Here is a 225,811-nt window from a genome sequence, read left to right as displayed (position 1 = left end):
CGTGGCCCACGAAGATGCGGGCGGCGGTTCGGACGTCCTCAACGGTGACTCCGAGCTCATCGGCTATCACCTCGAAGTCCTCCCCGGCCCTGACCATCGCGGCGACATCCGACACTCGGGTACGAGACTCCTCGAAAATAGGTTGCCCGAAAGATCTCAGCGGATCGACGACGATCTTCGAAGGCGCCCAGTGCCGCAGACGGAGCATCGCAGGGTAGCCGTCTTCCGCTCGCACGATGTACTGCAGATAGTCGGTCACGATCTCGCGGATCACCCGCTGCCCCGTGGTGCCCTCGATCAGCCCTTCCCCTTCCGGCGAAGTCTTCGAAAAGTCCCAGAGAACGTCGATGCCGTCCGTGGCCAGCTCCGGGGCGACGAGAACGTACTGCCCGAACTCTCGCTGGAGCCGCTCCAGCGCAGGGCGGATCTTGCGTGGCTTCACTCCTGCGGCCCGCAGCGCATCCAGGACGTATGCCTCTGCCATGGCCACGAAGGGAACGGTGGCCATGCGATGCTCGATCGGCTGCGGAAGAACGTGCAGCAGGGGACGGCCTCTTTCGTAGCCGCGCGCCCAGTGGTTGAACGTCTGCTGGGGGATGCCGAGGAAGCGGGCGGCGTCGCTCTGGTTGAGCAGACCGGTCCGAGTCCTGATGTCGTCCATGCCGCGCACCTCCTCTTTTGCTCGCAGTCATCTTCTCTCACCGACTCGGTGGGCGCACAAGGGCCCGCCGGTTGAGCTCGTTCAGGGCCGCAACATTAGCCGCACTTTCGAGGGCACCGATGGCGATTGTGGTTATCCAGTGCGCGCACGGCATCGCTTTCCGTAGGGAACACGAAGGCACCGGCGCCCTCCTGGACACCGCCACAGCTCCTGAAACTGGCTATCGCACCGGCTTCAGCGCCGCCTGGAGATGCACGACGCCCTCGCCGTACTTGTCGTCCAGCCGTTGCTGCAGTTCCTCGTCGGCCACCCAGACGCCCACGACCACCTGCTCCTTCATGATGTCGACGGAGGTCGAGGTGAAGCGCTGACCAAGATCGTCGCCGATGAACTCCTGGATCTGCCGGAGCGTTTCCTCGCTGCGCTGGGCCTGGCTGACGCAGAGTGCGCCGCCCCAGCTCTCCCGGACCCACGCCTCCCGGCCGGTCAGGTCGCCCGTGAACTTCACGTTCAGCACCAGCTTGGCCGGGTCGTTGGCGTACTTCTCCGACCACTCCCGCTTACTGCCGTCGTAGCCGGGGATCGAGTCCAGATAGCTCTGGTCGAGCCACACCCCGCCCACGGCTTCCTCGTTATCCAGCCGCTGCTTAGTCACCTGGAGCGCTTCCCGGGTGGCCTTGGCGGGATCGGCCGGCCGCCAGCCACCCTCCGGGACGGGGCACGGGCTGTCCAGGCTGTGCTCCTCCGATGCGCGCTCGACCGCCGCCCCTGGTGGTTCGGTCAGGGTCAGCCGGGAGCCGTCCCAGGTGCCGACCACCCGATACCAGCCCCACTTCGTACCCCGGACGCTCTCGTGCCGCACCTTGGACCAGTCCCAGCCGACGATGTCCGGCCCGCCGCACTGGGGTGGCAGCGACGTGGCCATCTCAGCGCACAGCTGCGGCCCGTGCTCGGGGCTCTCCAGGACGGAGACGGCGTCGGCCGCGTACGTGACCGGATTGTCGGCCGCCACCCCCGTGCCGCAGGCGGCCAGCACGTAGAGGGCGGGAAAGGCGACGAAGCGCATGACCTTCAGACGCGCGAGTACGCCGCGAGGTTCGAACGGTACGGTTGTCGGCTAAATCGGTGGTGGCGCCAGGTCACCTGGCTCCCCGTCTGGGCTGTGCCGAAGATCGAGCGTCTCGCGAGGCGGCAAGCCACGTGGCCATCAGCGGGACTCAAGCGTCTCCCGGAGAATCCGCACGGCCTTCGGCCCGACCCCGTGCAGCGCGTTGAGCTCCGCATCCGAAAGCCCGGCCACCTGGTCGAGCGTGGTGATGCCGACGTTCGCCAGCGCCCGGGTGGCCGGCCGCCCGATCGCCTTGGGCAGGTCACCGACCTCGCCCGCGCCGGCCTTGTCGGCAGTGGACGCACGGGCCGCGACCTCCGGCGGCGCGCACGCGAGCCAGGCACGTCGCACCCAGTAGTTGAGAGCCTGGCCGTTGATGTCTTTGACAGGCAGGCGCACGAAGTCACCCGCCCGCTCGGCCGTCGCGTGCTGGGACACCATGTCCTCAGCCTCGGCTCCCGGCAACCGAAGGCACACGCGGGCATCCGCATCCAGCAAGGCGAACTCCTTGCCGTCCACGGCGAACACCGGCGCGCCGTCGACAGCACTTTCGACCACATCAGAGTTGGAAAGCGCAGCCTTGCGGAACTGGGAGACCGTTGTCACCCCTCCACCTTGGCACATCGGGCGGCGCGGAAAGCTGCCCGAAAGCCGGCTGCGCTGCTCACCCGCCAGGCCGTGTCTCCCGGGCTGTTGGCAGGTCGCAAAGACCTTCCGTGGTGGCAGCCGAGGGCTCCTGACGGGAGTTGACCCGGAGTTCGAATCAGCCGGGTTCCTGGGCAATCGGGCAGGGACCGGGGTGCGCGAGGGGGCGGTAGCTCCCTCGCCCGGGTGTGCGGGGGCCTGCCCCCGCACAGCACAGCCCGAGCCGCGTCGCGCGAAGCGCGTCCGACCGCGAGGACGATGCCGTTGTACGCCGGGGCCCACCCGCCACAACACGCCACGAGAAGGATGCCGTTGAACGCGGGAACCACCCACCACAACGCGCCCCCGGGAAAGGCACTCAGGGCACGAGCACGGCGGCGACGATCAACCCCACCGCCACGGCGAAAGCCACGATCGAGTCGTACGCCCAGGTCACGCGGACCTGGCCCACCTCGTCCTTGCGGAGTCTCGCCTGCTCGGCCCGGGAGGTGATCTGCTCCCCCACCCAGTCGGCGTGGGTCTTGCCCGCCATCGCCTCGGCCGCCGCCTGCTCGCCCTTGGTGAGCACGGGCTCGGTCTGGTAGCGGCCGTGACGGACCGGGGCGGCGCCGCGGCGCACGGCCTTGGCGCGTTCGCGGGCCGAGGTCATCGGGGTCCACAGGCGCAGCAGTTGCGAGCCGGAGTGGGAGACGTTGATCGAGTGGGACACGGTGACGTCCTCGACCGAGGCCCACGGCACGAACGTGGACCGCAGCGGGGTGCGGCCCACGAGGCCGGGCTCGGTGAGGACGGTGGCCGGGCGGATGGCGACGACGTAGACGACGGCGGTGAGCACGCCCAGCACGGCGAGCGCGACCATGGACGGCTTGCCGCTGTAGCGGAGGGTCAGGTCGATGACGTTGGCCGCGACGAACGCCACCCAGATCCAGCCGAAGACGAAGGCGGTCTTGGAACGGAAGACCTGTTTCACGGCTGCCACTTGAGTTGCGCGAATCCGGGCTTGATGACGCCGTTGATCAGCGCGAGGCGTTCGTCGAACGGCAGGAAGGCCGACTTCATCGCGTTGACCGTGAACCACTGCAGGTCGTCCCAGCCGTAGTCGAACGCCTCGATCAGCTTGGCGAACTCCTGCGACACGGTGGTGGAGCTCATCAGCCGGTTGTCGGTGTTGACCGTGACCCGGAAGTGGAGGCGGCGCAGCAGCCCGATCGGGTGGTCGGCGATGGACGCGGCGGCGCCGGTCTGCAGGTTGGAGGTGGGGCACATCTCCAGCGGGATGCGCTTGTCGCGCACGTACGCGGCCAGCCGGCCGAGCTTGGCGGTGCCGTCGCCGGAGACGGAGATGTCGTCGATGATGCGCACGCCGTGGCCGAGCCGGTCGGCGCCGCACCACTGGATGGCCTGCCAGATGGACGGCAGGCCGAACGCCTCGCCGGCGTGGATGGTGAAGTGGGCGTTCTCCCGCTGGAGGTACTCGAACGCGTCGAGGTGGCGGGTGGGAGGGTAGCCCGCCTCGGCGCCGGCGATGTCGAAGCCGACGACGCCGACGTCGCGGTAGCGTACGGACAGCTCGGCGATCTCCATCGAGCGGGCCTGGTGGCGCATGGCGGTCAGGAGCGTGCCGACGCGGATGCCGCGCCCCTCGGACCCCTGGCGGAAGCCCTCCAGGACGGCCTGCACCACCTCGTCGAGGCTCAGCCCGTTGGTGGTGTGCTGCTCGGGGGCGAAGCGCACCTCGGCGTAGACGACGCCGTCGGCGGCCAGGTCCTCGGCGCACTCGGCGGCGACGCGGGCGAGCGACTCGGGAGTCTGCATGACGCCGACGGTGTGCTGGAACGTCTCCAGGTAGCGCTCCAGCGAGCCGGAGTCGGACGCCTCCTCGAACCACTGGCGCAGGTTGTCCGGGTCGGTGGTGGGCAGCCGGTCGTAGCCGGTGTCGCGGGCCAGGTCCACGATGGTCTCGGCGCGGAGACCACCGTCGAGATGGTCGTGCAGCAACACCTTGGGCGCGCGCCGGATCTCGTCAATCGTGGGGCTCATCCGCCCATGATACGAGTCACTCGTCGCGGTTGGCCGAATCAGGGCTGAAGGCGGGCAGGCACACCGCGACGTACTCGGCGCCTTCGTCGCCCACCCGGTAGCGGACCTTCTCGCCGGGCTCGGTCACGACGGTCTGGCCGGCGGACACCTCGGTGGTGCCGCCGGCGTGCTCGACCAGGACGGTGCCGCGCAGCACGAGCGTGTATTCGGTGAAGGCGGGGGCCTGGGCGGGCTCGTCCCAGCCGGGCGGGGCGACCATGTGGGCGATGGAGATCGCCTCGTCGCCGCTGTTGACGCGGCCCACGTGCTCGTCGATGAGCTTGCCGCCCGGCACCGGGATGCGTGAAGGTCCTTCGATCTTTCTCACCACCCGGTCAGTGTGCCACGTCGACCACCAGTCTGGGCGGGGCGGCGAGCTCGGTGACCTTGAAACCCGTGACGCCGGGCGCCAGCAGGGCGATGCCGACGACGCCTTCGAAGTCGCCGGTCTTGGCGATGCCGGTGATGCCCCCGGCCGCGGGCACGGTGGTGCCGTTCCAGGTGGGGGTGCCGTCCTCAGTGTGGGCGTTGGCGGGCACGAGCCGGATGTGCAGGGCGCGGCCGCCCTTCAGGTCGATCGGCCGGCCCGAGCCCTCCTCGTGCGACTCGCGGACCCAGCGCACGGTGTAGCCGGGGACGCCGCCCTGGAAGTCGACGACCACCCGGTCGAACGAGGGATGCCGGCCGAACCGCACCCCGGTGACCAGGGCGGGTTCGGCGTCGTTCCGCTCGACCCGGACGGGGGCGGTGGCGGTGGGGCCGGGGACGGGCGTGGCCGTGTGCGGCTCGGTGGCGGGCCCGGGGGACGCGGCGCTCTCCGCCGGGGTGTCCGCGGGAGGCGCCGTGCCGCAGGAGATCAGGACCGCGCCACACGCGAGGAACGCGACGGCGGCCCGTACGAACGGGGTCATGTGCACTGGATGCCCGGCGACCGCGCGTCCGATGCGCCGGCGACCTGATCGGCATCGGGGGACGCCCGGGAACCTCGGGGCACGATAGGTTCGGCGGTTTCGCGACCTCCCGTCTGGATGCGCGTGCATCTAACCATGATCTTTACGGCGTGGTAACCTCCGCGCATGGACGAGCGGTTCGTGGTCGACACCTGGCATGACGTCCTCTCCAAACACGCCAGGGCCATGTGCGCGCTGGAGCGCGAGCTGGGCGACAAGCACGGGCTGGGGCCCAGCGAGTTCGAGGTGCTCGACCGGATGGTCAGCCATGACAGGAAGCTGCGCATCCAGGAGCTCTGCGACGAGGTCCACCTGAGCCAGAGCGCGCTCTCGCGGGTGGTGGCCCGCCTGGAGAAGGCCGCGCTCGTGTCGCGCGGCGTGTGCGACTCCGACCGGCGGGGCGTGTTCGTGCGCATCACGGAGGAGGGCCGGGCCCGTCACGCGGCGGCGCTCCCCACCCAGCGCGCCGTCCTGGCCGAGATCTTCGACGACGCCGCCACGCCACTGAGCACCTGACTCCGGCTGTCAATCGTCGCTACTCTACGGCGATGCTCCTCATTCACGGATCATTGACGCTCGCGGTGGCCGCCGCGCTCACCGTGGCCCCGGCCACGACGGCGCACGAAGCGACCAGGACCGCGGACCAGGTCTTGCGGGTCTACACCAACAACATCGAGAACCTGGTGAGGAACAACGCCGACGGCTCCTGCACCCGGATCTCGGGCCCCGACCACCTCACCTCGATGCTGGTCGACGACAACGGCAAGACCGGCACGTCCGGCGTGCGGGCTCCCGATCTCCTGATCGTGCAGCAGGTGCGCGGCACCGGGCAGGCCACGGCCTACGCCGACCAGCTCTCGGCCAAGTTCGGCTATCCGGCGGGCACCTACAGGGCGATCGTGGCCTGGGACGACCCCGAGCAGTGGGGCGGCTCCCACCACTGCAGCCAGCAGTCGCTGGGCGACCTGAAGAAGCGCCAGACCAACGGGATCATCTACAACACCAGGACGCTGGGCCTGGCCGAGACCTCCAAATACTGGAGCGCGGGCTGGCTGAAGCCCGGCACGTCCTACTCCGGCGGGGCCGGGTGCACGCTCTACAAGCCGCCGAGCAACGACGACGCCGCCGCCAACAAGCACAAGTGGAAGCGCACCAGCGCCATCGCCGCGAGGTTCACGATCAAGGGGACGGGGACGTCGGTCTTCGCCGCCTCCATGCACCTGCCGGAGCAGAACGGCAAGAACGCCTGCGCGGGGCCCGGCGACCCGGGCATCGCGAACTCCGGCATCAAGGTCGGCGCGGACGCCACGAGGCTGATGAACGCCTCGGCCGTCCGCGTGATCGGGATCGACGCGAACCGCACCGGCATCGCCCGCACCACCCTCGGCGGCTTCGGCATGACCGGCTACGGGGCGAAGGCCACCATGGGCACCAGGAAGATCGACCACCTGTTCGTCAAGGGCGCCGTGCGGCCGTCACCCGTCGACCACACGGTGAACAGCACGAAGTCCAACCACCTGGCCCTGTACGCGTTCATCACGGTCTGAACCCGAGCCCTGGACGGATCATCGAACCCGGCCGCGCCACCGGTCGAACAGTGACGCGGCCGATCGTCGAACCCGCCGCCCCGGCCGTCACGCGGTGACGCGGCCGATCACGAGGGGCAACTGCTCCCCCGCGGTCTCGCCCACCTCGTAACAACCGTCCAGGGCCGCGAGCGCCCGTTCGAACCGCGCCGCCTCGTCGGCGTGCAGCGTCATCAGCGGCTGCCCCCGGCGCACCGGATCGCCGGGCTTGGCGTGCAGGGTGATGCCCGCGCCCGCCGACACCGGGTCCTCCTTGCGCGCCCGTCCCGCGCCGAGCCGCCAGGCCGCCAGGCCCACCGCGTAGGCGTCGAGCCGGGACAGCACCCCGGACGCCGGCGCCTCGACGGTCATCGTCTCGCCCGCCCGGGGCAGCGGCGCGTCCGGATCGCCGCCCTGGGCCGCGATCATGCGGCGCCAGGCGTCCATCGCCGACCCGTCGCCCAGCGCGTCGGCGGGGTCCTTGCCGGAGATCCCGGCCGCCTCCAGCATCTCCCGCGCGAGCCGTACGGTCAGCTCCACCACGTCGGAAGGCCCGCCGCCCGCGAGGACCTCGACCGACTCCTCGACCTCCAGGGCGTTGCCCACGGCCCGGCCCAGCGGCCGGTCCATGGCGGTGAGCAGCGCGACCGTGCGCACGCCCGCGTCGGTGCCGAGCGCCACCATGGTCTCGGCCAGCTCGCGGGCGCGCTCCGGGGTCTTCATGAACGCCCCGGAGCCGACCTTCACGTCGAGCACCAGCGCGCCCGTGCCTTCGGCGATCTTCTTGGACATGATCGACGAGGCGATGAGCGGGATGGACTCGACGGTGCCGGTGACGTCGCGCAGCGCGTACAGCTTCTTGTCGGCGGGCGCGAGCCCGGACCCGGCGGCGCAGACCACCGCGCCCGCCTCGCGGAGCACGCCGAGCATCTCGTCGTTGGACAGCGAGGCCCGCCAGCCGGGGATCGACTCCAGCTTGTCGAGCGTACCCCCGGTGTGGCCGAGGCCGCGCCCGGAGAGCTGCGGCACGTAGGCCCCGCAGGCGGCGACCAGCGGCGCCAGCGGCAGCGTGATCTTGTCGCCGACGCCGCCGGTGGAGTGCTTGTCGGCGGTCGGCCGGTCGAGCGCCGACCAGTCCATGCGCTCGCCGGAGCGGATCATCGCCTCGGTCCAGCCGGCGATCTCGCGCCGGTTCATGCCGTTGAGCAGGATCGCCATGGCCAGCGCGGCCATCTGCTCGTCGGCGACCGCGCCCTTGGTGTAGGCGTCGATCACCCAGTCGATCTGGGCGGCCGTCAGCTCGCCGCCGTCGCGCTTGGCGACGATGACCTCGATGGCGTCCATCACGCCATCCGGGACAGGTCGTCGGGGCCGAAGGCGTACGGCAGGATCTCGGCCATCCGCTTGGGCCCGTCGACGGTCTCGACCAGCAGGTCGGCGCCGCCGAACTCCCACAGCAGCTGACGGCAGCGCCCGCACGGCATGAGCAGCTCACCGTGGCCGTCGACGCAGGTGAAGGCCACCAGCCGGCCGCCGCCGGACGCCTGCAGCGCGGACACCAGCCCGCACTCGGCGCACAGCCCCACGCCGTAGGAGGCGTTCTCCACGTTGCAGCCGGTCACCACGCGCCCGTCGTCGACCAGCGCGGCGGCGCCGACCGGGAATTTCGAATATGGAGCGTAGGCGTGGTGCATGGCCTCCGCGGCCTCGGCGCGAAGTGACTCCCAGTCGATGCTCAATGCTGTTCCCCCCGTCGGTAGCGTACGCCGTCGGCCTTGGGCATCCGCAGCCGCTGCGACGCGACGAGGAGCACCAGCAGCGTGAGCACGTGCGGCGTGATGAAGACGAACTCGTTCGGCAGCCGGTCGACGGTCAGCCAGAGCCAGAAGAGCACGGCCGCGCCCACCACGGCGGCGCCCATCGCCGTGTAGTCCTTGACGGTCAGCGCCGACAGCCCGTCCGCCCGGCGGGCCCTGACGCCGAGGTAGATCAGCAGCAGGATCGCGCCCAGGAGCAGGAAGGACGTGATCGCCCCCTGGCTGCGCAGTTGCAGGCCGTCGGCGTACCCGAAGAGCGCGGCGCCGGCCGCGAGCCCGCCGGGCCGCCAGTTACCGAAGATCATCGCGGCGAGGCCGATGAAGCCGCGCCCGGCCGTCTGCCCCTCGACGTACTTCGTGCTGACGAAGACCAGGAACACGCCGCCCAGCCCGGCGAACGCGCCGGAGATGACCACCGCGATGTACTTGATCCGGTAGACGTTGACCCCCAGCGACTCGGCCGCCCACGGGTTCTCGCCCGCGGAGCGCAGCCGCAGCCCGAAGGAGGTGTGCCAGAGCACGAAGAACGTCAGCGGCAGCATCAGCACGGCCAGGATGACCAGCACGTTCACGTTGTGCGTGAGCCCGCGCAGGATGCCCGCCACGTCGCCGACCAGGAACCACCTGGTGCTCTCCAGGCTGCCCAGCCAGTCGGGCCCGTCCGACAGCAGCGGCAGGCTCAGCTCGGGCGCCGCGGACGACATCGCGGGCGAGGTGGTGATGCCCGCGCCCGCCTGGTTGGCGGGGCTGCCCTCCTTGTAGAGCACCTCGGACAGGAACCGGGTGACGCCGGGACCGAGCAGGTTGATCGCCACGCCGCTGATGATGTGGTCGACGCCGAAGGTGACGGTGGCGATGGCGTGGATGAGGCCGCCGATGGCGCCCGCGAGCAGCCCGGCGACGAGCGCCGCGTAGGGGCCCCACTGGTAGCCGGCCCAGCCGGCGAACCACGTGCCGAGCACCATCATGCCTTCGAGGCCGATGTTGACCACGCCCGCGCGCTCGGCCCACAGGCCGCCGAGCCCGGCCAGCCCGATCGGCACCGCCAGCATGAGCGCGGCCGCGAACGTGCCGGACGAGGTGATCTCGTTCGCTCCGGTGATCAGGCGGATCAGCGCCACGAGCAGGATCGCCGCGGCGACGCCGACGAGCGCCAGATGGTACTTGCGGGTCCTGGTCATGCTGCCACCTCAACGGGAGTGTTCCTGCCGAGCGCCTGGGCGGCCCGCCGTTCCTCGCGCCGCAGCGCGATCCTGCTGGTGATCTCGTTGGCGATGACCACGAGGAGGACGATGGTGCCCTGCATGATCGTGATGACCGAGGGCGGCACGTCCGCGAACTGCAGCGGCCCCTGCGCCCGGTCGAGGAAGCCGAACAGCAGCGCGGCCACCGCGATGCCCGCGGGCTTGTTGCGGCCCAGCAGGGCCACGGCGATGCCGAGGAAGCCGAGGCCCGGGGTGAAGTTGGAGCCGAACGCGTGCTCGTCGCCGAGGATCTCGGGCAGGCCGATCAGTCCCGCGACCGCCCCGGAGAGCACCATCGCGGAGATGACCATCCGCTTCGGGTCGACGCCGGAGGCGAGCGCGGCCGGCGCGTTGAGGCCGCTGGCCTTGACCTCGAAGCCGAACCTGGTGCGCTCGAGCACCAGCCAGATCCCGACGCCGAGCAGGATCGCCACGATCAGGAAGCCCCACAGGCCGTCGCCGCGCGGCGCGGGCAGGCCGAACATCTCCAGCAGCACGTTCACGTTGGGGAACCACGCCGACTCGGGCAGCACGGGCGTGCTCGTGGTGAGCTGGCCCTCCGCCCGCTCGCCGGCGAACGGGCCGCGGACGAGGAACGCGGCCAGGTTGATCGCGATGTAGTTCAGCATGATCGTGGAGATGACCTCGTTCACCCCCCGGGTCACCTTCATCACGGCCGGGATCAGCGCGTACAGGCCGCCGGCGGCCGCCGCCACGATGATGATCACCGTGATCTGGATCGGCGCGGGCGCGACGAACGTCGAGCCGACGAACGCGGCGCAGATGGCCGCGATGCGGTACTGGCCCTCGACGCCGATGTTGAAGAGGTTCATCCGGAAGCCGATGGCCACCGCCAGCCCGGCGATGAACAGCGTCACCGCCCGGTTGAGCATGTCGGCGATGCTGGTCGACACGGCCTTCTCGGTGGCGCCGAAGTTGAGGAAGGCGGCGAACGCGTCCGCCGGGCTGGCGCCCACGGCGACGATCGCCACACTGGAGATGCCGATGGCCAGCACGATGGCCGCGACGGCGCCGGCGACGGTGAGCAGCGCCCTGAAGAGCCCCGCGGGCATCACGCCTCCTCAGTGCCGGTGATGGCACCGGTCATGTATCCGCCCAGCCGCTCTGGCGTGACGCCGGACGGGTCGAGCCGGGCGGCGAGCCGCCCTCGGTAGATCACGTACAACGTGTCGGACAGGCCGATCAGCTCGTCGAGGTCCGCCGAGATCAGCAGCACGGCCAGCCCGGCGGCGCGGGCGTTGCGCAGGTGCTCCCAGATGGCGGCCTGCGCGCCCACGTCGACGCCTCTGGTCGGGTGGGCGGCGATGAGCACCTTCGGCTCGCCGCTCATCTCGCGGCCGACGATGAGCTTCTGCTGGTTGCCGCCCGACAGGGCCAGGGCCAGCGTGTCGACGCCGGGCGTGCGGACGTCGTACGCCTCGACGATGCGCTGGGTGTCGGCCCTGGACGCGCGCCGGTTGATCCAGAACCCGCGGCGGGCCGGTGGCCTGGTCTGGTGGCCGAGCACGCGGTTCTCCCAGAGGGACGCCTCCAGCAGCAGGCCCTGGCGGTGGCGGTCCTCGGGGATGTAGCCGATGCCCGCCTCGCGGCGGCGCAGCGTGGGCCAGGCGGAGATGTCCTCGGCGCCGAGCGTGAGCCCGCCGCGCGCCTGGCGGATGCCCATGATGGCCTCGATCAGCTCGGACTGCCCGTTGCCCTCGACGCCCGCGATGCCGACGATCTCGCCCTTGCGGATCTCGAACGACACCTCGTCCAGCAGGCGCCGCCCGCCCTGCGCCTCCAGGGTCAGGCCGGACACCTTGAGCATGACGGTGTCGGTCACCGTGGACTCGCGGGTCTCCGGGGTGGGCAGCTCGCTGCCGACCATGAGCTCGGCGAGCTGGCGGGCGGTGGTGCCCGCGGGGTCGACGCCGGCGACCGTGGTGCCGCGCCGGATCACGGTGATCGCGTCGGCGATGCTGAGCACCTCGTCGAGCTTGTGCGAGATGAAGATGACCGTGAGGCCGCCGGCCTTGAGCTCGCGCAGGTTGTCGAAGAGCTCGTCGACCTCCTGCGGCACGAGCACCGCGGTCGGCTCGTCCAGGATGAGGATCCGCGCGCCGCGGTAGAGGACCTTGAGGATCTCCACCCGCTGGCGGTCGCCGACGCCCAGGTCCTCCACGAGCCGGTCGGGGTCCACCCGCAGCCCGTGGCGCTCGGCCAGCTCGTTGATGCGGCGGCGGGCGCCGGCCTTGTCGAGCACGCCGGCCGTGCCGGGCTCGGCCCCCAGCACGATGTTCTCCAGCACCGTGAAGTTGTCGGCGAGCATGAAGTGCTGGTGGACCATGCCGATGCCGACGGCGATGGCGTCGCTCGGGGTGCGGAAGGCGACCTCTTCGCCGTTGACCCTGATCGTGCCCTCGTCCGGCTTCTGCATGCCGTAGAGGATCTTCATCAGCGTCGACTTGCCGGCGCCGTTCTCCCCCACGATCGCGTGCACCGTTCCGGCGTCGACGGTGAGGCTGACGTCGTGGTTGGCCACGACACCGGGGAAGCGCTTGGTGATGCCCTCCAGCTGGACGGCTGGTGGAACCGCGGCGACGGTCTCGGCGTTCATCGGCCGCTCATTCGATCTCTCCTTGGCAGATACAGGCCGAAGGCCCGGGTCAGGGGACGCCGGGCCCTCGGGGAGGCATTCCTCAGATCACGGCTTGGTCGGGACCGTGATCTTGCCGTCGACGATGTCCTTCTGAGCGGCTTCGATCTTGTCCGCGATGTCGTCGATCTCACCGCCGGTGGTGGACAGGCCGACGCCGTCCACCTTGAGGTCGTAGATCACGTCGGTGCCGCCCTTGGCGCCACCCTGGAAGGCCTTGACGAACTCGAACACGCCCACGTCGACGCGCTTGAGCATGGAGGTCATGATGACCTCCTGGAGGTTGGTCTCCTTGACCGTCTGGCGCTGGTCGGAGTCGACGCCGATGGCCTTCTTCTTGGCCGCGGCCGCCGCCTGGAACACGCCGAGGCCGGAGTCGCCGGACGCGTGGTAGACGATCTCCGCGCCGTCCTGGTACATCTTCTCGGCCGCGACCTTGCCCTTGTCGGGGGCGCGGAAGCCGGTGAAGTCACCGTCGGGCGTGAGGTACGTCACGTCGATCTTGGCATCGCTCTTGACCGACTTCACGCCGGCCTCGAAGCCCGCCTGGAACTTCTTGATCAGGTCGTTCTCGACACCGCCGACGAAGCCCACGTGGCCGCTCTCGGCCTTGAGCGCCGCCGCGACGCCCGCCAGGTAGGAGCCCTGCTCCTCGGCGAAGAGCAGACCCGTCACGTTGGTGGCGTTGGAGGCCGAGTCGACGACCGCGAACTGGATCTCCGGGTATTCCTCGGCGGCCTTCTTGATGTCCTCGCCGTAGGCGAAGCCGACGCCGATGATCGGGTTGTAGCCCGCGTCGGCCAGCTGGGTCAGCAGCTCGCCGCGGTTGGAGCCGTCGGACGCCGGGCTGAGTTCCTTGATCTCCGCGCCGAGCTCGGCCTTCGCCTTCTCCAGGCCCGCGTAGGCGGCGTCGTTGAACGACTTGTCGCCGCGTCCGCCGATGTCGAACGCGAGACCGACCTTGAGCGCGCCACCCGCGGGGGCGCTGCTGCTGTCCGCGGACGGCGCGGTGCTCGCCGTCGTCTCCCCGCCGCTGCCGCTGCCGCCACAAGCCGCGGCCGCCATGAGCATGGCACCGGCCAGCGTGCCGGTCGCCAACCTGCCGAATCGCTTGCTGAGCAAGGCGACTCCTTCCATTTCCCCGGCCGTCAAACTTCATCGCAGGCGCGAAGAAATGCACGGCAACCCTGCACGGAAGATAGTTGGTTGACCAGGCCATACCAAACCGGCACACAGGGTCGCAACCGCTCCGTTATCGACCTCAAGCGGGACTGTGACCTGGCCGCGCCCTCACCCACGTCCGGAAGCTTTGCCCAATTTTGGGCCTCGCCATCCGGTCCGAGGGGATCGATCATGACAGGGCATTCCCCCAACCGGGGCAACCACTCAGGAGTCCTGCATGCACCCCTGGAAGGCAATCGCCGTGCCGCTGGCCGCGGCCATGGTGCTCACCATGGCGTCCGCGCCGCCCGCGGCATCGGCGGACACCCCCGCCGTCAAGGTCGAGGGAGGCGCGACCCAACCGGTCTTCTCCCGCGCAGACGCGATCAAACAGACGGTCTTCGTCGAGGTGGCCGGCACCGACAGCGACGACGACGGCAGCCCCGACCGGGTCGCCGTCGACATCCTGCGGCCCAAGGAGACCGACCAGGGACTCAAGGTCCCGGTCATCATGGAGGCCAGCCCGTACTACGCGGGCGGCAACGACGTCGCCAACCACGTCGTGGACGTCGACGAGCACGGCAACCCGCTGCCCAGCACCCTGCGCGGGCAGTCCAAGCTGTCGAGCGAGCCGTTCGACTCCTACTACGACAACTACTTCGTGCCCCGCGGCTACGCCGTCGCCCTGGTCGAGAACCTGGGCAGCGGCCGCGCCACCGGCTGCCCGACCACCGGCGACCGCAACGAGACGGCCGGGCCCAAGGCCGCCATCGACTGGCTCAACGGCCGCGCCAAGGCCTTCGACGCCGCCGGCAACCCGGTCGAGGCCACCTGGTCCACCGGCAAGGTCGGCATGATCGGCGTCTCGTACAACGGGACCCTGCCGAACGCGGTGGCCGCGACCGGCGTCAAGGGCCTGGAGACGATCGTGCCGATCGCCGCGATCTCCTCCTGGTACGACTACTACCGGGCCAACGGCGGCGTGGTCGCGCCCGGCGGGTTCCAGGGCGAGGACGCGGACGTGCTGGCCAAGTACGTGCTCACCAGGGAGAACGGCCAGGAGGTGTGCGGCCCGGTCATGGACCACCTGACCGCCGCCCAGGACCGGGTCACCGGCGACTACAGCGACTTCTGGGACGACCGCAACTACCTCAACGACGTGCGCAAGGTGCGGGCCAGCGTCTTCCTCGTGCACGGGCTCAACGACTGGAACGTCAAGACCAAGCAGGCCGCCCAGTGGTGGTACGCGCTGGCCGAGCGGAAGGTGCCGCGCAAGATCTGGCTGCACCAGGGCACCCACATGAACCCGTTCAGCCTGCGCACCGCCGAGTGGCTGCGCCAGCTGCACGGCTGGTTCGACCACTGGCTGTACGGGATCGACAGCGGGATCATGCGTGAGCCGCAGGCCGACGTGGAGATCGCGGCCGGTCAGTGGGGTCAGCACAGGTCGTGGCCGCTGCCGGGCACCGCGCCGGTGCGACTGTGGATGGGCTCGGACGCGAAGCTGGGCCTGCTGCCGCGACCGCTCTCGGCGCGCGAGTCGTTCGTCGACCAGAAGACCCGCACGGCGGAGCAGCTGGTGGAGAACGCCCCGGCCGCCGACCCGAACCGGCTGGCCTACCTCACCGGGGCGCTGCCGACGGACGTGCGGATCTCCGGCACACCGGAGGTCACCGTGCGGGCCTCGCTGAAGAACGGCTCCTCGCCGTTCCTGACCGCGCTGCTCGTGGACTACGGCACCGACACGCGGCCCGACGGCAGACTGCTGTCGACCGGCGAGGAGTACTGCTACGGCCAGGGCGTGCCGGGTGACACCGGCTGTACGGTGCTGCGCCGGCTGGGCACGGCCGAGACCGCGTACAAGATCGTCACCCGGGGCTGGCTGGACGTGCGCAACCGGAACCGGGCCGACCGGACGGAGCCGGTGCGCGCGGGCAAGGAGTACAGCTTCACCTGGGACTTCCAGCCCCAGGACTACCTGTTCAAGAAGGGGCACAGGATCGGCGTCGTGATCATCTCGACCGACCACGACTACACCCTGCGCTACCCGGCGGGCACCGAGGTGACGCTGTCGCCCGGCCGCTCGTCGCTGCGGCTGCCGGTGGTCTTCGGCCGGATCTCCTGACATGGGACGGCGGCGGGAGACCGGAGTCTCCCGCCGCCGGACCGTGTCTCGTCAGGCCAGCGCCGAGGTGATCTCGTCAGCGGCCGGCACGTGGGTGCTCTCGAACAGCGCGGTCAGCGCGGTCGTGGCCATGACCCGCACGCCCATCGCGATCGCCCGCTCGTCGATGTCGAACGTGCCCTGGTGGATGTCGTAGGTGACGCCGCTCTCCGGGGACCGGGTGCCGAGCCGGGCGAAGGCGCCCGGGATCGACTCGAGGTACCAAGCGAAGTCCTCGCCGCCGAGCGACTGGTGGGTGGACACCACGGCGCCCGCGCCCAGGGCGCGCTCGGCGGCCTCGGACAGCATCTGCACGCAGCCCTCGTCGTTGACCACCGGCGGCACGCCGCGGGTGTATTCCATCGTGGCCTCGATGCCGTACGCGCCCGCGACCGACTCCAGCAGCGTCTTGATCAGGTCAGGGGCGGCGTGCCAGGCGTCCTCGTCGAGGCAGCGGACCGTGCCCTCGGCCACGCCGCCGTCCGGGATCGCGTTGGCGGCCGTGCCGGCCTCGACGCGGCCCCAGACGAGGCTGAGCGAGGAGCGCGGGTCGATCCGGCGCGACAGCGCGGCGGGCAGCTCGGTGAGCACCTTGGCCAGCGCGAAGACCAGGTCGGCCGTGAGGTGCGGGCGGGCGGTGTGGCCGCCGGGGCCGGACACCCGGATGACGACCTTGTCGCAGGCGGAGGTGATCGGGCCGCTCTTGAGACCGAGCTGGCCGACGTCGACGCGCGGGTCGCAGTGGAGGCCGAAGATGCGGTCGACGCCGCTGATGCCGCCCTGGGCCATGACCTCGAGCGCGCCGCCGGGAAGCTCCTCGGCGGGCTGGAAGATCAGGCGCACCCGGCCGGGCAGCAGCCCCGCGGCGGCCTGCTGGGCGAGGAAGAGCGAGGCGCCGAGCAGGATCGTGGTGTGCACGTCGTGGCCGCACGCGTGGCAGGCGCCGGGGACGGTCGAACGGTAGGACACGCCCTTCTCGTCCTGCAGGGGCAGCGCGTCGATGTCGGCGCGCAGCGCGATGGTGGGGCCGTCGCCGCTTCCCACGTCGCAGATGAGACCCGTGCCGCGCGGGAGCACCGTCGGGGTCAGCCCGGCGGCCACCAGCCGCTCCGCGACCCGCTGGGTCGTGCGGTATTCGGCGAAGGCCAGCTCAGGATGCATGTGCAGGTCGCGGCGGAACGCCACGAGATCCTGCTCGGTCTCCACCAGGAACGCGTCGAGTTCCCCTCGAAGCTCACGCCCCTGCATCAGTCACCATCCCGTCCCGTGCCGTGCGCCGTCGACTACCCGGAAATCACACGGCCAATAGCGCCGTATCGAGTACTTGTCCCCACTGTGGTCGGCTGTTCGATCGGAGCAGCCGTCCGGCGAATCGAGATTGCCGCACACCCGGAGGTCTTCGGGGATCGTCAGCGCGGGGCACGACTCTCGGTCGCCTGTTGAGGACAACCGCCACAGCCCGGATCACAGCGGTCGGCCGTGGAACCTGGCGATGCTCCGACTTTATCCCTCTCACGAGGCTTCGCGCTGACGACTACACCAAAAGTTAGCCGACGGCATGCCCGTAACCATGGACGGTCACGGAGAGTGACAGGTCAACTGACCTGAAAATAGTCACAAGGGATCACTAGATCATGACCCGCGGCCGCCACTCCCAAACGTGGTGACCGATTCCGAATCGCGTCACCTTCAGCCATGGCGATAACACTACCGCGCTGGCTGCATTTGGGAGAATTGCGTGTTTCACTCGCTATATGATCACTAACATCCCGTTCGGGGAGAAGTATGCCGGGTTGAGCATCTTCGAGCCGGGCCAGGGCACCCTGGTGGTCGTACCTTCGCTCTCCCTGCCCCAGGATGAGCTCCGCCGCATCACGGGCGCGCGATGCTACGAGGAGCGTCTGCTCTTCTTGTTGCTGACGCTGCGCGAGCCCGGGGTCGACGTGATCTACCTGTCGTCCGCGCCGATCGATCCGGCCATCGTCGACTACTACTTGGGATTCCTGCCCGATCCGGAGGAAGCCGCCAAACGGCTCACGCTGATCAGCCTCGACACCCCGGACGCGCAGCCCCTCACCCGGACGTTACTCTCCCGTCCCGATGTCCTGGAGCGGCTGCGCGCCGCGATCGACGGCGACGCCTGGCTGGTCCCCTTCGTGCTGAGCGAGCTGGAGGAACGGCTCGCCTCGCTACTCAGCGTTCCCCTCTACGGCCCGGCCACGTCGCTGGCCTACTACGGCTCCAAGAGCGGCTCCCGGGAGATCGGCACCGAGGCGGGCGTGCCGATGGCCCGCGGCTTCCGCGACCTCTACACGCTCGCCGAGATCGAGGACGCGATCGAGTCGCTGCCGGGCGAGCGTCTGATCGTCAAGCTGAACGACGCCTACTCCGGCCTCGGCAACGCCATCGTGCCCAGGGGCGACCTGCGGGGCACCAGCTTCGCGGCCGAGGGCGAGACCTGGGCCACCTTCGCCGCCAAGGTGCGCGAGCGCGGCGCGGTCGTCGAGGAGTTCATCGAGCACCGCCCGCTCTACCACCCGAGCGCGCTGGCCCGCATCTCCCCCGGCGGCGACTACGAGGTGGTCGCCACCCACGACCAGGTGCTCGGCGGCCCGAACAACCACGTCTACCAGGGCTGCATGTTCCCGGCCGCGCCGGAGTACCGCTCCGAGGTCGGCGACTGCGCCGGGCGCATAGCCGGAGCGCTGGCGGCCAAAGGCGTGATCGGCCTGTTCGGCATGGACTTCTTCGCCATGAAGACCGACGCCGGCTACGCGGCGCTGCTGTGCGAGATCAACCTGCGCATCGGCGGCACCACCCACCCGTACGGGGCCGCGCTGCTGACGACCGGGGCCACGTACGACCCCGGCACCGGGCTGCTGATGGCCGAGGGCCGGCCCAAGTACTACACGGCCACGGACAACTGCGCGGCCGACTGCCTGCGCGGGCGCACCCCCGGGCAGGTGCTGCGCCAGGCCGAGCGGCTCGGACTCGGCTTCGACCACGACAGCCGCACCGGCAACGTCTTCCACCTGCTCGGCGCCATCCCCGAGCACGGCAAGCTCGGCTTCACCTCGATCGCCGACTCCCGCGAGCAGGCGGACGAGCTGCACCGCCGGACCCGACGCGCCCTCTGTGGCTGATTCCGCACCGATTCTGTGCATTAATAAACGAAGTCACGTATGGGCTGGAGGGGCGCTCCGGTGAATCCGTACTTCGTCATCAAAGACCCGCGCAGCCGCGCCGGTCTGCGTCTGAGCGCGTCCGCCACGTCCCAGGAGCGGCTGGCCTTTCTCAACGAGGCGAGCAGCCGCATCGGCAGCACGCTCGACCTCCAGCAGACGTGCCGCGAGCTGATGGACGTCGCGATCCCCCGGCTGGCCGACACCGGCGGCGTCATGGTGCAGGAGCGGCTCATCACCGAAGGCGAGTTCCCGGCCCGCGCGAAGGACGGCTCGGCCCTGGTCAGACGCGTGTCCACGGCGGTGGCGACGCACAACCCGTGGGAGTGGGACGACGCGTTCCCGGTCGACGAGGTCTGCGTCTATCCCCCGTACCTGCCGCAGGGGCAGGCCATGGCCACGGGCGAGACCGTGCTCGTGCCCAGGCTGGACCGCGCCGTCGGCGAGGAGAACGCACAGGCGTTCCAGCGGCCGATCATCGCCAGGCTGCTGCCCGGGAGCTCCTTCCTCGTGGCGCCGCTGCTCGCCAGGGGCAACGTGCTCGGGTTCCTGGTGCTGCTGCGCCGCGACTGCAGCGAGCCCTTCCAGGAGTCGGACGTCCCGCTGGCCGAGGAACTGGCCGCGCGGACCGCGATCTGCATCGACAACGCCCGGCTCTACGAGCGCGAGCGGCGCACCGCGCTCATGCTGCAGCGTTCCCTCCTGCCGACCGGCCTGCAGCGGTCTCCCGGCCTGGAGATCGCCTACCGCTACCTGCCGGCGAGCGACCTGGCCGAGGTGGGCGGCGACTGGTTCGACGTGATCCCGGTGACCCCGGAGCGCACCGCGCTGGTGGTCGGCGACGTGATGGGCCACGGCATCCGCGCCGCGGCGACCATGGGCCAGCTCCGCACCGCCACCCAGACGCTGGCCAGCCTGGACCTCGACCCGTCCGAGCTGCTGTTCCGGCTCAACCACGTGGCCCAGCAGCTCAGCTCCGACCAGATCGCGACCTGTCTGTACGCGACGTACGACCGCACGTCCGGCAAGATCGCCATGGCCAGCGCGGGACACCTGCCGCCGGTGCTGGTGGAACCCGCCGGCCAGGCCGCGACGGTGCCCGTCGTCCCGGGCCTGCCGCTCGGCGTCGACGTCGAGACGTGGGAGACCTGCACCGTCGACCTGCCTCCGGGCGGCCTGCTCGCCCTCTACACCGACGGCCTGGTGGAGAGCAGGGAGCAGAGCATCGACCAGGGCCTGTCGGGTCTGTGCACGCTGCTCAGCGGTCCGCCCCGGGGGATCGAGCGGATCTGTGACCTGATCATCAACGCGCAGCGGCCGACGGACAAGCGCGACGACATCGCGCTACTGCTCGCCAAGGCCTCCTGATCGCCGCCCGCGCAGGCCGCGCCACCCGATGACGCCCAGCACGATCGCCAGCACGATGTTGACGGCGATCAGGATGCCGTGCACCACGTAGAAGCCGGTCTCGTGCCCGTCCTGCAGGTTGAATCCCAGGTTGATCCACTCGAAGATCATGAACGCGGCGAGCGCGATGAGGAATCCAGCGATCTTTCGTGACATGACCATCTCTCTAGCGTCTGAAGCGGATCTTCAGGGGATGTGTCGGCACATGAGCGACAACACGAAGCTACGCTGAGTTCGCGATGTGGATGAAACTGGTGCCAGTCACGGCACTCCTCGTGGCGGTGACCTTCACCGGGGCGGCCCAGGCGTCCCCGGCCCCGACCCAGACCCCGACCCCGCCGCCGCCGGTCGGCGGTGACCTGCTGGCCGGTCGCGGCCTGATCAAGCCCGTCGGGTTCAAGGCGCCCCCGAAGACCAAGGCGACCGCGTACGTGATCGCCGACCACGAGACGGGGCAGGTGCTGGCGGCGAAGGACCCGCACGGCCGCTACCGCCCGGCCAGCACGCTCAAGATGCTCACCGCGGCCACGCTGATCCCCAAGCTCGACAAGACCCTCAAGGTCAGGCCGAGCCGCAACGCCGTCAACCAGGAGGGCAGCGCCGTCGGCCTGCAGACCAGGCCCATCTACACGGTGGACGACCTGTTCAAGGCCCTGATGATGTCGTCCGGCAACGACGCGGCGATGGCACTGGCCGAGGCGAACGGCGGCCTCGACAAGACCATGCGCGACATGAACGACGAGGCCAAGCGGCTGCAGGCCAACGACACCGTGGCCAAGACGCCCAGCGGCCTGGACAAGCCCGGACAGAGCAGCTCCGCCTACGACCTGGCGCTCATCGCCAGATCCGGCCTGTCCGACAAGGACTTCCGGCGGTACGTGAGCACCAAGACGGCCAAGTTCCCCGCGCCGAAGAAGTGGTACGAGATCAGCAACCACAACAAGCTGCTCTGGCGCTACAAGGGCATGATCGGGGTCAAGAACGGCTGGACGACGAAGGCGCAGAGCACGTTCGTCGGCGCCGCCACCCGCGACGGCCACACGATCATCGTGTCGATCATGAAGCACGAGGGCTACTTCTGGGAAGAGGTGGCCGACCTGCTCGACTGGGGCTTCGCCGCCCGGGGCAAGGTGACGCCGGTCGGCCGGCTCGTCGACCCGCTGCCCGACGAGCCGGCCCAGCAGGCGGCGCCGGTCGCCACGTCCCACGCCACTCCGTCGCCCAGCCGGAAGCCGATGATGGACGCGGCCGCGTCCGAGCAGGACGCGAGCACGCGCACGATGGGTTCCGTGGTGATCGGCGGCGGGCTGCTGTTCGGGCTGGTCTGGCTCGGCTACGGCATCCGCCGCAGGCGCAGGAGGCTATGACGGCCCGGCCGGCTCCGGTGTGCCCGCCGAGGGCACGGGCGAGGGCGCGGGCGGCGGGGCGCCTCCGGCCGTGGCGGTCCACGCGGCCACGTACAGGATGAGCCGGGTGGAGAAGTTGATCCACAGCAGCAGGCCGACCATGACCGCGAACGCGCCGTAGATCGGGTTCGACAGCGTCCCGGCGAGCAGCAGCGAGGCGAGCTGCTTGAGCACGCCGAACCCGATCGCGCCGAGCAGCGCGCCTCGGGCGAGCACCCGGAACGGCTGGACGGGCCTGGCCACCCAGCCCAGCGCGATCATGAACAGCACCCAGTCGGCGGCGACGCTGCCCGCCAGGCCGACGAGCCCCGTCAGCACCGTCACCACCGGCGAGCTGCCGCCGAACAGGAAGTTCGCCACCATCGTGGTGGCCTGCGTCGCCAGCCCGCCGACCAGCACCGACACGATGAGCGTCACGCCCAGCATGACCAGCGACGCCAGGTCGCGCAGCTTGGCCCTGACGAACGAGAACGCCGGCGAGGTGGTCATGGAGATCTCGCGCAGCGCCCCGCGCAGCGCGTCCACCGCCCCGAGCCCCGCGTACAGCAGGCCCAGGAGGCCGATGACGCCCGCGGTCGTCTTGGCGTCCTTGATCGCCGTCAGGTCGAGCTGCCCCGCCAGACCGGGCAGCCGCTCGGTGATCGCCGTCTCCAGCGCCCCCGCCACCGTCGCGCTGACCGTCACCACGTACCCCAGCAGCGCGAACGCCAGCGCGATCAGCGGGAAGAAGGACAGGAACGCGAAGTACGTCACCCCGCCCGCCAGCCGGTCGCCGGACTGCGCCTGGTAGCGCTGGACGGTCTTGATGAGGTGGTCGACGGACGGCCTGCGCACGCGCCAGCCTTCCACCATCCGCCTGGCCCGGTTCTTGATGGACCGGATCCGCTCGGTCAGGCTCACGCTCACGCCCCAGACCTGCCCTGGAGGCGACGTCCGTATCCTTTCGGCGATCATTCCGCTGCCGCAGGATTTCCGTTGAACGGGCCTCTCGGGGATCTGGCAAGCCTTTGGTGATCTTCGGCAGATTGAAAGTCGCACTGCGCCGCATGCGTGCGAGAAGGCTCGAGTACCCGCCCCGACGTGCTGCTCCGCTCGTCCATGAGGCGCTGGATCGCTGAGCTTCGGTGACGGCATGGCCTGCCTGCCCGTCTCCGCGCTGTGGACCACTCCGGCTTGACACGGGCCGCAGGGCGGGAAACTGGAAGGGTGACCACCGAGAAGGGCTCTCCGCCGCCCATCAGCCCCTCCATCATCGTGCTGACGCTGGCGCGCCGGGTCGAGACCGAGCTCGGCGCCGCTCTCGCGCCGCTCGACCTCACCGTCACCCGGCTCGGGCTGCTCGGGCACATCGCCGCCGTGCCGGGCGTGTCGTTCAGCGACCTGGCGCGCATGTCGGGCACCGCCGTGCAGAGCGTGCACTCCGCGGTGAAGGCCCTGGTCGCCGCCGGTCTCGTACGCGACAGCAACGCCCGCGCCGGCTCGGCGTCCACGATCGAGCTGACCCCCGAGGGGAGGCGGCTCCTGGCGGCGGCCGAGCAGGCCATCGGCGACGTCGACGACCTGCTGTTCGGGCCGTCGGCGGACCCGGTCCAACGACAGCTCGCCGCCGCCATCCGCGCCGCCTTCGCCTCCTGACGCGCGTTATGCCGCTGGTCGATGGCGGGGTCCGTGCGGCGGTCGCGCTCAGCTGCAACGAGAGATGAGTCGGTACGCGCGAAGGTCGCCTTGAAATATTCGCCTAGACGAATGTATTCTCAACGGCATGACCGAGAACATCGAACGAATCGTTGCCGCATCGCCTGCCCGCGTCTGGGAGCTCTGGACGACCGCGGAGGGCATCTCGTCGTGGTGGGCGCCAGAGGGCTTCCGCACTGACGTCACGAAGCTTGACCTCACGCCGGGCGGTGAGCTGGTCTACACCATGACGGCGGTGGCGCCGGAGCAGATCGCCTTCATGGAGCAGCACGGGATGCCGCTCTCGACCGAGTCCCGCAAGTACTTCACCGAGATCGCCGAACATCACCGTCTCGCCTACCAGTCGGTTGTCGACTTCGTGCCCGACCATGAGCCGTACGAGCATCTGACGGTCGTCGAGCTCTCGTCCGTCGAGGGCGGCACGCGTATCGTCATGCAGGTCGAGCGGATGCATGACGAGGTGTGGACGCAGCGGCTGCTCGCGGGGCGCGCCAACGAGCTGGACAATCTGGCGGCCCTCGTCGCGGAGAGCTGAATGAGCGAGGGCATCCAGCCCATGCTCGCGGCGATCGCCGAGCCCACCCGGTTCCGCATCGTGGAGCTGCTGTCGACGCGCGCGTGTACGGTCGGCGAAGTCGCCGAGGGCATCGGCGCGCTGCAGCCTCAGACGACCAAGCACATCCAGGCGCTCGAGGCTGCCGGCGTCATCCGGGTGCACAAGCTCGGGCGCAGGCGGGTCGCTCGACTCGACCGCGCATCCATGTCCATGCTTTCGTCGTTCTTCGGGCGGCTCGCCGTGCCCGACCCGGATGACGCCGTGCTTGAGAGCTACGAGGCGTCGATCGGGCGGGAGGAGGCTCGCCGGCCTGGCGACGACGGTGCCCGTGTCCTCACCTTCGAGCGGGAGCTGCCGTTTCCCGCGGCGGTGGTGTGGGATGCCTGGACCGACGCCGAGCAGGCCGCACAGTGGTGGGCGCCTCGTCATTTCCACGTCGACGTGTTCGACATCGCGCCGCAGGAGGGCACGCCGATCCGCTTCGTGCTGCACGAGGGGGATGGGGCGACTTACGAGTCCGTGGGCCGGGTCGTGGAGGTGCGGCCGCGCCGGCAACTGGTGTTCACGCTCGCCCCGGTCGACGCCACCGGAGTGCCGCTCTTCTCGGCCCGTCACACAGTGTCGCTGACAGAGGAGGACGGGATGACGACGGTCCGCCTCCGTATCGTGGTGTCCGAGGTCCGCGCTGAGGCGGCCCCGATGACCGCAGGGCTTGAGCCGGGGTGGAACCAGCTGCTCGACGGTCTGCGACGCTCGCTCGCCGCACGTTGACGGCTCGGTGCGGTCGAGGAGGTGTGACGTGGCGACGATCGACGACGTTCGTGCATCTGTTCTGTGCCCGCACGAACGGAGAGACCCCTGATGGGTCGCCACCGATACAAGCGCACACCCGACCAGCCGCCTGCGCACCGCGAGCGTGAGGTGCCCGTGGTGCTCCCGCACGTCGTGATGACGATCGCCGACGACGGAGCCATGACCGTGACGCTCGATGGGCAGACGTAAGAGCTGGAGCCGTATGCGCCGCCGTGGAGTCATGAAGCGTTCGCCGTGCTCATCGACCAACTCCTGAACCTGCGGCAGTGCCCGATCCGCGTCGAGGTCCGCGAAGCAGACGGCACCGGTCGTCCATGCCCGGCGATGACACGCGCCTGGTGACGTATCTCTCGGCCGTGGGCGCAGGTTCACTTCCGGCCTCAGGACATCAACCGACTTCTGCTGCTCGTCCCCTGCCAGGAAACCCCGATCCCAACGCCTCTGGGCAGGGAGGGGCGACAGCTCCTGGGAGGACGCCCGAGCTGTGGAGGCGCGAAGCGCCGGGGGCGCCCGGGTGGTTTGAGCCGGGGCGTCGCGGAGCGACCGGGGAGTGAAGCGCCGGAGGCGCCCCGGGAAGAGCGGTGGGGTGCCGGCTAGGCGCCCGGGAGGAAGCCGACCCGGTCGCGGACTTCGGCCATGGTGCGCCGGGCCACCGCACGGGCGCGCTCCGCGCCCGAAGCCAGCATCCGGTCCAGCTCGGCTTCGTCGGCCAGCAGCTTCTCGGTGCGCTCGCGGATCGGGGTGAAGGCGTCGATGACCGCTTCGGCGACGTCCTTCTTGAAGGTCCCGTAACCCTGCCCGGCGTAGCGGGCCACCAGGTCGGGGATCGGCGTGCCGGTCAGCGCGGACTGGATGCGCAGCAGGTTGGAGATCCCCGGCTTGGCCTCCTCGTCGAAGCGGACCTCGGTCTCGGTGTCGGTGACGGCCCGCATGATCTTCTTGCGCAGCGGCCCCGGCTGCTCCAGGACGTCCAGGATGCCCGCGGGGCTGGAGGAGGACTTGGACATCTTGGCCGACGGGTCCTGCAGGTCGGTGATCTTCTCGACCTCTTTGAGAATGAACGGCTCGGGGATCGTGAAGGTGTCGCCGAAGCGGTGGTTGAAGCGCTGGCCGAGGTCGCGGGTGAGCTCCAGGTGCTGCTTCTGGTCGGCGCCGACGGGCACGCTGTTGGCCTGGTAGAGCAGGATGTCGGCGGCCTGCAGGATCGGGTAGGTGAACAGGCCGACGCTGGCCGCGCTCTCCCCGAACTTGGCCGACTTGTCCTTGAACTGGGTCATCCGCGCGGCCTCGCCCATGCCGGTCTGGCAGTTGAGTATCCAGGCCAGCTCGGAGTGCTCGCGGACGTGGGACTGCACGAACACGGTGGAGCGTTCCGGATCGAGCCCGGCGGCGAAGAGCTGGGCCGCGGCGACGCGGGTGCGGCGGCGCAGCGCGGCGGGCTCGGTGGGCACGGTGATCGCGTGCAGGTCCACCACGCAGTAGAAGGCGTCGTGGGTCTCCTGCAACGTGACCCATTGACGAACCGCACCCAGGTAGTTGCCCAGGTGGAAGGAGTCCGCGGTGGGCTGGATGCCGGAGAGAACACGAGGTCTGGCCATGACAGGTAATTGTGTCAGGTATCGGCTTCGGGCGGCGACTCCACGACAGGGCGGCGTTTCACCCGCACCTTGGCGATCCGGCGGCCGTCGAGCTCGATGACGGTCAGGTCGAAGCCGCTCGCCTCGACGACGTCGTTCACCTCGGGCACGCGCCCGAGCATCGCCATGACGAAGCCGGCCAGCGTCTCGTACGGGCCGTCGGGCAGGCGGATGCCGGTCTCGTCGGCGAAGTCGTTGAGGTTGGTGAGCCCGTCGATCTCCATCACTCCGGCGGGCAGGATCACGGACTGGTCCTCGACGTCGTACTCGTCCCTGATGTCGCCGATGAGCTCCTCGACCAGGTCCTCCATGGTGACGATGCCCGCGGTGCCGCCGTACTCGTCGATGACGATGCACATGTGCTGGCCCTCGTCGCGCATCTCGGAGAGCGTGTTGAGCAGCCGCTTGGACGCGGGCACGAACTTGGCCGGCCGGATCGGCACCAGCTCGCTGAGCGGCTCGGTGCGGCCGGTGAGCACGGGGTCGAGCAGGTCCCTGACGTGCACGAAGCCGATGACCTCGTCGTAGGACTCGCGGTAGACGGGGAAGCGCGAGTGGGGCAGCGCGGCGGCCAGCACCGCCGCCTCGGCCAGCGGCGTGTCGGCCTCCATGAACTCGACCTCGGTGCGCGGCAGCATGAGCTCGCGGAGCTGGCGCTTGCCGGCGGCGAACACCTCGGCGATCAGGTTGCGCTCGTCGGGGGTCAGCTCGGCGTGGCCGACGACCATGTCGCGCAGTTCCTCGGTGGTGACCTCCTCGCGGTCGGCCTGGGGGTTGCCGCCGAGCAGCCGGACGACGCCGTCGGTGGACTTGGACAGCGCCCAGATGACGGGCCGCGACAGGGCGGCGAGGCGGTCGAGGAACGGGGCGACGACCAGCGACAGCCCTTCGGCCCGCTGGAGCGCGAGTCGTTTGGGGGCGAGTTCTCCGAGCACGAGGGAGACGTACGAGATGGCCAGGGTGACGAGCACCAGGGCGAGCACGCCGGCGATGGCGACGGGCACGCCCCAGCGTTCGAGCAAGGGGCTGAGCTGCCCGCTGAGCCGGTCGGCGCCGAACGCGGCCGAGAGCATGGTGGCGACGGTGACGCCGATCTGCACGGCCGACAGGAAGCGGTTCGGGTCGCGGGCGAGCTTGGCCACGCGTTCGCCGCGGCGGCCTTGTTGGGAGAGCTTGCGGACCTGGCTCTCACGGAGCGAGACCATGGCTATCTCGGCGGCGGCGAAGAACCCGCCGATCAGGATGAACAGCAGGACCACGGCGATGTTGGCCGCGACGGTGTCAAACATGGTGGTTGGCAGCGTATACGGGCCTCTTGCCGCGTATGCTGAACGGCAAGCCGTACAAAATCAAACATATTCGAACTGGAGTCAACATGAGGCTGCTCGTCACCGGAGGGGCAGGATACGTCGGCAGCGTCGTCGCGGCGCAGCTCGTGGAGGCGGGCCACGAGGTCGTCGTGCTCGACGACCTGTCCACCGGCCACGCGGACGCGGTGCCGGACGGCGCGACGTTCGTGCGGGCCTCGATCGAGGACGCGGGGCCGGCGCTCGACGGCGTCGACGCGGTGCTCCACTTCGCCGCCAGGTCGCTGGTCGGCGAGTCGGTGGAGAAGCCGGGGCTCTACTGGGCCCACAACCTCGGCGGCACGCTGGCGCTGCTGGAGGCGATGCACGAGCGCGGCGTCCGCAAGATCGTGTTCTCCTCGACCGCGGCCACGTACGGCGAGCCCGAGCAGTCGCCGATCAGGGAGAGCGACCCCACGCGCCCGACCAACCCGTACGGCGCCTCCAAGCTGGCCGTCGACACCGCGCTGACGGCCTTCGCCGGGCTGCGCGGGCTGGGCGCGGTCAGCCTGCGCTACTTCAACGTGGCCGGCGCCTACGGCCGCTACCGCGAGCGTCACGCGGTGGAGACCCACCTCATCCCGAACGTGCTCAAGGTGGCCACCGGCGAGCGCGAGTCGGTCAGCGTGTTCGGCACCGACTACCCGACGCCCGACGGCAGTTGCGTGCGCGACTACGTGCACGTCGCCGACCTGGCCAGGGCCCATCTGCTGGCGCTCGGCGCCTGCCGGGAGGGCGAGCACCAGATCTACAACCTGGGCAACGGCACGGGGTTCTCGGTGCTGGAGGTGATCGAGGTCTGCCGCGAGGTCACCGGCCACGAGATCCCCGCCGTCGTCGGGCCGCGCCGGGCCGGCGACCCGGCCGTCCTGGTCGCCTCGTCGGAGCGGATCCAGCGTGAGCTGGGCTGGAAGCCGGAGCGCACCGAGCTGCGGGACATCGTCGCGGACGCCTGGGAGGCGCTTTCCGGGATTTGACCCCTATCGGCGGTCGATATGTGCTGTGATACCGAAATGTGAGGAGCTTTTCACCAAGGGTGACGAAGGTGCTCTTCGGCGCCGTGCTCGTGGCGGGTTGCGCGACGGCCGCGGCCGGAGTGGTGTTCGCCACGCCGAAGCCCACGCCGAAGCCCGTGCCGGCCATACCGGCGTCCTCGGCGAGCTGCCCGGCGCCTACCGGAGAGTGACCCGGGCGCGCGCCCGCACGGACGCGCGCCTTCTCGTGGTACGGATCAGATCAGGCCCAGCGACTTGACCGCGTCGCGCTCCTCGGCGAGCTCCCGCACCGAGGCGTCGATGCGCTCACGGGAGAACGCGTCGATCTCCAGCCCCTGGATGATCTCGAACCTGCCGCCGGCCGCCCGCACCGGGAACGACGACACCAGGCCCTCGGGCACCCCGTAGGAGCCGTCGGAGACGATCGCGGCCGAGGTCCACTCGGTGCCGTTGACCCAGTCGTAGACGTGGTCGATGGCGGCGTTGGCGGCCGAGGCCGCGGAGGACGCGCCGCGGGCCTCGATGATGGCCGCGCCGCGCTTGGCGACGGTCGGGATGAACGTGTCGCGCAGCCACTCCTGGTCGACCTGCTCGGCGGCGACCTTGCCGCCCACCTCGGTGTGGAACAGGTCAGGGTACTGGGTGGCGGAGTGGTTGCCCCAGATGGTCATGTGCTTGATCTCGGTGACCGGCACCTGGAGCTTGGCGGCCAGCTGCGAGATCGCGCGGTTGTGGTCGAGGCGGGTCATCGCGGTGAACCGGTCGGCCGGCACGTCGGGGGCGTGCTGCTGGGCGATGAGCGCGTTGGTGTTGGCGGGGTTGCCGACGACGAGCACCCGGATGTCGTCGGCGGCGTGGTCGTTGATGGCCTTGCCCTGCGGCCCGAAGATGCCGCCGTTGGCACCGAGCAGGTCGCCGCGCTCCATGCCGGCCTTCCGCGGCATGGCGCCGACCAGGAGGCCGACGCTGGTGCCGTTGAACGCCACGTTGGGATCGTCGGTGATCTCGATGCCGGACAGCAGCGGGAAGGCGCAGTCGTCGAGCTCCATGGCGGTGCCCTCGGCGGCCTTGACCGCCTGCGGGATCTCCAGCAGGCTCAGCTTGACCGGGACGTCAGGCCCGAGTAGCTGGCCCGACGCGATGCGGAACAGCAGCGCGTAGCCGATCTGTCCGGCAGCACCGGTGACGGTCACCTTGACGGGCGTGGCCATGGCCTTTCCCCTAACTCGCAAGCTGATGCGTTGACTTTCGGATGTTACCCGGTCGTCATTCGCAGGCTTCCATCGCGGGCACCTTCGTCTCCGGCTCGAACTCCACGTTGCCGAAGTGTTTCGCGAGCAGCTCCTTGACCACGCCCTTGCGGTAGAGGTCGGCCAGCACGCCGGAGATCGCCTTGCACGTCCGCGCGTCGCCCTTGCGCAGGCCGACGCCGTAGCGCTCGTCGCTGAGCCCGGCGCCGAGCAGGCGGAAGCGCACGTTCTCCCGGCCGGCGAACCCGGCCAGGATGAGGTCGTCGCCGGGCACCGCGTCCACGGTGCCGTCGAGCAGCATGTTCATGCATTCGGCGTAGTTGCCTGCGGGCACCGGGTGGACCTTCACCTTGTCCTGCACGGCGCCCACCGACGGACTGTTGACCGCGCAGATCTTCTTGCCCTTCAGGTCGCCGAGCGAGTCGATGGGGCCCCGGTGGACCAGCACGTCCCGGTGGGCCAGGTAGTAAGGGCCGGCGAAGGCGACCTCGGGGTCGTCGACGATCGAGTAGGTGGCCACCACGAGGTCCACGCTGCCCTCGGCCAGCGCGCGGACCCTGGTCGCCGGGGAGACGGCGACGAACTCGACGTCCCGGGCCCCCAGCCCTTCTGCGACGCGGCGGGCCACGTCGACGTCGAAGCCCTCGAACGCGTCGCCGCGCCGCAGCCCGACGCCCGGCAGGTCGGCCTTGACCCCGATCACGATCTTCCCGGTCGCGGCCACCTTCTCGGCGACGCTCGCGTACGAGGGCGGCAGCGGGTCCTCCGTGGAGCCGGGATCCGGGCCGAGGGCGTTCAGCGGCCAGCCCTTGACCACCGTCATCGCGGCGATCGTCGCGACCACGGCCAGCGCGGCGGCGAACGCCACCCACCACTTCGCCCGTCCCCGCTTCCTGGACGGCGCGGGCGCCTGACCGCCTCCGGCCTCCCGCGTCGGGACCCCGACGCCCTGCGCGCCCGTGCCTTGCGCTCCGTGCGCGCCCGTGCCCTGAGCTCCGTGCGCGCCCGTGCCTTGCGCTCCGTGCGCGCCCGTGCCCTGAGCTCCGTGCGCGCCCGTGCCTTGCGCCGGTCCGTACGTCCCCGTACCCCCCGGAGTCCCGTACGCGCCCGTACCGGAGCTGTCGTGACCCTGGACCGCGCCGGCGGCGGCGTGGCCGGGCGGGTCCTGCGCGCCCGTGCGGCCGGAGACGGCGGGGAAGCCGGTGACGGCCGAGGCCGTGCCCGGGGCGGGGACCGAGACGCGGTTGAACGGGGTGGTGTCGTCGCCGGCCACCTGCACCCCCCGGGTCAGCAGCGCCGTGGACGCCCCCACCGTCTCGGGCTGCCCGAGCAGCCGCAGCAGGATCTGGTCGGCGGACGGCCGGTCGGCGGCCGACTTGGACAGCGCCCCCCGCACCACGCCGCGCAGCGGCTCCGGCATCATCCCCACGTCCACCTCGTGGGTGAGGATCCGGTTGAGCACGGTCGCGATCGAGTTGCCCTCGAACACGGCGACCCCGGTGGCCGCGAACGCGATCGTCGCCCCCCACGCGAACACGTCGGTGAACGGCCCGATCTCCTCGCCGGCGATCTGCTCGGGAGCCATGTAGGCGGGGGTGCCGATGGCCCGGCTGGTGATCGTCCCGGTCGAGTCGATGATGCGGGCGATGCCGAAGTCGACCACCCTCGGCCCGTCGGCGGCGATGAGGACGTTGTCGGGCTTGAGGTCGCGGTGGATGATCGAGGCGTGGTGGATGGCGGTCAGCGCGGTGGCGGTGCCGATGGCCAGCCGGTCGAGCACGGTGCCGGTGAGCGGCCCGTCGGTCTCGACGATCTCGCGCAGCGCCCGCCCGTCGATGTACTCGCTGGCGATGTATGGAGTGTCGCCGTCGAGGTCGGCCTCCATCACCCTGGCGGTGCAGAACGACGCCACCCGCTTGGCCGCCTTCAACTCACGGGCGAAGCGGGAGCGTGCGCTCTTGTCGCCGGTGAATTTCACGTGCAGCAATTTGACGGCGGCCCGCTCGCCGTGCTGGTCGACTCCGAGAAAGACGATGCCCTGCCCGCCCTCGCCGATCCTTCCGGTCAGCCGGAACGAACCCAGCTGGGTGGGATCGCCGGCCACGAGCGGCGAGATCTGCGGCATTCCACTTCCCCACGTGTCCAATGAAGCCCGACGAGGCAAACTTTACGACGTTGCGGAACTTCCCAGAGAACCGTTAACCGTTCGTGACGTCACGTTTCGCGGACAGATTCACCTGTCGCAGGGCGACCGGAGGTAGAACTCCCAGCTGGACTCGCCGAAGAGCGGGTCTTCACGGGAACTCGTGGTCTGGCTCCCCCACCAGCGCTCCACCCGCAGCACCAGCTCGGGGAGCGTCGCCTGGGCCCGGTCGCAGTCGACGACCTCCAGGCCGAGCGTCATCGAGAGCTTCTCCCCGGAGCCGACGGTCACGGGAAAGGCGGGGCTCTCGACCTCGGCGAGCCGGATCCCGTCCGCGCGCAGGCCCACACCGGTGACGGTGACGGGGAACCAGCCGTCGTTGACGACCGTGTGCGGCAGGCGCATGCTCGTGTACCGGATCCGGCCGGCGTCGTCGCTGAGCACGGAGATGTGGGGGTCAGGTGCGCCGTGCGTCAGCCTGGGCACGGCCAGCCCGCTGACCGACGCGCCCAGCACCAGCAGCACCACGGCAGCGAGGGCGCCGAACGCGGCACTCATCCGCCGGACCTCGCGCTTACCGGCCGTCCCCGCGCTGTGATCCAGCCGGTCCCACACGTCGTCGGATATCACTCATGCACCCCTGTCACCTTGATGGGCATTCTGCTACTTTCTCCCGGGGTGACGAGGGGTATTTCGTGGGGTTAATTCTTTTTCTGGTGTTCCTGGCGGTCGCGGTCCCGCTCACACTCCGTGCCCAATCCGGGCCGGTGACCCGGGAGGCGATGAGCCATTTCTCCCGCGTACACCAGGTTGAAGTCACTCCCTACAACGGCACGGCGATTCTGCGTTATCTGCATGTCACGAAGAGTCTGATGTGGGCCGGAATGGGCGTCGGATTCGCCGTCATGTTCGCGCAGGCCCCCGGAGAATCGTTCACCGTCAGCCCTTTCTGGCCGATCGCCGGATGGTTCTGCGGTTTCGCCGCGGCCGAAATGGTGCTGGCTCGCCGGGGCGGGCCTCTGGGACGTCCGCTCGGCCTGCGACTGGCGCCGCCGCGGGCGACCGGGCTGTGGGTGTTCGCCGCCATGGTGTCCGGCGCGATCGCGCTGGCCTCCGTGCTGCGCTCGTTCCGGACGGAGGTGGAGCTGGCCGAGCGCGGCTGGGCGGTGTTCACGCTCGCCGTGGTGCTGACGGTGAACCTGCTCGTCATGGGGCTGCGGCGGCGGCCGCTCCGCGCGGGGCCCGCCGACCTGGTGTCCGCCGAGTGGGCCATGCGGTCCCGATCCACGCGCCTGCTGCTGGCCGGCGGGACGATCGTGGCGATCTGGTCGGCGCCGGGTGGCGGCTGGTCCTCCCAGGCGGAGTCCATCCGCTCGCTTATCGGTCTCGTCGTGTCGCTGCTGGCCTGGTACATGACACTTTCGCCCGAACGCCTCACCCAGGCGGGCCGGCCGCTCCGGTGGCAGGTGGTCGCCGCCGTGCTGCTCACGCCCGTCCTCGCGGCCGGCTGGAACGCCGCCGCCGTCGAGCCGGACGAGCAGCCGCAGTCGCCTCTCACCGAGCCCTACGCCAACGCGGCCCTGTTCGCCTACGTCACCCCGGGTAGCCCATGGGAGATCGCCACGATGCCGGACGGCCGCGAACCGGACGACGAGTGGGACGAGAGCACCTGGGACTTCGGCGGGTTCTCGCTGGACAGGGCCGTCACCCGGCTCGCCACCGGCGACGGGGGCAGGCAGGAGGGGCCGCTGGCGCTCAGCGGCGACGGCCACCACGTCGTCTACCTCGACTCCGTCACGGACCGCCTGGTCGTGCAGCACCTGTCAGAGGCCACCCGGCGCGACCTCACGGGGCCGCTGCCCGCCCACGCCGTCCCCCGGCCGCTCCTCTCCCACGACGGCCGCCTCGCGGCGCTGGTCTCCGCCACCGGGACCGAGCTGGTCGACACCGCCACGGGTGACAGGACCGCCCTGCCCGGCGTCAGGCGCGTGCTCGGCCTCGGCCCGTACGGCGTGGTCGGCACCACCGGCCACCGCGCCCTGCCCGGCGCGCCCGGCACCGAGCTGGTCACCCTGGACCCGCGGGGCCGGGTGCGCAGCCGGGCGCCCTTCGACCCCACCCTCCCAGCCCTGGCCACGCGGGACGGACGCTCCCTGATCGTGTTCACGGACGACGAGGCCGTCACCATGGACGCGCGCACGGGCCGGGTGACCGATCGGGCGGCGTTGAAGCTGCCCCGTCACCACGGCCCGCCGGAGCCGCTGGGCTGGTCGGCGGAGGGCAGGCTCGCCGTGCTGATCGAGCCCGACGGCGACGACGGCCACTACCACCTGGTCGACCCGGGCACCGGCAGGTCGAGCCCGATGAAGGGTGTCATGGACAAGCTCGACCACGGCGTGTTCGGGCTGATCCCGTGAGCGCGCTCTGGCGGCTGTGCGTGGCCGCGGCGGCGGCGCTCGCCGCGGCGTGGCTGATCTACGGCGGCGGCCCGCCGCCGGTGGAGTTCCTGAGCCCGGAGCCGGCCCCGCCGGCCACCCCCGCCCCGGCCGCGGTGAAGCTGACCGGGCCCGCGCCCGCCCCCGTCCGGTACGCGTACGAGCCGCACTGCAACGACGGGACCGACGGCTGCCGGCACCACATCCTGGTGTCGGCGACGGGTCAGCAGTGGTGGGTGGAGGGCGCCCACGACGACGCCCCGTTCGCGCTCTCCTCCGACGGCACCCTGGTCGTCCACCCGTTGGGCGACCGGTTCGTCGCCAGGGACCTGACCACCGGCACGGTCACGGAACTGCCCGTCAAGACGGAGGAATCGGTCGGGGAGATCTTCGGCGCCCAGCAGCCGCTGCTCTCCCTCGACGGCCGCCACCTGCTCGTCCGGCACGACCACCTGGACGAGGACGTCGAGGTCGTGCTGGAGCGCCCGATGATCGTCGACATCCGGCGCGGCACCGTGCGCCGCCTGCCGAAGGGCGAGCGGGTCGCCGGCTGGACCACCGAAGGGCTCGCCCTGGTGACCGACCACCCCGCCCGCGACCTGCCCGGCTATGCCACCTCTGCCGCGTACGTGATCCGCTCCCCCGGCGGCCGGGTGGTGCGGCGCTTCACCGTGCCCGGCAACCTGGCCCACGGCCTGCCGTCACCGTCGGCCCGCACGCTGGCGACGCTCGTGAAGGAGATCGCCCCGCACGACGTGGTCAGCACCGGCATCCTGCTGACCGGCACCGAAAACGGAAAGACCCTCCGCACGATCGTGCCGCGGCTCCCGGAGGGCCTGCGGGCCGACGCCCTCATCCGCTGGGAAGGTGAGGACGCCCTGCTCGTCCGGGCCGAGGACCGTCACGGCAAGATCTCCTACCACGTCGTGGACCTCGCCACCGGGGCCGCACGGGACCTCCGCGTCGCCATGGCCCCGGTCTCCGACTACATGCTCGCCCCGGCGGAGCTCTCGGTGCTGATCGGGTCGGTCCGCTAGTAGGCCAGCGCCTTCGCCTTGTACGAGGCGCGCAGGAACGGGTTCTTGAACTTCGGGTACGCGACCGTCGACGGGTCGCCGTCGGAGGTGTAGCGCATGTCGGGGTTGGCCTTCAGCCAGTCGAGCCAGGCCGTCGAGCAGAACTGCGCGCAGTCGCCCTTCTTGTCCATCGCCCTGATGCGCGGGATGCCCAGTGCGTCGAACGACTTGCTGAACGGCGACGCCGCGGGCGTGTAACCGGCCAGGAAGACGCCCTGGTGGTGGTACGACTTGCCGCGCGCCGCCCACTCCTTCTTGCGCGGCTGCACCCCGTACGGGAGCGCGATCGTCACCGGCTTGACCCCGGCCAGCTCGTTGATCTCCTTGCCGATCGAGCCGATCTGCTCCTCGACCTGGTCGTGCGTGCGGGCGCGCAGGTTGTAGTGGTCGCGGGTGTGGTTGCCCAGGTCGAAGCCGTTCGACTTGAGCCACAGCAGCGTCTGCGCCTGCTCCTCGCGGACGTGCTTGCCGAACATGTCGCGGGTGATGTAAAAGGTCGCGACCGGGCGGAAGCCGGAGTGCTTGGCGGCCACCTCGCGCATGATGGCGACGGCGGTGTTCGCCTTGGGCGTGCCCATCGCGTCCAGCGTGAGCTGGGACGGGGAGGAGTCGTCGAAGGTGAGCACCACCGGGTGCTTGCCGGCCGGGATGTCGATCTTCCCGGTGACGAACTCGGCCGCGGTGACCGGCACGTAGTTCTCCTTGGCCAGCCGTTCGAGCTCGGTGCGGAACTGGGCGGGCGTGCGGTCGTCGGTGGTCCCCGGCTTGTCGACGATCCGGTGGTACATGAGAACCGGGACCTGGCCCAGCTCGTTGGCCTTGACGGCCGCGGCCGCCTTCGCCTGGGCGGCCTTGAACAGCTGCTGCTTGGCGGCGCTGTCGGCCTTGGCGTCCTTCACCTGGGTGACCGGCTCGGAGCCGCACCCCGACACGATCACGGCGACCGCGACCGCACCCACGCCACCGATGAAACGCAGTCGCATTCGAACCCCCCGAGACGCGCACGACTGTTATGGAGGGCTCTTACCCAGCTGATCAACCGCGGCGCACCAAGAGATCGTCCGGGAAGCGGAAAGGGCCGCCCGGAGGCGGCCCTTCACGTGAGACGGCGGTCAGGCCATCTTCTTCTTCAGGTTCTCGTCCAGGGCCGCGAGGAAGTCCTGGGTCGTGAGCCACGCGGCGTCGCCGCCGACCAGGAGCGCGAGGTCCTTGGTCATCTGGCCGCCCTCGACCGTCTCGATGCAGACCCGCTCCAGCGTGTCGGCGAACTCGGTCACCGCGGGGGTGTTGTCGAGCTTGCCGCGGTGGGCGAGGCCACGGGTCCACGCGAAGATCGAGGCGATCGGGTTGGTGGAGGTGGGCTTGCCCTGCTGGTGCTGGCGGTAGTGGCGGGTCACGGTGCCGTGCGCCGCCTCGGCCTCGACGGTGCGGCCGTCGGGCGTCATGAGCACGGAGGTCATCAGGCCGAGCGAGCCGAAGCCCTGCGCCACCGTGTCGGACTGGACGTCGCCGTCGTAGTTCTTGCACGCCCAGACGTAGCCGCCCTCCCACTTGAGCGCGGCGGCGACCATGTCGTCGATCAGGCGGTGCTCGTAGGTGATGCCGGCCTTCGCGAAGTCGTCCTTGAACTCGCTCTCGAACACCTCGGCGAAGATGTCCTTGAAGCGCCCGTCGTAGGCCTTCATGATCGTGTTCTTGGTCGACAGGTAGACCGGGTAGTTGCGGTCCAGGCCGTAGCGCATGGAGGCGCGGGCGAAGTCGCGGATCGACTCGTCCAGGTTGTACATCGCCATCGCGACGCCCGAGCCCGGGAAGTCGTACACGTCGAGCTCGATCGGCTCGGAGCCGTCCTTCGGGGTGAAGGTGAGGGTGAGGGTGCCCTCGCCCGGCACCTTCAGGTCGGTGGCGCGGTACTGGTCGCCGAAGGCGTGACGGCCGACGACGATCGGCTTGGTCCAGCCCGGGACGAGCCGCGGCACGTTGGACATGATGATCGGCTCGCGGAAGATGACGCCGCCGAGGATGTTGCGGATCGTCCCGTTGGGGGACTTCCACATCTGCTTGAGGCCGAACTCCTCGACCCGCGCCTCGTCCGGGGTGATGGTGGCGCACTTGACGCCCACGCCGTGCTTCCTGATGGCGTTGGCGGCATCGATGGTCACCTGGTCGTCGGTGGCGTCACGGTGCTCGATGCCGAGGTCGTAGTACTTAAGGTCGATGTCCAGGTAGGGAAGGATCAGCTGGTCCTTGATGAACTGCCAGATGATCCGGGTCATCTCGTCGCCGTCGAGTTCGACGACCGGGCCCTCCACCTTGATCTTGGGCATGCGAACGGTTCCCCTTCATGAATGAATGCGTTGAGGCTATCGGACGCCTCGTCAGCGAGAGAAAAGGGACTCGATCAGGGCCTTCGCGGCCGGGTTGTCGAGCAGCAGCGAAGTCAGCACCAGCATGAACCCGGCCAGCCCGAGCGTGACCGCGTCCGCCTTCCGGCCGCGCACCGCGAGGGGCCCGCCGAATCCGGAGAAGCGCAGTGCGGCACCGATCATGATGACACCGCCCAGGGCGAATCCGCCCCAGCGCGGGTCGATCAGGAACACCAATCCCACGGCGACGGCCGCACCCGCCAGAATCAGCGGGTACGGCCCCCAGCCCTCGCGTTCGACGTCGTCACGCAGGCTCATCGCTCGTCGATCGGCTTCCACTTCTGGTCGGTCTCGCCGATGTACTCGCTGTCCGGGCGGATCAGCCTGTTGTCGGCGTGCTGCTCGATCACGTGCGCCGTCCAGCCGGACATGCGGCTGATCGAGAACACGGGAGTGAACAGGTCGGTCGGGATGCCAAGGTAGTGGTAAACCGAGGCCGCGTAGAAGTCGACGTTCGGATAGAGGCCCTTCTCCTCGAAGACGACCTCCTCCATCTCCTTGGACATCCGGTAGTAGGTGTCGTCGCCGGCCGACTCGGCCAGCTCCTGCGACATGCGGCGCAGATGGGTGGCGCGCGGGTCCTCGGTCTTGTAGACCCGGTGGCCGAAGCCCATGATCTTCTCGCCGGCGCCGAGCTTGTCACGGACCGCCTGGGCGACGCCGGTCGGCGAGATCGACTCCAGGGTCTTCATGACCTGCTCGTTGGCGCCGCCGTGCAGCGGGCCCTTGAGCGTGCCGATGGCCGCGACGATGGCGGAGTGCATGTCCGAGAGGGTAGCGGCGCAGACGCGGGCGGCGAACGTGGAGGCGTTCATCGTGTGGTCGGCGTGCAGCACCAGGCAGGTGTCGAAGATCTCCACCTCGCGCTGCGAGGGGACGCGCCCGGTGATCTGGAACAGGAAGTTCGCCGCGGTGCTCAGGGAGGGGTCGGGATCGGGGGCGGTCGCGCCGGTGCGGGCCGCGTGGTAGCGGGCCACCAGCAGGGGCTGCTGGGCGGTCAGGCGGGCGGCCTTGCGCAGGTTGGCGTCGGGGGCGTTCGAGTCCTTGTCAGGGTCGTCCGCGCCGGACAGCGACACGTAGCTGCGCAGCGCCTCCATCGGTTTCTGTTTCTCGGCGATCTCGGAGATGTTCGCCGAGACCAGCTCGCCGAGGTCACGGCCGCGCACGAGGTCGTCGCCGTACTCCTGGAGCTCGGCGCGGTCGGGCAGCTTGCCTCGTTGCAACAGGTACGCGGTCTCCTCGAAGGTCGCGCGGCCGGCCAGATCGTGGATGTCGTATCCCCGGTAGAACAGCCGACCTGCTTTTCCGTCGATGTCGCTGAGCGCTGTGGACGCGGCGACGACGTCAGCCAGGCCTTTGGTGGGCTTGTCCGCCATGAGTGTTTCCTCCGCTTATCTTCGCCCGAAGTCTACCCGTGAGCAGGCAAAACCGTCCGCAGAGGTCCAGACCAATTTCACGCGCGATTCTGCTTTCGGCAAAGGCGATTCCGCATCCCCACGTTTGGGTAAGCCGGAGCTGTAGTAAGAGTTACGGCGGGCTACCTGGGGAGGAACTGCCGTGGAGGGGCCGTTCATACGCATCGAGGACACAGGCGAGGTGATCCCGTTGCGCCCCGAGATCACGACGGTGGGAAGGGGCCGCGGTGTCGACATCCGGCTCACCGATCCCAGCGTCTCTCGGCTCCATGCCGAATTCGTCAGGCGAGGGCCTTACCTGTACGTCGTTGACCTGGGCCTGTCCCGCAACGGCACACGGGTGAACGGCAGGCCGATCGCCCGGAGGGTGCTCGACGACGGCGACGTCGTCTCGTTCGGGGCCGCGCGAGGACGGGTCGGCGGAGTCCCCCGTGAGGACTTCGCGCCCGAAGTGGAGCTCCGCAGGGCGGCGGCGCCCGAGCTGACCAGGCGCGAGGTCGACGTGCTCACCTCGCTCTGCCGGCCGGCCCTGTCGGATGAGGCGTTCGTCGCTCCGGCCACCGCGCGGGAGATCGCCGACGACCTGGTCGTGACCGAGGCCGCGGTCAAGCAGCACCTGCTGCGGCTTTATCAGAAGTTCAGGATCCCCGAAGGCACCAACCGGCGCACGCGGCTGGCCAACGAGGTCGTCGCGCTCGGCCTGGTGCGTCCGACCCCCGTGGTTCCCCCGCAGCGGGCGGGCACCACCGCGGAGCCGTCAGCGGCGGGCCGCAGGGCTTCCTGAGAAGCGGATCGCGACCGGGGCTTCGGCGAGGGGTTCCGGCAGCGTCAACGGACCGGAACCCGGCGTGATCGTGCCCAGGATCCGGGCGCCCGACGCGCCCGTGCACCCGGGCACGGTCGCCGCCAGGCCGTGTGCGGTGAGCCAGCCGAACAGCGAGAAGGCGATCGCCTCCTTGCTGTCGGCCGGCACCCCGAGTTCGTCGCTGGTCAGAAACCTGGCCGGCGTCGCGCGCAGGCGGAGCATGCTCATCAGCGCGGGGTTGCGGGCGCCTCCGCCCGACACGATCACGGTGTCGAGCCGGTGCCTGCGGATCTCCGCGGCGACCGTCTCGGCGGTCAGCGCCGTCAGCGTCGCCACCAGGTCCGGCAGGGGCAGATCCGCCTTCACGTAGTCCGGCGTGAACAACTCCTTGCCGGTGGACTTCGGCGGCTCCTGGAGGTAGTAGGGCTCCGCGAGCAGCCGGTCGAGCAGCTCCCGGTCGACCGTGCCCGCCGACGCCAGCGCGCCGTCCCTGTCGTACGGCGGCGCGGCGGCGTCGATCAGGGCGCAGCCCGGCCCGGTGTCGTAGGCCAGCGGAGGCTCGCGCACGGTCAGGTTGGCGATGCCGCCCAGGTTGAGCGCGCCGGCGCGGCCCGGCAGCCCCGCCATGAGCAGCAGGTCGAGATACGACACCAGGGGCGCGCCCTGCCCTCCGGCGGCCACGTCGCGCGCCCGTACGTCCGACACGACGGGAACGCCGGTGCGCTCGGCGATCCAGGCCGGCTGGCCGAGCTGCAGCGTGCCGCGCACCCGGCCGTCCTCCACCCAGTGGAACAGGGTCTGGCCGTGCGAGCAGACCAGCTCGCAGGGCGGCGCTTCGGCGGCGGCGCCGGCGAACGCCTGCCCGATCAGCGTGTCCAGGGCGCACACCTCGCCCAGGTCGACGCGGTGGGGCGGCAGCGCGGCCCGGATGCGGGCTCTCAGCTCCGGCTCGTACGGCCGCTCGCCCGTGTGCTCGATCCTGCCGGTGAGCACGCCGGCGTCGAGCGTCCAGTCCACGACGGCGCTGTCGATGCCGTCGTGGGACGTGCCCGAGATGAGGCCGAGAACCCGCATGATCTCAGATCACCGGGAACCCGTTGCTGGGCTTGCTGGTCCGGTTGGCCCGGTCGACCGCCACCACGTGGTAGTGGTCGCCGCGCTTGCCGTCGGGGTCCTGCCAGACCACCTGCCGGTCGCCGGGGACGACCGCGACCAGGTGGCGGGCGTCGGCGAACTGCGCGTCCCGCGCCCTGCCGGGGAAGCGGAAGATGGCGAACTGGAACGGCTCCTGCCTACCGGTCGCCACCGCGCGCACCTCGACCCCGCCGCGCTTGCGCAGCGCGTAGGCGAGCACGGGACGGTTCGGCGCCTTGCCCGTCGCCAGCCTCGGCAGCACCGGGGCGAGCGCGGGCCGGACGTAGTGGTCGGCGACGGCGGTGCTCACCGACGCGATCCGGTCCTGGCGCAGGTCGTTGGCGTTGTACCAGATGTCGCCGCTGATCTGCGGGTGGTCGCGGTTGAGCGTGAGGTGGTCGGACAGCTCCTTCGGGTCCTGCCACTCGGGCGCCTGCGCGGGGTCGCCCGCCTTGTACGCGGCCTGCCCGATCCACAGCATCGTCTTCGTGCCGTCGGCCACGTCCGACCACCAGGGCACGAGCTTGGAGTAGTCGGCCGGCGGCTGGCCGATGTACCAGTAGAGCTGCGGCGCGATGTAGTCGAGCCAGCCCTTCTTGACCCAGCCGCGGGTGTCGGCGTGCAGGTTGTCGTACGACTGGCCGCCGTTGGTCTCGGAGCCGAGCGGGTCGGTGCCCTTGTTGCGCCAGATGCCCGACGGGCTGATGCCCCAGGCCGCCTCCGGCTTGACCTCGCGGACCCGCTGCTGCATCTCGGAGACCATCAGGTCGACGTTGTTGCGCCGCCAGGCCGCCAGGTCGGGGAAGCCCGCGCCGTACTTGGCGAACTCCTCGGCGTCGTCGAAGGCCGTGCTGTTGGTCGGGTAGAAGTAGTCGTCGAAGTGCAGGCCGTCGATGTCGTAGCGGGCCAGCGCGTCGAGCATCGCGTCCTGGCAGAACTTCCGCACCTCCGGCATGCCGGGGTTGTAGTAGAGCTTGCCGCCGAACGGGAGGATCCAGTCGGGGTTCTTGCGTCCGGGGTGGTCGGGGTGCAGCTTGTTCGGGTCGTCCTGCATCGACACGCGGTACGGGTTGAACCAGGCGTGGAAGGCCAGGCCGCGCTTGTGCGTCTCCTCCACGAAGAAGGCGAGCGGGTCGTAACCGGGGTCCTGTCCCTGCACGCCGGTGATCCAGTGCGACCACGGCTCGAACGGCGACGGCCAGAACGCGTCGGCGGTCGGCCTGATCTGCATGAACACCGAGTTGAGCTTGCGCTGCTCGGCCAGGTCGAGCCAGGCCAGATACTCGGCCTTCTGCTCCTCGACGCTCAGGCCCTGCTTGGAGGGCCAGTTGATGTTCACCACGGACGCGATCCACATGCCGCGCATCTGGCGGAGCGGGGGAACGTACTCGGCGGACGCGAAAGCGGGCAGGGGAACCGCCGTGGCGGCGGCGGCAAGGGCGAGACCCTTCAGGAGAGTCCTTCGGCTGGGCATGGGGGGTGGCCTCCCGGAAGCGGTTGTGTCGAGGGCGACGATGACAGAAAATTACCTTCAGTTCAACAACCGTGAAGGAAAATGCCGCATGACCCCAGACCTGTCCCGCCTGGCCATGACCGTGCTCCAGCCGGGGTACGCGGGAGCCTCGCTTCCCGACTGGATGCGCGGGGCGCTCGATCAAGGGCTCGGCGGCGTCGTGCTGTTCGCGCGCAACCACCCGCTCGACCGGGCCGCCCGGCAGATCCGCGCGCACAGCCCGGACGCGATCGTCGCCGTCGACGAGGAAGGCGGCACCATCACCCGCTTCGAGGTCGAGCACGGCAGCTCCGTCCCCGGCAACCGGGCGCTCGGCGTGGTCGACGACGTGAAGCTGACCGAACGCGTCGGCCGGCAGCTCGGCCGCATGCTCGCCGGCGCCGGCGTCACCCTCGACTACGCGCCGACCGCCGACGTGAACGCCAACCCGGCCAACCCCGTCATCGGCGTCCGCTCCTTCGGCCCGGACCCGGACCTGGTCGCCCGCCACACCGCCGCCTACGTGGCCGGAGTCCAGGGCGCCGGCGTGGCCGCCTGCGCCAAGCACTTCCCCGGCCACGGCGACACCACCACCGACTCCCACCTGGCGCTGCCCACCGTGCACGCCTCCCGCGACCTGCTCGCCGAACGCGACCTGCCGCCGTTCCGCGCCGCCGTCGAGGCCGGCGTGCGGTCGATCATGTGCGGCCACCTGCTCGTGCCCGCCCTCGACCCGGACCTGCCCGCGACACTCAGCCGCGCCGCCCTCACCGAGCTCCTGCGGGGCGAGCTCGGCTTCGACGGCATGCTGGTCACGGACGCCATCGAGATGCGGGCGGTGGCCGCCATGTTCGAGCCCGGCGAGATCGCCGTACGCGCCCTCGCCGCCGGCGCCGACGCCGTCTGCGCCGGCCACGTCACCGAGGACGGCCTGTACGCGCTGCGCGACGCCGTCGTCGAGGCCGTCCGCTCCGGCACGCTGCCCGAGGAACGCCTCGCCGAGGCCGCCGCCCGCGTCCGCGCCGTCTCCGCCTGGTACGCCGGCCAGGCCGCGCTCCGCGACCAGGCACTCGCCGAACCGGACGACCGCGCCGGTCTCGAAGCCGCCCGCGCCGCCCTCACCGTCACCGGCGCCGCCCGGCTCACCGGCCCGCCGCTCGTGGTCGAGGTCAACACCCGTCACAGCCAGGCCGTCGACCAGGTCAACCCGACCGGCGTCACCGCCGCCCTGGCCGCCGCGCTGCCCGGCACCCGCCGCGTCCCGCTGGAGCCCGGCGCCGCGCTCCCGCCCCTCGGCACCGGCCCCGCCGTCCTCGTCGTGCACGACGCCGCCCGCCACCCCTGGGTACGGGAGCGCATCGAGCAGGCCGTACGGGAGCGTCCCGACATCATCGTCATCGACACCGGCATCCCGGCCGAACCCGCCGGCGCCGCCCACCTCGCCACCCACGGCATCTCCCGCGTCTCCGCCCAGGCGGCGGCCGAACGGCTGACCTCGTGACCGGCACCACCGAACCGGCCAACCCGGTCGCCGCGGTGCGCGCCGTCCTGCCGTCGCTCACCCCCGCGGCCCAGGCCATCGCCCGCATCATCCTGGACGACCCCGGCCTCGTCGTGCGCAGCACCATCACCGAGTTCAGCACGGTGTCGGGCACCAGCGAGGCGACGATCGTCCGTACCGCCAGAGCGCTCGGCTTCACCGGCTACTCGCAACTGCGCTTCGCGCTGGCCGCCGCCGTCGCCAAGGAGCCCGAACGGCTCGTCCCCGGCGACCTCGCCCCCGACGACCCGCTCACCGACGTCATCGCCAAGGTCGCCCGCGCCGAGTCCGAAGCCCTCGCCGACACCGCCGCCCAGCTCGACCCGGACCGGCTCGACGAGGTCGTCACCGCCATCGTCGGCGCCCGCCGGGTCGACGTCTACGGCGTCGCCGCCTCCGGCCTGGTGGCCGCCGACATGTCGCAGAAGCTCCTGCGGATCGGGCTGTCGAGCCACCCGTTCAGCGACGCCCACCTGGCGTTGACGAGCGCCGCCCTGCTCAAACCCGGGGACGTGGCGGTGGCGATCAGTTGCAGCGGCGAGACCCCGGACGTCCTCGTCCCGGCCCGCACGGCGGCCGAGACGGGGGCGCTGCTGGTCGCCATCACCAACAACCCGCGCTCCTCCCTGGCCGCGCTCGCCCACCACACTCTGGTGTCGGCGGGCCGGGAGACCGCGTTCCGGCCCGGCGCGCTGGCCAGCCGGATCAGCCAGCTGCTGATCGTGGACTGCATCTTCGTGGGGCTGGCCCAGCGGACCTACGACAAGGCGGACGCGGCCATCCGCGCCACCCGCCAGGCCACCGACCGCTACCGTCAACGCACGTGACCGTCGTCTGCCGGCCCGCTGGTCAGCTCGTGTCCCTTGTCGCCGGAGAGGCGAGCGAGGACAGGTCGCCTTCGATCTTGGCGGCCGTGGCCAGCAGCGGCGGGAGGAGCGTGCGTCTGGCCTGCTGGAGGGTGGTGCGGCTGGCGTGGGTGGAGACGTTGACGGCCGCGACGACCGCCCCGGAACGGTCCCGGATCGGGGCGGCGATCGAGCGGAGGCCCTCCTCCATCTCCTGGTCGACCATGGCCCAGCCCCGCTCGCGGATGCCGTCCAGCTCGTCGCGCAGCGCCGACGGGACGGTGATGGTGCGGGAGGTCAGGCGGCGCAGGTCGGCCTGGTCCAGGTAGGCGTCGAGGTCCGCCGGGGGTAGGCCGGCCAGGAGGACGCGGCCCATGGAGGTGCAGTAGGCGGGGAAGCGGGTGCCGATGCTGATCGACACGCGCATGATCCGGGCCGTGGCGACGCGGGCCACGTACACGACGTCCTCGCCGTCCAGCACCGCGACGGAGGCGGACTCGTGCACCTCGGCGGCCAGGCGTTCCAGGTGGGGCGCGGCGACCTCGGGCAACGACAGGCTGGACAGGTAGGCGTACCCGAGCTCCAGGACACGCGGCGTGAGGGAGAACAGCCGCCCGTCGTTGCGCACGTAGCCGAGGTCGGCGAGCGTCAGGAGGAAACGGCGGGCGGCGGCGCGGGTGAGGCCGGTCGCGCGGGCCACCTCGCTCAGCGTCAGCCGGGGGGCGGTGGCGCTGAAGGCGCGGATCACGGCCAGGCCGCGGGCCAGCGACTGCACGTGTTCGACCATGAGGTTCCCTTGACACCGGCGGGCAGAGGCGCAGCTCTCCCCGAAATGTTCGGCCAGTGAATAAGTGTACGCATGCCGAACACGCCTCGCGGTGGCGGGCTAGCGTCCGCTGCCGGAGATGATGCCGCTGTAGGAGCCGAGCACCTCGACCTGGGCGGGTTCGGCGGTCTTCGGCGGGATGTGCGCGACGACCTGGATCAGCGCGGTGGACTTCATGTACGTGTAGAACTTGCCGCGCAGGAACCCGTTGTTCTTCTGGAAGACGTACATGCGCCCCGGCCCCTGGTGCACGTTGTAGCGGATGGTCCGTTCGAGGGTGGTGAAGGCGAGCGCCCCGCCGTCGGCCGTGCGCAGGGCGTAGGAGGGATACGCCGTGGCCGGGCGGGCGCTCTCGACGACCTTGGCGTACTGCTTCATCTTGACCCGGTTGGACGCGGCGCCGGTGGTGAGCCGGTCGGCCGCGAAGCGGGTCCTGGACGCCGCGGTGCCCTTGTTCACCAGGTGGGCGGCGTAGCTCTTGGCGAACGCGGCGGGCGACATCATCAGCCCGGCGGCGTCGGAGTGGGCCACCTCCTCGGCCGTTCCCGAGGCGTCCGCGACGATCTCGGGGAGTTCGGCGGCCTTGCCCTCGAAGACGTCGGGGGCGTACACCTGCTTCCAGGACTCTCCGTCACGGGTGAACAGCAGGTAGGTCGGCTCCTTGGCGGTCCCGGTCTTGCCCTTCCAGTGCGTCGTGGCCAGGAACCAGTGCCCCTCCGGGCCGACGGGCACGGTGTGAACCGGCTCGGTGTAGCCGAACGGCTGGTAGGCGGCCTGGCGACCGCCCAGCTTGCGGAGGGACGCGTAGCCCGCCTTGTCGATGGCCAGGCTGGAGCCGCCTTCGTAGCCCGCGAGCAGTTTGTCGCTCACGGCCTTGTTGGCGGCGTTGTTGCGCTTGACGTAGTCCTCCAGGACCGAGGCCACCTCCTGGGCGGTGACGGGCGCGGCCGCGGGTGTCGGGGTTTCGGTGGCCGCCGTGGACGGCGCCTGCTCCGAGCCCGCCCCCGGCAGGACGGAGCATCCTGCCAGAGCCAAGCACCCGACCATCCACACAAATCTCCGCATCTAGACCGCCTCACGATATTTCTGGACTAAAGCGGCCAAAGATATCAACAGCGGTTGTCGAACGTACGAAGAACCCAGCCCCGGACCCCGTACGAGCCCCTAGGCGTGCAGCCGCTCGGCCGCCTCCACGACGTTGGCCAGCAGGAGTGCGCGGGTCATCGGGCCGACGCCGCCGGGGTTGGGGGTGAGGAAGCCCGCGACCTCGGCCACGTCGGGCGCCACGTCGCCGGCGATCTTGCCGTTGACCCGGGAGACGCCGACGTCGAGCACGGCGGCGCCCGGCTTGACCATGTCCTTGGTGATCAGGCCGGGCACGCCCGCGGCCGCCACCACGATGTCGGCGCGGCGCACATGGCCGGCCAGGTCCTGGGTGCCGGTGTGGCAGAGGGTCACGGTGGCGTTCTCGCTGCGCCGGGTCAGCAGGAGGCCGAGCGAGCGGCCCACGGTGATGCCGCGGCCGACCAGGGCCACCTCGGCGCCCTTGATCGGGACCCCGTACTCCTGGAGGAGCAGCACGATGCCGTGCGGCGTGCAGGGCAGCGGCGCGTCGACCATGTGGACCAGGCGGCCGAGGTTGACCGGGTGGAGGCCGTCGGCGTCCTTGGCCGGGTCCATGCGCTCCAGCAGGGCCATGGTGTCGAGGTGCTTGGGCAGCGGGAGCTGGACGATGTAGCCGGTGCACTCGGGCGAGGCGTTGAGCTCGTCGACGGCGGCCTCGACCTCGGCCTGGGTGGCGGTGGCCGGCAGGTCGACACGGATGGAGGCGATGCCGACCTCGGCGCAGTCGCGGTGCTTGCCCGCGACGTAGATCTGGCTGCCGGGGTCGTCGCCGACGAGGACCGTGCCGAGCCCGGGGGTGATGCCGCGCTCTCTGAGGGCGGACACCCGGGCCGTGAGGTCTGCCTTGATCTTCGCCGCGGTGGCCTTGCCGTCGAGTCTGACTGCGCTCATGCTTCCAATCCTTCCATGGCTCCGCCGGCGCGCGTTTCCCGGCCGATGACATCGTTGTCATGGACCCACGGAAGGCATAGTGTGGCCGTCGCCGGTCTGGGTGTTAGGGGTTGATTTGTCTGTTCGCCTGCTGTCCGCGGAGCCGACCGATCTGTTCGTGGGGCCGGCGGACCGGCCACGCCAGGTGCTGAAGGTCACCGTCGCGCGGGACCGGCGCGAGGCCGCGCTGGAGGTGCGCGGCGACGGCGTGCGCGGGCACGCGACCGTGCCCGCCGGGGACGGACCGGTCACGCTGGAGGTGCCGCTCGACGCCGAGACGCCGCCGGGCGCGGTGGTGCCGTGCGTGGTGACCCTGGAGGGCGAGACGCTGGACGTGACCGTGACGACCGAGTCTCCCGGCTGGACCATGTTCATGGTCTCCCACTTCCACTACGACCCGGTCTGGTGGAACACCCAGGCCGCCTACACCAGCCCGTGGGAGCTGCTGGCCGCCGACGCGACCACCAGGCCGCTCTGGGAGTTCAACGCGTTCGCGCTGGTCGAGGCGCACATCGAGTTGGCCCTGCGGGACCCGGACTACCGGTTCGTGCTGGCCGAGGTCGACTACCTGAAGCCGTTCCTCGACACCCACCCCGAGCGCCGCGCCGACCTGCGCGCCCTGCTCGCCGAGGGCCGGGCCGAGCTGGTGGGCGGCACGTACAACGAGCCCAACACCAACCTGACCGGGGCCGAGACCACCATCAGGAACCTCGTCCACGGCATCGGCTACCAGCGCGACATCCTCGGCGGCGACCCGCGCACCGCCTGGCAGCTCGACGCGTTCGGGCACGACCCGCAGTTCCCCGGTTATCTGGCGGCGGCCGGGCTGACCGGGAGCGCGTGGGCGCGCGGGCCGTTCCACCAGTGGGGGCCGATCGACAAGAACTTCGGCGCGGCCGGTAACGACGCCACCCTGATGCAGTTCCCCAGCGAGTTCGAGTGGATCGCGCCGTCCGGGCTGGGGGTGCTGACGCACTACATGCCCGCCCACTACTCGGCCGGCTGGTGGATGGACTCGGCGCCGACGCTGGAGGCCGCCATGGCGGCGGTGTACGAGTTGTACCGGTCGCTCAAGCCCGTCGCCGCCACCCGGAACATCCTGCTGCCCGTCGGCACCGACTACACCCCGCCGAACAAGTGGGTGACCGAGATCCACCGTGCCTGGAACGCGCGGTACGTGTGGCCGCGGTTCGTGTGCGGGACGCCTCGGGACTTCATAGACACGGTTCGTACCGAAATTTCGGCCTTAAGCCCGCAATCACGGGACATGAACCCGATCTATACCGGCAAGGACGTCTCCTACATCGACACCAAGCAGGCCCAGCGGGCCGCCGAGGTGGCGGCGCTGGACGCCGAGCGGCTCTCGGCGCTCGCCGCGCTGCTGGGGCTGGGCCGCTACCCGCACGCCGCGCTGGACAAGGTGTGGCGGCAGCTCGCGTACGGGGCGCACCACGACGCGATCACCGGCTCCGAGTCCGACCAGGTCTACATCGACCTGCTGACCGGCTGGCGCGAGGCGTACGACGTGGCGGCGGACGCCCGCGACCGGGCGCTCGACGCGCTGATGGGCCAGGTGGCGGTGGACGGGCGCAGCGTCGTGGTGACGAACACGCTGCCGTTCGCCCGCGACGGCCTGGTGCGCGTGCGCCTCGGGCCCGGACTGCGCGTCGCCGACCCGGCGGGCGTGGAGATCCCCGCGGTCTCCGAGCACGGCACGCTGACGTTCACGGCCAAAGACGTGCCCGCGACGGGCTGGCGCACGTACCGGATCGTCGAGGGCCGGGCCGACCCGTGGCAGGACCTGCCCGGCACGACCATCGAGAACGAGCGCTGGCGGATCGTCGCCGACCCCGCCAGGGGCGGCGCGCTGGCCTCCGTCACCGACCTCGCCACCGGCCGCGAACTGCTCACCGGCCTGGGCAACGAGCTGCGCCTGTACGAGGAGTACCCGCAGCACCCGGACATGGGCGAAGGGCCGTGGCACCTCATGCCCACCGGCAGCTCCCTCGGGTCAGGCGACGCCCCCGCGGATTCCGTACGGGCCGAGACCTCCCCCGTCGGGCAGCGGATCATCGTCACCGGGCAGGTGGGCGAGGTCGCGTACGAGCAGGTCGTCACCCTCCTGGCGGGCTCCGACCGGGTGGACCTCACCACCCGCGTGGTCGACTACACCGGCGCCGACCGCCTGCTCAGGGTCCGGTTCCCGGCGCACGTCGAGGGCGCGCTGCCGGTGTCGGACGTGGCGGGCGCCGTCGTGGGGCGCGGCTTCGCGCTGCCGGACGTGGACTCCGCCGAACACCCGTGGACGCTCGACAACCCGGCCAACACCTGGTTCGGCCTGTCCTCCACCGCCCGGGTGGACCTCGGCCCGGCCGGCGCGCGGGCGATCGGCGTGGCCGAGATCGTGGTGCCCGGCCCTTCGGACGCGCCGCGGGCCCGCGAGCTCGTCGCGGCGCTGGCCCGGGTGGGCGTCACCGCCACCACCTCCACCGCCTCGGGCACCCGGTACGGGTGGCTGCACGTGGACTCGAACCTGCCGGACACGCGCATCGTCCTCGGCGGGCCGGACACCAACCCGGTCGCCGCCGAGCTGCTGTCCCGCTGCGACCCGGTCTTCTCCGAGGCGCTCACGTCGGGCGCGCCACGCGTGTGGGTGCCCGCCGAACGGCCGCTGGCCGAGGTGTGGCGGCCCAGCGCGGACCTGCGCGACCTGCGTTCCCTGCCCGCCCTCATCGTCGCCGGGCCGGTGGACGAGCTGGTGGACGACCTGGCCGGCGCCGTCATCCCGGCGGTCTGCCCGGCCGGTTCCGAACGGCTCGACGACCGGACGGTGGCGCTGCTGGCGTACGGGCTGCCGGGCTTCGCGGTGGACCCGTCGGGGGCTCTGCACCTGTCGCTCATGCGGTCCTGCACGGGCTGGCCCTCCGGCGTCTGGCTCGACCCCCCGCGCCGCACCGGCCCCGACGGGTCGGCGTTCCAGCTCCAGCACTGGACCCACGAGTTCTCGTACGCCCTCGTGGCCGGACCCGGCGACTGGCGGGCGAACCGGCTCCCCTCCTCGGGCCAGGAGTTCACCACCCCACTGCTGCCCCGCGTGGTCACCCCGGCGAACAGACCTCCGACGCACGCGACCAACCCAGCAAGCGAGCCACCACACGCGACGGACAGGCTGCTGATGGGCGCGACCGGTCCGGTTGGCGAGCCGCCACACGCGGACGCGTCCCCACCGCACGCCACGGCCAGGCCGCTGACGGGCGCGAGTGGTCTAGTGCTACCGCAGGTGTGCTCGTTGCTGCGCGTGGAGCCTGCTCGTGACGTGCTCCTGGGTACGCTCAAGGCCACCGGCAACCCGCACGCCCACGGGCGCGCCCGTCACGACGCCGAGACGGTCACCCTGCGCCTGGTGGAGGCCACTGGCCTCGGCTCTGAGGCCAAGGTCCACTCCCCTCTTCTGCCCTCCGCTCTGACGCCCGCCGACCTGCTCGAACGTCCTCTCCCGCCGACAGCGCCCCATCCCGCCGCGGGAGGCTTCGACGGGTCGGTGCTGCCGAAGCGGGTGAGAGGTTCGAGGACGCGCCGGCCGCTCTTCGATCCCGAGGGGAACCACCCGGGGGCCGTGAGGCTGGGCGGGGCCGAGGTGGGCACGTTTCTGGTCGCCGCCGAGCCCATGGAGACGGGGCCCGAGCTGGGAGCCGTGAGAGAGACCGCGCAGCCGGTGTACGCGCGTTACTGGCTGCACAACAAGGGCCCGGCGCCGCTCGGCTACCTGCCGGTGTCGGTCACCCTGACTCCCGGCCTGGTCACCCCGGACGGGCCGTTCGAGGTGGACGTCGTCGTGTCGTCGCAGTTGACCGACGCGGCGCACGAAGGCGTCGTGGAGCTGCACGTACCCGACGGGTGGACGGTGCTGCCGGCGCGGCGGCCGTTCCGCGTCGAGCCAGGCGGGCACGTCCGGTTCCCCGCCACCGTCACCCCAGCACCCGGCCGGGGCCTGCACTTCGTGTCCGCGCGGACGGGCGTCGGCGGGCAGGTGATCGAGGACGTGGTCACGGTGGCGCTCGGCGACGCCCCCGAACTGCCCGTGCCCGGCCCCGCGCCCGCCCCCGTCGACGCCGTCCGGGGCACCACGGCCGACGAGGCCCGCCCCACCGGCCTGTCGGTGACCACGCTCGCGGACGCGCTCACCCTCCGCCCCGGCGACCGCGCCGCTCTGACCGTACGGCTCGCGAACGGCACCCACGGAGAGATCCGGGGCGAGGCCCAGCTCGCCGCCCCGTGGGGGACGTGGGAGCTGCTCCCCTCGGCCATCAGGGGGTTCACGGTGGCCGCCGGAGGGACCTGTGACGTGACGTTCCCCGTGGAGGTCCCGCCGGACGCGACGGCCGGGCACTTCTGGGCGCTGCCCAAGGTCATGTGGTTCGGCCGCTGCCAGTACGCCGCCACCGTCCGCCTGGAGGTGACCCGGTGACCGCCGTTCCCGCGGAGATCGGGTACGTCGGTGACAGGCCCGTGGGGCGGGAGGCGCTCGACCGGCGGATCGCCGAACTGCGGGCCGGGCCGTCACGCGCCGCGCTGCCCACGCCCGGCAGCGCCGAGGACCGCCAGCTGGCCCGGTGGCTGACCCAGGTGATCCTCACCGAGGCGCTGTGCGAAGACGAGGCCGCGCGCCTCGGGCTGGCCCCCGTGGACGGGCCGCCGCTCGACCGGATCGCCGCCGTCGAGCTGGGCTCCGTCAACGCCGCCGCCTATCACGGCAGCCCGTGGGTGCGCGCGATGTACCGGCACGTGACCGCCACCGCCGAGGTGCCCGCCGCCTGGCGTCCCTCCCCCGTACGGGACGATCGGGAGACCCGCTACCTGGTGCTGCACGGGCTGTTCGAGGACAGGGAGACCGCCCGGACGGCCACCCCGGCCGACCTGGAACCGCTGGGCGCGGTCACCCTGGAGTCGCTGCCCGCCGCCCTCGCCGCGGCCCTCCGCTCCCGGCCATTCGGAGAGCTCACCGGCCCCGTACGAGATGCCCTGGGGTGGCATGTCGCGGTGGCGGAGCGCTCGGAGCTGGACGTCGCGGCCCTCGACGGCGAGACGCCCGCTTCGGAGCGCGGCGCCGGGGCACCCCGGCTCGACGCGGCGCGGCGGCTCGCCTTCGCGCGGTGGATCGATGAGAAGCGGGCCGCGACGGTGCGGCTCGTGCCCGGACTTGAGCATCCTGGCGACCCTCGCCAGCCCGACAACCACCACAAACACTCATGAATCACGTACTTGCCATTGACATCGGCGGGACCAAGCTCGCCGCCGCGCTCGTGGACGCGAGCGGATCCGTGCTGCGTTCCGGCACCCGGCCCACGCCGGGGCAGGAGGTCATGGCCGCGCTGCGCGGCCTGATCGAGGAGGTGACCGAGGGCGGGCCGGAGCCCGGTGCCGTCGGGATCGGGTGCGCCGGGCCGCTGGACCTCGCCGCCGGGACCGTGAGCCCGGTGAACATGCCGAGCTGGCGCGGCTTCCCGCTCCGCGACGAGGTGCGGAAGGTGACCGGCCTGCCCACCGTGCTCGCCGGCGACGCGCAGTGCATGGCGCTGGGCGAGCACTGGCTGGGCGCGGGCCAGGAGACCCGCGCGCTGCTGGGCATCGTGGTCTCCACCGGCATCGGCGGCGGCCTGGTCGTCGGCGGCACGCCACTGCTCGGCCCCACCGGGAACGCCGGTCACGTCGGCCACATGAGCGTGGACCCCTACGGGGAGCGCTGCGAGTGCGGCGGACGCGGCTGCGTCGAGAGGTACGCGAGCGGCCCCAACATGGCCCGCTGGGCGCTGGAGAACGGCTGGACCCCCGGCCGGGCATCGACCGGCGACCCCGTGGTCGCGGACGCGCGGACGTTGGCGGGGGATGCCGCCGCAGGTGATCCCGTGGCGGTGGCCGCGTTCGAGCGGGGGGCGCGGGCGCTGGCCGGGATGATCGCCTCGACGGCCGCCGCGGTCGAGATCACCACCGTGGTCGTCGGCGGGGGCGTCTCCCAGGCGGGGCCGGTGCTGTTCGGCCCGCTGGAGGCGGCGCTGGACGACGTCGGCGGGCTGGGGTTCGTCAGGGCCGTCGAGGTGCGGCCGACCACGCTGGGGGTGCGGGCCGGCCTCGCCGGGGCGGCCAAGCTGGCCTGGGACTACTCCCGCTCGGCGAGCTGAGCCTCACGGCGCTCGATGATCCTGCGGGTGAACGGGATCAGCTCCATGGCCCGGCCGCCGAGGTAGGCGCCGATGAAGGCCAGCAGGATGAGCACGAAGGGGCTGGTGGCGAATCCGTTCACGGCCAGGAGGACGTTCAGGGATGCGTCGAGCAGCGTCATAGAGACACTCCGAGGGGAATGAGACACGCAACGCGCATCAGATTAACCGGACAAGCGGCATGCCGCCGCACTTTTCCGGCAAATCGGCGGCCCGGGGTCCGGGCCGCCGAGCCGTCGATCAGTGGAAGAAGTGCCGCGTGCCGGTGAAGTAGAGCGTGACGCCCGCCTTCTCCACCGCGTCGATGACCTCCTGGTCGCGTACGGAGCCGCCGGGCTCGACGATGGCCTTCACGCCGCCCTCGATGAGCACCTGCGGCCCGTCGGGGAACGGGAAGAACGCGTCGGACGCGGCCACCGCGCCCGTCGCGCGCTCGCCCGCCCGGCTGACCGCGAGGCGGCAGGAGTCGACCCGGTTGACCTGCCCCATGCCCACGCCCACGGTGGCGCCGTCGCTGGCCAGCAGGATCGCGTTGGACTTGACCGAGCGCGCGGCCCGCCAGGCGAACGCCAGGTCGGCCAGCATCTCCGGAGAGGCCGGCTCGCCCGCCTTGAGCTGCCAGGTGGACGGGTCGTCGCCGGCCGCGTCGACCCGGTCGACCTGCTGGACGAGCAGGCCGCCGTCGATCCGGCGGAACTCGGCCGCGTTGGCCGGGCCGGCGGGGCAGACCAGCAGGCGAAGGTTCTTCTTCCTGGTGAGGATCTCCAGCGCCTCGGGCTCGAACGCGGGCGCCACCACGACCTCGGTGAACACCTCGGCGATCTGCCGGGCCAGGGACGCCGTGACCGGCCCGTTGACGGCGATCACGCCGCCGTAGGCGGAGACCGGGTCGCACGCGTGGGCCTTGCGGTGCGCCTCGGCCACGTCGGCGCCGACGGCGATGCCGCACGGGTTCTGGTGCTTGATGATGGCCACGCACGGGTCGGTGAAGTCCCACGCGGCCCGCCAGGCGGCGTCGGCGTCGAGGTAGTTGTTGTAGGACATCTCCTTGCCGTGCAGTTGCTCGGCGTTGGCCAGCCCGTCCGCTCCCGAGGTGTAGAGGGCGGCGCCCTGGTGGGGGTTCTCGCCGTAGCGCAGCTCGGCCTTGCGCCGCCAGGTCGCGCCCATGAACGCGGGCCACTCCTCCTCGGCCGCGTACGCGCTGCCGAACCACGAGGCCACGGCCACGTCGTAGGCGGCGGTGTGGGCGTAGGCGATGCCCGCCAGCCGCTTGCGCTCGGCCTTGCTGAACCCGCCCTGCTCCAGCGCGGCGGACACCTCGCCGTAGAAGCCGGGGTCGACCACGACCGCGCAGGTGTTGTGGTTCTTGGCGGCGCCGCGGATCATGGCGGGGCCGCCGATGTCGATCTGCTCGACGCACTCCTCCGGCGACGCCCCCGAGGCCACCGTCTGCTCGAACGGGTAGAGGTTGACCACCACGAGCTGGAACGGGTCGATCTCCAGCTCCTCCAGCTGCTGCACGTGGTGCGGCTTGCCGAGGTCGGCGAGCAGCCCGGCGTGCACCCGCGGGTGGAGCGTCTTGACGCGCCCGTCGAGACACTCGGGGAAGCCGGTGAGCTGCTCGACCTTGGTCACCGGGATGCCGTAGGACGCGATGGCGGCGGCCGTGCCGCCCGTCGACACGATCTCCACCCCCGCACCGTCGAGAGCCCTGGCCAGCTCTTCCAGCCCCGACTTGTCGTACACGGCGATCAGGGCACGCCGGATGGCGATGCGGGTCACGAGTTTTCCCCTCCAATGTTGTTGCCGATGCGGACGACGCGTCCGCTGACCGTCCAGCCCTCGCGGACCATCCGGCCGACAGTGTCGACGAGCAGCCGGCGCTCGACGGTCTTGATGCGCTCGTGCAGCTCGGACTCGTCGTCGCCCGGCAGCACGCGCACGGCCTCCTGGGCGATGATCGGCCCGGTGTCGACGCCGGCGTCGGCCAGCATCACGGTGCAGCCCGTCACCTGGACCCCGTACGCGAGCGCGTCGCGCACACCGTGAGCCCCCGGGAACGACGGCAGCAGCGCGGGGTGGGTGTTGACGACCGGGAACGAGTCCAGCGTCGGAGCGCCGAGAATCTTCATGAAGCCGGCCGAGATCACCAGATCGGGCTTGTGGGCCGCGATCTCCGCGGCGATCGCGGCATCCCAATCCTCACGATTCGGATAATCACGCAAATTTCGCACAAAAGTGGGTACGCCTGCGCGTGACGCCCTGGCCAAACCTTCGATCCCATCGCGGTCGGCGCCGACGGCCACCACGCGGGCCCCGTACGAAGGATCGGCGGAAGCGTCCAGCAGGGCCTGTAGGTTTGTTCCAGAGCCGGAGACGAGGACGACGAGCCGCCCAGCCTTAGACACGCACTCTCCCATGGACAATCGTGGGGTGGGGCTGCAAGCGTATCCGTTACTCGCCCGGTGACGCAGAGGAGGTCAGGTGTCGACACCGGTGCAAGCACCGGCCGGTCAGCAGCCCGCGGAGTCCGCGGGCCGCCGAGCGATCTGGTTGTCCATCGCAGCGCTGGCCATGACGTTCATGCTGCCGCTGGCCGGGCTGGTCATGGCGGTGTTCGCGCTCGTGGCCGGCATCCGCGCGCTCCCGCTGCTGAGAGGCGCGGGCAAACCCACCGGCGTGGCGTCGGGCGGCATCGCCGTGGCGACGGCCGCGCTGCTGCTCTCCGCCGGGGCCACCGGCATGCAGGTCTACCTGATGGACGAGAACTCCGCCTACCAGGAGTGCATGAAGGGCGCCGGCACGGTTCAGTCGCAGGGCGAGTGCTTCGTGCAGTTCAGGGAGGCGGCCGAGAAGAAGCTGCCGCCCGACGTGCTGGAGCTGCTCGGCGCGGCGCAGCCCTGATCAGTCGCGGTCCCAGGCGTACGGGTCCACGTAGATCACGTGGCCGCCCTTGTCGTCTGACTCGTCCACGATGTCCTTGCGGCTCCGCGGCGCCTCGTCCAGCGGGGCGCGCGGGCGCGCCTGGGCCAGGGTCTCGGCGGCGGCCGACGCGTGCTCGTCCTGCCAGTCGTCCCTGATGACCGGGATGGGCTGCGTGTCGGCCTCGGTGGCGTCCATCCAGTGGCCGGGCAGCGGGCGGGCGTCCGACTCGGCCAGCCCGACCTTGCTGGCCGCCCTGGCGATCGCCGCCCCCGCCTTCCGCACCGGCGCGGCGGCCTTGTCGAGCGGCGCGCGGGCCTTGCGGCTGAGCAGCAGCAGGTTGGTCACGCCGGCGGAGATGCCGGCGGCCACGCCCACCTCCAGCCCGACCGACAGGGCCACCTCCCACGCCGGCGGCCCGACGACCGTCAGCCTGCCGCCGCCGATCGGCCCGCCGGACAACGCGGCCAGCGCCGCCGCCACCAGCCCGGTCGTGACGCCGGTGAGGAAACCCCAGAGCGGCGCGGCCTCGTACGCGGGAGAGGGCGAGATCCTGGCGACCACGACGCCCGCCACCGCGCCCGCCGCGAACGGCAGCGCGATCACCGCCATCATCCAGACGGGCGCCGGGCCGCTGTCGGGCAGCGCGCCCAGCATCGGCAGGCTCGGCACCGTGCCGAGCTGCACGCCCGTCGGCGCGACCAGCGTGTCCGCGCCGACCGCGAACCCCGGCCCGGCGATGTAGGACAGCCCCCAGATGACCACGTTGAACAGGTAGAGCAGCTGCACCAGCAGGAGCAGCACGCCGCCCACGAACCCCGGCGCGAGCACGTCGGACAGCTCCCGCACCTGGTCGAAGTTGAGCACGATGGCGACCAGCACGAGCACCAGCCCGGCCGCGAGCATGATCGCGGTGGCCACCGCCGTGCCGACGGTCACCGCCCGCACCCGCTCGGGCAGCAGCCTCGGCATCACCCGCCACGGCCCGATCGTTCGCGCGACGGCGAGCGTGCCGGCCAGGAAGGCCAGGAGGAAGTGGCTGATCAGCGCCTCGCCGATGGACGGCTTGGTGAGGTCGTTGGTGGTGGCCAGCGCGATGCCGCCGGCCAGCATGGCATAGGGGGCCGCGAGCGAGACGCCCGCCTGCACGACCAGCACGAGCTGGGCCCGGCGCCGCGCGTTGGCCTTCTCCTTCGGGCTGTTCTTCGGCAGCCGGGCCGGCAGCCGCAGCCGCAGGTCGGCGTCGCGGGCCATCCACCGCCCCGCCTTGTAGAGCAGCAGGGCGGGCAGCACCATCAGGCCCAGGGGCAGAAGCCCGACCCGGCCGCCGGGGATGTCGAAGCCCGCGTGGTGGGCGGCCAGCCAGATCTGCGCGGCCGTGCGGAACACGCCGGGCAGCCCCTGGCCGAGCGCGCCGCGCGGGGCGGCCATCCAGCCGACGATGGTGAGCGTGGTGAGGACGGCGAGCCCGGCACCCAGCGCGATGGCGGCGGCGAGCATGCCGGACACGGGCAGGGGCCGGCGGGACTCGTCGTCACCCGAGACCCCCGGCAGCTTGCCGAGAACCGACCGGGGGGCGGTGCGGAGCTGGTCGAGTATCGCCGTCACAACAAGTGATTTTCTCAATCTTTTCCGACCGGCGCTTGGTTGACGCGCCGCACCCGCCCGGTTTATACGGTGTTTCCGCGACGGGCACGGGCTTTCCGAGCCCCGGACACGCGGAAGGCCCCGCCCGGACGAACGAGCCGTCCGTGGGGGCCTTCGCCGCTGTCTAGCGTGACTGCATGATCTCCCGCATCAGGCGGGCGGTCTCGGAGGGGGTCTTGCCGACGCGCACGCCGACCTTCTCCAGGGCCTCCTTCTTCGCCTGGGCGGTGCCGGCCGAGCCGGAGACGATGGCGCCGGCGTGGCCCATGGTCTTGCCCTCGGGCGCGGTGAAGCCCGCGACGTAGGCGACGACCGGCTTGGTGACGTGCTTCTCGATGTAGGCGGCCGCGCGCTCCTCGGCGTCGCCGCCGATCTCGCCGATCATCACGATCGCGTCGGTGCCGGGGTCGTCCTGGAACGCCTGGAGGCAGTCGATGTGCGTGGTGCCGATGACCGGGTCGCCGCCGATGCCCACGGCGGTGGAGAAGCCGAAGTCGCGCAGCTCGTACATGAGCTGGTAGGTCAGCGTGCCGGACTTCGACACCAGGCCGATGCGGCCCGCGGTGGTGATGTCGGCGGGGATGATGCCGGCGTTGGAGGCGCCGGGAGAGGCGATGCCGGGGCAGTTGGGGCCGATGATGCGGGTCTTGTTGCCCTTCTCGGTCGCGTACGCCCAGAACTCGGTGGTGTCGTGGACCGGCACGCCTTCGGTGATCACCACGCAGAGCGGGATCTCGGCGTCGACGGCCTCCTTGACGGCGTCCTTGGTGAACGCCGGGGGGACGAAGACGACGGACACGTCGGCGCGCGTCTTCTCCATCGCCTCCTTGACCGTGCCGAACACGGGCAGGCCCTCGTGGGTGGTGCCGGCCTTGCGGGCGTTGACGCCGCCTACGACGCGGGAGCCGGCGGCGAGCATGCGGCGGGTGTGCTTGGTGCCCTCCGAACCGGTCATGCCCTGAACGATGATCTTGCTGTTCTCGGTCAGCCAGATAGCCATGTGTCACGCACCTACCGCAGCGAGCTCGGCGGCCCGCTTGGCCGCGTCGTCCATCGTGTCGACCAGCTCGACGCGCGGGAGCGCGGCGTCGGCCAGGATCTGTCGCCCGAGCTGGGCGTTGTTGCCGTCGAGGCGGACCACCAGCGGGTGGTTGACCGACTCGCCGCGGCTCTCCAGCAGCTTGAACGCCGAGACGATGCCGTTGGCCACGGCGTCGCAGGCGGTGATGCCGCCGAACACGTTGACGAAGATCGACTTGACCGACGGGTCGGACATGATGATCTCCAGGCCGGCCGCCATGACCTCGGCGGACGCGCCGCCGCCGATGTCGAGGAAGTTGGCCGGGGCGGGCTTGCCGGGGAAGGCCTCGCCCGCGTAGGCGACCACGTCGAGCGTGGACATGACCAGGCCGGCGCCGTTGCCGATGATGCCGACGGTGCCGTCGAGCTTGACGTAGTTGAGGTCCTTGGCCTTGGCCGCGGCCTCCAGCGGGTCCTCGGCTGCCTGGTCGACGAAGGCCTCGTGGTCGGGCTGGCGGAAGGAGGCGTTGTCGTCGAGCGTGACCTTGCCGTCGAGGGCCTTCACCTGGCCGTCGGCCGACAGGATCATCGGGTTGACCTCGACGAGGCTGGCGTCCTCGTCGACGAACGCGCACCAGAGCTTCTCGATGAGCTCGGCCGCGCCGTCGAGCGCCTTCTCCGGCAGCCCGCCGGCCGCCGCGATCTCGCGGGCCGTGGCGCGGTCGACGCCGGTCAGCGGCGAGACCGGCACCTTGGCGACCTTCTCGGGGGTCGAGTGGGCGACCTCTTCGATGTCCATTCCGCCCGCGGCGGAGCAGATGGCCAGGAAGGTGCGGTTGGCGCGGTCGAGCAGGAAGGAGAAGTAGTACTCCTCCGCGATCGCGCTGGCCTCCTCCACGAGCACCTTGTGCACCGTGTGGCCCTTGATGTCCATGCCCAGGATGGCCTGGGCCTTCTCGACGGCGTCGGCGGCGTCGTCGGCCACCTTGACGCCGCCGGCCTTGCCGCGGCCACCGGTCTTCACCTGCGCCTTGACGACGACGCGACCGGTGAGCTCCTCGGCGGCCGCGCGTGCCTCCTCCACGGTGTGGGCGACGATGCCGCGTGGCACCGGGATGCCGTAGTCGGCGAAGAGTTCCTTCGCCTGATGTTCGAACAGGTCCACGAGGGTCCGTCCTTGCTTCTCCGACTGAATGTTCGACGGCCCGGGCCACCCCGTACGTCCGTGCCGGGCGTTTCCGCCAGTGAAGCCTAGCCCCAGACTTGACCCTTCCCGGTCACCGGGTCGCGGTTGTGCCTGGATGTGACGGTGATCTCACTCCGCCTGCACGAAATGTGCACCGAATCATCAGCTCTTGTCCGCCTATTGAGATATCGCTGTGATCTTCGATCGGCAAGATACCTTTTTCCCCTTCCTTTTCAACCGAGGACAACGATGAGAAGAGTCATTGCCGGGCTGGCATTGGCCACCGCGGCGACGCTGGCTACGGTGGCGCCAGCGCAGGCTGCGACGGCGGACCCGGTCAAAACGCTCAAAAAGCAGTTCAAGCCCGGACACGGAGTGCGCGTTTCCGAAACGGTCCGTAGTTTCCGCGATGGAAAGGCCGCGGGCGTCACCCTGACGACCGGAAAGCTCGCGTTCGGCAAGTCCGGCGTGGTCGGCGCCGACGTGAGCCACCGCGTCAAGTCGCCGAAGGGCCAGAGGGCGACACCGCTGCCCAGCCTCCTCGGGACCCGCGTGATCAGCATCGGCGGCCACACGTACATGCAGGGCGGCATGTTCGCGGACGAACTGCCCGAAGGCAAGAAGTGGATCCGCTACGAAGACGTGGTCGCCTACCAGTCGAACCAGACGGTCGACATCTTCAACCCGAAGGTGCTCAAGGGCCTGGTCGCCAAGGCCGAGAACGTCAAGGGCGACTACAAGGGCACGATCACCCTCAAGGAACTGGCCAGGTTCCAGGGCGTGAAACTGAGCGGCACCATGAGCAAGATCAAGGTAAAGTACCTGCTCGACACCAATGGTAAAGGCCTGATCACCCGAGTGGTCAGCGACATGACGCTCGACTACGGCATCATGGGCAGCAGCCGCGCGATCACCGAGAGCCGCTACACCGGCTGGGGCGCCAAGGTCAAGATCACGGCTCCGCCGAAGTCGCAGTGGATCGACAGCGCCGACCTGATCGCCGGGCTCCCCGACACCGAAGTGCCGTCGGAGATCCCGGACAACGCGATCAGCTCTCTCGGCGTCGGCGGCTAGCTCCACCTTTCCTCTCTCGTACGAGAGGCATTCGGTAATGCGCGACACGACATGGTCCTGCCATGTCCACCTCCCCCTCCATGAATCGAGAATCGCAATGAAGCGTCTAATCACGGGACTGGCGATCGCATGCGCCGCGACGTTCGTCATGGCCGTCCCCGCACAGGCACAAATCGCGCCGAAGAACCCGGTCGCCGCCGTGAAGAAGCAGCTTGTCGCCGGCAAGGGCGTCAAGTTCTCCGAGCGCACCACTCTCAGCACTTCCTTCATGCGCGAGATCTTCGTCCGGCGCACCGGCACGATCGGCTTCCGCAAGAACGGCGTCGCCGCCTCGGACATCACCGGCAAGTTCAACATCAAGGCCAGCGATCTCGGTGAGGAAGCTCCCGAGTTGGTCAAGGCGATGGCCAAGCCGGAGCGCACGATCTGGCTGGGCAAGACCTCGTACCTGTCCGGCGGCATCTGGGCCGGGGTCGTGCCCGAGGGCAAGACCTGGTTCAAGATGCCGAACGGCCCGACCGGCGGACTCAGCGGCGTCGTCGGGCAGCCGCTGAACGTCGCCGAGCCGGTCACGCTCAGGACCATGTTCAAGAACGCCAAGGCCGTCAAGGGCGGCTACGCCGGCAAGGTCACCATCAGGGACATCCGCAAGGTGTCCCCCTGGTTCCGCGCCACGCTCCAGCTCGACAAGCCCTCGGCCAAGCTGCTGGGGGCCCAGATCTCCTGGCGGCTGAGCGTCGACGCCAAGGGCCTGCCGACGCGGCTGGTGACCACGTACCCGTTCGGCGTCCTCGACGGCACGCCGAAGAAGAACGAGACCCTGAGCGTGGACACCCGCTACAGCGGCTGGGGCACCAAGGTCAGCATCAAGGCGCCGACCGAGGACGACGCCACCACCAAGCCGAAGGAAGGCTCGGAGGACACGCTCGAGGACATCGAGATCCTGAAGGGCGTGAACGTCGGCAAGATCGGCGGCTGACGCCCCCGGCTTTCGCCTCCTTCTCCTGGTCTCGCCGGGAGGAGGGGGCGTTTCGCTTCTGCGGGTTCGTGCTCCTTTGGACCGTTACAACATCGTGACGAGTTATCCGCCGTCGAAACACGCGTCCCAATTGTCACACGTACAGACGCGTAACGCGGAGAACCATAGCTCAGGAGTACGACCCGTGAATGTCTTCCCCCGGATTCTCGCCGCCGCCGCGCTGGTGACGGCGGTGGCCTGCGCGGCGGAGGGCGCCCCCGTCGCTCAGCAGGCCGCCCGGCCGCAGACGGTGCAGGCGGCTCAAACCGTCACGAAGGCGAAGAAGAAGTTCAAGATAGGCATCGCCGACATCACCCCCATGGGCGAGAAGACGGAGAAGGTGGGCGTCGGCTTCCCCATCATCGTCACCTTCGACCGCGACGTGCCCGACAAGGCCGCCGTCGAGTCCGTGCTCCAGGTCGAGGCGGAGCAGCCCGTCGAGGGCGCCTGGCGGTGGGTGTCGCCGCGCAAGGTCATCTACCGCACCAAGACCTACTGGAAGCCCTACCAGAAGGTGCTGTTCAAGGCCCTGCTCAGCGAGATCCCCGGCAACGAGAAGGCGAAGAACGTCAGCCGCCGCTTCGCCGTCGGCGCCAAGCACGTGTCGCTGGTCGACACCCGCAAGCACGTCATGAAGGTCTACCGCAACGGCAAGCTGGCCAAGAAGATCCCGATCAGCGCCGGCCGCGGCGGGCTGGTCAGGAACGGCGTCGACGTCTACCTGACCACCAGCGGCGTCCACCTGACCATGGGCAAGAAGGCCGTGGAGACCATGACCTCGTCGTGGATGGGGGTGACCGACCCGAAGGACCCCCGCTACTACAAGGAGGAGATCCCGTGGGCGGTGCGCATCTCCGACAGCGGCGAGTACGTCCACCAGAGCTTCGGCGACTACCAGTATCTCGGCCGGTCCAACCAGAGCCACGGCTGCGTGCGCGCCACCCCTGCCGGGGCCAAGTGGTTCTACCAGATCAGCCAGCGCGGCGACGTCGTCAAGATCGTCGGCACCAAGCGCAAGCTCCAGTGGAACAACGGCTGGAGCTACTGGCAGCTCAATTGGACCCAGTGGAAGAAGGGCAGCGCCCTGCGCACCGCCCAGAGCTGACGTACGGGGTCAGAGCTTCTCCAGCGGCGCGTACGCGAGCAGGAGCGTCTTCTCACCGCCCGAGCCGAAGTCGATCTTGACCTTGGTCTTCTCGGCCACGCCGTCGACCGACACCACGGTGCCGAGACCGAACGCGTCGTGGGTGACCCGGTCGCCCGGCGTCAGCGACGGGACGGCCCGGCCGCCGGTCTTCTTCGGGGCCGCGGCCGGGGCGGGCTCGCGGCGGGTGGCGGCGCTCCACGCCGACTTGTCGGGGTCGGTGCGCCACTCGACCAGCTTGGCCGGCACCTCGTTGACGAACCGCGAGGCCGGGTTGAACGACGGCGCGCCCCACGAGCTGCGCACCGCCGCCCGCGTCAGGTAGAGACGCTGCTGGGCGCGGGTGATGCCGACGTAGGCCAGGCGGCGCTCCTCCTCCAGCTCCTTCGGCTCGCCGATGGAGCGGATGTGGGGGAAGACGCCGTCTTCCATGGCGGTCAGGAACACCACCGGGAACTCCAGGCCCTTGGCGGTGTGGAGCGTCATCAGCGTCACCACGCCCTGGCCGCCGTCCTGCTCGGGGATCTGGTCGGCGTCGGCCACCAGCGACACCTGCTCCAGGAACTCCACGAGCGTGCCCTCGGGGTTGGCCTCCTCGAACTCGCCGGCCACCGAGACCAGCTCCTGGAGGTTCTCCAGGCGGGACTCGTCCTGAGGATCTTCGGACGCCTCCAGCTCGGCGCGGTAGCCGGTGGCCACCAGCACCTCCTCGGCCAGCGCGGACGGCGGCACGCCCTCGCCCTTGGCGATCAGCTCATCGATCATCGCGACGAACTCCCTGATCGCGTTGAGCGAGCGGGTGGCCATGCCCGGCGCCTCGTCGGCCCGCCGCAGGCCCTCCCAGAACGGGATCCGCTCGCGCGCCGCGAACGCCTCCACCATCGCCTCGGCCCGGTCGCCGATGCCGCGCTTGGGCACGTTGAGTATGCGGCGCAGCGACACCACGTCGAGCGGGTTGGCCAGCACCCGGAGGTAGGCCAGCAGGTCCTTGACCTCCTTGCGCTCGTAGAAGCGCACCCCGCCGACGACCTTGTAGGGCAGGCCGGTGCGGATGAAGATCTCCTCGAACACGCGGGAGGCGGCGTTGGTGCGGTAGAAGACCGCGACGTCGCCCGGCCTGACGTCCTCCTCGTCGGCCAGCCGGTCGACCTCCTGCGCCACGAACACGGCCTCGTCGTGCTCGTTGTCGGCGACGTATCCCACGATCTTGGGCCCGTCGCCCTGGTCGGACCAGAGGTTCTTCGGCTTGCGCGACTCGTTGCGGGAGATGACCGCGTTGGCGGCGGCCAGGATGTTCTGGGTGGAGCGGTAGTTCTGCTCCAGCAGGATCGTGCGGGCGTCGGGGTAGTCGCGCTCGAACTCGAGGATGTTGCGGATCGTCGCGCCGCGGAAGGCGTAGATCGACTGGTCGGCGTCGCCGACCACGCACAGCTCCGACTGGCTGGTGCCGGAGCGCACCTGGTCGCCGTCGGCGGTGCGCAGCTCGGGGAACCCGACCAGCTCTCTGATCAGGATGTACTGCGCGTGGTTGGTGTCCTGGTATTCGTCGACGAGGACGTGGCGGAAGCGCATCCGGTAGTGCTCCGCCACCTCGGGGAAGAGCTGGAAGAGCGTCACCGTGTTCATGATGATGTCGTCGAAGTCCATCGCGCCGGCCTCGGTGAGCTTGAGCTGGTAGCTCTTGTAGGCCTGGGCGAGCGTCTTCTCCAGGTGGGAGCCCGCCCGCTCGATCGCGGTCTCGTAGTCGATCAGCTCGTTCTTGAAGTTGCTGACCTGGGCGGAGAACGACCGGGGCGGATAGCGCTTGGGGTCGAGCTCCATCTCGCGGCAGACCATGGCCATGAGGCGCTGGGAGTCGGCCTGGTCGTAGATGGAGAAGCTCGAAGGGAAGCCGAGCCGCTTGGCCTCGCGGCGCAGGATGCGCATGCACGCGCTGTGGAAGGTCATCACCCACATCGCCCGCGAGCGCGGGCCGACGAGCTTGTCGATGCGCTCCTTCATCTCGCGGGCGGCCTTGTTGGTGAACGTGATGGCCAGGATCTCGCCCGGATGGACGTCGCGCTCGGCCAGGAGGTAGGCGATGCGGTGGGTGAGCACCCGCGTCTTGCCGGACCCGGCGCCCGCGACGATCAGCAGCGGGCTGCCGTGGTGGAGCACGGCCTCGCGCTGCTGAGGGTTGAGGCCGTCGAGCAAAGGGTGGTCAACAGAGACTTGGGTGGGCACGCCCCTAGGTTAGGCCCCCTCACCGACAATCGGCGCCCGGAATGCCGGGGACCGGGCTCCCGTTGTGCGGACAGACGCCTCAGAAAGGGGAGCCATGCTGCCGGAGAGTGAGATCACCAGGGTCCTCGTCGTGACTGCGCACCCGGACGACGCCGACTTCGGCGCGGCCGGCAGCGTGGCGCTGTTCGCCGACAAGGGCGTGGAGGTGACCTACCTGCTGGTCACCGACGGCGACGCGGGCGGCAACGACCGCTCCCTGGACCACTCCGGCATGGCCGAACTGCGCCGCGCCGAGCAGGCCGAGGCGGCCAAGTGCGTCGGCGTGACCGACCTGCGCTCCCTCGGCCGCGCCGACGGGACCGTCGTCCCGTCGCTGGATCTGCGCAGGGACATCGCCCGCGTCATCAGGCAGGTACGGCCCGAGCTGGTGATCACCCATCACCCCGAGCGCAACTACGAGTTCATCGCCCCCAGCCACCCCGACCACCGGGCGGTCGGCGGCGCCACCCTGGACGCCGTCTATCCCGACGCGCGCAACCCGTACGCCTTCCCCGAGCTCGTCGAGGAGGAGGGCCTGGAGGCGTGGACGGTGCGTGAGGTGTGGCTCATGGGCGGGCCCACCCGCAACCACTGGGTGGACATCACGCCGGTCGTCGACCGCAAACTGGCGGCGCTGCAGTCGCACGCCAGTCAGGTGGGTCACATCGAGGGGTTCGCGGAGATCGTCAGGGACCGTTTCGCCGCCTGGGCGCGGCAGGCCGGCTTCCCCGACGGGCACTACGCCGAGGGCTTCCAGGTCGTCAACACGACATAGGCCGGCTTACGGCACCGAACCGGGCGGCACCACCCACAGTGACGGCTGCCCGGTGACCTCCGCGATCCGGTCGTAGTCGCGGTCGTAGTGGAGCACCGTCGCGCCGTACACCTCGGCGCAGGCGGCGATGAGCAGGTCCGGCGGGCTGACGCCGCGATGCTGCGAGGCCTCGATCAGCTTCAGCTGGACCTCGCGGGCGCGCGCCCAGACTTCCGGCCCGGCGGACAGCCTGATGACCTGGTGCTGTGCGCGGATGATGCGCTTGTAGTGCGCGTGGTTACGGGCGCTGTAGCCGACCTCCAGGTCGATGATGTCGCACGTGGCCACGACACGAGCCGCGTAGAGCGGGTGGAGCGCCTTGGCGACGACGTCGCTGGTCCTGATGCGCGCCAGCGCGCTCGTGTCGAGCAGGTAGATCACTCCTGTCGCCGCCACGCGTGCTTCATGACCTCCGGATCCAGCAGATCCGGGCTCCCCTCCGTCCGCCAGAACTCGAACGCCTCGATCGCGTCCGCCGTCTCCTCGTCCCGGTCGAGCACCGCCTGCAGGGCCGAGTGGACCGTTTCCTTCATGCTGCTCGTCCCCAGCCTGTCCTGGACCGCCTGGACGAGTTCCTTGTCGATGTCGATGACCGTTCGCATGGAACACCACCTCCGTTACCTCCAGCGTATATCACGAAGTGTGATCTTGATATACGCACTCTCCGTGTCCGATCGAACACGTTGAGGCGCGGAAGTGACTTTAAAGCAGCGGCAAAGAGCATGAACGCAGGCCAGGGCCGCGAGGTGAAGGATCCTCATCCCGGGGCGGAAAGCACCCTCACCACCGGGAGAACATCACCAGCGCTGCCGGGCCTCCTCCGCCCACCCCGTCAGCCCGTCGAGCTCCACCCAGGTGCCGTCGTCGGCCTGGGCGCGGCCGGCGAAGTGGCCGAAGCACTGGTGGGTCTCGGAGCCCACCACCACCAGCTCGGTGCGGGCCACCCGCTCGTAGAACGGCGTGAACTCCACCTGCACCCGGGGACCGGTGATCCGCCACGGCCGCATCCAGTCGGCGCGGTCGTAGCTCCACGCCAGCTCCTCGCCGATCTTGTGCAGCCGGCCGCCGATGAACAGGGCGTTCTCCGTCATCCCGGTGCCGGCCGTCCACCGCCCGCCGAGCTGGATCGCCTTCCCGGGCGCGCTGCCCGCCGCCCAGTTCCAGGCGATCGAGTACGGCCAGCGCCCCCGCCCGTGGTCGAGCACGGCGAACGAGTCTTCCTCGCGCACCTCGTACGGGACCGAGCCGAGCACGAGCCTGCCCCGGACCGGGCGGCCGACGTCCTTGACCGTGTACTGGAAGCGCCGCGGGCCCCACGGCACCACCACGCCGAGCGACTCGTGGCCCTCGCGCGACGGCATCTCCAGGTCGACCTCGATGCCCTCCGCGCGGGCGCGCAGCGCGGTGGCGCCGGGGGTCTGGGTGATCCGGATGTCCAGCCCGCCGCCGCCCTTCGCGACGGCGGTGCCCTCCCCGCTGCGGTCGGGCATGACGGTGCCGCGGGCGAACGGCACCACGACGTCCCTGCTGATCTCCTCGCCGGCGGCGCGGTCGAGGACGTAGAGGCCGTGCACGCCCGCGTAGTCGAGCGAGGACGCCACGACGCCGATGATGTGGGACGGGGTGACGATGCCCCAGTATTCCCAGCGCTTGGTGCGGCCCCAGCCGCGCAGGTTGGCCCGGTGGAGCGGCCTCCGCGTCCAGCCGACGGCGGCCGGGTTGAGCCGGCCGTCGGGCAGGCAGAGGTCCACGGGCTCGGTGATCTCCCGTTCGCGCGTCGTCATCAGAGGGAGGCCTCCTGCTGGACGGGCTCGGTCCTGGTCGCGGCGAGGCGGGCGAAGAGGTAGCCCAGCGAGTTGGTCGCCAGATGCAGCATCGAGGGCGCGAGGAGCCCGCCCCGGCGGCGCAGCTCGGTGAACAGGACCCCGGCGGCGGCCGTCGAGAGCACGCTGCCCGCCACGACCCGCGCCGTGTCGAGCCGCCCGGGGGACTCGCCCGCGACGACGGCTCCCAGCGCCGGGTTGGCGCGCGCCATGTCGACGGCCGGCAGGATGTGCCAGAGGCCGAACAGCGCCGACGACACCGCCGTGGCGGTGGCCTGCCCGTGGGCCCGGCGGAGCATCGCGTGCAGCGCCCCGCGGAACCCGACCTCCTCCAGCAGCACCGTGCCGAACGGGACCTGGAGCAGGGCCTCCTCCAGGACGCGGGCGCGGGTGAGCGACAGCGCCCGCTCGTCGTGGAAGAGCGGGCGGGTGCGAGGGAGGGTGATGCCGACGGTGTAGACCGCGGCCACGCCCGTCACCAGCACCCCGCCGATGACGGCCCCCCGGCGCCCGTGCTCGAACCCGAGCTCCTCCCACGTGACCCCGGACCGGCGGGCCATCGCCACCAGCGCCGCCGTGGCCGCGGCGGAGGTGAGGGGGCCGAGCCGTGGTGCGACGCGGTTGTTGAGCACGTTGGCCGCGGTCAGCACGGCGATCGAGCGAAGCAGCACCCTTGAAGATTAGTCGCGCTCACTCTTAACCCGCGCCGGAGGGTCATGAGGCCGCGGGGCGGCGCACACCTTCGGGAACGCGGGAGCGGCGGCGCTCCTCCGGGGTGAGCCCACCCCAGATGCCATCGGCCTCGCCCGCCTTCAACGCGTACGAACGACACTCGGCGAGGACCTGGCACGTCGCGCAGACGGCCTTGGCCCGCGCCTCCTGGACGGGTGAGGGGGCGAGGGGGAAGAAGAGCTCCGGGTCGCTGGATCTGCAGGCCCCCCTGCGCAGCCAGCCGATCTCCTCCAATGGCATGGGCTAACGCTATGACGTGTACAAGATCAGTCGCATCATCCTGGGGATTGACACGCGACTACATCGCGGGAGGTGTCAGCAGGCGCTCACGCCGCGGGTGTAGCCGACGGCGAACGACCGCTGGCGCTGCTCGGCCGTACCGTGGGCCGCCGGGTCGAGCCAGTCGTCGGTCGGGTCGCCGGCGGCGGCGAGGTTGAGCAGGAGCTCGTCCTCGTCGCCCGGCTCGGCCACCAGCGCCCCCGAGTCGATCAGGGCGCGCAGCGTGCCGCCCGCGTAGCAGTCGGCCTGCAGCTCCATCTCCACGTTGAGGCGGAAACTGGTGCGGAGCTGGGCCTGCACGGCGTGGCCGAACTCGTGCGGGATGATCAGATAGACGGAGCCGTCGCCCATCCGGCTCCACAGCGCCCGCATCCACTCCTCGTCGTAGGCGATGAAATGTCCCGCCGAGCAGTAGAAGGCGTTGTTCGGCACGGACGGCTGCCCGCCGCAACGCGGCCCGTTCGTCCCCGAGTAGGGGATGAACCGGTTGACCGGGCGATAGGTCATCCCGGAGGCCGCGAACTGCTGCTTCCAGAACTCCTCCGACAGCGTCCTGGCGCCCCACACGTCGTCCTCGAACGAGTCGAGCCCGCGCCGGTCCCTCGACGGCACGTCGATCACACCACAGGCGGAGACGGGGGCCAGCAGCAGCACGACGAGCAGGAGGCGCACGACGAGGGGAGGCGTCACATGCCTCAGACTGCCCAGGTATGTACGGGTTCATTCGCGTGCATACGGTCGAGGTACTCCAGCGTCATCGCCCGCAGCGCCTCGTGGCGGTCGCCGCCGATCGCCCGTACCTTCTCGACCTGCCAGGTGGCGCCCGTGCGGCCCGTCAGGCAGCGGCCCTCGATGACGCCCAGCAGGCGGGCGGAGACGTCGTGGTCCACACCCCGCAGGTTCAGTCCCTCGTACGCCATGGGCAGCAGGCGGCGCAGGATCAGTTCGTCCGCAGGCACCTCGCCGAGCCCTGGCCAGTACAGCCGGGCCTCCAAACCGTGGCGGGCGGCGTTGTAGAGGTTCTCCTCGGCGGCGGCGAACGACATCTGGCTCCAGACCGGCCGCTCCGCGTGCGGCAGCACGCTCATCAGGCCGTAGTAGAAGGCGGCGTTGGCCGCGATGTCGAGCACGGACGGGCCGGCCGGGAGCACCCGGTTCTCCACGCGCAGGTGCGGGCGGCCGTCCACCACCGCGTACACGGGACGGTTCCACCGGTAGACGGTGCCGTTGTGCAGGGTCAGCTCGTGCAGTTGCGGGACGCGGCCCTGTTCCAGCTCGGCCCTCGGGTCCTCGTCATCGCAGATGGGCAGCAGGGCCGGGTAGTAGCGGACGTTCTCCTCGAACAGGTCGAAGACGCTGGTGATCCAGCGCTCGCCGAACCACACCCGGGGCCGCACGCCCTGTGCTTTCAGCTCGTCCGGACGGGTGTCGGTGGCCTGCTCGAAGAGCGCGATCCTGGTCTCGCGGTGCAGCTCCTTGCCGAACAGGTACGGGGAGTTCGCGGCGACGGCGACCTGGGGGCCGGCGATGGCCTGGGCGGCGTTCCAGTGCGCCGCGAAGGCCGGCGGGCTGACCTGCAGGTGCAGCTGGACACTGGTGCAGGCGGCCTCGGGGGTGATGCTGTCGGCGCGCGTGTCCAGCAGTTCGACGCCCTCGATCCGCAGGTGCAGGTCCTCGCCCCTGGCCGCGAAGATCTGCTCGTTCAGCAGCTTGTAGCGGGGGTTGGCGGAGAGCGTGCCCTCGCCGATGTCCCGCTCCCGCAGCGTGGGCAGGATGCCGACCAGCATCAGACGGGCGCCCTGCGACCGGGCGCGCTCCTCGGCGTGGTTGAGCCGGGCGCGCACGTCGTCCTCCAGCCGCCGGGCCCCGCCGTCGCCGAGCTCCTGCGGCTCGATGTTGATCTCGACGTTGAACTGACCCAGCTCGGTGGCCCAGTCAGGCCGCGCGATGGCGGCGAGCACCTCGGCGTTGCGCATGCACGCCTCGCCGGCGCCGTCCACGATGTTGAGCTCGATCTCCAGACCGGCGAGCGACCGGTCGACCTCGAACTTCGACTCCCGGAGCAGCTCCGCGAAGACGTCGAGGCAACGGTGGACCTTCTCGCGGTACTTCCGTCGGTCGTCCCGGCTGAACACGACGATCGGCACATCCCTGCCCATACCTGGAATGTCGCACGCCGTCCCTTGTTAGACCACCCCACCACGCCCAGCCTTCGTCCTGGGCTGAGGCAAGGCGCCTACGCTCCGACTTCCCGGTGCCGCCAGCCTCGCCCACGCCCAGCCGGAGTCGTTCATGGACGACTTTCTCCCCGACGGTCAGACGAGGCGGCGGGCGGTGGCCCAGCGGGAGAGCTCGTGGCGGTTGGAGAGCTGGAGCTTGCGCAGCACCGACGAGACGTGGGTCTCCACCGTCTTGACCGAGATGAACAGCTCCTTGGCGATCTCCTTGTACGCGTAACCGCGGGCGATCAGCCGCAGCACCTCGCGCTCGCGCTGCGTCAGCGAGTCGAGCTCGGGGTCGATCGGAGGCGCCTCGGAGGAGGCGAAGGCGTCGAGGACGAAGCCGGCCAGACGCGGCGAGAAGACCGCGTCGCCGTCGGCGACCCGGCTGATGGCGTCGGTCAGCTCCTTGCCGCTGATGTTCTTGGTGACGTAGCCGCGGGCGCCGCCGCGGATGACGCCGATCACGTCCTCGGCCGCGTCCGACACCGACAGGGCGAGGAAGCGCACCTGCGAGCCGGCGCCGAGCACGCGGCGCAGCACCTCCTGGCCGCCGCCGCCGGGCATGTGGACGTCGAGCAGGACGACGTCCGGCTGCAGCTCGGCGATGGCCTTGACCGCCGAGTCGACGTCCTCCGCCTCGCCCACGACCTCGATCGAGTCGCCCAGCTCGGCCCGCACGCCGGAGCGGAAGAGCCGGTGGTCGTCCACGATCAGCACCCGCGTCATTGCTTTTCCACCTTCATCGTCAGCATCACTTCAGTGCCCTCGCCAGGCTCGGTACGCACCCTGGCGGCGCCGCCGTGACGTTCCATCCTTCCGATGATGGACTCCCTGATCCCCATCCTGTCGACCGGCACCGCGTCGAGGTCGAACCCCTTGCCCCGATCCTTCACGAAAATCGTGACCTCTTCACCCTCTACTTCCGCGTACACGGAAATGGACGGACTCTCAGAGTATTTCGCGGCGTTGACCATCGACTGCCGGGCCGCCTTGAGCATGGCCCCGAGCCTGCCGCCGGAGTCGAGGTCGATGTCGCCGACGCAGACCACCTCGATCGGCACGCCGTGCGCGTCCTCCTCCTCGGCCGCGATGCGCCGTACGGCGGCGGCGAGGGTGGCGTCGGCGTCCTGGGCCGGCTGGTAGAGCCAGTTGCGCAGCTCGCGCTCCTGGGAGCGGGCCAGGCGGGTGACCTCGCGCGAGTCGTGCGCGACGCGCTGGATGAGCGTCAACGTGTGCAAAACGGAGTCGTGCACCATCGCGGCGACCTCGGCGCGCTCCTCCTGACGGATGCGCTCGCGCCGTTCGAGCTGCAGCTCCTTCCACAGGCCGGCCAGCCACGGGGCGGCGATGACCGCCAGCCCGCCGACCACGACCGTGGTGAACAGCAGGCCCTGGCCCGCCTCCTGGAGCTGGCCCTCGACCACCAGGAAGCCGATCCCGCCCGCCACCACGAGCATCACGCCGAGGAGCGTGCGCACCCGGTTCTTCCTGATGCTCTTGGTCGCGCCGCTCACCCAGTTCTTGCGGCGGTCGGGATCGGCCTGCTGCCACAGGATCAGCCCGCCGATGCCGCCCACCGCGAACGGCAGCATGCCGATGCCGCCCCGCGAGGCTCCCGTCAGGAACCCGAACGCGAGCAGCGCCACCCCGATCGCCGTGAACGCGGCGAGCTGGCTCCAGTCGCGGGCGGGCGGCTCTCCCCTGTACGGCTCGCGCGGCGTGATCATCCACAGCACCGCGTACGCCACACCGCCGACCCCGCCGACCACGCTGAGCAGCACGAACACCAGCCTGATCACGACGGGGTCGAGCTTGAGCTGCGCGGCCAGGCCCTGCGCGACGCCGCCGACGAGCCGGCCCTCCATGGGGCGCATCATGCGGCGGTACGGCCCGCTGGTCTCGGGCTCGGCGAGTGTCTTCTGGTCTGTCATAACACCGCCATCGTCACATGTCGCAGCGTTGGGGGCATCAGGGAACAACCCCCGGGTCGGGTCAGGGGTCTCCCCGATGCGTGCCCCCTCGGGGGTGGGTCACGATGGTTCCATGACAGAAGCACCGCCCAGGGAACCGGCCGCGCCCCCGAGCGTGCTGCGCCGCAGCAGCGAGGGACGATTCCTCATGGGGGTGTGCGCCGGGCTCGGCAGGCACACCGGCATCGACCCCGTGGTGTTCCGCGTGGGGTTCGTGATCCTGCTGTTCGGGTCCGGTATCGGGCTGTTTCTGTACATCGCGGCTTTTCTGCTGATGAAGGAGCCCAGTGGGCGGCCGGGGCTCATCGAGCAGTGGACCCACCGCGACTTCGACGCCGACACGGTGATGGCGTTGCTGACGGCGGTGCTGGCGCTCGGGCTGGGCATCAACCTGTCGACCGTGTGGCTGGACACCGGGACGCTGGTGGCGGGGCTGTTCCTGGCCGTCGCGCTGCTGGCGGCGCACGCGCACGGGGTCGACCTGCTGGGGCTGGTGCGCTCGATGCCCGAACGCCTCAACCGGCGGCCCCGAGCGATGGACCTGGACGGGTACCAGGAGACCCCCCGCGTGCCTCCGTACGCGCAGGCGACTCCTCCGATGGGTCACCGGCCCCCGGGGTCCCGCGCCGGAGGCCCCCCGGACCAGCCCCGCCGTACGGACGAGAACGGTACGCGGGAAGAGACCTCCCACCCGGCGGCTGACGCGGCGCCCGAGCCCGGCAAGGGTCCTCGTGCCGTGCCGCTCACCGGCACCGGACCCGCCGCGGTCCACGCCAGCGTCTCGCCGAAGACGTCCGGAGACGCCGACCGGACGGAACGGAGCCAGGACGAGGCGACCGCCACCTCCCCCGGCACGGCGGCAACGCCCGACGGCCGGCCCGAAACGGTACGGGACCAGGCGGCACCGCCCACGAGCATCTCACCCGACGCAACAGAGTCGCCCGCGCAGGACGGCCGACCCGAAGCGGGGCGGGACCAGGCGGCGTCACCCACGAGCATCTCACCCGACGCGGCGGGGTGGCCCGAAACGGGGCGGGACGAGGCGACCGCGCCGCCCGCCGCAGCCGCACACGCCGCTGCTTACGCCGACGCGGGGACGGACCCGGCCGCCGAGGGCGACCGGGCGCAGGAGGGCCGGGGCGATGAGACGGTGGCGCGGCCCGCCGTTGATCTGCCGCGGCAGGGTGCGCCGGGACAGGAGCCGGCGGGGGCCGGCTTCCGGGCGGAGGCCGGTACAGGCGAGAGGACCGATCAGCCCGGTACGAGGATCGGCGACCAGGCCGGGACCGGGACCGACGAAGGCACCGGGATCGGGTCCAGGTCCGGGACCGAGGAAGGGGCCGGGATCGGGTCCGGGATGGGTTCCAGGACCGGGTCCGGGGCCGGTTCCAGGGCCGAATCCGCGACCGGCGAAGGGGCCGAGGGGGATCGGGTTCGGTCGTATGGGGTGCAGGAGGAGTCGGTGTTCGCGGCGGGTGAGACGCGGGAGATGCCCGCGTACCGGCCGCTCGCCGGTCACCGGGAGACCCGGTACGGCTCGTACGGGGAGCCGTTCGCGCCGCACGGGCCGTACCAGCCGCTGGATCCGGCCAAGCGCGGCGGAGGTTACTCGCCGTACGACCCCGCGTTGTACGGGGTGCCGCTGCCGAAGCGGCAGAAACGGCCGAAGTCGTTCATCGGCGCCATCACCATCCTGCTGGCAACCATCATTGGAGGGATCCTCGTGGCCGTGCAGGCGGCATCGCCTTCGGGCGTGCAGCCCACGATCGTCGGCGGCGCGGTGCTCGTCACCATCGGGGCCGGGCTGCTGATCGCCGCCTGGTGGGGCAAGGGCGCCGGGCTGGTGGCCGCGGGCACCACGGTGGCGCTGCTGATCGGCATCGGGCTGATGTTCGGCGGGCTCCCGGCGAAGGTGGGGTCGGCCGTGTGGCAGCCCCTCACCGTGGAGGAGACGCGCCAGGTGTTCGACGTGGGCGTGGGAGACGGCGAGCTGGACCTGTCGAAGCTCGCGCTGAAGCCGGGGTCGACGGTCGAGGTGCGGGCCGCGGTCTCGGTGGGGACGCTGGACGTGGTGGTGCCGCCCGACGCGCGGGTGGAGGTGCACGCGACCAACAAGGTCGGCGACATCCAGGTCGACCAGTCGCTCCGGGGCGGCCTGGAGGTCCGGCTGGACAGGGTGATGGAGCCGGAGGTCGCGCCCGAGGGCGAGCCGGCCACGATCGTGCTGCACATCCGGGGCGGCGTCGGAGACCTGGAGGTGCGGCGTGCCGCGTGACGTCGACCGGCCGCGGCGCCTGCACAGGACCGACTGGATGGCGCTGCTGAGCGGGACCCTGTTCGTCGTGCTGGGCATCCTGATCATGACGCGGTCGATCACGGATCCGCTGGTCCTGTTGCCTGTGCTGGTGACGGGCCTGGGCTTCGCGGGGCTGGTGGCGATACTGGCGAGGGTTATTCGTGGTAAGTAACCCTTGACTACCGAGACAAACACGGGCATACGTTGGCCTTGTCCGCCTTTCCCCTGCTCCTGTGAGGGAGGACGTATGCCCCGGATATCCGTCAAAGTGGACGGAATCGCCTACGAGGAGGACGTCGAACCGCGACTTCTTCTCGTTCACCTACTAAGAGAACGGCTGGGCAAGACCGGCACCCCCGCCGGCTGCGACACCAGCAACTGCGGCGCCTGCACCGTGATGCTCGACGGCAAGACCGTCAAGAGCTGCTCGGTGCTCGCGGTGCAGGCCGACGGCTCCGACATCGTCACCATCGAGGGCCTGGCCGCGAACGGGTCGCTGCACCCGATGCAGCGGGCCTTCCACGAGGAACACGCGCTGCAGTGCGGATTCTGCACGCCAGGCATGGTCATGGCCGCGATCGACCTGGTGAGAGACACTCCGGACCCGTCGGAGGAGGCCATCAGGGAAGGGCTCGAAGGCAACCTCTGCCGGTGCACCGGCTACTGCAACATCGTCAGAGCGGTGAAACGGGGCGCCCAGGAGATGGGTCAGGCGGTGAAGTCGTCATGACCGAGGTGGGCAAGGCGAGAAGGCGCAAGGAGGACGCCCGGCTGCTGACCGGGCGCACGCGGTGGACGGACAACCTGCAGCAGCCGGGGATGCTGCACGTGGCCTTCCTGCGCAGCCCGATGGCGCACGCGCGGATCACCGGGGTGGACGTGTCGGCGGCGCGCGAGCTGCCCGGCGTGGTCGCGGTGTTCGCCGGCCAGGACGTCGCCGGCGAGCAGGGCAGCCTGCCGTGCGCGTGGCCGGTGTCGGACGACATCGTCATCCCCGAGCACCCGCCGATGGCGGTGACGGAGGTGCGGTACACGGGCGAGATCGTGGCCTGCGTGGTCGCCACCGACCGGTTCAAGGCGGCCGACGCCCTGGAGGCGATCGAGGTCGACTACGAGCCGCTGCCGCCGGTGATCGACCTGGAGACGGCGCTCTCGCCGGACAGCCCGAAGGTGCACGAGACGGGCAACCAGGCGTTCTCCGTCAAGATCACCTCGGGTGACCTCGACGCGGCCTTCAGGGACGCCCCGGTGGTCATCGACCGGACGTACGTGCAGCAGCGCCTGATCGGCGCGGCCATGGAGCCCAGGGCGGTGCTGGTCTCCACCGACGGCGACACGTTCACGATGTGGACGTCCACGCAGATCCCGCACGTGCTGCGGGTGATGCTGGCCATGGTCACCGGCGTCCCCGAGCACCGGCTCCGCGTGATCGCGCCGGACGTCGGCGGCGGGTTCGGCACCAAGCTGCAGGTCACCGCCGAAGAGGTGCTCTGCCTGCTGCTCTGCCGGAAGCTGGGCAAGCCAGTCAAGTGGGCCGAGTCGCGCACCGAGGGCAACCTGGCCGTCCACCAGGGGCGCGGCCAGCTCCAGCACATCAGGCTCGCGGCCGACGCCGACGGCCGCATCCGCGGGCTCCAGGTCGACCTGCTCGCCGACGTGGGCGCGTACCTGATGCTGGTCACCCCGGGCGTCCCGATGCTCGGCGCGACCATGTTCAACGGCATCTACAAGATGGACGCGTACGAGTTCGCCTGCAAGGGCGTGTTCACCACCAAGATGCCGACGGACGCCTACCGGGGCGCGGGCCGTCCCGAGGCCACGTTCGCGATCGAGCGGATCATGGACGAGCTCGCGGCGGAGCTGCGGCTCGACCCGATCGAGGTGCGGCGGCGCAACTGGATCAAGCACGAGGAGTTCCCGTACACCACGATCGCTGGCCTGACTTACGACTCCGGGAACTACGAGGCGGCGACCGACAAGGCGCTGCAGTTGTTCGGCTACGACAAGCTGCGCGCCGAACAGGCCGACCGGCGTGACCGTGGCGACCCGGTGCAACTCGGCATCGGCGTCAGCACGTTCACCGAGATGTGCGGGCTGGCGCCGTCGCGGATGCTGGGCGAGGCGAACTACGGCGCGGGCGGCTGGGAGCACGCGTCGGTGCGGATGCTGCCGACCGGCAAGGTGGAGGTCGTCACCGGCACGTCGCCGCACGGGCAGGGCCACGTGACGTCGTGGAGCCAGATCGCGGCCGACGCGCTCGGCGTCCCGTTCGAGGACGTCACGGTGGTGCACGGCGACACCGCGATCTCGCACAAGGGCATGGACACCTACGGTTCGCGCTCGCTGGTCGTCGGCGGGGTGGCGGTGCTGCAGGCGTGCGAGAAGGTGCGCGAGAAGGCACGCAAGCTGGCCGCGCACCTCCTGGAGTGCTCGCCGGACGACCTCGACTTCGCCGGCGGCGCGTTCAAGGTGAAGGGCACCGACTCCCAGACGACGATCCAGGAGCTGGCGCTGGCCGCGTTCGCCGCGCACAACCTGCCCGAGGGGGCGGAGGCCCGGCTGGACTCGGACGCCACGTTCGACCCGGTCAACTACTCCTTCCCGCACGGCACCCACCTGACGGCGGTGGAGGTGGACAGGGAGACCGGACACGTCAAGATCCGCTCGTACGTGGCGGTCGACGACGTGGGGAAGGTGGTCAACCCGCTGATCGTCGAGGGCCAGGTGCACGGCGGCATCGCGCAGGGCATCGGGCAGGCCCTGTACGAGGAGGCCGTCTACGACGCGGAGGGCAACCTGCTCACCGCCACGCTGGCCGACTACCTGCTGCCGTCGGCGGCGGACCTGCCGGACTTCGTGACCGACAGGACCGAGACGCCGGCCACCAGCAACCCGCTGGGCGCCAAGGGCGTCGGCGAGGCGGGCACCATCGCCTCGACGCCCGCGGTGGTCAACGCCATCGTGGACGCGCTCCGGCCGCACGGCGTGCGGGACGTGCAGATGCCGTGCACGCCCGAGCGGGTGTGGCGCGCGCTGGAAGGAGGGCGGGCATGATCCCGGCATCGTTCGACTACGTGCGCCCCGGCTCGCTGGCGGAGGCCTGCCAGGAGCTGGCGGCGGACGAGGACGCCAAGGTGATCGCGGGCGGGCAGTCGCTGCTGCCGCTGCTGCGGCTGCGGCTGGCGTACCCGACGAAGCTGGTCGACGTGGCACGGCTGCCGGAGCTGGCCGGCGTGCACGACCGCGGCGACCACGTGTTCATCGGCGCGATGACCACGCACGACGAGGTGATGCGCTCCGGCGTGGTGGCCGCGGGCGCCCCGCTGCTCGCGCTGGCCACCGCCATGGTGGCGGACCCGGCGGTGCGGCACCGGGGCACGTTCGGCGGGTCGCTGGCGCACGCCGACCCGGCGGGCGACCTGCCCGCGGTGGTGCTGGCGCTGGAGGGCGTGCTGGTGGCCCGTTCGGCGCAGGGCGAGCGGGAGATCCCGGCGGCCGACTTCTTCGTCGACTATCTGGAGTCGTCGCTGCGGCAGGGCGAGGTCCTGGTGGGCGTGAAGATCCCGAAACTGGGCGACGGCTGGGGCTTCCACTACGAGAAGTTCCACCGCACCGCTCAGGCGTGGGCGATCGTCGGCGTGGCGGCGGCCGTCAGGCGCTCCAACGGCTCGATCCAGGAGGCCAGGATCGGGCTGACCAACATGGGGACGACACCGGTGCGGGCACGGGCGGCCGAGACCGCGCTGGAGGGTCTGGAGCTGGGTGACGGGCTCCGGCAGGCGTGTGAGGAGGCGGCGGCGGACACCTCGCCGCCCGCCGATCTGCACGCGCAGCCGGACTACCGGCGGCATCTGGCCAGGGTGCTGACGCACCGGGCGGTCCGCACCGCGGCCGGAGCGCCCTGATCAGGCGGGGGCGCCCCTCTTCCGGGGCGCCCCCGCGGCACGTAGTCTCGCAGCAGCGGGAAGGAGCGAATCGATGGCGATGCGGTTCGAGCACGAGTTCACGGTCCCGGTCCCCATCGAGCAGGCCTGGGCGGTCCTGCTGGATGTCGAGCGAGTGGCCCCGTGCCTGCCGGGGGCGGCTCTCGACAGCGTCGAGGGTCAGCAGTTCACGGGCAGGATGAAGGTCAAGGTCGGACCGATCACCGTCACCTATCGGGGTTCGGCCGCGTTCGAGGACGTCGACAAGGACTCCCACACGCTCACCATCCAGGCCTCGGGCAAGGAGGCGCGTGGCTCCGGGACCGCCGCCGCGACGGTCAAGGCGCGGCTGACGCCGGTCGACGGCGCCACGTCCGTGACGGTCGAGACGACGTTCAACGTGACCGGGCGGCCCGCCCAGTTCGGCCGCGGGGTGATGGCCGAGGTCGGGGCGAAGCTCATCGACCGGTTCGCGGCGAACCTCGCCGACCTGTTCGCCGAGCCCGCGCAGGAGCCGCAGCAGGAGGCCGCCGCCGAGGAACCGGCGGAGCGCCACCTGGCCGCCGTGCCGGCGCCCGGCGAGGACGCCCACCCGGCGGGCACCATGCGCACGTCACGCACGCCCGACGAGGAGGCGCTCGACCTGCTCGACATCGCGGGCGCTCCGCTGCTCAAGCGGCTGGCGCCGGTGCTGGGCGGAGTCGCCGCGCTACTTGTCATTGTTTGGGTGATTCGTCGCCTTATTCGATGATTTTGGGCAAAAAACACTGCCATTCGGTCGTACCTCCTGAAGTGCCGGGAATGCCTACTCCCACGTCGTGACGCACGGGGGGTAGGCATGGCGGATTGCACGGTTGTCGTGATCACCTACAACGACGCCCCCCGGCTGCCCAGAGCGGTCCGCTCGGTGCTCGGCCAGACACTGCGCGACCTCGAAGTGATCATCTCCGACGACGCCAGCACCGACGACACCCCCGAGGTCGCGGCCGGGCTGGCGGTGTCCGACCCGCGCGTCCGCTACCTGCGCAGAGAGCGCAACAGCGGCGGCTGCGGCGCCCCGCGCAACGACGGCCTGGACGCCGCCGCGGCCCCGTACGTGATGTTCCTCGACAGCGACGACGAGCTGCCCCGGCACGCCTGCAAGAGCCTGCTGGCCGAGATCGAGCGGACCGGGGCCGACTTCGTGTCCGGCCAGATCTCCCGGCTGTACGAATGGAACGGGCGACTGCGCCCGTACTACCCGACGCTGTTCGCCCGGCGGCGCGTGGTCGAGGGCATCCGGGAGGAGCCGGAGCTGTTCCTGGACTCGTTCAGCACCAACAAGCTGTACGACGTGCGCTTCCTGCGCGAGAGCGGGGTGCGCTTCCCCGAGGACATCCACTACGAGGACCACGTCTTCGCCACCGAGCTGTACGCGCACGCGCGGCGGTTCGCGATCGTGCCGTGGGTGGTCTACCACTGGCACCGGGCCCGCGGCGCCTCGTCCATCTCGCTGTCGATCGAGGAGATGGACAACGTCCGCCACCGCGTGACCGCCGCCAGGCTGAGCGACGAGGCGCTGCGCCGGCACGGGGCCGCCGATCTGGTGCCCGAGCGGCAGCACCGCTTCCTCCGGCAGGACCTGTGCGTCTACCTCAACCCGCTGCCCTCCAGGGACCTGGTGTGGGTCAAGGAGTTCGCCGCCGTCGTCCGCCCGTACCTGGAGGGGATACCGGCCGAGGTGTACGAGCGGGTGGACCCGCTGGTCAAGGTGTGCTGCCGGCTCATCATGGACGACCGGGCCGAGGACCTGCGCGTCGCCGCCGGATGCCTGACCGGGCCGCGGGCCGTGCCGCGCGCCGCCGTGCAGCTCGGCGGGCGCACCTACTGGGGCACCACGGTCTCGCCCGGCCTGGACATCACCCCGCTGCGCCTGGCCGAGCTGCCGTTCTCGGCGTCGCGGCTGCGGCACGAGGTCACCGAGATCGCCGGCGACGGCCGCCAGGTGCGGATGACCGTGCGCACGTACGATCCCTTCGGCGTGCTGCCGGTGGACTGGGAGGCGTTCCTGAAGCTCGGCGGGCGGCGGGTCCCGCTCCGGCCGCACCCTTCGGGCGACGGCGGCTACGTCACCGAGGTGACCTTCACCCCGGACGGCTCCTGCGAGCCGCGCATCGGCTTCACCCGGCTCGCCGACGGCCTCACCACCACCGACCGGCTCATCGTGGACCCGAAGATGACGCCGATCGAGCTGCCGGGAGCCACGGTCGGCTGCGACGGCCACGCCGCCTACCTGCGCGTGCGACGCTCCCCCCGGCGGCGGGCGCTGCCCGGACGGGTCAAGCGGGCGCTGATCAGGAGGATCAGCACCCCGGCGATGAAGCTGCGCGCGTACAAGCTGCTGATCAAGATGCTGCGGCCGCGCCGCGACCTCGCGCTGTTCGAGTCGGACGTCGGCAAGGGCTGCACCGGCAGCCCCAGGGCCCTGTACGAGGAGCTGCGCCGGCGCGGCCTGCCCGTCGAGGTGGTCTGGTCGGTGGCCAAGGGCCGCGGCAAGGCGCCGACCGGCGCGCGCGGGGTCCGGCGCGGCGGCTGGAAGTACGTCTGGACGCTGGCCAGGGCCGGCTACTGGGTGGACAGCCACGGCTTCCCGCTGGACTATCCCAAACCGCGCGGCACCCGCTACCTGCAGACCTGGCACGGGCAGGGCATCAAGTCCATCGGCTTCGACGCGCCCGACCTGCGCGGCGACTTCGACGGGCCACGCGCGCGGTGGCGGGCCGCGGTCGCCCGCTGGGACGCGCTGATCTCGCCCAGCGCCGAGTTCTCCCGCCGGTTCGTCCCGTCCAACGGCTACACCGGCCCGGTCTACCGGCACGGCACGCCGCGCTGCGACGCGCTGGTTAAGGGCGAGTTCGCCGGTGACCCGCGCACGCGACTGGAGCTGCCCGCCGGCAAGAAGGTCCTGCTGTACGCGCCCACGTACCGCGACCGGGCCAAGAGCAGCGGCCGCTCGGTCCGGGCGGACCTGGAGCTCATGGCCGAGGAACTGGCCGGCGAGTGGGTGGTGATCCTGCGCACCCACCCGGTCGAGCGGTACCGGCCGCCCGAGCACCTGCTCCACTTCGTGCGGCCGGCCGCGACGTACCCGGAGATCAACGACCTGATGCTGGTCTCGGACGCGCTGCTCACGGACTACTCGTCCGTGATGTGCGACTACGCGATCACCGGCAAGCCGATGCTCTTCCTCATCGACGACTGGGACGAGTACCGGCTCACGGAACGGGGCGTCTACCACGACCTGCCGTCCATCGCGCCGGGACCGTGCGTCACCACCACGGAGGAGCTCGTCGACCGGCTCCGCGACCTGCCCGCCGGTCACGCCGCCCACGCCGCGCGGTACGCGGCCTTCCGCGAGCTGTGGTGCGCCGACGAGCACGGCGACGCCGCCGCCAGAATCGTCACGGACTTCTTCGCCGCGGGCCCTTCCAAGGACGCGAGCCCGTCCGGGAACGCGGGCCCGTCCGGGAACGCGGGCCCGTCCGGGAACGTCCGGCCCGTCGCTTCCTCCGGGTACGCGAGTCCGTCCGGAAACGCCGGCACCCCCGCGGACGCGGCGAGCGCCGGGCCCGCGCCGGACGCGGATTCCGCGGGGAACGCGGCATGAACGTCGTCTTCGCGTGTCTGGACGCCGACACGCTCGGCGGCATCCAGCAGGTCACGCACACCCTCGCCCAGGGCCTGGCGCGGCGCGGGCACGAGGTGCACGTGATCGGCCTGCACCGGGCCGCGTCGCCCTTCCCCTACGTCGAGCACCCGCGCTACCACCGGCACCTGGTCAGCAGCGCGCCGGTGGGGCAGGAGGGCGGGATCGCGCGCCGGCGGTCCCGCCGCAGGCTGCGGGAGCTGCTGGGCACGATGCGCCCCGGCTACGCGGTGCTCACCTCGCCGGGAGTGGTCACCAGGACGGCCGGGCTGATCCCGGAGCACCTGCGGGCGATCGGCCAGTATCACGGCTCGTACGAGCACGCGAGCGGCTGCTGGCACCTGGGCTCGATCAAGAAGCACTACCCGGAGCTGGAGCAGGCGGTGTTCCTCAGCGAGGACGACGCGTGGCGCTTCTCTGAGCAGGCCCTGCTGCCCAACGCCTGGGCTCTGCCGAACCCGCTGGCGCACTGGCCCCGCCGGGTGTCGGAGCTCTCGGCGCCGCGCGTGCTGGGGGTGGGACGGCTGGAGGGGGTCAAGCGGTTCGACCGGCTGATCACCGCCTTCGCCCGGTCGGGCGCGCCGCCGCCGTGGGAGCTGCACCTGATCGGCGACGGCGCGGAGCTGGACCGGTTGCGCGCGCACGCCGCCCGGGAGGGGGTGACGGACCGGGTGGTGTTCCGCGGGCGGGTGCCCGCCGGCGAGATGCCGGCCGAGTACCGCGCGGCTTCGCTCCTGGCGATGAGCAGCGAGCACGAGGGGCTGCCGATCGTGCTGCTGGAGTCCGCCGCGCACGGGGTGCCGGCGGTGGCATTCGACGTGTCGGGCGGGGTTCGGTCGGCGCGGCCGGTGCTCGTGCCGCCCGGTGACGTGGACGCGCTGGCGGAGCGGCTGGGCTCGCTCACCGGATCGGACCGCGAGCGGCGCCGGCTGGGCGCCGCCGCCCGCGAGCGCGCCGAGGCCTTCCGCCTCGACCGCGTGCTGGACCGCTGGGAGTCCCTGTTCGCGCACCTGGAGCGCTGAACCACACAGGGCCCGCCGGCGGTGACCGGCGGGCCCTTCGCGCTGACGGCGCCGCGCCCCCGCGCCGGCGCCGTCGGTGATCAGTTGTGCTCGGCCAGCTCGGGCGACTCGTTGCGCTGCTGCGGGACGCCCGCCAGCACCCGCTGGCCGCTGGTGAGCAGGGCCGCCACGGGGCTGGGCTCGCGCATCCTGTTGATGCGGTCGCGGAAGCCCTTGCGCAGCCGGCTGGTACGCCGCCTGGCCATCGTCTTGTTGCAGGCCGCCACGTGCTCCTTGGCCGCGCTGGGCGCGCCGGACAGCTCGTAGCCGTTGGCTTCGAGGCGCTCGCCGAACACGTGCTCGCACAGCGAGATCTCCCAGGAGTCCAGCCGCTTGGCCCAGCTCCCCACCCTGCTGCGGGTGACCTCGCCGTGCGTGTTGCTGTGCCAGACCTTGTGCACCGGCACGGCCATGCTGGCCGCCTCGCGCGGCGAGACCATGGCGGGCGAGAAGTCCTCGTCCAGGAACACGCAGAGCTTCTTGAGCTCGGTCTCCGGATCGTCGGTGAGGTCCTCGTACCGCAGCTCGAAGTAGGTGTCCTCGGGCAGCGTCCGGCGCAGCCGCTCCCCCGCGTCCATGGCCTCGGCCCAGGTGGCGATCGCGTGGAAGGAGTCGGCCGTGTACCAGGGCATCTCCTTGAGCGAGGCGACGCAGTCGCGCCCGTCCCTGATCAGGTGGATGAACTGGGCGTCGGGGAAGAGCCTGAGCAGCAGGTCGGTGTGCTTGACGTAGCTGGGCCGCTTGTCGCCCCAGCGGGGCTTGTCGAAGCGGTCGGCGTACATGCGGAAGGCGGTCCCGATGACGGAGCCGAGCGAGCCGGGCCCTTCCACGGCCTCGCGGACGAAGTCGGCCTTGGCGATCTTCAGCTCGCGGAACTTGGTGCTGCGGTCGCCGGCGATCCACTCGGCCAGCGGGCGGCGGCGGGAGGCGTCCCGCAGGTCGCCGAAGACCCGGCGGCGGTAGTAGGCGGGAAGGACGAACTTCGTCTCCGGCGCCACCGCCAGCCGAGGGTGGGAGTGGAGCATGAGCTGGAGCATCGTGGTCCCGGAGCGCGGGCACCCGATGACGAACACCGGCCTGTCAGACATTTCGTACTAACCCCCGAAAACTTAGACGAGAACGTGCTCTCGGCTCTCCTGAGCGGCTCCGTGCCTGCGGGCGAAGAGCCACATCCGGTAAACCAGGAAGACCTCGTTGGCGAGAAGCAGGAAACTGGCCGCCGCCGCCACCGGGATCAGCGCCACCACCCCGATCAGGGGCGCGATCACGAACACGGCCGCATGGAACTCGATCCCGCTGATCAGGTGCGATCGCACCCGGTGGCGGGCCAGGAACGCGTTGAGCCGCTGCAGGAAGCCCGTCGGCACGGGCGCCTCGGCGTCCTCCTCACGCGGCGCCGGCACCAGGTCCGGCGGGGCCTCCTCGGCGTTCCGCTCCCCCCTGATGGCGGCGTGGACCCGCTTCATCTGCGGCGCGTTGACGTACCTGAACAGGTCGAGCACGGCCACGGCGGCGCCGAGCAGGATGTACGCGACCTCCCCCGTGCGCTCGTACTGCCCGTAGGCGAGCCCGGCGGCGCACAGCACCACCCGCACCCGGTCGCCGACGTAGTCGAGCCAGAGCCCGAAGGGCGTCCCCGTGCCCTTCAACCTGGCGATCTTGCCGTCGACACAGTCGATCATGAAGCTCAGGTAGAAGAGCAGCGCGCCGGCCGCCAGCTCGCCCGCCGCCAGGCACACGGCTGACGCCGCGCCGAGGACCAGCGAGAACACCGTGAGGTTGTTGGGCGTGATCTGGGTACGGTTGGCGACCACGAGCGCGACCCGGCAGGCGATCGGGTCCACGAAGTACACCGTCCACCAGGAGTCTCTCCGCTTGCGTGTCTCGTGGACGTCATCGAGCGAATAGGTCCTCATGGACCAACAGCATGACGACCTGCCGTGTTTGAATCTTTACTCTCTGCTACTACTAGAGGATGTCCATGCCTGTTCTTGACCATCTGCCGCCGCAGACGTCATCCGTACAACAGGCGCATGACCCGGCGAGCGGCCCGGCGGGGGCCGGAGAGCCCGCGTGACAGCCGGTAACCGAGCGTCCTGCGGTAGGCGGAGGCGTTGTGGCGGCTGCGCCGCAGGCGCGAACGCGCCCTCGCCAGCGCGCGCTCGCGGTGCTTGAGCCGGCTCTCCAGCCGGGAGACCCTGGCCAGCGCGACGGCGAGCTGCTCGGCGAGCCGGTCCCTGGCGCGCAGCAGGTCGCGGTAGGTCGGCGCCGGATCGTCCGGCCCGGCGGGCGGGCCCAGCTCGGCGTCGAGCCTGCGGGCCAGCTCCAGCTCGGCGCGGTCGCACGGCCTGCCCGCCATGCCGCACAGCGTGAGCGTGAGCTGGTCGCTCTCCAGCGGCCACGGCCACGGATGGTGGTGCCCGGCGGCCAGCAACCGCACCGCGAACCGCCACAGCATCCGGCAGAGCACCACGGCCGGCGGCGGCCCGGCGCCCCCGGGCGGCGGGACGGGGCCGGGGGCGACCGGATGGAAGGACTCCCCGTCCCAGACCAGCGCGTCGGCCGTGGCGGTGACGTCGCCGCCGTCCTCCACCCACTGGGCGAGCGCGGTGAGCAGCACGCGGACGGCCCGGACGTCCTCGCGGGCGCAGGCCTCCACGAGCATCTCCTCCACGACCCGGCCCGCCGGCACCGGCCGCGCCTCGCCGCCGGGCAGCCGCAGCGCGATCATCGGCCCCGTGCCGTCGCGTACCAGTTCGTGCACGGACGCCCCCTCCTCGACCAGGCCGAGCGGCAGGTCCGCGGACGACGGCTCCCCCCGGGTGGCCACGGCCAGCCAGAGCGGGGCCAGCTCGTCCCCCAGCCGGTGGCGGAACACCAGCCGGGTCAGCCGCAGCGGGTCGGCCGCCGGCATCCGCTCCGCCTCGCTCCCGCTCAGCGGGAAGGTGAGCGCCTCCGGCAGCTCCATGCCGAGCAGCTCGCGGGCGAGCACGGCCCGGGGCGCCCGGCCGTCGGGGTAGGCCGCGTAGCAGCGTTCGGCGCGGAGCCCCGCCGACGCCAGCGCGGCGTCGAGGGTGACCGGCCCGCTCGGGTAGGTGGGGTCGCAGCCGTGCGGCTCCCACTGGCCGTCGCGGTCCGGCGGGCGCGCGTCGAGCAGCCGGTCCACCCCGAGGTCGTTGCGCACCCCGAGCACCAGCCGCCCGCCCGGGGCGGCGAGCCCGGCCAGCGCGGCCAGCGACCGTCGCCACGGCACGGCCGGCGCCTCGGCCGAGTGCGTGCGGGCCAGCCCGTCCAGCGCCAGCACCAGGTCGTACGGCTCGTCGGGGTCGAGCAGATCCAGGCGTCCGCAGTGGACGTCGATGCCCGGATGCCGCTCGCCCAGCGCGCACGCGTCGGGGAACGAACGCAGCACCGCCGCCACCGAAACGGCCCGCCCGGCCACCCGGTCGACCAGCTCCATCGGGTGCGGGCCGACCAGCAGGACCCGCGCGGCGGCGGGCAGCAACCGGTCCAGGAGTTCCAGCGCGGCGGCCCGCCAGCAGGTGACCTCACCCGTGTCCGACCACAGCAGCATCGCGCCGCCGATCAGCCGGACGTTGCCCGGCGCCTCGCCCGGGCCCGCTCTCAGCTCGACGCCTTCGGCGCCGTCGATCACGCGCATCGGACCCACTTCCGGCCGGGAACGCGGGAGTGACCGTACCAGTGGTTGGAATCGTGCATGGTGTCCCTCCGTGCGGTTGGCGCGCCCCGTCGAACCTTCGCAGTCGCCGATCAGCGCCACGCGTCCTTATACGCTTCCCTTACTCGCCCAGGGGACGCGGTTTCAGTTGACGCCCGGCTCAACTACACTTTGTTGCGTTCTCAACACGGAGAGTGCATGCACGTGGTGGGTGTCAGCGGCCGGGCGGTGACGTGATGCTCGACGTCAGGTTCCCCGCCGGTCCGCCCGTCACCGTCGACCACCTGCTCGACGAGGTCATGGCCGGGAGCCGCCTGTCCGTGGGCGACGACCGCATCCTCGACTTCCTGGTCGCGTTCGGCCGGCTGCTGCTCCGCCCGGCGCTCGCGCGCCGCCATCCCGAGCTCGGCACGCTCGGCTCCTTCCTGCGTCCCGGCGAGCTGCTGCGCACGATCGACGCGCTGCGCGGTGATCACGTACGGATGCCGCGCGGCCTGGCGTTCCACGTCCCGCCCGCCGACGTCGACACCGTGTTCGTCTACTCGTGGGCGCTGTCGGCGCTGACCGGCAACCGCAACGTCGTGCGGCTGTCCCCGCGCGCGGGTCCCATGGCCGCCACGATCGTCGACGCGCTGCAGGAGGCGCTCGACGACGCCGACCCGGTGGTGGCCGCCACCCAGCGGATCATCTGCTACGACCGCTCCCCCACCATCACGGCCGCCCTCTCCTTGGCCTGCGACCTGCGCGTCATCTGGGGCGGCGACCGCGCGGCGCACGAGATCCGCCGGCATCCGCTGGCCCCGCACGCGCGGGAGCTGACGTTCCCCGACCGGTCGTCGTTCGCGGTGGTGCGGGCCTCGGCGTGGCTGGGCGCGCCGCGCGCCGCGCGGGCGGCGGTGGCGGAGGGGTTCGTGAACGACTCCTACTGGTTCGACCAGGCGGCCTGCTCCTCGCCGCGCACGGCGTTCTGGGTCGGGTCGCGCGCCGACTGCGACGCGGCCCGCGCCGCCTTCGCCGCCTGCCTGGCGCTCGCGGTCGAGCGGCGCGGGTGGGCGGTCGACGCGGCCATGGCGGTGCAGCGGCGGGTGGCCGCCTACGAACGGGCGGCCGACCTCCACGACGACGCCCTCGCGCTCGCCACCGCGATCACCGCGCCCCGGCGCTGGCTCGGCGCCGGCACGTTCGCGCACGCCAGGCTCGGATCCCTGGCCGAGCTGATCCCCCTGGTAGGACGGCGCGACCAGACGATGGCCCACTTCGGCTTCTCCCGCGAGGAGCTGATGGAGCTGGCCCACGCCCTGGCGGGGCGGGGCGTCGACCGCATGGTGCCGTTCGGCGACGCGCTCAGCTTCCACCGGGTGTGGGACGGCATGGACGTCGCGAGCGAGTTCACCCGTCTGGTGACGGTGTTCGCCTGACACGGTGCGATAACGAAAAACGGTCCAAGAGTCCGCGACCTGCGCCTTCTCCCGAGCGTGATCGAACACGCCGGGGCATGGGCCGTAGGGTGTTGGCTGTGCTGATTCATGGCTTGCTCGCCGGGTCGCTGGCGCTGAGCGGCACCCCCGCCACCACCGCCCAGGCGAAGATCGACTGTGCCGAGGTCAAGTGTCTGGCGCTGACCTTCGACGACGGCCCGGGCAAGAGCACGGCGAAGCTCCTGCGCGTCCTCAAGAAGGAACGCGCCAAGGCCACGTTCTTCCTGACGGGCAAGTACGTCGACCAGCGCCCGGCGCTGGCGAAGCGGACGCTCGCCGAAGGACACGCGATCGGCAACCACACCTACTCCCACTTCTCCCTGACGCCCCGGCTCGACGACGAGATCTTCGACGACATCAAGGCCGGCCAGCAGGCCATCAAGAAGGCCACAGGCTTGACGGCGACCATGTTCCGGCCGCCGTTCGGCCACACCGACGAGCGCGTGCTGCGCATCGCCGACGAGCTGGACCTCGCCGAGGTGAAGTGGACCGGCACGACCCACGACTGGGCGCTGAAGGACAAGAAGAAGATCAAGGCCAAGGTGCTCAGCCTGGCCAAGCGCGACGGCATCATCCTGATGCACGACACGGTGCCGCAGACCGTCCAGGCCATGCCGGAGGTCATCAGGGAGCTGAAGAAGCGGGGCTACCACCTGGTCACCGTGCCGCAGCTCTACAGCGGCAAGCTGCGGTCGGGCGTCAGCTACCCGTAGGCCGTCTTCTCCACCTCCAGAAAGACGATCTGCCCCAGGTTGTCGGTGAAGACGCGGATCTTTTCGACGTCCTTGTCCGGCAAGGTCTCGGCGAGCTTGAGCATCTGCGTCTCGGTTCGATACAGCAACCACCAATCCATGTACGCCTCCATGTAGGCGGCGCTGGTGCAGGTGGGCATCACGTTGGCGATCAGGAAGCGCCCACCGGGACCGAGCATGCGCAAGAGGCGCTCGCAGAGCCGTTGCGCCACCGGTTCGGCGAGGTAGTCATACAGACCGGTCGCGTAGACCAGGTCGAAGCCGGTCAGAACCACGTCGCCTCTGAGGATCTCCCGAACCGAGGCCGCCAGCGGGACGACTCCCCATGGCGCCAGTTCGCGTGAGACGACGGCCAGACTCTCCTTGTCCTGGTCCACGGCGAGGAACCGGCCCAGACTCCCCTGCCGGAGGGCGGGGCAGTATCTGGCTTCGCGCAGATGCCCGCAGGCCAGGGAGAGCACCGACGGCGCTGAGTCGCCGGCCGCACACCGGTTCAGGGTGTCGATGATCACGCGTCGGCGAGACCGGGCAGCCCGTGCTCCCTGCGAACAGGTGGAGGTGTAATGGCAGATCTGCTTGCCCAGCAGGGAGCCGGTTTCCCATTCCGGCGGCGTCGACGAGTCCTCAGCCGCATACATGAAGTCGAGCAGCACCGCATCCCCCGCATAGCCACGTGGTTTGCTGAACGCGCGGAAGGTGAACGAATCTTGATGAAGAAGATGTACGAGGGGATGGCGGCGGCAGGCGTCGACCACCACTTCTTTCCAGAAGTCAACAGCCACTTGCCCACGTATCGTGAACAGTTCGAGAAAGAGCACCTCCATCGTCGCTACGGCGGCTCCATGCGTCTGAAGTGTTGCCGCGGTCTGGTCGAGCACCGTCTCCAGATGGGCGAGAGATCGGCTTTCTGATGCGCCCATAAGCCGTTCCTGATCTCCTGTGACCGGCTAGAGCGGAGAAGAAGGCATGGCCGGCGGCACGCCGAGCTGTTGGAGCAGACCCATGAGGTCGAAATACTGATGGAAGCTGCTGACCTTCCCATCGGCGAACCGCTGCACGTTGCAGAAGCGCACCTCCGCCCGACGCCCTGTCGCGGCTATCACCCCGGCGGGACCGAGCAGCGGGCCGGTGTTCGTCCCGCGTCCGATGAACTCGACCACGCCCTGGTCATCGGTCGAGAACAGATTCGTGATCTCGACCGTACTGTCAGGGAAGGCCGCCACCCACGCCTGAATGAACCGGGCGTACCCGGAAGGCCCGTGAGAGGTGGCGCCGAGCGGAATATTGACGACCTCGCAGTCATCCGTGAGCACGGCGAGAGATTTCTCCAGCCAGTCCGGGTCGGACTGGTGAAGGCCATAGAGGTCCAGCAGTATGCGATTCAGAGTCGTCGCGTCCGCCATCACGATTCTCCACGGCAGCACGGGCTGATGTTGGACCTCCAGATTGTCAACAACCCTCCGCCGGTTCAAGACCCGGTTCCTTCGCGTACAGGATTCACGACAGCGCCCGCGTTGATGAAGTTGTAGACCTTCCGCCATCCGCACCTGTACATGGGGAAGCCGGTGTGCGTCCCATCACCGTCTCCCACGGTTATACATGCGAAACCATTGAAGTCCTCGGTCTCGCAGAAATCCAGGAAATCCACTCGGGCGGCACCGGAATTCAGCGCGATCTTGGGCCCGCCGGAGTAAAGCGGAACGACCCGAGGGACCCAGCCAGAGGTTCCGGTCGCAGCTGCTGCCGGCGATCGTGCCGGCCGTCGTCTGCGTGCACCCGGCTCCTGCGGGCCCGGCTGGATGCGGAGCCCGCAGGAGCGTCGGTTCACCCGGCTAGCGGAGGGTGAAGGCGCGCAGGGTGGTCTGGGTGACGCGGTTGCCCGCGGCGTCCCAGCCTTCGGCCCGCAGGCTCACCGCGCCCTTGGTGGCGGACAGGCGGGGATACTTGGCCGAGACGGTGTAGGCGCCGCCGCGGCCCCGGCGGACGTCGGCCGGAGCCCAGGTCACGCCGTCGTCAGTGCTGGTCCACAGCTTGAGACCGGCTACGGCGGGCGTGCGGGCGGTCGTCGGCGAGTGGTGGACGTCGGCGTCGAAGGTGTGCCGCCTTCCCGCCGGCACGCTGTTGTCCAGCCCGATGCTGTCGCTCAGGTCGTAGGCGACGAACACGACCGCCTCCGGCCGGCACGGGTCCACGACGCCGGCCAGCGCGCCCAGGCAGTCGTAGCCGGGCAGCTTGGCCTCCTCGGTGACCGTCCGGGAGCGGAAGGTCCACTCCGCCGTCGTCCTGGCCTCGGCGTCGTCGAGGGTCAACCGGTAGTCGCCCGCCTCCTTGGGGAGGTTGAACGCGGGCAGCTGAGCGGCGATGCCGAGCGGGATCTCCGTGCCGCCCTTGTAGAGGCGCATGCCACCGATCACGGGCTGTCCGAGCTGGCCCTGCGCCCCGGTACGGGTGTAGAGAGGCCACAGGGCGTCCCCCTGCCGGCAGACCGAGCAGATCCCGACGCTCTGCCCGCTGCCGGCGGGGTCGATCGTCCGGTAGACGTCGTCCGGCACGACGGACGCGCTCGGGGTGAAGGGGCCGGCGTTCCAGTGGTGGGTGAGGCGGGCCGGCCTGCGGAAGACGTGCATGGCGCGGAGCAGGGACCACTGCTCGCTGCTCGTCTGGCGTACGACGACCGCCTCGGGGTCGATGGGGCCGACGTACTCGACGCGCGTGCCCGGGGCGGCGATCTGCGGAAGCACGGCCGGGATGGGCACGACGTCCGACTTCGCCACCGGCCACGACTCGCTCTGGTAAGCCGTGGGCGTCTCGGAGTGGTAGCGGGCGTCGATGGTCGCGAACTGCCGGCCGGTGAGCTCGTACGACAGCTTGGCGGGCACCCGGCCCCGCTCGGTGTGGTGCAGCCCGTAGGCGTAGGGCGAATGCGGCCTGCCGTGCACGTCGATGCTGACCGCGCCCTTGGCGAGCCGCTCCCGCAACGCGCGGGCCTCGGTGGGAGACACCGACACGTAGGGGATGCCGATCTCCGTCACGCCGTCATCGGGCTGGATCCACACCGGCTGGGGGATGAACGGCCCCAGGCCGCAGGAGTAGAGAGGCCCCGACGGCCACATCAGGATGCCGGCCGCCCCCGCGTCGCGGATGGCGTGGAAACGCTCCGGACGCCCGCCGCAGTTGCCTTCGTCGTCGAGCAGCGCCAGCTTGCCGCGCAGGTCGAGCCCCGCCAGCTTCTCCGGAGTGCCGATCCCGACGTCGACCAGCTTCGCGGTCAGTTTCCCTGTGAAGGGGACGTGCTCCACCCCGTAGTTCCTGACGATGTTCCCTACGTGAGGGAAGACCTCGGGGTGCAGGGCGAACCCGTCACGTCCGCGCACCTTCATGGTCACCTCGGGAGCCGCCTGCCCCACGCTGGTGGTCAGCGAGACCTTGCCCTTGGTGGTCTTCTTCGTGGGCGTCGCCCAGTGACGGACGAACGGGGCGGAGCTCGTCCCGTGGTACCAGATGCTGCCGTCCGCCAGCGTCTCCTGGACGTAGGTGTACCGCTGGGATTCCGGTGACGGGACGGACGGTTCCGGCGTGCCGAAGCGGATCTCGCGGGCGTCACGCGCGTCGAGGGTGATCTCGGCGTCCCCGGAGACCTCGAACTCCGGCGCCAGCAGCCAGGCGCTGTGCGTCAGGTACGTGGACGGGTCGACCCAGGCCAACGCCCCGGTGACGCTGTAGACGCTACGCGGCACCATGGCCGTGAAGACGCCGGGCGACTCCGCCCGGAGGCGGCGGCCGAGCGAGCCGCGGCCGCCCGTGACGTCCAGCATGCCGAGAACCGCCGGAGCCGCCGGTGCGCCCTCACGGTCGAGGACTCGGATGGTGAGTTGGACCTTCGGCGGCTCGCGGAGCAGGCCGACGGGGATGGTCAGCCGGGTGCCGCCGCCGTCGGTCGCGGTGACCGCACCCGTGTAGGCGCCCTCGGCGAGATCGGCCGCGTTCATCGTGACGGTGGCCGTGGCCGTCTGGCCGGCCGGGATCGTCAGCGTCGCGTCCACCGCCAGGATGCCCTCCGGGACCGCCTCGCCGGCGGTGTTCGCCAGGTCGGGGGTCAAGGTGAGAGTCACCGGCTGGTCCGACGCGTTGACGTACGAGATCTCCTTGCTGATCGGCGCGGTGCCCGCCTCGACGTAGCCGTAGTCGAGGTTGGGAGTGGTGGCGTGGACCCGCTGGGTGATCGCGGTGGCGAGGTCCAGCCGTCCGGATCCCAGCTCGTAGACGGTCCCGCCCACGTCCTCGGCGGTGCTCATCAGCGCGGTCTTGAGCCGGCCCGCCTCCCAGTCCGGGTGCCGCTGGGCGAGGATCGCCGCCGCACCCGCGACGTGCGGCGTGGCCATCGAGGTGCCGGACGCGGAGGTGTACGAGTCGCCGGTGGGTGTGCCCATGCTGGTCCCCGCAGCGCGGGCCGCGACGATGTCCGCGCCAGGGGCCGCGATGTCCGGCTTGAGCGCGCCGTCGGACCGCGGGCCGCGGCTGGAGAACGGGGCCAGTTTGTCGTCCCTGTCGGTGGCCGCGACGGTGAGCGCGGACCGGGCCACGCCCGGCGTGCCGACGCTCTCGGCCTCGCCGGAGTTGCCCGCGGCGACGACGAACAGCGTGCCGGTGCCGGCCGTGAGGGTGTCGAGCGCTTGGCTGATCGGGTCGGTGCCGTCGGTCGGATCGCCGCCCAGGCTCATGTTCACGACGTCGGCCCCGCTGGACGCGGCCCACTCCATGCCCTCGATGACGCCGCTCCACTCGCCGCTGCCGCCGTCGTCGAGCACCTTGCCGACGACCAGTTCCACGCCGGGCGCGACGCCCTTGTGCTTGCCGCCGGAGGCCGCCCCGGTGCCGGTGATGATGGAGGCGACATGGGTGCCGTGGCCGTGGCCGTCCTTCGCGGTCTCGGCTCCGGGGACGAACGACCGGGCCTCGGTGACCTTGCCGGCGAGGTCCGGGTGCGTGTCGTCGATCCCGGTGTCCAGGACGGCGACCTTGACGCCGGTGCCGTCGAAACCGGCGGCCCACGCCTGCGGCGCCCCGATCAGCGGCACACTCCAGTCGAGGTCGGCCTCGACCTTGCGGTCGAGCCACACCTTGGAGAGGCCCGCACTGAGGGTGCTCGCGGCCCGTCCCTCGGGCGTACGGTCCAGCACGGCGGTCCAGAACGCGGCGGTACGGTCATGCGGCACGGCCAAGGCTGCGCCGTTGATGCTGTCGAGCGTGGCCGTCGGCGCGCTGGCCGGGAGCGCGTCGGCCGCGGCCCGGCGGTTCTCGGCGGCCTCGGGGTACTGCACGATCACCGGGGTGGAGGTGTCGTCCGCGTAGCCGTGCTCGGCCAGGTACTTCACGTCGAACAACGCGCGGTCGACGCGACCCGACTCGATCGCGGGCAGCACGTCGTCGGGGTAGACGTAGAAGGCGTCGGGCCCGCCCTGGCCGTGGAAGGATGGCATGGCGCCGCCGGGCCTGGGCGCGGCCTCCGTCTGGAAGCGGTAGCGTCCGCCGCCCTCGTCGGTGAACGTGACCTTGTCACCGGTGATGAGGGTGATCTCGTGCTCGCCCGGCTCGACGCCGTCGAGGGTGACCGGCGCGGCCGGCTCCTTCTGCGCCTTCTCGGCTGCGGCCGGCGGCACGTGCACAGCCGTCGTGGCCATGGCGAGCGCCGCGAGGGCCGCGACCGGCCATCGTCGGCGCACGCCTATGGAAATCTTCATGGGGGTTCTCCTGGGGGGTGTCAGAGCGGTTCGTACTCTTCGCCGGCTTCTTCGCCGGTCTCGTCTTCGGGCGGCGCGTCCTCATCGTCCGGAGAGTCATCCCGAAGGTCGCTCGGAGAGGACTTCACGCTGTGAGCTTCGGTGAGTCCACAACCCTTGTCATGGGTTGGATGACCTAATAAATGACGGAAGACGGCAGGTCTCTGTCAGGACACGAGTCCGGACTCGACGGCGCCGACCGCGAGTGCCGTACGGGAGTTGACACCGAGCTTGCGCATGGCCGAGTTGACCTGTGCCGCGACCGTCCTCGGGGATCGCGACAGGACGGCGGCGATCTCCCTGTTGGTCTTTCCGGTGGCGAGCAGGCGGACGACCTCCAGCTCGCGGGGCGAGAGCTGGTCGCCGTAGCCCCGTCGCCCGCGCCCGCGCACCTCCACCTGGTGGACGCGGAGCAGACCGGCCAGCCGCTCCGCCGCCGCGCGGGCGTTCAGGCCGGTCAGCCCCCGGAGCACCTGCCGGGCGAGGGGAAGCGCCGTCTCGGCCTCACCGGCGGCCAGCAGGCAGGCGACCTGCCGCTCCTGAGCGAGCAGCGCGTCGTAGGGCCGGGGAAGCCGCTGCCAGGCGTCCGCTGCGCGACCGTACGCGGCCGCGGCCTGTCGCGGCTCGGCACGCGTTTCCGCGAGGATCGCGCGGCACAGCGCCAGACCGGCCCGAGGCGCCGGCGCGTCCCGCCCGCGCACCCAACCGGCGAACGCGGCGACGAGGTCGGCGGCCTCGTCCGGTCGTCCGGCGGCGACCAGCGCCGCGGCTCGGGCGGGGGCGAGGTCGGCCGCCCACAGCCAGGTGCCCTTGTCCGCGACCTGTCGCATGGGCTCGTCGGTCACCCGCAGGGCTTCCCCGGTCTCTCCGCGCGCGAGCAGAAGTCGGCACAGGGCAGCCGCCGGCTCGGCCAGGAGCTCCACGGCACCGTGGCGGCGGCAATCCGACAGCACGTGCTCGAACCGTTCCTCTGCCTTGGCGTCGCCCGCCGCCGCGCGCAGCAGCGCGGCCACCAGGACGGCCTCCAGCCTCGTCACCGGCTGCATCTCGTCGTGCTCCGCCAGGGCGGCGGCCCGCCCGGCCAGCCCCCGCCATCGGCCCTCGAACCAGTCGAGGTGAAGGCGCGTCACCCGGACGAGTTCTCTGATGCGACGGAACCGGTGACGTTCGGCCAGCCGCGCGGCCTGCGCCAGATAGCGGGCCGCATCGCTGTGGCGTCCCCAGCGCACCCCCGCGTCTCCCAGGTTCAGCAGACCTTTCCCGATGTGCCGGGACTCCTCCGCGTCGGCCGGCTCACCAGGTATCCGGGATGCCTCCGCCCACCCCTCCTCCTCCCCCATCAGCAGCAGCGCGCTGACGCGCTCGACGAGGAGGTTGAGGCGGTCGCTCGCCGGCACCGACTCGGCGGCCGCCGCCGCGCGGCGTAACCAGCGCAGATGCGTGGAGACCGGGGTGGACGGCCCGCGTGGCCAGCCGAGGTAGGTCATGATCAGCGCGGCGCTCAGGGAGCCGGGCGGCAGGTGCGCGACCGCCTTCTTCATCTCGGCCCGGCCGGCCTCGTACTGTTCCATGATCACGAGTACCCGGCCCAGCTGGTGCCGGGTCTCCGCAGCGTCCGCCGGGGGCATCGCGTCCCACTCCAGAGCGGACCGCAGGCTCCGGACCAGCCCGTGGAAGCGGTCGTCACCGGTGAACGAGGGGAACGGGATCTTGGCGACCAGCCGGGCGGCGTCCGCCGGGGGCGATTCGGGATGGGTGAGCAGGTCGTACAGCAGCGACGCGGCGTGGGCCTCGTCGGCGGTGGCCAGCGCGAGATCGGCGGCCCGCTCGGCGTAGCGCCTCCAGTTCGCCACGTCTCCGGCTTCGCGGGAATGCCGGGCGAGCTGGGACACGGGGAGCGGCGTCCGCGCGGCCAGCACGCGAGCGGCCCGCAGGTGCATCGCCCGGCGGTCCGGAGGGGGGATCGCCTCGTACACCGTCCTGGAGGCGAGCACGTGCCGGAACGACAGCGACCCGTCGTCCTCGCGCAACAGCCCGCACGCCAGCGCCTCGGCCAGACCGCCCGGAGCGGTGAAGCCGTCCCGAGCCGGCGCGTCCGGATGCCGGGCCGGGGCGGCGAGCAGGGCGCCGAGCGTGGCCTCGTCCGCCGGGGCGGACAGCACCGCCGCCGCCCGGAGGACGGACCGCGCGGCCGGGCTCAGCCGCGCGACCCGTTCGAGAACCGCGTCACGCACGGTCGGGGGCACGTCGATCCTCGCCAGCCTGCGCCGCGCCCACTCCCCGTTCCTGCGGGTCAGGTCCGCGCGCTCGTACAGCAGGCGCACGGACTCCTCGACGGCCAGCGGAACCCCGTCGGTGTGCCGGTGCAGCAACTGGACGAAGGCCGGAGAGACGGGCTCGTCGTCCAGCATCGACGACACGAGGGCGCCGGTACGCGCCACGTCCAGGGGCTCCAGCGTGAGCCGCAGCCCCGTCGCGGGCAGCCGGGACGACAGCCGCAGCAGCAACGAGGTCTGCGGCACGTCGTCCGGGCGGTAGGTCACGACCAGGCCGGTCCGCAACGGGTGCCGGGCGGCCAGGAACAGCAGGAACTCCAGCGTGGCCTCATCGGCCCAGTGGGCGTCCTCCACCGCCAGCACCGACACCCGCAGCCGGTCCAGCACCTCGTCGAGCGCGCGGAAGAGCAGGTGGCGGGCGGCGCGGGCGTCCTCGGGCGGCTCAGGCGCGGGCGGCAGCCCGTCCGCCCACTCGGGGAACAGCGGCCGCAGCGCCCCGGCGAGCGCGCTCAGCCCCAGCCCCGCGACGCTGCCGGCGGCCTGGCGGACCGCGTCGACGATCGGGCCCAGCGTGTACGGCTCGCGGAAGGGCGGGCAGAAGGCCACCAGGCCGCGGTCCAGGACTTCCCGCAGCAAACGGCTCTTGCCGACCCCGGCCTCTCCCTCGACGAGCACGATCGCCGGCTCCCCGGCCAGCGCCCGCCGGCACGCGGCGAGCTCGGACTCGCGGCCCACGAACGCGGGCACCGCCATCAGCCGCGGCGCACCGGCGCCGGGAGTCGCCGCACCAGCCACAGTCGGGTGCTCCCTACCGTGAAACGACAGGCTGGACCTGAGCTAGATCATCATAGTCGTCAGAGAGCACACGACGCCAGGTCCTCACAGCAGCGGATGGGCCTCCGGGTGAGCGTGCCACCAGGCGCTGAAGACCGGGTTGTCCTCGACGTGGTCGATGAAGGCGCGGGCCAGGCCGCGATAGACGGCGGCGGCCGCGTCGCGGCTGAGACGGTCCCGCCGCCACGCCACGACGAGCCTGGCGACCTGCGGCTCGCCCGCCAGAGGACGCACGACGGTGCCTTCGGCGGCGGGCCAGGTGGGGTCCACGAGCCGGACGCCGTGCCCGGCCGCGACCAGGGGGCGACCGGCGCCGCTGGGCGCGTCGTAGCGGACGTCGGGCTCGAACCCGGCGGCCCGGCAGGAGGCGCGCAGCGCGGCCAGCGACCCGTCCTCGGCGCCCGGCGGGCTGATCCAGCGCTCGCCCCGCAGGTGCGCGAGGTCGATCTCAGCCTGCCCCGCGAGCCGGTGGCCCGCCGACAGCGCCACGAAGATCGGATGGCGCGGGATCAGCGTGCGGGTGACCACGGGGGCGGTCATGGGCACGTCGAAGCCCTCGATCATGCCCATGAGCGCGGCGTCCAGCCGCCCGTGTGCCAGTCCCTCGGCGAGCAGCACGGCGGACGGCTCGATCCGCAGCGAGATGGGCCGGCCAGGGAGTTCCTCGGCGACCCGGTCCACGACGCCGGCCACGCACGCCAGGTGGATGCAGCCCAGCTGGAGCCCCGCGGTCTCGCCGGCGTCGCGCAGGTCGCCGAAGAGGGTGTCGAGCTCCGACAGGACGATCCTGGCGCGGGCGACGACCTGGCGGCCCAGCGGCGTCGGCTCGACGCCCGCGTGGCTGCGGACGAACAGCTCGCCCCCGACGATCGCCTCGACCTTCCTGAGCTGGTTGGTCATCGCGGGCTGGGACAGGCCGAGACGCGCCGCCGCCCGCGTCACACTGCCCGTGTCGGCGATCGCGCAGACCATCCGGAGGTGCCTGAGATCGAGGTCCATGTCCAGAAATTAGGGCATACGCAACTCTTATGCCCGGCTGTATGACCGCGGCTCGGCAACGGCTTCCACACTCAGGGCGGCCTCGCATCCATGCGTCACCCCCCGGAGGTTCTCGTGCGAAAGCTGTTAGTCCTGGCAGCCCTGCTGCTGCCCTTCGCGGCGCCCATGCCGGCGAGCGCGTCGGTCACGGCCGAACCGCCGCCGGCCGCGGCCACGACGACGACCATCGACGACCACGTACGGAAGGAATCCCTGGCCGTCGAGGACCGGGCGCCGCTGCCCGCGTCCAAGGAGGCGCTCCGCCGCGACTACGACGAGCCGGCCGCCAGGACCCTCAAGGCCGCCGCCTGCTCCGTGGGCGACTTCACCGGCCGCACCGGCGGCGCGCTGGTGCGGCAGATCAAGGCGTCCACCACCGAGTGCGTGAACACGCTCTTCTCCCTGACGGGCGCGGACGCGTACCACGCCTTCCGCGAAGCGCAGATGACCAGCGTCGCGTACGCCCTCAGGGACGACGGCGTGAACTACCCGGGCGACAACAGCGCCGGGACCGCCCAGCTCGTCCTCTACCTGCGGGCCGGCTACTACGTCCAGTGGTACAACCCGTCGGACGTCGGCGCATACGGCCCGTCCCTGCGGACCGCCGTCATGGCCGGGCTGGACGCGTTCTTCGGCGCCCCGCGCGCCTTCACGGTGAGCGACGCCAACGGCGAGGTGCTGGCCGAGGCGGTCACGCTGATCGACAGCGCCCAACAGAACGACCGCTACCTGTGGGTGGTCAAGCGCCTGCTCGACGGCTACGACAGCACGTACGACGCCTCCTGGCCGATGCTGAACGCGGTCAACAACGTCTACACCGTGCTGTTCCGGGGCCACCAGCTGCCGGCGTTCGTCAGCGCCGTCCGGGCCGACCGCGGCGTGCTCGACACGCTGTACGCGTTCGCGACACGACACCTGTCACTCCTCGGCACGGACCGGTCGTACCTCGTCTCGAACGCGGGCCGCGAGCTGGGCCGCTTCCTCCAGCACGCCGACCTGCGGACGACCGTCCGGCCGCTGGCCAGGAACTTGCTCGACCGCTCGTCGATCACCGGCGCCACCGCCCCCCTGTGGGTGGGCGTCGCCGAGATGGCCGACTTCTACGACCGCGCCAACTGCTCGTCCTACGGCGCCTGCGACCTGCGGAACCGGCTGGCGGCCGAGGTGCTGCCGATCACCCACGCCTGCGGTTCCGGCATCCGCGTCCGCGCCCAGCACATGACGTCCGGGCAGCTCTCCGCCAGCTGCGCCAGCCTGGCCGGGCAGGACGCGTACTTCCACAACCTGGCGCGTGACAGCGGCCCGGTCGCGGACGACCGCAACACCACGCTGGAAGTGGTGGTGTACGACTCCAGCACCGACTACCGGACGTACGCGGGCGCCATGTTCGGCATCGACACGAACAACGGCGGCATGTACCTGGAAGGCGACCCGGCGGCGGCCGGCAACCAGCCGAGGTTCATCGCGTACGAGGCCGAATGGCTGCGTCCGGACTTCCAGATCTGGAACCTCAACCACGAGTACACCCACTACCTGGACGGCCGCTTCAACATGTACGGCGACTTCACCGCCGGGATCAGCACGCCGACCATCTGGTGGATCGAGGGCTTCGCCGAGTACGTGTCGTACGGGTATCGCAAGCTGACCTACGACGCCGCCGTCACCGAGGCGGCCAAGGGCACGTACGCGCTGTCCACGCTGTGGAACACCACGTACGCGCACGACTCCACCCGCGTCTACCGGTGGGGCTACCTGGCCGTCCGCTACCTGTACGAGCGGCACCCGGCCGACGTCCAGACCGTGCTGCGCGCGTACCGGACCGGGGCGTGGAACACCGCGCGGACCTTCCTGACCAGCACGATCGGCAGCCGGTACGACGCGGACTGGCGCACCTGGCTGGGCTCGGTCGGCGGCGGCGGTGGTGGCACCGAGTGCGCCGGCGCCGACCCGCGCGAGCTCGGCCAGAACTGCCGGCGCGGCGGCCTGTCGGCGACGACGGGCGACTACGCGTACCTCTACCTGTACGTGCCGGCGGGGACGGCGAGACTGACCATCACCTCGTCGGGCGGCACCGGCGACGCCGACCTCTACTACAGCGGCACCTCCTGGGCCACCACCTCGTCCTTCACCCAGCGGGCGACGGGCGCGGGCAACGCCCACACCCTGACGGTCACCAGCCCCGCGGAGGGCTACCACTACGTGAGCCTGCACGCGGCCCAGTCGTTCACCGGAGCGACGGTGCTGACCGAGCACTGAGTCCGACGGCTACCGCAGCCGGCCGGGTCTGTCCCGGCCGGCTGCGCTGGTCGCGGGCACTGCATAGCCGGCTCCACACCACGAGGCGTCGCCCTCTTGCCCCGCTCCGATAGCGCGGAGACTCACCGGTTTGACCTCAACTTTGGTCGAGGTTGCAGGCTGTCGGAGACAGAGACCGGGAGACAGAGCGGAGCGAGTGGCATGCGAATCATCGAAGTGACCAGGTTCGGAGACCCCGAGGTGCTGGTGGCGCGGGACGCGCCGGATCCGGTCGCCGGGCCCGGGCAGGTCCTGATCGAGGTGGTCGCCGTGGACGTGCTGTTCCTCGACACCCAGCTCAGGGCGGGCTGGGGGGAGGGGTTCTTCCCGGTGGAGCCGCCGTACGTGCCGGGTGACGGAGTGGCGGGGACGGTCGTGGCCGCCGGGGAGGGCGTGGACCCGGGATGGACCGGCCGGCGGGTCGTCGCCCGTACCGGGAAGCCCGTGCACGAGGGCAGCCCGATCCTGGCTCCGGTCGGCGGGTACGCCACGAAGGCGGTCGCCCGTACCGAGACCCTGGTGGCGATCCCGGACGCGCTCGGTCCGCACGAGGCGCTGGCGCTGCTGCACGACGGGCCGACCGGGATGGGGGTCGTGGACCGGGCCGGGATCCGGCCGGGCGACCCGGTGCTGGTCACGGCGGCGGGCGGGAGCCTCGGCGTCGTCATCACCCAGCTCGCGACCGCCGCCGGAGCACGGGTGATCGGGGCGGCGCGCGGGCACGCCAAGCTGGACCTGGCGCGCAAGGCCGGCGCCGAGGAGGCGGTGGACTACACCGAGGAGGGCTGGGCCGACCGGGTCCGCGACCTGACCGGCGGCGTCCAGGCGGTGTTCGACGGGGCGGGCGGCCCGCTCGGCCGCCAGGCGCTGGACGCGGCGGTGAGCGGCGCCCGGTTCTTCGCGTACGGCGCGGCCGGCGGCACGTTCGCCGACTTCACCGCCGAGGAGGCCGCCGCCCGCGGCGTGCGGTTGATCGGGATCACGGACGGTGCGCCGGAACCCGTCCGGGTACGGGAGCTGATCGAGCGATCGCTGGCCGAGGCCGCGGCGGGACGCCTTCGGCCGCACATCGGGCAGACGTTCCCGCTGGAGCGCGCGGCCGACGCGCACGCGGCCATCGCCGCCCGCACCACGCTCGGCAAGACCCTCTTGACCTGCGTCTGACGCACCTTCACGGCGCCGGAGGAAAAGGAAAGCGGATCGCCGGTAAAGACACGCTTGTGGAACGGGCGCCGTCCGCGCGATTCACGTTTGAGCGTCGGGCCTTATTTTCGCGGCCAAGAAAATATGCCGTCCCGCGCCTTGACGTTCTTCCATTCCGGCGGGGCACGATGAGAAGGAGGCAACGAGCAACGGGGAGGCTCCATGCTCAAAGAAGCATGCGCCATCAGTGCCCTCGCGGCAGCCGCTCTAGTCCCTTCCGCCGCCGCGCAGGCGCAGAGCGCCGACAGCGCGACCATACTCAGGAACTGCGCGTCCACCAGCGCCGGCGCACCGTGCAAGTGGATGACCGAGAACAACAAGCGGTGCTATTACTGCAAGCAGTCGAAGAAGAAGGGCGGCGGCTGGAAGCGCCAGTACTGCCAGCACCAGGAACGGGAGTACTAGGAACTGCCTCCTCGGAGGAGGGTGCGGGACGCCTTCGCGGGCGTCCCGCACCGGCGCCCCGGCAAGAGCGGCCCGAAGCACTCAAATGCCCGCAATTCACCCCAACCGATTCGCCATATTCTCATACGGCCATTCCGCACCGTTGACAGGGCTTCTCGGCGGAACGACGATGCTGTTCGCCACCCGTCCTCTTTGATCCGAGTCATCTATCGCTCGTTCGCCCCAGGGCGGTCACACGACAGGAGAACGCCGTGTCAGAGAATCCCTCCGAGAAGCATGGAACGTACCAAGAGTCAGAGGCGGTGGACCTCGCCTTCGGCGCATGGGTAGTGGCGCGGCAGGACTTGGAAGAGCAGCTCATCAAGGCAGCCGCGGACATCCACGTACACCTGGACAATCTCGTGGGCCACTATCAGGGCCTGGCGGCCGACACGAAATATATGTCGTCACAGCAACAGGTATTCGATGACTGGCGCACTTACATAAAGACCCTATGGGACGAGTACGACAAGGCCGCCAAAGAACTTCGCAAGCACTCGGCCAAGTACACCACGACCCAGATCGACGAAGGCACACGCATCCACCAGAACCTCTCAGACCAGGCTTCCAGCTTGTCGAGGGTGCTCTTCGGGCTCAATCTCTTCTTCTGGAATGTCCGCAACTGGCACGACGCGATCAAGCTCGAATCAGCCCACGACAAGTTCCTGGCCCAGCAGTCGTCCGGCCCCAACACCACTCCCCTGTCGTCAGCCTGGTTGAAACCCAAAGGCCTGGACACCGTGCGGAACCGCAAGGTGGGGCAAGTGATCGTCAGCCACGAAGCGCAGGACCAGAGCACCGACGTCACGGATGACGACATCAAGACGGTTCGGGCGCTGGCCAAGCGCATGGAGAAGTAGTTCTCACGCCGCCGCGGCTCCTGTGCTGAGCCGTCGACCTCGCCGACAGTTGGCCTCGGGCGCTGCGACAGCTATCCGGCCTCGCCGGACAGGAGCTTCTCCCACAGTTCCTCGGCCGCGCCGCCATCGATTACCGCTATGACGCTAAAAGATCATAGGACGGTATTAGCATTGAGCCCATGAGCAGCCGGCCCAAGCCCAGTATCGCTGTCACCCTCGACCCCGACCTCGTCGACTATGTGAAGAGCCGAGTCGGCGACGACGACGTCAAGTCCCTGTCGGCGTACGTCAACGAAGCCCTCGCCGCGCGTGTTCGTGAGGAGCGCCGCCGCAAGGCACTCCTCGAGACCCATCTGACCCGCGCTCACGCGAATGCCGACCACGCACGTGTCGATCGCATGATGGCCCACGTAAAGAGGCAACTCGCCGACAGCCCCCGCTACTCCGAGGGCGGCGGACAGTGACCTTGCCGCCGCTCATCCTCGATACCGGCATCCTCATCGAACTAGCCAGGGGCGACAGCAACCTGATGGAGATGGTCGCCCGCTTCGACGCCGAAGGTCAGCCGATGGTCCTGTCGGTCCTGACCGTCTCGGGGGCTTCGGTGGATTCCGGGTCCAAGGACGCGGCCGACCTGCTCCTCGGCATCGCCACCATGCAACAGATCACCGTCGCCGGCTTGCGGGAGCCGGATCACGGGATCGCGCTGGCGTCAGCGATCACTCGTACCGGTCTCGACTGGGGCGATGCGCATGTCGCCGCCATCGCCGACGCCTCCGTGTGCCCAGTGCTCACCTTGGACAAGAACCATTGGGAGCGTGCGGTCCACGCCTTCGAGCAATCCCTGCACGTCATCGAGATCGCCGACCCCGGAGCATAGCCTCGTAGGCGGCAAGCCGTCCCTCAGCCGGTGCGTAAGGGCGCTATGGCAGCGCCACCGCCGTCCCCGTGACCGAGATGCCGATCGCCGGATCCGCGGGTATCGACACCGTGATGGTGCTCGGGCGGCCCATGTCATGGCCCTGGTACACGGTCACGGTCGCGGGCAGCGCGAGGAGTCCGAGAGCACGCAGATAGCCACCGAGCGCCGCCGCGGCGGCACCGGTCGCCGGATCTTCCACCACACCCCCTGGAGGGAAGGGGTTCCTGGCGTGGAAGACATCGATCCGCTCCCGCCACACGAGGTCGATCGTCGTCCAGCCGGCTTTGGCCATCAACTCGGCCAGGGCTGGGAAATCGTAGGTCAGGTCCGCGAGACGTTCACGAGTGGCGGCGGCGATGATCGGATGAGAAGCGCCGGCGTTGGCCACTCTGGGAGGCAGGCCGGAGTCCAGATCGGTTGACGACCAGCCCAGAACCGACAGGAGATCCTCAAGGAGCGCGTCATCCAGCGCTTCCACGCGTGGCGGAACGCTGACGAGGGTGGCGACGGTGTGACCGGCCGCGTTCACCGAAGTCGTCACCTTGATCGGCCCGGCCTGCGTGTGCATGAGCAGGTCTCCGGGCCCGTGCACGTCCGCGAAGGCCACTGCCGTCGCGATGGTGGCATGGCCGCAGAAGGGCACTTCCACCTTCGGGCTGAAGTATCGAACCGAAAGAGTCCGGTCGGTCCGTTCTGTCACGAAGGCGGTCTCCGAGTAGCCGACCTCCGCAGCGACTTCGAGCATCTTCTCGGGGCCGACCCCGCCGGCGTCGAGGACGACTCCAGCGGGGTTTCCTCCGTCAGCTCGTTCACTGAAGGCCACGTATCGCAGTAGGTCCATGGTGGAACGCTAGGACCAAAACGTGAGCGCGGCGACCTCGCGGGCGAAGCGGGCCCGGACACACCGGGGGAATCGGGATGAACTCTTGAAGGTCAGGGGATTCCCGGCGGCGCGGGCAGCTGCTGGAGTGGCGTTATGAGCCGGGGTGGTCATCGCGTGGTGCCGCATCCCGCCGACGTCGCGGTGGAGGCTTGGGCGGACTCCAGGGAAGGCTGCCTGGCCGAGGCGATGCGGGGCCTGGTGGAGAGCTTCGCCGACATCGAGGGGGCGCGGCCCGACGACAGCGTGACCTTCGTGGTGACCGAGGAGAGCGACGAAGAGGTGCTCGTCGCGGTGTTGCAAGAGGTGATCTACCAGATCGAGACGTTCGGCCGCCTGGCCGTGGACATGTCGATCGACGAGCCGACCGAGTTCCCGGTGGAGCGGGTGGAGGCGCGGCTGGCCACAGTCCCGCTGGAGACGGTGGAGCGGATCGGCGCGATGCCGAAGGCGGTCGGCACGCACAACCTGCGGTTCGGTTGGGTGGACGGGGTATGGCGGGCGCAGGCCGTGGTGGACGTCTAGGCGTCCGGCTCAGCCTGGTCGGCGTCGGGGCGATGAACCGAGGTTGGGCGTGTCGAGCATGTCCATCGTGGACACCTCGGCCCACACCAGGTTCCACCGCCGCGGCACGGTCCGGGTTCCCCGGTGGACCTGACGGTTCCGGGGAGCGCGGCCTGGGTCTGCCTGGTTCGCCGCTGGGTGGCAGACGCCCTGACGGTGGCGGGGCATCGCGAGGTGGACGGCGCCCGGCTCGTCGCGAGCGAACTGGTGGGGAACGCCGTGCTGCACACCGGGTCCGGGCGGCCGGGCGGGCTGGTGAGGGTGAAGGTCTTCGAGGTCACCGCCGTGACGGCCAGGGTCGAGGTGATCGACGAGGGGGCGGCGACCGTTCCTCTTCGTGCCCGCTCCCTCACTGCGCCACCTCCCACACCCGCTCGCACGCGGCCTCGTCCCGCGCATCCACGCACCGGTTCCGGCCTCGCCCCCACGAGAACACCCACCTTTCGCCTCGAAGAGAGGCCCGTACGAGCAACGGCCCCGACACCCGCTGGACGTGCGCAGCCTGCGCAAAGAGAGGGGAATGTCCCGCGACGCGGTCGCGGAGCGGATGGGATGGGATGTTCGGCCCCGACCATCACCCGCATCGAGGCGGCCCTGGTCGGGGCCCGCATCTCGGATGTGACGATGCTGTTGGACATCTACGAAGTGCCGGCGCACACCAGAGAGGTGCTCCTCCAACTGGCCCGCGATGCACGGAAACGTGGCTGGTGGGACAAGTTGTCCGACGCGATCCCCGAGTACTTCCAGGGCTACGTGGGTCTGGAAGAGGACACGTCATCCATCTTCGGCTACGAGACCGAGTACGTGCCCGGCCTTTTCCAGACGGAACCCTGACCAGCTCAGTCGCATAACATGGCGCAAGTCCAGCCTCTCCAACGGAACCGGTGGGGACTGTGTCGAAGTGGCACTGATAGACGGCGATCTCGCCGCCAAGGCGCTGGGCGCCGGGCACAAGGCAGGCCACGGGTCTCTGATCGCGCTGCGGGATTCCAAGGATCCCAACGGTCCCAAGCTGTACTTCACGCGTAGCGAGTTCGCTGCCTTTCGACATGGGCTCGTTGCTGGGGAGTTCGACGACCTCGCTTAGTACGGCAGCCGCCATTCGTTAGTTGACCTGGATATAGGCGGTGGTCAGGCGGGCTCGGTGATGGAACCAGCGGGCGCGGGCTTGATGGCGGCGTCGCCAGGTCGACCAGTGGACGGTGTGTTCCAGCGTCGGTGGATGTCCGGTGACGGCGTTGAACAGGCGCTTGACCTCGGCGACCGTCAACGGGATCAGGCCAAGGTCGGCAGGCGGCGCTTCATCGGGATGCGTGGGGAGGCCGGCCTGGGTGTCGGTTCCGTGCCGGGCTGCTGCGGCGGTGACCGCGCAGACGGCCAGGGCGGCCATGACCAGCACGAGGTGCCGCAGTAGTGCCTCATAGAGGCGGACCTGGGACTCGTCCAGGCCGAACAGGTCCTTGCCGGCCTGGAAGCTCTCCTCCACCGGCCACCTCAACCCGGCGGCTGAGACGAGGCGGGCCAGGGTGGCCGGCTGACCGGCGGGCACGAAGCAGTAGTGAAAGGCCAGCTCACCGGTGGTGCGGTGCTTGCGGACCAGCAGGAAGTGGGCAGGGCTGGCGGTGGCGATCCACGCCCAGGCATAGGTGCGTTCGCCCTTGGAACCGTGCCCGGCTGAGCGGATGGTCCACCGGCGTTTGGGCCGCAGGTGCTTGGCCACGGCTTGTTCACAGGTCAGGCAGGTGCCGCCGCCGAGGGTGAGGGTGAAGGTGGCGCGGATGCGCAGCACGTAGGCCTGGCCGTGGTTCTCCAGATAGGTGCGCAGCTTGGTGCAGGCGCCGTAGACCTCGTTCCCGGTCACGAAGTCCAGGCGCACGCCGTCGGCGTAGGCCTCGCGCAGCAGGCCGATGGCCAGTTCGCCCTTGGTCGCGAAGCTGAGGTCCAGCGGCAGAGCGGTGGTGATGGCGGTGACCGGGTCGCTGATCTGCTCGGCGGGGATCCATTGCCGGGCGCCGATCAGCGCGTGCCCTGCCCCGGCGCGCGCGTAGGCGAGGTAGACGGTGTTGATGCCGTTGTCGATGCCGCCGGCGCAGCCCATGTGCTGGCGTTTGACGCCTGCCGTGGCGGTGCCCTTCTTCTCCTGGCCGGACTCGTCCAGCACGCCGACGGTCAGGCTGCCCGGCCGGGCGGCGGCATCCAGCCGGGCGACGGCGAAGCGGCGGACGGTGCTCATCGCGCCCGCGGTGTCCCATCGGGCCCGGTTCAGCAGGCGCTGGGTGGCGTCCGGACGGCGGTCACCGATCCACTCGGCGATCGTCCAGCCGTTACGCCGGGGCAGCTCGGACATCACGGCCCGGACGTACTTGGCGGCCTGCAGCCGCGGTTCGATCCGGGAGAACATCGGGGCCAGCGCGCCCATGAGGTCGTCGAGGTTCCGTTGCGCCCGCCTGGCCTCTACGATGAGGGCAGCAGCCGCTTTGGATCTTGTTCTCGTCACACAGACATGATCACGAGCGGCTGCTCTCGTTGTACGGGGATCCCGCCAGAAACTCACGTCCGGCCCGGCACCACGTCGTCCCAGCTCACACAGCAAATGGCGGCTGCCGTATTAGGTCTCATTCATTCATTCATCTATCCAGCCACTGGCTTGGACTGGACCACGAAGCGCGGCGGCGCTCCACGTCGACAAGGAGCAACCGACTCATGACTGACCTGCGCCGCGTGGCGTAAGAGCAGCCTCAGCAGGAGCAATGATCTTCCCGAATCATCTGATCAAGGTTTCGAGATCAGGCCGACGCCCCAACGTCGGTCGGGAAGGCACACTCCGTGTCCTCACCGTAGTACCCGAGCTGTCCGCTGACGACCACTCCTCGACGAGTTCCTCCTCGTTGCGACCAGATCCTCCGTGAGAGCGCCCGCACGATACCCGCCGCCGCCCTGCAAGCCGAGGTGGATGCCTACATCGCCGCCTTCGCCCACGAGCGCGACGGGGATGGCCGCCGCCTGGTGGTGCGCATTGGCTACCACCAGCCGCGTGAGCTGCTCACCCGCGTCGGCGTGATCGAGGTCAAGGCCCCGCGGGTCAACGACAAGCGCATCGATGAGGAGACGGGCGAGCGTAGTTCCTCGGCTCCACCAGTGGACTGTCCGCGTCGGTCATCACCAAGCTCACCGAGCAGTGGAAGGGTGAGCAGCGCGCCTTCGCTGCCCGTGACCTGCCGGCGGTGGACTACGTCTACCTGTGGGTGGACGGTATCCATGTCATCATCCGGCTGGAGGAGCACAAGCTGTGCCTGCTGGTGATGATCGGGGTGCGTGCCGACGGCCGCAAGGAACTCATCGCCCTGTCCGACGGCTACCGTGAATCGACCGAGTCGTGGGCTGACCTGGTGCGGGACTGCAAGCGGCGCGGGATGCGCGCCCCGGCGCTCGCGGTCGGGGACGGCGCGCTCGGCTTCTGGTCGGCTCTGGGCGAGGTGTTTCCGCAGACCAGTGCCCGGAGGTGCTGGTTTCGCAAGATCTCCAACGTGGTCGGGTCGCTGCCGAAGCCCGCCCATCCCGGAGCCCAGAAGGCGCTGGCCGAGATCTGGAACGCCGAGGACAAGGACCACGCCTTGGCCGCGGCCAAGGTCACCAAGGGGCCTGGCTCACGCGCGGCCGGACTGGCGATGGCCTTCAAGCTCATCGAGTCGGCCCAGAAGCGTTGGCGCGCGTCAACGCGCCCATCTTGTCGCTCGGGTTCGCCCCGGGGCGACGCTACTCGAAGCCCTCATGCGGCCACAGGTCAGTCCCTTCGTTACCTTCTGGCGCCGGCGCCCGTCATACAGGCGACGGCCGCCTATCCCCACGGCCGCCGGACCCACAACGAGATGGAGACCAGGATGCTGACAACATCATGTATGTGACGGTCTATGTCACCGATCAGGACCGCGCGCTGAAGTTCTACACCGAAGGGCTCGGTCTGGAGAAGGAGGCCGACTATCGAGGAAGGACTTCGAGATGTTTCGCCAGCGAGGCGAGACATTCGAGGAGCCAGAACCGGTGGACTACCCGTTCGGTGTTCGCATCGAGGCGGTGGATCCGGACGGCAACCGGATCTCGCTGCGCCAGCAGCGCCGAAACCGCGCCGCTGGCTGACCGACCATGGACTACGCGACGATCCGAGCCTGTTATAGGCCATCAGCGAGCAGATCCGAGGAAGCGAGAACATGACTGACCGCAGCCGGACTGACCTGGTGGCCGAGGCGTTCGAGGCCCAGCGGGACCGGCTGCGCGCGGTCGCCTACCGCGTGCTCGGGTCGCACGCCGGCGCCGAGGATGTGGTCCAGGAGGCGTGGATGCGCCTGGCCCGCCAGGACACGACGACCATCGATAACCTGGCGGGCTGGCTGACCACGGTGGTCGGCAGGACCAGTCTGGATGTCCTACGCTCCCGCCAGACCCGCCCCGAAACCCCTACGACGACGAGCCGCCTGAGCTGGTGGTAACGGTCGACGACGGCGCTGAGCCAGCCGAGTACGTGGCGCTGGCCGACTCGGTGGGGCTCGCGCTGCTGGCCGTCTTGGATTCGCTAGGACCAAGCGAGCGGCTGGCGTTCGTGCTGCACGACCTGTTCGCGGTGCCGTTCGCCGAGATCGGCCAGATCCTCGGCAAATCCGCCGACGCCCCCAAGATGATCGCCAGCCGCGCCCGCAAGAAGGTACAGGCTATCGAGCGTCCGACGATCGTCGGACGAGAACAACGACAGGTCATCCATGCCTTCCGCGCGGCAGCGGTCGATGGCAATTTCGAAGCGCTGCTGCGCGTGCTCGACCCGGACGTGAAGCTGACGGTCGACACCCCGAACGGCGTGGTCGTCACTCTCGGCGCCACCGCAGTCGCCTCCGGTGCGCAGATGTTCTCCGGCGCAGTTGCTCGACATCGCGCGGTAATCGTCAACGACCTTCCCGGGTTCATCTCGTGGCGCGAGGACGGAACTCCGCTCTCCAACATCTCGTTCGCGGTCACCCACAACCGGATCACCGCCATCGCGATCGTGGCCGATCCCACCAGGCTCGCATCGATGCAACTGCCGGACCCATCGTGAGGCACCCTCACGTGTCCCACCACGTCCGGAGTGAAACCGGCGGCATCGGGTGATCTCGTTCGCCCTCTACGCGACCTGAACGGAGGTCACCCAAAGATCATGATCCAGAGGTCTTGACTATTTCTCCCAGCAGAAGCGGGAACGACTGCGTCGAAGTGGCTGACACCCTTCCTGGCATCGCGGCCGTACGCGACAGCAAGAACCCCCCTCCTCAGCGATCACCTCTGGCGGGAGCAGGGAGTCAGCGTCCTTCAGGGCCAGGTCCTTGGGATGGAGGTTGATCTTGCCTTCGTCACCGGTGCCGCCGAAGTGCTGTCTGGTATCCCGAACGAAGGTACTACAGCCCATTACACGCAGGTTTTCCGCGTCAATCCCCTGATGACGGTGCAGATAGACTCGTCTTGGCAGGAGGTCCAAGGTGCTGATCCGTTTTCGCGTCGCCAATCATCGATCCATCCGCGATGAGTACGAACTATCCCTGATCGCTACGGAGTTCGATGAAGGCGCCGGGCGAGAGACCGGTCTCAAGCACCGAGGACGTGACGTTTCACTGCACCCCGCGCTAGGGGTGTTCGGAGCCAACGCCTCGGGCAAGTCGAACCTGCTCAATGCATTCCAACTCATGCGTGACGCGGTCCGCGGATCTTTCGCCGACTGGGCCAAGACACCCGAAGCGGTTCCCCGTCAGCCGTTCAAGCTCGACCAGGTGTCTCGCGAGGAGACGACCCTGTTCGAGGTGGATCTTGTCTTGGGCCAGGAGCCCGTTCGATACACCTATGGTTTCGAGTTGTCGGATGAGCAGGTGGAGGCCGAGTGGCTGCACGCGTATCCACACGGGCGGCGCAACGTCTGGTTCGACCGGGAGGCCGGCCGTCCGCAGTCGGAGGGCGGAGAGTTCGTCTTCCGAGGTGAGGGCTTCAAAGGGGAACGGGAAGCCCTGGTCAAGCTGACCCGGTCGAACGCCTTGTTCCTGTCCGTCGGCGCGACTCTCAATGACCCTCAATTGACAGTGATCTATCGCTGGTTCCTCGAGAACCTGTGGCTGGTGACGCCGGGAAGAGACGTCCAATCCCGGGTCGGCTGGACACGCCGCCTCCTGTCTCATCCAGGTGGAGCGGATTCCTACCATCATCGCATCGTGCAGTTGCTGCAATCGGCCGACCTGGGCGTGACCCGCCTCGACACAGACCCCGAAACCGGCGAGATCAGACTGTGGCACCGCACGGCTGACGGTGGAGAGACACCGCTGGACTTCGGTTCGGAAGAGTCTCTGGGCACTCACGCATGGTTCGCATTCTTGGGGCCCATGCTGACCGTGCTGGACCAGGGGTCGGTCCTGCTCGTGGACGAGCTGGATTCAAGTTTGCATCCCACGCTGGCCGCTGAGGTCGTGCGCGTCTTCCAGGATCCCAGATCCAATCCGAGGGGTGCTCAGCTGATCTTCACCACGCACGATGCGACGTTGCTGGGCAGCGAGGTTCTCGACCGTCCGCTCAACCGGGATCAGGTGTGGATCACGATGAAGCAGCAGTCCGGAGAAACCGAGCTGTACCCCCTCACCGCGGCCAAACCCCGCAAGGAGGAGAACCTCGAACGCGGATACCTACGTGGCCGCTACGGTGGGGTGCCACGGGTGACGGCAGGAGAAATAGTCCGCGAAGTGTCCTGGCAAGAGGCGGAGGCGTGAGCAGGCGGGACAAGAAAGAACAGGAACGGGGGAGGCGTAAAAGGCGCGGAAGCCTGGAGGACGAGCGTCCCCTGGTCCGGAGGCCCAGTCCCCGCTCTCGAGACGTACGAGTGCTGTACGTGGCCTGCGAGGGTGAATCCACAGAGCCGGACTACCTTCAGTATCTGAACGAGCAGTTCGGGAACGGCGACGGCCGGGGCAGACAGCCGTTCCGCATCCAGCCGGTCTACCGCAGGAACGGGCGAACACCCTCCCAAGTAGTCGAGGAGGCACGTAAGGCCGCCGGCGAGGACGAGGCGTGGGCTCTCTTCGACCGCGATGCATGGGATGACATCCCTCGGGCGATCAAGGACGCAGCCGAGTCCGGCATCGAGCTGGCGTTCTCGCATCCTTCCTTCGACCTGTGGCTACTGCTGCACTTCCAGACGTTCGGAGGGGCGCAGAGCGGAAGCAGCAAGCTCGTGATCGAGAAGCTCCGGCGCGCCAATGGCGCGGACGCCTTCAGGAACTATGACAAGAGGGACGACAAGAGCGTCAAGGGCCCCCGGCGTGATGCCCTGAAGGGCCGCGAAGGGAAAGCGGTGGCGCACGCTCGAAGTCTGGTCGCCTCCTGCCCACACGGATCCTGCAGCCCCGACCGGGCGACGTTGGGACCAGGCCGCGAGAATACGAGGCCCCAGCCTCTCGGAGAGTGGGTGGCTCGTTCCGGGCACGCACCTGACTGCCCTGTTCTCCAGCGTGATCCCTCAACTGACATGTGGCGTCTCATAGCCGGGCTGGGCATCGTGGAACCCTGACCCTGCAAGGCAACAGAACCAGCACCAGCAACGCCTGCCGGCTAAGGTTCAGCCGCCGCCAGAGCGACCGATCGCGCGACGGCTGCGGACCTCGCCATGCGCGGCGTCACTTTGCTGAGTACGCTCACCCCCCACCGACCGCCCCTGAAGTCCATGCTCATGAGCTGTTAGCGGCTCATGGGCCGGGGTAGCCGCGAGACAGGGAGGAGGGCTCGGCGATGCGCACGCTGGTGGAGGTCGTTCGGGAGATGGGCATGACCGATCCCCGCCTGCTGGCCGCCTTCGCCGACACGCCGCGCCAGCGGTTCGTGCCTCCGGGCTCCGCCGCGCGCGCCCAGTTCGACGAGCCGATCCCGATCGGTCACGGGCAGCCGACCTCGCAGCCGTCCTTGGTCGCCCAGATGATCGACGCGTTGGGGCTCGCGGGCACGGAGACCGTCCTGGAGATCGGCAGCGGGTACGGCTACCAGACCGCCCTGCTGGCGCGACTGGCCAGGTGGGTCTATTCGCTGGAACGCCATGCCGACCTGGCCGAACACGCCCGGGCCAACCTGGCCGCGGCCGGTGTGACCAACGTCGAGGTGCTGGTCGGCGACGGCACCGCCGGCCTTCCCGCCCACGCGCCCTTCGACGCCGTCATCGTGTCGGCCGCCGCGCCGACGGTGCCCGCGCCACTGGTCTCGCAACTGGCCGAGGGCGGGCGGCTGGTCATGCCGATCACGGGCGAAGCGGCCGACATCGTCACGCTGTACACCAAGCGGCAGGGTCAGTTGGCGTGGCTGCGCCTCCTGACGCCTGCCCGGTTCGTCCCCCTCATCGGCGAACACACGCGGTAAGCGATCATGCGGGCGTCATCCTCTCCGCAGGTCCACGATGAGCAGGTCGTCCTCCAAGACCGCCGCCGTGCCGAGCGCCTCGCACGCGCTGATGAAACGCCGGGCGAGCCAGGAGCGTTCCGCGCCCTCGGCCAGGACGGTGCGGCAGTAGTCGAGTTTGAGCGGCACGGCGCGCAACCGTACCGGACCGAGCTCGTCGACGGTCACCAGGAACAGCAGCGACAGATCGTTGCGCAGATCCGGGTCCACCGCGTAGTCGTCGATGAAGTCGCCCATGTCGTACAGGACCGGCGGCGCCACGCCGTGCGGGACGTGCGCGGAGTGGCCGGCGATCAGCGTCGCCCCGGCGTCGGTGAGGATCCTGGCCGCGCCGAGGATGTACGGCAGCGGCCCGGTCGTCATGTTGGGACCCCAGTGGGGCATGACCAGCACGGCGTCCGTTTCCGTACGCATCCTCGTCACCGTGTCCGTCAGCCAGGCGGGGACGCCGGAGCGCAGGTCGGCGTAGGCGACGCCGGGCCGGTCGGGGGCGGCCGCGTAGTCGTCCGGGTGGTCGGTCACGGAGATGACGGCGATGCGCAGCCCCCGTGTGGCAAGGATGACCGGCTCGCGCGCCTGGTCCAGGGTGGCGCCCGCACCCGCCGCGCGGATCTCCACGCGTTCGAGATGGGCACGGGTGTCGAGCAGCGCATCGTAGCCGTAGTCCAGCGCGTGGTTGTTGGCCAGCGTGACGCAGCTGACGCCGAGCTCGGCGAGCAGATCGACGGCCTGCGGCGGGGCGCGGAAATGGAAGACCTTGCCCGGCGCGAACATCGAGTCGCCGCGACTGGAGACGCAGCACTCCAGGTTGAGCAGGATGGCGTCGGCCTCGGACAGGTACTCGCGGACGCCGTCCGAGACGAACGCGTCCGGGGCGTTGTAATCGGCCAGCAGGTCCCCGACGCCACGACCGAGCATCGTGTCGCCCGCCAGCGCGAGCGTGACAACCACGAGGTTCCCCTGCCCTCGACGACGTGCTCAAACGCCCGGAAAACACCGCCGCCACCTGCAATGATCCGCCATCTGGGGGTAGGCGTCAGGTGGAAGCGCAAGCGACCTTCTCGGGGAGGCAGCGATGAGCACACCGGGAATCGGCAAGAAGGTCCAGGACGTGATGCACCAAGGGGTCGAGTGCATCGGCGAGCACGACAGCCTGCGCAGAGCCACGCAGATGATGCGTGACCTGTCGGTCGGCTCACTGCCGATCTGCGGGGACGACGACCGGCTCAAGGGCATCATCACGGACCGGGACATCGTGATCAAGTGCTGTGCCGAGGGCAAGGACCTCGACAGCACCACGGCCAGCGAACTCGCCCACGGCCTGGTGTGGGTGGAGGCCGACAGCAGCGTCGAAGAGGCGCTGGAGAAGATGGAGCAGCACCAGATCAGGCGGCTGCCCGTGATCGAGGACAAGCGGATCGTGGGCATGGTCAGCGAGGCCGACCTGGCCAAGGAACTCCCCGACAACAAGCTCGCGGAGTTCGTCCACCGGGTCTACGCGTCCTCCTGATCCAGCCGGGCGCGGGGGCCGTTCACGCGGCCCCGGCGCCTCGTTCACCGGAGAGCTCGCGATCGCCCTGGTGGGAGGTCGGCCGGATTGCGCAGCCTAACCAACCTAAGAGGAAATTGTAGTTGCAAGGCGATCTTGACCGTGAAACTACAATCTCATCTTCATTTGAGCAGCGTGCGCCCGTCGCGGGTTGACCGATGGCGGCCGTCGGAGGTGACCCGTCACTCCCACTCGATGGTGCCCGGGGGCTTGCTGGTGACGTCCAGCACCACCCGGTTGACCTCGCGCACCTCGTTCGTGATCCGCGTGGAGATACGCGACAGCACGTCGTAGGGCACCCGCGACCAGTCAGCCGTCATCGCGTCCTCGGACGTCACCGGCCGCAGCACCACCGGATGCCCGTACGTACGACCATCCCCCTGCACCCCCACAGAGCGCACGTCGGCGAGCAGCACCACCGGGCACTGCCAGATCTCCCGGTCGAGCCCCGCCCGCGACAGCTCCTCACGAGCGATCGCGTCGGCTTCACGCAGCAGGTCGAGACGCTCCCGCGTGACCTCGCCCACGATGCGGATGCCGAGACCCGGGCCCGGGAACGGCTGGCGCCACACCATCGCCGACGGCAGCCCGAGCTCCTCACCGGCCCGCCGCACCTCGTCCTTGAAGAGCGTGCGCAGCGGCTCCACCAGCTTGAACTGCAGGTCCTCCGGCAGCCCGCCCACGTTGTGGTGGGACTTGATGTTGGCCGTGCCCGTGCCCCCGCCGGACTCCACCACGTCCGGATAGAGCGTCCCCTGCACCAGGAAGTCCACCGGGCCGTCGGCCATGATGGCGCGCTGCTCGTCCTCGAAGACCCGGATGAACTCCCGGCCGATGATCTTGCGCTTCTCCTCCGGGTCGGAGACCCCTTCGAGAGCCTTCAGGAAACGATCCGAGGCGTCGACCACCCGCAACCGCACCCCGGTGGCGGCCACGAAGTCGCGCTCGACCTGCTCCGCCTCCCCCTTGCGCAGCAGCCCGTGGTCGACGAAGACGCAGGTGAGGCGGTCGCCGATGGCGCGCTGGACGATGGCGGCGGCCACCGCGGAGTCGACGCCGCCGGACAGGGCGCAGATGGCGCGGCCGTCGCCGACCTGGCGGCGGACCGCCTCGACGGACTCCTCGACGATGTTGAGCATGGTCCAGCTGGGGCGGCAGCCGGCCGCTTCCAGGAAGTGCTTGAGCACCTGCTGGCCGTGCTCGCTGTGGAGGACCTCGGGGTGGAACTGCACGCCGTAGAGGCCGCGCTCGGGGTGCTCGAAGGCGGCGACCGGGGTCTCGCGGGTCGAGGCGGTCACCAGGAAGCCCTCGGGGGCGGCGGCGACGCTGTCGCCGTGGGACATCCAGACCTTCTGGGCCGACGGGAGGCCCGCGAAGATCACGCCCTCGTCGAGGACCTCCAGGGAGGTGCCGCCGTACTCGGCGACGCCCGTGCGGGCCACCTCGCCGCCCAGCGCCCTCGCCATCGCCTGGAAGCCGTAGCAGATGCCGAACGTGGGCACCCCGGTCTCGAAGAGGCCGTGGGGCACGTCGGGGGCGTTGTCGGCGTAGACGGACGAGGGACCGCCGGACAGGATGATCGCCTTGGGGTTCTTCGCCATCATCTCCTCGACCGTCATGGTCGACGGGACGATCTCGGAGTAGACGTGGCACTCGCGCACCCGCCTGGCGATGAGCTGCGCGTACTGCGCGCCGAAGTCGACCACCAGGACCGTGTCGAACTCAGACACCGAAGGAACCCCCCAAAGGCGAATGCGGTGCACTCAGTCTATCGACAGCAGACCGAGCGGCGGCGACCCGAGGTCGAGCAGGGCCTTGTGGAAGCGCTGGAGGGTGAAGCCCGCGCCCCACGCCTGCCTGGCCTGCTCGCGCAGATCCATGATGATCAGCTTGCCCCAGGTGTAGCGGCCGTACGTGGGATCGAAGGTGGCCCGCCTGGCCTCGGCCATCGCGGCGGGGCCCGCCAGGTGGGTGTGGGAGGCGAAGCGGGCGGCCGCGTCCTCGACGGTCATCGCGCCGGTGTGCACGCCGATCGCGCAGGCCAGCCGGGTGACGCGGATGAGCGCCTCCACCCAGACGCCGATCTCGAAGCGCGGGTCGCCCGCCTCGAACCCCTCCTCGACGCAGAGCTCCTCGGCGTAGTGCGCCCAGCCCTCGGCGAACGAGAACGACTGCAGCAGCCGCCGCACGTCCGACGGCGCCCGGCGCAGGGCCAGGCCGTGGGAGAAGTGGCCGGGCGCGACCTCGTGCACGTTGATGGCGGGCAGCGTGGTCTCGCTGAAGACCTCCAGCCACTCGTCGACGTCCTGTTTCGGCCAGGACGGGTCGGGCGGGGTGATGTGGTACCAGGAGGGGCCTTCGGGTTCGCCGGGGGCGTTCCACGACATCATCGCCATGGCCCAGCGGCGTGACTCGGGGGCGAGGCCGACCAGGCACGTGCCGTCGTGGTAGGGCACCAGGTCCTTCTCGCGGGTGAACGCGATGGCCTTCTCGGTGCCGATCCTGGCCGCCTCGATCACGCCGTCGGCGTCGGGGTGCTGCTTGACCAGCTCGCGGACCACGTCCAGCGGCGGCCTGCCGCCTTGGCCGAGCCGGTCGCAGGCGTCGGCGAGGCGGGCCGTCAGACGGTCGCGCTCGGCGTCGGCGCGCTCGGCCAGCCTGCCCAGGTCGACGTCCAGGCCCTCGACGGTGCCCATGAGCCGGGCCAGGGCGTCCGCGCCGAGCGCGGCGTCCGGGTCGCCGGTCTCCGCCGCCCGCTCGACGTGGGCGACCAGGCGGGCGTGCGCCTCCAGAGCGGCCTGGTCGGTGACGCCTGCGGCCAGGCCCTTGACCGCGCCGAGCAGGGACTGCGCCACGGGGGCGCTGACCTGGTCGAGCGAGGCGGTCGCGTGCCGTACCGCTTCCGGCCAGAGCGCCAGGTGGGCGGCCTTGGCGGCGGCGCGCTGCTCCTCGGGGCCGTAGTCGCGGTCGTAGCAGGCGAGGTCCAGGTTGGACAGGTGGAGCAGTGGGTTCTTGCGGTGCAGCGCGAGCTCGCCGAGCTCGAAACGCAGGCCCTCCTCGAAGACCTGGAGGTGGCGGGCGTCGTGGGGGTCTTCCGGCAGGTCGCCGTCGCCGAGCCGGGTCAGGCCGGCGCGCACGCCCTCGGGAGACAGATCCTGGACGGCGCCGTCGTACTCGTGCCGTCCGCCTGACTCGCGTGCTTCCGGGACCATCAGGTCGGTGATGGCCCGCAATCTGGGCTGAAGTTCCGTCATGCCGGAAACGCTAGCGGCCGAGGGGATGACTGACCCAGACGTTGGGCTCCACGTAGACGGCGTGGTCGTGGCCGGGTTCGACGTGGACGGGGTTGAGCGCGCCCGGCACCTCCGCCGGGCCCGGCCGGTCGAACGGCAGGCCGGTCCACTCGCGCCACTCGGCGAGCGTGCCGGCGATCGTCATCGAGCGCGGCGCCACCTTGACGATCTCGCCGCCGGCCCGTACGTGGACGCGCAGCCACGGGTCGTGCGGCAGCCCGTCGGGGCGGGTGCGGAAGGCGTACTCCGCCATGGGGGTGTGCGGCTCCAGGTGCTTGTGGTTGGGGCGGACCGGCGCGACCAGCTCGTCGAAGCCGAGGCGGGCGGCGTTGGCGCGCATGGCGGCCACCATGAGCGGCGAGACGCCCTTGCCGAGCAGGTCGCGGCGGACGGTGATCTCCAGGGCGGAGATCCGGCCGGGGCGCTCGCCGCGCTCGCGGGCCAGCCAGGCGCGCCTGATGACGCCGTCCCAGCCGTCGTCGGGCAGCTCGCCGTCCTTGAGCGTGAACGGCATCGTGCAGCCCCGCGCGGCCAACCGGCCCGGCTCGGCGTCGTCGTCGGCGACCAGGACGTAGTCGGTGTAGGCCGTGTCGGCGACCGCGTAGAAGAAGTCGGCGATCGGGTCCTTCATCATGAACTCCGGCCAGGAGTGGTCCATGTCCCACAGGGTGGGGATGAACTCGGGGCGCTCGGAGAGGGTGGTGATCCGCAAGGCCATGGGCGGATATTTTCACATTTCGGAGGGCCGCTGGACGGGTTGATCCTCACTCTTGAAGATCAAAGTGGTCTGCAGGTGCACGATCTCGGGCCGTACCAGGAACCTCTCCAGGCAGAGCCGGTGCAGGTGCTCGGCGTCGGCCACGGCCACGTGCACCAGGAAGTCCTCGGCGCCGGCCACGTGGAAGAGCGTGATCGTCTCGGGCAGCGACAGCACGAAGCTCCGCAGCGGGTCGACGAGCTGGCTCGTGTGCGGCCGTACCCGCAGCGCGAGCAGCGCCTGCAGCGGCCGGCCCAGCTTGGCGATGTCGACCGAGGCGCGGAAGCCGGTGATGATCCCGCGCCGCCGCAGCGCGCGCACCCGTTCGAGCGCGGTGGAGGGCGCGACGCCGAGCCGCTCGGCGAGATCCTTGTTCGGCAGCCGGGCGTCGCGCTGGAGTGCCGCCAGGATGGCCAGGTCGATCGAATCCAGTTCGGCGTTATGCATGGAAATTGCCCTCCAATTCGGCAACACTAGCCGCACGCCGATGATGTCCTCACTATTTCGAGATATGTGGAACGTTGAGGAGTTCACCGAGTCGGCCGGCATCACGGTCGAGGAGCTGTCCGCCTACGTGGCGGAGAGCCAGCGGGGCGAGGCCCCCGTGCTCAGGCGCACGCCGCCGCGCGAGCTGGCGGACCGGCTGGGCCTGCGTGAGCTGATCGTCAAGGGCGGCATGACCCCCGCGTCGTACCGCGGCTTCCTGCGCGCCTTCCTCGCCGAGAGCACGCGGCTGCACCACCCGGCGTTCCTGGCCCACCAGACCGCCTCCCCCGACTTCCCCGCCGCGCTGGCCGACCTCGTGCACGGCGCGATCAACAACCCGATGAACATCTACGAGATGGGCGCCTCGGCGGCCACGGTCGAGTTCGAGGTCCTGCGCTGGATGCTGGACAAGGTGGGCTTCCCGGCCGGCGGCGGCGTGCTGACGCACGGCGGCTCGCTGGCCAACCTGACGGCGATGCTGGCGGCCAGGGCGCGGGTGGCGCCGGAGGCGTGGGAGGAGGGCGTGCCGGGCGACCTGGTGATCCTGGCCTCGCCGTCGGCGCACTACTCGATCTCCCGCGCGGTCTCGATACTCGGGCTCGGGCAGCGCGCGGTGGTGCCGCTGGAGACGGACGAACTGGGCCGGATCGACCCGGCCAGACTGCCGGACATCTCGGGCAAGCGGGTGATGGCGCTGGTCGCGGCGGCCTGCGCCACCGGGACCGGACTGTACGACGACCTGCGGGCGATCGGCGAGTGGTGCCGCGAGCGCGAGGTGTGGTTCCACGTCGACGGCGCGCACGGCGCCTCGGCCCTGCTGTCGGACCGGCACGCCCACCTGCTCGACGGCATCGGGCTGGCCGACTCGGTGATCTGGGACGCGCACAAGATGCTGCGCACCTCGGCCCTGTCGGCGGCGGTGCTGGTGCGCAGGGAGAGCGACCTGGACGCGGCGTTCAAGCAGGAGGCCAGCTACCTGTTCTACGGCGACCAGGGCTTCGACCAGATCGCCCGTACGGTCGAGTGCACCAAGGCCGAGCTGGGACTGAAGGTGTTCATGAACCTGGCCTGGCGCGGCGAGCGCGGCCTCGGCGACTACGTGGCCTCCCGGTACGACACCGCCCACCGGTTCTGGGAGCTGGCCCGCGAACGCCCCGGGTTCACGGTGCCGTACGAGCCGGAGAGCAACATCGTGTGCTTCCGCCACGGCGACGGCGACCAGGTGGCGATCCGCGAACGGCTGATGCGCGACGGCACCTTCTACCTCACCTCGACCGAACTGGCCGGGGTCCGCCACCTGCGGATCACGGTGATGGCCCCGGCCACGGACGACGCCACCCTGACGGCGCTCCTGGACGAGATCGAGGCGGTCAGCGGGTGATCAGCCGGAGCGCGGCGGGGGCTGTGGCGGGGACCGCTGGGCTGCGCGGGGGGATCGGGGGCAGGGGCCGGTAGGCCGTGCCGAGCGGCGGGCGGGCGTCGGGCTCGCCCGCGTTCGGCCAGAGCGCCATGGCCCGCTCGGCCAGCGCGGTGATGGTCAGCGACGGGTTCACGCCCAGGTTGGCGGCGACCGAGGACCCGTCCACGACGTGCAGGCCCTCGTACCCGTAGAGCCGGTGGTACGGGTCGATCACGCCTTCCCCCGGCGAGGCGCCGATCGCGCAGCCGCCGAGGAAGTGCGCGGTCGCGGGGATGTCGAACAGGTCCAGCCACGACCCGCGCGGCTCGCCGCCGACCTCCTCGGCCCCGATCCGCACCGCCTCGTGGCCCGCCGGGATCCAGGTGGGGTTCGGCTCGCCGTGCCCCCGGGTGGAACGCAGCCCGAACCGGCCGCGCCGTACCGTGATCGAGTTGTCCTTGGCCTGCATGACCAGCGCGATCAGCGACCGCTCGGACCAGCCGCGCAGGTCGAGCAGCCCGAGCGCGCGCAGCGGACGGCGGGCGGCCTCGCGGGCGAACGCCTTCCACCGGTTCTGGCCGCCGTCGATCAGCAGCGTGCGCAGCAGGCCCATCGCGTTGGAGCCGTCGCCGTAGCGGACCGGCTCGATGTGCGTCTCGGCGTCCGGGTGGAAGGACGAGGTGATCGCCACCCCGGCGTTGAGCTTCTCGCCGCCGCGCGACGGCCGCTCGAAGCCGAGCAGCGCCTCGGAGTTGGTACGGGTGAGCGTGCCCAGCCGGGGCGAGATCCGGGGCAGCGTGCCGTCGTCGCGCAGCCGGTGCAGCAGTCGTTGCGTGCCCCAGGCCCCGGCCGCGAAGATCACCTGCCGGGCGGTGAAGACCCGGCGCCGCCTGGCCGAGCCGGTCCGCCGGGCCAGCACCTCGTAGCCGCCGGACGGCAGCGGACGCACCGAGGTGACCGTGCACTCGGCGTAGACCCGGGCGCCGGCCCGCTCGGCCAGGTAGAGGTAGTTCTCGGTGAGCGTGTTCTTGGCGCCGTGGCGGCAGCCGGTCATGCACTCGCCGCACTGGACGCAGCCGCGCCGTTCGGGGCCCGCGCCGCCGAAGTACGGGTCGGCGCCGTCGGGCCCGAAGTAGACGCCGACGGGGGCCGGGCGGAACGTGCCGCCCACGCCCATCCGATCGGCGATCTTCAGCATCACCGCGTCAGCCGGGGTGTGCGCGGGGTTGGGCGTCACCCCGAGCATCCGCTTGGCCTGGTCGTAGTAGGGCGCCAGCTCGGCCTTCCAGTCGGTGATCGAGGCCCACTGCGGGTCGCGGTAGAACGGGTCGAGCGGCTCGTACAGCGTGTTGGCGTACACCAGCGACCCGCCGCCCACGCCCGCTCCGGCGAGCACCATCACGCCGGTGCCCTTCTCACCGCGGAGCAGGTGGATGCGCTGGATGCCCTTCATCCCCAGCCACGGCGCCCACAGGAAGTCGCGCAACCGCCAGGAGGTCGCGGGCAGCGAGGACCGGTCGAAGCGCCGCCCCGCCTCCAGCACCGCGACCCGGTAGCCCTTCTCGGCCAGCCGGAGCGCCGAGACGCCGCCGCCGAACCCGGAACCGATGACGACGACGTCGAACCCGCTCACTTGACCCTCAGCCACTTCATCACCTTGAGCGTGGTGGTCAGCACGTCCGCCCACGTCTCCTGGGCCAGGTCGAACGGCGGCTCGATGCGCAGCCAGGACGCCTGGGAAGCCACGGTCTGCGACTCGGTGTAGCGCAGCAGGCCCTCCGTGCCGTGCCTGCGGCCCAGGCCGGACGCCTTCATGCCGCCCATCGGGGCGTCGTAGGAGGCGTACGCGGCGCCGTACCCCTCGTTGATGTTGACCGTGCCGGCCTTGATCCGGGCGGCCAGCGCGCGGCCGCGGGAGGTGTCGGAGGTCCAGATGGAGGCGTTCAGGCCGTAGGCCGTGTCGTTGGCCAGCTCGACCGCCTCGTCGTCGGAGGCGAACGGGTAGAGCGACACCACCGGGCCGAACGTCTCGTCGCGGCAGAGCTCCATGTCGTCGGTGACCCCGGTCAGCACGGTCGGTTCGTAGAACAGCGGCCCGAGGTCCGGCCTGGCCTTCCCGCCGGCGAGCACGGTCGCGCCGCGGGCCACGGCGTCGTCCACGTGCCGGGTGACGGTCTCCAGCTGGTGGCGGTGGGTCAGCGAGCCCATCTGGACCGACCAGTCGCGGCCGGGGGCGAGCTTCATGTTGCGCACCTGGCGGGCGAAGCGGTCGGCGAACGCCTCGAACAGCGACGTGTGCACGTACAGCCGCTCGATCGAGACGCACAGCTGGCCCGCGTTGGCGAAGCACGCGCGGATCGCGCCCTGCACGGCCAGGTCGAGGTCGGCGTCGTCGAGCACCAGCATCGGGTTCTTGCCGCCGAGCTCCAGCGAGCAGCCGACGAGCCGCTTGGCCGCCTCCTCGGCGATCTTCCTGCCGGTGCGGGTGGAGCCGGTGAAGGCCACGTAGTCGGCGCCGTCGAGCAGCGCCTCGCCGATCTCGTCAGGCTCGCCGGGCACGACCTGCCAGAGGTCGCGCGGCATGCCGAGCTCCACCAGCAGGTCGACGGCCCACCGGGTGGACAGCGTGGTCTGGGTGTCGGGCTTGTGCACCACCGCGTTGCCGGCCAGCAGCGCGGGCACGGCGTCGGTGACGCCCAGCGACAGCGGGTAGTTCCACGGCGAGATGAGCGCGACCACGCCCTTGGGCCGGCGCAGCTCGCTCACCCGGGTGGCGATCGGGAACGCGCCCTTGCGCCCCTGCGGGGCGAGCAGTCCGGGCGCCCGGCGGGCGTAGTAGAGCACGCAGCCCGCGACGTCGAGCACCTCCTCGAAGGCGTGCGAACGGGCCTTGCCCGTCTCGTCCTGGAGCAGGTCGAGGATCTCGTCACGCCGGTCCAGGATCACGTCGTGCAGCCGCAGGAACGGCTTCACCCGCTCCTGCACGGGCCTGGCCGCCCACTCCTCCTGCGCCGCCCGCGCTCTGCGGTACGCCTCGCGCACATCTTCCGCGCCGGCCAGGGGGAGTTCGGCGAGGGGTTCGCCGGTGAACGGAGCGATGATCTGCCGGGTTCTGCCGGTGGTGACGTGCATGCCAGAAGGATATTCGGGTTGGCTACCGACCGGTAGTTATCGGCAGCGGACGTCGGCGCACCGCGGAGAGCCGATCTTCACCCTTGAACCGGTCGCCGGGCTGATCCGTTGTGAGGGCATGAAGACGCTCACCCGGCCGATCGCGGCTGCCGCCGCGCTCGTGGCGGCTCTCGCCGCCTGCACCTCGGCACCCCCTGACAAGGCGCCCAGCACCCCGCTCGGGCAAGTCCGCCTGGTCTCCTACAGCGACTGCGACGAGTTGCTGGCCGGGTTGCGCGAGAAGGCGGCCGCGAACGTGGGCCCGTGGGGCTTCGGCGGCCCGCAGATCATGTACATGGAGGACGCGACGGCGGCCAGGGACAGCACGGCCAAGGCGACCCCCGACCACTCCACCACGAACGTGCACGAGGCCGGCGTGGACGAGCCCGACCTGGTCAAGACCGACGGCGACCGCGTCTTCACCGTCAGCGGCGGCGTCCTCCGGGTCATCGACACCGCCACCAGGAAGGTCACCGGCTCGCTCGACCTGAAGGGCGACGACGGCGGCTACTCCCCCGCCGACCTGCTCGTCTCCGGTGACCGGGCGCTGGTGCTGCTCCAGGGCGGCGGCATGGCCACCACCCGGATCGCCGACGGGTTCGCGCCGCCGGGCCAGACCCGGTACGTGCTCGTCGACCTCGCGGGCGAGCCGAAGGTGATCGGTTCGATCAAGCCCGAGGGCGCCCACGTGGACGCCCGCATGGTGGGCTCAACGGTCCGGCTCGTCACCCGCGGCCAGCCCGCCATCGCCTTCCCCGAGGCCAAGGAGAACGTCGGCGAGGCCGAGCGCAAGGCCATGAACCAGGCCGTGGTCCGCGGCGCCCCGCTGACCGCCTGGCTGCCCGAGATCGAGATCACCGACGCGTCGGGCGCCGTCAGGAAGGCCACGGTGCCGTGCGAGCGGGTCAGCCACCCGGCCGAGTACACCGGCACCTCGATGCTCACCCTGCACACGCTCGACCTGGCCCAGGGCGTCACCGCCGCCGGGTCGGACCCGATCGCGCTGGCCGCCGACGGCGACATCGTCTACGGCACCGGCCAGAGCCTGTACGTGGCGAGCAACCCGCGCTGGTGGTGGCCGATCCAGCCGGTGGACGTCGAGCAGGCCCCGGCGACCGAGCCCTCACCGGACGAGCCCACCCCCGGCGGGCCGCCGCCCGAGGAGACCGAGGTGCACCGGTTCGACGTCTCGGGGCCGGGCGCGCCCTCGTACGCGGCCTCCGGCAAGGTGCCGGGGCGGCTGCTGAACCAGTACTCGCTCTCGGAGCACGACGGCCACCTGCGCGTCGCCACCACGCTCGGCTCCGCCGACGGCCGGAGCAGCTCCAGCAGCGTGCACGTGCTCGACGCCGCCGGCATGAAGACCGTCGGCCAGGTCGGCGGGCTGGGCAAGGGCGAGCGGATCTACTCGGTCCGGTTCATCGGCCCGGTCGGCTACGTCGTCACGTTCCGCCAGGTGGACCCGCTCTACACGCTGGACCTGCGCGACCCGGCCGCCCCGAAGGTCACCGGCGAGCTGAAGATCACCGGCTACTCGGCGTACCTGCACCCGGCGGGCGACGGGCGGCTGATCGGCGTCGGGCAGGAGGCCAGCACGGAGGGCCGGACGCTCGGCACGCAGATCTCGCTGTTCGACGTCGGCGACCCGGCGAACCCGCGCAGGCTCTCGCAGCTGTTCCAGAAGGACTCCGGCTCCGAGGCCGAGTGGGACCCGCACGCGTTCCTCTACTGGCCGAAGACCGGCACCGCGGTCATCCCCCTCAGCAGCCACGCCGACGGCACGTTCGAGACCGGCGCGACCGTACTGAAGATCACCGACTCCGAGGTGACCAGGACGGGCACGATCCAGCACCCGAGCCGCACCGAGCAGGGCCTCGCCTACCAGCCCGGCATCCAGCGCTCGATGGTGATCGGCGACTCGATCTGGACGTTCTCGTACGAGGGCGCGCAGGTCAACGACCTGGCCACGCTCGCGAAGCAGGCGTGGATCCCGCTCACCTCATGACGAGGGCTCGACCGGCACGATCTCGGGGGCGCCGAGCCTGATGGCGTCGGCCTCCTGGTCGGTGTCCTGCTCCTGCGACAGGCGCTCGGCCTCGATGCGCTTGGTGTAGTACTCGACCTCGCGCTTGACCTGCTCGTCGTCCCAGCCCAGCGGGCCGGCGAGCAGTTCGGCCGCCTCCTGGGCGACGGCCGTGCCGCGGTGGAAGGTCTCGATGGAGATGTGCGTGCGCCTGGTCAGCACGTCGTTCAGGTGGCGGGCGCCCTCGTGGGTGGCGGCGTAGACGATCTCGGCCCGCAGGTAGTCGTCGGCCCCGTGCAGCGGCTTGCCCAGCGACGGGTCGGCCTCGATCAGCGCCAGCACCTCGTCGATCATCGAGCCGTACCGCTGCAGCAGGTGCTCGATCCTGGCCACGTGCAGGCCGGAGTCGTACGCGATCCGGTGACGCGAGTTCCACAGCGCCTGGTAGCCCTCCGCCCCGGCCAGCGCGACGCGGTCGGTGCACGAGGGCGGCACCCGCTGGTCGAGCCCGTGGGCGACGGCGTCGACGGCGTCCTTGGCCATCACCCGGTAGGTGGTGTACTTGCCGCCCGCGGTCATCACCAGGCCCGGCACCGGGTGCGCGACCACGTGCTCGCGCGACAGCTTGGACGTCTGGTCCGACTCGCCGGACAGCAGCGGCCGCAGTCCCGCGTAGACGCCCTCCACGTCGTCCCTGGTCAACGGCACCGAGAGCACCTCGTTGACGTGGTCGAGCAGGTAGTCGATGTCGGCACGGGACGCGGCGGGGTGCGCCTTGGTCAGGGTCCACTCGGTGTCGGTGGTGCCGATGATCCAGTGGCGGCCCCACGGGATGACGAACAGCACAGACTTCTCCGTACGGAGGATGAGCCCGGTGCGCGAGTGGATGCGGTCGCGCGGCACCAGCAGGTGGATGCCCTTGGAGGCGCGCACGTGGATCTGGCCGCGCCCGCCGACGAGTTCCTGGATGTCGTCGGTCCACACGCCGGTGGCGTTGACCACCTGCTGCGCGCGCACGTCCAGCTCGTCGCCGGACTCCAGGTCGCGCACCCGCACGCCGGTCACCCGCTCCCCCTCGCGCAGGAACCCGACCGCCTGGGCGCGCGGCGCCACGTGGGCGCCGTAGGTGGCGGCGGTGCGCAGCAGCGTCATCACGTAGCGGGCGTCGTCGACCTGCGCGTCCCAGTACTGCACGGCGCCGGTGAAGGCGGACTTCCGCAGCGCCGGGGCCAGCCGCAGCGCCCGCTTCCTGGACAGGTGGCGGTGCCCCGGCACGCCCCTGGTGAGCCCGGAGGCGAAGCCGAGCGTGTCGTAGAGCATCACGCCCGCTCCCACGTACGGGCGCTCCCACCCGAAGTGGGTCAGCGGGAACAGGAAGGGCACCGGCCGGACCAGGTGCGGGGCGATGCGCTGCAGCAGCAGCGCCCGTTCCTGCAACGCCTCGCGGACCAGGTCGAAGTTGAGCTGTTCGAGATAGCGCAGGCCCCCGTGGATCAGCTTGGACGAGCGCGAGGAGGTGCCCGACGCGAAGTCGCGGGCCTCGACGAGCCCGACCTCCAGCCCTCGCGTGGCGGCGTCGAGCGCGATGCCCGCGCCGACCACCCCGCCGCCGACCACGACCACGTCCAGCTCGCGCGACGCCATCGCCGCCAGCGCCGCCCCCCGCTCGACGGGCCCGAGCCGGGCCACGCACTTACCCGCGGCCATCCGCATTCCCCCTGCGTTGTGAGACTTGGGTCCATACCTACCCGTTATGCGCGAATCACCTTCACGCCCGCCTCGGCGAAGCGGGCGGCGTCGGCTTCGGGCAACCGCTGGTCGGTGACGAGGGTGTCGATCTCCTCGATGGGGCAGATACGGGAAAATGCCCGCTTCCCCAGCTTCGAGGAGTCCGCCACCACGGCGACCTGCGCCGCCCGGCTGATGAGCAGGTGGTTGACGCTCGCCTCGCCCTCGTGGTGCGCCGAGGCGCCCAGCTCCACGTCGAGCGCGTCGACGCCGAGGAAGGCTATGTCGAGCGTGACCTCCTCCAGCACGCCCGAGGCCAGCGGCCCTATCAGCTCGTACGACTGCGGCCTGGCCACCCCGCCGGTCACCACGATCTTCACGTGCTGCCGGACCACCAGCTCGGCGGCGATGTTGAGCGCGTTGGTGACGATCGTGAAGCCCGACTCCAGCGTCGCCTGCGTGGCCAGCGCGCGGGCCAGCTCGGAGGTGGTGGTGCCGCCGTTGAGCCCGACCACGGCGCCGGGCCGCACCAGTTCGGCGGCGGCGGCCGCGATGCGGTGCTTCTCGTCGGCGTGCCGGGCGGTCTTGTAGCGCAGCGGCAGGTCATAGCTGACGCTCTGGGCGACCGCGCCTCCCCGCGTGCGCATGAGCATCTGCTGCTGGGCGAGCTGGTCGAAGTCGCGGCGGATGGTCGCGGTGGAGACGTCGAGCGCGCGGGCCGCGTCTTCGACGGAGAGCCTGCCTTCTTGCGCGAGCAGCTCGAGGATCGCGTTCCACCGGTCGTATCGGGACACGATCACCCTCCTTCGGAGATCCGTCAAGGGGGCAAGCGTGGCATACCCTCGCATCGGTAGCCACCAGTGCCCAATTTTGCACTTTTATGCTATAAAAAATGCAGAAACAAGCATTACGGAGGTAGCGGTGACCACCCATACCGAAGCCGAGATCGCTTCCCAGCCCGACTGCTGGCGCCGAGCGGTCGCCGGCGTCCCCGCCGGCGCGCTGCCCCGCCCGGGAGAGCGGGTCGCCGTCGTCGGCTGCGGCACCTCCTGGTTCATCGCGATGGCGTACGCGACCCTGCGGGAACGCGCCGGGCAGGGCGAGACCGACGCCTTCGCCGCCTCCGAGGCGCCCACCGGGCGGCGCTACGACCGGGTGCTGGCGCTGAGCCGCTCCGGCACCACCACCGAGGTGCTCGACCTGCTGTCCAGGCTCGACACCGCGTCCACGGCCATCACCGCCGACCCGGAGTCGCCGATCATGCGGGCCGCCGGGCAGGTGATCGTGCTCGACCACGCCGACGAGCGCTCGGTCGTGCAGACCCGGTTCGCCACCACCCAGCTCGCCCTGCTCCGCGCCAGCCTCGGCGAGGACCTGGAGCCCGTCATCGCCGACGCCGAGCGGGCCCTGGCAGAGCCGCTGCCCGACGAGCTGATCACCGCCGAGCAGGTCACCTTCCTCGGCTCGGGCTGGTCCGTCGGGCTGGCGCAGGAGGCCGCGCTGAAGATGCGCGAGGCGTCCCGCTCGTGGACCGAGGCCTACCCGGCGATGGAGTACCGCCACGGCCCGATCAGCATCGCCGGCCCCGGCCGCGTCACCTGGATGCTCGGCACCGCCCCCGAGGGCCTGCGCGCGCAGGTGGAGGCGACCGGCGGCACGTTCACCGAGAGCGACCTGGACCCGATGGCCGAGCTGGTCCGCGCCCAGCGGGTGTCGGTGGCCAGGGCGTTCGCCCGCGGGCTCAACCCCGACGAGCCCCTCCACCTCACCCGATCTGTGATCCTTTCTCCATGAGCCTTACTCTCGCCGACGCCCGCATCGTGACCCCCGACGCAGTTCACGAGGGGTGGCTGACCATCGAGGACGGCCGCATCACGCATGTCGGCCACGGATCCGCCCCCCGTCCCGGCCACAGCCTGGGCGGGCGGCACGTCGTGCCCGGCTTCGTCGACATGCACAACCACGGCGGGGCGGGCGGGTCCTTCCCCACCGGCGAGCAGGACAAGGCGCGCGACGCGGTGGCCCTGCACGCGCGCCACGGCACCACCACGACGGTGGCCAGCCTGGTCACCGACACCCCCGAGCGCCTGGCCGCGGCCGCCGCGTCGCTGGCCGAGCTCTGCGACGAGGGCCTGCTGGCCGGCATCCACTTCGAGGGCCCGTACATCGCCAGGGCGCGCTGCGGCGCGCACGACCCCGAGCTGCTGCGCGAGCCGTCCCCGGCGGAGTTCGCCGCGCTGGTCAAGGCCGGGCGCGGGCACGTGCGGATGCTGACGATCGCGGCCGAGCTGCCGGGCGCGCTCGACACGATCCGGATGGCCGTCGCCGAAGGCGTGGTCGCCGCGCTCGGCCACAGCGCTGCCGACTACGAGCGGACGCTGGCCGGCATCGAGGCGGGCGCCACCGTGGCCACCCACCTCTACAACGCGATGCCGCAGCTCGGTCACCGCGACCCCGGCCCGATCGCGGCGCTGCTGCAGGACGAGCGGGTCACGGTCGAGCTGATCAACGACGGCGTGCACGTGCACCCGGCCATGCTCCGGCTGGCCTGCGCGGTGGCCGGGGCCGACCGGGTGGCGATGATCACCGACTCGATCTCGGCGACCGGGCTGAGCGACGGCGAGTACCTCCTCGGCCCGATGCGGGTGCGGGTGGTGGACGGCGTGGCCCGGCTGACCGAGGGCGGCTCCATCGCGGGCTCCACGCTCACCATGGACACCGCCTTCCGCCGGGCCGTCCGCGAGCTGGGCCTCTCGCTGCCGGAGGTGTCGCGCATGACGGCGCTGACCCCCGCCCGCGTGCTCGGCCTGTCCGGCCGGACCGGCTCGATCGCCGTCGGCAAGGACGCCGACCTGGTGGTGCTCGGCGACGACCTGGAGGTGGCGGGCGTGATGAAGCGCGGCGCCTGGATCGCGGAGCCCTGATGATCCTCACCGTGACGCTCAACGCCGCACTCGACGTCACCTACGAGACGCCACAGGTCTCCTGGGACGGGGTGAACCGCGTCGCCGCGGTCCACCGGCGCGCGGGCGGCAAGGGCGTCAACGTGGCCCGCGTCCTGGCCGCCCTGGGCCAGGACGTGCTGGTCACCGGCCTGGCCGGCGGCCCCACCGGCCGGGCCGTCGAGCGTGACCTGGACTCCGCGGGCCTGGCGCACGCCCTGGTGCCCGTCGCGGGCGAGACCCGCACCACGCTCGTCGTCGCCGAGCCCGCCGCGCACACGCTCTTCAACGAGCCGGGGCCGACGGTGGGTGAGGACGAGTTCGCCGACTTCCTGCGCACGTACGAGGCGCTGCTGCGCGAGGCGCGGGCCGTCGTGCTGTCGGGCAGCCTGCCGCGGGGGCTTCCCGCCACCACGTACGCCACGCTGGCCGCCTTCGCCCGTGACCGGGGGGTGCCCGCGATCGTCGACGCCGACGGCGAGCCGCTCCGCCACGCGCCCGACGGCCGCCCCGCGATCATCAAGCCGAACGCCGAGGAGCTGGCCAGGGCCGTCCCGCAGGGCAGCCCGGAGGAGGGCGCCGAGGCCCTGCGCGACCGCGGCGCCGGGGCGGTGATCGTGTCGCTGGGCGCGTCGGGGGCGCTGGCGGTCACGGCCGACGGCACGTTCCGCGCCCGCATGCCGTACGCGGTCGACGGCAACCCCACCGGGGCCGGCGACGCGCTGGTGGCCGGGCTGGCGCTCGGCCTGGTCGCCCCGGGGCCGTGGCCCGAGCTGCTGCGCCGGGCGGCCGCGCTGGGCGCCGCCGCGGTGGCCGCGCCGGTCGCCGGCGCCTTCGACCCGGGCGTGTACGAGGCCGTCCACCCGCTGATCGAGATCGTCTGAAGGAGCCCCCGTCATGCCCCTCACCGGAATCGGCGACGTCATCCGCCAGTCCCCCGCCGGGGTGGGCGCGTTCAACGTGATCCAGCTGGAGCACGCCACCGCCATCGTGGCCGGGGCCGAGACCCTGGGCGTGCCCGTGGTGCTGCAGATCAGCGAGAACTGCGTGCGCTACCACGGCGCGCTGGAGCCCGTCGCGCTCGCCGCGCTCGCCGTCGCCCGCGCGGCCACCGTGCCGGTCGCCGTGCACCTGGACCACGCCACCGACCGCGCGCTGGTCGAGGAGGCGGTGGCGCTCGGGCTCGGCTCGGTGATGTTCGACGCCTCCGCGCTGCCCGACGAGGAGAACGTGGCCGCCACCGCCGAGGTGACCGCCTGGTGCCGCGCGCGCGGCGTCTGGGTGGAGGCCGAGCTGGGCGAGGTCGGTGGCAAGGACGGCGTGCACGCCCCCGGCGCCCGCACCAAGCCCCACGAGGCGGCGGACTACGTGGCCAGGACCGGCGTGGACGCGCTGGCCGTGGCCGTGGGCACCTCCCACGCGATGACCACCAAGGACGCCGTGCTGGACCTGGCGCTCATCGCCGAGCTGCGGGCCGCGCTGCCGGTCCCGCTGGTCCTGCACGGCTCCTCGGGGGTGCCCGACGACACCCTGCGCGAGGCCGTACGGAACGGCATGAAGAAGATCAACATCGCGACCCACCTCAACAAGGCGTTCACCGGCGCCGTCCGCGACCACCTCACCCGCGACGCGGCGGTCGTCGACCCCCGCAAGTACGTGAAGTCCGGCCGGGACGCCGTCACCCGCGAGGTCACCCACCTCCTGTCCGTCCTCACGTCATCCTGACCGCCCGGGGGCGCCTGGTCGTCAGGCGTACTCCGGTGCCATCACCGCCGCCATCCGCAGATGCGGACCGGCCTCCTCCGCGTGGCCCTGGCGCTGGAGGGTGCGGCCGAGCAGGTGGCGCGCGTACGCGTCGTCCGGCGTGGCCGCGACCAGCCGCTCCAGCACCGCGCGGGCACGGCCGAGCTGCGCCGACAGGTAGTAGCAGCGCCCGGCGAGCATGAGCACGTTGCGGTCGTCGCCGTGCGCGTCCAGCAGCGGCCTGAGCAGCGCCAGCGCGCCGAGCGGGTCACGCTGGTCGAGCAGCGACTCCGCGTGGCGGTAGCGCTCGACCTCCTCGGGCAGCCGGCGCGCGGGCCGCGCCGCCAGCACGAACTCCCTGATCACCTCCGCCGACTGGGCCCCGGCCAGCGCCTCGGACCCGGCGACGATGGTCGGCGAGGTCCTGACGCCCATGGCCTTGCCCTTGAGCAGCAGCTCCCGTACGAGCTCGTCGCCCGCGCCGGCGTCGAGCAGCGCGCCCCCGCCGGCGAAGCCCGCGTCGGCGGCGAGCCGGTGGAGGGTCGCGCGGTCGCTGATGTCGAGCCGGTCGAGGAAGTGGGCCTTCATCACCCGCTCGGCCACCGCGTCCTGCAGGGCGGGGCCGCCGTGCTCCAGGGCGAGGGCGATCAGCCGGTGGGCGTCGTGGCTGTCGGCCCGCCAGGCGGGACCCCACGTCCAGCCGAAGCCTTCCTCGGCGGCGACGAGGGCCACGCGCACGCGGTTCTCGCCGGGGGTGAGATCGGGCGCGCACCGGCGCAGGGCGGCGTCGACCGTCGGGTCGGCCATGGCCTCCTCGTACGGGACCGCCTGCGCGGGCGCCATCGGGTCGATGCGGAACGGCCGCCACACGACCTCGGCGTCCAGCCCTTCGAGCGCCCTCTCCACTCGCCGCTTGCCGATGTAGGCCCAGCCGCAGACCACGTCGGCCCAGATCTCGATTCGCATGCCGACAATCTATGCGACAACTGTTGATTAAGCAACATTTGTCGTATAGTGACCATCGTGAACCCCGACGATCCACGCGCCCGGCGCACCCGGGCGAGCCTGCGCGCCGCCGTCCTCGACCTCGCCACCGAGCGCGACCTGGGCGCCATCACGATCTCCGCCGTCGCCAAGCGGGCCGGGGTCAACCGGGCCACGTTCTACCTGCACTACCCGGACGTCGACGCGCTGGCCGCCGACGCCATGGAGGAGGCGGTCGCCGAGGTGGCCAGGGCCGCCGCCCTCTGCCCGCTGGACGCCCCGCGCGACCGCGCGCCCGAGCCCCTGACCACGCTCTTCGCGCACATCGACGGCAACGCCGAGCTGTACGCGTGCATGCTCGGCACCCAGGGCAGCCCGCGCTTCTGCACCCGGCTCAGAGAGCGGCTCACCGCCGAACTGGAAGCCCGCTTCGCCGCCGGCGCGCGACCCTCCGGCTTCGCGGACGTGCCGCCCGGCACTCACGCCGCCTACCTCGCCGGCGCGCTGACCGGCGTGATCGCCCACTGGGTGATCGACTCACGGGACACGCCGCCGGCCGACGTCGCGCTCGCCTTCTGGCGCCTCTTCCGCCCGGCTGGTAAGTGATCTCCATGCACAGAAGCCGCGTCTACGCCCTCCTCATCGACACCCCGGCGGCCGAGGCCGAGCGGGCCACCGCCTTCTGGTCGGCCGCCCTCGGCGTCCCCGCCCGGCCGCTGCCCGGTTACGAGCAGTTCACCAGCTTCCCCGGCGCCGTCTCCGGGCTCGGCCTCGCCGTCCAGGCCGTCGACGACGCCCCGCGCTACCACCTGGACATCGAGACCGACGACGTCGACGCGGAGACGGCCCGGCTGGTGGCCCTCGGCGCCACCGAGGTCTCCCGCTGGCAGGAATGCCGGATCCTGCGCGCTCCCGGCGGCCACCTCCTCTGCGTCCTGCCCGCGGAGAGCGACCGCTTCGACGCCGAAGCCACCACCTGGCCCTGACTCTTGCACAACCATATGGTTGTGCAAATGAGTGGTTGTGGTTAGGGTCGGCGTGTGACCGTAGCCGAAGACGAGCTGTCCCTGGTGTTCACGGCCCTCGCCGACCCGACCAGGCGCGCGATCCTGGAGCGCCTGGCCGAGGGCGACGCGACCGTGAGTCAGCTCACCGAGCCGTTCGCCATGACCCAGCAGGCCGTCTCGAAACACCTGAAGGTGCTCGAACGCGCCCGCCTGATCACCCGCACCCGCACCGCCCAGTCGCGGCCGTGCGCTCTCGACACCGAGCGGCTCGAAGCCGCCGCCGGCTGGATCGCCCGCCACCGCCAGGTCTGGGCCGACCGCCACGACCGGCTGGAGCGGCACCTGGCCGCCCTGCGCGACCGGGACGGGGAGACACCATGACCGAGACCGGCGAGATGACCTACCGGCGCGTCCACCGCGCGTCGCCGGAGCTGCTGTTCGACTGCATGACCACGCCCGAGCACCTCACCCGCTTCTGGGGTCCGGCCGGCACCACCACCCCGCTCGACGGCATCGTGGTCGACCTGCGGCCGGGCGGCGCCTTCGAGACCACCATGGTCGGCGACGACGGCGGCACCTACACGATGAAGGCCACCTACGCCGAGGTGCGCCGCCCCGAGCGGCTGGTGTGGATCGAGCCGGGCGTCGAGGGCGGCATGAAGACCACGATCACCTTCCGCGACCTGGGCGACGGCCGCACCGAGGTGGTCACCCACCAGACCAACGTGCCGGCCGCCTACCTCAGCGCCGAAGCGCGGGCGGGCTTCGCCACCAGCCTGGACCGCTTCGACGCCTATCTGGCCGACCTGAACCGGGAGGACACCTGATCATGCCGACACTCACCTCACCCGACGGCACCGTGATCGGCTACGAGCGCTCCGGCGACGGCCCCGCGCTCGTCCTGGTCGACGGCGCCATGTGCCACCGCGCCGCGGGCCCGATGCGGCCGCTCGCCGCCCTGCTGAGCTCGTCGTTCACCGTCCACGCGTACGACCGGCGCGGGCGCGGCGAGAGCACCGACACCCCGCCGTACGCGCCCGAACGCGAGATCGAGGACCTGCGGGCGCTCATCGCCGAGGCCGGCGGCGAGGCGTACGTCTACGGCATCTCCTCAGGCGCCGCCCTCGCCCTGAGAGCCGCGGCGACCGGCCCCGGCATCACCAGGCTCGCCCTGTACGAGCCGCCGTACATCGACGACCCCGGCAACGGGGCGTACACCGCCCGGCTGCGCGAGCTGCTCGCCGCCGGGATGAGAGGCGAGGCCGTCGCGCTGTTCATGGCCCGCGTCGGGATGCCCGCCCAGGCCATCGACGGCATGCGCGGTCAGCCGATGTGGGCGGCGCTGGAGGCGATCGCGCCGACTCTCGCGTACGACGACGAACTGCTCGGCGGCGGCCGGGTGCCGCACGGGCTGGCGTCGGCGATCACCATCCCCGCCCTGGTCCTGTCCGGCGGCGAAAGCCCCAACGGGCTCCAGGGCGCCGCCGAGGCCACCGCGGACGCCATCCCCACGGCCGAGCACCGATCCCTCGACGGCCAGACCCACGACGTCCAGCCGGACGCCCTCGCCCCGGTGCTGGCCGCCTTCTTCGCCTGAGCAACCTATGTTGACTAATTTCGGATTAGTCAACTAACGTTGCTTGCATGCCCGTGAGTGAGATCCCCCCTCCCCAGGAGCCCGGCGACGCGCTGGCGGCCGTGGTGGCGCTGCGGCGCCTGGCCGACCAGCTGGAGGACGCCGCCGTCGAGGAGGCGATGCGTGCGGGCTGGAGCTGGCCGCAGGTCGCCGAGGCACTCGGTGTGACGCGTCAGGCGGTCCACCGCAAGCACGCCAAGCGACTCATCGCCGCGGGCGTCAAGCTGAGGAGGCGTTCACCGTGAGACCGTTCGACGCGTACCTGCACGCGATCCTCACCGAGGGAGAGGCCGAGGCCCGGCGGGACAGATCGGCGACGATCGAGGCGCAGCACCTCCTGCTGGCCGTCGCGGCCCAGGAGGACACCGCGCCGCAGCGCGTCCTCGCCGAGGCCGGGCTCGGTCACCAGGCCGTCCGCGCCGCGCTCGACCGCGAGTTCGAGCACAGCCTGAGCGCCGTCGGCGTGTCCGCCGCCTTCGGCCTCCCCCGGTCGAGCGTCCTACCCGGCCGCCGGCCCGCCATGGGCGCCACGGGCAGGCTCGCCCTGGAGCGGAGCTTCGCGTCCGCGGCACGCAAAAAGGACCTGCGACCGGCACACGTGCTGGTCGGGATCCTGCACGCCGAGGTGGGCACGGTCCCGCGCGCCCTCGCCCTGGCCGGCGTCGACCGCGCCGCCCTGCTGTCCCGAGCCCTGGAGCTGATCAGCGAATGAACGCGGGAATCCAGCGCGTCCTCGACCGGGCGGTGGCCGACGGCGGGGTGCCCGGGATCGTCGCCGACGTACGCGACGCCGACCGGTCCTGGTTCGGCACGGCGGGCGTGGCCGACCTGGCGACCCGCCGGGCGCGCCGGCCGGGCGAGCACTTCAGGATCGGCAGCCTCACCAAGGCGTTCACCGCGGTGGTGGTCCTGCGGCTGGTGGCCGAGGGCGGGCTGACGCTGGACGACACGGTGGCGACGTGGCTGCCCGGCCTGGCCGAGGAGCAGCTCGGCGCCGACGGCACGACGATCACCGTCAGGCGGTTGCTCAACCACACCAGCGGCCTGCCGGACGTCATCCCGGGCCTGGAGACGCCGCCCCTGGAGGAGCCGGGCGGCTTCCGCTACTCGAAGGTCAACTACAACCTCGCCGGGATGGTCGTCGAACGGGTGACGGGCTCGACGCTCGCCGAGGAGATCGCGCGGCACGTCGCCCGGCCGCTCGGCCTGGCCGGCACGTACCTCCCCGGGGACGACCAGACACTCCGCGAGCCGCACGCGCGGCACTACGCGAAGCAGCCCGACGCGGAGATCCACGACGTGACCGCGACGGACCTGAGCTGGGCCTGGGCCGCCGGCGGCATGGTCTCGACGACCGCGGACCTGCACGCGTTCCTGCAGGCGCTGCTGCGCGACCGGCTGCTCCCGCCCGGCCTGCGGCGGGAGATGTTCACCACGGTCTCCACCGAGGGGACGGGGTGGGTCCCGCACACCCGTTACGGCCTGGGCGTCTACTCCCAGCGGCTCTCCTGCGGCGTCACGGTCTGGGGAGGGGGCGGAGCCGTGCCCGGCTCGTGGAGCTACGCCATGGCCGACCGCGACGGCTCGCGCGCGGTGGTCGCCAACGCGAACGGCGACTGGGGCGACCTGATGGCCACCTTCGGCGATCTCCTGGACGCCCGGTTCCGCATGGCCGGAACCGGGCCCTGACCGCCGGCGGGGTCAGCTCTGGACGGGCGAGACCACGACCTCCACCCGCTGGAACTCCTTGATGTCGGAGTAACCCGTGGACGCCATCGTCCGCTTCAGCGCGCCCATGAGGTTCATCGACCCGTCGGCCACGCTCGAAGGACCGTGCAGGATCTGCGCCAGCGAGCCCACGGTGCCGAACTCGACCCGGCGCCCGCGCGGCAGGTCGGGGTGGTGGGCCTCGGAGCCCCAGTGGAAGCCGCGCCCCGGCGCCTCGACGGCCCTGGCCAGCGGCGAGCCCACCATGACGGCGTCGGCCCCGCAGGCGATGGCCTTGGCGATGTCGCCGGAGGTGCCCATGCCGCCGTCGGCGATGACGTGCACGTAGCGGCCGCCGGACTCGTCCATGTAGTCGCGCCGGGCCGCCGCCACGTCGGAGATCGCGGTCGCCATCGGCACCGCGACGCCCAGCACGTTGCGGGTGGTGTGGGAGGCGCCGCCGCCGAAGCCGACCAGCACGCCGGCCGCGCCGGTGCGCATCAGGTGGAGGGCGGCGGTGTGGGTGGCGCAGCCGCCGACGATGACCGGCACGTCGAGCTCGTAGATGAACTGCTTGAGGTTCAGCGGCTCGGCCCGGCCGGAGACGTGCTCGGCGGAGACCGTGGTGCCGCGGATGACGAAGATGTCGACGCCGGCGTCGATGACCGCCTTGTGGTACTGCACGACCCGCTGCGGCGACAGCCGGACGGCGGTGGTGACGCCCGCGGCCCTGATCTCCTCGATGCGCCGCCCGATCAGGTCCTCCTGGATCGGGGCCGTGTAGATCTCCTGGAGGCGCTTGGTGGCCGCCTCGGCGCTGAGGGAGGCGCACTCCTCCAGCAGCGGGGTCGGGTCCTCGTAGCGGGTCCAGAGACCTTCGAGGTCGAGCGGGGCCAGCCCGCCGTGCCGGCCGATCTCGATCGCGGTGGCCGGCGAGACCACGCTGTCCATCGGGGCGACGACGACGGGCAGCTCGAACCGGTACGCGTCGATCTGCCAGGCGATCGAGACCTCTTCCGGGTCGCGGGTGCGCCGCGACGGCACGAGGCCGATCTCGTCGAGCGAGTAGGCCCGGCGGCCCGACTTGCCCCGGCCGATCTCCACCTGCTGAGTCATGGATTACCTTCTGTGATAGTTAGGAGCTTCCACGGTCATCTGGATGTCGTGGGGATGGCTCTCCTTGAGACCCGCCGCGGTGATGGGCATCAGCTCGCAGTCGGTGTGCATCTGCTCGATGGTGCGGCAGCCCGCGTACCACATGCCCTGGCGCAGCCCGCCGACGAGCTGGTGGGCGACGGCGGCGGCCGGCCCGCGGTAGGGCACCTGGCCCTCGATGCCCTCGGGGATGTACTTGTCCTCGCCGTCGACCCCGGCCTGCGCGTAGCGGTCCTTGCTGAAGGAGGTGCCGCCCCGCTCGCGGTTGCGCACCGCGCCGAGGGAGCCCATGCCGCGGTAGGACTTGAACTGCTTGCCGTTGATGAAGATCAGCTCGCCCGGCGACTCCTCGCAGCCGGCCAGCAGCGAGCCGAGCATGACCGAGTGGGCGCCGGCGGCGATGGCCTTGGCGATGTCGCCGGAGTATTGCAGCCCGCCGTCGCCGATGACCGGCACGCCCGCCGGCGCGCAGGCCAGTGACGCCTGGTGGATGGCGGTGATCTGGGGCGCGCCCACGCCGGCGACCACCCGGGTGGTGCAGATGGAGCCGGGGCCCACGCCCACCTTGACGGCGTCGGCGCCCGCGTCGACCAGCATCTGGGCGCCGGCCCTGGTGGCGATGTTGCCGCCGATGACGTCGACCTTGGCGTTGGCCTTGATCTTGCCGATCATGTCGGCCAGGCCTTTGGAGTGGCCGTGGGCGACGTCGACCACGATGACGTCGACGCCGGCCTCGATCAGCGCCCTGGCCCGGGTCTCGGCGTCGCCGCCGACGCCCACGGCGGCGCCGACGACGAGCCGGCCGTCGGCGTCCTTGGTGGCCAGGGGGTACTGCTCGCTCTTGGTGAAGTCCTTGACCGTGATCAGGCCGCGCAGCCTGCCGTCGGGGTCAACCAGGGGCAGCTTCTCGATCTTGTTACGCCGCAGGAGGGCGAACGCGTCGTCGCGCGAGACCCCGACCGGGGCGGTGACCAGCGGCATCTTCGTCATGACGTCGCGTACGGGACGCGTGTGGTCGGTCTCGAAGCGCATGTCGCGGTTGGTCACGATGCCGACGAGGATGCCCGACGGGTCGGTGACCGGCACGCCGGAGATGCGGTAGGTGGCGCACAGCCGCTCGACCTCGGCCAGCGTGTCGTCGGGGCTGCACGTCACGGGGTTGGTGACCATGCCGGCCTCGGACCGTTTGACCAGGTCGGCCTGCTGGGCCTGCTCCTCGATCGACAGGTTGCGGTGGAGGATGCCGATGCCGCCCTGGCGGGCCATGGCGACGGCCATGCGGGCCTCGGTCACGGTGTCCATCGCGGCGGAGACCAGCGGGATGTTGAGCGTGATGCCGCGCGAGAGCCGGGTGACCGTCTCGGCCTCGCCCGGCTGGAGATCCGAGTAGGCCGGCACGAGCAGCACGTCGTCGAACGTCAGACCCGTCTCCGTGAACTTGGACATGCCGCGGCCCCTCCCTGCCTCGCCTGATGACGCCAAGTCTAGAGGGTGTGCGCAAAACGTATGGATGCCGGGAGGACGAGGACCCCCACGGTTCGTCGTGCTCCCGGCATCGAAAGAGCCGGAGGGCGGAACGATCTCCCGTCCGCCCCCCGGCCACCGGCATCCGGGCCGGGAGCGCGCCGTGGCCACCGAACCCCCCTCCGCGTCCTGATGGCCTGCGTCGCTCCGGCCGCCTGGGCTGCCGACGCTCTGTTAAGCCTGGGTCACTCTTCGGCATGCCGCAACGTGAAAACGTGCAATTGCACGAAGTTGCACCCCTCCGGCCCAACCTGCGGACAACCGCCGGTCGCCGGGTTATCCTCAGGCACGCCGTATCCCCCCAACGGAGCACGCCACGATGCGCAACGAGCAGCGGACCCTGGCCGATCCGCTCGAAACGCTGGGCCTCGACCCCACCCAGACGGCCCTCTACACGGCTGTCCTGCGCCTCCACCGGGCCACCCGGAGCGAGCTCGCCGAGGTCATGAACGGCCCGGTCGACACCTTGGCCGGCCAGCTCGACGACCTGGTCAGGCTGGGAGTGGTCGACGAGCAGTCGGGCGAGTACCTCGCCAGGCACCCCGCGGCCGCCCTGGGCAGGCTGGTGGCGGACCGCCTCGACCTGCTCGCCGAGGAGAGCCGCAGGATCGACAGCGCGCTGGGCTCGATCCGCACCCTGATCCGCGACTACGACATGGGCCGCGACTACCGGAGCGGCCCGTTCCCCGTCGAGCTGGTCAGCGGCGCCGACGTGCTGTACGAGAGCGTCATGGGCATGGCGGTGCAGGCGCCGCCGCTCACCCTGCTCGTCGCGATCCCCGACGGGCGCACGATGACGGACTTCGCCCGCAAGTTCGCCGACCCGTGGATCGACGCCCAGGAGCGGGGCCTGATGGTGATCCGCGCCGTCGTGCCGGTCGACGCGCTGACGTTGCCGGGGGTCCGCGACGCGATGACGCGCGTGATCGCCACCGGGGGCAGCATGCGGACCCTCGACAGGGTGCCGAGCTGGTTCATGACGGCCGGGGCGGAGGCCGCCGGCCTGCCCGCCCGGTGGGGCGGCAACCTGCCCGAGGTCGCGTACAACTTCTACCTGCTGCGCACCCCGATCGTGGTGGGCATGCTGAGCTCGCTGTTCGAGGAGCTGTGGAGCCGGGCGGTCCCGCTGCCGTGGGGGCGCAGGGGCGACGCCATGGCGCAGGTGGTCCGCCTGGCCGCGCAGGGCCTGTCGGACGAGGCGATCGCCCGCCACCTCGGCGTGTCGGTCCGTACGGTGCGCACGAGGTTCGCCGAGGCCATGACCGAGCTGGGGGCGCAGTCGCGGTTCCAGGCGGGTGTGGAGGCGGCGCGGCGCGGATGGCTCGACCAATGACCACCATGGGCGCCGCCCCGGTCTTATGGTGGGAAGGTGCCGGAAGACGTCCCCCGCGACCCGTTCGCGGATGATCCCGACGACCCGTCCTCGGCGATGGGCGGGTTCGACGACGCCGAGCCGCTGACCGCCGCCGAGCGCGACGAGGCGATCACCGACCTGGCCGACGTGGAGGTCTTCCGTTCCCTGCTCGAACCGCAGGGCGTGCTGGGGCTCGTGCTCGACTGCCCGGAGTGCGGCGAGCAGCACTTCTTCGACTGGGACCTGCTGCGCGGCAACCTGCGCCAGATGATCGAGCAGGGCCGGCCGCAGGTGCACGAGCCGGCGTTCCATCCCGACCCGGCCGACTACGTCACCTGGGAGTACGCCAGAGGCTACGTCGACGGCGTCATCGACACCGAGGAGCGCCGCTGATCGAGGACGTCCGCGACCAGCACGGCGAGCACCCGCGCGGCGGGGTCGTGGTGGTCGGGAAGCCCTCCGGCGGCGAGCGCGTCGAGCAGCGCGTCGCTCTCGTCCTCTGGCGTCAAGCGGACTCCAGCTCGGCCATCTGCCTCAGCCTGGCGAGCGCCCGGTGCTGGGCGACGCGTACGGCGCCTGGTGACATGCCGAGTACATTACCGGTCTCCTCGGCGGACAGCCCGGACACCACACGCAACAGCAGCAGCTCGCGCTGGTTGCGCGGCAGCCGGGCGAGCAGCCTGCGGGCGTGCTCCACCTCGATGTAGCGGACGACGGTCTCCTCCGGCCCCGGCCCGTCGTCGGGCCCGTCGGGCAGGTCCTGTGTCGGCACGGCCGAGCGCACGGAGCTGCGCAGCGCGTCGGCCACCTTGTGCGAGGCGATGCCGAACACGAAGGACGCGAACGGCCGTCCCATGTCGCGGTATCGCGGCAGCGCGGACAGGACCGCGATGCACACTTCTTGGGCCACGTCATCTGCTATGTGATATTGCCCCGACACCCTGCCCAGCCTGGCGCGGCAATAGCGCACCACCATCGGACGCAACTCGCCGAGCAAGGATTCGATCGCGGTGCGATCGCCCTGCACGGCGAGGGTTGTCAGTTCTCTTAGGTCGGAGTCATCCGTCCGTGCCGGAAGTCTCGACGCGAGCCTTACCCCAATTTTGGCGTCGGCGACGCTTCCCTCGCTCACGATAGGCATGATGCCCGCGTTGATCCGGCATGTCGTCATGGCGAACGGCTACGGATTGGTCACATTGACGCGACGATAACTCTCGGTAATCGGGTGACAACACTAAGCCTTTGGCTGTGGCGCAATATTTCACCGAATAACCCGATACGCACGACATTTGTCAGACGTGGACGCTTACCGCCTGCTTGAGGTTTACCGAATTAATCCGACATTCTCCATCAAGATTCGCCGCCCGCTACATGACATACCACTGGCGTTTCGAAAGCAGGTACGACTGCGAAACCGGTCCGGGCGGTGACCGAAAACCACGACGGCCCGCACCGGAGCCGGTGCGGGCCGTGAGGAGCCGGACGTGGGTCAGTGGCCGTGGCCGTGACCGTGGCCCTGGCCGGCGGCCGGAGCCTCCTCCTCGGGCTTGTCGACGACGAGCGCCTCGGTGGTCAGCAGCATCCCCGCGATCGACGCGGCGTTCTGCACGGCCGAGCGGGTGACCTTGACCGGGTCGATGACGCCCTGGGCGAGCAGGTCGCCGTACTCGCCGGTGGCGGCGTTGAGGCCGTTGCCGGCGGACAGCTCCGCCACCTTGTGCGTGACGACGTAGCCCTCCAGACCGGCGTTCTCGGCGATCCAGCGGGTCGGCTCGACCAGCGCGCGGCGCACGATGGCCACACCGGTCGCCTCGTCGCCCGTCAGGCCGAGGTCGTCGACCTCCTTGGCGACGTGGATCAGCGCCGAGCCGCCGCCGGAGACGATGCCCTCCTCGATGGCCGCGCGGGTCGCGGAGATCGCGTCCTCGAGACGGTGCTTCTTCTCCTTGAGCTCCACCTCGGTGGCGGCGCCGACGCGCAGCACGCACACGCCGCCGGCCAGCTTCGCCAGGCGCTCCTGGAGCTTCTCGCGGTCCCAGTCGCTGTCGGACTGCTCGATCGCGAGCTTGATCTCCTTGACGCGGTCCTCGATGGCCGCGGCGTCACCGGCGCCGTCGACGATCGTGGTGCTGTCCTTGTCGATCACGATGCGGCGGGCGGTGCCGAGCACCTCCAGGCCGACGTTCTCCAGCTTGAGGCCGATCTCCTCGCTGACGACCTGGCCGCCGGTGAGGATGGCCATGTCCTGCAGCATCGCCTTGCGGCGGTCGCCGAAGCCCGGGGCCTTGACGGCGACGGAGGTGAACGTGCCGCGGATCTTGTTGGTGACCAGGACGGCCAGGGCCTCGCCCTCGACGTCCTCGGCGACCACGAGCAGCGGCTTCTTGGTCTGGGCGATCTGCTCCAGCAGCGGGAGGAAGTCCGCGATGGAGGAGATCTTGCCCTGGGTGAGCAGGATGTAGGCGTCCTCCAGGACGGCCTCCATGCGCTCGGTGTCGGTGACCATGTAGGCCGACAGGTAGCCCTTGTCGAACTGGAGACCCTCGGTGAACTCCAGGTCCATGCCCATGGCGTTGGACTCTTCGACGGTCAGCACGCCGTCCTTGCCGACCTTGTCGAACGCCTCGGCGATCAGCTCACCGATCTTGGCGTCCTGGGCGGAGATCGTCGCGACGTTGGCGATCTCCTTCTTGTCCTCGACCGGCCGGGCGGAGGCGAGCAGCTTGTCGCTGACCTCCTTGGCGGCCTTGTCGATGCCGCGCTTGAGCGACAGCGGCGAGGCGCCGGCCGCGACGTTGCGCAGGCCCTCGCGGACCATGGCCTGGGCCAGGACGGTCGCGGTGGTGGTGCCGTCACCCGCGATGTCGTTGGTCTTGGTGGCCACTTCCTTGGCGAGCTGGGCGCCGAGGTTCTCGTAGCGCTCCTCAAGCTCGATCTCGCGGGCGATGGTCACGCCGTCGTTCGTGATCGTCGGAGCACCGAACTTCTTGTCGATGACGACGTTGCGGCCGCGGGGGCCGAGGGTTACCTTCACGGCATCCGCGAGGGCGTTGACGCCGCGCTCGAGCGCGCGCCGGGCGTCCTCGTCGAATTCCAGGATCTTGGCCATTTTGCTGAAAGTCCTCTCCTAGCGTCGAAGGCCCCGGGGGCTCTAGAGCGCCCGGGGCCCGACACAACCGGCTTACTTCTCGATGATCGCGAGAACGTCGCGGGCGGAGAGCACGAGGTACTCCTCGCCGCCGTACTTGACCTCGGTGCCGCCGTACTTGCTGTAGAGGACGATGTCGCCCTCACTGACGTCGAGCGGAATCCGCTTCTCGCCGTCCTCGTCCCAGTTGCCGGGACCCACCGCGAGGACCTTGCCCTCCTGCGGCTTCTCCTTGGCGGTGTCGGGAATGACCAGGCCGGAAGCGGTGGTCTGCTCTGCCTCAAGCGGCTGAACCACGATGCGGTCGCCGAGCGGCTTAACGGGAACCTTGGTGGCGGTCGTCACGATCGGACCTCCCCTTCAGATGTGACTGATTAGAAGAGGCGACCAGCTGGGCCTGCCGTCGCGGGTGCCAGACCTGCCTCGTCGCACGTTGGCACTCTCAAGGGGAGAGTGCCAACAGGAAACATATGCAAGAGGGGCTTGACAGTCAACACGAACTCGTCTGCTCACAGCGATCGTGGGCAAGCTTTCACGAGGTCGACCCGGACTCCGGAGCCTCCTGGAGCTCCAGCCTACGTCCGCGCGGGCCCCTCACGGGCCGACACGCTGGCCCGGAAGCACTCCGTACGGGCGCTACCGTCGTATGCCGTGGATCTCGACGCCTTCACCGCGCTGCTGACCCCGCGCGGCCGCGAAGCCCTGGCCGAGGCGCAGGAGCTCGTCGGCGCCGACCCCGTCGCCGCCGCCACGCGGCTGCGCAGGACCCACGACGCCGCGCTCACCTCGGCCGCGCTCACCCAGGCCCGGCTGCGCGAGCGGGCCAAGGCCAAGTTCGGCGCCGACGCCGGGCGCATGTTCTTCACCCCGCACGGCCTGGAGCAGGCGACCAGGGCCGAGGTGGCCGCCCACCGGGCGCGGCGGCTGGGCGCGGCTCCCGGGCCGCGCGTGGCCGACGCCTGCTGCGGCGTCGGGGGCGACCTGCTGGCGCTGGCGCGGGCCGGCTGCGCGGTCGACGCCGTGGACACCGACCCGCTCTCGGTCGCCGTGGCCAGGGCCAACGCCGAGGCGCTCGGGGTGGCCGACCTGGTGACCGTACGGGTGGGCGACGCCGCCGAGGTGCGGCCGGAGGCCTACGACGTGCTGTTCGCCGACCCCGCCCGGCGCACCTCCAGGGGCAGGACGTTCGACCCGCTCGCCTACTCGCCGTCCTGGCCCGTGGTGCTCGGCCTGCTGGGCAGGGCGCGGGTCGGCTGCGTGAAGGTCGCTCCGGGCATCCCGTACGAGTTCATCCCGGACGACGCGGAGGCCGAGTGGGTCTCGTACAAGGGCGAGGTGAAGGAGGCCACCCTGTGGACCGGCCGCCCGCCGGAAGGTGCGCGGCGCGCGACGCTGCTGCCGGGCGGGCACACGCTCACCGCCACCGGCGCCCGCGCGGCCACCGGGCCGGTCGGGCGGTACGTGTACGAGCCGGACGGGGCGGCCGTCAGGGCGCATCTCGTGGGCGAGGTGGCCGAGCTGGTGCGCGGGTGGCTGCCCGACCCGATGATCGCCTACATCTCGGGGGACGAGCCGGTCGACACCCCGTGGGCCACCCGCTACGAAATACAGCACGTGCTGCCGTTCTCGCTGAAGCGGCTCAGGGCCGCGCTGAGGGAGCGCGGAGTGGGCAACGCCGTCATCAAGAAACGCGGCTCGGCGGTCGATATAGAACGCCTGCGGGCCGACCTCAGGCTTTCCGGCGACAGGACCGCCGTGGTCATTCTGACGCGCGTATCCGATAAGCCCACTGTCCTGATCTGCGACCCCAGCCCACCTGCGTGAATGACAAATCAGGGCGATTCACCGATAAGCGCGACGTTTTTCTTCGCCCCTGACGGACCTTGATCGAAAGGCTAAGGTGGGCGGGCGGGAGTCCTCCCCCCTCTTGCGGTGAGCCGCGTTCTCCTTCTTATCTGCAAATCGGACCATCCCACCGCTACGCGGCAGACCGTCGACAGCGAAGGAGCCTTTCGGTGGACCATTCCAACCACACCACTCTGCTGCAGGCGGCGGGTGGCCAGACCGCCATCTCGGAGCGGATGCGGGAGCTGCTGGCGCGTGCCGCCCAGGATCACGTGTACGAGCAGCGCACGCAGGGAGCCGTGCTCGACGAGATCCGCCAGCGGCTGGAGGGCATGGAATGGCTCCTGCGCGAGGTGCGCGAGCGCGAGCTGGGCGGCCTGAGCGGCACCCTGGAGACCGTCAGCGGCCGGCTGGACGACATCGCCGCCAAGCCGCCCCTGTGGGCCGAGGGCCTGGCCCAGCACGTCGAGGCGGTGCGCGACCACGTCGACGCGGTGGGCGAGCAGGTCGGCGGCGTCGACTCGGCCGTGGAGTCGGTCGGCAAGCGCGTCCACCCGGTCATGGAGCTGCCGAAGCTGCGCGCCGACGTCACCGCCGTGTGCGAGGGGATGGAGGAGACGCTGGGCCGGCTGCAGACGGTGGTCGACTTCACCGACGACATGGCCAAGCGGATGGGTGACGTCACGGCCAGGCTGGCGCAGGTGAGCGCGGGCATGGAGGTGGCCGCCGGCCGGTTCACCCGGCTCGACAAGTCGCTGGCCGAGCTCAACTCCCGCACCGACCGCGTCGAGGGCGTGGTGCTCGACCTGTCCGACACCTTCGACGAGCGGGTGGCGAGCGCCGCCCGCGAGGTGCGGGCCCGGGTCGACGAGGTCGGCGAGCACCTGTCCGGACGCTTCGACGGCGTCGACGGCCGGGTCGACCGGGTCGAGAGCCGGCTCATGGCGCTCGACACCCGGTTCGAGACGGCCGAGGAGAGCCTGGCCGACGTCGACGCCCGCCTGCGCGGCGTGGACGCCCGCGTTACCTCCCACACCGGCCGCTTCGACGCCATCGACGCCCGCCTGGCCTCCCACGCGGGCCGCTTCGACGCCCTCGACGAGCACCTCGACACGCACACCGGCCGCTTCGACGTGATCGACGAGCGGCTCACCGCCCACGCCGACCGCCTCGACGCCGCGGACACGCGGCTGACCGGCCGCTTCGACGCCGTCGACCGGCACCTCGTCACGCACGCGGACAGGTTCGACGCCATCGACGAGCGGCTGACCGCCCAGGTCGGGCGGTTCGACACGGTCGAGGACCGGCTGACCGCGCAGGACGAGCGCCTGGAGGCCGTCGACGGCCGCCTCGGCAAGGCCGCGGGCCGCCACGAGGACCGCTTCGCCGGCATCGACGACCGCCTGACCTCGCTCGACGGGCGCCTGGGCGAGGCCGAGGAGCGCCTGGCCCACCGGGTCGAGGGCCTCGACGCCCACCTGACCGGCCTCAACACCCGCGCCGAGCAGGCCGGCGAGACCCTGGAGGCGGTCGGCCGCCGCATCGACGGCCTGCCCGCCGCCCTCGGCATCGGCGAACTGCTCGACACCCACGGCGAACGGCTGACCGAGGCGGCCGCCTCGCTCGCCGAGATCGTCCGCTCCCGCCCCGACCGCGACACGCTCGCCGAGACCGTCTCGGACATCGTCCAGCCCGCCACCACCGACCTCAACAAGCGCCTGGGCGCCCTGGAGGAGACCATGCTGGCGCTCGCCGAAGCACTGCTGCGGCCGAGCCGCGCCAAGGACTGACGCGGCTCCCCCGTACGCGAGCCGGCGGAAGGGCGCTGAGCGACGCACGGCGAGTAGGCTCACCATGATCGCTGGCGACAGTGGAGGAGCCGCTCATGACCACCGACCCCACGATGGCCCGGATCGCCCAGGGAGTGGAGTTACATCACCACCAAGGGCAGCGTGATGCCGCTCGTGACCTGTTCGCGCAGATCTGGGACGACATCGGCGGCGAGCAGGGTGACCCGCTGCATGTCTGCGTCCTCGCCCACTCGATGGCCGACGTGCAGGACGACGTGCACGAGGAACTGACGTGGGACCTGCGGGCGCTCGCCGCCGTCGGCCAGGTCACCGACGAGCGGGTGGCCGAGGCCGGGGTGCCGCTATCGGTGGCCGGCCTGTATCCGTCGTTGCACCTGAACTTGGGTGAGTGCTACCGGAAGCTGGGCGATCTCGGCCGCGCCCGCGAGCACCTCCAGCAGGCGCGGGCCGAGATCGGCGCACTCGGCGACGACGGCTACGGCCGGCTCATCAAGGGCGGGCTGGAGCGGCTGGCCGAACAGCTGGACGAGACCGTCTGAGCGCGCCCGCGCGGTCAGACGTTGACGGTCGTGATCGGCAGGGACGAGTCGGCGGGGATGTCCAGCGCGGAGGGCGCGATCCCGGCAGCCACCAGGTCGGAGCCGAGCGCGGCCACCATGGCGCCGTTGTCGGTGCACAGCCCCGGGCGGGGCACGCGCAGCCGCACGCCCGCCGCGTCGCACCGCTCCTGGGCCAGGGCGCGCAGCCGTGAGTTGGCCGCCACCCCGCCGCCGATGAGCAGGTCGTGCACGTCGTACTTCCGGCACGCCTGCAACGCCTTGCGGGTCAGCACGTCGACGACCGCCTCCTGGAACGAGGCCGCCACGTCGGGCACGTGGATGCGCTCGCCCGCGGCCTCGCGGGCCTCCACCCAGCGTGCGACGGCGGTCTTGAGCCCGGAGAAGGAGAAGTCGAGCGTGCCGTCGTCGATCTTGCCGCGGGGGAAGGCGACCGCCGTGCCGGAGCCGTCGCGGGCCGCCTTGTCGATGTACGGGCCGCCGGGGAACGGCAGCCCGAGCACCCGCGCCACCTTGTCGAACGCCTCCCCCGCCGCGTCGTCCACGGTGGACCCGAGCGAGATCACGTCCGCGGCCACGTCGGGCACCAGCAGCAGCGAGGAGTGGCCCCCGGACACCAGCAGGGCGATGCACGGCTTGGGCAGCGGCCCGTGTTCGAGCTGGTCGACGGCGACGTGCGCGGCCAGGTGGTTGACGCCGTAGAGCGGGACGCCCAGGCCGAGGGCGTACGACTTGGCGGCGGCCACGCCGACCAGCAGCGCCCCGGCCAGCCCCGGCCCGGCGGTGACGGCCACCGCGTCGACGTCGGAGAGCTTCACCCCGGCCGCGGCCAGCGCCGCGTCCACGGTGGGCGTCATGGCCTCCAGATGGGCGCGCGAGGCGACCTCGGGCACCACGCCGCCGTAGCGGGCGTGCTCGTCCATGCTGGAGGCGATGGTGTTGGCCAGCAGCGTGTGGCCCCTGACGAGGCCGATGCCGGTCTCGTCACAGGACGTCTCGATGCCCAGGACCAGGGGTGCGTCAGCCATCCTGCTTCCTTCTCATCATGATCGCGTCGGTGCCGTCGTCGTAGTAGCGGCGGCGGGTGCCGATGCTCTCGAACCCGAATCGCTCGTAGAGGCCGCGCGCCACCGGGTTGTCCTCCCGCACCTCCAGGAAGATCTCGCGAGCCCCGCGGCGGCGCGCCTCGGCCAGCAACTCGGTGAGCATGGCGGCGCCGACGCCGGTGCCGCGGTGGGCCGGCAGCACCGCGATCGTCTGCACGTCGGCCTGGTCGGCGGCGACCGCGACCCCGGCGTAGCCGACGATCACGTCGTCGACCACGGCCACCACGTAGTGTCTCGTGCGCGGCTGGTCGGCCAGCTCGCCGCGCATCATGCCCTCGCTCCACGCGTCGAGCGGGAACGTGGCGCGCTCGATCGCCATGACCTCCGGCAGGTCGCCCTCGGTCATCTGGCGCAGCCTCACGCCGTCACCCGCTTGGGCGCGCCCGGCACGGCCGCGTCGGGGCGGCGCAGGTAGATCGGGCGGGCCTCGTCGAGCGGCACGCCCGCCGCGATGCGCTCGGCCGCCAGCGCGGCCAGGAACCCGGCGTGCGGGTAGGCGGGCTCGCGGGCCGGGCCGAGCGCGCCGGGGTAGAGACCGGCTCCGGCGCCGACCACCGGCAGGCCCTCGACGGGCACCTCGGCGGGCTTGTCGACGGAGGGGCCGTCGAGCCTGGTGCGCCGGTCGGCGTAGCGGGCCCAGAAGACCTCCTTGCGCCGCGCGTCGGTCGCCACCAGGAACGGCTCGTCGAGGCCGCTGCCGTACGCCAGCGCGTCGAGTGTGCAGATGCCGTGGGCGGGCACGCCGAGCGTGGCCGCCAGCGCCTGCGCGGTCATCAGCCCGACGCGCAGGCCGGTGTAGGGGCCGGGGCCGCGCCCTGCGACGACGGCCGTCACCTCGCGCAGCGGCACGCCCGCCTCGGCGAGCACCCGCTCGACGGCCGGCGCCAGCAGCTCGCCGTGGCGGCGCGCGTCGATCGTCGTGGATTCGGCGAGCACCCGCTCGCCGTCGTGGACAGCGGCGGTGACGGCGGGCGTCGCGGTGTCAAAGGCCAGGACCAGCACGACTGTTTAGCCTACCCGCGGCTCACACCCCACCGCGCCCGTACGCGCTCCTCAGGCCCAGCCCGTGCGGTGGCGCAGCCACTCCAGCGCCTCGACGCCCTGCGCGTGCTGGAAGGCGCGCAGGGTGGGCAGCCCCGGCGGGGCCGGCTGGCGGCTCTGCCGCAGGAAGAAGCCGGTCAGCCCGGCCAGCGCGGCGGTGATGGCCGGGTCCGGGTCGGGCAGCAGCTCCTGCGGCGGCGGCCCTCCCTGCATGGCCACCGACGGCAGCATGGCCATGAGGTCGAACCAGGCGGCTCCCGTGCACGCCCACGGCCAGTCGACGACGTACACCCGGTCACCGGCCACCAGCAGGTTGTCGGCGCGCAGGTCGGAGTGGAGCAGCGTGTCGCCCGCGGCCCCCTCGGCCCAGCCGGACTCCAGCTCGGCCAGCGCGGCGAGATGGCGCAGCACCCACGGGTCGAGCCCGGCGGTGTCCTCGCCCAGCAGCCTGCGCCAGCCGCGGAACGCGTCACCGAACCGTTCCGCGATGGGCGGCGCGTCGATGGGCGACGGCGTCAGCTCGGCGCCCATCCGGCGCACGGCGGCCAGCACCAGGTCCAGCTCGTCGCGGCGCCACGGCGTCACCGGATGGCGCCCCTCGATGTCCTCGAACACCAGCGTCACCCAGCCGTCGAGCTCGAAGGAGGTGAGCAGCCGGGGAGCGGGCACGGCGGCGGGCAGCGCGGCGGAGATCGCGGCCTCCGCCCGGTAGATGCGGACGGAGTCGGGGTTCTGCTCCGGGCTCACGGTCTTGACGAAGGCCCGGCGGCCCCCGTCGGTGCGCAGCCGCACCGCCGCGGCCGGGGAGAAGCCGCCGTCCTGGGTGACCGCCTCGGCCACCCGGCCGCCGAGGAACTCCTCCACGGCGGCGCGCACGCCGGCGTGGACGTCCTGCCAGGGTACGCGCACGCCGGTCGCCGGCGGGTTCGTCCGAGTGCTCATGCATCCATGATCGGGTGCGGGGCAACCGGTTTTAGGCGCGCGACGCGTACACGATGATGTTGTCGACGTACTCGCCCTGGGCCGCGTCGAACCTTCCGCCGCAGGTCACGAGCTTGAGCCCGTCCTCGACGTACACCTTCCTGAGCGGGAACTCGTCCTTGTGCACCTGCTCGACGGCGTCGACCTTGTACGTGACGGTCTTGCCGTCGCTCCGCTCGACCCGTACCTTCGAGCCCTTGCGCAGGTGGCGGAGCTTGTAGAAGACGGCGGGCGCGGTCTTGGTGTCGACGTGGCCGATGATCACCGAGGCGCCCTTCTCGCCGGGCACCACGCTGCCGGTGTACCAGCCCGCCATCTCGGGCTTCTCGTAGGGCGGCAGCTCGACCTCGCCGTTCTTCACGCCGAGCTTCATCAGCGGCGCCTCGACGTCGATCGACGGGATGCCGATGGTCTCGGGCACGACCGCGGCCGCGGCCTGCTCGGGCTGCTGCATGCTCTGACCGAAGGCGACCAGCACCAGGCCCGTGACGGCGCCCGCGAGCACCACCCGTCCGGAACTCGCCATGACTAGGACCGGCGGCGCTTGACCGCCACGCCGACGCCGACGGCGAGCGCCAGCCCGATGGCCGCGCCGACGCCGCCGAGCGGGATCGACGTGCCCTCGTCGACTTCCTTGCCGAACGTGCCGCCGCCGCCCGCCCTGGGCGCCCTGGTGGGCACGTCACTGGGCAGCGGTTCCGCGCGGGCCACGCGCAGGGTGGCGCGGCCCGAGTGGTTGGTGCCGTCGCACTTGACGTCCACGCGGTACGAGCCGCGCCGGACCGTTCCGGAGATCTGCGCCTGACCGCGCACCCAGTCGCCCCCGGCGTTGCCGGTCGGGCTGGGCGTGCCGCCCGAGGTGGTCGGGTTGAGCGTGACCCCGCTGACGAACGCCCTGGACGTGGCGGTGCCGGTGTGGGCGGGCCCGCCCTGCGGCGCCGGGCAGTTGGCCAGGATCCACACGGTGGAGCTCTCGCCCGCCGTGACGCGGTCGGGGTTGAGCTGGACCGAGATGGAGGAGACCGCCGGAGTGGCGGTCGCCGTGGCCGTCGTGGTGGCCGTCGTGGTTGCGGTGGTGGTGGCGGTCGGCTGGCCCGTGCCTGTCGGGCTGCCGGTCGGCGTGGAGCTCTCCGCCGGTGTCTGCGCCTCCGCCGCGCAGCCCATGAGGCCGATCATGAGGATGGCCCCCGCATAAGCGACTCGCCTGACCCTGAGCACCGCCGCACCCCACTCCGCCGCTCTTTTCCTAGCATCCACCGGTTTCGTGGATACCGCCCTCCTGATACCCAGATTTTCTGGGCCAACCCTTACCAATGATCATGTTTCTCGTCATGGCGAAGGTACGTCAAGGGTGTCAGCATGACCCGGAGTTGGTGCGGGTTTTACTCTTGTGCGGCGTCAGTCGGCGTGTCGGCCCAGCGCGGGCCGACACCTCGCAGGGTCACGGTGCGGGCGTCGTCGCCCGACTCGCGGTCGATGTGGATCTCCAGGCGGTCTTCGGCGAGCCCTTCGACCAGGCCCTCGCCCCACTCGACGACCGTCACCGACTCCTCCAGCGAGGCGTCGAGGTCGAGGTCGTCCACCTCCAGGTCGCCGCCGAGCCGGTAGGCGTCGGCGTGGACCAGCGCGGGGCCGCCGCACAGCGACGGGTGCACCCGGGCGATGACGAACGTGGGCGAGGTGATCGGCCCGCGGACCTTGAGCCCTTCGGCGATGCCCTGCACGAGCGTGGTCTTGCCGGCGCCGAGCGGGCCCGACAGGACCAGCAGGTCGCCGGGGCGCAGCAGGGACGCCAGGCGCGTGCCGTACGCGCGCGTCTCCTCGGCGGTGCGCAGCCTCACACGCCCACCCTCTTGATCAGGTCGCGGAGCGCGTCGGTGACGGCGCCGGGACGTTCGAGCTGGATCAGGTGCGAGGTGTCGGGCACCTCGATGAACTGGGCCTTGGGCAGCGCCTCGGCCATGGCGCGGCTGTGGTCGGGGGGAGTCAGCCAGTCCTGGTCACCGACCATGATCGCGGTCGGCACCGGGTCGAGCACGTGCAGCGCGGACAGCTTGTCGTGGTTCATCAGCGCGGGATAGAAGTCGGCGACCACCTCGGTCGGGGTCGCCCTGATCATGGACTCGGCGAAGTCGACGAGGGTGGGGCTGACGTTCTTGGAGTCGCCGAAGGCCATGTAGCGGGTCAGCAGGAAGGCGATGTCGCTGCCCGCGTGGCGGGTGCGGTCGACGAGCGAGCCCCGGCGGCCGAGCATCGACACCGTGGTCGGGGCGACCTTGTGGACGGCCTTGGACACCAGCGCGGGCAGCCCGAGCGTCAGCTCGGCCAGCTTGCCCGCGGAGGTGGCGATGAGGGCGACGCCGCGCACCCGGTCGCCGAACAGCTCGGGGTGGCGGTCGGCGAGCGCCATGATCGTCATGCCGCCCATGGAGTGGCCGACGAGCACGCACGGCCCCGGCACGAACTGGTCGAGCACCTCGGCCAGGTCGTCGCCGAGCCGGTCGATCGAGGTGTCGCCGGAGACGGCGCGCTGGGAGCGGCCGTGCGAGCGCTGGTCCCACACCACGACGCGGTGGTGCTCGCGCAGGTCCCTGCGCTGGTAGTGCCACGATTCGAGACTGAGACAGTAGCCATGGCACAGCACGACGGTCAGCGGCGCGTCGTGTCCGTCGTCGTCGCCTTCCTCCGGGGGCCTTCGCTCCTCCGGCCCGTCGACCTCGACGTGCAGGGCCACGCCGTCGGAGGTGATGAGCGTGTGGGAGCTGCCGCCCAGCTCGCCGAAGGGCTCGCTGGCCTCCAGGTCGGGGCGGAGGCGGATGCGGCCGACCGCGTAGCGCTTGGCCATGGCCGCGGCCGCGATGCCCGCGGACGCCGCGCCGACGAGCGCGCCGGCGATCCCGAACCTGCGGCGTGTTGTCGTCGTCATGTCCTCTGTCCCTCGTAGACCCTCGGCACGCGCGCCCCGATCCTCGTCACGATCTCATGCGTGATCGTGCCGAGGGTATCCGCCCACTCCTGAGCGGTCGGCTCGCCCTGGTCTCCCGGTCCGAACAGGACGACCTCGTCGCCTGCCCGCAACGGGTCGTCACCCACATCGATCATGAACTGGTCCATGCACACGCGCCCGGCCACCCGCCTTCGCCTGCCGCCGGCCAGCACCTCCGCGCGGTCGGTCGCGTGACGCAGGATCCCGTCGGCGTAGCCGAGCGGGACCAGGCCGAGCGTGGTCTCGCGGCCGGTCACGTAGAGGTGCCCGTAGGACACCCCCGAGCCCTCCGCCACGCGTTTGACCATGGCGAGGCGCGCGACGAGCGTCATGGCCTGGCGCAGCCCGAAGTCGCCCAGCTCGGGGACGGGGCTCAGACCGTAGACGGCGATGCCGGCGCGCACCATGTCGAAGTGCGTCCTGGGCAGGGTCATCACGGCGGCCGAGTTGGCGAGGTGCCTGATCACGTGGGAGCCGGCCACGCCCGCCTGCTCGGCCAGTTTGAGCGCGGTCTCGAAGGCGTCGGTCTGGGACTCGATGGCTGGATGGCCGGGGATGTCGGCGCAGGCGAAGTGTGACCAGATGCCGACGACCTCGACGGCGCCTTCCGCCTGCAGCTCCAGCGCCCTGCGCAGCAGGCCGGGCCAGGCGGCCAGCGGCGCGCCGCCCCTGCTCATGCCGGTGTCGGCCTCCAGGTGGACGCGGGCGGTGACGCCGGTGGAGCGGGCGGCGGCGGCGATCTCGCCGAGCAGCCGCTCGTCTGAGGCCGACACCTCGACGTCGGCCCCGATCGCCTCGCCTATCGGCTCGCCGGGCGTGATGAGCCAGGCCAGGATCGGCGCGGTGACGCCCGCGGCGCGCAGGTCGAGCGCCTCCTGGACGAACGCGGTGCCGAGCCGGCCCGCGCCGGCCTCCAACATGGCCTCGGAGGCGGGCACCAGCCCGTGCCCGTAGGCGTCGGCCTTGACGGCGGTCATCAGCTCGGCGCCGGACGCCCGCTCGCGCAGCAGCGCCACATTGTGCCTGATCGCGGTCAGGTCTACCCGCGCCTCCGCGGGCGTCGCCATCGGGGAGCTCATCCTTCTAGTTTGGCAGCTCCTGAACGTGGTCGAGCGCGATTTCCGCCGCTCAGAACCCCGATGACGGCAGGGCCCACGGTCTCGCCGCTCACGGCACCAGGCTCCGCGCGCTTTCTTCGTCCAGCGACCGGATGGCGGCGGGGAGCGCCTCGGCCACCGCGGCGGCTGTGAGCGGCGCTCCGTCGGCGGCGATCCTCCCGGCGAGGCCGTGCAGGTAGGCGGCGCACGAGCCGGCGTCCCGCGCGCCGAGCCCCTGGGCGAGCAGCGATCCCGCGATGCCGGACAGCACGTCGCCGGTGCCGCCGGTGGCCAGCCACGGCGTGCCCGTGCCGTTGACCCGGGCCGGCTCGCCCTCCTCGGCGACGACCGTGGTGGACCCCTTGAGCAGCACGGTGACGCCCAGCTCGGCCGCCGCCGCCCGCGCGTGCGCGAGCGGCGCCGCCTCGATGTCACCGCGCGCCGCCCCGGTCAGCCGCGTCAGCTCGCCCGCGTGCGGGGTGATCAGGACCGGCGCGGTACGGCGGAGCAGCGAGACGTCGTGGGCCACGACGTTCAGGCCGTCGGCGTCCACCAGCACGGGCACGTCGGTGGCGAGCACCCGGAGGACCAGCTCGCGGGCCCATCGGCCGGTGCCGAGCCCGGGCCCGAGCACCCACGCCTGCACCCGGCCCACGTCGTCGATCGACGGCTCGTCCAGCTCGGTCACGACCGCCTCGGGCCAGCGGGCCCGCACCTGTCCGACTGGCCGGCAGGGCCCGGCGTAGCGGACCATGCCCGCCCCTGCGTGCAGCGCGCCGCCGACGGCGAGCACCGCGGCGCCGGTGTACTGGTCGCTGCCCGCGACGACGCCGACCACTCCCCTGCGGTACTTGTCGGAGGCGGCCGCCGGTCGCGGCAGCGTGGCCCGTACGGACGCGCGGGTGAGCGCGGTGACGTCAGGACCTGGCAGGTACGGGCCGAGCCCGATGTCGATCAGCTCCACCCGGCCCGCGTGGGCGGCGCCCGGGTCGACCAGCAGGCCGGTCTTGAGCGCCCCCATCGTCACCGTCACCGCCGCCCGGACCGCGCCCCCCTCGACCCTGCCGGTGGAGGCGTCGACGCCGCTGGGCACGTCCACGGCGACGACCGGCGCGGCGGTGTGACCGGCCGTCTCCGCCAGCCCGGCGTACGGCTCGCGCAACGCCCCCGACGCCCCGATCCCGACCAGCCCGTCGACGATCAGGTCTGCGCCCTCGACGGCACGGCGGACGTCGTCCCCGCCACCGGGCTTCCGGGACACCCCGCCCGCGGCCAGGAGCGCGGTCAGGCCCGCCTCGTGGACGCGGGAGCCGGCGAGCACCGCCGTCACCCCCGCGCCGCGCCTGGCGAGGGCCGCCCCGGCGTGGAGGGCGTCGCCGCCGTTGTCGCCGCTGCCCACGAGCAGCACGACGCGGCTCCCGTACACGCGGGGAAGCATGGCGGCGCAGACGGCGGCCAGCCCGGTCGCGGCGCGCAGCATGAGCGTGCCCTGCGGCAGGGTGGCCATCAGCGCGCGCTCGGCGGTCCTGATCTGGTCGGCGGTGTAGGCGGTGAACACCCTGACCAAACTATCCTTCGGCGATCACGTAAGCCATCGCGACGCCGCCGTCGTGGCTCAGCGAGACGTGCCAGCGCTGGACCCCCAGCCGGCGGGCGACCTCGGCGGCCTCGCCGGTGACGCACAGCTCGGGCCTGCCGCTGCGGTCGCGGCGCACCTCGGCCTCCAGGTGGCTCAGCCCGCGCGGCGCGCCGAGCGCCTTGGCCACGGCCTCCTTGGCGGCGAACCTGGCGGCCAGCGACTGGATCGCGAGATCCCGCTCGACCTCGGTGAACAGCCTCTCGCGCAGCGCGGGTGTGCGCTCCAGAGCGTCGCGGAAGCGTGCGATGTCGACCACGTCGACCCCGATGCCGAGGATCATCGCCCCAGGTTACCCCCAGAAGATCCGCTCGACGGGGACGTCAGAAGGCGCCTCGTGCCCAGGGACCCCAGATGGCGATCGTGCGGCCCCGCTCGGCCTGGACGTTCACGTACAGGGTGTGCCCGCCGGGCCCGAACGTGGTGCCGGCGAACTCGGCGCCGGGATCGCCCGGGATGGGCTCCAGGCGGCAGAAGTCGAAGATCTCCCCGTTCCTGGTGAGCCCGCGCAGGTAGTTGTCGCCGTCGCCGTCCTCGCAGAGCACGAGCGTGCCGCGGCCGCTGACCGTCACGTTGTCGGGCAGGTCGAGGGCGGCGGCGCGGGGCGACTGGTAGACGAGCCTGAGCGTGCCGCTCCACGTCTCGTACGCCCAGACCTGGCCGCGCCCGTCGCCGAAGCCGTCGGGCGGGTCGTCGTCCGGGGCCGCGTCGCCGCCCTGAGTGGAGACGAAGTAGATGGTGCCCCGGTGGTGGACGGCGCCTTCGAGCCTGGCGAAGACCGCCGCGCCCGCGGCCCTGCCCTGCCCGCCGACGGCCTTCCCGGCCTGGGCCCTGGACGTCCCGGCGGGCAGTGCGGGGTCGGGCTCCTCGATGTCCACCCAGGTGGTGGCGAACGTGCCGCCGGTGCGGTGTCCCACGGACAGGTCGGCGCGCGGCTCGCCCTTGACCGCGAGCATCTGCAGCCTGCCGCCGTCGAGCAGCCTCCCGGCCCGCATCGGGTGCTCCGGAGCGACGTACCGGTAGAAACCCGAGGGATGGTGGTAGTTGTCCTCGGTGAGATAGAGGGTGCCGGTGGCGGGGTCGAAGGCGGCGGACTCGTGCGCGAACCGTCCCGCGGCCCTGATCGGCCGGCCGCTGGCGGCGCCCTTCAGGGGGACCTCGAAGACGTAGCCGTGCTTCCTGGTCAGCCGGTCGTTGCCGGCGCCGGCCACGTCGGGGCCGTCCACGGTCTCCTCGCAGCTGATCCAGGCGCCCCACGGCATGGGGCCGCCGGAGCAGTTCCGCAGTGTGCCGCTGAGCGACGGGCGGCTCTTGAGCACCTCGCCTTCGCGGGTGACCCGCAGGGTGAAGGTGCCGCCGCCGGCCATCCTGTCGTAGGCGAGGTCAGGGTCGCCGAACGCGCTGACGGGGCCGCCGACCTCGTGGTTGCGGACGAGGATCGCGGTGTCGCGCGGGCCGCGGAACGCGGCCATGCCGTCGTGGCTGCCCGGCACCACGCCGCCGCCGGGTAACCGTTCACCGGCCGCGCCGAACGAGCGGTAGCGGAAGCCCTCGGGCAGGTGCAGCCGGACCTCGCCGTCGGCCAGGTCGCGCACCGGTCTCAGCCGCCCGTACCCTCCGCGCGGCCCGTCGCCCGTGACGGGCACGGCGCCGCCGCGCGCGCCCGCGCACGCGACCCCCGCGAACGGCCCGGCCGCCAGCACGGCCGCCCTGGCCAGGAAGCTGCGACGGTCCACACGACCTCCGAGACGGCGACGACTACCCGCACGATAACCCCAGGTATCCCCACCATTCCGGCGAATCCTGCATCCTTCCCCGAACTGGTTATCGGTAATCCCCCGTTTTCATCCACAGCCTGTGGATACCCCGGCTGATGGGCAAGCTGGACCGCGTCGTTACGCTGCCAAGGTGAACAACGGTTACGTTGAACTGAGCAGGGAGCAGTGGAGCGACCTCCGCAAGAACACGCCCTTGACTCTCACCGCGGACGAGCTGGAAGAGCTGCGCGGCGTTGACGATCCCATCGACCTCACCGAAGTGACCGACATCTATCTGCCGCTGACCCGGCTGCTCAACCTCCATTTCACCGGATCCAAGCAGCGCAGCAGCGTGCTGAGCGCCTTCCTCGGGCATCACGAGCGGCGCGTGCCGTACGTCCTGGGCATCGCGGGCAGCGTCGCGGTCGGCAAGTCGACGACGGCGCGGCTGCTCCACACGCTGCTGGCGAGGTGGCCGGAGCATCCGCACGTGGAGTTGGTGACGACGGACAGCTTCCTCTATCCGAACGCGGTGCTGGAGTCCAAGGGCATCATGCATCGCAAGGGCTTCCCCGAGAGCTACGACCGGCGGGCGCTGGTGCGGTTCGTGGCTGAGGTGAAGGCGGGGGCGGCCGAGGTGCACGCGCCGGTCTACAGCCATCTGGAGTACGACATCGTCCCGGGCGCCTCCCAGGTCGTGAAAAATCCAGACATCCTCATCATGGAAGGGCTCAACGTCCTCCAGCCCGCCCCGCCCACCTCCCTCGCCGTCAACGACTACTTCGACTTCTCCATCTACGTCGACGCCAAGGTGGAACACGTCCGCACGTGGTACGTCGACCGCTTCCACAAGCTCCGCCGCACCGCCTTCGAAGACCCCAAGTCCTACTTCAAGTACATCGCGGACATGCCGTACGACGAGGCGACGAAGTTCGCCGTCAACGTCTGGCGCGACATCAACGAACGCAACCTGATCGACAACATCGCCCCCACCCGCGGCCGCGCCGACCTGGTCATGCACAAGGGCCGCGACCACTCCGTCCGGCGGGTGGTGCTGCGCAGGACCTGATCCCTGAGGAGGACCCTGGCCGGGGCCCCGATGCCGGACTCAGGGATGACACCCATTCATCCCTTGGGACGACGATTCGCGGCATCCCCGGCCGGTAGGGTCCGGGGCATGCACATCCTCGCCATCGAGGGGCTGACCAAACGCTTCCCCACCGTCACGGCGCTCGACCGGCTCACGGTCACCGTCGGTCCCGGCGTCACCGGCCTCGTCGGGGCGAACGGCGCGGGCAAATCGACGCTCATCAAGATCCTGCTCGGCCTGCTGCCGGTGTCCGAGGGCCGGGCCGCCGTGCTCGGCCTCGACGCCTTCACCCAGAGCGCCGAGATCCGCAGGCTGGTCGGCTACATGCCGGAGCACGAGTGCCTGCCGCCCGACGTGTCCGCGACCGAGCTGGTCGTCCACCTCGCGCGGATGTCGGGGCTGCCGCGCACCGCCGCCCGCGAGCGCGCCGCCGACGTGCTGCGCCACGTCGGCCTCGCCGAAGAGCGCTACCGCCCGATCGGCGGCTACTCCACCGGCATGAAGCAGCGGGTCAAGCTCGCCCAGGCGATCGTCCACGACCCCAAGCTGATCTTCCTCGACGAGCCGACCAACGGGCTCGACCCCCGGGGCCGCGACGAGATGCTGACCCTGATCCGGCGCATCGGCACCGAGTTCGGCATCAGCGTGCTCGTCACCTCCCACCTGCTCGGCGAGCTGGAGCGGGTCTGCGACCACGTCATCGTGATCGACGCCGGCCGGCTGCTGCGCTCGTCCGCCATCACCGAGTTCACCCAGGCCACCGAGACCATCACGGTCGAGGTCGAGGAGGGCGCCGACGCGCTGGCCGGGCGGCTGGCCGAGCTGGGCCAGACCGTCACCCCGCACGGCCGCATGCTCCTCGTCAAGGTGCGCGGCCCCGAGACCTACGACGCCGTCCGCGACGCCACCGCCGACCTCGACCTGTGCCTCATCCGCCTGGAGCAGGGACGCAACCGCATCGAGGACGTCTTCAGGGGGGAGGCCGCCCATGTCTGAGATCTACGACATCGGCTACCGCCACTACGACGGCCCCCGGCTGGGCCGCCACCACACCGTGCTGGCGCTGGGCGTCCACAGCCTGCGCGGCGTCTTCGGCCTCGGCCGGCCCGCCAGATCCAAGATCATGCCGTTCTCGCTGGCCGCCATCATGATGTTCCCCGTCGTGGTGTCGATCGCGACGATGGCGATGATCCAGCAGCGGGTCGGCGACTACAGCGGCTACGCCGTGGTCATGCAGGCCGTGGTGGCCATCTTCCTGGCCTCCCAGGCGCCCACCGTGGTCGCCCCCGACCTGCGCCACCGCGTCCTGCCGCTCTACCTCTCCCGCCCGGTCACCATCACCGAGTACGTCGGAGCCAAGGTCGCGGCCATGACCGTGGCGCTGTTCCTGCTGGTGGCCGTCCCGCTGACGGTGATGTTCGTCGGCGACCTGCTCGTCGACATGCCCGGCCCGCCGCCCACCGGCGAATACCTCGGCGCGGTGACCATGGCCGCGGTGCTGGCCGTGCTGCTGTCCACCGTGGGGCTGGCGCTGGCCGCGCTGACGCCCCGGCGCGGGCTCGGCGTCGCCTCGGTGATCACCGTCTACCTGCTGTCCACCGGCGCGGCGCCGATGATCTACGCCGCGCTCTACGAGTCCGGTTACCGGTCGGAAGGCGCCTGGGGCTGGCTGATCAACCCGTTCTGGCTGGTCGACGCCGCGCAGGTGTGGCTGTTCGGCAGCACGGCCCACGTCCCCGACGGCGCCTACCCCGGGGGCCCGGCGCCGATCCTGATCGTGCTGGCCCTCATCGCCGCCGCCGTGGCGGTCCTGTCTGCGCGCTACCGGAAGGCGGCCTCGCAGTGAAGATCGAGCTCTCCCAGGTCTCCCGCTGGTACGGCAACGTCGTCGCGGTCAACGACGTCACCATGACGATCGGGCCCGGCGTCACCGGCCTGCTCGGGCCCAACGGAGCCGGCAAGTCGACGCTCCTCCACATGATGGCCGGGTTCCTGTCCCCCTCCGGCGGCACCGTCACCCTCGACGGCGCCGCCGTCTGGAAGAACCACCACGTCTACCGCGACATCGGCCTGGTGCCCGAGCGCGAGGGCGTCTACGGCTTCCTGACCGGCTGGCAGTTCGTGCTCTCGGCGGCCAGGCTCCACGGCCTGCCCAACCCGGAGGAGGCCGCCCGCAAGGCCCTGGCCACGGTCGAGATGGAGGAGCCGAAGGACCGCCGGGTCGAGACCTACTCCAAGGGCATGCGCCAGCGGGTCAAGGTCGCCGCCGCGCTCGTCCACGACCCCGGCGTGCTGCTGCTCGACGAGCCCTTCAACGGCATGGACCCACGCCAGCGGCTCCACCTGATGGACCTCATCCGGTCGATGGGCACCGCCGGCAAGACCATCCTGTTCAGCTCCCACATCCTGGAGGAGGTCGAGCGGGTCGCCCAGCACATCGAGGTGCTGGTCTCGGGCCGCCACGCCGCCTCGGGCAACTTCCGCGACATCCGCCGGCTCATGACCGACCGGCCCCACCTGTTCAGGATCCGCTCCAGCGACGACCGCAAGCTCGCCGCCGCCCTCATCCGCGACGACTCCGCCGGAGGGGTCACGCTCAGCCTCGACGGCCTGGAGGTGCAGGCCACCGAGTTCCGCCGGTTCGCCAGGCTGCTCCCCCGCGTGGCCCGCGACCAGGGCGTGCGCCTGCACGAGGTGTCACCCGCCGACGAGGACCTGGAGAGCGTCTTCTCCTACCTGATCAACAGGAGCAGCTGACATGAACACCGTCGTGGCAGGCATCACCTACCGGGCGCTGCTGGGCAGGCGCAGGGTCGTCCTGCTGCTCCTGCTGCCCCTGGCGCTGATCGCCCTGGCCCTCATGTTCAGCTTCTTCGGCGGCGGCGACCAGCGCACGGCCGTGCTGCTGATGCAGAACTTCGCCATCGGCACCCTCCTGCCGCTGCTCGGTCTCATCGCCGGCACAGGAGTGATCGCCCCCGAGATCGACGACGGCACCATCATCCACCTGATGTCCAAGCCGATCTCCCGGCCACTCGTCGCGTGGACCAAGTTCGCGGTGGCGGCCTCACTGGTGGCCGTGTTCGCGGCCGTGCCCACCTACCTTGCGGCCTGGATCCTCGTGGGCAACGAAGACGGCATCGCCGCCGGCTTCGCCCTCGGCACCCTCGTCGCCGGCATCGCCTACGCGGCCGTCTTCCTGCTGCTCGGCGTCGTCACCCGCCACGCGGTCACGATCGGCATCATCTACGCCCTCGTCTGGGAGTCGCTGGTCGGCAGCCTGGTGCCGGGGGCCAAGCGCTTCTCCATCCAGCAGTGGGGCCAGACGGTCGCCGACCAGGTCGTCACCTCGCCGTTCTTCGAGGCGGAGGTCACCCTGGCCTTCGCCGTCCCCGCCCTGGTCGTCGTCACCGTCGCCGCCGTCTTCTGGGCCGGCCGCCGCCTGCGGGTCTTCTCCCTGACGGGCGACGAATAGCGACCAGGCGATTGATCGACCCGCGTGTAACGTTGTGCCATGCCCGCACGCCTGGCCCAGCTGAGTCTGACGAGCTTCAAGACCTTTCGCGACGCTCGCCTCCCGCTGGGTGACATGACGTTGCTCATCGGCCGTAACAGCAGCGGAAAATCCAACGCTCTCGACGGGCTGGAGGTGCTCTCGCGGCTCGCAGAGGGTGGCGACATCGTCGACTCCCTCGACAGCAGGCGGGGGGACGAAGGCCCGTTGCGGGGGGGCATCACGGGCTGCCCTCCCCATGGAGAGGACACGTTCCGGCTGGGTTGTCAGGTGATCAACTTTGATCGCGTCGAACACGGCGCGTACGTCGGGATCATTTTCGATGTCGAGATCCGCGTGCGCCCCGAGCCCGGGATCATCAGCGAATCGCTTCGAGGATTCTCCGGCAAGCTCCGGCGGACCAACGATCTGGCCGGGCGTGCGTTCCATACGCTGCTGCATGGCGTGAGCTCTTCCGAAGGAAGCGGAAGCATCGAAGCGCGCTACTACAACGGGCGGCCGGGCCGCGATCCGAAGGCCACCTTCCGCTCGTCCCGGCTGCTGACCGCGCAACTGCCTCTCAGACTGGACCTGACGACTGATGCGGAGCGTCATGTGGCCGCAGCGGCGCAGGACGTCCTGGACACTCTGCGCGGCGTCTTCCATCTGGACCCGGTCCCGCATCTGATGCGCCAGTACGTTCCCAGCCGGGACATCCGCCTGCGCAGGACCGCGGAGAACATCTCCGCGGTCGTCGGGCACCTCAAGCACGTCGACCCCGCGGCCTACGAGCGGCTGCTGCGGCACGCCCAAGCTCTCGTCGACCACAAGATATCCGGCATCGAGCTCATCCGCTCCGAGCTCGATGACCTGATGCTCGCGCTGCGAGAAGACGGTGCCACGACGCCGGCCCGCGAGATGAGCGACGGTCTGCTGCGGTTCATCGCCATCGCCACGACGCTGCTCCGCCAGGGCAGAGACCTCGACCTCAACCGGCGTGAGCCCACGGACGGAGCGGCGATCCCCTTGCTGGTCATCGAGGAACTGGAGAACGGCCTGCATCCGTCGCAGGCCTCGCAGCTCCTCAAGCTGGTGAAGAGCGCTACTGAGGAACGCACCGCCCAAACGGTGTTCACCACACACAGCCCCGCGCTGCTGTCGGCCCTTTCGCGAGAGGATCACCGGAACGTGGTGGTCAGCACCCGGGATCGCGAGACAGGTCTCTCCCGGCTCACCAAGCTGCCGGATCTTGCTGGTTACCCGAGCCTGATGGCACAAGGCGACCTCGGAGCCGTCATCACCTCGGGGCTGCTGGAGCAGAGTCCTCCCGAGAACGACGACCACACCGAGTTCGACCGCCTGATGGGGCTTGGGTGACCATGAGCCGCCGGGTCGAGTTCGTCGACACCTCAATCCTCTGCAACCTTCTCGACATCCCCGGGAAGAACCAGGACCGCGAGATGGTCTCCGGCCAGCTTGCGGACAAACGCAGCCGCTGCAGGCTGATCCTCCCCGTGACAGCGGTGATCGAGACCGGTAATCACATCGCCCAGCTGGCCGACGGCCGACTGCGCCGCCAGTATGCCGACAAGCTCTCCCAGCTCCTGCGGCTGGTCATCGAGGGCAAGGCGCCGTGGGTGCTTCACTCCGTGGAGTGGGGGCCGGAGTTCCTGCGAGCGCTCATCGACGGGGCAGGAACCGGAGTCCCGCTGACCGATCACGTCATGAGCAAGCTCGGGTTGGGTGATCTGTGCATCCTCGCCGAGCGCGAGCTCTATCAGAGACGGGTGAGCGGGGTCGAGGCAGGCATCTGGACTCTCGACGACCAGCTGAGGTCTCACGCCTGACCTCCGGGCACGGCGATCCCGTACCCGGAGGCCCGTTCAGGCGCAGACGGTGCGGACCACGTCGGCGAGGCGCTCCGCGACCTTGGAGGCTTCCTCCTCCGAGGAGGCCTCCACCATGACGCGGATCATCGGCTCGGTCCCGCTGGGCCGGATCAGCACCCGGCCCGTCTCGCCCAGCTCGACCTCGGCCTCGGTCACGGCCGACTTGAGCTCCGGCGCGGCGGCCTTGCCCCGGTCGACGCCCTTGACGTTGATCAGGATCTGCGGCAGCGCGGTCATCACCGACGCCAGCTCGCGCAGCGACCGGCCGGACCTGGCCACCACCGACAGCAGGTGGAGCGAGGTGAGCAGGCCGTCGCCCGTGGTGGCGTGGTCGAGCATGATGACGTGGCCCGACTGCTCGCCGCCCAGGTTGTAGCCTTCGGCCTTCATCCGCTCCAGCACGTAACGGTCGCCCACCGCGGTCTCGATCACGGTGATGCCCGCCTCGCGCATGGCCAGCTTGAAGCCCAGGTTGGACATGACGGTCGCGACCACGGTGTCCTTGGCCAGCGAGCCCTGCTCGTGCATGTCCACGGCCAGGATGGCCATGATCTGGTCGCCGTCGACGACCGCGCCGGTGTGGTCGACCGCCAGGCAGCGGTCGGCGTCGCCGTCGTAGGCGATGCCGACGTCGGCGCCGCGCGAGACCACGACCTGCGTCAGCTTGTCGAGATGGGTGGAGCCGTAGCCGTCGTTGATGTTGAGGCCGTCGGGCCGGGCGCCGATGGCCTCCACCCGCGCGCCGGCGCGCAGCAGCGCCTCGGGCGCCACCATGTGGGCCGCGCCGTGGGCGCAGTCGACCACGACGTGGAGCCCGTCGAGCCGGGCGCTGACGGTGTCGAGCGCGTGGCTGATGTAACGATCGGCCTCGCCGTACGCGTCGCGCACCCGCCCCACGGACGAGCCGACGGGGAAGCTCCACTCCTCGCCGAGCCGCCGCTCGATCTCGTCCTCGACCGCGTCGGAGAGCTTGAAGCCGCCCCTGGCCAGGAACTTGATCCCGTTGTCGGGCGCCGCGTTGTGCGAGGCCGAGAGCATGACGCCGAGGTCGGCGCCGAGCGCGGCCGTGAGATGGGCGACGGCCGGGGTGGGCAGCACGCCGAGGCGCAGCACGTCCACTCCGGACGACGCGAGGCCGGCGACCACGGCGGCCTCGAGGAACTCCCCCGAGGCTCGCGGGTCCCGGCCTACGACCGCCACCGGCCTCCTGCGGCTGGAGCCGGTGGCGAACACGCCTGCATCGCCGAGGACATGAGCCGCCGCGACCGAAAGGTCCATGGCGAGCTCGGCCGTGAGGTCGCGCCCGGCGACACCACGCACCCCGTCGGTGCCGAACAGCCGCGCCAAGTCAGCGCTTGCTGTACTGCGGAGCCTTACGGGCCTTCTTGAGGCCGTACTTCTTCCGCTCCGTGGCGCGGGCGTCACGGGTGAGGAAGCCGGCCTTCTTCAGCGGCGGGCGGTTGACTTCCACGTCCAGGAGCGCGAGCGCGCGGGACAGGCCCATGCGCAGCGCGCCGGCCTGGCCGGTCACGCCACCGCCGTCGATGCGCGCGATGACGTCGAACGCCTCTTCGGCGCCGAGCACCACGAAGGGCTCGTTGACGATCTGCTGGTGGACCTTGTTGGGGAAGTAGGTGTCCAGCGAACGACCGTTGATCGTCCACTTGCCGGTGCCGGGGACGATGCGCACGCGGGCGATCGCCTCCTTGCGGCGGCCGGTGCCGTACGAGTTGCCCGTGGTGACGGGCTTGCGCACGGGAGCGTCGGCGCTGGCGGCGGATTCGGTGGTGTACTCGGACGGGAACTCCTCGGTGGAGAAGTCCTCCTGCTCGGCCTCGACAGCCGTCTCGACACCGGTGGGCTCAGCCACGGTTCTCCTCTGAATCTTTCGCTTGCCCCATCGGGGGCAAGGCGTGGGGTTTCCCCACGAAAATCAAACTCGGTTCACTGCCCCTTGAGGGGCATGCGGGGGGACATCCCCCCGCAGGTCTACTGGGCGATCTGGGTGATCTCGAACGGCACCGGCTGCTGGGCCTGGTGCGGGTGCTCGGGACCCGCGTAGACCTTCAGCTTCTTGATCATCTTCCGGCCCAGGGAGTTCTTCGGCAGCATGCCCTTGACGGCCTTCTCGACGGCCTTGTCGGGCCGCTTCTCCATGAGCTCGCCGTAGCTGACGGAACGCAGACCGCCCGGGTAACCCGAGTGGCGGTAGGCCTTCTTCTGCTCAAGCTTGTTGCCACTCAGCGCGATCTTGTCGGCGTTGATGACGATGACGAAGTCACCGGTGTCGACGTGGTTCGCGAAGATCGGCTTGTGCTTGCCGCGGAGCAGGATCGCGACGTGGCTGGCCAGCCTGCCCAGGACGACATCGGTCGCGTCGATGACGTACCACTGACGCTGGACGTCGGCGGGCTTCGGTGAGTACGTGCGCACGGTCGTAGCCTTCTTTATGCTCGCGTCTTCGGCGCGCCGCCGGACACGGCAGCGCTATGGGGTCGGTCGGTGCGGGCACACGACGGCCCGGACCTTCCGTCTCCCGGCCCCGAGAGGGCTGTGATAGGAGATGACGCCGGACGCGCCGCGCATCGGTCTCGCGGACCTATGCACACAACGAACGAGAGGTTACCCGCCCCCGAGAGGGCAGTCAAAAGACCGATAACCTGTCGCGATTCTACCTGACCACAGAACGAATAGATTTCGGTTCCCGGCATTCCCTTCTTTACCAGGACCCGACATCTCTATCGTTGGTGGCGGTATGTGGCAGAGTTCTCACACCCGGCACACCCAGCGGCCCATCCGGCGCCGAAACCACCTGGGTGCCGTGGGCCTGCTCGCGACGGCCCTGCTCACGGGTGTGCTGCTCGGCCGGGTGTCCGGCGACTCGATGCCCGACGACCACATCTTCCTGAACGAGACCACGCCGCCCACGACGGCCCAGGCCGCCCCGAAGACCACGCCGCAGAAGGCCCAGCCGCACGCCGAGCGGATCCCCCGGCAGGTTGTGACCACGACGCCGCGCGGCAAGACGGACGTCCGGCCCACCAAGAGCCCCACCGGGGAGATAGCCGGCTTCACCGACCAGGACCCGGTCTCGGTGCTCGGCGACGACGACGGCCAGTCGATCAGGAGCATGCCGGGCATGGCCGCCGACGTCGTCCGGCTCACCAACGCCGCCAGGGCGAGGAACGGCTGCCGCCCGCTCAGGACCGACGCCAGGCTCACCCGGGCGGCCCGCACCCACTCCATGGAAATGGCCCGCTCGGGGCAGTTCACCCACGAATCACCCGACGGCGCCTCACCCTGGGACCGGATGGAACGGGTCGGGTACGTCAACGGCACCGCCGAGAACATCGGCCGCGGCTACGCCTCCGCCAAGGAGGCCGTCCAGGGCTGGCTCGCCAGCCGCGACCACCGGCGCAACATGCTCAACTGCGACTTCAACGCCATCGGCGTCGGCGTCGTGTCCGGCCCCGGCGGGCCGTGGTGGACGCAGGATTTCGGACGTTCGTGACCACCTTCACGGTAATGTCTCCGCATGGGTTTTCCCGAGGAACCGCAAACCGGCACGGACGGCACCCCGCGTCGTTCTCGTAGAGACCGCCAGCCCCAGACCGACTCCGGCTTCTTCACACCCGCCCAGCCGAGTGCCGACGGGCAACCGCCATCGGGGCCGTTCTCCCAGGCCGGCGACGCTTTCACCCCTCGCCAGCAGGGCGCGCCAGGCCGGCCGGGCTCGTCCGACCCGTTCGCCTCCGGCCCCGCCACGGGCCCGCTGGGCGCGGCGGGCTCCTTCTCCGGCCCGCCCACCGGGCCGCTGGGCGCGGCAGGCTCCTTCTCCGGCCCGCCGACCGGCCCGCTGGGCGCGCCCGACCCGCGCGCCACCGGCCCGCAGGGGCCCGGCGCGTTCCCTCAGGGCCCGCGCACCGGCCCGCAAGCGGCGGCGGACCCCTTCTCCACCGACCCGCAGAACCCGTCCGACCCCTTCGCCGCCGGCCCAGGAGCGCCCGGCGGCCCAGGAGCGTCCGACGCGTTCACGCCGAGCAACAGGAAGCCCCCGCCCGGCGCCCCGCAGCCCGCCGCGAACGCGCAGACGCCGTCCGGCCCTCCCGGTGACACGCCCGGCGACGACCCGGCCGCCAAGGAGAGCGGCCGCGGCAGGCGCGGCAGGGCCAAGTCCGGCAAGCCCGATAAGACGGACAAGGCAGAGCAGGCGGAGAAGCCCGACAAATCCGCCGAGAAGACCGCCACCCCCCGGCAGACCTGGAGCCCCTACGACGAGGGCCCCCGCTCCCGCGGCCCGCTCTGGGCCTCGCTCGCCGGCGTCGGCGTGCTGGCCCTGCTCGGCGGCGGCCTGGCGGTGATGTTCAACGCCGACGACCCCGCCGCCGTGTCCAGCTCGGAGCGCCGCACCTCCGCCCCGCTCCCGTCGGCGCCCCCGGGCGAGTTCGGCTACGCGGGCAGCCGCAGCACGGACCCGGAGCCGCTCACCGTGAAGGAGCTCTTCAAGTCCAAGAAGATCACCGCCTCGGGCCGCGCCTACGAGATGACGATCACCAGCAAGGACAAGAAGTGCGACGACGGCGTGCTCGGCGACAAGCTCAAGAAGGCCCTCAAGTCCGGCAAGTGCACACAGATGATGCGAGCCAGCTTCCGTGACAAGAAGGGCGAGACCATCGGCACGGTCGGCGTCGCCAACCTCAGCACGACCAAGAACGCCGCCAGGGTCGCCAAGGCCGGCGACAAGTCCAACTACGTCAAACCCCTCGCGGGCAAGGACGAGGTGACCAAGTTCCTCGGCTCGGGCAGCGGCGGCGCCAAGGTGTGGACGCACGGCCACTACGCCGTCCTGGTCTGGTTCCAGAACAAGGACGGGTCCGATCCCGACAAGACGGCATCCAAGCGACTCTTCCAGGCGGCCGAGGACATCACCAAGGCGACGGTCTTCAAGGCCCTCGACGTTCGTGCGCTGACGGGCGCTCGCGCGGCCTGAATTCTCACTTCGTACGCGAAAATCCCGCAGAAGTGACGATCGATCAGCGCGGGAACACTCATACCGGGGGAACGATCTAGAGACACTCGCTACGCTCGCCTTATGCGTGGCCAGGGACCCGGGTCAGAGCACGAGCGCAGGGAAGCGGGCAGCGCACCTCCGACGCCCCCGCCGAGCTTCGGTCGCCAGCCCCCCAAAGAGCAAGGGGGCCCACCGGCATACCCGGACGACCCCTCAGGACAAGCCTGGCTCACGGTCGAAGGCGAGCCACCCCGCGACGACGCCTGGCAACCCGCAGGCGCCGCCCCCGCCGAGGACTGGCTCTCCGTCCAGGAGTCCGGGCCCGATCCCGCCGCGTCGCGCCCCGCGCGTCCTTCGGACGTACGAGAGCCCGCGAGCGGCGAGCAGCCTGTCCCGGTCTACCCCGGCGCGCAGCCCTGGGAGGTGCAGGACGCGGACGGCGCGGCCTACGACTGGTACGCCGAGGACGACGAGCCGGCGGGCGTGCCCTTCACCCCGCCGGGCGTCCCCTGGCCCCAGCCGCCGAAGAGCTCGTGGGGTGAGCCCGCCGTCCCCGGCGCCCCCCGCTGGGAGCCTCCCCCGGCGTTCACCGCCGCGGCGGCCGGCATGCAGGTGTGGCCGGCCCCGGTCACCGGCTCCCCCGCCATGCCGCCGTGGCCCGCCGCCACCGGCGAGCTGGAGCCCGACGACGACACCCACGCTCCCCAGCGCAGCGAGCACGGCGACCCCCCGCGACCCGAGGGACCGTCCGAGCCCCCGCTGCCATCAGAGTCCTGGCCCGCCGAGCCCGCATCAGCGACCCCGCCGTCGTCCGAGCCCACATGGCAAGACTGGCCCGCCCAGCCCCCGTCGGAAGGCCTCAGAGCCTTCCCGGCCACACCACCCCCCACGCACTCCGACCCCATGTGGCGACACTGGCCCGCCCAACCCTCCGCGGAAGACCGGACCACGCCTCCACCGGCCGGATCCGAGTCGCCGGACCTCGCCGAAGGCTGGGGTCCCGAGCCTGTGGCATCAGGTCCGTCGCACTACTTCGACCCGAACACCATGGCTCCGCGCCCCGTCCCGCTCAGCGCGCCGACGCCCGCCGACCACGATGCGCCTCCGCCTCCCGCACGCGAAGGCCAGTCTCCGTACGGGTCCTCCACAGACGATCCGAGACCTCCGTACGGCGTGGAGCCGACCCGCCCCACGTACGGCGAACAGCCGGACGACGTCGAGGGCCCCACCCGCCCCGGCCAGGTGCCCCCGTTCGCCAGGAAGGGCGGGCCGGGACTCGGCGCCGGCATGCCGGTGCCGTCACCCGGCCCGAAGGGACCGCCGGCACCCCTGTTCGACCCCAAACTCTCCCCCGCCGCCCAGCAAGGCACCACCAACCCCGCCCCAGAGACGGCAGGCCCTCCGATCACCGGCAACCCTCACCCCCCGGGACCCCCCAGCCAGAGCGGGCCCCCGGGAATCCCCAGCCAGAACCCGAGCGGCACCCACCCCACGAGCCCTGCCAGCGGCGATCCGCACACCACCGGAGCCTCCCGTGCCGTGAGCACTCCGCACGGCACCAACACTCCGCACACCGCAGGTGGCCCTCAGGCCGAAGGCACTCCTCACCTCGCGGACAACCAGCACACCGCCGGAGGCCTCCGGGCCGAAAGCGCCTCTCACGGCACCAACACTCCGCACACCGCAGGTGGCCCTCGGGCCGAGGGCGCCCCTGCCGGCGCGGCCGGGGCTCATGGCACGGGTGGCCCGCCCGGCGCTCCCAGGGAGCATGCCGGCCGCCGGGCCGAACCGAGTGATGTGCCCGTGTGGCCGCCCGCTCCGCAGCGCGAGGAGCCGGAGCGCGACCAGCTCGACCTGCCGTTCGCCCCGGAGGTCTGGGGCCGTCGGCCCGCGTCCTCCGCGGAGCGTGAGGAACGCCCAGTGACCGCGTCCTCTGAGGTGCGCGAGGAACGCCCGGTTACCCCGTCGCCCGGGGAACGCCAGGAGCACCCGGTTACCCCGTCGTCCGGAGGGCGCGAAGAGCGCCCGGTGACCGCGGAGCCGGTCAAGGACGGGCTCCCCCAGGGCGAGGAACCACCGACCTCTCCAGGCAGTGACCCCGAGGCACAAGCCGGAGCCGGCCCTCAGAACACACCCGAAGGTGTCACACCACCTGACGCCGGGCCGCACCCTCCGGGCAGCGTGATCCAGGGAGTGCCGGTCCCACCTCCGGGAGGTTTCGGCAATCCCCAGCCGACCCAAGGCAACGCGCCGTACACGACCGGCTCCGCCCAAGGCCCGGCACGCGGCGGACCGCACGACACCCAGGGCCCGTCCCAGAGCGGCCTCGTCCCACCCCAGAGCCCACCACGCGGCGGTCCCATCACGCCCCTGACCAGGCGCTCCCCCAGCCCGGCAGACCCCGCCGGACGGGTACCCCAGCAAGCAGACCCCGCCGGACGGGTACCCCAGCAGGGAGACCCCGGCAGACGGATGCCCGGCCACGGAGACCCCGCCGCACTGGTCCCCAGCCAAGCGGACCCCCCGGGACGGCTGCCCCGCCAAGGGGAGCTGGCCCCGTCCGGTGGCCCCTTCAGGCAGCCGCCGTTCGCGGCCATCCAGGTCCAGGAGCCCCCGAAGAGCAAGCGGGCGCTGTTCGCCACGCTCGGCGTGCTGGTGCTCGCCGGGGTCGCCACGGGCGGCTTCTTCGCCGTACGGTCCGCCAACACGGCGGCGCCGGCGAACACGGCCGCGAGCGCCCCCACGGCGAGCCCCACCTCCGCCCCGTCCGTCACCCCTTCCGCCGAGCCGTCCGGGACCTCCATGCTCAACTCGGAGATCACCGACCCGAAGACGCTGTCGCTCAAGGAGGCGTTCCCGGACAAGAAGGTGGACGCGGCGGGCGCCGCCTTCACCCGGGTCAAGTCGACCGTGGCCGACGACTGCGAGGACGCCGCGTCGGGTCCGTTCGCCGAGGCGCTCAAGGAGCAGCAGTGCAGCCGCGTGCTGCGCGCCACGTACGTCGACCGCAAGCGCCGGTACGCGGTGACCACCGGCATCGCCGTCCTGCCCAGCAAGGACGCCGCGCTGGAGGTCGACCAGGCCAAGAACCTGAGCCGTAACCTGTGGTTCCGCGGCCTCGCCGGCCCTGAGGGGTCCGGTGGCGACCGGGTGCACATCGCCGGCGGTTACGCGGCCGGGCTGGTGTGGGGCCGCTACATCGTCTTCAGCTACGCCACCCACGCCGACGGCCACACCCCGGGCGACAAGGAGAAGACCCTGGTCAAGGTGAGCAGCGAGTTCCGCGACGAGACCGCCAAGGTGCTGGAGCGCCGCGTCACCGACAACTGATCAGACTTCCAGGGTGCGCACCCGTCTGGTGGCGCTGGCCCGGTCCGCCAGCTCCGCGTCGGCCGGGTAGCGCACCTCCTCCAGGCAGAGCCCGTGCGCGGGCGCCACATGCACCCCCGTGTCGCGTACGCCCGCCGCGAGCACCTGCCCGGGCCACTCGACCGGCCGCCGGCCGTCGCCCGCGGCCAGGAGCGAGCCGACGAGGGCCCGTACCATCGAGTGGCAGAACGCGTCGGCCACCACGGTCGCGACCAGCACCCCGCCGGGCTCGCGCGCCCAGTCCAGCCGCTGCAGCTCCCTGATCGTGGTGGCGCCCTCGCGCTTCTTGCAGAACGCCGCGAAGTCGTGCTCGCCGAGCAACCGGGCGGCGGCGGCGTTCAGCGCGTCCAGGTCGAGCGGCCGGTTGTGCCACAGCACCTCGTGCCGCCGCAGCGGGTCGCAGCCGCCCGCGGCGTCGCTCACCCGGTACGCGTACCGCCGGGACAGAGCGGAGAACCGGGCGTCAAAGCCCTCAGGAGCCACCGAGACACGAAAAACACGAACATCTGTAGGGAGAACCCCGCCAAGCCTCCGTACGAGCACAGAGAGCCTCTCGTCCGTCCCCAGCGCGTGCGGCCGGTTCCCGTCAAGCCGCACCAGCACCTCGCCGGGCACGTCGACGTGCGCCACCTGCCCGCGCGCGTGCACGCCCGCGTCGGTGCGCCCCGCGACGGTCAGCACCGGCTCCGCGATCCGGAGGATCCGGCCGAGCGCCTGCTCGATCTCTCCCTGTACGGTGCGCAGCGCGGGCTGACGGGCCCACCCCGAGAAGCCGCTCCCGTCGTACCCGAGATCCAGCCGCAGCCGTACCACGATCACCTCCATGCAGACACGCGGACGAAAAAGGGCCCGGACCCCGATGAGGAGGTCCGGGCCCGTCAAGCCTGATGTCTCAGGCCTCGTCCTTCTTCGCCTCGGGCGCCTCGGCGGCACCCTCGGCGGCCTCGTCGCCCTTGGCCTCGGCGGAGACTTCGGCGCTCTCCTCGGCCTTCGCCTCGGCAGGCTCCTCCGCGGGAGCGGCCGGAGCAGCCGGGGCGGCGGTGCGCGTGACCGTGTTCAGCGGCTCGCTCACCAGCTCGATGACGGCCATCGGGGCGTTGTCGCCCTTACGCGCGCCGATCTTGGTGATGCGGGTGTAACCGCCGGGACGCTCGGCGAACGTCGTCGCGATCTCCGTGAAGAGGTGGTGGACGACGCCCTTGTCCTTGACGACCGTGAGCACCTGGCGACGGTTGTGGATGTCGCCCTTCTTCGCCTTGGTGATCAGGCGCTCCGCCAGCGGGCGAAGACGCTTGGCCTTGGTGACCGTGGTGCGGATCCGGCCGTGGCGGAACAGATCGGTGGCCAGGTTGGCCAGGATCAGCCGCTCGTGCGCCGGGCTGCCGCCAAGACGTCGGCCCTTGGTGGGCTTGGGCATTGCTCTCTCCTTGTGAGTTAACCGCCCCGGCCGTGCCAGGTACCGGGGTCGGGCGGAAGGCCACCAGCGGCCTGCCGCGATGCGAAGGCCGCGCCGGCGAGATCCGCCGGCGCGCCCTCAACGGAAACCATCCGTGATTCCCGCCAACCGCGAAGGGCCCCAGCGAGGGACCCCGCGCGGGTCAGTACTGCTCGGTCTCGACGTACGCGCTGTCGTCGTCGTCGTAGCCGCCGCCGGCCACCGCGCTCGGGTCGAACCCGGGCGGGGAGTCCTTGAGCGCCAGCGACATCTCGTGCAGCTTCTGCTTGACTTCCTCTATCGACTTGGCGCCGAAGTTGCGGATGTCGAGCAGGTCCTGCTCGCTCCGCGCGACCAGCTCGCCCACGGTGTGGATGCCCTCGCGCTTGAGGCAGTTGTACGAGCGGACGGTGAGGTTGAGCTCCTCGATCGGCAGCGCCAGGTCGGCGGCCAGGGCGGCGTCGGTCGGCGACGGGCCGATGTCGATGCCCTCGGCCTCGACGTTGAGCTCGCGGGCCAGGCCGAAGAGCTCGACGAGGGTCTTACCGGCGGAGGCCACCGCGTCGCGGGGCTTCATGGCCGGCTTGGTCTCGACGTCGAGGATGAGGCGGTCGAAGTCGGTGCGCTGCTCGACTCGGGTCGCCTCGACCTTGTAGGTGACCTTGAGAACCGGCGAGTAGATGGAGTCGATCGGGATGCGGCCGATCTCCTGGCCGGGCTGCTTGTTCTGCGCGGCGGAGACGTAGCCGCGGCCGCGCTCGACCGTCAGCTCCATCTCGAGCTTCGCCTTGCTGTTGAGCGTGGCGATGCGCAGCTCGGGGTTGTGCACCTCGACACCGGCGGGCGGCGCGATGTCGGCGGCGGTGACCTCACCCGGGCCCTGCTTGCGCAGGTACATCACGACCGGCTCGTCGTGCTCGGAGGAGACGACGAGCTCCTTGAGGTTGAGGATGATGTCGGTGACGTCTTCCTTGACCCCGGGAACGGTCGAGAACTCGTGCAGCACTCCCTCGATCCGGATGCTCGTCACGGCCGCGCCCGGGATGGACGACAGCAGCGTGCGGCGGAGCGAGTTGCCGATGGTGTAACCGAAGCCCGGCTCCAGCGGCTCGATCACGAACCGGGAGCGCGTCTCGTCGATGGACTCTTCGAGAAGAGTCGGGCGCTGAGCGATCAGCATGTGCGGGTCTCCCCTTTTTCGTGTGGCGCCCGCTATATGACGCCACCCCGATGAAACAGCCTAGTTCTCGTACGGGATCCGTACGAGAACCAGGAAGGCGAGTGACTACTTCGAGTAGTACTCGACGATCAGCTGCTCCTGCACCTGGGTGTCGATCTGCTGCCGGACGGGCAGCTGGTGCACCAGGATGCGGAGCTTGTCGGGCACGACGCCCAGCCAGGCCGGGACCGTGCGCTCGCCGGCGGTGGCGCGGGCGACCTCGTACGGCATCAGGTTGCGCTTGGTCTCGCGCACCTCGACGATGTCGTGCTCACGAACGCGGTAGGACGGGATGTCCACCTTCTTGCCGTTGACCATGACGTGGCCGTGGCGGACCTGCTGGCGGGCGGCGTCGCGCGACTGCGCGAAACCGGCGCGGTAGACGACGTTGTCGAGGCGGCTCTCCAGGATCTGGAGGAGGTTCTCGCCCGACTTGCCGCTCTTGCCGGCGGCTTCCTCGTAGTAGTTGCGGAACTGCTTCTCGAGGACGCCGTAGATGCGGCGGGTCTTCTGCTTCTCGCGAAGCTGAAGCTGGTACTCGGACTCCTTGGGGCGTCCGCGGCCGTGCTCACCCGGCGGGTAAGGACGGATCTCGATGGGGCACTTGGCGGACTCACACTTGCTGCCCTTGAGGAAGAGCTTGGTCTTCTCCCGGCGGCAGAGCTTGCAGTCCGCGCCCGTGTAACGAGCCATTTCTCTGTATCTCCTGGGCTAATTCAGACGCGGCGGCGCTTCGGCGGCCGGCAACCGTTGTGCGGAACCGGGGTGACGTCCTGGATCGAACCCACCTCGAGGCCGGTGGCCTGGAGGGAGCGGATCGCGGTCTCACGGCCGGAGCCGGGACCCTTCACGAAGACGTCGACCTTGCGCATGCCGTGCTCCATGGCGCGGCGGGCGGCGTTCTCGGCGGCCATCTGAGCGGCGAACGGGGTGGACTTACGGGAGCCCTTGAAACCCACGTGGCCCGCGCTGGCCCAGGAGATCACGTTCCCGTTGGGGTCGGTGATCGAGACGATCGTGTTGTTGAACGTGCTCTTGATGTGGGCGTGCCCGTGAGCGACGTTCTTCTTTTCCTTGCGGCGCACCTTCTTCGGCGCGCCCTGACGGCTCTTAGGAGGCATTGCTTGCCTTCAACTCCTGAGGTCTTCGGTCCGCGGCTGTGGACTACTTCTTGCCAGGCTTCTTCTTGCCGGCCACGGTCTTCTTCTTGCCCTTGCGGGTGCGCGCGTTGGTCTGCGTGCGCTGACCGTGGACGGGCAGGCCCTTGCGGTGCCGAATGCCCTGGTAGCAACCGATTTCGATCTTGCGACGGATGTCGGCCTGGACCTCGCGGCGCAGGTCACCCTCGATCTTGAAGTTCGCCTCGATGTAGTCACGCATCGGGACGAGCTCTTGGTCGGAGAGCTGGTGCACACGCAGGTCGGGGCTCACACCGGTGGCCTGGAGAATCTCCTGGGCGCGGGTGCGGCCGATGCCGTAGATGTAGGTGAGAGCGATCTCCAGCCGCTTGTCGCGGGGGAGGTCGACGCCAACCAGGCGAGCCATGGCGGGCATTCTCCTTCGTTGTGGCGGAGGTCTTGCGCGCCACTTCCCCTCCCCATGCCCGGGGTGGAGGGCCCCGGCCTCCGACCGGGGGTCTCCCGAGTGGTCCAAGTCTCTGACGAGACCTGCCTGCCCGGGTGTGACACGCGCTTACGTTGCAGACTTCTCATGCGTCGAGCCCGCACCCTGATCGGGGCGGACTCGGAGAAGCCTTGCGGCGACTAGCCCTGGCGCTGCTTGTGGCGCAGGTTGTCGCAGATCACCATGACGCGACCGTGCCGGCGAATAACCTTGCACTTGTCGCAGATCTTCTTGACGCTCGGCTTTACCTTCATTGTCCTTTATGTCCTCAGACGTCTTATTTGTATCGGTAGACGATCCGCCCACGACTGAGGTCATAGGGGCTCAGTTCCACGACTACCCGGTCGTCCGGCAGAATCCGGATGTAGTGCATCCGCATCCGTCCGCTGATGTGGGCCAGGACCTTATGGCCGTTGTCGAGCTGCACCCGGAACATGGCGTTCGGGAGCGACTCAACCACAGTGCCCTCGATCTCGATGGCGCCGTCTTTCTTGGCCAAAATCCCTCGCGTTTCACTGATCGATCGTCTGAGGCTCCGGTTCACTAGCAGCCGCGACCTCACGCTTCGGAGAGAGCGGCGACCGGCAAGGGCCGCCGACGCGTGACAGTCTTAGTGAGCCGACAAAGAAGTGTACGGCACCATGGCGGAAAACGCGAAAACGCGTGCCAGATGTCCCGACACAACCACTCGCCAGTCTACCCGACCCTCCTACCGCCTCGGGCCGTCTTCCCCCCGCGCGCCCGTACGTGATGACCCCCGGCACGACGGAAGGCCCGCCGGGGAGCGGCGGGCCTTCCTGGGCTCACGGTCAGTAGATGCGGTGCACGGCGCCGCAGTGCTTGGTGGGGCCGCCCCAGCAGGTGTAGGTGTAGAGCTTCTTGATGTCCCGCTTGCTCCAGATGTGCTTGTGGGAGCCGTTCCAGCGGTAGAAGTGCTTGCCGATCTTGCCGCTCTTGTACTCGTAGCGGAACCAGACGTAGCCGTGCTTGGACGTGGACTCCTTGCCGTACCACTTCGTGTGGACCTTGCCGCCCGACTTCCAGGTCTGGCCGTAGGTGTAGGCCTTCCTGTTGCTGGAGTAGTACTTGCCCCACGTGCCGGCGGTGGCGGAGGCCGCCTGCGTGGTGGCCGGCGCCGAGGCCGCCTGGGCGGCGGGAGCGAGGGCGAGACCGGTGAGGGCCATCGAACCGGCGAGAGCGGCTGCCGCAAAGACCTTGCGCATTTCGTTTCCTCCGTGAGTGGTGTTTCTCGACACCGTTCACGTTAGGAATTCGCGCGGTTTCGTTCTGTGGACGAATACGCAGAGCGCACTAGTGCACAGATGGAGGCGTCTACTTCCGCTGCTTGCCGTCTCCGAAAATCGTGCTCACCAGCAGAATCGCGCCCCAGGGACCCATCACCCACAGCGGCCACGGGTAGACGAAGTCACCCGACGTGACGCTGACGATGAGCCAGATGACCCAGTTGATCGAGCTGGCGGCGGCCCACGCGCTCCAGGCGGCCATCATCCCGGGATGCATGCGGCGGGCGGGGACCTCCTGTTGAGAGATCTTGGCGGGGAGGTTGCGCAGGTCGACGTCGGGCAGGTCGGCGGTCAGCTTGGCCAGGTCGCCGTAGGTCCTGCTCTTGTAGAGCTCCTCCAGCCGCTCGTTGAACTCGTCCATGGTGATGCGGCCCTGTGCGGTGTGCTCGCGCAGCAGGGCTGCCACCCGGTCACGGTCGACGTCGGACGCGCGCATCTCGGGGCTCTGCGCCATTCCCACTCCCGGGCTCGGGTCTACGGCTGCGAAAGGCGCTCTTTGCCCCCATCAAGAGCAGTGAGCACCCAAGGACCATTATGTGTCACCGCGACGCTGTGTTCGAAGTGCGCGGACGGCTTGCCGTCGACGGTCACCACGGTCCAGTCGTCGCCCAGCACGCGGGTGCGCTCCGAACCCAGGTTGACCATGGGCTCGATGGCCAGGCACATGCCGGCCTCCATGACCGGGCCGCGGCCGGCCTTGCCGTGGTTGGCGATCCACGGGTCCATGTGCATCTCGGTGCCGATGCCATGGCCGCCGTACTCAGGCGGGATGCCGAACCTGCCCTGCGACTTGACGTACCGCTCGATCGCGTGGCCGATGTCGGAGAGATGGCGGCCGGGGCTGAGCGTCCTGATGCCGGCCCACATCGCCTCCTCGGTGATGCGGATCAGCTCCAGCAGCTTCGGCTCCACCTCGCCCACCGGGACCGTGACGGCCGAGTCGCCGTGCCAGCCGTCGAGGATGGCGCCGCAGTCGATCGAGATGATGTCGCCCTCGCGCAGCTTGCGCGCCTCGGTGGGGATCCCGTGGACCACCTCGTTGTTCACCGACGCGCAGATCGTCGCGGGGAAGCCCTGGTAGCCCTTGAAGGACGGGATAGCGCCCTCGTCCCTGATCGCCTTCTCGGCGATGACATCCAGGTCGAGCGGGGTCATACCCGGCTCGACCGACCGCTTCAGCAGTTCGAGTGTGCGCCCGACCACCAGGCCGGCAGCGCGCATCTTTTCCAGCTGCTCAGCGGACTTGACCTGAATTCCATGCTTGTTTCGTTTGAACACGTACGGCACCCCCAAGGGCTTCAACGGGCAACATGGGAGCCCAATTCCCCCCCACAATAGCCGCGAGGTGGCACGGACAACCGTGCCACCTCCGCGAATGGTCTGCGGTGCTACCCCAGGAAAGGACGGATCGCGTCCATGGCTCGCTGGGTGACCTCCTCGACCGGGCCCGTGGCGTCCACGCCGACCAGGATGCCTTCGTCGGCGTAGAAGTTGATCAGCGGAGCGGTCTGCTCCTGATAGACCTCCAGGCGGTGCCTGACGGTCTCCTCTTTGTCGTCATCACGCTGGAACAGCGTGCCACCGCAGGCATCGCACAAGTCGTCCTGCTTGTCGTCGAACTCCACATGCCAGATGCGCCCGCACTGGCTGCACGTGCGCCGGCCCGCCAGCCGCCTGACCACCTCGTCGTCGTCGACCACGAGCTCCAGCACCAGGTCGAGACCCTGGCCCCAGTCGGCGAGCATCTTCTTGAGAATCTCGGCCTGGGGCACGTTGCGCGGAAAGCCGTCGAGCAGGAACCCGTCCTGCGCGTCGTCCTCCGAGAGGCGGTCACGGACCATGGCGATGGTGACCTCGTCGGGCACCAGGTCGCCACGATCCATGTAGGTTTTGGCGAGTTTGCCGAGCTCCGTGCCCCCGGAGACGTTGGCACGGAAGATGTCACCTGTCGAAATCTTCGGGATGGACAGGTTAGATGCGATGAACTGGGCCTGAGTCCCTTTACCCGCTCCAGGGGGCCCGACTAGAACGAGACGCACTACCGCAGGAAGCCTTCGTAATTACGCTGCTGCAGCTGGCTCTCGATTTGCTTGACCGTGTCCAGACCGACACCAACCATGATCAGAATGGTCGCACCTCCGAACGGGAAGTTCTGGCTCGCTCCGGACACCGCGAGCGCGAAAATCGGGATCATGGAGATCAGACCCAGATAGAGCGCACCGGGGGTGGTCAGACGGTTGAGCACGAAGTTGAGGTACTCGGCCGTAGGCCTCCCCGGACGGATGCCCGGAATGAACCCACCGTACTTCTTCATGTTGTCGGCCACTTCAGTGGGGTTGAAGGTGATGGACACGTAGAAGTAGGTGAAGAACACGATCAGGAGGAAGAACGTCACCATGTAGATCGGCGTGTCGCCGGTGGCGAGGTTCTGCGAGATCCACTGCACGACCGTGTTGGGCTCCTCCGCGTTCGCGAACAGCGAGACGACCAGCTGCGGCAGGTAGAGCAGCGAGGACGCGAAGATGAGCGGGATGATGCCGGCCTGGTTGACCTTCAGCGGGATGTAGGTGGACGTCCCGCCGTACATGCGGCGCCCGACCATCCGCTTGGCGTACTGCACCGGGATGCGGCGCTGCGCCTGCTCGACGAAGACGACCGCGGCGACGATGAACACACCGATCACGAGCACGGCCGCGAAGGTGAACTTGTTCGCCTGGAAGATGTTGGCCATCTCCGACGGGAAGATGGCGACGACCGAGGCGAAGATCAGCACGGACATGCCGTTGCCGACACCGCGGTCGGTGATGAGCTCGCCCAGCCACATGATCACAGACGTGCCGGCGGTCATGATGAGGACCATGGTCACGATCTGGAAGACGTTGTCGGGGTTGATGAGCACGTTCGACTGGCAGTTCGGGAACAGCTGACCGGAGCGGGCCAGGGCGATGAAGGCGGTCGACTGCAGGACACCGAGACCGACGGTCAGGTAACGGGTGTACTGAGTGATCTTCGTCTGGCCTGACTGGCCCTCCTTCTTCAGCGCTTCCAGTCGTGGGATCACGACCACCAGCAGCTGCAGGATGATGCTCGCGGTGATGTACGGCATGATGCCGAGAGCGAACACCGAAAGTTTCAGAAGGGCGCCGCCGCTGAACAGCTGCACCATTCCGTAGATGTTTCCGTTGGCGCCTTCACGGGCCTGGTCGAAGCAGGCCGCCAGATTCTGAACGTGAACGCCCGGAGTCGGAAGAACCGAGCCGAGACGGAACAGCGCGATGATGCCCAGGGTGAAGAGCAACTTCTTGCGCAGGTCCGGCGTCCGGAACGCCCGGGTAAACGCGGTCAGCACGGTCCCTCCTGCGCGCCTATAAGGCGATGTGAGTATGCGATGGAGCGGGGGTCTGCCATCTGAGTCTCAGGTCAATCGAGCAGGACAGAATCCTGCCGTCTCGCGAACTCTAACGCACTACGGGCGTGGGGGCCCATTGTCAGAGCCCCCACGCCTCGTAATTGCTCTTACAGCTCGGTCACGGAGCCACCGGCAGCGGCGATCTTCTCCTTCGCGGTGTTCGAGAAGGCATGCGCCTGCACGTTCACCGCGACCGAGATCTCCCCGGTGCCCAGCACCTTGACCGGCTGGTTCTTGCGGACAGCGCCCTTGGCCACCAGCGCCTCGACGGTGACGTCGCCACCCTCGGGGAACAGCTCACCGAGCTTGTCCAGGTTGACGACCTGGTAGGTCGTCTTGAACAGGGCGTTGGAGAAGCCCTTGAGCTTCGGCAGACGCCTCTGCAGCGGCACCTGACCACCCTCGAAACCGAGGGGGACGGTCGTGCGGGCGCGACTGCCCTTGGTGCCGCGACCGGCGGTCTTGCCCTTCGACGCCTCGCCGCGGCCCTTGCGGGTCTTCGGCTTGTTGGCACCAGGAGCAGGACGCAGGTCGTGAATCTTGAGCGGAGCCTTGTCAGTCATGACTAGTCGACCTCTTCCACCTCGACGAGGTGCGTCACCACGGAGACCATGCCGCGAATCTCGGGCCTGTCCTCCTTGACGACGACGTCGCCGATCCGCTTCAGGCCAAGCGAACGCAGCGAGTCACGCTGGTTCTGCTTGCCACCGATCTTCGAGCGAACCTGAGTGATCTTCAGGCGTGCCACGACTAGCTCACCGCCTTCGCTGCCGCGGCCTCGGCGATACCCTCGCGCTGGGCCTTGAGCATGCGAGCCGGAGCCACGTCCTCGATCGGCAGGCCACGACGGGCGGCGATCTCCTCGGGCCGGGAAAGGCCCTTCAGAGCCGCCACGGTGGCGTGCACGATGTTGATCGGGTTGTCGGAGCCGAGCGACTTCGACAGCACGTCGTGGATGCCGGCGCACTCCAGGACCGCGCGCACCGGGCCACCGGCGATGACGCCGGTACCGGCGGACGCCGGCCGCAGGAAGACGACACCGGCCGCCTCCTCGCCCTGCACCGTGTGCGGGATCGTGCCCTGGATCCGAGGCACCTTGAAGAAGTGCTTCTTCGCCTCTTCGACGCCCTTGGCGATGGCGGCCGGGACTTCCTTGGCCTTGCCATAGCCGACGCCGACCATGCCGTTGCCGTCGCCGACGACGACGAGGGCGGTGAAGCTGAAGCGACGACCACCCTTCACGACCTTGGCCACTCGGTTGATCTTCACTACGCGCTCGATGTACGAGACGCCCTTGTCGGCGGCGCCGCCGCGGCGGTCGTCACGACGGTCCCGCCGCTCGCCACCGGTGCCGCCACCGCGACGCGGAGCTGCAGCCATCAGTGGTTCCTCTTCTCAGTTGCCATCAGAACTCGAGCCCGCCTTCGCGAGCGCTGTCCGCCAGAGCCGCGATGCGGCCGGCGTAGCGGTTGCCACCGCGGTCGAACACGACAGCGGTGATCCCGGCTTCCTTGGCCCGCTGAGCGAGGAGCTCGCCGACCTTCTTCGCCTTCTCGGTCTTGTCCGCCTCCAGCGCACGCAGCGAGGGGTCCATGGTGGACGCGCTCACCAGCGTGTGGCCGACGGTGTCGTCCACGATCTGGACGAACATGTGGCGGGTCGAGCGGTTGACGACCAGGCGCGGACGCTGGGTCGTACCGACGACCTGCTTGCGGACGCGGCGGTGACGGCGGGCCCGCGAGACGGTGCGGGCAGCCGTGTGCTTGCCGAACGCAGTCTTCGGAGCCATGCCTACTTACCAGCCTTTCCGACCTTGCGGCGGATCTGTTCGCCCTGGTAGCGCACGCCCTTGCCCTTGTACGGGTCGGGCTTGCGCAGCTTGCGGATGTTGGCGGCGACCTCGCCGACCTTCTGCTTGTCGATGCCGTCCACGTGGAACAGGGTCGGCTTCTCGACGCGGAAGGTGACGCCCTGGGGGGCGTCCACGATGACCGGGTGGCTGAAGCCCAGCGAGAACTCCAGCTGCGTCGGGCCCTTGGCCTGGACGCGGTAACCGACGCCGACGATCTCCAGGGACTTGGAGTAGCCCTGCGTGACGCCCTGCACCATGTTGGCGATCAGCGTCCGCGACAGCCCGTGCAGTGCGCGGACCTTGTTCTCGTCGTTGGGACGGGAGACCTGGATGGCGCCGTCGTCGTCGCGGCCCACCTTGATGGGCTCCGCGACCGTGTGAGTGAGCGTGCCCTTCGGGCCCTTGACCTGGACATCCTGGCCGTCGATCGTGATGTCTACGCCACTGGGCACAGGGATGGGCAGCCGTCCGATACGTGACATGCTGTGTTCCTCCCCTCTACCAGACGTAGGCGAGGACTTCCCCGCCCACACCACGCTTGCCGGCCTGCTTGTCGGTCATGAGACCGTGGGACGTCGAGATGATCGCGACGCCCAGTCCGCCCAGGACTCGAGGCAGGTTGTCCTTCTTCGCATAGACCCGCAGGCCAGGCTTGGAAACCCGGCGCAGGCCCGCCAGCGAACGCTCACGGCTCGGCCCGAACTTGAGCTCCACCACGAGGTTCTTGCCGACCTTGGCGTCTTCGACGCTCCAGGCCTGGATGTAGCCCTCCTGCTGGAGGATCTCGGCGATGTGCGCCTTGATCTTCGAGTACGGCATCGACACGCTGTCGTGGTAAGCCGAGTTCGCATTACGCAGACGTGTGAGCATGTCTGCGATCGGGTCGGTCATCGTCATGGCCAGTGGCCTTCCTCGCCGCGGTTTCCAGTCGGCCGAGTGTCAGTGGAGTGCACTGCTCTGCCGGTGGACCTTCGGCGTGGTCATGGGAACTCTCGGCGAGAGCTCCCGATTTTGATGTTTACAGATATGTGCGGCGGGCGGTCGCCCGAAGGGGGCGACTCACGCGCCGCCCCCCAAGGGTAACTACCAGCTGGACTTGGTGATGCCAGGCAGCTCGCCCCGGTGGGCCATCTCACGGAAGCACACGCGGCACAGGCCGAACTTCCGGTAGACGGCGCGCGGACGCCCGCAGCGCGAGCAGCGGGTGTAGGCGCGCACCTGGAACTTCGGCTTGCGCCCTGCCTTGGCGATCAGCGACTTCTTCGCCATCTGGATCAGGCCTCCTTGAAGGGGAAGCCGAGAAGCTTGAGCAGCGCCCGGCCCTGGTCGTCGTTCTTCGCGGTGGTCACGACCGTGATGTCCATGCCCCTGGGCCGGTCGACCTTGTCCTGGTCGACCTCGTGGAACATGACCTGCTCGGTCAGGCCGAACGTGTAGTTGCCGTTGCCGTCGAACTGCTTCGGCGACAGGCCGCGGAAGTCCCTGATGCGCGGCAGCGCCAGCGACAGCAGCCGGTCGAGGAACTCCCACATGCGGTCACCGCGGAGAGTGACGTGCGCGCCGATCGGCATGCCCTCGCGCAGCTTGAACTGGGCGATGGACTTGCGGGCCCGGACGACGGCCGGCTTCTGGCCGGTGATCACGGTCAGGTCGCGGACGGCGCCCTCGATCAGCTTCGAGTCGCGGGCCGCCTCGCCGACACCCATGTTGACCTTGATCTTCACCAGGCCGGGGATCTGCATGACGTTCTCGATGCCGAACTCCTCGCGAAGCTTGGCCGCGATCTCCTCGCGGTACTTCGTCTTGAGGCGCGGCGTCGGGCGCTCGGTCTCGGTGGTCGTAGCAGTCATCAGCTGTCCTCACCCGTCTCGTCGGCCTGCTCGGCCTTCTTGTCGGCGGGCTTGTCCTTCGGGCTGTCGTCCTTGAGCTTCTTCACGTTGCTCACGTGGATGGGAGCCTCCATGGTCTGCACGCCGCCAGACTTGGCGCCACGCGGACCCTGGTTGGTCTCCTTGGTGTGCTTCTTGATCATGTTGACGCCCTCGACCACCACGCGGTCCTCGCGCGGGAGCGTGGCGATGATCCGGCCCTTGGCGCCCTTGTCCTTGCCGGCGATGACGGCGACGAGGTCACCCTTCTTCACATGCAGCTTCGGCATTACAGCACCTCCGGAGCGAGCGAGATGATGCGCATGAACTTCTTGTCGCGCAGCTCACGGCCGACCGGGCCGAAGATACGGGTGCCACGAGGGTCGCCGCTGTCCTTGATGATGACGGCGGCGTTCTCGTCGAAGCGGATGTAGGAGCCGTCGGGCCGGCGGCGCTCCTTGGCGGTGCGGACGATGACGGCCCTGACGACATCGCCCTTCTTGACGCCCGTGCTGCCCGGGAGGGCGTCCTTGACAGTGGCGACGATGACGTCGCCGATACCGGCGTAGCGTCGGCCCGAGCCGCCGAGCACACGGATGCAGAGAATCTCCTTGGCACCCGTGTTGTCGGCGACCTTGAGCCGCGACTCCTGCTGGATCACGTTGACTCCTGTTAGTCGCGCCGGTTCTCGGACGGAGGCAAGCCCCCGCCCGAGCCTGGCGGAACCCGATATGGTCTTGGTCCCCCGGCCACGAACCCGCAGGGGCCGCGCCCCGGGCCCCCTGAACCCTCAGGTTCAGAAGCCCGGAGCAGCCGCTCCTGGGGCCGCACCGCAGGCGACGCGAGGCCTGACGGCCTCGCGTCCTTGGACGCCGTCATGGGGAGTGACCCCCACGAGGCGCGGTATATCCGAGAAAACCTACTTGGCCTTCTCGAGGATCTCCACGACCCTCCACCGCTTGGTGGCGGAGAGGGGGCGGGTCTCCATCAGAAGCACACGGTCGCCCACGCCGCAGGCGTTGGACTCGTCGTGCGCCTTGTACTTGGTCGTACGGCGGATGACCTTGCCGTACAGGCGGTGCTTGACCCGGTCCTCGACGGCGACGACGACGGTCTTGTCCATCTTGTCGCTGACGACCAGGCCCTCACGGACCTTACGGAAGTTGCGGTCGCGCTCGGCGTCCGTCTCGGTGGTGCCGGTGGTCTCGGTCTCAGCCATCGCTCGTCTCCTTCTCGACCGTGACGATGCCCAGCTCGCGCTCGCGCATCACGGTGTAGATACGGGCGATCTCGCGGCGGACGGCACGCAGCCGCCCGTGGCTCTCCAACTGACCGGTCGCCGCCTGGAAGCGGAGGTTGAACAGTTCCTCCTTCGCCTCCTTCAGCTTCTGGACCAGGGTGTCCTGGTCCTCCACACGCAGCTCTCCGGCGGTCAGGCCCTTAGCCATCACGCCTCACCCACTTCACGCTTATCGATCTTGCAGCTTGATTCAGCGCAGCATCGGCAGCTTGTGGTTCGCGAAGCGAACATCATGCCTCACCGACTTCACGCTTAACGATCTTGCACTTCATCGGCAGCTTGTGGATCGCGCGCTGAAGCGCCTCACGCGCGACCGTCTCGCCCACGCCGGACAGCTCGAACATCACGCGTCCGGGCTTGACGTTGGCGATCCACCACTCCGGCGAACCCTTACCGGAACCCATGCGGGTCTCGGCAGGCTTCTTGGTGAGGGGACGGTCGGGGTAGATGTTGATCCACACCTTCCCACCACGGCGGATGTGACGGGTCATGGCGATACGAGCGGACTCGATCTGGCGGTTGGTCACGTAAGAGTGCTCAATCGCCTGAATGCCGTACTCGCCGAACACGACCCTGGTGCCGCCCTTGGCGGCTCCGCTGCGGTCAGGCCGGTGCTGCTTGCGGTGCTTGACCCTGCGCGGGATCAGCATGGTCAGCTCCCTTCAGCACCCGGCTGCGCGGCCGGGCCGGTCTCGGGGGCAGCCTGCGCGGCCGCCTCAGTCCTGGGGGCGCGGTCGCCACGGCCACCGCGACGGGCACCACCGGAACGACGCGGACGGTCGCCGCCGCCCCTGCGGTCGTCCCGCTCGCGGCGCTGACCGGCGCGGGCGCCGGCAGCGGCGGCCTCACGCTCGGCGCGACTGGTCGCCGCCTCGCCCTTGTAGATCCACACCTTCACGCCGATCCGGCCGAAGGTGGTACGGGCCTCGTAGAAGCCGTAGTCGATGTCCGCGCGGAGCGTGTGCAGCGGCACCCGGCCCTCGCGGTAGAACTCCGACCTCGACATCTCAGCACCGCCGAGACGGCCCGAGCACTGCACCCGGATGCCCTTGGCGCCGCTCTTCATCGCCGACTGCATGGCCTTGCGCATGGCACGACGGAACGAGACGCGGCTGGACAGCTGCTCGGCCACGCCCTGCGCGACGAGCTGGGCGTCGGTCTCGGGGTTCTTCACCTCGAGGATGTTGAGCTGGACCTGCTTCTTGGTCAGCTTCTCCAGGTCGCCGCGGATGCGGTCGGCCTCCGCGCCGCGGCGGCCGATGACGATGCCCGGACGCGCGGTGTGGATGTCGACCTGGACGCGGTCGGTCGTACGCTCGATCTCCACCTTGGAGATGCCGGCCCGCTCCATGCCCTTCTGCAGCATGCGACGGATCGCCACGTCCTCGGCCACGTACGACTTGTAAAGCTTGTCGGCGTACCACCGGCTCTTGAAGTCGGTCGTGATGCCGAGGCGGAACCCGTGCGGGTTAACCTTCTGGCCCACTATCGGGTCCTTCCCTTCGGCTCGCGGGACTCCACGATCACGGTGATGTGGCTCGTCCGCTTGTTGATCCGATAGGCACGACCCTGAGCACGCGGACGGAACCGCTTCAGCGTCGGGCCCTCGTCGACCCACGCGCGGCTGACGACCAGCGTCTGAGGGTCGAGATCGAAATTGTGCTCCGCGTTCGCCACCGCGCTCGAGAGCACCTTGTAGATCGGCTCGCTCGCCGACTGGGGAGCGAACTGCAGCACGGCCTGCGCCTCCGAAGCGGGCAGCCCGCGAATAAGGTCCACCACGCGGCGGGCCTTCTGGGGCGTGACGCGGACGAACCGCGCCTGAGCCCTGGCTTCCATCGCTTACTCCTCTGACTTCTGAAGGCTGTCTATCGCCGGCTGCGGCGGTCTTCCTTGACGTGGCTGCGGAAGGTCCGCGTCGGGGCGAACTCTCCGAGCTTGTGGCCGATCATCGACTCGGTGACGAACACCGGGACGTGCTTGCGGCCGTCGTGCACGGCGATCGTGTGCCCGAGCATGTCGGGAACGATCATGGAGCGCCGCGACCACGTCTTGATGACGTTCTTGGTGCCCTTCTCGTTCTGCGCGTCCACCTTCTTCTGAAGGTGATCGTCGACGAAAGGACCCTTCTTAAGGCTACGTGGCATTCTGGCTGCTCCTACCGCTTCTTCTTGCTACGCCGGCGAATGATCAGGCGGTCGCTGGCCTTGTTGGGCTGGCGGGTGCGGCCCTCGGGCTTGCCCTTGGGGTTCACCGGGTGGCGACCACCGGAGGTCTTGCCCTCACCACCACCGTGCGGGTGGTCGACGGGGTTCATGGCGACACCGCGGACGGTCGGGCGCTTGCCCTTCCACCGCATGCGGCCGGCCTTGCCCCAGTTGATGTTGGCCTGCTCGGCGTTGCCGACCTGACCCACCGTCGCGCGGCAGCGCACGTCGACCATGCGCATCTCGCCCGAGGGCATACGCAGCGTGGCGTACTGGCCCTCCTTGGCGAGCAGCTGGATCTGCGCGCCGGCGGAGCGGCCGAGCTTGGCGCCGCCGCCCGGACGGAGCTCCACCGCGTGGATGAAAGTACCTGTCGGGATGTTGCGCAGCGGCAGGCAGTTGCCCGGCTTGATGTCGGCCCCGGGGCCGTTCTCGATGCGGTCGCCCTGCTTGAGGCCGGTCGGCGCGATGATGTAGCGCTTCTCGCCGTCGGCGTAGTGCAGCAGCGCGATATTGGCGGTGCGGTTGGGGTCGTACTCGATGTGAGCGACCTTGGCCGGAATGCCGTCCTTGTCATGCCTGCGGAAGTCGATGATCCGGTAGGCGCGCTTGTGACCGCCGCCCTGGTGGCGAGCGGTGACCCGGCCGTGTACGTTACGGCCGCCCTTACCGTGAAGGGGTGCAAGCAGCGACTTCTCGGGCGTGCTGCGGGTGATCTCGGAAAAGTCCGAGACACTCGCCCCGCGGCGACCCGGAGTCGTCGGCTTGTACTTACGGATGCCCATCTTTTTCGTTCATCCTTCGTCGGAATCCAGCTCCAGAGAACTGGATCTCTTGTGTCACCGCCGGTTCCCGCCCGCGGCCCCTGACCTCGGAGCCGCGGGTCTCGAACCGGCGATACGTGCAGAGCACCCCACCCGCGTCGCCGACGGCGACCCCGGGGGGATCGCGGGGAGCAGCGCCCCCCGCGGGTCAGCCGATCTGACCGAAGATGTCGATCCGATCGCCCTCGGCCAAGCTCACGATCGCGCGCTTGGTGTCGGGACGCTTACCGAAACCGGTGCGGGTCCGCTTGCGCTTGCCCTGCCGGTTGATCGTGTTCACCCCGGTGACCTTGACCCCGAAGATCTTCTCCACCGCGATCTTGATCTGCGTCTTGTTCGCGGTGTTCCTCACCAGGAACGTGTACTTGTTGTTCTCGTCGATCAGGCCGTAGCTCTTCTCGGAGACCACCGGCTTGATGATGACGTCGCGCGGGTCGGAGACCCGCTCCATGGTCGTCTTACGGGCGACCGGCTGACCGGTGTTGTCCATCAGGCGTCTTCCTTCTCAGTGCGAGCGCCCTCCGACAGCCGGGCCACGACCTGGTCGTACGCCTCCTGCGTGAAGACCACGGCGTCGTTGCAGAGCACGTCGTAGGTGTTGAGCTGCCCGGAGTCCAGCAGGTGGACCTCCGGCGCGTTGCGCAGGCTCAGCCAGGTCATCTCGTCGTCCTCGTCGACCACGACGAGCACGGACCTGGCCTCGGTGATGGCGCGCAGCGCCTGCAGGGCCGCCTTGGTCTTCGGCGTCTCGCCGTCGACCAGGCTGCTCACCACGTGGACGCGGCCCGCGGCCGCCCTGTCGGACAGGGCGCCACGCAGCGCGGCGGCCTTCATCTTCTTGGGCGTCCGCTGCGAGTAGTCGCGCGGCACCGGACCGTGGACGACGCCACCGCCGGTGAACTGCGGCGCACGGGTCGAGCCCTGACGGGCGCGGCCGGTGCCCTTCTGCCGGTACGGCTTCTTGCCGCCACCGCGAACCTCGCCGCGGCTCTTGGCCTTGTGAGTGCCCTGCCGGCGCGCCGCCTGCTGGGCCACCACGACCTGGTGGATCAGCGGGATGTTGACCTTCGCGCCGAAGATCTCGTCAGGCAGCTCGACGGAGCCGGTCTTGGCGCCGCTCGCGTCGAGCACGTCGATGCTGGTCACTTCGCGGCCCCCTTCTTGGCAGCGGTGCGGACGAGGACCAGGCTGCCGTTGGCGCCCGGAATCGCACCCTTGATCAGGATGAGACCCTTCTCGGCGTCCACGGCGTGAACCTTGAGGCTCTGCACAGTCGTGCGGACGTTACCCATCCGCCCCGCCATGCGCAGGCCCTTGAATACACGGCCCGGGGTGGCGCAGCCACCGATGGAACCCGGCGACCGGTGCTTGCGCTGCGTACCGTGCGACGCGCCCAGACCACCGAAGCCGTGACGCTTCATCACACCGGCGAAGCCCTTGCCCTTGCTCTTGCCCGTCACGTCGACGAACTGGCCGGCTTCGAAGGTGTCGGCCAGCAGCTCCTGGCCGAGGGTGTAGTCGCTCGCGTCGTCGGTGCGGATCTCCGCGAAGTAACGGCGCGGGGTGATGTCGTGCTTACGCAGGTAGTCGCCGAGCGGCTTGTTGACCTTCCGCGGGTCGACCTGCCCGTAACCGAGCTGGATGGCGGAGTAGCCGTCCTTCTCGGCGCTGCGGACGCGGGTCACCACGCACGGACCGGCCTCGACCACGGTCACCGGAACCAGCCGGTTGTCCGTGTCGAAGACCTGGGTCATGCCGAGCTTCTTGCCCAGGACGCCCTTGATCGTCTTAGCCATGTCAGTGCGTTCCCTCAGAGCTTGATCGAAATGTCGACGCCCGCGGGGAGGTCGAGCCGCATGAGCGAGTCGACGGTCTTGGGCGTCGGGTCGATGATGTCAATCAACCGCTTGTGCGTACGCATCTCGAAGTGCTCGCGGCTGTCCTTGTACTTGTGCGGCGAGCGGATGACGCAGTACACGTTCTTCTCGGTCGGCAGCGGCACCGGGCCCGCGACCTTCGCGCCAGTCCGCGTCACCGTCTCGACGATCTTCTTGGCCGAAACGTCGATGACCTCGTGGTCATAGGCCTTAAGCCGGATGCGGATCTTCTGTCCCGCCATAGTGGCCTCGGTGTCCTTCGCTGTCGTCAGAAAAAGTATCGTGCGGCTTGTGCCGCTGTTCAGTGCGTGGCCCCACGAGCAGACGCGTGTGATCTGCCTTTTCTTCCGTGATCCGGCAGTTACTTCGGTCGTTGCCCCGAAGCCACTGCTGAATCACGGCTTTCCCGTGGTGCCCGGGCCGGGCCGCCTCGCGGCCGCCCGCCCCGTTCGTGGTGTGGCGGCCGGCCCCTCCAGGAGGCCGGCCGCCGCCCCGCGGTCGTGCTACTTGATGATCTTCACGACCCGGCCGGCGCCGACGGTGCGGCCACCCTCACGGATCGCGAACTTCAGGCCTTCCTCCATGGCGATGGGCTGGATCAGCTCAACGCGCATTTCGGTGTTGTCGCCCGGCATGACCATCTCGGTGCCCTCGGGGAGGTTCACCACGCCGGTCACGTCAGTCGTACGGAAGTAGAACTGCGGGCGGTAGTTGTTGAAGAACGGCGTGTGGCGGCCGCCCTCGTCCTTGGACAGGATGTAGACCTGGCCGGTGAACTCCGTGTGCGGGGTGGTCGTGCCCGGCTTGATGATGCACTGGCCGCGCTCGACGTCGTCGCGCTTGATGCCGCGGAGCAGCAGCGCGGCGTTGTCACCGGCGTGGCCCTCGTCGAGCATCTTGTTGAACATCTCGATGCTGGTGACGGTGGTGGTCGTCTTCTCCGGCTTGATGCCGATGATGTCGACCTGCTCGTTGACCTTGACGATGCCGCGCTCGATACGACCGGTGACGACGGTGCCGCGACCGGTGATCGAGAAGACGTCCTCGACCGGCATGAGGAACGGCTTCTCCGTCTCACGCGGGGGCTCGGGGACGTTCTCGTCGACGGCGTTCATCAGCTCGACGATGCTGTCGGCCCACTTCTCGTCGCCCTCAAGAGCCTTGAGCGCGGAGACGCGGACGACGGGCAGGTCGTCGCCGGGGAACTCCTGAGCGGACAGGAGCTCGCGCACCTCGAGCTCGACGAGCTCCAGGATCTCCTCGTCGTCCACCATGTCGGACTTGTTGAGGGCCACGACGATGTAGGGGACGCCGACCTGGCGGGCCAGGAGGACGTGCTCCTTCGTCTGCGGCATCGGGCCGTCGGTGGCGGCGACCACGAGGATGGCGCCGTCCATCTGAGCGGCACCGGTGATCATGTTCTTCACGTAGTCCGCGTGACCGGGGCAGTCGACGTGCGCGTAGTGGCGCTTCTCGGTCTGGTACTCGACGTGCGAGATCGAGATCGTGATGCCGCGGGCCTTCTCCTCCGGCGCCTTGTCGATCTTGTCGAACGGCGTCGCGGCGTTCAGCTCGGGGAAACGGTCGTGGAGCACCTTGGTGATCGCCGCGGTCAGTGTGGTCTTACCGTGGTCGATATGCCCAATGGTGCCGATGTTCATGTGCGGCTTTGTCCGCTCGAACTTGGCCTTGCCCACTGGTTCTCTCCTTGAGAATCTGACTGACTTTCGTCTGCACACTCGGGCCCGGGTGTTCCCGAACCCCTAGGCGGCGGGACGGCTCGCACCGTCCCGCCAGGGACCGGGAACTATTCGCCCCGGGCCTTCGCGACGATCTCCTTGGCGATGCCCGGGGGCACCTCCGAGTAGGAGTCGAACTGCATGCTGTAGCTCGCCCGCCCCTGCGTCTTGCTACGCAGGTCACCCACGTAGCCGAACATCTCAGACAGCGGCACGAGCGCCTTGACGACGCGGGCGCCGGCCCGCTCGTCCATCGCCTGGATCTGCCCCCGGCGACCGTTGAGGTCACCGATGACGTCACCCATGTAGTCCTCGGGCGTGGTGACCTCGACGGCCATCATCGGCTCGAGGAGCACGGCGTCAGCCTTGCGCGCGGCCTCCTTGAAGGCCATCGAGCCGGCGATCTTGAACGCCATCTCCGAGGAGTCGACGTCGTGCGCGGCACCGTCCTGGAGCGTCACCTTCACGCCCACCATCGGGTAGCCGGCCAGCACGCCGAACTCGGCGGCCTCCTGGGCGCCCGCGTCGACCGACGGGATGTACTCCCGCGGCACGCGACCACCCGTGACCTTGTTCTCGAACTCGTAACCGTCGTTGCCCTCGCCCAGCGGCTCCAGGTCGATGATGACCCGCGCGAACTGACCGGAACCACCGGTCTGCTTCTTGTGGGTGTAGTCGACCTTCTCCACCTTGCGGCGGATGGTCTCGCGGTAGGCGACCTGCGGACGGCCGACGTTCGCCTCGACCTTGAACTCGCGGCGCATCCGGTCGACCAGGATCTCGAGGTGGAGCTCGCCCATCCCCCAGATGACGGTCTGGCCGGTCTCCTCGTCACGGCGGACCTGGAAGGACGGGTCCTCCTCGGCCAGCCGCTGGATCGCGGTCGACAGCTTCTCCTGGTCACCCTTGGTCTTGGGCTCGATCGCGACGTTGATGACCGGAGCCGGGAACGTCATCGACTCGAGCACGACCTGCTTGACCGGGTCGGACAGGGTGTCGCCGGTGGTGGTGTCCTTCAGGCCCATCACCGCGACGATCTGACCGGCGATCGCCGACGAGCGCTCCTCGCGCTTGTTGGCGTGCATCTGGTAGATCTTGCCGATCCGCTCCTTCTTGCCCTTCACAGAGTTGACGACCTGTGAACCGGCCTCGAGCGTGCCCGAGTAGATGCGGATGTAGGTGATCTTGCCCAGGTGCGGGTCGCTGGCGATCTTGAACGCCAGAGCCGAGAACGGCTCCTTCGGGTCGGCGTGACGCTCGACCGCGGTGCTCTCGTCGCCGACCGCGTGGCCCTTGATGGCGGGGATGTCGGTCGGCGCCGGCAGGTAGGCGACGATCGCGTCGAGCAGGGGCTGCACGCCCTTGTTCTTGAACGCGGTGCCGCACAGCACCGGGTTGACGGCGCCCGACAGCGTGGCGCGGCGCAGGGCCGCCACCAGCTGCTCCTCGGTGGGCTCGGTGCCCTCGAGGTAGAGCTCCATCAGCTCGTCGTCGTTCTCCGCGACGGTCTCGACCAGCTTGTCGCGCCACTCACGAGCGGCCTCGGCGTGGTCGGCCGGGATGTCGACGGTGTCGTACATCTCGCCCTTGGCCGCCTCGGCGCTCCAGATGAGGCCCTTCATCCTGATGATGTCGATGACGCCCTTGAAGTCGGCCTCGACGCCCCACGGAAGCTGGACGACGGCCGGCGTCGCGGCCAGCCGGGTGATCATCATGTCGACGCAGCGGTGGAACTCCGCGCCGACGCGGTCCATCTTGTTCACGAAACAGATGCGGGGGACGTTGTAGCCGTCTGCCTGACGCCACACCGTCTCCGACTGGGGCTCGACACCCGCGACACCGTCGAAAACGGCCACGGCGCCGTCGAGGACACGCAGCGAACGCTCCACCTCGATGGTGAAGTCGACGTGGCCCGGGGTGTCGATGATGTTGATCGTGTGACCGTCCCAGCTACAGGTGGTCGCGGCGGACGTGATCGTGATGCCGCGCTCCTGCTCCTGCTCCATCCAGTCCATCGTCGCCGAGCCCTCGTGGGTCTCGCCGATCTTGTAGTTGATGCCGGTGTAGAACAGGATGCGCTCGGTCGTGGTGGTCTTGCCCGCGTCGATATGGGCCATGATCCCGATGTTGCGGACCTTGGCCAGGTCAAGTGCGGTCGTGGTGGCCACTTTCTTCGCGTCCTCGTCGTCTCGTCGAACCCGCCGGGGTTACCAGCGGTAGTGGGCGAAGGCCTTGTTGGACTCGGCCATCTTGTGGGTGTCCTCGCGCTTCTTCACGCTCGCCCCGAGACCGTTGCTGGCATCGAGGAGCTCGTTCATCAGGCGCTCGGTCATGGTCTTCTCGCGGCGGGCCCGGGAGTACTGCACCAGCCAGCGCAGCGCCAGGGTGGTGCTGCGCGCGGCGCGCACCTCGACCGGCACCTGGTAGGTCGCGCCACCGACGCGGCGGCTGCGAACCTCGAGGGTGGGCTTGACGTTGTCGAGCGCACGCTTGAGGGTGACGACCGGGTCGTTGCCCGTCTTGTCCCTGCAGCCCTCAAGGGCGCCGTAGACGATCGACTGCGCGATGGAGCGCTTGCCGTCAAGAAGCACCTTGTTGATCAGGGCGGTGACCAGCGGGGAGCTGTAAACCGGGTCAGCCATGAGCTGACGGCGGCCAGGAGAACCCTTGCGAGGCATAGTTAGCTCTTCTCCTTCTTCGCGCCGTAGCGGCTACGGGCCTGCTTGCGGTTGCGGACACCCTGGGTGTCGAGCGAACCACGGATGATCTTGTAGCGAACACCCGGCAGGTCCTTCACACGACCGCCACGCACGAGCACGATGGAGTGCTCCTGCAGGTTGTGGCCCACACCGGGGATGTAGGCCGTGACCTCGATGCCGTTGGTGAGCCGCACACGGGCCACCTTGCGCAGGGCCGAGTTGGGCTTCTTCGGGGTCGTGGTGTAAACGCGCTGGCACACACCGCGCCGCTGCGGACTCCCCTTGAGGGCAGGAGTCTTGGTCTTGGAGACCTTGTCCTGCCGGCCCTTGCGGACCAACTGCTGAATAGTGGGCACTGCCACTCCGTTTCGTGCCTGGCCGGTGTTACGTCAGTTGTGCAATTCGCAGGTGCTGCCGGTGTCATGACCTGCGAATTGTCCTTGCCTCCACGCCCCCGCGCTCGGGCGTGTCGCGCTGTTCGCACTGACACATCCACGAGGACTACGAGCTAGGAAGCCGACCTGCGCTGCCATTGAAGAGCGCACGATCGAGAGCCCGCAAACTACGGGCACGATGGTCCAGGTTACCAGGACCTCGCGACACGTCAAAACGCCGCGACTAGGCTCGGAAGCCTTGTCGCTCCGGGTGTCGCGCGGTCCATCCCACCAGAGGCCCGGCTACTGCTCGCGCCTCATGATATAGCGAGATCTGGTCTGCTGCCGACCATACCAAGAACATCCCCCGACGGGCAGATGACGACTCGGCGCTCCCCCGTACGCGCGACCCTCCGTGCGGGGGAAGAGGGCGGGAACGAGCGAGCGCCCGGGCCCTCCTTCGAGGGCCCGGGCGCTCGCCTGTGGCTCGTTACCGGTTGTACTGACCGAAGTCGTACTCCTCCAGCGGCACTGCCTCGCCGCTGCCGGTGCCGAACGTGTAGTCGGCCGCGGAGCCGTCGTAGCCGCCCACGGTGTACATGGCGGCCTTGGCCTCCTCGGTCGGCTCGACCCGGATGTTGCGGTACTGGGGCATGCCCGTGCCGGCCGGGATGAGCTTACCGATGATGACGTTCTCCTTCAGGCCCAGGAGCGAGTCGGACTTGGCGTGGATCGCCGCGTCCGTCAGGACCCTGGTGGTCTCCTGGAAGGAGGCCGCCGACAGCCAGGACTCGGTGGCCAGCGACGCCTTGGTGATGCCCATGAGCACCGGGCGTCCGGCCGCCGGCCCGCCGCCCTCGGCGACGGTCTCGCGGTTGATGAGCTCGAACCGCGGCCGCTCGACGAGCTCTCCGGGCAGCAGGTCGGTGTCACCGGACTCGAGCACGTTCACGCGCTTGAGCATCTGCCGCACGATGATCTCGATGTGCTTGTCGTGGATCGACACACCCTGCGAGCGGTAGACCTGCTGGACCTCCGCCACCAGGTGCAGCTGCACGGCCCGCGGGCCGAGGATGCGCAGCACCTCGTTGGGGTTGACCGCACCGGCCACCAGCTGCTGGCCGACCTTGACGCGCTCGCCCTCGGAGACCAGCAGACGCGACCGCATCGACACCGGGTAGGCGATCTCCTCGGAGCCGTCGTCCGGGACGATGACGACCTTGCGCGCCTTGTCGGTCTCGTCGATGCGGACCCGGCCCTCCGCCTCGGAGATCGGGGCGACACCCTTGGGGATGCGCGCCTCGAACAGCTCCTGGACTCGGGGCAGACCGTGGGTGATGTCGGCGCCCGCCACACCACCGGTGTGGAAGGTACGCATCGTCAGCTGCGTGCCGGGCTCACCGATCGACTGGGCGGCGATGATGCCGACCGCCTCGCCGACGTCCACGAGCTTGCCGGTCGCCAGCGAGCGGCCGTAGCAGGTGGCGCAGACACCGATCTTCGCCTCGCAGACGAGCGCGCTGCGGGTGCGGACGGTCTCGACGCCGGCCTCGACCAGCTTGGTGACGTGGATGTCGTTGATGTCGACACCGGCCGCCACGACGACCTTGCCGTCGACCTCGACGTCCTCGGCCAGGATGCGGCCGTGCACGTTGGACTCGGCGTTCTCGGCCTTGACCAGGTTGCCCGAGATGTCGCGCTCGCCGACGGCCAGCGGGACAGCACGGTCGGTGCCGCAGTCGATCTCGCGGACGATGACGTCCTGCGCCACGTCCACCAGACGCCGGGTGAGGTAACCCGAGTCGGCGGTGCGCAGCGCGGTGTCGGCCAGACCCTTCCGCTGTCCGTGGGTGGAGATGAAGTACTCCAGCACCGACAGGCCCTCGCGGAACGAGGCCTTGATCGGCCGCGGGATCGTCTCACCCTTGGTGTTGGACACCAGGCCGCGGATGCCGGCGATCTGACGCACCTGCATCTTGTTACCGCGGGCGCCGGAGTTGACCATCATCCAGACCGGGTTGGTCGCCGGGAAGGCGTTGACCATGTCGGTCTCGACGTCGGCCGTGGCGTGGGTCCAGATCTCGATGAGCTCCTGGCGGCGCTCCTCGTCGGTGATCAGACCGCGCTCGTACTCACGCTGCACCTTGTCGGCGCGGCGCTCGTAGTTCTCCATGATGTCGGTCTTGTTGGGCGGCGCGACGACGTCCTCGATCGAGATCGTGACGCCGGAGCGGGTCGCCCAGCGGAAGCCGGCGTCCTTGAGCGCGTCGAGCGAGTTGGCGACCTCGATCTTCGGGTAGGTCTCCGCCAGCTCGTTGACGATCGTGGACAGCTGCTTCTTGCCGACCTGGAAGTTGACGAACGGGTAGCTGATCGGCAGCGTCTGGTTGAACAGGCAGCGGCCGAACGTCGTCTCCAGACGGATCGGGTCGCCCTGCTCCCAGCCCTCGGGCGCGACCCAGTCACGCGGCGGCAGGACATCCTTGAGCCTGATCTGGATCTTGGCCTGGATGTCGAGCTCGCTGCGGTCGAAGGCCATCTGCGCCTCGGCGACGGAGCCGAACACGCGGCCCTCGCCCAGCGCGCCCTCCTTCATGGTGGTCAGCCAGTAGAGGCCGATGACCATGTCCTGGGTGGGCATCGTCACGGGCTTGCCGTCGGCCGGCTTGAGGATGTTGTTGGTCGAGAGCATCAGGATGCGTGCCTCGGCCTGGGCCTCAGCCGACAGCGGCAGGTGCACGGCCATCTGGTCGCCGTCGAAGTCCGCGTTGAACGCGGTGCAGACGAGCGGGTGGATCTGGATGGCCTTGCCCTCTACGAGCTGCGGCTCGAACGCCTGGATGCCCAGACGGTGGAGCGTGGGCGCGCGGTTGAGCAGCACCGGGTGCTCGGTGATGACCTCTTCGAGCACGTCCCACACGACCGGGCGGGCGCGCTCGACCATCCGCTTGGCGGACTTGATGTTCTGGGCGTGGTTGAGGTCGACCAGCCGCTTCATCACGAACGGCTTGAACAGTTCCAGCGCCATCTGCTTGGGCAGGCCGCACTGGTGGAGCTTGAGCTGCGGGCCGACGACGATGACCGAACGGCCGGAGTAGTCGACGCGCTTGCCCAGGAGGTTCTGGCGGAAACGACCCTGCTTGCCCTTCAGCATGTCGCTGAGGGACTTGAGTGGCCGGTTGCCGGGACCGGTGACCGGGCGGCCGCGACGGCCGTTGTCGAACAGCGCGTCGACGGCCTCCTGCAGCATCCGCTTCTCGTTGTTCACGATGATCTCGGGCGCGCCGAGGTCGAGAAGCCGCTTGAGGCGGTTGTTGCGGTTGATGACCCGGCGGTACAGGTCGTTCAGGTCGGAGGTCGCGAACCGGCCACCGTCGAGCTGCACCATCGGGCGCAGGTCCGGCGGGATGACCGGGATGCAGTCGAGGACCATGCCGCGCGGCGAGTTGGTGGTGTTGAGGAACGCCGACACCACCTTGAGCCGCTTGAGCGCACGGGCCTTCTTCTGGCCCTTGCCGCTGCGGATGGTCTCGCGCAGGTTCTCGGCCTCGGCGTCGAGGTCGAAGCTGACGAGCCGGTCCTGGATGGCCTGCGCGCCCATGCCGCCCTTGAAGTAGCGGCCGAAGCGGTCGCGCATCTCGCGGTAGAGCAGCTCGTCGCCCTCGAGGTCCTGGACCTTGAGGTTCTTGAAGCGGCTCCAGACCTCCTCCAGCCGGTCCAGCTCACGCTGGGCCCGGTCACGGAGCTGGCGCATCTCGCGCTCGGCGCCCTCACGGACCTTGCGGCGCTGGTCGCCCTTGGCGCCGGCGGCCTCCAGCTCGGCCAGGTCGCCTTCGAGCTTCTTCTGCCTGGCCTCGATGTCGGCGTCGCGCCGCTGCTCGATGTGCTGCCGCTCGACGGAGATCTTCGCCTCCAGCGAGGGCAGGTCACGCTCACGCATCTCGGTGTCGACCTGCGTGATCATGTAGGCCGCGAAGTAGATGACCTTCTCCAGGTCCTTCGGGGCCAGGTCGAGCAGGTAGCCGAGGCGCGAGGGAACGCCCTTGAAGTACCAGATGTGCGTGACGGGAGCGGCCAGCTCGATGTGGCCCATCCGCTCACGGCGCACCTTGGCACGGGTCACCTCGACGCCGCAGCGCTCACAGATGATGCCCTTGAACCGGACGCGCTTGTACTTACCGCAGTAGCACTCCCAGTCACGGGTCGGGCCGAAGATCTTCTCGCAGAAGAGCCCGTCCTTTTCCGGCTTGAGGGTCCGGTAGTTGATGGTCTCGGGCTTCTTGACCTCGCCGTGCGACCACTGACGGATGTCGTCGGCCGTCGCCAGCCCGATCCGAAGCTCGTCGAAGAAGTTGACGTCTAGCATTTTGTGCGATCTCCCCCTCAGACTTCTTCCACGCTGCTCGGCTCACGCCGGGACAGGTCGATGCCGAGCTCCTCCGCGGCGCGGAAGACGTCCTCGTCGGTGTCGCGCATCTCGATGGACATGCCGTCGCTGGAGAGCACCTCGACGTTGAGGCAGAGCGACTGCATCTCCTTGATCAGCACCTTGAAGGACTCCGGGATGCCGGGCTCGGGGATGTTCTCGCCCTTGACGATGGCCTCGTAGACCTTCACCCGGCCGAGAACGTCGTCGGACTTGATGGTCAGCAGCTCCTGCAGGGCGTAGGCGGCGCCGTAGGCCTCCAGCGCCCACACCTCCATCTCACCGAAGCGCTGGCCGCCGAACTGGGCCTTACCGCCGAGCGGCTGCTGGGTGATCATGGAGTACGGGCCGGTCGACCGCGCGTGGATCTTGTCGTCGACCAGGTGGAGCAGCTTGAGGATGTAGATGTAGCCGACCGAGATCGGGTACGGGAACGGCTCGCCGGAGCGGCCGTCGAACAGGCGGGCCTTGCCGGTCTCCTGGACCATCCGGTCGCCGTCGCGGTTGGGCACGGTGTTGTTGAGCAGGCCGACGATCTCCTGCTCGTTGGCGCCGTCGAAGACCGGGGTGGCGACGTTGGTGCGCGCCTCGACCTTCTCGAAGCCCTTCTCGCGCAGCCGCTCGGCCCACGCCTCCTGGATGCCGGTGATGTCCCAGCCCCGGGCGGCGATCCACCCCAGATGGGTCTCCAGCACCTGGCCCACGTTCATCCGGCCGGGCACGCCCAGCGGGTTGAGGATGATGTCGACCGGCGTGCCGTCCTCCAGGAACGGCATGTCCTCCACCGGCAGGATCTTCGAGATGACGCCCTTGTTGCCGTGACGGCCGGCCAGCTTGTCACCATCGGTGATCTTACGCTTCTGCGCCACGTACACGCGCACCAGCTCGTTGACCCCCGGCGGCAGCTCGTCGCCCTCCTCACGGGAGAACACCCGAACCCCGATGACCTTGCCCTGCTCACCGTGCGGCACCTTCAGCGAGGTGTCACGCACCTCACGCGCCTTCTCACCGAAGATCGCCCGCAGCAGCCGCTCCTCCGGAGTCAGCTCGGTCTCACCCTTCGGCGTGACCTTGCCGACCAGGATGTCGCCGGGAACCACCTCGGCGCCGATCCGGATGATGCCGCGCTCGTCGAGATCGGCCAGCACCTCCTCGGAGACGTTCGGGATGTCCCGGGTGATCTCCTCAGGGCCCAGCTTCGTGTCACGGGCGTCGACCTCGTGCTCCTCGATGTGGATCGAGGACAGCACGTCGTCCTGCACCAGCCGCTGGGACAGGATGATCGCGTCTTCGTAGTTGTGGCCCTCCCACGGCATGAACGCCACCAGGAGGTTCTTGCCCAGCGCCATCTCGCCGTTCTCGGTGCAGGGACCGTCGGCGATGACCTGGTTGACCTCGATCCGGTCACCCTCGGCCACGATCGGCTTCTGGTTGAACGAGGTGCCCTGGTTGGACCGCTTGAACTTGGCCACCCGGTAGGTGGTGCGGGTGCCGTCGTCGTTGGCCACGGTGACGTAGTCGGCCGAGACCTCCTCGACCACACCGGCCTTTTCGGCGCTGATGACGTCGCCCGCGTCGGTCGCGGCGCGGTATTCCATGCCGGTGCCGACCAGCGGCGCCTCGCTCTTGAGCAGCGGCACCGACTGGCGCTGCATGTTGGAGCCCATGAGCGCGCGGTTGGCGTCGTCGTGCTCCAGGAACGGGATCATCGCGGTGGCGACCGACACCATCTGGCGCGGCGACACGTCGATGTAGTCGACTTCCTCGGCCCTGGCCAGCTCGGTCTCGCCGCCCTTGGTGCGGACGAGCACCCGGGACTCGGCGAACGAGCCGTCGGGGTTGAGCGTGGTGTTGGCCTGCGCCTTGACGTAGCGGTCTTCCTCGTCGGCCGTGAGGTAGTCGATCTGGTCGGTCACCTTGCCGTCGACGACCTTGCGGTAAGGCGTCTCGACGAAGCCGAACGCGTTGATCCGGCCGTAGGAGGCGAGCGAGCCGATCAGGCCGATGTTGGGGCCTTCAGGAGTCTCGATCGGGCACATCCGGCCGTAGTGGGACGGGTGCACGTCGCGGACCTCGAAGCCGGCCCGCTCACGCGACAGACCACCGGGGCCGAGCGCGGACAGACGCCGCTTGTGCGTCAGGCCGGCCAGCGGGTTGGTCTGGTCCATGAACTGGGACAGCTGGGAGGTGCCGAAGAACTCCTTGATCGACGCCACCACCGGGCGGATGTTGATCAGGGTCTGCGGCGTGATCGCCTCGACGTCCTGCGTGGTCATCCGCTCGCGGACGACGCGCTCCATGCGGGCCAGGCCCAGGCGGACCTGGTTCTGGATGAGCTCGCCGACGCTGCGCAGACGGCGGTTGCCGAAGTGGTCGATGTCGTCGGTCTCGACGATCACCGTGTCGATCGGCGCCTCGGCCGAGGCCGGCATCGAATCCTCACCCGCGTGAAGGCGGACGATGTACTCGATGGTGGCGACGATGTCTTCTTCGGTCAGCGTGCCCTGCGTGATGTCTCCGCCGACGCCGAGCTTCTTGTTGATCTTGTAGCGGCCGACCTTCGCCAGGTCGTAACGCTTCGGGTTGAAATACAGGTTCTCCAGCAGGGTCTGCGCCGACTCCTTGGTCGGCGGCTCACCCGGCCGCAGCTTGCGGTAGATGTCGAGCAGGGCGTCATCCTGACCCGCGGTGTGGTCCTTCTCCAGCGTGGCGCGCATGGACTCGTAACGGCCGAACCGCTCGAGAATCTGCTCGCTGGTCCACCCCAGTGCCTTGAGAAGCACGGTGACGGCCTGCTTGCGCTTACGGTCGATGCGCACACCGACGCTGTCGCGCTTGTCGATCTCGAACTCCAGCCAGGCACCCCGCGACGGGATGACCTTGCAGCCGAACAGATCCTTGTCGGAGGTCTTGTCGACACTGCGGTCGAAATAGACCCCCGGCGAACGCACCAGCTGCGAGACCACGACACGCTCGGTGCCGTTGATGATGAACGTGCCCTTCGGCGTCATGAGCGGGAAATCACCCATGAACACCGTCTGGCTCTTGATCTCACCGGTGGTGTTATTGATGAACTCCGCCGTGACGAACATCGGGGCGGAGTAGGTCATGTCCTTGTCTTTGCACTCGTCTACGGAGTACTTGGGCGGCTCGAACCGGTGGTCGCGGAACGACAAGGACATGGTCCCCGAGAAGTCCTCGATGGGACTGATCTCTTCGAAGATCTCTTCGAGGCCCGACTGGGTCGGGACGTCCTTGCGACCGGCCTGGCGAGCCGCCTCGACCCGGCCCTTCCACTTCTCGTTGCCGAGCAGCCAGTCGAACGACTCGGTCTGCAGAGCGAGAAGGTCAGGAACTTCGAGCGGCTCCTGGATACGCGAGAAAGAGACGCGACGGGGACCAGCGGGTACGGCGGAGGCGTTGCGCGAGGCTGCCAACAGATGTCCTTCCGAGGGCTCGCGGCGGACTGACTACACGCACGCCAGACAACCTCGCAACGTGAGCAAGCGGAGCGGGTCGTCAAAGGGCAGCGCAAAGGGGCAGTGTAGCCGAACGGCACACGCCTGTCCACTTCGCTCTCGCTGCATGCTTCACGTTGGTCGCAGCATCGCTCGTCTGAACGAATCCGTCAAGCCCGCAAGCCCGACTTTTAGCCGCCTAGGGGCTCAGACGCTGGGTTTTCTCCCCTGTGTGACTGATCGCCTACCGCCAGGCCCAAGACGATACCCGCGAACGGGGGCGGTTAACGCTCCGTCACACCGGGGGTCGAACCCAGGCCGACAACCGGTGTAGCAGTGACGGAGATACCCGCGACAAAGGACTCACTAAACCTAGTTTTTGGTAACAATTGAAGGACACGGCGCGCCCGGGGGCCCTCTCAGGCGGTCCCGAGCAGAGTCGACAGGTCCGAGACGAGCCACCTGCCGCCCTGCCTGATCATGACGAACCTGGCCCGGGTCTGGCTGACCTGCTGGCGCGGCTCGGCCTTCCCCACGGCCTCCGTGATCGTACCCGTGTTCACGAACAGAAGAACCTCCACCCTGTCCGGCTCCGCCCGCTCCACCGCCGCGGCCACGACGGAGGCGGTCTGGACCATCTTGCGTTCCTTGGCTCTGGTCGACAGGGACCCCGACAGCTCCGCGTACTGCCGGGTGAGCGCCCCGGTGGTGTGCTGCCCCGCGCGCGCCAGGTCCCGCTCGACCGTGCGGTAGTCGTACGAGAGCAGCTCCGGCGCGACCGCCTTGGCGGCCGCCATGGCCTCCGCGCCCGCGGCCTCGCCGCCGCGCAGGGCCCGCCAGTCGGACCAGAGCACGCCCGTCGCCGCGCCCAGGGCGAGCACCAGGACGCCGAGCACCACCAGGACGGCCCTCACGTGACCTGCTCCGCCTTCGACACCAGCCAGACCCCTTGAACCTTGGCCAGGTCCATCCGCCACCGGTAGAAGCGCTCCTGGGGCGCGTCGTCGGAACCGTCCCAGCGGATCACCACGTCGGCCACCACGAGCGCCCTGGCGGTGTCCCCGGAGATCGACTCCAGCCCTGCCGCGCGTACCACGCCCTCCTGGATGACCTTGTTCTTGCGCGTGGTCCGCATCATCTCGTCCGCCGCGGCCTCGTACGCGGCCCTGGCCGCGCCGGTGGAGCTGGTCAGGATGCGGTGCACGTCGGAGTCGACGGTCTCGTGGTGGAGCGAGAGCAGGTTCATCGCGTGCGTGCCCGCCGCGCGCAGCACCGCCTGCCGGTCGTCGGCCCTGGCCTGCGCGTCGCGCTCCTGCACGCCGAGCCAGACCGCCGCCGCCGCGAGCAGCGCCGCCAGGACGGCGAGCACCGGGACGACCATGCGGGACATCCGCGCTCACCCCCTCCCGGCCGGTCGCCGGGATCATAACCCGCCCGCCTTCTCCGGGACCTGCCAATCGCCCCACACGGTACGAACCGGACCCGAATGGCATGGATCGCGGCCGGGCATGCGAAAGGGGCGGCACACCCGGCACCTGGGTGTGACCGCCCCTTTCGAAGCGTTCGGTCTTACTTGACCGTGACGGTGGCGCCGGCGCCCTCCAGGGCAGCCTTGGCCTTCTCCGCCTGCTCCTTGTTGACCTTGCCGTCGAAGACGTTCTTCGGAGCGCCGTCCACCAGGTCCTTGGCCTCCTTCAGGCCGAGGGACGTGAGGGCGCGGATCTCCTTGATGACCTGGATCTTCTTGTCGCCGGCGGCCTCGAGGATGACGTCGAACTCGTCCTGCTCCTCGGCAGCGGCGGCGGCCTCGCCACCACCGGCGGCGGCCGGAGCGGCGGCGACCGCGACCGGGGCGGCGGCCTTGACGTCGAAGGTCTCCTCGAACTGCTTAACGAACTCGGAAAGCTCGAGGAGGGTCATCTCCTTGAACGCGTCGAGCAGCTCGTCGGTGCTGAGCTTCGCCATGATGTTTCCTCCGTAAGGGACTTGCGAAATTTAGGAACGGGACCGCGGTGTTGCGGCAATCCCCGAGCTACTCGCCCGCCTCTTCGCGCTTGGCGCGAAGAGCGTCGGCCAGCTGAGCCATGTTGGTGGGCAGCGCGGCGAACATAGCGGCGGCAGCGCTCTGCTTCGCCTTGATCGCGCCAGCAAGCTTCGCGAGGAGAACCTCGCGGGACTCGAGGTCGGCGAGCTTGGTGATCTCAGTGGCGTCCAGCGTCTTGCCGTCGAGGACACCACCCTTGATCACCAGAAGGGGATTGGCCTTGGCGAAGTCACGCAGACCCTTGGCGGCCTCGACAACGTCGCCGTTGACGAAGGCGATCGCGGTCGGCCCGGTGAGCAGGTCGTCGAGACCCGCGAGACCGGCCTCGTTGGCCGCGATCTTGGTCAGGGTGTTCTTCGCCACGGCGAACTTCGCATTCTCACCGAGAGAGACGCGCAGCTGCTTGAGCTGGGCAACGGTGAGACCGCGGTACTCGGTCAGAACGGCGGCGGCGCTGCCTTCGAACTCGCTCTTGAGCTCGGCAACCGCTGTCGCCTTATCCGCCCTCGCCATGGGCCTCCTTCCAGGTGTGCCACCGGTGAAGGGCCCTGACATGAGAACAGCCCCGGGCGCAGGGCGCACACGGGGCTCACACACATGGAATGCACCATATGGGAAACTCGCATCACACCTGCGCGGGCCGTCCACCTGAGGTGGATCCTTCGGTCGCCAGGCTTTGAGGCACCTGGCGACGACCGGCGGTCTTCGGCAACGACCAGACTACGTGCTGGCCGCCGAGTTTCCAAATCGTTCTCAGTTGGTGGTGCCCTTCGGCAGTTCACCGACCTGGTCGGCGGGCGGGGCCTGGATGTCGACGGGCTCGTTGTAGCCCTTGAACATCAGCGTCGCGTCGAGCGTGCCGCCCTCCTTGGCGCCGCTCAGGGTCAGCTTGCGGGGCAGGCCGTCGGCGGCGACCCAGATGTCGAACTTGACGTCCTTCAGCTCGGCCAGGTTCTTCCGCGCCTGGTCCTGCTCCTCGGCGGGCAGCTGCTGCACGGCCGCCTCCACCGGGAAGGTGCCGCTGTAGTGGGTGGTGTCGGTGCCGCCCACGCTCTCGTTGCCGGCCGCCTTGACGTCCTGCGACGTGGTGATCATCTTGGTCACGCTCGCCAGGTCGAACTGCTGCACCTGGCCCAGCATCTGGTCCACCTGGGCACGGTCGCCGGCCTCGGCGAGCGGCACCTTGATCCACGGCTTGGTGGCGCCGAGCACCTTGTTGAGCGTCTCGACCTTGACGTACGCCGTGTCGCCCTGGAGGATCACCCGGGCGCCGCCGGGCAGCTCCCTGCCGCCGACGCCGGCGGTGTCCACGGTCAGGTCAAGGGCGAGCTGGGGCTGGCTCTGGTAGACCATGCGGCCCTGAACCTTGCCCTCGCCCTCCTGCGGGTGCGAGACGTCGACGACCGCGTCAACCGTGTAAGAACTGACCTCTGTCGTCTTCTGGGCCGCCTGGGCGAGCACCTCGGAGGCGGCGAGATTCACCTGAATGGGCTGCGCGTTAGTTCCACAGCCGGCGACCGCTGTCGCGGCCAGAGCGGCCGCGGCCGCGGCGATGGCGAGAGAAAACCTGCGCTTGAACATGTATCGACCCTACGTGTCAGCTGGCTTCTCGTAGCGCTTTCCCGCAGCTTCTCATGGAAAACCCAGGGATGTCCCTGAGAGGCGTTCCGTACGAAGGAAGTCGTGAATATCCGGACCGGGGAAAAAGGCCCCGGACATGGGAAAGCCCCGGCGCGGAGCACGCCGGGGCCTTTCCAGAAAAACTCGTCAGACGGCGTCGAGCTCGCCGACGATGCCGCGGGTGACGTTGGGGTCGACCGGGACACCGGGGCCCATGGTCGTGGAGAACGTCACCTTCTTGATGTAGCGGCCCTTGGCCGCCGACGGCTTGAGCCGCAGCACCTCGTCGAGCGCGGCCGCGTAGTTCTCCAGGAGCTGGCGCTCGGGGAACGACGTCTTGCCGATGATGAAGTGGAGGTTGGCCTGCCGGTCGGTGCGGAACTCGATCTTGCCGCCCTTGATCTCGGTCACGGCCTTGGCCACGTCGGGCGTCACCGTGCCGGTCTTCGGGTTGGGCATGAGACCGCGCGGGCCGAGGACGCGGCCCAGGCGGCCGACCTTGCCCATCAGGTCGGGCGTGGCCACCACGGCGTCGAACTCGTTGAGCCGGTTTCCCTTGGAGATCTCGTCGATCAGCTCGTCGGCCCCGACGATGTCGGCGCCCGCCTCGCGGGCCGCCTCAGCACGGTCACCGGTCGCGAAGACCAGGACCCGGGCGGTCTTACCGGTGCCGTGCGGGAGGTTGACCGTGCCGCGCACGATCTGGTCGGCCTTGCGGGGGTCGACGCCCAGCCTCAGCGCCACCTCGACGGTGGAGTCGAACTTGGTGGTCGACGTCTCCTTGGCCAGCCTGGCCGCGTCGGCCGGGCTGTAGAGCTTGTCGCGGTCGACCTTGGCCGCCGCGTCCTTGTGCGCCTTGCTGCGCTGCATGTCTGTCTCCTTGTGGTGTGCGGGCCGGCGGGCGGCCCTCCCACGGGTGGGGAAGTGCTTAGTCGGCGACGGTGATGCCCATGGAACGGGCGGTGCCGGCGATGATCTTCTCGGCCTGCTCGACGCTGTTGGCGTTGAGGTCGGGCATCTTCGTCTCGGCGATGCTGCGCAGCTGCTCGCGGCTGAGCTTGCCCACCTTGTCCTTGTGCGGGGTCGCGCTGCCCTTGTCGAGACCCAGCGCCTTCTTGATCAGCTCGGGCGCAGGAGGCGTCTTCGTGACGAAGGTGAAGCTGCGGTCTTCGAAAATGGTGATCTCGACGGGGATGATGTTGCCCCGCTGGGCCTCGGTCGCAGCGTTGTACTGCTTCACGAAGTCCATGATGTTGACGCCGTGGGGACCGAGGGCGGTACCGACCGGCGGTGCGGGCGTGGCCTGGCCAGCGGGAAGCTGGACCTTGACCAGAGCCGCGATCTTCTTCTTCGGAGGCATGAGTCCTTCTCCGGGTCCTGATGGTGATGCCTTCCGGAACGCGGGTGCGCCCGGACATGTCGGAAGGCCGCCCTTCGCGACAGGCGGCCGACCGAACGTTTAATTGTAGGTGATCGTCTCAGATCTTCGAGACCTGGTTGAACGACAGCTCCACCGGGGTCTCCCGGCCGAAGATCGAGACCAGCACCTTGAGCTTCTGCGACTCGGGGCTGATCTCGCTGACCGAGGCGGGCAGGGTGGCGAACGGGCCGTCCATGACGGTGACGGACTCGCCGATCTCGAACTCGACGGCGGGGCCGGAGGGCGTCTTGGCGGCGGTCTTCTTGCTCTCCTCGGTCGGCTCCGGGGCGAGCAGCTTGGCCACCTCGTCGAGGCTGAGCGGGCTGGGCTTGTTGGACAGGCCGACGAAGCCGGTCACGCCCGGGGTGTTGCGCACCGCGGCCCAGGACTCGTCGGTCAGCTCCATGCGCACCAGGACGTAGCCGGGCAGCACGCGCTCCTTGACCGGCACCTTCTTGCCGCTCTTGAACTCCTGGACGGTGTGCGTCGGCACCTCGACCTGGTAGATGTAGTCCTCCATGTTGAGCGACACGTTGCGGCTCTCGATGTTGGACTTCACACGGTTCTCGTAACCGGCGTAGGAGTGGATCACGTACCACTCGCCGGGCAGGCCGCGGAGCGAACGCTTGAACTCCTCGACCGGGTCGACGTCGGGCTCGACGTCACCGTCCTCCTCGACGACGGCCGCCTCGGCGGTCTCGTCGACCTCGTCGCTGTCCACGACGTCTTCGACGGTCTCCTCAGCGGCCTGGGAGGCCTCTTCCGGCTCGGCGTCCCACTTCTCGCGGGGCTCGTCGGCCGGCACTGAAGATTCGGACACGGTGACTCTTCCTCTTTCGTCGGTATCGAACGGCGGCTCCGTCAGGCGCGCGCCGTCTGCGTCAGAATCAGCCGCCGAAAATCTGCAGGACGGCCCAGCCGAACGCGGCGTCGAGGCCGTAGATGATGCCGACCATGATCAGCACGAACACCATGACAACCGTGGTGTACGTGACCAGCTCCTTGCGCGTCGGCCAGATGACCTTGCGCAGCTCGGCCACGACCTGACGGTAGAACAGGGCCGGAGAAGTACGCTTCTTCTCACCACTGGGCTTGCCTGCGGTCTCGCCGCGCGTGTCGATCGCCACAGTCCTCACCTGAAATCGGTCGTATCCAACGCAGTTATGCGGCGCCTACACGCCATTATTGCGCGGACCGCACTCGCAGGGCACGAGGGACTCGAACCCCCAACCGCCGGTTTTGGAGACCGGTGCGCTACCAATTGCGCCAGTGCCCTATGTCGTCAACCACACTACCCTGGATGACTTACTGCCTGGACCGAACGCCACATCGACATGCGGCTGCAGGACCTGGCGAAAGTGTACGGAAGATTGCCCGCCACGTCGAACCCAAACCTGATCGCGCAGGTCACATGGCGTGGGGGCACGCGTGGGAGCATGGAGGCATGTCCACCCGACGCCGTGTCTCCACACGGATTTCCGCGATTTCCGAGTCCGCGACCCTCGCCGTGGACGCCAAGGCGAAGGCGATGAAGGCGGCCGGCCGTCCGGTCATCGGCTTCGGCGCGGGCGAGCCCGACTTCCCGACGCCCGACTACATCGTCGAGGCCGCCGTGGCCGCGGCGCGCGAGCCCCGCTTCCACAAGTACACCCCGGCGGGCGGCCTGCCCGAGCTGAAGCAGGCGATCGCCGCCAAGACGCGGCGCGACTCCGGCTACGAGGCCGACGCGTCGCGGGTGCTGGTGACCAACGGCGGCAAGCAGGCCGTCTACGAGGCGTTCGCCACGCTGCTCGACCCGGGCGACGAGGTCCTGGTCGTGGCCCCCTACTGGACGACCTACCCGGAGGCGATCAAGCTGGCCGGGGGCGTCCAGGTCGACGTCGTCACCGACGAGACGACGGGCTACCTGGCGAGCGTCGAGCAGTTGGAGGCGGCCCGCACCGACCGCACGAAGGTCCTGCTGTTCGTCTCGCCGTCCAACCCGACGGGCGCCGTCTACTCGCGCGAGCAGACGGTCGAGATCGGCCGCTGGGCGGCCGAGCACGGCCTGTGGGTGGTCACCGACGAGATCTACGAGCATCTGACGTACGGCGGCGCCGAGTTCACCAGCATCGCCACGGCCGTCCCCGAGCTGGGCGACCAGGTCGTGATCCTCAACGGCGTGGCCAAGACGTACGCGATGACGGGCTGGCGGGTCGGCTGGCTGATCGGGCCGTCCGACGTGGTCAAGGCGGCGACCAACCTGCAGTCGCACGCCACCTCCAACGTCTCCAACGTCTCGCAGATGGCCGCGCTGGCGGCGGTCTCCGGCGACCTGTCCGCGGTGGCGCGGATGCGTGAGGCGTTCGACCGGCGCCGCCAGACGATGGTGCGGATGCTCAACGAGATCCCGGGCGTGTTGTGCCCGGAGCCGAAGGGCGCGTTCTACGCCTACCCGGCGGTCAAGGAGCTCATCGGCAAGGAGCTGCGCGGGCGCCGCCCGGGGTCGTCGGCCGAGCTGGCCGAGCTGATCCTGGAGGAGGCGGAGGTGGCGGTGGTGCCCGGCGAGGCGTTCGGCACCCCCGGCTACTTCCGCCTGTCGTACGCGCTGGGCGACGACGACCTGGTGGAGGGCGTCAGCCGCCTCGCCAAGCTGCTGACCGAGGCCCACTGACCGCGTCGCCCGGCAACGCGCGGGGCGATCACGGCGACGTCCGCAACGAGGGGGGTTACCCGGTCGCCTCGTCGGCGATGCGGTCGATCTCCGTGGACAGGCCGGGGGTCGCGGCGACGTAGACGGCGGTGCCGGGGCGCTCCAGCCACATGAAGTTGTGCAGGTCGCCCCGGGTCTCCCAGCTCAGCGCGGGCTTGCCGTGGTGCATGCCGAGCGTGGCCCGGTCGACGAGGGTGGCGAACTCCTCGGCGGTCCTGACCCCGCAGACGACGCCGACGTGCAGCCGCTCGGCGCCCCGGCTCCAGGTCTCGCCCCTGACCTTCAGCTTCCGGGTGAGGGATCTGACGTGCCGGAACGTACCGGATCTCGTGGTGCCGACGGGCATGGCGGCGACGCCGACGGGTGCGGAGCCGCACGACAGCGTGGGGCCCGTCACGGCGGCGACCGGGCTGGGCCGGCCGATCTGCGGCGCGGGGGCGGACGGGCCGCACGCGGCAAGGCTCAGTGTCAGGAGCACCGTCGCCAGGCGCCGCATCACCACTCCAGGGCCGGAACGCGGGAAGAAGGACCCTAGTCTCCTACAACAGCCGTGCTGACACGGCAAGTCGCGGCCCGGTCCGGTGGCAAAATATGGCGATGGCAAGGTCCCTGCTCTCGCTGCCCAAGGCCCATCTGCATCTCCACTTCACCGGCTCCATGCGCCACTCGACCCTGATCGAGCTGGCCAGGGAGCAGGGCCTGCACCTGCCCGACGCGCTGGAGCAGGACTGGCCGCCCCGGTTGCGGGCGACCGACGAGCGCGGCTGGTTCCGGTTCCAGCGGCTGTACGACATCGCCAGGTCGGTGCTGCGGCGGCCGGAGCACGTCTACCGGCTGCTGCGCGAGACCGCCGAGGACGAGACGGCGGCCGGGTCGCGGTGGCTGGAGATCCAGGTCGACCCGTCGGGCTACCAGCAGATGTTCGGCGGCCTGACGGCCACGCTGGAGCTGGTGCTGGACGCGGCCGAGCAGGCTTCGCGGGCCACGGGCACCGGCCTCGCGGTGGTGGTGGCCGCCAACCGCACCAGGCATCCCCTCGACGCCAACACGCTCGCCCGGCTGGCCGCCCAGTACGTCGGCAAGGGCGTGGTCGGGTTCGGCCTGTCCAACGACGAGCGGCGCGGCCAGGCCCGCGACTTCGACCGGGCGTTCCGCATCGCCAAGCGGGCCGGGCTGCTGGCCGTGCCGCACGGCGGGGAGCTGCTGGGGCCGCGGAGCGTGGCGCAGTGCGTCGACGACCTCGACGCCGACCGGGTCGGCCACGGCGTGCGCGCGGCCGAGGACCGGTGGCTGATGGAGCGGCTGGCCGAGCGGCAGATCTGCTGCGAGGTGTGCCCGACCTCCAACGTGGGGCTGGGGGTGGCCGAGCGGGCGGCGGACGTGCCGCTGCGCAGGCTGTTCGAGGCGGGGGTGCCGGTCGCGCTCGGCTCCGACGACCCGCTGCTGTTCGGGGCCCGGCTGCTGCGTCAGTACGAGCTGGCCAGGGAGGTGTACGGGTTCACCGACGCGGAGATCGCCGAGCTGGCGCGCCAGTCGATCAGGTCGTCGGCCGCGCCCGAGCCGGTCCGCAAGGAGCTGATCAAGGGCGTCGACGACTGGCTGGCCTCACCGGAGTGAGCCGGCCAGCTCGGCCGCCCGCGCCATCGACGGGGCGCCCTCCAGCCGGTGGCCGACGTCGCCCGACTGCCAGATGAGGGTGGGCCCGGCCTGGCGCAGCGGCACCTCCCCGCCCCCCTCGCGGGTGATGTAGCCGAGGGGGTGCGAGCCCGGCAGCCAGAAGCCGGTGACGCCGTCGACCTCGACCTCGTCGGGGAACGGCGGGCCGAGCCGCTTGAAGAAGAACGGGTCCATCCGGCCGTCGAACTGGTCCAGCCGGATGCCGTCCGGCCAGAACATCGACACCACCCGGCCGCCGTCGGCGACCGTCACGCGTTCCGGCTCGCCCAGCGCGGCCAGGGTCCTGACCGGGAACGCGACCTGCCCGGCGACCTCGTCCAGCGGCACCTCCCGCTCCCCCGGCAGCGGCGCCGGCGTGGGCACCGGAGCCGGGGTGTCGCCGCCGAGCCGCAGCTCGATCCCGGCGTAACGGAGGATCGCGGTCACCGCCTGCCTGCCCTGCGGGGTGGCCGCCGTGACGGCGACCAGGGCGACCACCGCCACCGCGACGATCCGCCACCGCCGCCGCCGCTTGACCGGCCGCGGGGCTTCCAGCCTGGTCCGCACAGCCGCCGCCACCTGCTCGGGCGGCGGGGCCGGCACGTCGAGGGAGCCGGCCAGGGCGCGCAACTCGGCCTCGATGTCGTCGAAGCGCTCATCCGAGCTCATGCCCTGCCTCCTCCCTGAGCCTGGCCAGGCCGCGGTGCGTCCTGGACTTGACGGTGCCGACCGGCCAGCCGAGCACCTGGGCGGTCTCGGCCTCGGACAGCTGTAAGAAGTACCGGCAGACGACGGCTCTGCGTTCCCGCTCGGGCAGCGCCCTGACCGCCTCCAGCAGCCGGGCCCGCCGGTCCGTGGCCACGGCCGTGCCCTCGGGGTCGTCGGGGGCCTTCGCCTCGGCCGTGGCGCTCAGCCGTACCGTCAGCTCCGACCTGCGGCCGCGCGCCCGCGTCAGGTTGTGCGTCTCGTTGGCCACGATACGCAGCAGCCACGGGCGGAAACCCGCGTCGCGGCGGAACGTCCTGAGATGCCGGAACGCCTTGACGAACGCCTCCTGCACCACGTCCTCGGCCTCGTCTCGGGCGCCGAACAGGACCGCGGTGCGGTGCGCGAGCGCGCTGTAACGGGCGACCAGCACCTCGTAGGCGGTCAGGTCGCCCTCCAGCGAGCGGGCGATGGCCTCGTCGTCATCCATGGGCGTGACTGATTCCACCGCATTCGTGGCGGGTACGGAAGAGTGTTCCGTGACCTTCGGCGCGGGGCGGGCACTAGACTCTGGCCCATTCCCGCGAACCCGTAAGGATCGGCGACTATGTCCTCTGGTTATGACCGTGTAGTCCAACCGGCAGCCGGTGACGAGGCCCTGGAGAACCACCTCGGCGGTGACGAGGCCAGAAACTACCGCAAGTACGAGTTCGACATGGTCGCCCCCCACGTCGGCCGGTCCCTGCTGGAGATCGGCTCCGGGCTCGGCCACTTCGCCGAGCAGTTCCTGCCGCGGCTCGACCGGCTGGTCGTCAGCGACTTCGACCCCTACTGCGTCGAGCAGCTCAAGAAGCGCTTCGCCGACCGCGACGACATCGACGTGCTGCAGTTCGCCCTGCCGACCGAGATCCCGCTCAAGGACAAGGTCGACACCGTGGTCATGATGAACGTCCTGGAGCACATCGAGGACGACGCCGAAGCGCTGCGCTCGCTGGCGCGCGTCACCCTCCCGGGCGGGCGGATCGTCATCTGGGTGCCGGGCTACATGCAGCTGTACGGCGACTTCGACCGCAAGGTCGGCCACGTGCAGCGCTACACGCCCAAGACGCTGGCCGCCACCGTGGGCAAGGCGGGGCTGGACATCGAGGTGCTCAAGCCGATCAACTTCCTGGGCGGCATCGCCTGGTGGGCGGCGGTGCGCCGGGGTGGGGTGGGTTACCCGGACCCGCGGCTGGTCAAGATCTACGACCGCACGGTGGTGCCGATGACGCGGCTCATCGAGCGCTTCATCCGGCCGCCGTTCGGGCAGACGGTCTTCTGCGTGGCCCGCGTCCCCGGCTGACCGTTCCTCATCTCCTCAGTGCGGGTGCTGGTTCTACGGCGGATGTTCGCCGGGCTGATTGCTCCGTGCGAACCATGCCCGGCCGCGTGACATGGGCCTCGCAGTAGACGCGCTCCGCGCGAAATCCAGCTCGGGCTGCGCTGTGCGGGGGCAAGCCCCCGCGCCCCCCCGGGCGAGGGAGCTACCGCCCCCTCGCGCTCCCCGGTCCCTGCCCATGCGGCGCCCGGGTGTCCCCATAGCTGATCAGGACGACGGTGGCATGGGTCCACCTGGTTGATCGGGACCCCAGGGGATCCCAAGGCCGACAGCCGTGGCCTGATCTCCGGAGCGGCTCGACGGCCCGATGGTCGCCGTCCAGCGCCCGCGCCGCAGCTCGATCCCGCCATCTGGGCGTATCAACACTTTCGCGCCATGGAACGGCAGCAAGCCGTGCCGAATCCAGTGATCGCGCACCTCGTCCAGATAGTCCCACAGGCGGCGCGGCCCGCTCTGGTGAACGATGACCTCCCCGGCGCGCTCTTCGGCCCGCGCCCACGATCCGTCCGGATGCACCATGATCGCGATCCGGATGCCGTTCTCCCGCGTGTGATGGTGCGTGATGCCTGGCGCGATGATCTCCAGCATGGTCCGTACGTCCCAGGCCTCGACCACGTCCGGCACCACCGGATACCGGCCGCGCTCGACCCGCTCGCCCTCCTCGACGCGGGCCCGGTCCAGGAGCGCGTGCTCGGCCTGCGGATAGTCGGCGCCCGTCCGCGTACCCATGAACATGGCCTGGTCGCGCTCGATCCGGCCGGTCGCGGTGCCGTCCGGCTTCTTCTCGGCCGTGAGGATGACCCCCATGCCGGAGATCGTGGTGGCCAGCCGTCCGCCGGTGTGCAGAGCTGCCAGCCAGGACGGCGGGATCGGCCGTACCGACACCGTGGCGACGATCCGGTCCCACTGCCCGTCCAGCGGGCGCGTCGCGTCCCCGGCGATCAGCCGCGGCTCGTACCCGGCTTCCCCGAGCCGCCGCCGTGCCGCTCCGACGAGGTACGGGTCCACGTCGATCGCCGTCACCCGCTCGTCGCCGAGCCGAGCGCACAGTACGGCGGTGCCGTATCCGCTGCCGGCGCCCACGTCCAGGACGGTGCACGAGTCGTCGATCGAGGCATGCCTGAACATCTGGGCGACCAGCCCGGGAAGGGTGGACGACGAGGTGGGGCGGCCTGACGCGCGGGCGCCCGGATCGGCATGGTCAGCGTGCAGCGGCCCGATCCGTGTCACCAGTGTGGCGTTCGTGTAGGCCGCCGTCAGCCACTGTCCGAGGTCAGAGGCGCCATCCCGCCGCGCCCACCCGCCTTCCACCGGTTCCCACCAGTTAGGCACGAACGTGTGCCGGGGCGTGCGAGCGACCGGCGCCCGCCAGCGGGACCCGGGCGGCGTCGCGATGGCGGCCAGTGCTTCGGCCCGCTCTTTCCAGTCCATGAGAGCCCTTCAGCGGCCGGCTCGCAGGAAGCCCGTGGCCTTGTCCGGATCGTAGATCGTTTCCGCGGGGGCGCAGTCGTTGCCGTCGCTGTCAGGGTTGCACGCCGTGGCGGTGCGCCGACGCGGAACCTTCGCACACAGCTCTCGCCATTTCCTCCCGACCAGGATGTCGGCCAGCGGAGTGGTGCGCACGTTTCCAGCCGACGGCAGGAACCGCGACAGAACGCACAGACGGACGTCACCGCCGCAGGAGACGGCCGCACGGCCATCGCCGCAGCGTCCGCACAGCTCGCGTACGGTCGGCTGGGCGGCCCGGTGCTCGGCGGCGCGGCCGACACCCCTCATCCGATCCACCCTGACACGGGTGACACCCAGCCGCTCCAACTCGGTGCGCGCCTGCTCGACGCGTTGCCCGTCGCCAAGGTCGATGATTCCCGCTCTGAGTGGGATACCGCGCCGCAGTGCCTCGCTGATCGCGGCACGGGTGCGTCGGTGGCTCCCCAGCCTGCCCGTGATCCTGTCGTGCTGGATCGGTGTGTCGCTGTAGTAGGAAGTGGCCAGCTCCACGCCTGGGCGGGTGAGCAGGTCCCAGAGCGGCTCCGTGATGTGCAGGAGATTCGAGAACACCTCCACCTTCAGGCCCCGGTCCAGCGCGTGCGTCAGCAGAAGGGCGAAGTCGGGCTGCAGGGTCGGCTCGCCGCCGATGAGTTGGACGTGTGAGACTCCGGCGGCGGGAGCGTCGTCGAGAAGCCGTTTCCAATCCGGGAGTGTCATCTCCCCGTGACCATCCGTGGGGGCGGAGAGGGCATAGCAGTGCGTGCAGCTGAGCTGGCAGCGGTTGGTGAGCTCCAGTTCGAGGAATCGGATGGGCGCCTGTGCCGGCGACCAAGCGGTTTCGATCGCGAGTTCAGCGGTCATCATCTGCTTTCTTCGTCCGGGGGCGACTGGCTGACGTCGGAGAGGGTGACGTCGGTGCTGTGGAGATCGAGGCAGCACCGGCACCCATGCGGCTCCTAACTTTCTGTAGCCTGTTGACTCCAGTTTGCAGTTTTATGGCGTGTGCGGAAAGCCCATCGAGGGTCACTGTTAAGGGACAGGCGGGTCACCCTGGGCACATCAACATCCGGGAGTACGCCGTGGTTGCCCGTGCGTACGGTCATGACGTCACCCGATGAGCGAGAAACTGCGGGACATCCGGCTCCGCATGACATGCATGGCCGCCAAGGTTGCTGCCGAGAACCCGGCACGCGAGGACGAGGTGGCGCTACGACTGGCCTTTCTCTGCGGAGAGTACGGACCGCGCCCGTGAAAGTGGATATCGGCGCCGTAGTCCGCGGTCACAGCATGCGGGGCAACCGCACGACATGGGCCTCGCAGTAGACGCGCTCCGCGCGAAATCCAGCTCGGGCTGCGCTGTGCGGGGGCAAGCCCCCGCGCCCCAGGTCAAAGGCATGGCCTTCACCATGGGCGGCGCTCCGCGCCGATCAGCTCAGACGTGTTGTACGGGGGCAAGCCCCCGCTCCCCCGGGCGAGAGGGCTACCGCCCCCTCGCGCTCCCCGGTCCCTGCCCACGCGGCGCGCGGGAATCCCCATAGCTGACCAGAAAGACGGTGGCATTGGTTCACCGGGTTGATCGGAACCCCAGGGGACCCCAAGTCCGTGGACAGGTGTGCAGGCATGGCCGACAGCCGTGACCTGATCCCCGGCGCAGCTCATCGGCTCAACGGCCCGATAGTCGCCGTCCAGCGCCCGCGCCGCAGCTCGATCCCACCATCTGGCCGTATCGGCCGCACATGGCGACGAGATGTGGTTGACCTCAACCGCAGTTGAGATTGCACGATGGCCGCCGAGGCCTGCCTCGTATGCGATTTGAGGAGTGCGTCCGTGAGCGCGGATTCTGCTTTCTATTCGATCATCGACTACACCGTTGACGGCGTCGACACACAGCGCGAGCTGGTGGAGGCCTTCGCCGAGATCCAGGAGCGGTGGGTGCGTTTCCATCCCGGATACCGCTCGGCCCGCTTCCATGTGAGCACCGACGGCACACGCGTGTACAACATCGTGCACTGGGCGAGCGAGGCGGACTACCGCCACTTCGTGGAGACCTCCGATACCGAGGGCCGGATGGCCGCCATCGGCAAGGCGCTGGAGAGCCTGTCCGGCAGGGCCGAACCACGCATGACCGGAGTCCCTACCTACACCGTCGTCCGCGAGATCGGTCCCGGCCCTCAGCGCTTGGACCCGTGATCGCGCCCGGCAGCTCGCGGCCATGCCTGCCGACACTGCGAACCCCATCTCATCAGTAACGATCGATTGCGCAGGTCATTCATGAAGCTTGAGATTTACGCCGATGTGTTGTGCCCGTGGTGCTACATCGGCAAGAGACGCCTGACGGCCGCGCTGGCGCAGCACTCCGGCCGCGCTCGCGTCGAGGTCGCCTGGCGCAGCTACGAGCTGGCGCCGGAGGCGGAGCGCACCCCCGGCCCGACCGCCGCCGAGGCGATGGCCGAGTGGTGGGGCGAGCAGGCGCCCGCCCGCGTCGAGCACATCCGGTCGCTGGGCGCGGCCGAGGGCCTGGAGCTGAACCTGCATCTGGCTCGCCCGGTGAACACCTTCGACGCGCACCGGCTGGTCAAGCTGGCCACCGACCGCGGCCGCGCCGACGAGATGATGGAACTGCTGCTGCACGCCTACCACACCG

General features: G+C 70.3%; 228 protein-coding genes, 1 tRNA gene and 2 pseudogenes (3 of these 231 running past the window's edge). 87 read left to right on the top strand and 144 right to left on the bottom strand.

The window, feature by feature from the left end; all coding sequences use genetic code 11:
- Positions 1-60 carry the 5' end (the start) of a hypothetical protein gene (locus FR742_RS46715; RefSeq protein WP_364225424.1) on the bottom strand. Its footprint begins 429 nt before the window's first position, so the window shows 60 of its 489 coding nt (coding positions 1-60); its start codon is at positions 58-60; its stop codon lies beyond the left edge, outside the window.
- Positions 1-661, bottom strand: partial view of a DUF433 domain-containing protein gene (locus FR742_RS43250; protein ID WP_148036948.1) — the 5' portion only. It extends 8 nt beyond the left edge of the window; 661 of the gene's 669 nt are visible here — the first part of the coding sequence; the start codon lies at positions 659-661; its stop codon lies off the left edge, out of view. Before FR742_RS43250 ends, FR742_RS46715 begins: the two co-directional genes overlap by 68 nt.
- 220 nt (positions 662-881) lie before the next feature.
- On the bottom strand, positions 882-1,727 hold the full coding sequence (locus FR742_RS43245) for a hypothetical protein (RefSeq protein ID WP_148036947.1): 846 nt from the start codon (positions 1,725-1,727) through the stop codon (positions 882-884).
- Between the two features lie 141 nt (positions 1,728-1,868).
- Positions 1,869-2,375, bottom strand: coding sequence for a hypothetical protein (locus tag FR742_RS43240; protein ID WP_148036946.1), 507 nt, complete (start codon positions 2,373-2,375; stop codon positions 1,869-1,871).
- A gap of 397 nt (positions 2,376-2,772) precedes the next feature.
- Complete coding sequence (locus FR742_RS43235) at positions 2,773-3,384, bottom strand: PH domain-containing protein (protein ID WP_148036945.1); 612 nt, start codon at positions 3,382-3,384, stop codon at positions 2,773-2,775.
- Complete coding sequence (locus FR742_RS43230; RefSeq protein ID WP_148036944.1) at positions 3,381-4,454, bottom strand: adenosine deaminase; 1,074 nt, start codon at positions 4,452-4,454, stop codon at positions 3,381-3,383. The genes FR742_RS43235 and FR742_RS43230 overlap by 4 nt, the downstream gene beginning before the upstream one ends.
- A gap of 16 nt (positions 4,455-4,470) precedes the next feature.
- Entirely contained in the window at positions 4,471-4,824 is a 354-nt protein-coding gene (locus FR742_RS43225) for an AraC family ligand binding domain-containing protein (protein WP_148036943.1), read from the bottom strand.
- Positions 4,825-4,828: 4 nt separating this feature from the next.
- Positions 4,829-5,404 carry a hypothetical protein gene (locus FR742_RS44995; protein WP_187281631.1) on the bottom strand — a complete coding sequence of 192 codons (576 nt, stop codon included), beginning with the start codon at positions 5,402-5,404 and terminating at the stop codon, positions 4,829-4,831.
- 165 nt (positions 5,405-5,569) lie between these two features.
- On the opposite strand from FR742_RS44995, the gene FR742_RS43210 reads away from it, so the two are divergent.
- On the top strand, positions 5,570-5,959 hold the full coding sequence (locus FR742_RS43210) for a MarR family winged helix-turn-helix transcriptional regulator (RefSeq protein ID WP_148036941.1): 390 nt from the start codon (positions 5,570-5,572) through the stop codon (positions 5,957-5,959).
- A gap of 32 nt (positions 5,960-5,991) precedes the next feature.
- The gene (locus FR742_RS43205; protein WP_148036940.1) at positions 5,992-6,990 is read left to right on the top strand and encodes a hypothetical protein; all 999 of its coding nucleotides are present in this window, start codon (positions 5,992-5,994) and stop codon (positions 6,988-6,990) included.
- 87 nt (positions 6,991-7,077) lie between these two features.
- Here FR742_RS43205 and FR742_RS43200 read toward each other — a convergent pair whose 3' ends face one another.
- The 6 genes from FR742_RS43200 to FR742_RS43175 form a co-directional block, all read right to left on the bottom strand.
- Positions 7,078-8,352 (bottom strand): thymidine phosphorylase, encoded by a 1,275-nt coding sequence (locus FR742_RS43200; protein ID WP_148036939.1) that lies wholly within the window; start codon positions 8,350-8,352, stop codon positions 7,078-7,080.
- Positions 8,352-8,747, bottom strand: a complete 396-nt coding sequence (locus FR742_RS43195; RefSeq protein ID WP_148036938.1) for a cytidine deaminase — start codon at positions 8,745-8,747, stop codon at positions 8,352-8,354. The genes FR742_RS43200 and FR742_RS43195 overlap by 1 nt, the downstream gene beginning before the upstream one ends.
- Positions 8,744-10,006 (bottom strand): ABC transporter permease, encoded by a 1,263-nt coding sequence (locus FR742_RS43190; protein ID WP_148036937.1) that lies wholly within the window; start codon positions 10,004-10,006, stop codon positions 8,744-8,746. The genes FR742_RS43195 and FR742_RS43190 overlap by 4 nt, the downstream gene beginning before the upstream one ends.
- Positions 10,003-11,142: an ABC transporter permease gene (locus FR742_RS43185; RefSeq protein ID WP_148036936.1), complete on the bottom strand. Its 1,140-nt coding sequence runs from the start codon at positions 11,140-11,142 to the stop codon at positions 10,003-10,005. The genes FR742_RS43190 and FR742_RS43185 overlap by 4 nt, the downstream gene beginning before the upstream one ends.
- Positions 11,142-12,686: an ABC transporter ATP-binding protein gene (locus tag FR742_RS43180; protein ID WP_148036935.1), complete on the bottom strand. Its 1,545-nt coding sequence runs from the start codon at positions 12,684-12,686 to the stop codon at positions 11,142-11,144. The genes FR742_RS43185 and FR742_RS43180 overlap by 1 nt, the downstream gene beginning before the upstream one ends.
- 87 nt (positions 12,687-12,773) lie before the next feature.
- Positions 12,774-13,847 (bottom strand): BMP family protein, encoded by a 1,074-nt coding sequence (locus FR742_RS43175; protein ID WP_148036934.1) that lies wholly within the window; start codon positions 13,845-13,847, stop codon positions 12,774-12,776.
- A 277-nt stretch (positions 13,848-14,124) separates the two neighbouring features.
- Here FR742_RS43175 and FR742_RS43170 point away from each other — a divergent pair, with 277 nt between their 5' ends.
- Positions 14,125-16,011 carry a Xaa-Pro dipeptidyl-peptidase gene (locus tag FR742_RS43170; RefSeq protein ID WP_148036933.1) on the top strand — a complete coding sequence of 629 codons (1,887 nt, stop codon included), beginning with the start codon at positions 14,125-14,127 and terminating at the stop codon, positions 16,009-16,011.
- Positions 16,012-16,062: 51 nt separating this feature from the next.
- Here FR742_RS43170 and FR742_RS43165 read toward each other — a convergent pair whose 3' ends face one another.
- Complete coding sequence (locus FR742_RS43165; RefSeq protein WP_148036932.1) at positions 16,063-17,298, bottom strand: M20 family metallopeptidase; 1,236 nt, start codon at positions 17,296-17,298, stop codon at positions 16,063-16,065.
- Positions 17,299-17,804: 506 nt separating this feature from the next.
- Between FR742_RS43165 and FR742_RS43160 the strand changes: the two genes are divergently transcribed.
- Together FR742_RS43160 and FR742_RS43155 are read left to right on the top strand one after the other, a co-directional pair.
- Positions 17,805-19,193: a peptide ligase PGM1-related protein gene (locus FR742_RS43160; RefSeq protein WP_187281630.1), complete on the top strand. Its 1,389-nt coding sequence runs from the start codon at positions 17,805-17,807 to the stop codon at positions 19,191-19,193.
- Between the two features lie 60 nt (positions 19,194-19,253).
- Positions 19,254-20,600, top strand: coding sequence for a PP2C family protein-serine/threonine phosphatase (locus FR742_RS43155; protein ID WP_187281629.1), 1,347 nt, complete (start codon positions 19,254-19,256; stop codon positions 20,598-20,600).
- On the opposite strand, the gene FR742_RS43150 is transcribed toward FR742_RS43155, so the two are convergent.
- Positions 20,577-20,795, bottom strand: a complete 219-nt coding sequence (locus FR742_RS43150; RefSeq protein ID WP_261809076.1) for an SCO4848 family membrane protein — start codon at positions 20,793-20,795, stop codon at positions 20,577-20,579. The genes FR742_RS43155 and FR742_RS43150 overlap by 24 nt on opposite strands.
- Before the next feature lie 89 nt (positions 20,796-20,884).
- Here FR742_RS43150 and FR742_RS43145 point away from each other — a divergent pair, with 89 nt between their 5' ends.
- A complete protein-coding gene (locus FR742_RS43145; protein ID WP_261809075.1) occupies positions 20,885-22,006 on the top strand; it encodes a D-alanyl-D-alanine carboxypeptidase family protein in 1,122 nt (373 codons plus the stop codon).
- On the opposite strand, the gene FR742_RS43140 is transcribed toward FR742_RS43145, so the two are convergent.
- Positions 22,001-22,951, bottom strand: a complete 951-nt coding sequence (locus FR742_RS43140; RefSeq protein WP_261809074.1) for a YihY/virulence factor BrkB family protein — start codon at positions 22,949-22,951, stop codon at positions 22,001-22,003. The genes FR742_RS43145 and FR742_RS43140 overlap by 6 nt on opposite strands.
- Positions 22,952-23,251: 300 nt before the next feature.
- Between FR742_RS43140 and FR742_RS43135 the strand changes: the two genes are divergently transcribed.
- The 4 genes from FR742_RS43135 to FR742_RS44990 all read left to right on the top strand — a co-directional run bounded on the left by FR742_RS43135 (position 23,252) and on the right by FR742_RS44990 (position 25,298).
- Entirely contained in the window at positions 23,252-23,680 is a 429-nt protein-coding gene (locus FR742_RS43135) for a MarR family winged helix-turn-helix transcriptional regulator (protein ID WP_148036927.1), read from the top strand.
- Between the two features lie 127 nt (positions 23,681-23,807).
- Positions 23,808-24,275, top strand: coding sequence for an SRPBCC domain-containing protein (locus FR742_RS43130; protein WP_148036926.1), 468 nt, complete (start codon positions 23,808-23,810; stop codon positions 24,273-24,275).
- On the top strand, positions 24,276-25,067 hold the full coding sequence (locus tag FR742_RS43125) for an SRPBCC domain-containing protein (protein WP_148036925.1): 792 nt from the start codon (positions 24,276-24,278) through the stop codon (positions 25,065-25,067).
- 90 nt (positions 25,068-25,157) lie between these two features.
- Complete coding sequence (locus tag FR742_RS44990) at positions 25,158-25,298, top strand: hypothetical protein (RefSeq protein ID WP_187281628.1); 141 nt, start codon at positions 25,158-25,160, stop codon at positions 25,296-25,298.
- A 404-nt stretch (positions 25,299-25,702) separates the two neighbouring features.
- Here FR742_RS44990 and trpS read toward each other — a convergent pair whose 3' ends face one another.
- Complete coding sequence (trpS, locus tag FR742_RS43120; RefSeq protein WP_148036924.1) at positions 25,703-26,707, bottom strand: tryptophan--tRNA ligase; 1,005 nt, start codon at positions 26,705-26,707, stop codon at positions 25,703-25,705.
- 14 nt (positions 26,708-26,721) lie between these two features.
- Positions 26,722-28,035: a hemolysin family protein gene (locus FR742_RS43115; RefSeq protein ID WP_148036923.1), complete on the bottom strand. Its 1,314-nt coding sequence runs from the start codon at positions 28,033-28,035 to the stop codon at positions 26,722-26,724.
- An 86-nt stretch (positions 28,036-28,121) separates the two neighbouring features.
- Here FR742_RS43115 and galE point away from each other — a divergent pair, with 86 nt between their 5' ends.
- Positions 28,122-29,069 carry a UDP-glucose 4-epimerase GalE gene (gene galE / locus FR742_RS43110; RefSeq protein WP_148036922.1) on the top strand — a complete coding sequence of 316 codons (948 nt, stop codon included), beginning with the start codon at positions 28,122-28,124 and terminating at the stop codon, positions 29,067-29,069.
- A 59-nt stretch (positions 29,070-29,128) separates the two neighbouring features.
- Entirely contained in the window at positions 29,129-29,278 is a 150-nt protein-coding gene (locus FR742_RS44985; RefSeq protein ID WP_187281627.1) for a hypothetical protein, read from the top strand.
- 45 nt (positions 29,279-29,323) lie between these two features.
- On the opposite strand, the gene FR742_RS43105 is transcribed toward FR742_RS44985, so the two are convergent.
- From FR742_RS43105 to FR742_RS43095, 3 genes are all read right to left on the bottom strand, one after another.
- Positions 29,324-30,298, bottom strand: a complete 975-nt coding sequence (locus FR742_RS43105; RefSeq protein ID WP_148036921.1) for a malate dehydrogenase — start codon at positions 30,296-30,298, stop codon at positions 29,324-29,326.
- A 55-nt stretch (positions 30,299-30,353) separates the two neighbouring features.
- On the bottom strand, positions 30,354-32,462 hold the full coding sequence (locus FR742_RS43100; RefSeq protein WP_148036920.1) for a serine/threonine-protein kinase: 2,109 nt from the start codon (positions 32,460-32,462) through the stop codon (positions 30,354-30,356).
- Between the two features lie 108 nt (positions 32,463-32,570).
- A complete protein-coding gene (locus tag FR742_RS43095) occupies positions 32,571-33,110 on the bottom strand; it encodes a hypothetical protein (RefSeq protein WP_148036919.1) in 540 nt (179 codons plus the stop codon).
- 254 nt (positions 33,111-33,364) lie between these two features.
- Here FR742_RS43095 and FR742_RS43090 point away from each other — a divergent pair, with 254 nt between their 5' ends.
- Together FR742_RS43090 and FR742_RS43085 are read left to right on the top strand one after the other, a co-directional pair.
- Positions 33,365-34,897 carry a hypothetical protein gene (locus tag FR742_RS43090; RefSeq protein WP_148036918.1) on the top strand — a complete coding sequence of 511 codons (1,533 nt, stop codon included), beginning with the start codon at positions 33,365-33,367 and terminating at the stop codon, positions 34,895-34,897.
- Positions 34,894-35,952 (top strand): hypothetical protein, encoded by a 1,059-nt coding sequence (locus FR742_RS43085; protein ID WP_148036917.1) that lies wholly within the window; start codon positions 34,894-34,896, stop codon positions 35,950-35,952. The genes FR742_RS43090 and FR742_RS43085 overlap by 4 nt, the downstream gene beginning before the upstream one ends.
- Here FR742_RS43085 and FR742_RS43080 read toward each other — a convergent pair.
- From FR742_RS43080 to FR742_RS43065, 4 genes are all read right to left on the bottom strand, one after another.
- Positions 35,949-36,974, bottom strand: coding sequence for a polysaccharide deacetylase family protein (locus FR742_RS43080; RefSeq protein ID WP_148036916.1), 1,026 nt, complete (start codon positions 36,972-36,974; stop codon positions 35,949-35,951). The genes FR742_RS43085 and FR742_RS43080 overlap by 4 nt on opposite strands.
- Positions 36,975-37,103: 129 nt before the next feature.
- The gene (locus FR742_RS43075) at positions 37,104-38,318 is read right to left on the bottom strand and encodes an NADP-dependent isocitrate dehydrogenase (RefSeq protein ID WP_148036915.1); all 1,215 of its coding nucleotides are present in this window, start codon (positions 38,316-38,318) and stop codon (positions 37,104-37,106) included.
- Positions 38,319-38,369: 51 nt separating this feature from the next.
- Complete coding sequence (locus FR742_RS43070; protein ID WP_148036914.1) at positions 38,370-38,675, bottom strand: DUF3017 domain-containing protein; 306 nt, start codon at positions 38,673-38,675, stop codon at positions 38,370-38,372.
- Positions 38,672-39,793 (bottom strand): citrate/2-methylcitrate synthase, encoded by a 1,122-nt coding sequence (locus FR742_RS43065; RefSeq protein ID WP_148036913.1) that lies wholly within the window; start codon positions 39,791-39,793, stop codon positions 38,672-38,674. The genes FR742_RS43070 and FR742_RS43065 overlap by 4 nt, the downstream gene beginning before the upstream one ends.
- 181 nt (positions 39,794-39,974) lie before the next feature.
- Here FR742_RS43065 and FR742_RS43060 point away from each other — a divergent pair, with 181 nt between their 5' ends.
- Entirely contained in the window at positions 39,975-40,616 is a 642-nt protein-coding gene (locus FR742_RS43060; protein ID WP_148036912.1) for an FHA domain-containing protein, read from the top strand.
- Here FR742_RS43060 and FR742_RS43055 read toward each other — a convergent pair.
- On the bottom strand, positions 40,590-41,711 hold the full coding sequence (locus FR742_RS43055) for an anhydro-N-acetylmuramic acid kinase (RefSeq protein WP_148036911.1): 1,122 nt from the start codon (positions 41,709-41,711) through the stop codon (positions 40,590-40,592). The genes FR742_RS43060 and FR742_RS43055 overlap by 27 nt on opposite strands.
- A gap of 4 nt (positions 41,712-41,715) precedes the next feature.
- Positions 41,716-43,245 carry a glycoside hydrolase family 10 protein gene (locus FR742_RS43050; RefSeq protein ID WP_148036910.1) on the bottom strand — a complete coding sequence of 510 codons (1,530 nt, stop codon included), beginning with the start codon at positions 43,243-43,245 and terminating at the stop codon, positions 41,716-41,718.
- 88 nt (positions 43,246-43,333) lie between these two features.
- On the opposite strand from FR742_RS43050, the gene FR742_RS43045 reads away from it, so the two are divergent.
- Entirely contained in the window at positions 43,334-44,764 is a 1,431-nt protein-coding gene (locus FR742_RS43045) for a glycoside hydrolase family 3 protein (RefSeq protein ID WP_148036909.1), read from the top strand.
- Positions 44,761-45,630: a MurR/RpiR family transcriptional regulator gene (locus FR742_RS43040; RefSeq protein ID WP_148036908.1), complete on the top strand. Its 870-nt coding sequence runs from the start codon at positions 44,761-44,763 to the stop codon at positions 45,628-45,630. Before FR742_RS43045 ends, FR742_RS43040 begins: the two co-directional genes overlap by 4 nt.
- Before the next feature lie 22 nt (positions 45,631-45,652).
- Here the strand turns inward: FR742_RS43040 and FR742_RS43035 are convergent, their stop codons facing one another.
- The 3 genes from FR742_RS43035 to FR742_RS43025 all read right to left on the bottom strand — a co-directional run bounded on the left by FR742_RS43035 (position 45,653) and on the right by FR742_RS43025 (position 48,490).
- Positions 45,653-46,435: an IclR family transcriptional regulator gene (locus FR742_RS43035; protein ID WP_148036907.1), complete on the bottom strand. Its 783-nt coding sequence runs from the start codon at positions 46,433-46,435 to the stop codon at positions 45,653-45,655.
- Between the two features lie 99 nt (positions 46,436-46,534).
- A complete protein-coding gene (locus FR742_RS43030; RefSeq protein WP_148036906.1) occupies positions 46,535-47,509 on the bottom strand; it encodes a hypothetical protein in 975 nt (324 codons plus the stop codon).
- A gap of 129 nt (positions 47,510-47,638) precedes the next feature.
- Entirely contained in the window at positions 47,639-48,490 is an 852-nt protein-coding gene (locus tag FR742_RS43025; RefSeq protein WP_148036905.1) for a bifunctional methylenetetrahydrofolate dehydrogenase/methenyltetrahydrofolate cyclohydrolase, read from the bottom strand.
- Positions 48,491-48,605: 115 nt separating this feature from the next.
- Between FR742_RS43025 and FR742_RS43020 the strand changes: the two genes are divergently transcribed.
- Genes FR742_RS43020 through FR742_RS43010 form a run of 3 tightly spaced genes read left to right on the top strand, consistent with a single transcriptional unit; the run spans position 48,606 to position 54,708 of the window.
- Positions 48,606-52,997, top strand: coding sequence for an NEW3 domain-containing protein (locus FR742_RS43020; RefSeq protein WP_148036904.1), 4,392 nt, complete (start codon positions 48,606-48,608; stop codon positions 52,995-52,997).
- A complete protein-coding gene (locus FR742_RS43015) occupies positions 52,994-53,782 on the top strand; it encodes a hypothetical protein (RefSeq protein ID WP_148036903.1) in 789 nt (262 codons plus the stop codon). The genes FR742_RS43020 and FR742_RS43015 overlap by 4 nt, the downstream gene beginning before the upstream one ends.
- Entirely contained in the window at positions 53,779-54,708 is a 930-nt protein-coding gene (locus tag FR742_RS43010; RefSeq protein WP_148036902.1) for an ROK family protein, read from the top strand. The genes FR742_RS43015 and FR742_RS43010 overlap by 4 nt, the downstream gene beginning before the upstream one ends.
- Here FR742_RS43010 and FR742_RS43005 read toward each other — a convergent pair.
- From FR742_RS43005 to purN, 3 genes are all read right to left on the bottom strand, one after another.
- Positions 54,687-54,869, bottom strand: a complete 183-nt coding sequence (locus FR742_RS43005) for a hypothetical protein (protein ID WP_148036901.1) — start codon at positions 54,867-54,869, stop codon at positions 54,687-54,689. The two genes, FR742_RS43010 and FR742_RS43005, sit on opposite strands and share 22 nt — an antisense overlap.
- Positions 54,870-54,987: 118 nt before the next feature.
- Positions 54,988-56,529 (bottom strand): bifunctional phosphoribosylaminoimidazolecarboxamide formyltransferase/IMP cyclohydrolase, encoded by a 1,542-nt coding sequence (gene purH / locus FR742_RS43000; RefSeq protein WP_148036900.1) that lies wholly within the window; start codon positions 56,527-56,529, stop codon positions 54,988-54,990.
- Entirely contained in the window at positions 56,526-57,155 is a 630-nt protein-coding gene (gene purN / locus FR742_RS42995; protein ID WP_261809073.1) for a phosphoribosylglycinamide formyltransferase, read from the bottom strand. Before purN ends, purH begins: the two co-directional genes overlap by 4 nt.
- 76 nt (positions 57,156-57,231) lie before the next feature.
- Here purN and FR742_RS42990 point away from each other — a divergent pair, with 76 nt between their 5' ends.
- Positions 57,232-57,651, top strand: a complete 420-nt coding sequence (locus FR742_RS42990) for a hypothetical protein (protein WP_261809072.1) — start codon at positions 57,232-57,234, stop codon at positions 57,649-57,651.
- Here the strand turns inward: FR742_RS42990 and FR742_RS42985 are convergent, their stop codons facing one another.
- The 3 genes from FR742_RS42985 to sucC form a co-directional block, all read right to left on the bottom strand.
- The gene (locus FR742_RS42985) at positions 57,652-59,277 is read right to left on the bottom strand and encodes a DUF6350 family protein (protein WP_148036898.1); all 1,626 of its coding nucleotides are present in this window, start codon (positions 59,275-59,277) and stop codon (positions 57,652-57,654) included.
- A 163-nt stretch (positions 59,278-59,440) separates the two neighbouring features.
- Positions 59,441-60,316, bottom strand: coding sequence for a succinate--CoA ligase subunit alpha (sucD, locus tag FR742_RS42980; protein ID WP_148036897.1), 876 nt, complete (start codon positions 60,314-60,316; stop codon positions 59,441-59,443).
- 3 nt (positions 60,317-60,319) lie between these two features.
- The gene (gene sucC / locus FR742_RS42975) at positions 60,320-61,501 is read right to left on the bottom strand and encodes an ADP-forming succinate--CoA ligase subunit beta (RefSeq protein WP_148036896.1); all 1,182 of its coding nucleotides are present in this window, start codon (positions 61,499-61,501) and stop codon (positions 60,320-60,322) included.
- Positions 61,502-61,771: 270 nt separating this feature from the next.
- Between sucC and FR742_RS42970 the strand changes: the two genes are divergently transcribed.
- The 3 genes from FR742_RS42970 (at position 61,772) to FR742_RS42960 (ending at position 64,719) form a co-directional block, all read left to right on the top strand.
- Complete coding sequence (locus FR742_RS42970) at positions 61,772-62,596, top strand: hypothetical protein (RefSeq protein ID WP_148036895.1); 825 nt, start codon at positions 61,772-61,774, stop codon at positions 62,594-62,596.
- Positions 62,597-62,693: 97 nt separating this feature from the next.
- Positions 62,694-63,575, top strand: coding sequence for a hypothetical protein (locus tag FR742_RS42965; RefSeq protein WP_148036894.1), 882 nt, complete (start codon positions 62,694-62,696; stop codon positions 63,573-63,575).
- A 184-nt stretch (positions 63,576-63,759) separates the two neighbouring features.
- Positions 63,760-64,719 (top strand): L,D-transpeptidase, encoded by a 960-nt coding sequence (locus tag FR742_RS42960; RefSeq protein WP_148036893.1) that lies wholly within the window; start codon positions 63,760-63,762, stop codon positions 64,717-64,719.
- Positions 64,720-64,728: 9 nt separating this feature from the next.
- Here FR742_RS42960 and pcrA read toward each other — a convergent pair whose 3' ends face one another.
- Complete coding sequence (gene pcrA / locus FR742_RS42955) at positions 64,729-66,951, bottom strand: DNA helicase PcrA (protein WP_148037301.1); 2,223 nt, start codon at positions 66,949-66,951, stop codon at positions 64,729-64,731.
- Between the two features lie 124 nt (positions 66,952-67,075).
- On the opposite strand from pcrA, the gene FR742_RS42950 reads away from it, so the two are divergent.
- Positions 67,076-67,795, top strand: a complete 720-nt coding sequence (locus FR742_RS42950) for a PIG-L deacetylase family protein (RefSeq protein WP_148036892.1) — start codon at positions 67,076-67,078, stop codon at positions 67,793-67,795.
- 6 nt (positions 67,796-67,801) lie between these two features.
- Here the strand turns inward: FR742_RS42950 and FR742_RS42945 are convergent, their stop codons facing one another.
- From FR742_RS42945 to FR742_RS42905, 9 genes are all read right to left on the bottom strand, one after another.
- Positions 67,802-68,230 carry a PIN domain nuclease gene (locus tag FR742_RS42945; protein WP_148036891.1) on the bottom strand — a complete coding sequence of 143 codons (429 nt, stop codon included), beginning with the start codon at positions 68,228-68,230 and terminating at the stop codon, positions 67,802-67,804.
- Positions 68,212-68,436 (bottom strand): type II toxin-antitoxin system VapB family antitoxin, encoded by a 225-nt coding sequence (locus FR742_RS42940; RefSeq protein WP_148036890.1) that lies wholly within the window; start codon positions 68,434-68,436, stop codon positions 68,212-68,214. The genes FR742_RS42945 and FR742_RS42940 overlap by 19 nt, the downstream gene beginning before the upstream one ends.
- A gap of 195 nt (positions 68,437-68,631) precedes the next feature.
- Positions 68,632-69,618: a DUF2804 domain-containing protein gene (locus tag FR742_RS42935; protein ID WP_148036889.1), complete on the bottom strand. Its 987-nt coding sequence runs from the start codon at positions 69,616-69,618 to the stop codon at positions 68,632-68,634.
- Entirely contained in the window at positions 69,618-70,328 is a 711-nt protein-coding gene (locus tag FR742_RS42930) for a CPBP family intramembrane glutamic endopeptidase (RefSeq protein ID WP_148036888.1), read from the bottom strand. The genes FR742_RS42935 and FR742_RS42930 overlap by 1 nt, the downstream gene beginning before the upstream one ends.
- 43 nt (positions 70,329-70,371) lie before the next feature.
- A complete protein-coding gene (locus FR742_RS42925) occupies positions 70,372-70,629 on the bottom strand; it encodes a WhiB family transcriptional regulator (protein WP_148036887.1) in 258 nt (85 codons plus the stop codon).
- Between the two features lie 75 nt (positions 70,630-70,704).
- Positions 70,705-71,358, bottom strand: a complete 654-nt coding sequence (locus tag FR742_RS42920; RefSeq protein ID WP_148036886.1) for a neutral zinc metallopeptidase — start codon at positions 71,356-71,358, stop codon at positions 70,705-70,707.
- 5 nt (positions 71,359-71,363) lie between these two features.
- Positions 71,364-72,827, bottom strand: coding sequence for a glutamate--cysteine ligase (locus tag FR742_RS42915; RefSeq protein ID WP_148036885.1), 1,464 nt, complete (start codon positions 72,825-72,827; stop codon positions 71,364-71,366).
- Between the two features lie 156 nt (positions 72,828-72,983).
- Positions 72,984-73,616, bottom strand: coding sequence for a response regulator transcription factor (locus FR742_RS42910; RefSeq protein ID WP_148036884.1), 633 nt, complete (start codon positions 73,614-73,616; stop codon positions 72,984-72,986).
- Positions 73,613-74,821, bottom strand: coding sequence for an ATP-binding protein (locus FR742_RS42905; protein WP_148036883.1), 1,209 nt, complete (start codon positions 74,819-74,821; stop codon positions 73,613-73,615). The genes FR742_RS42910 and FR742_RS42905 overlap by 4 nt, the downstream gene beginning before the upstream one ends.
- A gap of 112 nt (positions 74,822-74,933) precedes the next feature.
- On the opposite strand from FR742_RS42905, the gene FR742_RS42900 reads away from it, so the two are divergent.
- From FR742_RS42900 to FR742_RS42865, 8 genes are all read left to right on the top strand, one after another.
- Positions 74,934-77,135 carry a PspC domain-containing protein gene (locus FR742_RS42900; RefSeq protein WP_187281626.1) on the top strand — a complete coding sequence of 734 codons (2,202 nt, stop codon included), beginning with the start codon at positions 74,934-74,936 and terminating at the stop codon, positions 77,133-77,135.
- Complete coding sequence (locus tag FR742_RS42895) at positions 77,125-77,328, top strand: hypothetical protein (protein ID WP_148036881.1); 204 nt, start codon at positions 77,125-77,127, stop codon at positions 77,326-77,328. The genes FR742_RS42900 and FR742_RS42895 overlap by 11 nt, the downstream gene beginning before the upstream one ends.
- 75 nt (positions 77,329-77,403) lie before the next feature.
- The gene (locus FR742_RS42890) at positions 77,404-77,886 is read left to right on the top strand and encodes a (2Fe-2S)-binding protein (RefSeq protein ID WP_148036880.1); all 483 of its coding nucleotides are present in this window, start codon (positions 77,404-77,406) and stop codon (positions 77,884-77,886) included.
- Entirely contained in the window at positions 77,883-80,210 is a 2,328-nt protein-coding gene (locus FR742_RS42885) for a xanthine dehydrogenase family protein molybdopterin-binding subunit (protein ID WP_148036879.1), read from the top strand. The genes FR742_RS42890 and FR742_RS42885 overlap by 4 nt, the downstream gene beginning before the upstream one ends.
- Complete coding sequence (locus tag FR742_RS42880) at positions 80,207-81,061, top strand: xanthine dehydrogenase family protein subunit M (RefSeq protein WP_148036878.1); 855 nt, start codon at positions 80,207-80,209, stop codon at positions 81,059-81,061. Before FR742_RS42885 ends, FR742_RS42880 begins: the two co-directional genes overlap by 4 nt.
- A gap of 73 nt (positions 81,062-81,134) precedes the next feature.
- Positions 81,135-81,830, top strand: a complete 696-nt coding sequence (locus FR742_RS42875; RefSeq protein WP_148036877.1) for an SRPBCC family protein — start codon at positions 81,135-81,137, stop codon at positions 81,828-81,830.
- 87 nt (positions 81,831-81,917) lie between these two features.
- Positions 81,918-84,725 carry a CDP-glycerol glycerophosphotransferase family protein gene (locus FR742_RS42870; RefSeq protein WP_187281625.1) on the top strand — a complete coding sequence of 936 codons (2,808 nt, stop codon included), beginning with the start codon at positions 81,918-81,920 and terminating at the stop codon, positions 84,723-84,725.
- Positions 84,722-85,786 carry a glycosyltransferase gene (locus tag FR742_RS42865; RefSeq protein ID WP_148036876.1) on the top strand — a complete coding sequence of 355 codons (1,065 nt, stop codon included), beginning with the start codon at positions 84,722-84,724 and terminating at the stop codon, positions 85,784-85,786. Before FR742_RS42870 ends, FR742_RS42865 begins: the two co-directional genes overlap by 4 nt.
- A gap of 80 nt (positions 85,787-85,866) precedes the next feature.
- Here the strand turns inward: FR742_RS42865 and FR742_RS42860 are convergent, their stop codons facing one another.
- From FR742_RS42860 to FR742_RS42850, 3 genes are all read right to left on the bottom strand, one after another.
- Positions 85,867-86,913: a sulfotransferase gene (locus FR742_RS42860; protein WP_148036875.1), complete on the bottom strand. Its 1,047-nt coding sequence runs from the start codon at positions 86,911-86,913 to the stop codon at positions 85,867-85,869.
- Positions 86,914-86,934: 21 nt separating this feature from the next.
- On the bottom strand, positions 86,935-87,741 hold the full coding sequence (locus FR742_RS42855) for a CDP-alcohol phosphatidyltransferase family protein (protein WP_187281624.1): 807 nt from the start codon (positions 87,739-87,741) through the stop codon (positions 86,935-86,937).
- A gap of 98 nt (positions 87,742-87,839) precedes the next feature.
- Positions 87,840-89,486, bottom strand: coding sequence for a hypothetical protein (locus FR742_RS42850; protein ID WP_148036874.1), 1,647 nt, complete (start codon positions 89,484-89,486; stop codon positions 87,840-87,842).
- Positions 89,487-89,740: 254 nt separating this feature from the next.
- Between FR742_RS42850 and FR742_RS42845 the strand changes: the two genes are divergently transcribed.
- Together FR742_RS42845 and FR742_RS42840 are read left to right on the top strand one after the other, a co-directional pair.
- Entirely contained in the window at positions 89,741-90,922 is a 1,182-nt protein-coding gene (locus FR742_RS42845; protein WP_148036873.1) for an acyl-CoA reductase, read from the top strand.
- 98 nt (positions 90,923-91,020) lie between these two features.
- Positions 91,021-91,695 (top strand): polysaccharide deacetylase family protein, encoded by a 675-nt coding sequence (locus FR742_RS42840; protein WP_187281622.1) that lies wholly within the window; start codon positions 91,021-91,023, stop codon positions 91,693-91,695.
- Here FR742_RS42840 and FR742_RS42835 read toward each other — a convergent pair.
- From FR742_RS42835 to FR742_RS42815, 5 genes are all read right to left on the bottom strand, one after another.
- Positions 91,686-92,654 carry a class I SAM-dependent methyltransferase gene (locus FR742_RS42835; RefSeq protein WP_148036871.1) on the bottom strand — a complete coding sequence of 323 codons (969 nt, stop codon included), beginning with the start codon at positions 92,652-92,654 and terminating at the stop codon, positions 91,686-91,688. The two genes, FR742_RS42840 and FR742_RS42835, sit on opposite strands and share 10 nt — an antisense overlap.
- A gap of 27 nt (positions 92,655-92,681) precedes the next feature.
- Positions 92,682-93,137, bottom strand: a complete 456-nt coding sequence (locus FR742_RS42830; RefSeq protein ID WP_187281621.1) for an ester cyclase — start codon at positions 93,135-93,137, stop codon at positions 92,682-92,684.
- A 429-nt stretch (positions 93,138-93,566) separates the two neighbouring features.
- On the bottom strand, positions 93,567-97,475 hold the full coding sequence (locus FR742_RS42825; RefSeq protein ID WP_148036869.1) for a S8 family serine peptidase: 3,909 nt from the start codon (positions 97,473-97,475) through the stop codon (positions 93,567-93,569).
- A 206-nt stretch (positions 97,476-97,681) separates the two neighbouring features.
- Positions 97,682-100,585, bottom strand: a complete 2,904-nt coding sequence (locus FR742_RS42820) for an AAA family ATPase (RefSeq protein WP_222709297.1) — start codon at positions 100,583-100,585, stop codon at positions 97,682-97,684.
- An 84-nt stretch (positions 100,586-100,669) separates the two neighbouring features.
- Positions 100,670-101,623, bottom strand: a complete 954-nt coding sequence (locus FR742_RS42815; protein ID WP_148036868.1) for a LysR family transcriptional regulator — start codon at positions 101,621-101,623, stop codon at positions 100,670-100,672.
- A gap of 114 nt (positions 101,624-101,737) precedes the next feature.
- Between FR742_RS42815 and FR742_RS42810 the strand changes: the two genes are divergently transcribed.
- The 5 genes from FR742_RS42810 to FR742_RS42790 all read left to right on the top strand — a co-directional run bounded on the left by FR742_RS42810 (position 101,738) and on the right by FR742_RS42790 (position 107,344).
- Positions 101,738-103,918 (top strand): M9 family metallopeptidase, encoded by a 2,181-nt coding sequence (locus FR742_RS42810; RefSeq protein ID WP_261809071.1) that lies wholly within the window; start codon positions 101,738-101,740, stop codon positions 103,916-103,918.
- Between the two features lie 201 nt (positions 103,919-104,119).
- Entirely contained in the window at positions 104,120-105,121 is a 1,002-nt protein-coding gene (locus FR742_RS42805) for a zinc-binding dehydrogenase (RefSeq protein ID WP_148036866.1), read from the top strand.
- A 695-nt stretch (positions 105,122-105,816) separates the two neighbouring features.
- On the top strand, positions 105,817-106,464 hold the full coding sequence (locus FR742_RS42800) for a hypothetical protein (RefSeq protein WP_148036865.1): 648 nt from the start codon (positions 105,817-105,819) through the stop codon (positions 106,462-106,464).
- A 179-nt stretch (positions 106,465-106,643) separates the two neighbouring features.
- Positions 106,644-106,928, top strand: coding sequence for a hypothetical protein (locus tag FR742_RS42795; RefSeq protein WP_148036864.1), 285 nt, complete (start codon positions 106,644-106,646; stop codon positions 106,926-106,928).
- On the top strand, positions 106,925-107,344 hold the full coding sequence (locus FR742_RS42790; protein WP_148036863.1) for a PIN domain-containing protein: 420 nt from the start codon (positions 106,925-106,927) through the stop codon (positions 107,342-107,344). Before FR742_RS42795 ends, FR742_RS42790 begins: the two co-directional genes overlap by 4 nt.
- A gap of 43 nt (positions 107,345-107,387) precedes the next feature.
- Here FR742_RS42790 and FR742_RS42785 read toward each other — a convergent pair whose 3' ends face one another.
- The gene (locus tag FR742_RS42785; protein WP_148036862.1) at positions 107,388-108,227 is read right to left on the bottom strand and encodes a PhzF family phenazine biosynthesis protein; all 840 of its coding nucleotides are present in this window, start codon (positions 108,225-108,227) and stop codon (positions 107,388-107,390) included.
- 156 nt (positions 108,228-108,383) lie between these two features.
- Between FR742_RS42785 and FR742_RS42780 the strand changes: the two genes are divergently transcribed.
- The 3 genes from FR742_RS42780 to FR742_RS46320 all read left to right on the top strand — a co-directional run bounded on the left by FR742_RS42780 (position 108,384) and on the right by FR742_RS46320 (position 109,917).
- The gene (locus FR742_RS42780; protein WP_187281620.1) at positions 108,384-108,791 is read left to right on the top strand and encodes an archease; all 408 of its coding nucleotides are present in this window, start codon (positions 108,384-108,386) and stop codon (positions 108,789-108,791) included.
- Between the two features lie 123 nt (positions 108,792-108,914).
- Positions 108,915-109,664 carry an ATP-binding protein gene (locus FR742_RS46325; RefSeq protein ID WP_261809124.1) on the top strand — a complete coding sequence of 250 codons (750 nt, stop codon included), beginning with the start codon at positions 108,915-108,917 and terminating at the stop codon, positions 109,662-109,664.
- 13 nt (positions 109,665-109,677) lie between these two features.
- Positions 109,678-109,917, top strand: coding sequence for a DUF397 domain-containing protein (locus FR742_RS46320; RefSeq protein WP_261809122.1), 240 nt, complete (start codon positions 109,678-109,680; stop codon positions 109,915-109,917).
- An 18-nt stretch (positions 109,918-109,935) separates the two neighbouring features.
- Here FR742_RS46320 and FR742_RS42770 read toward each other — a convergent pair whose 3' ends face one another.
- Positions 109,936-111,327: an IS701 family transposase gene (locus FR742_RS42770; RefSeq protein ID WP_222709296.1), complete on the bottom strand. Its 1,392-nt coding sequence runs from the start codon at positions 111,325-111,327 to the stop codon at positions 109,936-109,938.
- A 352-nt stretch (positions 111,328-111,679) separates the two neighbouring features.
- Between FR742_RS42770 and FR742_RS42765 the strand changes: the two are divergent.
- The 8 genes and pseudogenes from FR742_RS42765 to FR742_RS42735 all read left to right on the top strand — a co-directional run bounded on the left by FR742_RS42765 (position 111,680) and on the right by FR742_RS42735 (position 117,236).
- Positions 111,680-112,718 (top strand): annotated as a pseudogene (locus FR742_RS42765) (transposase).
- Positions 112,719-112,725: 7 nt separating this feature from the next.
- Positions 112,726-112,776, top strand: a pseudogene (locus tag FR742_RS46710) (hypothetical protein); the annotation flags it as partial.
- A gap of 262 nt (positions 112,777-113,038) precedes the next feature.
- Positions 113,039-113,317: a sigma factor gene (locus FR742_RS46315; protein ID WP_261809070.1), complete on the top strand. Its 279-nt coding sequence runs from the start codon at positions 113,039-113,041 to the stop codon at positions 113,315-113,317.
- Entirely contained in the window at positions 113,311-113,916 is a 606-nt protein-coding gene (locus FR742_RS42755) for a sigma factor-like helix-turn-helix DNA-binding protein (RefSeq protein WP_261809069.1), read from the top strand. Before FR742_RS46315 ends, FR742_RS42755 begins: the two co-directional genes overlap by 7 nt.
- 113 nt (positions 113,917-114,029) lie before the next feature.
- Positions 114,030-114,197, top strand: a complete 168-nt coding sequence (locus FR742_RS42750; RefSeq protein WP_148036859.1) for a DUF397 domain-containing protein — start codon at positions 114,030-114,032, stop codon at positions 114,195-114,197.
- Between the two features lie 137 nt (positions 114,198-114,334).
- On the top strand, positions 114,335-115,603 hold the full coding sequence (locus tag FR742_RS42745) for an ATP/GTP-binding protein (RefSeq protein ID WP_148036858.1): 1,269 nt from the start codon (positions 114,335-114,337) through the stop codon (positions 115,601-115,603).
- 110 nt (positions 115,604-115,713) lie between these two features.
- Entirely contained in the window at positions 115,714-116,400 is a 687-nt protein-coding gene (locus FR742_RS42740; RefSeq protein WP_187281619.1) for an RloB family protein, read from the top strand.
- A gap of 218 nt (positions 116,401-116,618) precedes the next feature.
- Positions 116,619-117,236 carry a protein-L-isoaspartate(D-aspartate) O-methyltransferase gene (locus FR742_RS42735; protein ID WP_148036856.1) on the top strand — a complete coding sequence of 206 codons (618 nt, stop codon included), beginning with the start codon at positions 116,619-116,621 and terminating at the stop codon, positions 117,234-117,236.
- A 15-nt stretch (positions 117,237-117,251) separates the two neighbouring features.
- Here the strand turns inward: FR742_RS42735 and FR742_RS42730 are convergent, their stop codons facing one another.
- Complete coding sequence (locus FR742_RS42730) at positions 117,252-118,226, bottom strand: CapA family protein (protein WP_148036855.1); 975 nt, start codon at positions 118,224-118,226, stop codon at positions 117,252-117,254.
- A gap of 124 nt (positions 118,227-118,350) precedes the next feature.
- Between FR742_RS42730 and FR742_RS42725 the strand changes: the two genes are divergently transcribed.
- A complete protein-coding gene (locus tag FR742_RS42725; RefSeq protein WP_148036854.1) occupies positions 118,351-118,785 on the top strand; it encodes a CBS domain-containing protein in 435 nt (144 codons plus the stop codon).
- A 221-nt stretch (positions 118,786-119,006) separates the two neighbouring features.
- On the opposite strand, the gene guaA is transcribed toward FR742_RS42725, so the two are convergent.
- Genes guaA through FR742_RS42705 form a run of 4 tightly spaced genes read right to left on the bottom strand, consistent with a single transcriptional unit; the run spans position 119,007 to position 123,321 of the window.
- A complete protein-coding gene (guaA, locus tag FR742_RS42720) occupies positions 119,007-120,578 on the bottom strand; it encodes a glutamine-hydrolyzing GMP synthase (protein ID WP_396991028.1) in 1,572 nt (523 codons plus the stop codon).
- 9 nt (positions 120,579-120,587) lie between these two features.
- On the bottom strand, positions 120,588-122,078 hold the full coding sequence (locus tag FR742_RS42715) for a DUF885 family protein (protein ID WP_148036852.1): 1,491 nt from the start codon (positions 122,076-122,078) through the stop codon (positions 120,588-120,590).
- 10 nt (positions 122,079-122,088) lie between these two features.
- Positions 122,089-122,835 carry an N-acetyltransferase gene (locus tag FR742_RS42710; protein ID WP_148036851.1) on the bottom strand — a complete coding sequence of 249 codons (747 nt, stop codon included), beginning with the start codon at positions 122,833-122,835 and terminating at the stop codon, positions 122,089-122,091.
- Between the two features lie 12 nt (positions 122,836-122,847).
- Positions 122,848-123,321, bottom strand: coding sequence for an Lrp/AsnC family transcriptional regulator (locus tag FR742_RS42705; RefSeq protein ID WP_148036850.1), 474 nt, complete (start codon positions 123,319-123,321; stop codon positions 122,848-122,850).
- Between the two features lie 64 nt (positions 123,322-123,385).
- On the opposite strand from FR742_RS42705, the gene FR742_RS42700 reads away from it, so the two are divergent.
- Positions 123,386-124,741 carry a pyridoxal-dependent decarboxylase gene (locus tag FR742_RS42700; RefSeq protein ID WP_187281618.1) on the top strand — a complete coding sequence of 452 codons (1,356 nt, stop codon included), beginning with the start codon at positions 123,386-123,388 and terminating at the stop codon, positions 124,739-124,741.
- Here FR742_RS42700 and FR742_RS42695 read toward each other — a convergent pair.
- Together FR742_RS42695 and FR742_RS42690 are read right to left on the bottom strand one after the other, a co-directional pair.
- Positions 124,731-126,407: an FAD-dependent oxidoreductase gene (locus tag FR742_RS42695; protein WP_261809068.1), complete on the bottom strand. Its 1,677-nt coding sequence runs from the start codon at positions 126,405-126,407 to the stop codon at positions 124,731-124,733. The genes FR742_RS42700 and FR742_RS42695 overlap by 11 nt on opposite strands.
- On the bottom strand, positions 126,389-127,891 hold the full coding sequence (locus FR742_RS42690; RefSeq protein ID WP_148036848.1) for a succinic semialdehyde dehydrogenase: 1,503 nt from the start codon (positions 127,889-127,891) through the stop codon (positions 126,389-126,391). Before FR742_RS42690 ends, FR742_RS42695 begins: the two co-directional genes overlap by 19 nt.
- A gap of 118 nt (positions 127,892-128,009) precedes the next feature.
- Here FR742_RS42690 and FR742_RS42685 point away from each other — a divergent pair, with 118 nt between their 5' ends.
- Positions 128,010-129,935 (top strand): beta-propeller domain-containing protein, encoded by a 1,926-nt coding sequence (locus FR742_RS42685; protein ID WP_148036847.1) that lies wholly within the window; start codon positions 128,010-128,012, stop codon positions 129,933-129,935.
- Here the strand turns inward: FR742_RS42685 and FR742_RS42680 are convergent.
- On the bottom strand, positions 129,930-131,660 hold the full coding sequence (locus tag FR742_RS42680; protein ID WP_148036846.1) for a glycerol-3-phosphate dehydrogenase/oxidase: 1,731 nt from the start codon (positions 131,658-131,660) through the stop codon (positions 129,930-129,932). The two genes, FR742_RS42685 and FR742_RS42680, sit on opposite strands and share 6 nt — an antisense overlap.
- Positions 131,661-131,704: 44 nt before the next feature.
- Positions 131,705-132,475 (bottom strand): DeoR/GlpR family DNA-binding transcription regulator, encoded by a 771-nt coding sequence (locus FR742_RS42675; protein ID WP_148036845.1) that lies wholly within the window; start codon positions 132,473-132,475, stop codon positions 131,705-131,707.
- Positions 132,476-132,602: 127 nt separating this feature from the next.
- On the opposite strand from FR742_RS42675, the gene FR742_RS42670 reads away from it, so the two are divergent.
- Genes FR742_RS42670 through FR742_RS42655 form a run of 4 tightly spaced genes read left to right on the top strand, consistent with a single transcriptional unit; the run spans position 132,603 to position 136,348 of the window.
- Positions 132,603-133,475 carry an SIS domain-containing protein gene (locus FR742_RS42670; protein WP_148036844.1) on the top strand — a complete coding sequence of 291 codons (873 nt, stop codon included), beginning with the start codon at positions 132,603-132,605 and terminating at the stop codon, positions 133,473-133,475.
- Positions 133,472-134,605 carry an N-acetylglucosamine-6-phosphate deacetylase gene (gene nagA, locus FR742_RS42665; protein ID WP_148036843.1) on the top strand — a complete coding sequence of 378 codons (1,134 nt, stop codon included), beginning with the start codon at positions 133,472-133,474 and terminating at the stop codon, positions 134,603-134,605. The genes FR742_RS42670 and nagA overlap by 4 nt, the downstream gene beginning before the upstream one ends.
- Positions 134,605-135,507, top strand: a complete 903-nt coding sequence (locus FR742_RS42660) for a 1-phosphofructokinase family hexose kinase (protein WP_148036842.1) — start codon at positions 134,605-134,607, stop codon at positions 135,505-135,507. Before nagA ends, FR742_RS42660 begins: the two co-directional genes overlap by 1 nt.
- A gap of 13 nt (positions 135,508-135,520) precedes the next feature.
- Positions 135,521-136,348, top strand: a complete 828-nt coding sequence (locus FR742_RS42655; protein WP_148036841.1) for a class II fructose-bisphosphate aldolase — start codon at positions 135,521-135,523, stop codon at positions 136,346-136,348.
- A gap of 21 nt (positions 136,349-136,369) precedes the next feature.
- Here FR742_RS42655 and FR742_RS42650 read toward each other — a convergent pair whose 3' ends face one another.
- Positions 136,370-137,332 (bottom strand): DsbA family protein, encoded by a 963-nt coding sequence (locus FR742_RS42650; RefSeq protein WP_148036840.1) that lies wholly within the window; start codon positions 137,330-137,332, stop codon positions 136,370-136,372.
- A 57-nt stretch (positions 137,333-137,389) separates the two neighbouring features.
- Here FR742_RS42650 and FR742_RS42645 point away from each other — a divergent pair, with 57 nt between their 5' ends.
- From FR742_RS42645 to FR742_RS42610, 8 genes are read left to right on the top strand one after another with little or no spacing between them, the layout of a single operon-like run.
- Positions 137,390-137,956, top strand: a complete 567-nt coding sequence (locus tag FR742_RS42645) for a TetR/AcrR family transcriptional regulator (RefSeq protein WP_148036839.1) — start codon at positions 137,390-137,392, stop codon at positions 137,954-137,956.
- 5 nt (positions 137,957-137,961) lie between these two features.
- Positions 137,962-138,336: a VOC family protein gene (locus FR742_RS42640; RefSeq protein ID WP_148036838.1), complete on the top strand. Its 375-nt coding sequence runs from the start codon at positions 137,962-137,964 to the stop codon at positions 138,334-138,336.
- A gap of 54 nt (positions 138,337-138,390) precedes the next feature.
- Positions 138,391-138,738, top strand: a complete 348-nt coding sequence (locus FR742_RS42635) for a helix-turn-helix transcriptional regulator (protein ID WP_148036837.1) — start codon at positions 138,391-138,393, stop codon at positions 138,736-138,738.
- The gene (locus tag FR742_RS42630) at positions 138,735-139,184 is read left to right on the top strand and encodes an SRPBCC domain-containing protein (protein WP_148036836.1); all 450 of its coding nucleotides are present in this window, start codon (positions 138,735-138,737) and stop codon (positions 139,182-139,184) included. Before FR742_RS42635 ends, FR742_RS42630 begins: the two co-directional genes overlap by 4 nt.
- 2 nt (positions 139,185-139,186) lie before the next feature.
- Positions 139,187-139,954 carry an alpha/beta fold hydrolase gene (locus FR742_RS42625; protein ID WP_148036835.1) on the top strand — a complete coding sequence of 256 codons (768 nt, stop codon included), beginning with the start codon at positions 139,187-139,189 and terminating at the stop codon, positions 139,952-139,954.
- A 47-nt stretch (positions 139,955-140,001) separates the two neighbouring features.
- Positions 140,002-140,238: a hypothetical protein gene (locus FR742_RS42620; RefSeq protein WP_148036834.1), complete on the top strand. Its 237-nt coding sequence runs from the start codon at positions 140,002-140,004 to the stop codon at positions 140,236-140,238.
- Positions 140,235-140,705: a Clp protease N-terminal domain-containing protein gene (locus tag FR742_RS42615; protein ID WP_148036833.1), complete on the top strand. Its 471-nt coding sequence runs from the start codon at positions 140,235-140,237 to the stop codon at positions 140,703-140,705. The genes FR742_RS42620 and FR742_RS42615 overlap by 4 nt, the downstream gene beginning before the upstream one ends.
- Entirely contained in the window at positions 140,702-141,682 is a 981-nt protein-coding gene (locus FR742_RS42610; protein ID WP_148036832.1) for a serine hydrolase, read from the top strand. Before FR742_RS42615 ends, FR742_RS42610 begins: the two co-directional genes overlap by 4 nt.
- Positions 141,683-141,694: 12 nt before the next feature.
- Here the strand turns inward: FR742_RS42610 and FR742_RS42605 are convergent, their stop codons facing one another.
- Together FR742_RS42605 and guaB are read right to left on the bottom strand one after the other, a co-directional pair.
- Entirely contained in the window at positions 141,695-142,804 is a 1,110-nt protein-coding gene (locus FR742_RS42605; protein ID WP_148037296.1) for a GuaB3 family IMP dehydrogenase-related protein, read from the bottom strand.
- Positions 142,805-142,819: 15 nt separating this feature from the next.
- Entirely contained in the window at positions 142,820-144,301 is a 1,482-nt protein-coding gene (gene guaB / locus FR742_RS42600; protein ID WP_148036831.1) for an IMP dehydrogenase, read from the bottom strand.
- A 397-nt stretch (positions 144,302-144,698) separates the two neighbouring features.
- Between guaB and FR742_RS42595 the strand changes: the two genes are divergently transcribed.
- Together FR742_RS42595 and FR742_RS42590 are read left to right on the top strand one after the other, a co-directional pair.
- Entirely contained in the window at positions 144,699-145,712 is a 1,014-nt protein-coding gene (locus tag FR742_RS42595) for a helix-turn-helix transcriptional regulator (RefSeq protein WP_148036830.1), read from the top strand.
- Positions 145,713-145,748: 36 nt separating this feature from the next.
- Positions 145,749-146,126 (top strand): DUF5319 family protein, encoded by a 378-nt coding sequence (locus FR742_RS42590; RefSeq protein ID WP_148036829.1) that lies wholly within the window; start codon positions 145,749-145,751, stop codon positions 146,124-146,126.
- Here the strand turns inward: FR742_RS42590 and FR742_RS44980 are convergent.
- The 4 genes from FR742_RS44980 to groES all read right to left on the bottom strand — a co-directional run bounded on the left by FR742_RS44980 (position 146,087) and on the right by groES (position 149,229).
- Positions 146,087-146,242 (bottom strand): hypothetical protein, encoded by a 156-nt coding sequence (locus FR742_RS44980; protein ID WP_187281617.1) that lies wholly within the window; start codon positions 146,240-146,242, stop codon positions 146,087-146,089. The two genes, FR742_RS42590 and FR742_RS44980, sit on opposite strands and share 40 nt — an antisense overlap.
- Positions 146,239-146,874, bottom strand: a complete 636-nt coding sequence (locus FR742_RS42585) for a sigma-70 family RNA polymerase sigma factor (protein WP_148036828.1) — start codon at positions 146,872-146,874, stop codon at positions 146,239-146,241. Before FR742_RS42585 ends, FR742_RS44980 begins: the two co-directional genes overlap by 4 nt.
- A gap of 348 nt (positions 146,875-147,222) precedes the next feature.
- Positions 147,223-148,842 (bottom strand): chaperonin GroEL, encoded by a 1,620-nt coding sequence (gene groL / locus FR742_RS42580; RefSeq protein WP_148036827.1) that lies wholly within the window; start codon positions 148,840-148,842, stop codon positions 147,223-147,225.
- Between the two features lie 72 nt (positions 148,843-148,914).
- A complete protein-coding gene (gene groES / locus FR742_RS42575; RefSeq protein ID WP_219545199.1) occupies positions 148,915-149,229 on the bottom strand; it encodes a co-chaperone GroES in 315 nt (104 codons plus the stop codon).
- A gap of 303 nt (positions 149,230-149,532) precedes the next feature.
- Here groES and FR742_RS42570 point away from each other — a divergent pair, with 303 nt between their 5' ends.
- The 3 genes from FR742_RS42570 to FR742_RS42560 all read left to right on the top strand — a co-directional run bounded on the left by FR742_RS42570 (position 149,533) and on the right by FR742_RS42560 (position 153,076).
- A complete protein-coding gene (locus FR742_RS42570; RefSeq protein WP_148036825.1) occupies positions 149,533-150,705 on the top strand; it encodes a THUMP-like domain-containing protein in 1,173 nt (390 codons plus the stop codon).
- A 191-nt stretch (positions 150,706-150,896) separates the two neighbouring features.
- Positions 150,897-152,516 carry a hypothetical protein gene (locus FR742_RS42565; protein WP_148036824.1) on the top strand — a complete coding sequence of 540 codons (1,620 nt, stop codon included), beginning with the start codon at positions 150,897-150,899 and terminating at the stop codon, positions 152,514-152,516.
- A 95-nt stretch (positions 152,517-152,611) separates the two neighbouring features.
- Positions 152,612-153,076, top strand: a complete 465-nt coding sequence (locus tag FR742_RS42560) for a tetratricopeptide repeat protein (RefSeq protein WP_148036823.1) — start codon at positions 152,612-152,614, stop codon at positions 153,074-153,076.
- 14 nt (positions 153,077-153,090) lie between these two features.
- On the opposite strand, the gene tsaD is transcribed toward FR742_RS42560, so the two are convergent.
- The 12 genes from tsaD to FR742_RS42495 form a co-directional block, all read right to left on the bottom strand.
- Positions 153,091-154,122 (bottom strand): tRNA (adenosine(37)-N6)-threonylcarbamoyltransferase complex transferase subunit TsaD, encoded by a 1,032-nt coding sequence (tsaD, locus tag FR742_RS42555; protein WP_148036822.1) that lies wholly within the window; start codon positions 154,120-154,122, stop codon positions 153,091-153,093.
- A complete protein-coding gene (gene rimI / locus FR742_RS42550) occupies positions 154,115-154,546 on the bottom strand; it encodes a ribosomal protein S18-alanine N-acetyltransferase (RefSeq protein ID WP_148037295.1) in 432 nt (143 codons plus the stop codon). The genes tsaD and rimI overlap by 8 nt, the downstream gene beginning before the upstream one ends.
- Before the next feature lie 11 nt (positions 154,547-154,557).
- Entirely contained in the window at positions 154,558-155,202 is a 645-nt protein-coding gene (gene tsaB / locus FR742_RS42545; protein WP_148036821.1) for a tRNA (adenosine(37)-N6)-threonylcarbamoyltransferase complex dimerization subunit type 1 TsaB, read from the bottom strand.
- Positions 155,203-155,253: 51 nt separating this feature from the next.
- Positions 155,254-156,183 (bottom strand): phosphotransferase, encoded by a 930-nt coding sequence (locus FR742_RS42540; RefSeq protein WP_148036820.1) that lies wholly within the window; start codon positions 156,181-156,183, stop codon positions 155,254-155,256.
- 31 nt (positions 156,184-156,214) lie between these two features.
- Positions 156,215-156,748 carry a class F sortase gene (locus FR742_RS42535; protein WP_187281616.1) on the bottom strand — a complete coding sequence of 178 codons (534 nt, stop codon included), beginning with the start codon at positions 156,746-156,748 and terminating at the stop codon, positions 156,215-156,217.
- 2 nt (positions 156,749-156,750) lie between these two features.
- Complete coding sequence (locus tag FR742_RS42530) at positions 156,751-157,398, bottom strand: hypothetical protein (RefSeq protein WP_187281615.1); 648 nt, start codon at positions 157,396-157,398, stop codon at positions 156,751-156,753.
- A 206-nt stretch (positions 157,399-157,604) separates the two neighbouring features.
- On the bottom strand, positions 157,605-158,063 hold the full coding sequence (tsaE, locus tag FR742_RS42520; RefSeq protein ID WP_148036817.1) for a tRNA (adenosine(37)-N6)-threonylcarbamoyltransferase complex ATPase subunit type 1 TsaE: 459 nt from the start codon (positions 158,061-158,063) through the stop codon (positions 157,605-157,607).
- The gene (locus tag FR742_RS42515; RefSeq protein WP_148036816.1) at positions 158,060-159,148 is read right to left on the bottom strand and encodes an alpha/beta fold hydrolase; all 1,089 of its coding nucleotides are present in this window, start codon (positions 159,146-159,148) and stop codon (positions 158,060-158,062) included. Before FR742_RS42515 ends, tsaE begins: the two co-directional genes overlap by 4 nt.
- Positions 159,145-160,275 (bottom strand): alanine racemase, encoded by a 1,131-nt coding sequence (gene alr, locus FR742_RS42510; RefSeq protein WP_148037293.1) that lies wholly within the window; start codon positions 160,273-160,275, stop codon positions 159,145-159,147. The genes FR742_RS42515 and alr overlap by 4 nt, the downstream gene beginning before the upstream one ends.
- 100 nt (positions 160,276-160,375) lie before the next feature.
- Positions 160,376-161,863 carry an NAD(P)H-hydrate dehydratase gene (locus FR742_RS42505; protein ID WP_148036815.1) on the bottom strand — a complete coding sequence of 496 codons (1,488 nt, stop codon included), beginning with the start codon at positions 161,861-161,863 and terminating at the stop codon, positions 160,376-160,378.
- Between the two features lie 10 nt (positions 161,864-161,873).
- Positions 161,874-162,224, bottom strand: coding sequence for a holo-ACP synthase (locus FR742_RS42500; RefSeq protein ID WP_148036814.1), 351 nt, complete (start codon positions 162,222-162,224; stop codon positions 161,874-161,876).
- A gap of 40 nt (positions 162,225-162,264) precedes the next feature.
- On the bottom strand, positions 162,265-163,677 hold the full coding sequence (locus FR742_RS42495) for an alkaline phosphatase PhoX (RefSeq protein WP_148036813.1): 1,413 nt from the start codon (positions 163,675-163,677) through the stop codon (positions 162,265-162,267).
- A 172-nt stretch (positions 163,678-163,849) separates the two neighbouring features.
- On the opposite strand from FR742_RS42495, the gene coaA reads away from it, so the two are divergent.
- From coaA to FR742_RS42460, 7 genes are all read left to right on the top strand, one after another.
- On the top strand, positions 163,850-164,767 hold the full coding sequence (gene coaA / locus FR742_RS42490) for a type I pantothenate kinase (protein WP_148036812.1): 918 nt from the start codon (positions 163,850-163,852) through the stop codon (positions 164,765-164,767).
- A gap of 108 nt (positions 164,768-164,875) precedes the next feature.
- Positions 164,876-165,784, top strand: coding sequence for an ABC transporter ATP-binding protein (locus FR742_RS42485; protein WP_148036811.1), 909 nt, complete (start codon positions 164,876-164,878; stop codon positions 165,782-165,784).
- A complete protein-coding gene (locus FR742_RS42480) occupies positions 165,777-166,634 on the top strand; it encodes an ABC transporter permease (protein ID WP_148036810.1) in 858 nt (285 codons plus the stop codon). Before FR742_RS42485 ends, FR742_RS42480 begins: the two co-directional genes overlap by 8 nt.
- Positions 166,631-167,545: an ABC transporter ATP-binding protein gene (locus tag FR742_RS42475; RefSeq protein ID WP_148036809.1), complete on the top strand. Its 915-nt coding sequence runs from the start codon at positions 166,631-166,633 to the stop codon at positions 167,543-167,545. The genes FR742_RS42480 and FR742_RS42475 overlap by 4 nt, the downstream gene beginning before the upstream one ends.
- Before the next feature lies 1 nt (position 167,546).
- Entirely contained in the window at positions 167,547-168,263 is a 717-nt protein-coding gene (locus FR742_RS42470; RefSeq protein ID WP_148036808.1) for an ABC transporter permease, read from the top strand.
- 39 nt (positions 168,264-168,302) lie between these two features.
- On the top strand, positions 168,303-169,658 hold the full coding sequence (locus FR742_RS42465; protein ID WP_148036807.1) for an AAA family ATPase: 1,356 nt from the start codon (positions 168,303-168,305) through the stop codon (positions 169,656-169,658).
- Positions 169,659-169,660: 2 nt separating this feature from the next.
- Positions 169,661-170,128 (top strand): hypothetical protein, encoded by a 468-nt coding sequence (locus FR742_RS42460; protein ID WP_148037292.1) that lies wholly within the window; start codon positions 169,661-169,663, stop codon positions 170,126-170,128.
- Positions 170,129-170,164: 36 nt separating this feature from the next.
- On the opposite strand, the gene glmM is transcribed toward FR742_RS42460, so the two are convergent.
- The 3 genes from glmM to rplM all read right to left on the bottom strand — a co-directional run bounded on the left by glmM (position 170,165) and on the right by rplM (position 172,603).
- On the bottom strand, positions 170,165-171,517 hold the full coding sequence (gene glmM / locus FR742_RS42455) for a phosphoglucosamine mutase (protein ID WP_148036806.1): 1,353 nt from the start codon (positions 171,515-171,517) through the stop codon (positions 170,165-170,167).
- Between the two features lies 1 nt (position 171,518).
- Positions 171,519-172,040 carry a 30S ribosomal protein S9 gene (rpsI, locus tag FR742_RS42450; protein WP_148036805.1) on the bottom strand — a complete coding sequence of 174 codons (522 nt, stop codon included), beginning with the start codon at positions 172,038-172,040 and terminating at the stop codon, positions 171,519-171,521.
- Between the two features lie 119 nt (positions 172,041-172,159).
- The gene (gene rplM / locus FR742_RS42445) at positions 172,160-172,603 is read right to left on the bottom strand and encodes a 50S ribosomal protein L13 (RefSeq protein WP_148036804.1); all 444 of its coding nucleotides are present in this window, start codon (positions 172,601-172,603) and stop codon (positions 172,160-172,162) included.
- Positions 172,604-172,991: 388 nt separating this feature from the next.
- On the opposite strand from rplM, the gene FR742_RS42440 reads away from it, so the two are divergent.
- Complete coding sequence (locus FR742_RS42440) at positions 172,992-173,681, top strand: CAP domain-containing protein (RefSeq protein ID WP_148036803.1); 690 nt, start codon at positions 172,992-172,994, stop codon at positions 173,679-173,681.
- A gap of 24 nt (positions 173,682-173,705) precedes the next feature.
- Positions 173,706-175,160 carry a hypothetical protein gene (locus FR742_RS42435; RefSeq protein ID WP_148036802.1) on the top strand — a complete coding sequence of 485 codons (1,455 nt, stop codon included), beginning with the start codon at positions 173,706-173,708 and terminating at the stop codon, positions 175,158-175,160.
- A gap of 467 nt (positions 175,161-175,627) precedes the next feature.
- Here the strand turns inward: FR742_RS42435 and FR742_RS42430 are convergent, their stop codons facing one another.
- Complete coding sequence (locus FR742_RS42430; protein ID WP_148036801.1) at positions 175,628-175,876, bottom strand: hypothetical protein; 249 nt, start codon at positions 175,874-175,876, stop codon at positions 175,628-175,630.
- Between the two features lie 1,777 nt (positions 175,877-177,653).
- On the opposite strand from FR742_RS42430, the gene FR742_RS42425 reads away from it, so the two are divergent.
- Positions 177,654-178,511, top strand: a complete 858-nt coding sequence (locus FR742_RS42425; protein WP_148036800.1) for a hypothetical protein — start codon at positions 177,654-177,656, stop codon at positions 178,509-178,511.
- Here the strand turns inward: FR742_RS42425 and truA are convergent, their stop codons facing one another.
- The 50 genes from truA to FR742_RS42175 form a co-directional block, all read right to left on the bottom strand.
- Positions 178,512-179,375, bottom strand: a complete 864-nt coding sequence (gene truA / locus FR742_RS42420) for a tRNA pseudouridine(38-40) synthase TruA (RefSeq protein WP_187281614.1) — start codon at positions 179,373-179,375, stop codon at positions 178,512-178,514. It abuts the gene before it with no gap.
- Between the two features lie 67 nt (positions 179,376-179,442).
- Positions 179,443-179,967: a 50S ribosomal protein L17 gene (gene rplQ / locus FR742_RS42415; RefSeq protein WP_148036799.1), complete on the bottom strand. Its 525-nt coding sequence runs from the start codon at positions 179,965-179,967 to the stop codon at positions 179,443-179,445.
- Between the two features lie 181 nt (positions 179,968-180,148).
- Complete coding sequence (locus tag FR742_RS42410; protein ID WP_055506403.1) at positions 180,149-181,165, bottom strand: DNA-directed RNA polymerase subunit alpha; 1,017 nt, start codon at positions 181,163-181,165, stop codon at positions 180,149-180,151.
- A gap of 105 nt (positions 181,166-181,270) precedes the next feature.
- Positions 181,271-181,897 (bottom strand): 30S ribosomal protein S4, encoded by a 627-nt coding sequence (rpsD, locus tag FR742_RS42405; RefSeq protein ID WP_148036798.1) that lies wholly within the window; start codon positions 181,895-181,897, stop codon positions 181,271-181,273.
- A 23-nt stretch (positions 181,898-181,920) separates the two neighbouring features.
- Positions 181,921-182,325, bottom strand: coding sequence for a 30S ribosomal protein S11 (gene rpsK, locus FR742_RS42400; RefSeq protein WP_020542285.1), 405 nt, complete (start codon positions 182,323-182,325; stop codon positions 181,921-181,923).
- 43 nt (positions 182,326-182,368) lie between these two features.
- Complete coding sequence (rpsM, locus tag FR742_RS42395) at positions 182,369-182,749, bottom strand: 30S ribosomal protein S13 (protein WP_148036797.1); 381 nt, start codon at positions 182,747-182,749, stop codon at positions 182,369-182,371.
- A 218-nt stretch (positions 182,750-182,967) separates the two neighbouring features.
- Positions 182,968-183,081 carry a 50S ribosomal protein L36 gene (gene rpmJ, locus FR742_RS42390; protein WP_003956441.1) on the bottom strand — a complete coding sequence of 38 codons (114 nt, stop codon included), beginning with the start codon at positions 183,079-183,081 and terminating at the stop codon, positions 182,968-182,970.
- A gap of 23 nt (positions 183,082-183,104) precedes the next feature.
- Positions 183,105-183,326 carry a translation initiation factor IF-1 gene (infA, locus tag FR742_RS42385; protein ID WP_012887858.1) on the bottom strand — a complete coding sequence of 74 codons (222 nt, stop codon included), beginning with the start codon at positions 183,324-183,326 and terminating at the stop codon, positions 183,105-183,107.
- Positions 183,327-183,636: 310 nt separating this feature from the next.
- Positions 183,637-184,050: a hypothetical protein gene (locus FR742_RS42380; protein ID WP_148036796.1), complete on the bottom strand. Its 414-nt coding sequence runs from the start codon at positions 184,048-184,050 to the stop codon at positions 183,637-183,639.
- Between the two features lie 109 nt (positions 184,051-184,159).
- Positions 184,160-184,585 carry a DUF1707 domain-containing protein gene (locus tag FR742_RS42375; protein WP_148036795.1) on the bottom strand — a complete coding sequence of 142 codons (426 nt, stop codon included), beginning with the start codon at positions 184,583-184,585 and terminating at the stop codon, positions 184,160-184,162.
- Between the two features lie 20 nt (positions 184,586-184,605).
- A complete protein-coding gene (gene map, locus FR742_RS42370; protein ID WP_148036794.1) occupies positions 184,606-185,409 on the bottom strand; it encodes a type I methionyl aminopeptidase in 804 nt (267 codons plus the stop codon).
- 110 nt (positions 185,410-185,519) lie between these two features.
- Complete coding sequence (locus tag FR742_RS42365; RefSeq protein WP_148036793.1) at positions 185,520-186,170, bottom strand: adenylate kinase; 651 nt, start codon at positions 186,168-186,170, stop codon at positions 185,520-185,522.
- Positions 186,170-187,480 (bottom strand): preprotein translocase subunit SecY, encoded by a 1,311-nt coding sequence (secY, locus tag FR742_RS42360; protein WP_148036792.1) that lies wholly within the window; start codon positions 187,478-187,480, stop codon positions 186,170-186,172. Before secY ends, FR742_RS42365 begins: the two co-directional genes overlap by 1 nt.
- A 167-nt stretch (positions 187,481-187,647) precedes the next feature.
- Entirely contained in the window at positions 187,648-188,103 is a 456-nt protein-coding gene (gene rplO / locus FR742_RS42355; RefSeq protein WP_148036791.1) for a 50S ribosomal protein L15, read from the bottom strand.
- A 2-nt stretch (positions 188,104-188,105) separates the two neighbouring features.
- A complete protein-coding gene (gene rpmD, locus FR742_RS42350) occupies positions 188,106-188,288 on the bottom strand; it encodes a 50S ribosomal protein L30 (RefSeq protein WP_080043226.1) in 183 nt (60 codons plus the stop codon).
- 2 nt (positions 188,289-188,290) lie between these two features.
- The gene (gene rpsE, locus FR742_RS42345; protein ID WP_132509678.1) at positions 188,291-188,920 is read right to left on the bottom strand and encodes a 30S ribosomal protein S5; all 630 of its coding nucleotides are present in this window, start codon (positions 188,918-188,920) and stop codon (positions 188,291-188,293) included.
- A 25-nt stretch (positions 188,921-188,945) separates the two neighbouring features.
- Complete coding sequence (gene rplR / locus FR742_RS42340; protein WP_148036790.1) at positions 188,946-189,329, bottom strand: 50S ribosomal protein L18; 384 nt, start codon at positions 189,327-189,329, stop codon at positions 188,946-188,948.
- 2 nt (positions 189,330-189,331) lie between these two features.
- On the bottom strand, positions 189,332-189,874 hold the full coding sequence (rplF, locus tag FR742_RS42335; RefSeq protein WP_148036789.1) for a 50S ribosomal protein L6: 543 nt from the start codon (positions 189,872-189,874) through the stop codon (positions 189,332-189,334).
- Between the two features lie 16 nt (positions 189,875-189,890).
- Positions 189,891-190,289: a 30S ribosomal protein S8 gene (gene rpsH / locus FR742_RS42330; protein WP_148036788.1), complete on the bottom strand. Its 399-nt coding sequence runs from the start codon at positions 190,287-190,289 to the stop codon at positions 189,891-189,893.
- 186 nt (positions 190,290-190,475) lie between these two features.
- Entirely contained in the window at positions 190,476-190,661 is a 186-nt protein-coding gene (locus tag FR742_RS42325; protein ID WP_132337023.1) for a type Z 30S ribosomal protein S14, read from the bottom strand.
- A gap of 5 nt (positions 190,662-190,666) precedes the next feature.
- On the bottom strand, positions 190,667-191,242 hold the full coding sequence (rplE, locus tag FR742_RS42320) for a 50S ribosomal protein L5 (RefSeq protein WP_148036787.1): 576 nt from the start codon (positions 191,240-191,242) through the stop codon (positions 190,667-190,669).
- Entirely contained in the window at positions 191,242-191,541 is a 300-nt protein-coding gene (gene rplX, locus FR742_RS42315) for a 50S ribosomal protein L24 (protein WP_219545196.1), read from the bottom strand. The genes rplE and rplX overlap by 1 nt, the downstream gene beginning before the upstream one ends.
- Before the next feature lie 8 nt (positions 191,542-191,549).
- A complete protein-coding gene (gene rplN, locus FR742_RS42310; protein WP_148036785.1) occupies positions 191,550-191,921 on the bottom strand; it encodes a 50S ribosomal protein L14 in 372 nt (123 codons plus the stop codon).
- Between the two features lie 258 nt (positions 191,922-192,179).
- Positions 192,180-192,479, bottom strand: coding sequence for a 30S ribosomal protein S17 (gene rpsQ, locus FR742_RS42305; protein WP_148036784.1), 300 nt, complete (start codon positions 192,477-192,479; stop codon positions 192,180-192,182).
- The gene (gene rpmC / locus FR742_RS42300; protein WP_080047279.1) at positions 192,472-192,708 is read right to left on the bottom strand and encodes a 50S ribosomal protein L29; all 237 of its coding nucleotides are present in this window, start codon (positions 192,706-192,708) and stop codon (positions 192,472-192,474) included. Before rpmC ends, rpsQ begins: the two co-directional genes overlap by 8 nt.
- 82 nt (positions 192,709-192,790) lie before the next feature.
- On the bottom strand, positions 192,791-193,210 hold the full coding sequence (rplP, locus tag FR742_RS42295; protein ID WP_148036783.1) for a 50S ribosomal protein L16: 420 nt from the start codon (positions 193,208-193,210) through the stop codon (positions 192,791-192,793).
- Positions 193,211-193,212: 2 nt separating this feature from the next.
- Positions 193,213-194,046, bottom strand: coding sequence for a 30S ribosomal protein S3 (rpsC, locus tag FR742_RS42290; RefSeq protein ID WP_148036782.1), 834 nt, complete (start codon positions 194,044-194,046; stop codon positions 193,213-193,215).
- A complete protein-coding gene (gene rplV, locus FR742_RS42285) occupies positions 194,046-194,399 on the bottom strand; it encodes a 50S ribosomal protein L22 (protein ID WP_148036781.1) in 354 nt (117 codons plus the stop codon). The genes rpsC and rplV overlap by 1 nt, the downstream gene beginning before the upstream one ends.
- Positions 194,400-194,428: 29 nt before the next feature.
- The gene (gene rpsS / locus FR742_RS42280) at positions 194,429-194,707 is read right to left on the bottom strand and encodes a 30S ribosomal protein S19 (protein WP_030451498.1); all 279 of its coding nucleotides are present in this window, start codon (positions 194,705-194,707) and stop codon (positions 194,429-194,431) included.
- Between the two features lie 11 nt (positions 194,708-194,718).
- On the bottom strand, positions 194,719-195,552 hold the full coding sequence (gene rplB / locus FR742_RS42275) for a 50S ribosomal protein L2 (RefSeq protein WP_148036780.1): 834 nt from the start codon (positions 195,550-195,552) through the stop codon (positions 194,719-194,721).
- Between the two features lie 187 nt (positions 195,553-195,739).
- Positions 195,740-196,042, bottom strand: a complete 303-nt coding sequence (rplW, locus tag FR742_RS42270; RefSeq protein ID WP_148037290.1) for a 50S ribosomal protein L23 — start codon at positions 196,040-196,042, stop codon at positions 195,740-195,742.
- A gap of 38 nt (positions 196,043-196,080) precedes the next feature.
- Positions 196,081-196,737, bottom strand: coding sequence for a 50S ribosomal protein L4 (rplD, locus tag FR742_RS42265; protein ID WP_148036779.1), 657 nt, complete (start codon positions 196,735-196,737; stop codon positions 196,081-196,083).
- A complete protein-coding gene (rplC, locus tag FR742_RS42260) occupies positions 196,734-197,387 on the bottom strand; it encodes a 50S ribosomal protein L3 (RefSeq protein ID WP_148036778.1) in 654 nt (217 codons plus the stop codon). The genes rplD and rplC overlap by 4 nt, the downstream gene beginning before the upstream one ends.
- Before the next feature lie 14 nt (positions 197,388-197,401).
- On the bottom strand, positions 197,402-197,710 hold the full coding sequence (rpsJ, locus tag FR742_RS42255) for a 30S ribosomal protein S10 (RefSeq protein WP_030912931.1): 309 nt from the start codon (positions 197,708-197,710) through the stop codon (positions 197,402-197,404).
- Positions 197,711-197,971: 261 nt separating this feature from the next.
- The gene (tuf, locus tag FR742_RS42250) at positions 197,972-199,165 is read right to left on the bottom strand and encodes an elongation factor Tu (protein WP_148036777.1); all 1,194 of its coding nucleotides are present in this window, start codon (positions 199,163-199,165) and stop codon (positions 197,972-197,974) included.
- Positions 199,166-199,275: 110 nt separating this feature from the next.
- A complete protein-coding gene (fusA, locus tag FR742_RS42245; protein WP_378525323.1) occupies positions 199,276-201,324 on the bottom strand; it encodes an elongation factor G in 2,049 nt (682 codons plus the stop codon).
- A gap of 90 nt (positions 201,325-201,414) precedes the next feature.
- Positions 201,415-201,885, bottom strand: coding sequence for a 30S ribosomal protein S7 (gene rpsG / locus FR742_RS42240; protein ID WP_055505082.1), 471 nt, complete (start codon positions 201,883-201,885; stop codon positions 201,415-201,417).
- A 2-nt stretch (positions 201,886-201,887) separates the two neighbouring features.
- Positions 201,888-202,262 (bottom strand): 30S ribosomal protein S12, encoded by a 375-nt coding sequence (gene rpsL, locus FR742_RS42235; protein ID WP_020542315.1) that lies wholly within the window; start codon positions 202,260-202,262, stop codon positions 201,888-201,890.
- A gap of 508 nt (positions 202,263-202,770) precedes the next feature.
- On the bottom strand, positions 202,771-206,646 hold the full coding sequence (locus FR742_RS42230) for a DNA-directed RNA polymerase subunit beta' (protein WP_148036775.1): 3,876 nt from the start codon (positions 206,644-206,646) through the stop codon (positions 202,771-202,773).
- 17 nt (positions 206,647-206,663) lie between these two features.
- The gene (gene rpoB / locus FR742_RS42225) at positions 206,664-210,143 is read right to left on the bottom strand and encodes a DNA-directed RNA polymerase subunit beta (protein WP_148036774.1); all 3,480 of its coding nucleotides are present in this window, start codon (positions 210,141-210,143) and stop codon (positions 206,664-206,666) included.
- Positions 210,144-210,583: 440 nt separating this feature from the next.
- Positions 210,584-211,078 carry a hypothetical protein gene (locus FR742_RS42220; protein ID WP_261809067.1) on the bottom strand — a complete coding sequence of 165 codons (495 nt, stop codon included), beginning with the start codon at positions 211,076-211,078 and terminating at the stop codon, positions 210,584-210,586.
- Positions 211,075-211,554, bottom strand: a complete 480-nt coding sequence (locus tag FR742_RS42215) for a hypothetical protein (RefSeq protein WP_148036773.1) — start codon at positions 211,552-211,554, stop codon at positions 211,075-211,077. Before FR742_RS42215 ends, FR742_RS42220 begins: the two co-directional genes overlap by 4 nt.
- A 179-nt stretch (positions 211,555-211,733) precedes the next feature.
- Positions 211,734-212,129, bottom strand: coding sequence for a 50S ribosomal protein L7/L12 (gene rplL, locus FR742_RS42210; RefSeq protein ID WP_148036772.1), 396 nt, complete (start codon positions 212,127-212,129; stop codon positions 211,734-211,736).
- Positions 212,130-212,196: 67 nt separating this feature from the next.
- Positions 212,197-212,721 (bottom strand): 50S ribosomal protein L10, encoded by a 525-nt coding sequence (gene rplJ, locus FR742_RS42205; RefSeq protein ID WP_148036771.1) that lies wholly within the window; start codon positions 212,719-212,721, stop codon positions 212,197-212,199.
- 240 nt (positions 212,722-212,961) lie between these two features.
- Complete coding sequence (locus tag FR742_RS42200) at positions 212,962-213,789, bottom strand: LppX_LprAFG lipoprotein (protein WP_148036770.1); 828 nt, start codon at positions 213,787-213,789, stop codon at positions 212,962-212,964.
- A 186-nt stretch (positions 213,790-213,975) separates the two neighbouring features.
- Positions 213,976-214,698, bottom strand: coding sequence for a 50S ribosomal protein L1 (gene rplA, locus FR742_RS42195; RefSeq protein ID WP_148036769.1), 723 nt, complete (start codon positions 214,696-214,698; stop codon positions 213,976-213,978).
- Between the two features lie 58 nt (positions 214,699-214,756).
- A complete protein-coding gene (rplK, locus tag FR742_RS42190; protein WP_148036768.1) occupies positions 214,757-215,188 on the bottom strand; it encodes a 50S ribosomal protein L11 in 432 nt (143 codons plus the stop codon).
- Positions 215,189-215,306: 118 nt separating this feature from the next.
- Entirely contained in the window at positions 215,307-216,068 is a 762-nt protein-coding gene (gene nusG / locus FR742_RS42185) for a transcription termination/antitermination protein NusG (RefSeq protein WP_148036767.1), read from the bottom strand.
- Between the two features lie 67 nt (positions 216,069-216,135).
- Complete coding sequence (gene secE, locus FR742_RS42180) at positions 216,136-216,375, bottom strand: preprotein translocase subunit SecE (RefSeq protein ID WP_148036766.1); 240 nt, start codon at positions 216,373-216,375, stop codon at positions 216,136-216,138.
- Positions 216,376-216,451: 76 nt separating this feature from the next.
- Positions 216,452-216,524: transfer RNA gene (locus tag FR742_RS42175), tRNA-Trp, on the bottom strand.
- Positions 216,525-216,692: 168 nt separating this feature from the next.
- On the opposite strand from FR742_RS42175, the gene FR742_RS42170 reads away from it, so the two are divergent.
- Positions 216,693-217,901: a pyridoxal phosphate-dependent aminotransferase gene (locus tag FR742_RS42170; protein ID WP_148036765.1), complete on the top strand. Its 1,209-nt coding sequence runs from the start codon at positions 216,693-216,695 to the stop codon at positions 217,899-217,901.
- 55 nt (positions 217,902-217,956) lie between these two features.
- Here the strand turns inward: FR742_RS42170 and FR742_RS42165 are convergent, their stop codons facing one another.
- A complete protein-coding gene (locus FR742_RS42165; RefSeq protein ID WP_148036764.1) occupies positions 217,957-218,436 on the bottom strand; it encodes a hypothetical protein in 480 nt (159 codons plus the stop codon).
- Positions 218,437-218,531: 95 nt separating this feature from the next.
- Here FR742_RS42165 and FR742_RS42160 point away from each other — a divergent pair, with 95 nt between their 5' ends.
- On the top strand, positions 218,532-219,557 hold the full coding sequence (locus FR742_RS42160) for an adenosine deaminase (RefSeq protein WP_378525274.1): 1,026 nt from the start codon (positions 218,532-218,534) through the stop codon (positions 219,555-219,557).
- On the opposite strand, the gene FR742_RS42155 is transcribed toward FR742_RS42160, so the two are convergent.
- A complete protein-coding gene (locus tag FR742_RS42155) occupies positions 219,546-220,265 on the bottom strand; it encodes a hypothetical protein (RefSeq protein ID WP_148036762.1) in 720 nt (239 codons plus the stop codon). The two genes, FR742_RS42160 and FR742_RS42155, sit on opposite strands and share 12 nt — an antisense overlap.
- Complete coding sequence (locus FR742_RS42150) at positions 220,252-220,791, bottom strand: RNA polymerase sigma factor (protein ID WP_148036761.1); 540 nt, start codon at positions 220,789-220,791, stop codon at positions 220,252-220,254. Before FR742_RS42150 ends, FR742_RS42155 begins: the two co-directional genes overlap by 14 nt.
- Before the next feature lie 117 nt (positions 220,792-220,908).
- On the opposite strand from FR742_RS42150, the gene FR742_RS42145 reads away from it, so the two are divergent.
- On the top strand, positions 220,909-221,643 hold the full coding sequence (locus FR742_RS42145) for a methyltransferase domain-containing protein (RefSeq protein ID WP_148036760.1): 735 nt from the start codon (positions 220,909-220,911) through the stop codon (positions 221,641-221,643).
- 243 nt (positions 221,644-221,886) lie between these two features.
- On the opposite strand, the gene FR742_RS42140 is transcribed toward FR742_RS42145, so the two are convergent.
- Both FR742_RS42140 and FR742_RS42135 read right to left on the bottom strand, forming a co-directional pair.
- On the bottom strand, positions 221,887-223,110 hold the full coding sequence (locus FR742_RS42140) for a methyltransferase domain-containing protein (protein WP_148036759.1): 1,224 nt from the start codon (positions 223,108-223,110) through the stop codon (positions 221,887-221,889).
- A gap of 9 nt (positions 223,111-223,119) precedes the next feature.
- The gene (locus FR742_RS42135) at positions 223,120-224,031 is read right to left on the bottom strand and encodes a radical SAM/SPASM domain-containing protein (RefSeq protein WP_222709295.1); all 912 of its coding nucleotides are present in this window, start codon (positions 224,029-224,031) and stop codon (positions 223,120-223,122) included.
- Positions 224,032-224,281: 250 nt separating this feature from the next.
- Between FR742_RS42135 and FR742_RS44975 the strand changes: the two genes are divergently transcribed.
- From FR742_RS44975 to FR742_RS42125, 3 genes are all read left to right on the top strand, one after another.
- On the top strand, positions 224,282-224,419 hold the full coding sequence (locus FR742_RS44975) for a hypothetical protein (protein ID WP_187281613.1): 138 nt from the start codon (positions 224,282-224,284) through the stop codon (positions 224,417-224,419).
- Positions 224,420-224,994: 575 nt separating this feature from the next.
- On the top strand, positions 224,995-225,357 hold the full coding sequence (locus FR742_RS42130; protein WP_148036758.1) for an antibiotic biosynthesis monooxygenase: 363 nt from the start codon (positions 224,995-224,997) through the stop codon (positions 225,355-225,357).
- Between the two features lie 81 nt (positions 225,358-225,438).
- Positions 225,439-225,811, top strand: the 5' portion of a protein-coding gene (locus tag FR742_RS42125) for a DsbA family protein (RefSeq protein ID WP_148036757.1). The gene runs 266 nt beyond the window's last position; the window shows 373 of its 639 coding nt (coding positions 1-373); its start codon is at positions 225,439-225,441; the stop codon falls past the right edge of the window.

The organism is Nonomuraea sp. C10, from assembly GCF_008017515.1.
GTDB lineage: Bacteria > Actinomycetota > Actinomycetes > Streptosporangiales > Streptosporangiaceae > Nonomuraea > Nonomuraea ferruginea.
Note: the sequence above shows the minus strand (reverse complement) of the source record. Positions and strands in the feature narration are given on the sequence as shown.

Excerpts from the sequence above, each read along its gene's own strand:
- FR742_RS43245 (WP_148036947.1), bottom strand. The coding sequence starts at position 1,727 with ATGCGCTTCGTCGCCTTTCCCGCCCTCTACGTGCTGGCCGCCTGCGGC.
- FR742_RS43230 (WP_148036944.1), bottom strand. The coding sequence starts at position 4,454 with ATGAGCCCCACGATTGACGAGATCCGGCGCGCGCCCAAGGTGTTGCTG.
- FR742_RS44995 (WP_187281631.1), bottom strand. The coding sequence starts at position 5,404 with ATGACCCCGTTCGTACGGGCCGCCGTCGCGTTCCTCGCGTGTGGCGCG.
- FR742_RS43210 (WP_148036941.1), top strand. The coding sequence starts at position 5,570 with ATGGACGAGCGGTTCGTGGTCGACACCTGGCATGACGTCCTCTCCAAA.
- FR742_RS43205 (WP_148036940.1), top strand. The coding sequence starts at position 5,992 with ATGCTCCTCATTCACGGATCATTGACGCTCGCGGTGGCCGCCGCGCTC.
- FR742_RS43200 (WP_148036939.1), bottom strand. The coding sequence starts at position 8,352 with ATGGACGCCATCGAGGTCATCGTCGCCAAGCGCGACGGCGGCGAGCTG.
- FR742_RS43190 (WP_148036937.1), bottom strand. The coding sequence starts at position 10,006 with ATGACCAGGACCCGCAAGTACCATCTGGCGCTCGTCGGCGTCGCCGCG.
- FR742_RS43185 (WP_148036936.1), bottom strand. The coding sequence starts at position 11,142 with ATGCCCGCGGGGCTCTTCAGGGCGCTGCTCACCGTCGCCGGCGCCGTC.
- FR742_RS43180 (WP_148036935.1), bottom strand. The coding sequence starts at position 12,686 with ATGAACGCCGAGACCGTCGCCGCGGTTCCACCAGCCGTCCAGCTGGAG.
- FR742_RS43170 (WP_148036933.1), top strand. The coding sequence starts at position 14,125 with ATGCACCCCTGGAAGGCAATCGCCGTGCCGCTGGCCGCGGCCATGGTG.
- FR742_RS43165 (WP_148036932.1), bottom strand. The coding sequence starts at position 17,298 with ATGCAGGGGCGTGAGCTTCGAGGGGAACTCGACGCGTTCCTGGTGGAG.
- FR742_RS43160 (WP_187281630.1), top strand. The coding sequence starts at position 17,805 with ATGATCACTAACATCCCGTTCGGGGAGAAGTATGCCGGGTTGAGCATC.
- FR742_RS43150 (WP_261809076.1), bottom strand. The coding sequence starts at position 20,795 with ATGTCACGAAAGATCGCTGGATTCCTCATCGCGCTCGCCGCGTTCATG.
- FR742_RS43145 (WP_261809075.1), top strand. The coding sequence starts at position 20,885 with ATGAAACTGGTGCCAGTCACGGCACTCCTCGTGGCGGTGACCTTCACC.
- FR742_RS43130 (WP_148036926.1), top strand. The coding sequence starts at position 23,808 with ATGACCGAGAACATCGAACGAATCGTTGCCGCATCGCCTGCCCGCGTC.
- FR742_RS43125 (WP_148036925.1), top strand. The coding sequence starts at position 24,276 with ATGAGCGAGGGCATCCAGCCCATGCTCGCGGCGATCGCCGAGCCCACC.
- FR742_RS44990 (WP_187281628.1), top strand. The coding sequence starts at position 25,158 with ATGGGTCGCCACCGATACAAGCGCACACCCGACCAGCCGCCTGCGCAC.
- trpS (WP_148036924.1), bottom strand. The coding sequence starts at position 26,707 with ATGGCCAGACCTCGTGTTCTCTCCGGCATCCAGCCCACCGCGGACTCC.
- FR742_RS43115 (WP_148036923.1), bottom strand. The coding sequence starts at position 28,035 with ATGTTTGACACCGTCGCGGCCAACATCGCCGTGGTCCTGCTGTTCATC.
- galE (WP_148036922.1), top strand. The coding sequence starts at position 28,122 with ATGAGGCTGCTCGTCACCGGAGGGGCAGGATACGTCGGCAGCGTCGTC.
- FR742_RS43105 (WP_148036921.1), bottom strand. The coding sequence starts at position 30,298 with ATGGCCACGCCCGTCAAGGTGACCGTCACCGGTGCTGCCGGACAGATC.
- FR742_RS43100 (WP_148036920.1), bottom strand. The coding sequence starts at position 32,462 with ATGCCGCAGATCTCGCCGCTCGTGGCCGGCGATCCCACCCAGCTGGGT.
- FR742_RS43090 (WP_148036918.1), top strand. The coding sequence starts at position 33,365 with ATGGGCGTCGGATTCGCCGTCATGTTCGCGCAGGCCCCCGGAGAATCG.
- FR742_RS43080 (WP_148036916.1), bottom strand. The coding sequence starts at position 36,974 with ATGCGACTGCGTTTCATCGGTGGCGTGGGTGCGGTCGCGGTCGCCGTG.
- FR742_RS43075 (WP_148036915.1), bottom strand. The coding sequence starts at position 38,318 with ATGCCCAAGATCAAGGTGGAGGGCCCGGTCGTCGAACTCGACGGCGAC.
- FR742_RS43070 (WP_148036914.1), bottom strand. The coding sequence starts at position 38,675 with ATGAGCCTGCGTGACGACGTCGAACGCGAGGGCTGGGGGCCGTACCCG.
- FR742_RS43065 (WP_148036913.1), bottom strand. The coding sequence starts at position 39,793 with ATGGCGGACAAGCCCACCAAAGGCCTGGCTGACGTCGTCGCCGCGTCC.
- FR742_RS43055 (WP_148036911.1), bottom strand. The coding sequence starts at position 41,711 with ATGCGGGTTCTCGGCCTCATCTCGGGCACGTCCCACGACGGCATCGAC.
- FR742_RS43050 (WP_148036910.1), bottom strand. The coding sequence starts at position 43,245 with ATGCCCAGCCGAAGGACTCTCCTGAAGGGTCTCGCCCTTGCCGCCGCC.
- FR742_RS43045 (WP_148036909.1), top strand. The coding sequence starts at position 43,334 with ATGACCCCAGACCTGTCCCGCCTGGCCATGACCGTGCTCCAGCCGGGG.
- FR742_RS43035 (WP_148036907.1), bottom strand. The coding sequence starts at position 46,435 with ATGGTCGAACACGTGCAGTCGCTGGCCCGCGGCCTGGCCGTGATCCGC.
- FR742_RS43025 (WP_148036905.1), bottom strand. The coding sequence starts at position 48,490 with ATGAGCGCAGTCAGACTCGACGGCAAGGCCACCGCGGCGAAGATCAAG.
- FR742_RS43010 (WP_148036902.1), top strand. The coding sequence starts at position 53,779 with ATGAATCACGTACTTGCCATTGACATCGGCGGGACCAAGCTCGCCGCC.
- FR742_RS43005 (WP_148036901.1), bottom strand. The coding sequence starts at position 54,869 with ATGACGCTGCTCGACGCATCCCTGAACGTCCTCCTGGCCGTGAACGGA.
- sucD (WP_148036897.1), bottom strand. The coding sequence starts at position 60,316 with ATGGCTATCTGGCTGACCGAGAACAGCAAGATCATCGTTCAGGGCATG.
- FR742_RS42970 (WP_148036895.1), top strand. The coding sequence starts at position 61,772 with ATGAGAAGAGTCATTGCCGGGCTGGCATTGGCCACCGCGGCGACGCTG.
- FR742_RS42965 (WP_148036894.1), top strand. The coding sequence starts at position 62,694 with ATGAAGCGTCTAATCACGGGACTGGCGATCGCATGCGCCGCGACGTTC.
- FR742_RS42950 (WP_148036892.1), top strand. The coding sequence starts at position 67,076 with ATGCTGCCGGAGAGTGAGATCACCAGGGTCCTCGTCGTGACTGCGCAC.
- FR742_RS42940 (WP_148036890.1), bottom strand. The coding sequence starts at position 68,436 with ATGCGAACGGTCATCGACATCGACAAGGAACTCGTCCAGGCGGTCCAG.
- FR742_RS42935 (WP_148036889.1), bottom strand. The coding sequence starts at position 69,618 with ATGACGACGCGCGAACGGGAGATCACCGAGCCCGTGGACCTCTGCCTG.
- FR742_RS42925 (WP_148036887.1), bottom strand. The coding sequence starts at position 70,629 with ATGCCATTGGAGGAGATCGGCTGGCTGCGCAGGGGGGCCTGCAGATCC.
- FR742_RS42915 (WP_148036885.1), bottom strand. The coding sequence starts at position 72,827 with ATGGGCAGGGATGTGCCGATCGTCGTGTTCAGCCGGGACGACCGACGG.
- FR742_RS42910 (WP_148036884.1), bottom strand. The coding sequence starts at position 73,616 with ATGACGCGGGTGCTGATCGTGGACGACCACCGGCTCTTCCGCTCCGGC.
- FR742_RS42905 (WP_148036883.1), bottom strand. The coding sequence starts at position 74,821 with ATGACAGACCAGAAGACACTCGCCGAGCCCGAGACCAGCGGGCCGTAC.
- FR742_RS42900 (WP_187281626.1), top strand. The coding sequence starts at position 74,934 with ATGACAGAAGCACCGCCCAGGGAACCGGCCGCGCCCCCGAGCGTGCTG.
- FR742_RS42890 (WP_148036880.1), top strand. The coding sequence starts at position 77,404 with ATGCCCCGGATATCCGTCAAAGTGGACGGAATCGCCTACGAGGAGGAC.
- FR742_RS42885 (WP_148036879.1), top strand. The coding sequence starts at position 77,883 with ATGACCGAGGTGGGCAAGGCGAGAAGGCGCAAGGAGGACGCCCGGCTG.
- FR742_RS42880 (WP_148036878.1), top strand. The coding sequence starts at position 80,207 with ATGATCCCGGCATCGTTCGACTACGTGCGCCCCGGCTCGCTGGCGGAG.
- FR742_RS42875 (WP_148036877.1), top strand. The coding sequence starts at position 81,135 with ATGGCGATGCGGTTCGAGCACGAGTTCACGGTCCCGGTCCCCATCGAG.
- FR742_RS42870 (WP_187281625.1), top strand. The coding sequence starts at position 81,918 with ATGGCGGATTGCACGGTTGTCGTGATCACCTACAACGACGCCCCCCGG.
- FR742_RS42865 (WP_148036876.1), top strand. The coding sequence starts at position 84,722 with ATGAACGTCGTCTTCGCGTGTCTGGACGCCGACACGCTCGGCGGCATC.
- FR742_RS42860 (WP_148036875.1), bottom strand. The coding sequence starts at position 86,913 with ATGTCTGACAGGCCGGTGTTCGTCATCGGGTGCCCGCGCTCCGGGACC.
- FR742_RS42855 (WP_187281624.1), bottom strand. The coding sequence starts at position 87,741 with ATGAGGACCTATTCGCTCGATGACGTCCACGAGACACGCAAGCGGAGA.
- FR742_RS42850 (WP_148036874.1), bottom strand. The coding sequence starts at position 89,486 with ATGCGCGTGATCGACGGCGCCGAAGGCGTCGAGCTGAGAGCGGGCCCG.
- FR742_RS42845 (WP_148036873.1), top strand. The coding sequence starts at position 89,741 with ATGCTCGACGTCAGGTTCCCCGCCGGTCCGCCCGTCACCGTCGACCAC.
- FR742_RS42835 (WP_148036871.1), bottom strand. The coding sequence starts at position 92,654 with ATGGGCGCATCAGAAAGCCGATCTCTCGCCCATCTGGAGACGGTGCTC.
- FR742_RS42830 (WP_187281621.1), bottom strand. The coding sequence starts at position 93,137 with ATGGCGGACGCGACGACTCTGAATCGCATACTGCTGGACCTCTATGGC.
- FR742_RS42825 (WP_148036869.1), bottom strand. The coding sequence starts at position 97,475 with ATGAAGATTTCCATAGGCGTGCGCCGACGATGGCCGGTCGCGGCCCTC.
- FR742_RS42815 (WP_148036868.1), bottom strand. The coding sequence starts at position 101,623 with ATGGACCTCGATCTCAGGCACCTCCGGATGGTCTGCGCGATCGCCGAC.
- FR742_RS42805 (WP_148036866.1), top strand. The coding sequence starts at position 104,120 with ATGCGAATCATCGAAGTGACCAGGTTCGGAGACCCCGAGGTGCTGGTG.
- FR742_RS42795 (WP_148036864.1), top strand. The coding sequence starts at position 106,644 with ATGAGCAGCCGGCCCAAGCCCAGTATCGCTGTCACCCTCGACCCCGAC.
- FR742_RS42785 (WP_148036862.1), bottom strand. The coding sequence starts at position 108,227 with ATGGACCTACTGCGATACGTGGCCTTCAGTGAACGAGCTGACGGAGGA.
- FR742_RS46315 (WP_261809070.1), top strand. The coding sequence starts at position 113,039 with ATGACTGACCGCAGCCGGACTGACCTGGTGGCCGAGGCGTTCGAGGCC.
- FR742_RS42735 (WP_148036856.1), top strand. The coding sequence starts at position 116,619 with ATGCGCACGCTGGTGGAGGTCGTTCGGGAGATGGGCATGACCGATCCC.
- FR742_RS42725 (WP_148036854.1), top strand. The coding sequence starts at position 118,351 with ATGAGCACACCGGGAATCGGCAAGAAGGTCCAGGACGTGATGCACCAA.
- FR742_RS42715 (WP_148036852.1), bottom strand. The coding sequence starts at position 122,078 with ATGACGGAACTTCAGCCCAGATTGCGGGCCATCACCGACCTGATGGTC.
- FR742_RS42710 (WP_148036851.1), bottom strand. The coding sequence starts at position 122,835 with ATGGCCTTGCGGATCACCACCCTCTCCGAGCGCCCCGAGTTCATCCCC.
- FR742_RS42705 (WP_148036850.1), bottom strand. The coding sequence starts at position 123,321 with ATGCATAACGCCGAACTGGATTCGATCGACCTGGCCATCCTGGCGGCA.
- FR742_RS42700 (WP_187281618.1), top strand. The coding sequence starts at position 123,386 with ATGTGGAACGTTGAGGAGTTCACCGAGTCGGCCGGCATCACGGTCGAG.
- FR742_RS42690 (WP_148036848.1), bottom strand. The coding sequence starts at position 127,891 with ATGCACGTCACCACCGGCAGAACCCGGCAGATCATCGCTCCGTTCACC.
- FR742_RS42685 (WP_148036847.1), top strand. The coding sequence starts at position 128,010 with ATGAAGACGCTCACCCGGCCGATCGCGGCTGCCGCCGCGCTCGTGGCG.
- FR742_RS42680 (WP_148036846.1), bottom strand. The coding sequence starts at position 131,660 with ATGGCCGCGGGTAAGTGCGTGGCCCGGCTCGGGCCCGTCGAGCGGGGG.
- nagA (WP_148036843.1), top strand. The coding sequence starts at position 133,472 with ATGAGCCTTACTCTCGCCGACGCCCGCATCGTGACCCCCGACGCAGTT.
- FR742_RS42660 (WP_148036842.1), top strand. The coding sequence starts at position 134,605 with ATGATCCTCACCGTGACGCTCAACGCCGCACTCGACGTCACCTACGAG.
- FR742_RS42655 (WP_148036841.1), top strand. The coding sequence starts at position 135,521 with ATGCCCCTCACCGGAATCGGCGACGTCATCCGCCAGTCCCCCGCCGGG.
- FR742_RS42650 (WP_148036840.1), bottom strand. The coding sequence starts at position 137,332 with ATGCGAATCGAGATCTGGGCCGACGTGGTCTGCGGCTGGGCCTACATC.
- FR742_RS42640 (WP_148036838.1), top strand. The coding sequence starts at position 137,962 with ATGCACAGAAGCCGCGTCTACGCCCTCCTCATCGACACCCCGGCGGCC.
- FR742_RS42630 (WP_148036836.1), top strand. The coding sequence starts at position 138,735 with ATGACCGAGACCGGCGAGATGACCTACCGGCGCGTCCACCGCGCGTCG.
- FR742_RS42625 (WP_148036835.1), top strand. The coding sequence starts at position 139,187 with ATGCCGACACTCACCTCACCCGACGGCACCGTGATCGGCTACGAGCGC.
- FR742_RS42620 (WP_148036834.1), top strand. The coding sequence starts at position 140,002 with ATGCCCGTGAGTGAGATCCCCCCTCCCCAGGAGCCCGGCGACGCGCTG.
- FR742_RS42610 (WP_148036832.1), top strand. The coding sequence starts at position 140,702 with ATGAACGCGGGAATCCAGCGCGTCCTCGACCGGGCGGTGGCCGACGGC.
- guaB (WP_148036831.1), bottom strand. The coding sequence starts at position 144,301 with ATGTCCAAGTTCACGGAGACGGGTCTGACGTTCGACGACGTGCTGCTC.
- FR742_RS42595 (WP_148036830.1), top strand. The coding sequence starts at position 144,699 with ATGCGCAACGAGCAGCGGACCCTGGCCGATCCGCTCGAAACGCTGGGC.
- FR742_RS42585 (WP_148036828.1), bottom strand. The coding sequence starts at position 146,874 with ATGCCTATCGTGAGCGAGGGAAGCGTCGCCGACGCCAAAATTGGGGTA.
- groL (WP_148036827.1), bottom strand. The coding sequence starts at position 148,842 with ATGGCCAAGATCCTGGAATTCGACGAGGACGCCCGGCGCGCGCTCGAG.
- FR742_RS42560 (WP_148036823.1), top strand. The coding sequence starts at position 152,612 with ATGACCACCGACCCCACGATGGCCCGGATCGCCCAGGGAGTGGAGTTA.
- tsaD (WP_148036822.1), bottom strand. The coding sequence starts at position 154,122 with ATGGCTGACGCACCCCTGGTCCTGGGCATCGAGACGTCCTGTGACGAG.
- rimI (WP_148037295.1), bottom strand. The coding sequence starts at position 154,546 with ATGACCGAGGGCGACCTGCCGGAGGTCATGGCGATCGAGCGCGCCACG.
- FR742_RS42540 (WP_148036820.1), bottom strand. The coding sequence starts at position 156,183 with ATGAGCACTCGGACGAACCCGCCGGCGACCGGCGTGCGCGTACCCTGG.
- FR742_RS42535 (WP_187281616.1), bottom strand. The coding sequence starts at position 156,748 with ATGGCGAGTTCCGGACGGGTGGTGCTCGCGGGCGCCGTCACGGGCCTG.
- FR742_RS42530 (WP_187281615.1), bottom strand. The coding sequence starts at position 157,398 with ATGATCGGCCTCATGGGCTGCGCGGCGGAGGCGCAGACACCGGCGGAG.
- FR742_RS42515 (WP_148036816.1), bottom strand. The coding sequence starts at position 159,148 with ATGACGACGACAACACGCCGCAGGTTCGGGATCGCCGGCGCGCTCGTC.
- alr (WP_148037293.1), bottom strand. The coding sequence starts at position 160,275 with ATGGCGACGCCCGCGGAGGCGCGGGTAGACCTGACCGCGATCAGGCAC.
- FR742_RS42500 (WP_148036814.1), bottom strand. The coding sequence starts at position 162,224 with ATGATCCTCGGCATCGGGGTCGACGTGGTCGACATCGCACGCTTCCGC.
- FR742_RS42485 (WP_148036811.1), top strand. The coding sequence starts at position 164,876 with ATGCACATCCTCGCCATCGAGGGGCTGACCAAACGCTTCCCCACCGTC.
- FR742_RS42480 (WP_148036810.1), top strand. The coding sequence starts at position 165,777 with ATGTCTGAGATCTACGACATCGGCTACCGCCACTACGACGGCCCCCGG.
- FR742_RS42470 (WP_148036808.1), top strand. The coding sequence starts at position 167,547 with ATGAACACCGTCGTGGCAGGCATCACCTACCGGGCGCTGCTGGGCAGG.
- FR742_RS42465 (WP_148036807.1), top strand. The coding sequence starts at position 168,303 with ATGCCCGCACGCCTGGCCCAGCTGAGTCTGACGAGCTTCAAGACCTTT.
- FR742_RS42460 (WP_148037292.1), top strand. The coding sequence starts at position 169,661 with ATGAGCCGCCGGGTCGAGTTCGTCGACACCTCAATCCTCTGCAACCTT.
- FR742_RS42435 (WP_148036802.1), top strand. The coding sequence starts at position 173,706 with ATGGGTTTTCCCGAGGAACCGCAAACCGGCACGGACGGCACCCCGCGT.
- FR742_RS42425 (WP_148036800.1), top strand. The coding sequence starts at position 177,654 with ATGCCCGGCCACGGAGACCCCGCCGCACTGGTCCCCAGCCAAGCGGAC.
- truA (WP_187281614.1), bottom strand. The coding sequence starts at position 179,375 with ATGGAGGTGATCGTGGTACGGCTGCGGCTGGATCTCGGGTACGACGGG.
- rplQ (WP_148036799.1), bottom strand. The coding sequence starts at position 179,967 with ATGCCCAAGCCCACCAAGGGCCGACGTCTTGGCGGCAGCCCGGCGCAC.
- FR742_RS42410 (WP_055506403.1), bottom strand. The coding sequence starts at position 181,165 with ATGCTGATCGCTCAGCGCCCGACTCTTCTCGAAGAGTCCATCGACGAG.
- rpsD (WP_148036798.1), bottom strand. The coding sequence starts at position 181,897 with ATGGCTCGTTACACGGGCGCGGACTGCAAGCTCTGCCGCCGGGAGAAG.
- rpsK (WP_020542285.1), bottom strand. The coding sequence starts at position 182,325 with ATGCCTCCTAAGAGCCGTCAGGGCGCGCCGAAGAAGGTGCGCCGCAAG.
- rpsM (WP_148036797.1), bottom strand. The coding sequence starts at position 182,749 with ATGGCTCGCCTGGTTGGCGTCGACCTCCCCCGCGACAAGCGGCTGGAG.
- rpmJ (WP_003956441.1), bottom strand. The coding sequence starts at position 183,081 with ATGAAGGTAAAGCCGAGCGTCAAGAAGATCTGCGACAAGTGCAAGGTT.
- FR742_RS42380 (WP_148036796.1), bottom strand. The coding sequence starts at position 184,050 with ATGCGCAAGGTCTTTGCGGCAGCCGCTCTCGCCGGTTCGATGGCCCTC.
- FR742_RS42375 (WP_148036795.1), bottom strand. The coding sequence starts at position 184,585 with ATGGCGCAGAGCCCCGAGATGCGCGCGTCCGACGTCGACCGTGACCGG.
- rplO (WP_148036791.1), bottom strand. The coding sequence starts at position 188,103 with ATGACTGACAAGGCTCCGCTCAAGATTCACGACCTGCGTCCTGCTCCT.
- rpsE (WP_132509678.1), bottom strand. The coding sequence starts at position 188,920 with ATGGCTGCAGCTCCGCGTCGCGGTGGCGGCACCGGTGGCGAGCGGCGG.
- rplR (WP_148036790.1), bottom strand. The coding sequence starts at position 189,329 with ATGGCTCCGAAGACTGCGTTCGGCAAGCACACGGCTGCCCGCACCGTC.
- rplF (WP_148036789.1), bottom strand. The coding sequence starts at position 189,874 with ATGTCACGTATCGGACGGCTGCCCATCCCTGTGCCCAGTGGCGTAGAC.
- rpsH (WP_148036788.1), bottom strand. The coding sequence starts at position 190,289 with ATGACGATGACCGACCCGATCGCAGACATGCTCACACGTCTGCGTAAT.
- FR742_RS42325 (WP_132337023.1), bottom strand. The coding sequence starts at position 190,661 with ATGGCGAAGAAGTCGCTGATCGCCAAGGCAGGGCGCAAGCCGAAGTTC.
- rplE (WP_148036787.1), bottom strand. The coding sequence starts at position 191,242 with ATGACTGCTACGACCACCGAGACCGAGCGCCCGACGCCGCGCCTCAAG.
- rpsQ (WP_148036784.1), bottom strand. The coding sequence starts at position 192,479 with ATGGCTGAGACCGAGACCACCGGCACCACCGAGACGGACGCCGAGCGC.
- rpmC (WP_080047279.1), bottom strand. The coding sequence starts at position 192,708 with ATGGCTAAGGGCCTGACCGCCGGAGAGCTGCGTGTGGAGGACCAGGAC.
- rplP (WP_148036783.1), bottom strand. The coding sequence starts at position 193,210 with ATGCTGATCCCGCGCAGGGTCAAGCACCGCAAGCAGCACCGGCCTGAC.
- rplV (WP_148036781.1), bottom strand. The coding sequence starts at position 194,399 with ATGGAAGCCAGGGCTCAGGCGCGGTTCGTCCGCGTCACGCCCCAGAAG.
- rpsS (WP_030451498.1), bottom strand. The coding sequence starts at position 194,707 with ATGCCACGTAGCCTTAAGAAGGGTCCTTTCGTCGACGATCACCTTCAG.
- rplB (WP_148036780.1), bottom strand. The coding sequence starts at position 195,552 with ATGGGCATCCGTAAGTACAAGCCGACGACTCCGGGTCGCCGCGGGGCG.
- rplW (WP_148037290.1), bottom strand. The coding sequence starts at position 196,042 with ATGGAGCGGGTCTCCGACCCGCGCGACGTCATCATCAAGCCGGTGGTC.
- rplC (WP_148036778.1), bottom strand. The coding sequence starts at position 197,387 with ATGGCTAAGACGATCAAGGGCGTCCTGGGCAAGAAGCTCGGCATGACC.
- rpsJ (WP_030912931.1), bottom strand. The coding sequence starts at position 197,710 with ATGGCGGGACAGAAGATCCGCATCCGGCTTAAGGCCTATGACCACGAG.
- fusA (WP_378525323.1), bottom strand. The coding sequence starts at position 201,324 with ATGGCCCATATCGACGCGGGCAAGACCACCACGACCGAGCGCATCCTG.
- rpsG (WP_055505082.1), bottom strand. The coding sequence starts at position 201,885 with ATGCCTCGCAAGGGTTCTCCTGGCCGCCGTCAGCTCATGGCTGACCCG.
- FR742_RS42230 (WP_148036775.1), bottom strand. The coding sequence starts at position 206,646 with ATGCTAGACGTCAACTTCTTCGACGAGCTTCGGATCGGGCTGGCGACG.
- FR742_RS42215 (WP_148036773.1), bottom strand. The coding sequence starts at position 211,554 with ATGTCCCGCATGGTCGTCCCGGTGCTCGCCGTCCTGGCGGCGCTGCTC.
- rplL (WP_148036772.1), bottom strand. The coding sequence starts at position 212,129 with ATGGCGAAGCTCAGCACCGACGAGCTGCTCGACGCGTTCAAGGAGATG.
- rplJ (WP_148036771.1), bottom strand. The coding sequence starts at position 212,721 with ATGGCGAGGGCGGATAAGGCGACAGCGGTTGCCGAGCTCAAGAGCGAG.
- FR742_RS42200 (WP_148036770.1), bottom strand. The coding sequence starts at position 213,789 with ATGTTCAAGCGCAGGTTTTCTCTCGCCATCGCCGCGGCCGCGGCCGCT.
- rplA (WP_148036769.1), bottom strand. The coding sequence starts at position 214,698 with ATGCAGCGCAGCAAGGCGCACAAGGACGCGGCGGCCAAGGTCGACCGC.
- rplK (WP_148036768.1), bottom strand. The coding sequence starts at position 215,188 with ATGCCTCCGAAGAAGAAGATCGCGGCTCTGGTCAAGGTCCAGCTTCCC.
- FR742_RS42170 (WP_148036765.1), top strand. The coding sequence starts at position 216,693 with ATGTCCACCCGACGCCGTGTCTCCACACGGATTTCCGCGATTTCCGAG.
- FR742_RS42165 (WP_148036764.1), bottom strand. The coding sequence starts at position 218,436 with ATGCGGCGCCTGGCGACGGTGCTCCTGACACTGAGCCTTGCCGCGTGC.
- FR742_RS42160 (WP_378525274.1), top strand. The coding sequence starts at position 218,532 with ATGGCGATGGCAAGGTCCCTGCTCTCGCTGCCCAAGGCCCATCTGCAT.
- FR742_RS42155 (WP_148036762.1), bottom strand. The coding sequence starts at position 220,265 with ATGAGCTCGGATGAGCGCTTCGACGACATCGAGGCCGAGTTGCGCGCC.
- FR742_RS42150 (WP_148036761.1), bottom strand. The coding sequence starts at position 220,791 with ATGGATGACGACGAGGCCATCGCCCGCTCGCTGGAGGGCGACCTGACC.
- FR742_RS42145 (WP_148036760.1), top strand. The coding sequence starts at position 220,909 with ATGTCCTCTGGTTATGACCGTGTAGTCCAACCGGCAGCCGGTGACGAG.
- FR742_RS42140 (WP_148036759.1), bottom strand. The coding sequence starts at position 223,110 with ATGGACTGGAAAGAGCGGGCCGAAGCACTGGCCGCCATCGCGACGCCG.
- FR742_RS42135 (WP_222709295.1), bottom strand. The coding sequence starts at position 224,031 with ATGATGACCGCTGAACTCGCGATCGAAACCGCTTGGTCGCCGGCACAG.
- FR742_RS44975 (WP_187281613.1), top strand. The coding sequence starts at position 224,282 with ATGAGCGAGAAACTGCGGGACATCCGGCTCCGCATGACATGCATGGCC.